Here is a 193,481-nt window from a genome sequence, read left to right on the forward strand (position 1 = left end):
TTGCCAATTGCGCTTTGCACCATTGTTGCTGCTGACGGAAATGTCATATCCGCCGTTGATGTCGCCACGATGATCGCGTCAAGATCTTCGGCGTCCATTTTAGCCATTGCAAGTGCTGCATTCGCGGCGCTGGTTGCCATTTGCGACGTGGTTTGACCTTCGGCAGCAAAATGCCTGCGTTCAATGCCAGAGCGGGTTTTGATCCATTCGTCAGACGTATCAAGTGTCTTTTCGAATTCAGAGTTTGGGACAATACGTTCCGGCAGATAATGCCCGATTCCCTTAACGACTGCGCGACGTGTCATGGATATTAGCCTGTTTTAGTGCCTGGTTTGTCAGAGCCAGCTTCTTGGGGGGTATCTTGGGCAAGTGATGCCGCAGATGCAACCCGAGCAGCCAGCTTGTCTGAGAAACCGCTTTGTGCAAGCTGATAAGCCAAGTGAAGCGCCGCGGCGACGCCTGTTGCATCGGCTGATCCGTGGCTTTTAATGACCGTTTGGTTCAACCCCAAAAACACGCCACCATTGACGCGGCGGGGGTCAATGCGTTTACGCAGCCGCTTTAGCGATCCACGTGCAAATAAAGCGCCTAATATGGACAAAGGCGTTTTCATAAGGCTTTCGCGCAGCAATTCAGAGATCAGCGTCGCGGTACCTTCGCCTGTTTTCAGAGCGACGTTTCCGGTGAACCCATCGGTCACGATAACGTCGACTTTGTCCGATGGCAGATCGCCGCCTTCGACGAAACCAACGTAGTCGTATTCACCAGCTTCGGCTGCTTCGCCGATGATCTCATGCGCGACTTTCAGCTCAGCGCGACCTTTGTGTTCTTCGGTGCCGACGTTAAGCAGTCCAACGCGCGGGCGTGCAATTTGAAGACCATTGCGCGCATAAGACGCCCCCATGAGCGCGTAAGTCAGCAAATCGTCTTGGTCAGCGCGAATATCAGCGCCAGCATCTAACATAACGTTAAAGCCAGCAGGATTTCGGGATGGCCACAAGCAAGCGATAGCAGGGCGGTTAACACCTTCTGCTTTGCGCAGGCGTAGCATGGACATTGCCATTAACGCGCCGGTGTTTCCACAGCTGATACAGACGGCGGCCTTGCGGTCACGCACCGCTTCAATTGCAGACCACATTGACGTTGCCTTGCCATGGCGCAGTGCCTGACTTGGCTTGTCGGTCATATTCACAACATCGTCTGCCGCGCAAATCGTCACACGATCTGCAATTTTGTGCTTTTGCACGAGGGCTTCGAGTGTGTCTTGGGGCCCATGCAACATTGCGCGGGAATCAGGGTTTTTGTTAAGAAACTTTGAAAGGCCCGCAACGACAGTTGCAGGCCCTTTATCGCCACCCATGGCGTCAACCGACAGCACATGAGATGCGTCAGAAGCCATCACAGGATTAGTGTCCGTCAGGCTCTGTGCCATATCAATGTGCCTACGACGCAGCTTATGCTGCGTCTTCGTCCAGATCGATTTCTGTTGTGTCTGCGATTACTTCGCGTGTCGCGTAGTGGTTGCAAGATGGGCAAACGTGGTGTGGGCGCTTCAGCTCACCACAGTTGTCACATTCGTTTGGGTTCGCTGCGACCAATGAGTCGTGCGAGCGCCGGTTGTTACGGCGGGATTTGGATACTTTATTCTGCTGGACAGCCATGTCTCAACCCTATGATAGTGGGCCGGTGGCCCTGATTTCGTGCATTCTCGGCGGGTCCTACGCCAAACTGGCAGCCCTGTCGAGAGAGATATAAAAGAGGTCGCGAACATACTGCGATTTTGTATTAGCGCAACCTTTTTTCCTAGTGGCAGCTTAGACGATTATTTGTCCTTGTTTTCAAGTGCTTCTTTTAGTGCCCCTAAACCGGCAAAGGGTTTAGCGTCGTCATCGGTCATTGGTTTTGTGCCGGGCTCTGTAAATACAGTTTGGTTCAGATCGGCGCCTTCACTGCGTGGATAGGTTGGTAACGCAAGCGATAGGGCTTCAATCATGACCTGCGCTACATCAACCGACTCGGGCAGGGGGTCGATCGTGTCATCGTCAGGCATTTCGACCTCGGCGGCGTCAATGTCGGGTAGGTCAGCCATGTACCGGCGACTTAACTCTTCATCGATACGCGTGCTGACCGGGGCCAAAGTAACAACGCACTCTTGTACGACTGTCGCGCCAATTTTGGCAGTCAGTGACCAGTCTGACTTGCCCATTGGGGTCAGTTCACCTTCAAAGCGCAGTTTCTTAATCCCAATGATTCCCAGCGCATCGGCAACGGCTTTGCGTTCATCAGCGGATGGGACCAGATCAAACTGAGTTGCGCGGCGGGTGGTCAGGTCTGCCAAACGCAGGTGTGATGTAGGCAATTGGGCCAAAGGTGCTTCCATTCTTGAACAGTGGCGGGGTGTGATATAGTGGGGATAAAAGGCATAAGACGCCAAAGCAAGAGGGCTGTCATGAGCAGGACTACCGGTAAAATCAAAATCGCGACACGTGTTGTCGGGGTCGCGCTGTTTTTGGCTGGCACTTCGGCGTGCACCAAGATTGATAAATTTCACGGCTTTGCACCGTCAAACGAAGACCTGACAGAGGTGGCGATCGGGCAGACAACCAAAGATGACGTTATCGCGCGATTCGGTCCGCCAATGTCAGAAGGTGCGCTGACCACCAACGCAGTTTACTATGCCTCTAGTCAATTTGTTCACTACGGTGCTTTTGCCCCGAAAGAGGTCGACCGACAGGTGGTTGCGTTCCGTTTTGATAGCAATAATGTCACCCGCGATGTTGCGCGCTATACTTTGCAAGATGGTAAAGTTGTCGCGCTTGATCGCCGGGTGACCGAAGACGGCATTAATGACGTTTCAGTCATTGGACAGTTGCTTGGGGCGCTTGGCAGGGTTGATGCGGGCGCGTTCTTGGGCGACGAGTAGTCTCGTAAAACCATTCTCTTGATCTTTAGACGACCTCTGCCTATCTCGCAGGGGTCGTTCTGTTTTGGGCGGCACGTTCTCAGGGCGGGGCGAAACTCCCCACCGGCGGTATGTCCATATGGGCGAGCCCGCGAGCGCAAGGGTTTTCCCCTTGGTCAGCAGATCAGGTGCGATGCCTGAGCCGACGGTCATAGTCCGGATGAAAGAGAATGGAGCAAATCGGGTGCGTTTTCGCGCCCGATCTGTCCTGTTTTGCCTTGGGTCAATCGCAAAACGAAAGGACAGAAGCGATGATCCAGATGAAAACCATGAACCGCGGTGCCATTGTTGGCCCGCTATATTTTGTCATCGCGGGGGCGCTATTCGCCGGTTCTAATACTGCCGTGCAAGGGGCTGGGATGGTCTATGGCGTTCCATCTGCAACAATTGCATTTTGGCAATATGCGCTGGCCAGTATCGCCGTTCTGCCAATGGTATGGACCGCATCATGGCGCAGTGATCGGCCATTGATGCATCTTCTTAGGGTGGTCTTGGCCGCAATCGGCGTGCAGTTTTGGGTTGCCGGACTGGCGGTTGTGCCAATTTGGCAGGCGGTGGCGCTGATCCTGACCTCGCCATTGTTTGTCACACTCGGGGCAGGGTTGTTCTTGAAGGAACACTTATCGGCGTCGCGCGTTATCGCTGTGTTGGTTGGGGCCGTTGGTGGGGCCATCATCCTCGCGCCTTGGAAGGATGCGTTTCAATGGGCCGCACTCATGCCCGTAGCTGCTGCGGCATTCTGGGCGGGTTCATCACTCGTTACCAAGGAACTCACTAAAACCGAAAACGCCGGAACGCTCACGCTCGCGTTGCTGGTCTTGCTGGTGCCTGTGAATGGGCTTGCCGCAATGGGCAGCGGTTTTACCGTCACCCCTGAGGCGCTATGGCTCGTTGCGCTCGCGGGATTGCTCGTCGCTGGGGCGCAATACCTGCTGGCGCGGGCATACATGGTTGCGGATGCTGCGTATCTACAGCCGTTTGATCACCTGAAACTGCCACTCAACGTAGCGCTGGGGATCGTATTTTTTGGATTCGCACCACCGGGAATGATGTGGATCGGAGCCGGTGTGATTATCGGAGCAAGCGGGTGGGTGATGCGTGATGAGGTGGGCTGAAATCTTGAAATGTCAGCGATGCTTACCTATGTGCCACCTATTAGAAGGAGATATTTATGCGAAACTATCTGTGGGCTGTTGGCCTTATTTGTACGCCATTTCTAAGTGCTGCCGATAATGCAATGCGCATCACTGAGCCTTCTTCTTCCAATGCGTTCTATGTTGGGTATGAGGCCATAACAGATCATCCTGAATGCCAAGGCCCCGCTGAAGCGGGCTTTCGTATTTCTTCGTATTTCCAAAATGTGACCTACGGAATGCACAATGCCGACGGGCTGTTTCACATCGAAAGAGGTGATCTGGAAGAAGTACCGCAGGCTAAATGTGTAAGAACGTTGCGTCGCGGGGTTGAAATAACACAGACAAGTGTGGCCTGTTCGCCCGAGGAAATGCAGGCTTACGAAGCGATTTCATCAGCGCCGGCACCCACGTTAGACTTAGCTGTTGAATTGTTTGGATGTGTATCTCCAGTTGGACAAGCCAATTTAGGTGGGACTTGGGTAGCGACATTACACAAGTCAGATACAGAGTTTCCGATCTCAGGTGACATAGCAGCTGGTAAAGAGCCGGTTCAACATAGTGATGGATCATGGTCCCATGTAAGTCAGACTTATACTCGTATGACCGACGCATATTTGATACGCGTGAACACGAGTGGGCCGAGGAAAGCATACGCTCTCCGTTCAGTAGAACGTCTATTATACTTAGGCTAAACGATACACCGGCAATTGATGTGAACTTGCGCTGCTTGCCGATCATGCTTGATGGACTTGGGGCGAGATCATCCTATTTAGAGATACCTCTTAGGATGTTCGTTAGCGATACTGCGCACGATACCTGTACTGGCGATGGTTGCCCCATTTGGAGCGATGATCATCGGTATTCAAGGTTTAGGAGTAACCCCGCGAACTATGGATGGGGGTGTTTCGAGTAGGCTTTTAGCTTACCCATCCGCCTCAAACGTCATCGCAACCCCGTTCATGCAATACCGTAGCCCTGTGGGCTGTGGTCCGTCGGGGAAGACGTGGCCGAGGTGTGCTTCGCAGCGGGCGCAGTGGACTTCCGTGCGTTTCATGAAAAACTTGCGGTCAACGCTTTCGCCTACGGCCTCTGGGCTGATGGGTTGGTAAAAGGATGGCCAACCGGTGCCGCTTTCGAATTTGGCGGATTGATCAAATAGGGGGGCACCACAACACACGCAGTTGAAGGTGCCTGGGTCTTTGGGGAAATTGTCATGCGTACCAGACCGTTCGGTCCCATGTTTGCGTGTCACCTTATAGGCAAGATCGGATAGTTCTTCACGCCATTCGGCGTCGGATTTCACAATTTTGTCCATCGGGTTCATAATCCTTTTGCATTCTTATCTTCTAACCTAAGCTGACACGAGAGGTTCGCCAAGGTAGTCAATGATGACATTTCCGTTCGAAAAGGGGCGTTTAAGGGCTCGGCTCGCTGCTGGGGATGAAGACCTGCGTGCTTGCCAGCGATTGCGGCACCAGAGTTTCTTCGGACGCGCTGGTGTTGATGTTGCACCGCTGGACCCCTTGTTCCAACATTTGATGATCCTTGACGAGGGTGGGCAGCTGCGTGGGACGCTGCGGTTTCGTGTGTCGCGTACAGGGCATGATATGAACCAAGGCTATGTCGCGCGACACTATGACCTGCGGCGATGGAAGGATGTCGCGGGACCATTTCTTGAGATTGGTCGTTTCTGCACGGTGCCGGGTGATTTAGATGCTGATTTGCTGCGGATGCTTTGGGGGGCGTTAACGCGCGTTGTGGATTCGGAGGGAATCTCAATGCTTTTTGGTTGCACAAGTTTTGAAGGAACAGACCCAAGCCGATATGGCGCAGTGTTTCACCGGCTTGCGCGTAACCACCAAGGGCCGGCCGCTTTGCGCCCGGTCCTGAGCGATCCAAACGCCGTCCCATTTGCAAATATCGCAGCCTGCGGGATTGCCCCGATGCCTGCGCTGTTGAAATCATATCTGTCGCTTGGCGGTTGGGTCGGCGATCATGTGGTGATTGATCACGATATGAACACGCTTCATGTGTTCACGTGCCTAGAGGTAAATGCCATGTCTGCGGCCCGCGTGGCGCGTCTGCGTGCTGTTGCCAGTTGACGACGCCCGCGCCGCGCCGTAGCAGGCGATATGGCTAGAGCACCCTTACTCCAAATTTCCGACATCGCGCTGACATTCGGCGGCGATCCTGTATTCGAAGACCTGTCATTGGTGGTTCAACCCGGTGACCGTGTGGCCCTTGTTGGGCGCAACGGTTCGGGTAAATCCACCTTGATGAAGGTCATGGCCGGTTTGGTCGAGGTCGACAGCGGCACCCGTGTCGCATCGCCCGGCGTGCAGGTCGGCTATATGGAACAAGACCCCACGATGGAGGGGTTCGAGACGTTAGGCGAATACGCGGCCAGCGGGCTTGACCCTGATGAGGCGTATAAAGTCGATATGGTCGCTGAGGGGCTGAAGTTTGACCCGGCAGGCAAAGTTGCCACTGCTTCGGGCGGTGAACGTCGTCGCGCGGCACTGGCCAAATTGATGGCCGAAGCGCCTGAACTGATGTTGCTAGATGAGCCTACAAACCACTTAGATATCGAAGCGATTGCGTGGTTGGAAAATGAACTAAAAACAACCCGCGCTGCATTCGTGTTGATTAGCCACGATAGGGCGTTTTTGCGTGCGCTGACGCGTGCCACGCTGTGGATCGACCGTGGCGCAGTACGTCGCGCCGAGGAAGGGTTTGAGAATTTTGAGGCTTGGCGCGATAAAATCTGGGAAGAAGAAGACCAGCAGCGTCACAAGCTAAACCGTAAGATCAAGCAAGAGGCTCGCTGGGCGGTCGAAGGCATTTCTGCGCGTCGTACCCGTAACCAAGGACGGCTTCGGGCGCTACAAGACTTGCGTGCAGAAAAGGCTGGACAGATCAAACGCCAAGGCACTGCGGCAATGGCATTTGATGGCGGCAGCACCTCTGGTAAAAAAGTAGTCGAGGCGTTTGGCTTGACCAAATCCTTTGGTGACAAGCAGATTGTTCAGGGGCTGGACCTGACCGTACAGCGTGGCGATCGTATCGCGTTTGTCGGGCCGAATGGTGTTGGGAAAACGACACTCATCAAGATGTTACTGGGTCAAGTTGAACCAGATGAAGGGTCGGTTAAGCTCGGCACGAACCTAGATATCGCGTTGTTTGATCAGACCCGTGCGGCGCTGAATAACGAAATGTCGCTGTGGGAAAACCTTGCGAATGATCCCGAACTTGGGGTGAGCGGTAAATCGGATCAGATCATGGTTCGGGGCAATCCGAAACATGTGGTTGGCTACCTGAAAGAGTTCTTGTTTGACGAGGCGCAAGCCCGAGCACCTGTGCGGTCACTGTCTGGTGGTGAAAAAGCGCGTCTACTGCTTGCACGCCTGATGGCACGCGAAAGCAACCTGCTGATCTTGGACGAACCGACCAACGATCTTGATATCGAAACGCTTGATCTGTTGCAGGATATTTTGGGCGATTATGACGGCACTGTTCTGCTGGTCAGCCATGACCGTGATTTTCTTGACCGGGTCGCGACAACGACCATCGCGATGGAAGGCAACGGGCAGGCTGTTGTTTATGCAGGTGGTTGGACCGACTATCGCGCGCAACGTGGCGGGGACTTTGTGGAAAGCAAAGAGGCGTCAAAGCCATTAGCGAAAAAGCAAAAGCAGGTTGAAAAGAAAGCCGAGACCGGACTCTCGTTCACCGAAAAACACCGTCTCGAAGAACTACCGAGCGTCATTGATCAACTGACCGCAGAAATTGGCAAGCTCGAAGAACTGCTCGCAGATCCAGAGCTATTCACGAAGCAGCCGGTGAAATTTCAGAAAGCTTCTGATGCGCTCGTCGCCCGTCAAATCGCACTATCGGACGCAGAAGACGAATGGATGACGCTAGAAGAGAAGGTGGCCGGGTAGCTGCGTTAGAAACGAATGCTATTTCTCTTTCGTCTTGGGATGAAAGAGAAACATCCAGTATTGTTGACGTAAACACGTGGATCACATTGACCGCGAATGCGTATTTAACTGAACAATATTGGAGACGTGATATGGCAAAAGGCAGTTGTGATTGCGGCGAAGTAAGTTTTGAGGTCGAAGGCTTAGGAGACGCCGTGACGATTTGTCATTGCGGGCAGTGCCGACGGACAAGCGGTCATCATTGGGCGTCGATACATGCGTCTTTTGATAATGTTGTGTTTACAAACGAGCAGGGGCTGACTTGGTATAAGTCATCTGCTTATGCAAAGCGTGGGTTTTGCAAAAGCTGTGGTTCAAGTTTGTTCTACCGTATGAACGATGACGATAGCATCAATATTGCGCCGGGTTGTCTGGACCAACCGACAGGTCTGACTATTGGTAAGCATATTTTCGTTAAAGACAAAGCTGACTATTATGAAATCACCGATGATGCACCACAGATCGAAACGTATTAGCAAGTTGGAGGCTGGGTTAGCTTTCTTTGGGCGATCCTAAAATGTCACGACAGCAGTGAAATAGCGGCAGGTCGTCGTTCTTTCCGCAAAATGACCAGTAGGCCGCCAGCCATTTTGTGATTGGGGTACGTTTGTTGGTAAACCCATGATCATCCAGCCATGCATTGGCTTGCTGTTGGCCCGCGTCATTCGCAGCCGGCGTTATCGACGGGTTTAAGAACGCAGCGGCGGCAATCGGGTTGAAGGATGCGCAACCTGCAATTGTTGTCCCGCCAAAGTCTAACACGGCTGTGATTTTCCCATTCTCGCATAAGACATTGGAAGGGCAGTAATCCAGATGAACAAGCGATGGTTTATCCGGTTCATCGATCTTGGCAATCAGATCGTCCACATCGATATTTAGCCCGCAAACATTCAGCGACGCCTCGGCGCGGGCACGCAGGAAATCTTTAAAGCTAATGCTTCGAATAGGGTTCGCGAGCGCCAGTTCGCCGTATTCAGTTTCGTTCTTCAGTAGTCCTGTAACTTGGGTCGCGCTTTCTAGGTAATCGTTCACTAAGCGTTCGCGTTGCGTTGGGGTGCATTGCGGGAGAGCCTGATGCATTGGCCTCCCGGTAAGACGGTCTTCGATCGTAAAATGGAACCCATGCTGAAACCCAAAGTCACGTATGTGTGGAATTTCAAACCGGACCATTTGGGGCGCATTTTGAAGTCGAGAGAGTAGGGCAACTCGGGCAGCAACATCTGCGGCAACCGTATCGGCAGCATGAACGCGTAGCGCTTTATCAGGGCCTAAGGCAAATACTTGTGCCTCTGCGCCTGCGCCCAGAAACGATGATCGGTCAGTGCCAAAGTGCGCAAGGAGGGTTTCGATCATTTTGATAGGCCGCTCGCAGAATTGATACTGTTTGACCCTACACCGAAGTATTTCGCCCGCAATGATCAAGTGTCGTTGCGGGCGAGTTGGTTTACGTCTTGTGCAGTGGGGGCCAACGCCCCCATCATGCTTAGCCGTCGAAGTTGACTTCTTCCATGATCCGCAAGGAAACAGGGCGGTGCGAAGCCAGTTCTTCTAGTTTTACGTCGTCGGCAGTGAACTCGCCCCAACCAGAAACCAGCTCAGACAGCTCTGCGCTTTCGAGTACTGGGTATTCGTAGTTCAGCTCTGCGTAGATGCTCTGAGCTTCGGGAGATACGAGGTATTCCATCAGTTGCAGGGCTTCTTCGCGGTTTGGTGCCGCTTTGGTCATCGCAACACCAGAGATGTTTACGTGTGTGCCGCCGTTCTCAAATGTTGGGAACACGATACGGACAGAGTTTGCCCATTCGGTTTGCTCTGCGTCCTGCAGCATTTTGCCCATGTAGTATGTGTTACCAAGGCTAATGTCGCATTCGCCAGCCCAGATCGCTTTGACCTGTGCGCGGTCGTTGCCTTCTGGCTTGCGTGCAAGGTTTTCACGGACGCCAGCGGCCCATTCAGCTGCACCTTCTTCGCCGTGGTGCGCCACAACAGCAGAGGTCAGAGCAAGGTTGTAGTTGTGAACGCCGGAACGTGTGCAAATGCGGCCTTCCCATTTGTCGGACGCCAGATCTTCGTATGTTGTGACTTCGCCGTCAGCAACGCGTTCACGTGATGCATAAACGATCCGTGCACGTTTGGTCAGGCCAAACCAGCTGTTGTCTTCAGCGCGCAGTGACGCTGGGACTGCTGCTGTCAAAACGTCGCTTTCGACGGGCTGGATTACGCCGCCATCAACGATTTGCTGCAAGTTGGCGATATCAACTGTCATCACCAGGTCAGCTGGTGAACGATCGCCCTCGGCCTTCAGGCGCTCAACGATACCGCCATCAACGAATGCCAAGTTTACGGCGATTCCTGTGGATTCTGTGAACGCGTCCATAACCGGTTGGATCAGCTCTGGTTGGCGTGTTGTGTAGATGTTCACATCTGCAATGGCGGGGGCTGCAACTGCTGCGCATGCGCTTGCAAGTAGACAAGTACGTAGGGTCATAAAGAGGCTCCATGTTTAATCGGCGCCTATAAATCTGACTATTTTACTTGGGTCAACGCATTTTTGCTTAATTAGGCTTCAACTCGCTCAATTTTGCGGCATCCCACAACGCATCCATTTCGGCTAAGTCACTTTCAGATGGTGATTTTCCTTTGGCTGAGAGCGCGTCTTCGATGGCTTCAAATCTTCTGGTGAATTTTGCGTTCGTACCACGCAAAGCGGCCTCTGGATCAACGCCAAGGTGTCGTCCAAGGTTAGCAACGACGAACAAAAGGTCGCCATACTCTTCTTCGACCTCAGTCTGCGTAAGCGTGTCGCGCGCCTCGACCAGTTCGGCGGCTTCCTCTTTGATTTTGTCGATCACTTGGCTGGTGTCAGGCCAATCAAACCCCACACGCGCCGCACGTTTTTGCAGTTTTACAGCGCGTGTTAAGGCGGGCAGCCCAGCTGCGACACCGTCAAGCGTACGACCTTGCTTTTTGCCTGCGCGTTCGGCTGCTTTGATCTTTTCCCAGTCTGCGGTTTGTTGATCTGCAGATTTGTCGCGCGATTCGTCGCCGAACACATGTGGATGGCGCGCGACCATTTTATCGGCCACGGACTTCACAACGCTGTCAAAGCTGAATAATCCAGCCTCTGAGCCCATTTGCGTATGATATACCGTCTGCAACAGAAGATCGCCCAGCTCCCCTTCGAGTTCTGGCCAATCCTTCCGGGCGATAGCGTCGGCGACCTCATAAGATTCTTCAATGGTGTAGGGGGCGATACTATCAAAGTCTTGTTCGATATCCCAAGGGCAACCCGTTTCAGGGTCCCGTAAGCGGCGCATGATTTCAAGCAAGCGTGGGAGGCCGCCGTTCGGGTCATGAATTAGGGTGTCGTCAGTCATGCTGTGCCTCATGCTATTTGGGGTGAAGCTATCGAAACGTGGCTCCAACGCCAAGGGGCGGATTGTGATTGGAAAGCGATTGACACACCCCGAAATAGGCACTCTGTCAGTGCATAGATTATTCCTACGAAAGCGAGTCCTAGAATGCCTGTGATTAACCGTATCGCTGATTATGCAAATGATATGCAGGCGTGGCGCCAGCATCTTCATGCTCATCCAGAATTGGCGTTTGACTGTCACAAAACCGCGGCCTTTGTTGTTGAACGTTTACGTGAATTTGGCATCGACGAAATCCATGAAGGTATTGCGCAGTCCGGTGTTGTCGCGATTATCGATGGTCAAGGGGACGGGCCAACCATTGGTTTACGCGCCGATATGGATGCGCTTCCGATGGATGAATTGACCGGGCTGGATCATGCGTCGACGGTAAAGGGCAAGATGCATGCCTGCGGGCACGACGGTCATACCACGATGCTGTTGGGGGCTGCAAAATACCTCGCGGAAACGCGCAATTTTTCAGGACGGGTCGCGCTTATTTTTCAGCCTGCAGAAGAAGATGGCGGTGGTGCGGATCTCATGGTCAAAGAGGGAATATTAGACACGTTTAACATCGGTCAGGTCTATGCGCTTCATAATGCGCCGGGAACGCCTGTGGGCGCTTTCTATACGACGCCGGGTCCGATTTTAGCCGCTGTGGACGAGTTTCGTGTGCGGATTACGGGTAAAGGTGGGCATGCCGCCCAGCCACAAGATACCGTTGACCCGATTGTGGCAGCGGTCGCTATTTATAATGCTGTTCAAACGATCATCAGCCGCAACCACTATCCCCAAGATGATCTTGTTATATCTGTCACGCAGTTTCACGCGGGATCAGCTGATAACGTTATCCCCGAAACAGCACTGGTGAGCGGAACAGTACGTACGTTCAAACGGGACGTACAGGCGATGGTGATGAAGCGGTTAGAAGAAATCGTTGCTGGGCAGGCGGCCGCATTCGGCGTTCAGGCTGATCTTAGCTATGAGGTCGGTTACCCCGCTACTGTCAATGATACTGACAAAACCGCCTTTGCAGTAAAGGTTGCGCGTGAAGTTTCTGCAGATGTCGTCGATGACGGTGATCGCGAAATGGGTGCCGAGGATTTTGCCTATATGCTAGACAAACGTCCGGGTGCATATCTGTTCATTGGAAATGGTGACACGGCAGGCCTACATCACCCAAATTATGATTTTGATGATACTGTTGCGCCAGTTGGTGCGTCGTATTTCGCACGTCTGGTTGAACGTGCTCAGCCGATTGGGTGATACTAGCTTTGGTCAGAAACGGGGGGACACATGGCATTAGAAGACGCGAAGGGGCAGGTTGACCTCGCTTTCACGCGGACCAATCGCAAAGGATTGGCCTATGAAAACGCCTTTGGCGGTGCAGTTTCGTTTCTGCGTCGAAACTATACCAAAGACCTTGATGGCGTTGATCTCGTGGTCACAGGTATTCCATTCGATCAGGCTGTGACGCATCGCCCCGGTGCACGTTTCGGTCCACGCGCGATCCGCGAGGCATCGTGCTTGCAGCCCTATGATCCGCCTTATGGTTGGGGCGGATTTGACCCCTTGTCTGAATTCGAGATCATCGATTACGGTGACATGCCCTTTGACTATGCTAATGTCGCAGATGTGCCTGCGCTCATCGAAGCTCATTTCAAGCATATCTTACATGCTGGCCCGGGTACGGTAGCGCTTGGCGGTGATCATTTCATGACGTTGTCGATTTTGCGTGCTTATGCTGCGAAATATGGGCCGATGTCGGTCATCCAATTCGATGCCCATTCAGATTTATGGGCGGATGATGACATGAACCGCATCGATCATGGCACGTTCATGTACAAGGCGGTTAAGCTAGGGTTGATTGATGTCGAACGATCCGTTCAAATCGGTATCCGGACGGAATGTGATGACTACCACGGAATTCAATACATCGACGCCCGTACCTGTCATGAAGTGGGTGCAAGTAACGTCGCCAAGCGGGTCAAGGACATTGTCGGAGGTCATCCGGCATATGTGACATTTGATATAGATGCACTTGATCCGGCATTCGCACCGGGCACTGGTACGCCTGTTTGGGGCGGTTTGGCCAGTTGGCAGGCGGCTGCGATCTTGCGCGATTTAGCAGGGATCAACATGGTCGGTGGTGATGTGGTAGAAGTGTCACCCCCATATGATACAACAGGTGCCACAGCCATTGCGGGTGCACATGTCGCTATGGAGCTATGCTGCCTTGCGCTGTGTAATAAACGTGAACTCCCGATCGCGTGAATGAAAAGTGGTGTTCAAAATGCTGATGCGTATCATATTTCTTGTTAGTATCGCTATTGTGTGGGTAATGCTCTATGTGCGGTTTTCGCCAACGCGTGTCCATCAATGGCACAAGGTACCGACATTTTCTGGGGCTGGTGATTATCAATCCCCGGGTGGCTTTCGCGCGGTACGCAAACTGACGGCACCAACGCAGGACGCATTGCGCGCGGCGGAGCAACGGGCACTTGCGACACCGCGCACGAAATTGATCGCAGGAAGCGTCGATGAGGGCATGCTCACCTTTGAAACGCGGTCGCTGATCATGGGCTTTCCAGATTATACAACAATCGCGGCTCAGGATGGGGTTTTGATAATTTCAGGGCGTCTTCGCTTTGGTAAATCCGATATGGGAGTAAACAAAGCGCGCATTGTTGGCTGGCTGGAAACGCTTGCCCCCTTGACCGAGCCGCTCTGATCGGCCAATCGGGTTCCCATGATAGCATCCGATAAAATTGAACAGATCATTGACCGCTTTCAGTTTCTAGAGGCCAAGATGGCCGATGGCGCTGCGGGAAACGAAATTGCAGCGCTTGGGCGTGAATACGCAGAGCTGCGCCCCGTGGTCGAAACGGTCACCGCTTACAAAGATCTGGTTGCACAAATCGCCGACGCCGAGGCGATGTTGTCTGACCCTGAGATGAAGGAACTGGCCGAGGCTGAGTTGCCGGACCTAAAGGCTGCGCTTGAGGCATCAGAACATGATGTTCAGCTGGCGTTGCTTCCAAAAGACGCTGCTGATGCGCGTCCTGCGCTTATCGAAATTCGCCCGGGTACTGGCGGGGATGAGGCGTCGCTATTCGCGGGTGACCTGCTGCGCATGTACCAACGCTACTCTGAAGGTCAGGGATGGAAGTTTGAAATCCTTGAAATGTCCGAGACCGAACTTGGCGGCATCAAAGAAGTTGTCGCACGTGTCGCTGGCGACGGCGTGTTTGCCAAGCTCAAATATGAAAGCGGCGTGCACCGCGTGCAGCGTGTTCCTGAAACCGAAAGTGGGGGGCGTATCCATACGTCTGCTGCGACGGTCGCCGTTTTGCCAGAGGCCGAAGACGTTGATATCCAAATCAACCCCGGAGATTTGCGGATCGATACGATGCGCGCGTCAGGATCGGGCGGTCAGCACGTGAACACCACCGATTCCGCAGTGCGCATCTTGCACATTCCAACGGGGATCATCGTGGTCAGCGCCGAAAAGTCCCAACACCGGAACCGTGAAATCGCGATGCAGGTGCTAAAAACGCGACTGTTTGACCTAGAACGCCAGCGTGTCGATGGTGAACGTTCTGCTGATCGTAAGGCGCAGGTCGGATCGGGCGACCGATCTGAACGCATCCGCACCTATAACTTCCCGCAGGGTCGCATGACAGATCACCGGATTAACCTGACACTTTATTCATTGGGCTCGATTATGCAGGGTGATCTAGAAGAAACGATCACTGCACTGCAAGCGGATGCGCAGGCGACATTGCTGGCGGAAATGGGCGCGTGACACCTGAACAACTGACGGCCGAAGCTACAACCATGCTGAGCGAGGTGGGTATTCCAAATCCGCGCCGCGAAGCGAGGCTGCTGTGGCAAGCCGCGTTCCCTGATCACTATATCGACCACAATGACCTGTCGGACGGAACGCTCGCAGAAAAATACTTCGACCTTGTTCGTCGCCGGGTCGCACGCGAGCCATTGTCGCATCTGGTTGGGTATCGCGATTTTTATGCACATCGGTTTTTGGTGAGCGCCGATGTTCTTGACCCACGGCCAGATACAGAAACTCTTATTGTTACGGCGTTGGAAGATCAGTTCAGCAATGTGCTCGACCTTGGGACAGGTTCGGGATGTATTTTGCTATCACTTGTTGCAGCACGTACAGGCGCAAAAGGCATCGGTGCCGATGTGTCCGTCGAGGCTCTCTCTGTCGCGCAGAAAAATTGCGCAAATCTAGAGCTGGAATCACGTGCGTCATTCATTCAGTCTGATTGGTTTGCTGAAATCACAGGACAATTTGATCTGATCGTTAGTAATCCGCCTTATATCGCGCTTGACGAAATGGATGACTTGCAGCCCGAAGTACGCCTGCACGAACCCCGTTTGGCGCTGACCGACGAAGCAGACGGGCTGACCGCCTATCGGATCATTTGCCGCGATTCGCCGGCGCATTTGACGCCGGGTGGGCGTTTGATCGTTGAAATCGGTCCAACGCAAGCAGCGGCCGTGTCAAAGCTGATGTCAGATGCGGGGCTAGTCAACATTCGCGTCGTACCGGATTTTAATGGTCGAGACCGTGTTGTGGCCAGTGAAATGCCCAAATAACGGTAGAAAACCAGTATTATGGCGTAAAATTGCGCGTGATCGATAATTTATACTTGTCTTGATGCCCCCCACATGTTTATTCAAATGCATCGGACGGTAAGAGGGCCAGTTTGGATCTCCCCCCGATCAGTCGCCAAAACATCGCAAGGCCAAAAATTTGAAACGCGCATAAGGCGCGACATAGGTCTAGCGCAACGACAGCCAAGGGCTTGAAAGCAAATCAATGAGATCATCGAAGTCACGGTCACGGAACAAGAACCGTAATAACCGGCCCTCGGGCGGGAACATCATTAACCGAGTTTTTGACAGCTCTGGTCCTGATGGCAAGGTGCGCGGCACCCCGCAACAGATCATCGAGAAATACAACCAATTGCATCGTGACGCGCAGTTGTCAGGTGACCGTGTAAACGCGGAAAACTTTGCGCAACACGCAGAGCACTACACACGTATGCTTGCCGAAGCGCAGCGCGAAGTTGATCAGCGCCGTGAGGAGCAAGAAGCCCAGAACCGCGAACGCCAAGCTGAACGTGATCGTGAACGCCAAGAGCGGGTGAAAGCCCAAGAAGCGGCATCAAATGATCCTGCAAAGGCGGAACAGCCACAATCAGGTGGATTTGATCAGCCGGTAATGGACGATGACGATAACCAAGATAACGGGTTGGTCGAAACGCCAGAAGAAAAGCCAAAACCACGTGCCCGCAAACCGCGCGCACCGCGCAAGCCCAAGGTCGAAACACCGACCGAGACGCCAAATGGTGATAGCGCGCCAGAGGCCGCCGAATAATGAAAAAGCCCTCCGATTTCGGGGGGCTTTTTGTTTACGCCGGGTTATTTTCCAAACTGCGTGCCAGTGCGCAGAACGCCTCTAGTCCCACTTGTTCGGCCCGTTCGGTTGGTTTGATACCGACGGCGTTTAAGTGGTCTTCAATTTCAGGACTGACGGATTTGAGCGCAGAGCGTAGCATCTTGCGCCGCTGATTAAACGCGGCTGCAACGACTTTGTTCAGAACGCCGGGATCGGCCGGGAAACGCGGCGCGGGTAGGGCGGTGAGGTGGACAACAGCAGAATTGACTTTGGGCGGTGGGCTGAATGCCTCTGGTGGTAATTCAAGCACGATACGTGGATCGGTGCGCCACTGTGCGAGTAGCGCGAGCCGTCCGTAGGCCTTGCTGCCCGGTTCTGCGACGATACGCTGCGCGACCTCGCGTTGAAACATCAGCGTCAGGCTTTCCCAAAATGGTGGCCATTCAGGCGGGGTCAGCCAGCGTACCAGCAATTCCGTACCAACGTTATAGGGCAGGTTCGCTGCAATCTTGATCGGGGCTGTCAGGTGCTCAAGCGGGTTGACGTCCAATGCGTCGCCATTGATGGTCGTCAATTGGCCCGGATAGGCATCGGCGATCTCAGCCAAGGCAGGCATACAACGCGGATCCTTTTCAATGGCGAGGACACGGCGCGCGCCCTCAGCCAATAGGCCACGTGTCAAACCCCCCGGTCCCGGTCCGATTTCGAGCACATCTGCGCCAGTCAAGTCACCAGCGAGACGCGCAATCTTTGCGGTAAGATTGAGGTCTAACAGAAAGTTCTGACCAAGCGATTTTTTTGCTGCCAGCTCGTGGGTCGTAATGACGTCGCGCAACGGAGGAAGGTTATCAATCGTGCTCATGTTCTGTTCTTACCGATGGGTTATGCGGTGGGGTAGATCAAATTTAGCTAAATTTGATCGCGGCTGTCCGCCATTGTTGCGGCCATTTTGATCGCGGCGATCATCGACGTTGGGTCCGCTATGCCTTTGCCCGCGATATCAAACGCAGTGCCATGATCTGGTGAAGTACGGACGAAAGGTAAACCTAATGTCACATTAACCCCGCCAGAGAAATCAATAGTTTTGATCGGGATTAATGCCTGATCGTGATACATGCACACAGCGACATCATATTGGGTACGTGCGCCGGCATGGAACATTGTATCGGCAGGCCAAGGCCCAGTTACGTCCATGCCTTGTGCGCGCAATGCGGTCAGGACCGGGGTGATCATGTCGATCTCGTCACTTCCCATTTTTCCGTCTTCACCGGCATGAGGGTTTAGCCCCGCCACGGCAATGCGCGGCGCTGCGATGCCGAAATCGCGGCGCAGCGCGGCATGGGTGATCAACAAGGTGTCTGTCAGTAAGGATGCTGTGAGCTGGCGTGGTACATCTGATATTGGAATGTGTATCGTCGTCGGTACTACGCGTAGTTCATCGCAAGCGAGCATCATGACAACACGGTCCGTGTCAGCAAGTGCGGCTAAATATTCAGTATGGCCGGGATAAGGGAAATTTGCCCCGTCAATTAATGCTGCTTTGTGGATTGGGGCAGTGCATAAACCACTTGCTTTGCCATCGCGAACAAGCTGAACACCATCGGCAATCGCATCAATCACCCCTTGTGCGTGGGTAGGATTGGCGATGCCCGGTTGGACGCCCGGCCCGAAATCACGAGGCAAAACATGGAACGCATTGCTACTAAGCTCGGCAGTAACGCTTGTATTATCTATCGTTTTAACCGGCGTCCCATTCGGTAGATGCCGTGGATCGCCAAGCCAGACGATCGGGATTTCATCGCGCAAAGCCTTCCATGCAGCGACCGCAATTTCAGGTCCAATACCCGCAGGTTCGCCACAGCTGATCGCAATTGGTTTCATCGTGAAACAATAACAGCCGATGCACGCAAATCTTCGACCAGCGCATCAGCCAGCCCAGCCAGACGTTGGCTAGTGATTTGGTTGCGTATCGCATCTGGATTAGCGTCCGTATCACCCGCTTGATTCCGTGCGCACATCATCAAAAACACAAGTGTTTGACCGTTATCGCGTGTCAGGTTGTAGGACACCTCGCCCGGGTCAAGGCGTGCGAGCTCAAGTGCGACATCGCGCGAAATTTCGGCTGGTGCGACAGTAAAACGGTCGAGCGCTTCGATTGGTTGATTACGGGCGACACCGTAAAGATCATCACATGTATCGACACGATTTTTGACACCTACGGCGGTGCGCAATGCGTCGTCGGATTTGCCGCCCGGAATGTAATATGCCGCGTAATCAATGCTGACCGGTGCACTAGTCGCGCGCGCGGCCTCTCGCGTGCCGCGTTTTTGGAACAAAGCAATCGCGTTGGGGATTTCGATGGGGTCGGTGACTTCGCCCGGTTCAAGGTCAAGCAACATTTGCTGTAATTGGGCAGGGTAATTCGAAATTGGTAGCCAGCCTAAGCGTCCGCCATTTTCACGCGATGGAAGTGCTGAAACCTGACGTGCAGCAGCTTCAAAATCAGCATATGATCGCATTTGAGAAATTTCACGCGCGGCTTCTTCTGCTTGTGCACGACGTTCAGGCGGCGGTGCGATGATGATTTCGGACAAAAGGACTTCGATCTGTGTGGGGCGGTTGCCTTGGCGTTGTTGCGCACGTTCGACGTCCGCGTCGGTCACTGTGACCTCGCGGCTATAGCGAGCGCGGATGTAATCCCGCCAAGCAACGCCGACTTTTACAAAGTCGCGCAACGTAACGAGATCTACGTTGTTTTGCGAGAGAAGGTTGGTGAACTGTGGCAGGCTTAGGTTTGCGCGCCCGGCGAATTCTTCCATCGCGGTCTGCAGTGATGCATCGCTAAGCTGTAAACCGACACGCGCCATTTCTTGTTGTTTTAGCCGATCTTCGATCAAACCAGTCCGCGCGACTTCGTTTAAATCGCCTGGAGTCCGAAACATTTCAAGCAGCCGCATACGCTGATTTAGCTCATAGCGGGTGATCACTTGGTCGTTCACGGTAATCACCGGAGCAAGCTGCCCTTGTGCCAGTGCTGCTGTGCTGGATGTCAGCGCCCAAGCCAGAATAACGGCTATGTAGGTAAATGCGCGCATTTGGGTCCTCGTTATCAAATTCAGTTCCGGCAACCTGCCGCTAGCCCAGCTGTGGACCGCCCCGCAGAGAAACCTGTCAGTGAGCCGCTTAGCCCATAAGTCGTTGTTGGTTCAACCGTAGTGGAAGACGTATAGCGACGCGAGGCCGAAACGTTAATGTTCACGCATTCGTTCTGCCAGCCGACACCAATGCCTGCTCTTACGGGTCTGTCGTCTGCGACGTTGTAACGACCGTCAAGGTCGATACTCCACGCGTCATTTACGATAAACCCTGCGTCGAGCGTCCATTCTGAAACTGTGTCTGTGCGGTCTTCCGTCGCATCTTTTGCCTGCCAGATATATGCTGCGGCAAGTGATATACGGTCGTTTTGCCAACCAATCCGGCTGTCGGTAACGGTGATGTCCGCATTGTCGTCAAACAATGCGCGTGCATCAAATAAGAAACCGTCGTCGGTTGTAAGTTGCCCCGCAACAAGCCAGTCTGACCGTAGCCCATCTAAACCAGATGATTTGGAAAAGTCAGTTTGCGGCTCGTCATGAATGACCCGACCGAACGCGAGCACGGATGACAAGCCGGACTTGCCTAACCTTGTGTAGCTTATGCCTGCTGCACCTTGATAACCGACTTCGACTGCGTCATCGCCAGAAAAACGAGAAACATCAAATAGGTTACCGTGGTCTAATTCGCTGCGGGTGCTATCTTCGTTTGGCACAGTCGCGCCGTAGCTTTCGGACCATGACAGGCTGATTGTTGGCTCTATCAAGTGTGATGCCCCGTTGGATGAATAGGCTGCGAGAGGCCAGCGTATCCCCGCATGCACCGACGGCACGACGCGCGTATCACTGATTGGAAAACTGCTGTCGTCTAATACGTGGTATAGGTCTGTCCGCATTCCAGCTCCGGCATTCAGCAATACGCCGCCATTGACGACCCAACTGTCATCCCAATCTGCAAAAGCGCCAATCCGGCTTACGTCCCGACCAGCGTCACCGTCGACGTTACTATAACGATAAGCGCTGTCGATGCTTATACCCATCGTCACAGTCCCACCAATTTTTGGATAATACCGTGCTTCGTGGTTTGCATCGGCAATGATTGGCGGCAACGAGGCGTTGGATTCATCGTCGCGTAGTGTCTGGTAATATGTAAGCCGTGTTTGTGTGAGTGTCGTGTCAGTCGCTTTGGTCAACGAAATCTCGCTGTCCAATCTGTCTTTGTCGGAATAGCCGTAATCAAGCAAATATGCAGTATCGCTGACGGCTTCGATATCGAATGTAAGCTTGTAGTCATCGGATAGATCGAATTCGCCAGCGGCAAAGACATATGATCGGTTTGCATCTTCCAAGGTATCGTCGCTATAGGCGCCCTCGATACGCAAGTCGCCGTTCTGGAATGCTTGTCGATAAATCAATTCCAAGGTGCGCGTTTCAGCCGATACGTAAGGGGTGAGTGTTACATCACGGTGGTTCCCCAAAGTGACGAAGTAGGGAATTTTAATCCCTGTTCCCAATTGTGATGTATTGCGTTGCTCAGGGATCAAGAACCCTGTTGCACGTTCGAGGTTCGGATCTGGCAAACGCATTTTCGGCAGCCAGAGCACAGGAACGTCCCGAATGCGTAGCGTTGCGTTCTCAAAGTAAAGTTGCTGTTCGATGTCGTCATGGACAACCCGTTGCGCACGGATGGACCACAGTGGTGGCTGATCGGCGCAAACCTGACATGAGGTCGCGACCGTTTTGTAAAGCTGTGAATAGCGCCCGTCACGGCGATCAATTTGGTTGGCAGCAAGCTGCAACTGTTGATCAAGAACGATGCGTGCGCCCTGCAGTACGCCGTTTTCCAACGTGGGATCAAGCTGCCCTGACTGCGCAGTGAGGACAGTACCGTCGTCGGCTTGAATGATGATCGGGCCAGAAATGCTAAGCTGGTCGTTGGCGCGGTCATATGTAATTTGCGCAGCGGTCATACGCGTGCCCAGATAAAGAACCTCGACATTACCGCTGGCAATCAATTCTTCGTTTTCCGTGACACGTACGCTGTCAGCGATCAATGTCGCGGCACTTTGTGACAGTGCCATTTGGGGAAACAACATCAATATGAACGTAGCAAATAGGCGCATTAGCCATCCTCGTTGTGCAACAAAATACCCCAGCTTAGCCCGATTGCAGCCAGCGGCGGTGCCCAGGCTGCAAGTACCGCGGGCAATTGCCCGTTTTCACCCAGCACTTGCGCAAAGTTGCGAATAAAATAGATGACGAAGGCTAGCAAGATCGCGAACATGACCATCAATCCGGTGCGTCCGCCGCGCTGGTGGCGTAGCGTGAAGGCTGCTCCGATCATGACCATTGCGACCAAAAACAGCGGTTGGGCAATTTCGGAATGGAACCAAACAACGTGACGCTGTGCTGAAAAACCTGCCTTACGAAGGCGTTCGATAAAGGCAGGTAGTTCCCAAATAGGAATCGATGAAGGCGTGCCAAAACTGTCACGAATTTGGTCAGGTGTCAGTGTCGAAGGGATGGACATATTCGGCTGAATGAGTGCGGTTACCTCTGGTGTTGACCCGTGATCGAAGCGCCAGAGTTTTGCATCGCTAAGCTGCCAAGATCCGGTTTGCAACGCTGCAGATTTTGCATTGATACGCCGTGTTGGGCTTCCGTCAGGGCCAAAGCTGATAAATGTCACATCGGTGAGTGCAGTACCGTCTAGATTTGCGCTTTGGGCACGAATAACGGTTTGCCCCAATTCACCACCCTGACGCAGCCAAAGCCCAGATGATCCAATCGAAAGGACAGAGCTATCTCCGCGTAGCGCGCCAGAACGCGCCTCGTATTCTTTGGATGTGCTGGCGACAATTGGATTTACGATGCCTACCGCAAACAGACCGATCAGAAGCGCGACAAACAGTGGAGCATTCAATGCGCGCAAAGCTGATCGTCCAGCAGCGCGGGTGACGACCATTTCTGAAGATCGTGCGAGACCAAGAAATAAGGCTATCGAGGCCAAGATCATAATGAGCGGCAAAATACGATACACGCCTTGCGGGATATTGAGCAAAGTCAGCGCTAAGATCGCCATAAACCCTGCGTCAGCTGACGCATAACGGCGTAGCTGTTCCACAATGTCGAGAAACACCATGATCATAAAAAATACCGCGAGCACCCCGAGAAAAGTCATTAAGAACCGACGTGCGAAATAGCGATGTAAAATCATGACGCGGCCTTTTCTTTAGGGCGACGTTTGAACAGATACGGCCGGGTTGCCCAAAACAACAAGAACCAGACGATTGCAAACCCGGCGACTGACGGAAGATACGTTGCCACCCAGAAGCGTTCATCGCTTCGTGCAAGGTTCAGTCCTGCAGTTTCCATGGCTTTTACGACAATAATAAGAAGAATCGCGGCTACAATCTGTCGCCACACCCCAAATCGGCTGAAGCCTCCAACAAGAAGCGTCGCAAACCCCAAAAGAGCCGCGACTGTGCCAAGTATTGATTGGCTAAAGCGATCATGGCCGCGCGCCTTTAGCTGTGCCTCTGAACGGCCAGTTTCGACCATTATTTCTGGCGTAGGATGCAACAGTTCCCAAGTCGAAAGATGTGAATCACGGCGTCCGCGTTTACTGGTTTTCTCAATGAGACTACCAATATTATACGCGAAATCGTCGAATGATGTTGTTGACAATCGTTGTCCGCTCAGCTGCAGCGTTTGCACCAAACCGTCGATCATCACTAACTGTGTTTCATCCGTGTCATTCACCAAAAACGCCCGCGTGGCGGTGTATGTCACATGTTGCTCAGTGCTGCGCGTATCAGACAAAAAGATGTCCTGTAGCTCTCCTGATGGGGTGATGTGGCGAATGTAGAATGTGACACCGTTGATCGGTTCGATAAACTGACCTTCGGTCAAAAGTCGCGCAGTGATATTTTGCGAAATGTCCGATTGGCGCTCAGCAAGGCGCGCCGCGCTCATTGGGACAAGGAAATGCATAAGCATCATCATCAAAAATGCGACAATGATTCCAAAATACAAAACAGGGCGGGCTAAGCGAAATGCAGAATACCCAGTCGCCTGAACAACGACCAATTCAGATTCGGTTGTCATTCTGTTCGTCACGTAAACGGACGCCGCAAAGGCAGCCAATGGAAGCGCAAGGCGAATAACCGATGGTAAGGATAGTGCTGTGAATTCAAGAAAAACACTCGCTGATTGCCCGTCAGCGATCAGTTGATCGAACAAGACAACAGCCCGGTTAATCCAATAGATAAGCACCAACACGAGGCTAAAAAAGCCAAACAGAACCATCAATTGTGACAGTAGATATCTGTCAAATTTTGCCAAATGAGGATCCTTCGTGCAGGCGCTATGCTTAATTGACGGCACGCTAGCTCATTGGTGCGCCGGATTGAACAGCTATCTGGTCATTGTGTGGTGCACGGGCTACCTATTGCATAGATCAAATTCACCTTGAGGAGTCATCATGACAACGCCAGCGGAAATTCAGTTCAAAGACGTCGATCTTGATGTGGTTGCGACCGCTGTCGGAAAGTTGGCTGTGTTTGTCGACAACGACGGAAAGCTGGACCTTGGGGCACGCAAGGTGAACACCTTGACCCGCAAAGCGCTGTCGCGGTTTCTAGAGAGCGAACAGTTTGAGAAAATGAGCGCAGGCGATGTCTCTCAGATCGCGTATCCTGCCGGGTTGGCAGCCGAAGCGGTGATCGTTACCAAACTTTCGCGCCGCCCTTCATCGCAAGAGGCGCGCAAAGCGGGAGCACAACTTGCCAAAGCGCAAGGTGATGCTGATTTGACAGTTCTTGCAGGCAGCATCGCACGTGCGGACGAAATTGCGTTGGGGCTGGCGCTGCGCGGCTATAAATTTGATACGCATAAAACGGCTGAAAAAATGCCGATTGGCGCCGTTTCATTCATGGTTGCCAAACCCGAAGACGTTGCAAAGACCGCAGCCCCAATGGCAGCAATAGCAGAAGGCGTGTTCTTTACCCGCGACCTGACAAACGAACCCGCGAACGTTCTCACGACGGATGACTTTGCCGCTCGCCTTGCCGCGATGCATGAACTGGGACTTGAAGTTGAAATTCTAGAAGAGGACGATCTTGAACGACTGGGCATGGGCAGTTTGCTATGTGTCGGGCAGGGGTCAGATAGCCCGTCGAAGGTTGTTGTAATGTCATGGAATGGTGGCGGGGATGAAGCACCATTTGCTTTGGTCGGTAAAGGCGTTGTCTTTGATACGGGGGGGATCAGCCTAAAAACAGCCGCTGGCATGGAGGACATGACCATGGATATGGGCGGGGCAGGTGTTGTAGCTGGTGTCATGCGCACATTGGCCTTACGTAAAGCGAAAGCTAATGTTGTTGGCCTTGTTGGATTAGTTGAAAACATGCCGTCCGGCAATGCAGTCCGTCCAGGTGATGTCGTGAAATCCATGAAGGGTGACACGATCGAGGTCATTAACACAGACGCCGAAGGCCGTTTGGTTCTCGCCGATGTGATGTGGTACGCGCAGGAACGGTTTAAACCTGTTGGTATGATCAACCTTGCAACACTGACCGGCGCGATCCTTGTTGCCTTAGGGCATGAAAATGCTGGCGTGTTTTCGAATTCAGACGACCTATCCGAATCCTTTATCAAAGCTGCCAGTCTAGAAGGCGAAGGCGCGTGGCGGATGCCGATGGGCAAAGCCTATGATGCAATGCTGAAATCGCGGATCGCTGATATGAAAAATATCGGTGGCCGCGTCGCCGGATCGATTACAGCTGCGCAATTCTTGCAACGGTTCGTTAAGGAAGACCTGCCATGGTGCCATCTTGATATTGCTGGCGTCGCGAGTGTGAAAGCGGAAACCGGACTTGCGCCTGCTGGTGCTACTGGGTGGGGTGTTATGGCACTGAACCGTCTGATTGCTGACAAATACGAGGCCTGATGTGGGCGCCGCCTATTTTTATCACTTAACGGACAGCCCGCTTGAGACGACTTTGCCGATGTTGATTGGTAAAGCGCGTGAGGCGGGCTGGCGTGTGTTGGTTCGCACGAACAACGATGGCTTAACGAAGCGATTGGACGAAGTTCTGTGGCAGGGGCCTGATGATGGGTTTAACCCGCACGGGGTGGCTGGTGGCCCGCACGATGCCGATCAACCAGTGCTGTTAGGCAACGCGTCCGCTGAGGGGTTTCATTGCGTAATGAGCGTCGTAGGAGCGGATGTAACCGCGGAAGAGATCAACGCCACAGAACGGACATGCATCCTGTTCGATGGATGGGACCAAGAGGCGCTACAGTATGCACGCGGGCAGTGGAAAGCGCTGACGGACGCTGGCTGCAAAGCACAGTACTGGGCCCAAGAAGACGGGCGTTGGACCAAAAAAGCTGAGAAGACTTAGAATTCGAAGGTAGGATCGAAACCTTCGGGAAGTTCAGTCGGCGTTGGTGCACAAGCCGCGAGTGCAAGTGCAAGTAAGAAGGCGTATTTCATCGACTTAGGACCATTTGGTTGTTGCTTATTTCGATGTGATCAAAGCGGTTAAGGTAGGTCATACCCAACAGCGACATATCGATTTCGCCACCATTTACGACAGCGTTGATATCCGTGTCTTCGATTTGACCCAGCGCGATGTTGTCAAGAACGACAGGCGCTGTGCGGACTTCTCCATTGGCAGTCATCGCGTAGCCCCAGTAGTTTAGCTTGCCCGGATCAATGCCAATGCGCTGAGCGTCTTGTTGGGTCAGGACAATCTGGCTTGCGCCGGTATCCACGACAAACCGAAGCGGTACATTGTTCACCGCGAGCGTGAGATAATAGTGGCCGTCTTGACTACGGGGAACCTCAATCCGTCCGTCCGCCAGATATGCTTGGCGACCAGCAGTGTCGCGACTGATGTCCTCCCACAGGCCGTAGGCACCGATGACGCCCAGAAAAATGAATAGCCAAATCGCTGCCTGCTGCAACGTTTTGTTGAGATTTTCACGACCGGAAACAATAACTGACCCGGCAATAGCGAGGCCGAGAATGCCCAAGTATAGCGCGCGCATTGTTTGGTCTGTGGTCATGGCATTCCCTTAACCGCCGATCCCGAAACCACGTAGGCCGTCGAGGATGAATTGCACTGCAAGCGCAGCGAGCAACATTCCCAAGACGCGGGTTAGAATGTTTAGGCCGGTTTTACCTAAGGCGCGTTCAATCGCGTTGGACGCAAGAAAGGCCAAAAATACGATCGACAAAACCGCAAGGATCACGCCCGCAATAGCGGCAAAATCTGTCGCACCCTGTGCTTGCCCTGCAAGCAGGATAACGGTTGTAATTGCCCCAGGCCCGACGATCAGCGGTAAAGCCAGTGGAAATACGGATGGGTCATCGTGGTGTTCGTCAAGCCCCTCTGCGGCGTTGTCTTCGCGGCGTGCTTGGCGTTTTTGAAACAGCATCTCTAGCGCGGTCAGGAACAGAAGAATGCCCCCAGCGATACGGAAAGCATCCATTGAAATCCCAATGAAACCAAGAACGGCTTCGCCAAGGAGGAGAAAGACCATCATCAAAAACGCGGAAACGACGCATGCACGGATCGCAATAGTGCGGCGTTGTGCGGATGACATGCCTTGGGTCATCGCGATAAACACTGGCGCAAGGCCCGGCGGGTCAATGATGATAAACATCGTTGTAAAGGCGGCGATCAACGCGTGAAGTTCTGTCATGTGAAACTTATGTATGAGGGAAGATCAAATTTCTAGAAATTTGATGCCTCCGGCGGGAGTATTATTGGCAAGATGATGTTAGTGCCCTGCGGTTTAAGCTATGCTTTCTCCGCTTTATCCAAACGTTCGAGTGCCACCATCCACATCGCTTCTGCGCGCTCTAGGGCGTCCATGACTTCGGCGTATTTTTTGTTCCATGTTGCAAGCTCTCCTGCTTTGCCGTCTTCGTACAAAACCGGGTCTGCGAGTTTTTTGGCAAGCTTATCACGCATTTCGTTGATCTTTTTTACGCGATCTTCGTTTTTACGCACGTCAGATCGTAGCGCCTGTAATTTTTCACGGCTTGGTTTTGCGACTTTGACAGGCTTGGGTTTGTCTTTTTCGACTTGCTTTTCAGGGGTAAGCAGTAGTTTGCGGTAGGCCTGAAGGTCTTCGTCGAAGGGGGTGACATGCCCGTCTTTGACCAGCCAGAGACGATCCGCGACCATCGACAGCAGGTGCATGTCGTGGCTGACAAGGATCACGGCCCCAGAGTAGGCGGTTAAGGCTTCGACGAGCGCTTCGCGGCTTTCGATATCAAGGTGGTTTGTCGGCTCATCGAGGATCAGCAGATGCGGTGCAGGCAGGGTGGCTAGCAGCAATGACAGACGAGCCTTTTGTCCGCCGGACAGACGACCGACTTCCGTATCGGCCTGGTCAGCACCTAGGCCAAAGCCCGCAAGTCGTGCGCGCAGTTTGGCTTGGCCTTCGTGGGCGCGTTCGCGGAGTAGGTGGTCAAGCGGGGTTTCTTCGATCCGCAGCTCGTCTACTTGGTGCTGTGCAAAGAACCCGATACGCAGCTTGTTAGATGTCACCATCTTTCCGTTTGCGACTTCAAGTCTGCCAGATAACATTTTGGAAAGGGTTGATTTTCCTTCACCGTTTCGTCCAAGTAGTGCAATGCGATCGTCTTGGTCGATGCGCAAGTTTAGGTCGCGTAGAATGATCGTTTCATCATATCCAACAGCAGCACCTTCAGTTGCAATAATCGGGGGTGACAGTTCTTCTGGCTCTGGGAATGTGAACACTGTCCGCGCAGCATCTTCTGGCGCACGAATGGTTTCCATTTTTTCCAGTGCTTTCACGCGGGACTGTGCCTGCTTTGCCTTGGATGCTTTTGCCTTAAAGCGATCAACAAAGGCCTGAAGGTGCTGGCGTTGTGCGTCCTGTTTTTTCGCGGCAGCGGCCTGAACGGCGCGGTTTGCGGCGCGTTGTTTGGCGAACATGTCGTAGGTGCCCGTGTAGTACACCAGCCCCTTATCTTCGAGATGCAGGATGCCACCAACAGAGCGGTTCAGTAGTTCACGGTCGTGGCTGACGATCAGAACGGTATGGGGATATTTGACAAGATATGCCTCGAGCCAAAGTGCGCCCTCGAGGTCAAGATAGTTTGTCGGTTCATCCAGAAGCAACAGATCAGGTTCTGAAAACAAGACTGCGGCCAACGCAACACGCATCCGCCAGCCGCCAGAAAAGGCAGAGCAGGGTTGCTGCTGTTCTTCATGTGTAAACCCAAGCCCCTTAAGGATCGTGGCGGCGCGCGCTTCGGCCGACCATGCGTCGATGTCGGCAAGGCGGGTTTGCACTTCTGCGATACGTTCAGGATCGGTCGCTGTTTCAGCTTCTGCCATGAGTGCTTCGCGTTCAGTGTCCGCACGCAGCACTGTGTCAATAAGCGATACTTCGTTTCCGGGGACTTCTTGGCTCACACCGCCGATTTTCCAGCCTCGCGGGATGTTTACGCTGCCGGTATCCAGCACCATTTCGCCACGAATGATGCGGAACAGCGTTGTCTTGCCAGAACCATTGCGTCCAACAAGCCCGACCTTATGGCCTGTTGGGATCGTGACAGTTGCGTGTTCGACCAGCGTGCGGCCTTCGACAGAATATGTGAGATCAGAAATTTTAAGCATAATGCGGCTATGCTTGATCCAAAGGGCCGGGTCAATCATATGATTTAGCTGTGTCATGAAAACGTCATCGGTACGTTACGCAAACGTCGTGGATCGGCTGCATGGGATTGCGGATAAGTAACCTGAGGACAATCATGACTTACCGTCTTTGCTGCCTGACTTCTGCTCTGGCTTTGATCGCTGGCATGGCGCACGCCGATGCTTTTAACCGTATTTCTTCTTTTCCAACGCATTTGAATATCGGAGAGGGCGACCAAAACGTCGAAACCTCTGCCGAGATTATCGCTGCAACCGACGATGGTATGACGCTGGTTTATACCGATAGCCCACTGGGTGTGATTGGGCGTATTGACATTACGGACCCGGCTAACCCTGCGCCGCTTGGCAACGTCAATGTTGGAGGTGAACCGACATCTGTTGGGATTGTTGGCAAGATTGCGTTCGTCGGTGTCAACACATCCGAAAGCTATACCGATCCGTCAGGTCGTCTGGCGGTTCTTGATGTAGAATCAGGTGACGAACTCGCAAGCTGCGAATTGCCTGGTCAGCCCGATAGCATCGCTGTGGCCAAAGATGGAAGCTTTGTCGCTGTTGCGATTGAAAATGAACGCGACGAAGATTTAGGCGACGGTCGCACCGGTCAGTTACCGGCGGGTGCCTTGAGCTTGGTACAAATTACGGATGGCATTGCTGATTGCGATACGCTGATCAATGTTGACATGACAGACCTAGCAGAGGTTAGCCCCGAAGACCCAGAGCCAGAGTTCGTCGACATTAACTCTGGCGGAGATATCATTGTAACAATGCAAGAAAATAACCACATGGTCGTTGTCGGCCGTGATGGTGCGATCAAAAACCACTTTAGTGCGGGCACTGTCGATCTGGACGGTATCGACGCGACGGATGAACGCGGGGCGCTCTTGTTTGCCGAATCTCAGTCTGCTCTGCCACGTGAACCAGATGCGGTTAAGTGGATTGATGACGCGCATTTTTCCACCGCGAACGAGGGCGACATGGACGGTGGTACGCGGGGTTGGACAATCTTTAACGCCGATGGAACCATCGTATATGATAGTGGAACGAGCTTTGAATACGCGATCGTTCAAGCTGGCCATTATCCTGATAAGCGCTCTGACAGCAAAGGCGTAGAGCCTGAGTCAATTGAAACGGCAACATTCAACGATACCCCGATGGTGTTCGTTGGTGCAGAGCGCGCTTCGATGGTTGGCGTGTACGACGTTTCTGATCTTGCAAATCCGACGCTGATGCAGCTTCTACCGTCGGGTATTGGGCCAGAGGGCTATGTTGCGATCCCTTCGCGTAACCTGCTCGTTTCCGCAAACGAAGTTGATTTGATCGAAGATGGCGGCGTTCGCAGTCATGTGATGATCTTTGAATACTCTGACGCGGATGCATCCTATCCGATGATCACATCTGCTGGTGCTGATGACTTGATTGGCTGGGGGGCGTTATCTGGCCTTGCAGCGGTTGACGACAACACGCTGGTCGCGGTGAATGACAGCTTCTATAGTTATCAGCCAACGATCTTTACCATTGATGTCAGCCAAACACCCGCGCAAATCACAGAGGCGACACCTGTGACCCGTGGCGGCTACCCCGCGCAAAAGCTGGATATGGAAGGTATCGCATCTGACGGCGACGATGGTTTCTGGGTGGCATCAGAGGGCCGAATTGACCGCATGGTTCCACATGCGATCTATCATGTTGCTGCAAATGGTGAGATCGACGCAGAAATTGGGCTGCCAAACGCGCTGCTAGGCGTTCAGAAACGATTTGGTTTTGAAGGTATCACAGTTGTTGGTGACACGCTTTGGATGGCTGTCCAACGTGAATGGGAAGACGACGCCAACGGGATGGTGAAACTGGTTGCCTATAACCTGGAAACCGAAGAATGGGGCGCGGTGCTCTATCCTCTGGAAACGCCTGAGACCGGGTGGATGGGCTTATCCGAGATCGTTGCACGGGATGATTATGTATATCTGCTTGAGCGCGACAACCAGATCGGCGCAAACGCTGCGGTCAAGCAAATTACGCGTGTTTCGCTTGACCAGATGGTGCCGGCGCCGCTGGGTGGGGAGCTGCCTGTGGTCACCAAAGAATTCGTGCGCGACCTGATCCCAAATCTGACAGCCACCGGTGGTTACGTACTAGATAAGGTCGAAGGGCTGACATTTACGCCAAATGGCACTGCCTATGTCGTGACAGATAACGACGGGGTTGATGATCATTCAGGCGAGACAATGTTCTTTGCGCTTGAAGGGTTGGACGACTAGCCGTTCCTAAGTGAACTTAGCAGCAACCACCGATTTACCGTCGGTGGTTGTTTGCGTTCAGGTCGCATTTAAGAGCTGCGCTTCAAATTGGCGCAAACACATGCGGGCTGTCGGCCCGAACGCAGTAGGCAGGCTGCGCAATTCGGGGAAAATGGAAAACAGTTCTTCTCTGGCTTCGTGTTCGACGGCATCTAAACCTGATGAGCCGGGAAAGAAACTTTCTGATGCGGCATCTTCGGCAAATACGATTTCGTGCCGGTCGAACATAATGTGGATATAAGTGACTTCATCAGCGGTTTCGCGAATAACTGTATCATCATTCACAAGGTGCTTGGCCGCGATCAAGACTTCGTCTTGGTTAAAGTTAATTTGTGTTTTCCAGCCATCATAAATCATCCGATGTTGCGGTGACACAAGAAGGTCACGCGTGTTTGCAAATACACCGGCCTTTATACGAATGGGAGCGAGCTTTCCGATCGCGGGCACCGTGCGTTTGCCAATCCAGCGGATTGGCTGTGGGCCGTTGCCTTTGGTCAGAACAATATCACCGATATCCAGCGTTTCAATCGGGCGCTGCCCATAAGGGGTCGCAATGCGGGTTCCAGCCGTAAAACAGATGATGACGTTTTCAATCTCAGAGAAATTAACCACTGTGCCATCCAACAAAGTGGCAACGCCGCTCAGTCCGCCTGCTGCATCGTCAGTGTTTGTGTATGTAACGCCCCCAATTCCGACAAGGTCTTGAAAGTTTAACGTATCGCCGTCGGTTTCGTCACCTTCACCACCGGTAATCGTGATGGTTGATATCCCGGGTTCGCCTAGGTCAGTAACGAGAAATGTATCATCACCGTCACCACCGGTTGCAGTATCGCCTTGCGCGACGGTGATGGTGTCATCACCGTCTTCACCGCGTAGCGTATCCGCGCCTAGACCGCCGTCGATAATGTCATGCCCGGACCCGCCAAAGACGCTATCGTCACCGTCACCTGCGCTAATGGTATCGTTCCCAGCCCCAGCAGAGATGACGTCATCATTTCTGTTGGCTCCAGTTCCATCTGCACCATCGACAAAGTCGTTCTCGGGGTCACCGTCATAAGACGCGTCAATGACATCGTCACCCGAGGTGCCGCTAACGATCCCATCACTTGAAAGGGTTACGCCTCCCACGACGTCAGATTCCCACGTTCCATCTGGGTCGCCGTTGCCAAAGTCGGTCGTGTCAAACTGCGTAAGAGCAGTCGCATCGCCTGATCCTGGAAGAGTTGTTAGATTGCTTCCCCCGTCAGTGAAACCAACTGTCGCTGGACCTGCGCCACCGTAACCTTCGGTCCAATCTATATTTTCATAGATAAATTCAACCGAGAAGTTTCCATCGCCGGTATCAGAAAGAATCATTTGGAATGAATTTGAACCGGTTCCCGAGAAGGGAGCCACGCCATCCCAAGTTACCGTGACCGTTCCATTGGCAGGATCAAGGTCCCAATAGATTTCGCCGCCCTTGTTCAGATCCACATCAGACCAAAATGGCGCAATCGCAGGGTCAGTGTAGTTATCAATGCCGGACGGCTGATAAGAGGTCTCGGGACCTTCGAATGTAATGAGGCCGTTTGAGTTGATGTAAATACCTGTGTAGTCGGTACCGTAATAATCGATGCCAGTTGCACCAAATACTGAGGTCACATCGACAAGAATACTGCCATCGTCAAGATTTCCGGCCGTCAGTCCAGACGTCGAAAAGACGTTTTCTCCATAGCCAGCTGGTCCGCCGAGCCCTGTATTCATAGTTGCCAATATGTGCTCCAATCGTACGGGCAGCGATGTATTGGAGATAATTAACCCTTTAAGTTGTTCGTGAGTCAATCTTGAATTGTTATAAGTGTAATTTTGTGTAATCCAGCGCGTGGGATTAAGGCTTGCGATATTTACGGATAGTCATGCCCTCTTTTCACGCCGCGCGGCCCATGTTAGGGGACGCGAGAAAACAAACCCTATGACATGAAAGACCTGTAAACATGGCTATTCAGCGTACATTCTCGATCATCAAACCAGACGCAACAAAGCGTAACCTAACTGGTGCAATCGCAGCGAAATTCGAAGAAGCTGGCCTGCGCATCGTCGCATCCAAGCGTATTCAGCTGACATTGGCGCAAGCACAGACATTCTACGGTGTGCACTCTGAGCGTCCTTTTTTTGGCGAACTGTGCGAATTCATGATTTCTGAGCCAATCGTTGTTCAGGTTCTTGAAGGCGAAGACGCAATCGCGAAAAACCGCGAAGTTATGGGCGCAACGAACCCAGCCGACGCTGCAGAAGGCACAATCCGTAAAGAGTTCGCACTGTCTATCGGTGAAAACTCTGTTCACGGTTCTGATGCACCTGAAACAGCTGCTGAAGAAATTGCATTCTTCTTCTCAGGTCTTGAACTGGTTGGTTAATCCGACAGTAGGTTAGGGTTCGCCCAGCCAAGATCTTTTTGGGCCGTCCGCACAGTTTTGGCGCGGGCGGCCTTTTCATTTAGGTTCCGTTCAAGTGCGCGGTAGTTGCGGATGTTTGCGTTATACAGCGCATCAAAGATGTCGCCGACCAATGGGATGCTGCCGATTGCGAAATCAAGCAGTGTATTGAAGCTCATATAAGCCAGCGCACCAGGGGTTGCCCCAAGACGATGTGCTTGTTTGATCATCCAAACTGATGGCGCAAGCGCCGCGATGTCGCCGATGACTGGTACTAGCCCTAAAATGTTATCCAACCCGATCGAAATATTGGTGCCCGGGATGTAAAATAATGCATCCATCCGCCATGCGATTTTGCGCAGGCGGGAAAGTTCATGATTAATGTCTTGTTCAATGTTCATGATGTTAACATAAACGATTCCGCGTCAAATGTGAAGGGTGTTTACTTTGGGTCTGCTGGAATCACACCAATTTGATTTAAAAACCGTTCCAATTCGGATCGGGCTTCGTCGAAGCTTCCAGATTTTATTTTATCGAATTGCTTACGCAGCGACTTCTTCTCTTCGCCTTTGCAGTCGTTCCATGGTCGCCCTTGAAGCGCCATGTGCAACACGTAGTACCCGATGAAATGAGGGCGGGCACCGTTTTCTAGTAGCCTTTGGTAGGCTGCATCTGCGCCGATTTCGCGCAGTTGTTCGGCTGTGGTTATACCGGCGGCCATCAGCGATTTTTCAAACGCGGGGCCGATGTTCTTTATGCTAGTGAGTGCACTCATGGCGCGATTTTACGCGTGCCGTGCATATATGCCTAGACTAGATACTGGCGAAGTCGAAAAAGATTTGACGCTTAGGTGCTTGTGGTTGCGGAGCCGGTGTTTTGGTAGGCTCCGCCTTCGTTCTCTTAGGGTCTGAATTAGCCATGATAGGTATCCTTTCTCCTTATAGTGGTAGATTAGCAGCGTTAAGTTGCTAGAAAACCGGGGAAAAAGTTCTAATACCTGTCACATCTGCACAGTTACCTACCCTTTCGGGGAGGAGTGTTACCACCTTTGCGCGGTTTTCCTTTACCGCCACCAGGCGGCACAAACCGCTTTGAAGTGTCCTTAGCGTTACCCTTTGGCTTGCCTGCAGGTTTTCCACCGCGCGGGCCACCATCAGATTTACCTTTGTAGGCGGGCTTTCCACCGTCTGACTTCCCTTTATAGGCAGGTTTTCCGCCGTCGGATTTGCCTTTGTACGGTGGTTTGCTCCGCTTTTCGACCAAAGCATCGCCGTGGTCGCGACGTTCCGGTTTGTGACGTGGTTTGCGTTTTGCGCTGTAATCGTCGGCAGCACCTGGGACTGGTTGGATCGCTGGTACGTCATGTTGCGACGATGGCGGCGGAGCAGGGCGGTCACGTGGCGCTGTGCGTTTGGGCTTGTCACCGTAGTCACGCTTTGGTTTGTCACCATAATCGCGCTTTGGTCGGTCGTCATAGTCACGCTTTGTTTTCCGGGGGCCACGTTCGCCAAGCTGCGGAGCGCCATCAAGCGCTTTTAGATTTGCTTGGTTTTCGAGCTTCATGTCGCTGCCGACGGCCTTAAGGAAGCCAGCAACTGCGGGTTCTGCAATCTCAACAAATGTCTCATTCGGTTGAATGCGGATCGCGCCGATTTCGTTTTTCGTGATATCACCGGCTTTGCAGATCATTGGCAGCAGCCAACGTGCTTCGGCTTTACCTTCGCGGCCCACATCGACGCTAAACCACTTGGATGGACCAAATGCTTTGTGCTCGCGCGGGGCGCGTTCTGCACGTTCGCCACGCTGCGGGCCATCTTTATATTCGGACAGATGCTCTGGTGCGGATTGTTTGCCAGCGTAAAGGCGCAGATAAGCGGCCGCGATTTTTTCGGGTGCATGCTGCGCAAGTAGGCGGGTCGCAAACTCTTGTTCGCTGTCGTTAAAGTCTTCGGACCAAATTGGATCGCTCAACAGGCGTTCTTCGTCGCGTGCTTTTACTTCGTCCGCCGTCGGTGGAACGGCCCATGTCGCGCTCAGTTTACCCCACTTTAGTAGGTTTTCCGCACGGCGGCGCATTTTTGCAGGAACGATTAGTGCGGAAATACCTTTGCGACCGGCGCGACCAGTACGGCCCGAACGGTGCAATAGTGTTTCTGCGTTGGTCGGCAATTCTGCGTGGATCACTAATTCAAGATTGGGCAGGTCGATCCCGCGCGCAGCGACATCGGTCGCCACACAAACGCGTGCGCGCCCATCGCGCATGGCTTGTAGCGCGTGTGAACGTTCGTTTTGTGACAGTTCGCCGGATAGGGCGACCGTGGCGAACCCACGGTTGGATAGGCGTGTTGTCAAACGTGTGACCATTGCGCGTGTATTTGCGAATACAATGGCGTTTGGCGCATCGTAATAGCGCAGAGCGTTAATGATTGCGGCATCGATATCGTGGTTAGCAACGCTTAGCGCGCGGTATTCAATATCGCTGTGCTGGCTTTCTTTGGAAACGGTTGCCACACGCACTGCATCGCGTTGGTAAGATTTCGCGAGCTTAGCGATCATCGGCGGCACTGTCGCTGAGAACATCAGTGTGCGGCGTGTTTCTGGGGCTTCGCCCAGAATGAATTCGAGATCTTCTCGGAACCCAAGGTCCAGCATTTCGTCAGCTTCGTCCAGAACGATTGCTCGCATGTCAGACATATCAAGGCTACCGCGCATGATGTGGTCTTTTAAACGACCGGGCGTCGCGACAACAATGTGTGCACCGCGGTCAAGCGCGCGACGTTCATCGCGCATGTCCATCCCACCGACAGTCGAAGCCATCGTTACGCCAGCGCCGGCATACAGCCACTGCAATTCGCGTTTTACTTGAAGCGCCAATTCGCGTGTGGGTGCGATGACCAAAGCGAGCGGACGGCCCGCAGGACCAAATGTACCATCCTCAGCTAGAATGGTCGGCCCAATCGCCAAACCAAAACCAACAGTTTTACCTGATCCGGTCTGCGCCGAGACCAAAAGGTCTTGTCCTTCAAGTTCAGGTGCAGTGACTGCTTCCTGAACGGGGGTCAAATCAGTGTAGCCTTGTTTGGCTAGTGCATCGGAAAGGGTCTGGATCATCGTGGTCATCGGGGGGCTTTCTGGCGGGTAAGCGTGCGCACTACGCCGATGAAACCCGTTTGTATAGGGGAAAGACGCTGTTTTCTGGTGCTATGTCAGGTGTTTTGGGTAAACCAAGTATCAATTCGCGTCTTTAACGTGTTCCAGATCGCAGGTGCGCCGCGTTGGACCTTAACGCCGACACGTGTCTGAAGTTGTGCTGGTGTCACATTGTACTCGGGCCAAGTGCCGCCATCAGTTTCGAGGTTGGCAATCACGGGCTGCACCCGATCGATTGACTTCGCAAAAATCGCATCGTCAGTTTCAGCAGCTTCAAATTCGTTCCAGAGCGCACGAAAGGCGCTTGCTTGATCTGTCGGCAAAAGCCCAAAGATACGGTCGGCTGCCTTTTGTTCAATGACGTCTTGTTCTGCAGGGTCGTGATTGCCGTGAATCGGGTTGTCGCCGGCATCAATTTCCACAATATCGTGGATCAACAGCATTTTAATCACGCGATCAACTCTGATCGGCCGTACTGCGTGTTCGGCCATAACCATCGCATAAAGCGCGATGTGCCAGCTATGTTCTCCGGAATTTTCGCGGCGTGATCGGTCGCATAATGTAGTCGCACGGAGCGTTGATTTCAGCTTGTCCGCCTCGATCAAAAACGCGAGCTGCGCATCGATCCGATGGGACATTATCGCTTAACCCGTCGGGGCATGCCCACGGTTGGTTCTGTCGCTTGTACCTCAGGTTCTGCTTGCGGTTCTGGGGCCGGCGCTGCTTGTTTGGTAGCGGCGTCTTCTGCGATCTTTGCTTCTTCGCGTTCTTTGTCTTCGTCAGACAGACCTTGAAGGGGCGCAGCTTTGGGCGCTGGGGCGTCTTTATACCCATTGACGAGGCGCGAATCCAGCATTGCACGCGCCCGCTCCTCGGCGCGGCGTACCCGTACTGACGTTAGGTAGGTTTCTTGAAGCGTCTGCGATGACGCTCCAAGAATATCGCCAATAGCATCTACGATTGCGATGTCGCCCGATGCTTTTTGATCGGCCAAAGCCAAATCAGCAAGTTCATCGGCGACGCGTTGGACGTAGGATTCAGCCATTAGTTTTACCGTGTGTTTTCAGTGAGGCGACGACGAACGTATGTTTTTACAGTGTCAATCATCGGATCCATGTATGGATCTTCAAAGAAGTGACCTGCGCCATCCATTTCGTCATGCGTAACTGTAATGCCCTTTTGTTCGTGCAGCTTGTTCACGAGGCTCACGGTATCTGCAGGTGGTGCCACGCGGTCGTTTGATCCGTTGATGATCAAACCCGAGGACGGGCAGGGCGCAAGGAAGCTAAAGTCGTACATGTTCGCAGGTGGGCTGACCGAGATGAACCCAGTGATTTCAGGACGACGCATCAACAGCTGCATGCCGATCCATGCCCCGAACGAGAATCCAGCAACCCAGCAGTGCTTGGAGTTGTTGTTCATCGACTGGAGGTAATCGAGTGCAGATGCTGCATCAGAGAGTTCACCAACACCTTGGTCATATTCACCCTGAGAGCGGCCAACGCCACGGAAGTTAAACCGAAGAACAGTGAAACCCATGTTATAAAATGCATAGTGCAGATTATAGACCACCCGATTGTTCATCGTTCCGCCAAATTGCGGATGCGGATGCAAAACGATCGCAATCGGTGCATCGCGGTCTTTTTGCGGGTGGTAACGCCCTTCTAGGCGTCCTTCGGGTCCGGGAAAGATAACTTCGGGCATATTGATCCGTCGCTGCTGCGGTGCATGAGCATTGTTGACGAAAATGCTCGGGCACCTTAGAAAGATTCTAATCTGGGTGAAATCCCAAATTGTCTAGTCTCGGTGAAGTAATGACGCAACGCCGTGCCGTCAATAAAATTGCGCGCATGGATGGGGAAGAGCGATGAAATTAAGTACTAAAGGGCGTTATGCCATGGTTGCGCTGGCTGATTTGGCGCTTCAACCCGCTGATACGCTTGTCAACCTGACGGAAATATCCAAGCGGCAGGACATTTCTTTGCCATATCTTGAACAATTGTTCGTCAAGTTGCGTCGCGCAGGATTGGTGGAATCAGTACGTGGCCCGGGCGGTGGTTACCGGCTTGCAAAGCCTCCATCGGAAATGCGTGTGTCTGATATTTTAGGCGCAGTGGATGAGACCGTGTCGGCGATGCATAAGGGTGCTGGTGCATCTGGTGGCGCATCGGGATCGCGAGCGCAGTCACTTACCAACCGGTTGTGGGAGGGGTTGAGCGCACATGTTTATGTGTTTTTACACCAAGCGCGGCTTTCTGACGTTATTGGTAACGCCTTGGCTCCATGCCCGGCGGTTCCTGCGCTATTCGAAGTTGTTGATGAAGATTGAAGAAGGGGCGCTGCCCCCGGCCTGCGGCCTCCCCCGGAGTAGTTTTGGCAAGATGATGTGATGAGAATCTATCTGGATCATAACGCGACAACGCCTTTGCGGGCCGAAGCGCGCGCGGCGATGATTGCCGCGATGGATGTCGTCGGCAATCCGTCTTCGGTGCATGCTGAAGGGCGTGCTGCCAAGGCTGTGATCGAGAAAGCGCGTCTGCAGGTGGCCGAGGCTGTTGGGGCTTCGGGTGCTGATGTTGTCTTTACCTCTGGCGCGACAGAGGCGGCGGCACTTGCGTTGGCGGGGCGTGGATTGAAGGCGGCGCCGATTGAGCATGATGCTGTGCATGCTTGGATTGATCCGGTGTTGTCAGTCGTTGATGGTATCGTTCAGGTGGATGATCCTGCCCATTCGGTGTTGCAGCTTGCGAATTCGGAAACGGGTATCGTGCAAAATCTGCCTTCGGGCCTTGCTGTGAGCGACATCACACAAGGGTTTGGCAAGGTGTCATTTGCCTTTTCTTGGTCTGGCGTGCAGATGGTTTTTCTATCGGCGCATAAATTCGGCGGCCCGACTGGTGTCGGTGCATTGGTTTTTCCGGCGGGGACCGATGTGGTTGCCCAAATCAAAGGTGGCGGTCAAGAAATGGGCCGTCGTTCGGGTACTGAGAACGTCATTGCAATTGCTGGAATGGGCGCAGCAGTGACCGCCGCGCAGGCTGACCTTGCGGCCGGAAAGTGGGAACGGGTTGCGGAACTTAGAAATATTCTAGAAAAGGCCATTGAGGCTGACGAAAAGAACACTATTTTTGTCGGGAAAGATGCGAACAGATTACCCAACACCAGTTGTTTTACGACGCCGGGTTGGAAGGGTGAGACCCAAGTGATGGCGATGGATTTAGCTGGCTTTGCCGTATCGGCGGGCTCTGCTTGTTCGTCCGGCAAGGTCAAAGTGAGCCGCGTGTTGCGCGCGATTGGCCTTGACGATGATGCCGCTGCAAGTGCGCTGCGCGTGTCGCTTGGGGTTGAAACAACAGAAGACGAGGTCATGCGCTTTGTGCAGGCCTGGACGAAGAAACGGGCGCGGCTGCGAGCCGCATGAGAGGATAATAATATGTCTGCTATCAAAGACGTAGAGGTCAAAGAAGGCGTTGATCAGGAAACTGTCGATGCTGTCTCTAAGCTGTCGGGTACCTATAAATACGGTTGGAACACCGAGATCGAAATGGATTACGCCCCCAAAGGCGTGAACACTGATATCGTTCGCCTGATTTCTGGCAAGAACAATGAACCCGAGTGGATGACCGAGTGGCGCCTAGAAGCGTTTGCGCGTTGGGAAAAGATCGAAGAGCCCACATGGGCGATGGTTAGCTATCCTGACATCGATTTCCAAGACATCTATTACTATGCCCGTCCGAAAAGCATGGAAGAAAAACCTAAGTCTTTGGATGAGGTCGATCCCAAGCTGCTGGCGACCTACGAAAAACTGGGCATCCCCCTGAAGGAACAAATGATTCTTGCAGGCGTAGAAGGTGCTGAGAACATGCCAGCAGAGGGCCGTAAGGTCGCTGTTGATGCTGTTTTCGATTCCGTGTCTGTCGGCACAACATTCCAGAAAGAACTGGAAAAGGCTGGCGTGATCTTCTGTTCGATCTCAGAAGCTATCGAAAAGCACCCTGAGTTGGTCAAGAAGTACCTTGGTACAGTTGTTCCACCATCAGACAACTTTTACGCCACGCTGAACTCGGCTGTCTTCTCGGATGGGTCGTTTGTTTATGTACCGCCCGGCGTGCGCTGCCCGATGGAACTGTCCACTTACTTCCGTATTAACGCGGAAAACACGGGGCAGTTCGAACGTACACTGATCATCGCCGATAAAGGCAGTTACGTGTCATATTTGGAAGGCTGTACAGCCCCGAAACGCGACACAGCACAGCTGCACGCTGCCGTGGTTGAGATCATCATCGAAGAAGATGCCGAAGTGAAATATTCCACCGTTCAAAACTGGTATCCTGGTGATGAAAACGGGGTAGGCGGGATCTACAACTTTGTGACCAAACGTGCTGATTGCCGTGGTGATCGGGCTAAGATCATGTGGACTCAAGTTGAAACCGGGTCTGCGGTGACTTGGAAATACCCAAGCTGCATCCTGCGCGGCGACGATTCACAAGGTGAATTCTATTCCATCGCCATCGCGAACAACATGCAGCAGGCTGATACTGGCACCAAGATGGTGCATCTTGGCAAAAACACCAAATCTCGGATCGTGTCAAAGGGGATTTCAGCTGGTAAGGCGCAAAACACCTATCGTGGGCTTGTGTCGATGCACCCCAAAGCGAAGGATTCGCGCAACTATACTCAGTGCGACAGCCTTCTGATCGGTGACAAATGTGGCGCACACACAGTGCCATATATTGAGGTCAAAAATAACAGTAGCCGTGTCGAGCACGAAGCGACCACATCCAAGGTGGATGACGAGCAACTGTTCTATTGCCGCGCCCGTGGCATGGACGAAGAGGAAGCCGTCGCATTGGTCGTGAACGGCTTCTGTAAAGAAGTGCTTCAGGCGCTACCGATGGAATTTGCGATGGAAGCACAGGCTTTGGTTGCGATTTCTTTGGAAGGGTCTGTCGGCTGATGCGTTTGGGCGCAACATATCTTTGCGCCCGCCGCGCAACTGCCCCTGAGAGGCCCCGTTATTGCCGTAGTTTGTTGCGATCTTGCGCACAGCAACAACGAAGAGGCTGCCGACATGGCGAATATGGGGCAAGAGGATTTCGATGCGCGGGTCAAACGTATCAAGAACCCGCGCAACAATTCGTATTACGATCCCGATTTGCAGATGCATATTCCCAAAAAGCTGACGCGAGCAAAAATCGTCAAACCACCATCGAAAAGCAGTCAGGCGATGTCTGCTATACTGGTGTCGATGGTTATCGGCGGTGCCGCGATGTTTTGCGCGCAGGTCGTGCGCGTACGTTATCTGGGAATGACCGGGGGCAATTCGGCCGTCACATTTTCCGATCTTCTGATCGGTCTGTGGATGGTTCTGTTGTTTTCCGCACTGATGAAACGCCGACAGTTTCTTGGTCGGTTTGGGCAGGTGGTAGGGCTTTGTCTCATGCTGGTCACAGGGCACAATTTGGTATGGAAATGGCCGGATCTGATGGGCAAAATTTACACGCCAGAGTACGTGGCCGAGATCAAGTCGACGACCACAGCCGGATCAATCCTGTTTCAGGGCAACGTCTTTTCGTTCTAACGCAGGCGTCACAACCATTAGCATCATACGTTAGCCTGTCCGTGACTAAGCGGGCAGCCGTTTGTGGTGCGTCATCCAATAGTTTTCACTCATTCTCAGCGCGGTCTAGGCAGCGCTGTCAAACCCCATATGCACTGCAGGGTGCTGATATGTCGAAGGAAGAAAAATGCTAGAAATCAAAGGCCTGAAGGTCAAACTTGAAGATGAAGATAAGCAAATCCTTAAGGGGTTGGACCTGACCGTTGAAACCGGCAAGGTTCACGCGATTATGGGGCCAAACGGGTCCGGTAAATCGACCCTGTCTTATGTGTTGTCTGGCAAAGACGGCTATGAGGTCACGGATGGTTCTGCAGAGCTGGAAGGTGAAGATCTGCTGGATATGGAGCCAGAAGAGCGTGCTGCGGCTGGACTTTTCCTTGCATTCCAATACCCTGTCGAAATTCCCGGCGTTGGCAACATGACTTTCCTGCGTACAGCGGTAAACGCACAGCGCAAAGCGCGCGGTGAAGAAGAGCTAAGCGCTGGTGACTTCCTGAAGGAAGTACGTGCGAAGGCGAAAGACCTGAAAATCGACGCGGATATGTTGAAACGTCCGGTTAACGTTGGTTTCTCTGGCGGTGAGAAAAAGCGGAACGAGATTCTGCAGATGGCGATGTTGTCACCTAAGATGTGCATCTTGGATGAGACGGACTCTGGTCTTGACGTCGATGCGATGAAACTGGTTGCAGATGGTGTTAATGCGCTGCGTTCAGAAGGGCGTTCGTTCCTTGTGATCACCCACTACCAGCGTCTACTGGACCACATTAAGCCAGATGTCGTTCACATCATGGCCGACGGTCGTATCGTGAAAACGGGTGGACCAGAGCTTGCTTTGGAAGTCGAAAACAACGGTTATTCTGACATTTTGGCAGAGGTGTCCTAATGGCCCTAGCTAAACTGAAATCTGATGCGACAGAGGCGCGTCTGGTTGGCGTGACCCTGCCAGAGGGTGCTGCATGGTCGAACGCGGCACGTGCTGATGCGTTGGCACGCGTGCGCCAAATGGGCCTGCCCACAAAGCGCGACGAATATTGGAAATACACCAACCCGTCCGAGCTGACCGCAGCTGAAGCGCCAAAAGCAGCTGTTTTCGACGCTGGTGAAGTGCCATTGTTCGACGCTGTTGATCGTTTAAAAATCGTCTTTGTCGACGGTGTTTTTGATACTGATGCCTCTGACGAATTGACAGGCGAGGGTGTTGAGATTGAACGCCTTGCTGATGCGATGGCAGCAGACATTCACTGGGCAAAAGAGCTGTACGGTGTTTTGGAAACCCGTGGTCAGACACCTGTTGAGCGTCCTTTGGCGGCGCTGAATACAGCGCTTGCAACCGACGGTGTGGTGATCCGGGCAACTGGCAAAGTCGCCAAGCCAATTCACCTTGTCTACCTCCATAAGGACGAGACATCAGATGCCGTGCTGCACAACTTGGTTAAAGTAGAGACGGGTGCCGAAGTGACACTGCTTGAAAACGGTCCTGCCGCGGCGCGTTTTTCTGGCTGTCTTGAGGTCGAAGTTGCCGACGGCGGTTCATTCCACCACGTGCGCGCGCAAGGTCGTGATCATGAACGTCGCACGGTAACTCATTGTTTTGCAAGGGTTGGCGCGGAATCTTCGTTCAAGTCATTTACGCTGACCGTTAACGGTGTGATGACGCGCAACGAATGCGTTCTTGAGATTATCGGCGACGATGCGATTGCACATGTCGCGGGCGTCTGTGTCGGTGATGGCAATGATTTCCACCACGATGATACCGTCTTCATCACACATGATGCATTGAACGGCGAAAGCCGTCAGGTGTTCAAGAAAGTGCTGCGCAATGGTGCGACAGGCGTTTTCCAAGGGAAAATTCTTGTGAAAGAAGGTGCGCAGAAGACTGACGGTTATCAGATCAGCCAATCGCTTTTGTTGGATGATGATGCACAGTTCTTGGCTAAGCCCGAGCTGGAAATCTATGCGGATGACGTGGCTTGTTCACACGGGTCAACATCGGGTGCGATTGATGAAACAGCCCTGTTTTATCTGCGTTCTCGTGGTGTTCCGCAGTACGACGCGCGGAACCTTCTGACGCTTTCGTTTATGGCCGAGGCTTTGGACGAAATCGCTGACCCTTCGCTGGCCGAAGAACTTCGTGACCGGCTCGAGGGCTGGCTGGCACGGCGTAGCTGATGGCACTGACCGCCGATATCGTCCGGACATGGCGCGCACCGCGCGCTGTGATCCGCGATTTATTGGATCAGGGGCGGCGCGAAGATCGCGCCGTCGCCTTTGTTATGATCGCATGTTTTCTGATCTTCGTGGCGCAATGGCCGCGTCTGTCACGTATCGCGAATGGCTACGAGCCATCGCCGTGGCCGCCAGAGATCAATTTTGAAGGCATGATGACTTACACGTTCTATGCTGTCGTCATCATGCTGCCGCTTGCGCTTTATGGCATGGCTGCGGTTGCGCATTTGATCGCCAAGGCATTTCGAGGGCAGGGCAGCTGGTACTCGGCGCGGCTGTCGTTCTTTTGGGCTTTGCTTACGACGACTCCGCTGTTGCTTTTGCATGGCCTCGTGCGTGGTTTTATCGGGCCGGGAACCCAGTCTATCTTGGTTGGCACGGTATGGGCATTAGCGTTCGCCTATATCTGGATCCAATGCATGATCGCATCGGAACGCGGGCAATGAACCTGACTTTACAAGGTTGGTTGCGCGCTGTGGCAATGACGCTGAACACACCTGAAGAAGCCGCAGAGCGTGTACTGGAAAACCATTATGCGCGGCCCGTTTTGGTGCAGGCGGCAATTGTGGTTTCAATCGCCAATGTTATGCTCCTTGCTGTTGCGTCGATGATGACACCTGCAACTGCCCAAGCTAACGCATTGCAGGTCACGCCGTTCACGCTTGGGCTGTTGATCACGGGTAGCATGCTTATTTTGGCTTCAGCGATTTCGCGGGCAGGAAAGATGTTGGGCGGAACAGGCAGTTTCGACGGGGCACTGACCATCGTCGTGTGGTTGCAGGCGGTCGGTCTGACATTTGATGTTGCACAAATCCTTGTCATGCTGGTCAGCCCGTTTTTGGCGGTGCTTGTTGGTATTGGTGCACTGATGGTTCTTTTGTGGTGCATGGTTCATTTTGTCAAAGTGCTGCACGGGTTTGACACGCTCGGCACAGCCGGAGCCGCATTCTTTATCGCCATGATTGGCACAATTTTCGCAGTAGTCATTTTGATGGCTCTGCTTGGCATTGCCCCCTCAGGAGAAGCGACATGAGCTTTGACGTACAAAAAATCCGCGCGGATTTTCCTATTCTGTCACGCGAGGTAAACGGCAAGCCGTTGATCTATCTGGATAGCGGTGCGTCGGCGCAAAAGCCGCAGGTGGTTATTGATGCTATTACGCGCGGCTATGCCGAAGAATATGCAAACGTGCATCGCGGGCTTCATTTCCTAAGTAATCTTGCAACCGATAAATACGAAGCCGTCCGTGGCACTGTTGCCAAGTTCCTGAATGCGCCGTCTGAAGATGACATTATCTTTAATTCGGGCACCACAGAAGGCATCAATATGGTTGCCTATTCATGGGCAATGCCGCGGTTGAAAGCAGGTGATGAAATTGTTCTTTCGATCATGGAGCACCATGCCAATATCGTCCCATGGCATTTTCTGAGGGAACGACAGGGTGTTGTGATCAAATGGGTCGATGTTGATGCTGACGGCGATCTCGATCCGCAAAAAGTGATCGATGCTATCGGCCCAAAAACAAAACTTGTTGCCGTCACACATATGTCCAACGTGCTGGGGACTGTTGTCGACGTAAAAGCTATCACAACGGGTGCACATGAAAAAGGTGTGCCTGTTTTGATCGACGGGTCACAAGCCGCGGTACATATGCCAGTGGATGTCGCTGATATAGGATGCGATTTCTACGCGATCACAGGTCATAAACTTTATGGTCCGTCCGGTTCTGGTGCGATTTATGTCGCGCCAGATCGTATGAAAGAAATGCAGCCCTTTATGGGTGGCGGGGATATGATCCGCGAGGTTTCACGCGATGCGGTGACCTATAATGACCCCCCAATGATGTTTGAGGCTGGAACGCCCGGCATTGTCCAGACGATTGGCATGGGCGTTGCAATTGAATATATGATGAGCATCGGCATGGACAATATTGCAGCCTACGAAAGCGAGCTTTGTCGTTATACGCGTGAACGGCTTGACGGGTTGAACTGGCTGAATGTGCAGGGGAAATCCGTGACCAAAGGTGCAATTTTTTCCTTTACGCTCGATGGCGCTGCCCATGCGCATGATATTTCCACAGTGCTGGATAAAAAAGGTGTCGCTGTGCGGGCAGGGACCCACTGTGCCATGCCGCTAATGGAACATATGGGCGTGGGCGCGACTTGCCGTGCATCATTTGCGATGTACAACACTAAAGCCGACGTCGACGCACTTATCGACGCGCTTGAGCTGTGCCATGATCTATTTGCATGAATTTTGGCCAGTATATCCCTGGTAGTGAGCCCAAGATCGCATAAAAAGGGGCATTCCGGTCAGTATAAATGTTCTTGCCGTTCCGCACATTAACTTTGTTTTACCGTCCTTTGGATGCGAAGTGCGCAATGCCTTGATTTGACCATTGCAGCAAGCGAAGCAGAATGTTAGTGCACGCTCAAGCACCCGTAGCTCAGCTGGATAGAGCGCTGCCCTCCGAAGGCAGAGGCCAGAGGTTCGAATCCTCTCGGGTGCACCAATATTTTCAATCAGTTACGCAAAGTGTATCAGAATCTATTTCTGATGAGTTCCGGATATTATCCGGATTCGACCCACTTTTATGGAGCTATTCGCGAAGTCAGAGTAATTTGGTGGCACAGATTTTTTCACCCGGAAAAAAAGAAAAAACCGCCGTTCGGGCTGGCACCCACAACGACGGTATTCAAAGTTTTCCTACACTAACTCCCTACCATGATCAGGTTGCAGCTTCAATGCGTATTGGAGCTGACGGATGAGTAATCTCAATCCTTATGATTCAATCAAGCCAGATAGCTACCGTTTCGCAACCTACATCGACGTTCTCAGATCTAAATGGATCGAAGCAGGGGTGCGTCCACAACGCATTAACGGTGCTTTGGCCTTTCTGCGTGAACTTGAACGCCTGAGGCTCTGCTTCTCAAAGAGCATAGACGCCGCTTTCGTTAGTAAGAAGGTCTCAAACTCCTATCTTGCGAAGATGATGGGATACAAGACCTGCCGCCAAGTGCAAAAACTTCGCCAATGGCTCGAAGAACAAGGTGTCCTTGTTGTGAGGCAGAAAAAAAGTTAATGGCATTTATCAATGCGTGGAACAGCTACATCTTTGCGGACTTCAAGATGTGGTTCATCCAGAGCTTTCAACAGCCGGATTGTAAAACTGGACACCTTAAAAGAGATAGTGATTATAAATCACTATATGGGTTTAAACCCAAATCTAGAATCTGTTTTCCGAAAGAAAATTTGACCACCTGGGCCCATTCAACTCGGTTTTGGAGATTGCTTGCATTGGAGGTCACCAATAATCCACCGTGTCTGTCTACGCTTTCCGAACGGTTCAGATTTAACTTGAGAAAACACCAAGTTCCTCTTGATGATCCAAGCATAATCAGGCGTTGGAAAAGCTTTGTGAAGCGAGCTGTCGAGTTTCAAGCCAGAACCGTGGAGGTGGTGTAATGTAGGGTTATTACTACAGAGCAAGGTTACGCATGTGGCTACGCGACATGCACCTTGGAAGGGAAAGGGCAGGCGCTTTCCTCTTCACCCCAAACCCGGTGGGCAAACGTGCCGGAGGTCGCTATCATGGATAAACGTCGACACTCGAAACCCACTAAACGTCAGCTTGTCTTGCGTGTCAGATGCAGCGAGGAGGAGCGCGAGATCCGTATTCTCAAGGAGGAGAGGGAGATCTTAGAAAAGGCCACCTATTACCCGGCAGGCGATTACGCAGTAATCTGCCGAGAGGGCAGTTCTTCGCGGGCCTAAAGCAATGAGATTTAGGTTTATCGAAGAACACAGGTCCGACTTTCCGACGAACCGGCTTTGCAATGTTGTTGGCGTCAGCGCACGCGGTCTGCGTGCTTTCCGAAGCCGCTCGGCCAGCCGCAGACAGCGATCCGATCTGGTTACGCTGGCATATATCAAAGAACAATCGCGCCTCAGCTTGGGCAGTTATGGCCGTCCACGAATGACCGAAGAGTTGAAGGAGATCGGTATGAACGTGGGCCACCGTCGTGTTGGCAGGTTGATGCGTCAGAACGGCATATCTGTTGTGAGAACACGCCAACACAAGGTCACTACAGACAGTAATCATAAGTTCAATATTGCGCCAAACTTGCTGGATCGCGACTTTGCGGCTGACCAACCTAATCAGAAATGGGCCGGTGACATCAGCTACGTTTGGACGCGTGAGGGGGGGCTCTATCTTGCGGTGATCCTGGACCTGCACTCACGCCGCGTCATTGGCTGGGCGGTCAGCAATCGTATGAAGCGTGACTTGGCGATCCATGCGTTGAAGATGGCCATCGCGTTCCGACAACCGCCGAAAGGTTGCATTCATCACACAGATCGTGGGTCGCAATACTGTTCCCACGACTACCAAAAGATCCTGCGCCAGCACGGGTGCAAGGTGTCGATGTCTGGGAAGGGCAATTGCTATGAGTTTAAGCTGGTTCGCGCTCGCGAATTGAATGATCTGGGGGACCATTCAAAGGCGCAAAACGCCGCTGTCGAGACGTTCTTCAAAACCATCAAAGCTGAACTGATCTGGCGGCATCCTTGGGAGACACGACGCAAGGCTGAGATGGCGATCTTCGAATACATAAACGGCTTCCACAATCCGCGCCGCCGACACTCAGTATTAGGCTGGAAAAGCCCGGTCGCTTTCGAAAGAAAGGTGGCTTAAACGAGCACGTGGAGCGGCACGAAACCGTGACACGTCCATATGAGTTTGAGTAGTCAGAAATCTACATTTTCAGAGTTTGTTACCTTCAAAACGGGATTTCGTCATCCATATCGCTACCGCCGCCTGCAGGCGCACCGCCGCCACCGCCTTGGCCGCCACCATAGCCACCTTCGTTTCCGCCGTAGCCACCACCGCTACCGCCGCCATAACCGCCGCCGCTTTGACCGCCACCGTAGTTGCCGCCACCGCCTTGGCCGCCGCCTTCGCCGCGTCCGTCAAGCATGGTTAGGGTGCCGTCGAAACCTTGCAGGACGACTTCGGTTGAATAACGGTCAGCGCCAGACTGATCCTGCCATTTGCGCGTCTGCAATTTGCCTTCGACGTAAACTTTGGAGCCCTTGCGCAGGAACTGTTCAGCGATGCGCACCAGACCTTCTTGGAAGATCGCAACAGAGTGCCACTCTGTTTTCTCACGGCGTTCGCCTGTGTTTTTATCTTTCCATGTCTCAGACGTAGCGATGCGCAGGTTGCACACTTTGCCGCCGTTCTGAAAGTTGCGGACTTCAGGGTCGGCACCCAGATTGCCGATGAGAATAACTTTGTTCACTGATCCGGCCATAGCGGTATCTCCCACGATTCTTGTTTGCGCTTTTGTGACAGACTGGGGATGCCGCAACAAGGTTATCGAATGGTTACATTGCAAGCCTTGGCGGATTAATTAAAAATACTTACATTAGGACCAACAGATTTAAAGCGGTATAGGATCGTGCGGATGAAGACACCGATTGTTGGGGCCGTTTTTCTTTTGGTTGCTTGCCCACTGTGGGCGCAGGAACAAGTATCGACAATGAACCGGACGCGATTGCTTCAAAGTCAAACGTCCGTTTTAGATAACCGTGCTGCAACACAATATTCAAATTCCGAAAGGCTATTACCGCCAAGTGCAGAGGGCGTCGCGTTTGTCGCGCCTTATAACGGATCGTATCAAGGGCCTTATCTTGCCATGGCGCGCGCTGCTGCTGCGCGACACAATATACCTGCCGATTTATTTTTGCGGCTTGTTCAGCAAGAAAGCGGTTGGAACGCAAATGCGATTTCCGTCAAAGGCGCGTTAGGATTGGCCCAGCTCATGCCGCAGACGGCGGCAGTTCTGGGGGTGAATCCGGGTGATCCAGCCCAAAACCTGAATGGTGGCGCGCGTTATCTACGTCAGCAATACGAAAAGTTTGGCGATTGGCGGCTTGCACTGGCAGCGTATAACGCTGGACCGGGGGCGGTTGACCGCTATCGCGATGTGCCACCCTATGCAGAAACCCAGAACTACGTTCGGGTTATCTGGGGGCGTTGATCCGCTAAAATCACAAAGCCTTGCGGAAGTGTGTTGGTGTTTCACCTGTTCGGTCTTTGAATGTGCGCGTGAAATAGGCCGCAGACTGAAACCCAAGCCGATCGGCGATGTCTTGCACTGAACTCCGGGTTTCGCTTAGCAAAATGCATGCTTCGAAATGAATGCGCTCATTTAATAATTTTAGCGCTGATCGGTTGCAGGTTTGCTGACAGCATCGTGTCAAATGGGTCGGTGTGACACGCAAGTCTGCGGCATAATCTGCGACAGTCCGATCTGACCTAAAATCATGTGCAATAAGGGCAGTGTAGCGTGCGACGAGTTTCGCAGAGGCTGAATTGCGTCGTACGTCGCTGCTCGTGTCATGATGGTTGTTCAATTGGCGTTCAACAAAAATGCTGAGTAGTATCCGGTGGCAATTCACGGCGCGTGGATCACCGCTTGGGAGTAGTTCGCGTTCAATGGCTTCGAACAGAGCTTGGAGCTCTTTTTGAGGCCCGACATCACGCAACCTTAGATGAAAAGGAGAGGTCGGCATGCCGCCATCATCAGGTAAAGACATGATTTGCGCAAAGACCGTCGGCCCGACTTCCATACCGTACATTGTGTGCGGTGGGATATAGATCAGGTTATTTGGTCCGTACCCGTTTGTTAGGCCCGCAACCGTAATGCGGCCTTGTCCCTTAGTAATGTGAATGAGCCGCGGGGTTGCATGGCTTCGCATGGCCTCTGTGCGCCAGCGTCCATTCATTCCGTAGTGCTTCATAGGCGCGAGTGTGAGCGCCGCTTTCACTTCCGACATCATAGTCATCAACGTTGTCCCAATGTTGACTGTTTCAATCAGTTTGAAGGAAAATTGTTTTAAATCAACGCGCCTGTCATTTCGCAAATTTCACTGTTGCGGATATGTCGGCTTTATCAATCTGAAGTTGCAGCCAGTTCTTGTGACGTGAACGAAACCACGTTCTTTGGCGTTTTGCGTACTGTCTGGAACCAATGATCGCGGCGTCTCGTGCTTCGGAAATTGTTAGTTCACCGTTCAGATGGGCGATAAGTTCTGGGGCGCCTATCGCTTTGGAAGACGCATGCGCCGGATTCCACGTATCAAGCATGGCACGTGCCTCGTTAATGGCTCCTTGATCAAGCATTTGGTCAAACCGGCGCGTGATCCGATCGTTTAGCCAATCTGTGTCGGCGTTTAGATTGATGCAGGCAGCTTGGTCAAAATTAAGCAGCGGCGGAGGCGTGTTGTCTTGCCACGTTGCCAGCGGACGCCCGGTTGCTTTTAAAACTTCCCATGCGCGTTGGACGCGCATCCGATTATTCAGATCAATGCGTTGCGCTGTTGCCGCGTCAAGTTCGTCGACAAGTATATCAAGCGGTAGCTCATTTGCCTGCATTCTGACTGATGTTGGCGTCGCAGGGATCTCTGCCAAGCCATTGAGTAGTGCGTTAAAGTTTAATCCCGTACCGCCGACGATGATTGGGCGTTGTTCGCCATGAATTAATGGGGTCACGTCGCGTAGCCAATGACCGACGGAATACGCTGCATCAAATGGAATATGGCCGTATAAGGCATGGTCTGCCAATGATAGATCGTCATCGTCAGGGCGGGCTGTAATAATTCGCCAGCCGTCGAAAACCTGCAATGCGTCAGCGTTGACGATCACACCGCCTTGGCTTTGTGCGATATGCAGCGCAAGCGCAGATTTGCCAGAGGCCGTCGGCCCAGCAATAAGGACGGGCTGGTTGGGGTGAATAGTGATCATAACTCTATTTGCGCAGCTTCGTGTTTTGTCGGCAAGGTGCCATTGAATTCGGTGTCGTTTTGCGACATTTTGCCCGGCAGAACAACATAGAGCCGGGGGCCGCCATGAGTGACACTGAGAAGACAGCGTATAAGCGCGTAATGCTTAAGATCTCGGGTGAGGCGCTGATGGGCGATACCACCTTTGGTTTGCATCCCCCAACAGTGCAGCGCATCGCTAAAGAAGTGAAATCCGTCCACGATATGGGCGTTGAAATTTGCATGGTCATTGGTGGCGGTAATATCTTCCGCGGCCTTCAAGGGTCAGCGCAGGGGATGGAGCGGACCACCGCAGATTATATGGGGATGCTCGCGACCGTGATGAATGCGCTTGCTATGCAGTCTGCACTTGAAGAGTTGGGCATTCACACCCGCGTTATTTCCGCGATTACGATGAACGAGGTGGCTGAGCCCTATATTCGCCGCCGTGCCGTGCGTCACTTGGAAAAGAAACGGGTTTGCATTTTTGCTGCGGGCACCGGAAACCCTTATTTCACGACTGACACAGCCGCGACATTGCGTGCAAATGAAATGGCGTGTGAGGCGATCTTTAAGGGCACAAAGGTTGATGGTGTTTATGACAAAGACCCCGCGAAACATGACGATGCTGTGCGGTATGATGACGTGACATATGATGAAGTACTGCAAAAGCATCTTGGTGTGATGGATGCCAGTGCAATTGCTTTGGCCCGCGATAATGCGCTGCCAATTATCGTGTTTTCCTTAGACGAACCCGGCGGGTTCCGCGGGATTTTGGCGGGAACGGGAACCCATACTATCGTTCACGAGTAACGTATTGAGTAAGGTTGGTAACTGTTGCGCTGTAGTGTGGTCTGCACAAACGCTGCACATTTGCTAACCTATACAATCAGCACTGTTTCCCGTAAAACGATCAAAAGTCGGGCAATGCCCGCCAAGAAAGAGCAGTAAAAGATGTCAGAAGATTTTGAACTAGATACCGATGATTTGGCCCGCCGTATGGATGGTGCAATTGCGAACCTGCGGACAGAGCTTGCGTCACTTCGGACAGGGCGCGCGTCTGGTTCGATGCTCGAGCCGGTTATGGTTGATGCCTATGGGTCAATGACGCCTGTGAACCAAGTCGGCACAGTCAACGTACCAGAGCCACGCATGGTGACGATCAATGTGTGGGATAAAGGGCTTGTCGGTAAAGTTGAAAAGGCCATTCGTGAAAGTGGTCTAGGTATTAATCCGCAATTGAATGGTACAATCATCATGTTGCCGATCCCGGAGCTGAACGAAGAACGTCGCCGCGATTTGACCAAGGTCGCCGGTAACTATGCTGAAAGCGCGCGTGTTTCTATCCGTAACCTACGCCGCGACGGTATGGATCAGATCAAGAAAGCTAAAAACGATGGCATGTCAGAAGATGACCAGAAATTCTGGGAATCTGAAGTGCAAAGCCTAACCGATGATCACATCAAAAAAGTTGATGAAACGCTTGAGACCAAGCAAGAAGAGATCATGCAAGTTTAAGATTAACCAAGCGATGGTCGCTGCGTAGTGGGAAAGCCAGAATGCCTAAGGATCAAGACGACCCAAAGACAGGCCCTGACCATGTTGCGATTATCATGGATGGCAATGGACGGTGGGCACAGCAACGCGGTCGCCCACGTCTTTTTGGCCATCATGCCGGGGCGCGCCGCGTTCGCGAAATTGTCGCGGCATGCCCTGAGCAAGGCGTTAAATACCTGACGATTTTTGCATTTTCGACAGAAAACTGGAAACGAACACAGTCCGAAGTGTCTGGTTTGATGACCTTGTTTCGCAAGTACATCGAACGCGAAGCCAAGGCGCTACTTGCAAACGGCGTGCGCGTCCGATTTATCGGTGACCGCATCAGGCTTGATGATAAGCTTGTTCGGTTGATGGATGATCTAGAACTGCTTACCGCTGATAATGATTTGGTGCATCTGACCGTTGCGATCAATTATGGTGGTCGCGACGAAGTAACTCGCGCAGCACAACGTTTGGCGTTTGAAGTAGAGCAGGGGCGTTTGTCGTACAAAGACGTTGATGCCGAAACATTGTCAGGCTTTCTCGATACCCATGTGCTGCCCGATCCGGATTTAGTCATTCGAACCAGCGGCGAAGCACGCATTTCCAACTTTTTGCTATGGCAGTCGGCCTATTCTGAATACGAATTCATCGATACGCTTTGGCCTGACTTTACAGCAGACATATTCGCGAACGTGCTTGCCAGTTACGGCAGCCGTGAACGGCGGTATGGTGGAGTAATTGCTTAATATGACGACCTCTAAATCTTCGAATTGGGATGATCTGACCGTTCGGATCATGTCCAGTGTGGCGATGACCATTATTGGTGCTGCTGGTATCATTATGGGCGGTGTTTGGTTTCAAATGCTGGCTGTTTTTGTGACTGCAGTCATGGTTTGGGAGCTGTGGATGATGATCTGCGGTGATGAACCCACAAAGGGTATGCTTTTGGCCGCGCTCGTTGCATCTGTTTTGTCTGGCCAAATTGCTGACGGCACCTTGTTAGGTTTGCTGTTGTTTTTTGTTGTGCCTGTGATTGGTGTCACGCAGCTAAAAAACGAACGCGTGACGTTCTTTGTTTTCGCACTCGGAATACAAATTGCGGGTTGGGGGCTTGTTCATTTTCGGATGGATTACGGCTTTGTCTGGCTACTTTGGTTAATGCTTGTCGTGATCATCACGGATGTGTTCGGCTATTTCGCGGGGCGGAGTTTTGGTGGTCCAAAGTTTTGGCCGAAAATCAGCCCTAAAAAAACATGGAGCGGCACAATAGCAGGTTGGATTGGCGCAGCGCTTGTTGGATTTGTCTTTACCTTATTCACGAACGCAGGACCTTGGATCATTGTGATTTCAATGGTGCTTAGCTTTGCTGGACAGATGGGCGACATTGCTGAAAGTGCCCTCAAACGTCGCATGGGTGTCAAAGACAGTTCAACCTTGATCCCTGGGCATGGCGGGCTGTTCGATCGCTTTGATGCGCTTTTGGGGGCGGCTTTGTTTATGTTGCTAGTCGCGACTGTATTTAATGTTCCAGGAGTAGCCTTTTGAGGCAAATCACGCTGTTCGGCGCGACAGGTTCGGTTGGCCAAAGTGCTATTGACCTGATTGAGCGCGATCTTGATAACTATGATGTTGTCGCCTTAACGGGTGGGCGCAATATTTCTAAGTTGGCAGATGATGCAAAGCGTCTTGGCGCTGATCTGGCTGTAACGTGCTATGATGAATGCTATGCTGAGCTAAAGGATCTCCTTTCAGGCACAGGTATCGAAGTTGCATCAGGTGATGCCGCAATAGCTGATGCAGCAGCGCGTCCTGTCGATTGGGCGCTCTCAGCGATTGTTGGCTCTGCCGGATTAGTACCAGGGCTTGAGGCGTTGGCACATGGTACAACGCTTGCGCTTGCAAATAAGGAATCTTTGGTGACGGCGGGGCCGTTGTTGCTTGGCCGGGCAAAGGCACATGGCGCAACTATTTTGCCGGTGGATAGTGAACACTCTGCTGTATTTCAAGCGCTTGTCGGTGAACATATGGCCGCGGTAGAGCGCGTCATTATCACGGCCAGCGGTGGCGCATTTCGGGATTGGCCGCTAGAAAATCTGGCGACCGCGACATTGGCGCAGGCCTCTAGCCATCCGAATTGGGATATGGGGCAGCGGATCACAATTGATAGCGCATCCATGTTTAATAAGGCGATGGAGCTTATTGAAACAAAAGAGTTCTTTGGCATAGGTCACGAAATGATTGAGGTGCTTGTGCACCGCGAAAGCACAATTCACGCGATGGTGGGTTTCAATGATGGGGCGCTGATGGCACATGTCGGGCCGCCGGATATGCGTCATGCGATTGGGTATGCGTTGCATTGGCCCGAACGTCGCGCGCTCCCGGTTGAACGGCTTGATTTTGCGAAAATAGGCAAGCTCACATTCGAAGCCCCAGATACCCAGCGGTATCCGGCGCTCGATTTGGCGCATCAAGTTATGGAAACTGGAGGGCTGTCTGGAGCGGTATTTAACGCCGCAAAGGAACGTGCGCTTGATGGGTTCATTGATGGGCAAATCGGGTTTTTAGACATGGCAAACGTAGTTGCGGAGACCTTAAACAAAATGTCATCGGATCAGGCAATCACTACGGGTGCCATTACGCTTGATAATGTCTTAGAGACAGACAAACTGGCGCGTATTCATGCGGCCGAAGCCATTGCAAAGCTAGGATGAGATTTTGGATTTAGTTAACCAGATTGTGCCGATGTTTGGTAACGCGGCATTTGCAATTGTTGCTTTTGTTGTCGCGCTGTCGGTGATCGTAACAGTTCACGAATATGGGCATTACATTGTCGGTCGTTGGGGCGGAATCCACGCTGAGGTGTTTTCTTTGGGCTTTGGTCCGCGTTTATTCAGTTGGGTCGACAAGCACGGCACACGGTGGCAAGTCGCGGCGCTGCCTCTTGGCGGGTATGTGAAATTCTTGGGCGATACGAATGCGGCGAGTGTTGGATCCGACGATGTCGCGCCTGAAATCGACCCAAGGCGCACAATGCTGGGTGCGCCGCTTTGGGCGCGTACCGCGACGGTTGCAGCTGGCCCTGTTTTTAACTTCATTCTTGCGATACTGGTGTTTGCCGGGTCTGCGATGGTGCAAGGACAAGCAGTTGAGCCACTGACATACAGTGACGCCAAGGCATTACCGCCTAGTTATGAGAACAATCTTGAACAAGGTGATGTACTTATTGCGATTGAGGGCGTGAAGTTCGACGACCCGACACGTACTGAAAGCATGATTGATCTGATCCCAAACGAGCAACAGCTCGATTATACGATTATCCGTGATGGCGAAGAGATGCTCGTGAATGGGCCGTTCCTTATGCCTGCGATGGTGGGGCAGGTCACGCCACGATCAGCGGCCGACGAGGCGGGGTTGATTAAAGACGACGTGATTACTGCTATCGATGGATCGCCTGTATTTTCATTCAAGCAACTTCAGCAACGTGTTTTTGCTGCAGCAGGGACGCCAGTCACCTTAGACTTATGGAACGCGGGCACCACGCGCGAGGTGACGTTAACGGCGCGTCGCACTGACACACCCAAGGCCGAAGGTGGGTTTGAAACCAGATATTTGATCGGTGTGACGGGCAAATTTTTCTTTGAGCCTTTGACCGAGAACATAAGCCCATGGGCAGCGTTGAAATATGGTGCAAACGGTGTTTGGCTATCCACAACAACGACGCTTTCCGCGATCAAGCACATGTTTTTGGGCAACATTTCTACTTGTAGCCTGTCTGGGCCGGTTGGCATTGCCGAAACAAGCGCATCTATGGCACGCAAAGGGCCGCAAAGCTTTATCTGGTTGATCGGTGCGTTGTCAGCCGCTGTCGGACTCATGAATTTGCTGCCGATCCCGGTTCTGGATGGCGGTCATTTGGTTCTGTATGCCTATGAAGCCGTCGCACGGCGCAAGCCTAATGATAAGGCGATCAAAGTGTTCATGTTCATCGGTCTTGCATTTATTTTGACTATGATCCCATTCACGATCCTGAACGATACCGTGTTGTGCCCTTAAGGCGGGGTTTGGCCGTTTGTCATTTTGACATTGGGCCTTAATCCGGCTAGTTCCGTAAGTAACTGGATATTAAAAACAGGCGAGCAAAATGCATAAAAATTGGGGGCGCGTTATTGCGCAGGGCGGGGCGACATTTCGCCAGATAAGTATCGGTGCGGTTGTCGCGGTTCTTGCGGCTGGGGCTGTGTCCGCGCAGGGCTTTGTTTTCAATAACGTATCCATCGAAGGCAACCAGCGTGTCGCGGATGGGACCATCCTTACGTATGCAGGTATTTCGCAAGGTGAATCGTTAAGTACTGGCGCATTAAATGATGCGGCGCAGAAAATCCGTGCGTCAGGGCTGTTTGAAACCGTCGAAGTCGTTCCAAGCGGGTCAACGTTGACGATCCGTGTTACGGAATACCCAACTATCAACCGTATCAACATTGAAGGTAACGCACGCCTTCGCGATAGCGAGTTGCTGCAAATCGTCCAGTCCGAGAGCCGCCGGGTTTATAACCCGACGCAGGCCGAAGCAGACACCGCCGCAATTACCCAAGCATACGCGCAGCAGGGTCGTATTAACGCTACCGTAACACCAAGCATTATCCCTCTTTCAGATAACCGCGTTGATCTGGTCTTTGTCGTGACTGAATCCGCCGTGACCGAGATTGAGCGGATATCGTTTCTCGGTAATCGTACCTATTCTGAATCGCGTCTTCAGCGGGTGCTGGATACGAAACAAGCCGGCCCGTTGCGCGCATTAATCCGCCGCGACACATATTCACCTGACCGCGTCGCTGCTGACCGCGAGCTTCTTACTGATTTTTACCATTCGCGCGGATACCCAGATTTCGTTGTTCAGAACGTCGATGTTGCACTTACACGCGAGCGTGATGCGTATCTGGTGACCTACAACCTGCGTGAAGGGCAAAAGTTCGAATTTGGCTCGGTAACGGTATCAAGCGAAATCGAAGGCCTTGATCCAGCGCCTTATCAGGATGCCATTCGCGTGCGTGGCGGGGCGACATATTCACCTGTTCCGATTGAAACTGATATTACGCGTATTGAACGTTTGGCCGTCAACCGCGGTGTTAACTTTGTTCAAGTTGACACGCGGATCACACGGAACCCACGCGATTTGACGCTTGATCTTGCTTACGTGTTGGTGCCGGGTCCACGTATTTTTGTCGAACGCATCGACATTGAAGGCAACGGAACAACGCTTGACCGGGTTATTCGTAACCGTGTCGAAGTGGTTGAGGGTGATCCATTCAACCCCCGTGCCATTCGCGATAGCGCAAGCCGTATTCGTTCACTTGGTTTTTTTCAAAACGTTGATGTAAACGCACGTCAGGGCACCACTGAAAACCAAGTTATCGTTGATGTTGATGTTGTCGAAGGTCCGACCGGTAGCCTTAGCTTTGGTGCGAACTATAACAGTGACACTGGTGTTGGTTTGATTGCGTCGTACAAACAATCAAACTTTCAAGGCAGGGGGCAGCGTCTGAACTTTGACCTGTCTACCGCGGAGTCAAATCGCCGTTTGACGTTCGGCTTTACTGAACCACAGCTTTTGGGTCGTGATCTGCGTTTGGGGGTCGACCTATCCTATGCGACAACAAACAACGAAAACGCGCTTTATGATACAGAAAGCTTACGTTTTAGCCCGTCACTCAGCTTCCCGGTGAGCGAAAACGGCCGACTGACTGTATTATATGCGTTGGATTACAACGATCTCACTGATGTCGACGACGATGCAAGCCAAATTATTCATAACGAAGCTGCCGAAGGTGCTGTGACCACGAACTCCCTTGGGTATACCTATAGTTATGATACGCGGCGCACTGGGCTGAACCCGAATGCAGGCGTGTTGCTGCGCTTTGGGCAAGAATTTGGATTTGGCGATACGCAGTTTATCAAATCGACTGCGCTTGCTGGGGCAGAGGCCAAAGTTTTGAACGAAGAAGTCACGTTGCGCGCGACCTTGGAAGGTGGCTATCTTGAGTATCAAGACGGTAGCAGCCGCGTAACCGACCGTTTCTTTATGGGAAGCCGTGTGATGCGCGGGTTTGAGGCCGGCGGCATCGGTCCTCGTGATGATGATACCGATGATGCGCTTGGTGGTAACGCTTACGCAGTGTTGCGTTTGGAAACTGAATTTCCATTAGGTTTGCCAAGCGAATATGGCCTGACGGGTGGTGCGTTCATTGACTATGGTTCCGTTTGGAATGTCGGTGAAACATATGGTGAAGACGTGATCTATGACGATTTCACCCCACGTGCTGTTGCGGGGGTGTCAGTCTTCTGGACGACGCCAATTGGTCCGCTGAGGTTTAACTTTACCGAAGATTTGGATTCGCAAGACCGCGACAACACCAAAGCGTTCGATGTAACGATTTCAACGAGCTTCTAATGAGACTGTGGCGCGGCATTCTGGTTTGGCTGTTGCTGGCAATGCCAGCTGCTGCGCAGAATGCCGCGCCACAAATTTTGATTATCGATAGTGATCGTATTTATTACGAAACCTTGTATGGTCGCCGGATTGCTGCAGATTTGAACGCTGCCATACAAGCTGTGCAGGCGGAAAACGAACAAATCGTTGCAACGCTTACCGAAGAGGAACGCAGTCTTACTTTACGTCGTCCAGACATGACGCCAGAAGAGTTTCGCGCCGAAGCCGATGCCTTTGACGTGAAGGTCGAAGAAGTGCGGCGTGTACGCGATGCAAAAAACATTGAGCTGCAAACAGAAAATGCGGAGCAGCGCACCGTGTTCGAGGATCGCGTTCAAGGCGTGATTGGTAATCTTATGATTGAACGCGGGGCGGTGATCGTGATGGAGCAGCGCAGCGTGGTCATGTCAGTGCGCGAAGCCAACATCACTGACGACGTTATTGTCCGCGTGGATGCAGAGTTAGGTGACGGAACACGATAACCGCGTGCTTGCCCGCGCGGCTTTCCCTTGGTACTCAGATCAGCAGCAATAACAAGGAATACCATCCGATGTCTGATCCCGTCACCGAAGCCGACATTCTTTTGATCCAAAAAATTCTACCACATCGGTATCCATTTTTGTTGGTGGATAAGGTTCACAGCATCAATGGTACAACTTCGGCGGTCGGCATAAAGAACGTCACAATGAATGAACCGCATTTTCAGGGTCATTTTCCGGGCAACCCAATCATGCCCGGAGTCACAATCGTAGAAGCCATGGCGCAGACGACAGCTGTGATGGTTGGTGCGACTTTGGGTCTCACCGAGGGTAATTTGCTTGTCTATTTCATGGCTATTGATGGTTGCAAGTTCCGCCGCAAGGTTGTTCCGGGGGATGTGCTGGAAATGCATGTTGAAACAACGCGGGGTAAACCGGGCGGAAAAGTTTGGAAATTCAAAGGTGTCGCAACCGTCGATGGTGAAATGGCTGCTGAAGCAGAATTTACTGCGATGATGGACATCCCAAAAGAATGAGCAATATTCACCCTTCATCTGTGATCTCAGACGGGGCTGTGATCGGGGCGGACTGCACCATCGGTCCATTCTGCGTGATAGGCCCAAACGTCGTGTTGGGCGAACGGGTGACGCTGAAAAGCCACGTTGTGATCGATGGCGATACGCATGTCGGCGACGACACCGTAATTTTCTCCTTCGCTGTGATTGGTGAGATCCCGCAGGATTTGAAATTTGACGGTGAACAAACACGCTTGCGTATCGGTGCGCGTAACCGCATTCGTGAACATGTGACAATGAACACTGGAACCGCACAAGGTGGTGGTGAAACGCGTGTTGGTGATGACGGGTTATTTATGGCTGGCTGTCACATTGCACATGACGCCAAAATTGGTGACCGTGTGATTGTCGTGAATTCATCGGCAGTCGCAGGGCATTGTGTGATTGAAGACGACGTGATCATCGGCGGGCTTTGTGGTGTGCATCAATGGGTGCGGATCGGTAAGGGTGCTATTATCGGTGCCGTTACAATGGTTACAAACGATGTCGTCCCACACGGGTTGGTCCAAGGCCCGCGTGGGGTGCTGGATGGGCTGAACCTTGTGGGATTAAAACGTAAGGGCGTTGCGCGTTCTGACATTACGGCGCTACGGGCGGCATTTCAGATGCTAAAAGATGGCGAAGGTACATTTCAGGAGCGCGCGAAACGTTTGGCAGCAGAAAGCGATAGCGACTATGTGCAGCAGATGGTGGCGTTCATTTTGGGCGATTCCGACCGTAATTTTTTGACGCCCGGCTGATGCTTGCGTTGATTGCAGGGACGGGGGATTTGCCGCCCGCGTTGGTCGCGCGGCTGCCTGAGCGACCGCTAGTTTGTGCCATGCGAGGTTTTGAACCAAGCCTGACGCCTGATATTACGTTCCGAATGGAGCATCTGGGCAGTTTCCTTGCCGATCTTCAGGCGCGTGGCGTAACCCAAATTTGTATGGCTGGCGCAGTACGCCGCCCGCAGATTGACCCCTCACAGATTGATGCTGCGACAATGCCGCTTGTGCCAAAGGTTCAAGCGGCTTTAACTCAAGGTGATGACGGGGCACTGCGCATCATCATCACAATCCTCGAGGAACACGGGTTCAAGGTCATGGCAGCCCATGATGTTGCGCGCGACCTTCTACCACGTTCCGGTGTGTTGACAAAAACTGGGCCTGCCTCTGATCATACCGTTGACGCGTTTACAGGTGAGGCATGCGTCGCACAAATGGGACATGCGGACACTGGTCAAGCCTGTATTGTGCGGTTCGCTGAAGTTATGTTACGCGAAGATGCGAATGGTACTGATGCGATGCTGGCCCGCGCGACCGGGAAAGGCGGCATCCTATTTAAGGCCCCAAAACCTAATCAGGACTGGCGTGCCGATTTACCGCTTATTGGGCCAGCGACGGCAAAAGCCGCAGCCAGTTTGGATGGCATCGTGATCGAATCCGGCGGTGTTATGGTTCTCGATCTGCCAGCTGTGCGCCGCATCCTTGATGCGCAGGGCATGTTTTTATGGGTGCGTCCCAGAGGTGGGGCATGAAGGTCTTTACCATTGCAGGCGAACCTTCGGGTGACAAGCTAGGCGGCGCGATGATGGCGGGCCTAAAGACATTGTGCCCTGATGTGACATTTGACGGTGTTGGGGGCCCTTTGATGCAGGCCGAGGGGCTGGTTTCGCGATTTCCGATGGATGAGCTCAGTGTCATGGGCCTAGCTGAGATATTGCCAAAGTACCGCGCACTAAAAGCGCGTATTCGCGAAATGGCCGATGCAATTATTGCGACGCAACCTGATGTGTTAATCACAATTGACAGCCCCGATTTTTGTCTCCGGGTTGCTAAGTCGGTGAAAGCAAAAAGCAATATTAGAATAGTGCATTATGTGGCACCGACCGTATGGGCTTGGCGTGCTGGACGGGCTGCGAAGATGGCACAGCATATTGATCATGTGCTGGCACTTTTCCCATTTGAACCACCGTATATGCAGGCTGCTGGGATGGATTGCGACTTTGTTGGTCACCCGGTTGTTGCTGAACCGGTTGCAACGCAAGTCGAGGCGGAAGCGTTGGGGCAGGGCACTGTAGTGCTCGTTCTGCCGGGGAGCCGTAAGGGTGAGGTCGGACGGCTTGCTGAGCGGTTTGGTGTGGCAGTCCAACAGATTGCAGCGCAGGTACCTGATGCTATGTTCGTGATTCCGACAACAAGCGGTGTTTATGATCTTGTTCAGGAAAAAACGTCAGACTGGAATGTGCCTGTAACGATATTACCTCCCGATAGCCCCGATAAAGCAGGGTGGTTTAAGCGGGCTGACGTCGCGCTTGCGGCGTCTGGCACAGTGTCCTTGGAACTGGCAGCAAACGGCACACCAATGGTTATTGCCTATGACATGGCGTGGCTTAGCCGGATCATTATTAGTCGCATGTTGCTGGTTGATACTGTCACGCTTGTTAACCTTGTGTCTGACAACCGCGTCATTCCAGAATTTATAGGTAAAAACTGCGTGCCATCAGACATCGCTGATGCTGTGGTTTCTGTATTGGATGACCCAAGTGGGCAAAACCAAGCGATGACCATCACGATGGAGCGGCTCGGTCGCGGTGGCGAAGCCCCCGGTTTGCGCGCCGCACGCGCCGTTTTGAACCGAATAGCGTCATAACGCTGTTACGGCGACTAAATCCCATAAGAGTAATTTAGGTCTGATACGTTCTCGGGCCACTTGGTGTGCACCGTGTTTCACGAGAAAATTGATCATGAGATGAAAGGGGCACAACCCAAATATGAAAAAAGCCCCGCCTGATTAGGCGGGGCTATGTTCTAGAGTTATGATTAGCGCTTAGAAGCTGTAACCGATAGTCAGGCCAACACCGACTGCTGAGTTGTCTTCGAACTCGACACCGGATGCATCTGTTGCATCACCAAGCATTGCGTATTCAATACCACCAGTGAATTCGACGCCGTTCATTGTGTAGCTGCCGCCCAAACCGATGCTTGTTGATCCATCAGTTGGTGAAAGACGTGATGCGTCACCGCCGCTCGCATCTTCGTATGTCACGCGACCGAATACGGACAAGTCATCGTTGATACGACGGCCTACACCGATGCGGTATGTGAATACATCATCGTCAATACCTGTCACGCGGTCGTTTGCTGCGCCTTGGTAATATGCCGGGCGCACCTCCCAAACTGACCACTCGGACCAACGAACCGAACCAAAGACAAGCGTATCTTCAGCGATACCTGATTGGAAATCTAGCGTAACCGCTTGCGGCATTTCGATGTCAGTTGTGCTTTCGAGCACAGTACTACCGTTTACGGCCTCTGTTGTTTCAAAGTCATGTGTCATTCCGCTTTCGTAGGTCAAAGCGACACGCAAAGCGATTTCAGGGCGTTCGTATGCAGCGCCAAGAATATATCCGACCTGTGTGTTTTTTTCAGTCTCAGCAGAATACTCGGCTCCGCCAAAAAGCGCCGGTGGAATGGTAATTGTCGCCTCTGACTGAACAGCACGAATACCACCATAGACAGACACGGCGTCTGATGTTTGATATTTACCAACGACAGAAAGCTGCGTGCTGTTCCATTCTGCGGCTAAGCCCGTGTATGGCCCACCGGTATAATTAGCATCGGCGCCGTAAGGCTGGCTTAGCATTACAGCGACATCAACGTCGTCGTTCACAGCATATTTTAGTGCAACGCCCGCGCTGAAATAGCTTTCCGCCATGTTTTCAGTAGAACCGCCACCGAATCCTGCTGGGTAGTCGCCAGACACATCCGGCGTCGCAGAGCTAAACGATAGCTGCACATAGTTGCCATCTTCGAAAAGGACTGAATACGGGTTCCCCGACCGATCAATCCCTCCGGCGTTTGCGATGCTTGTTGTTAGCAGCAGAGCTGCTCCTGCTGTAAATACGTTTTTCATGTCCTCATCCCTGTCATGAATCTCCTCGTGGATCGACCCTAAGGAGTGGGTTGCCTTTGCGTCAATTAATGACGCTGCGTCACCCGAGCCACGCCAACGTGGCGTCATAAAACGTCAATAAACTGAACAGTTTAGTTAATTTTATGTCTCGGTTTGTTCTGAGCAGACCCATAACTGATGTTCAAATAGTTTGCACCGAAGATTAGGGCGGCACCTACAAAAATTATGAGTTGGATGGGTTCATGATAGACAAGCATGCCGACCACCGCGATGGTCGGGAGCCGAATGAAATCGATTGGCATGACGATGCTTGCAGGGGCAAGGCTGAGCGCGCGCGTAAGGCAAAAATGCGCAAATAGACCCGCGAATCCAATCATAATGATAAGAGGGAGGGTTTGCATGGATGGCAGTTGAATATCCCCGTCGTATCCGGCGCAAATCAGCCCAAATGCCGCTTGCATTGTCGTTAGATAAAACATGATGACGGTGATCGGCTCTGTCATGGTCAGCTTGCGTGTGAAAATTGCAGTGAGCGCAAAGAATATCGCGCATACTGCGGCAGAAAGCAGGCCCGGGCTCATTGTTGCAGCATCTGGGCGAGCGACGATAAGTATGCCGATAAAGCCTAAAAACGCACTTAATAGCCCAATCGGTGTCAGCCGTTCGCGCAGTACTAGCGGCGACAGTAGGATCACCCAAATAGGAGTTGTGAACTCGAGCGCAAAGACTTGGGCAAGCGGAATTGTCGCGATCGCATAGAACCACAAGTTTTGCCCGGTGAAATGAAAGATATTCCTGACAAAATGCAGACCAAATCGTTGACCGTTGATCTGTTTTGCAGTGCCCAATCCGAAGGCCAGTAGCAAGACAACAACGATACCTGTAATGCTGCGAAACAGCATGATTTCAAAGGTATCCAGTTCAAAGCTAACCGCACGTCCCGCGATTGCCATACTGGTGAATGATGCGATTGCGCCAAGCATCCAGAGCCCGGCCTTTAAGATATTATTCATCAGAGCAGTTGCACCTGACGCAAGGGAAATTGCAAGTCGCTACAATGTCTCTTTGTGAAAATCTCTGCTCAGGTTGGCGCTGGCCGGACCCCAGCGTCGAGCCGCGCCATTCTTTTGGTGAGTGGCAAACGCGTCTTCACATGTGAACAGTTCGCTGACGTGGAACAGTTCGGGGGTTTCGGCGTCTTGTGTAACGTCGAAATGAAGGCAGCCCGGTTCCTTGCGTGTCAGCACGATATGCTCTTCCAGAAGCGGAACCAAATCTTCGAGTTGGTCTGCAGGAATCACTATCGTGCCTGTGAGGCGCACATTGCCGGGCTTACCCATTATTCCCACTCGATTATCAACTGATCTTCTAAGGATTTGATATTGATAGACAAATATTTTTTTCCATTCGCATTTACCGTCAAAGAGCACGTCAAACGATGCGGCTTTTGAAATCATTGGATTTTTCGTCTCGTTGTCGCGCACCCTACGTTCGGGAACTATCGGTAAGCAACACGATTCATCGAGTTGCGAGACTGAATTGTAGGATGAACTGAAGCTGCCAACGAAATAATTGGCTGAAGGATAAGCTGGGCAACGGAAAACGATACGCGAACTGCAATGAGACTGTCCTTCAGCCAAATTGATCGTCACCTTCCGATGCCGATGCCGATGCCGATGCCGATGCCGATGCCGATGCCGATGCCAGGCTGCTGCACAATCCGATTTCGGTTAACATGTCGATGACGTGAATACGCAAGATGTCGTTTGCTCTATTCGCCCTTTCCAGGCGGTGAGCTAGTATTTGCTCGGCGTAGTTTCGCGAAGCCTCGGTCCGTTGCAATAAAACGTTCAACCATCGGACCGATCAGTTTCGCTGGATTTGCAATGGGTTGGCCGGTTTGTCGTTCCAGCAACTTTGCATAGGCGACGAGATCGCGATGGACAGGCGCTGGCAGTTCCACGGTCAGTTTGACCGGTTTGTCGTCCGACAAAGCGCCCAGTTTCAACTTGGTCATCAGTGTTCTCCCTGTGGTTCGAGGATCAGATCGCGGGTCACGATCACGCGCACGGGGAACCCCGGCCTGATTGTAAGGGTCGGCGGAATATCAATCTGGCGACGCACGATTTCGCGGCCTGCGTCACCGATTGTATCCTGTGCTCCGTCGCGGATGGCGCTGGCGATCGGGTCTTCATCATCTGCCCCCAGTTCGGCGCCGATGTTAAGCAGTGTAGAAAGAAGCGCCGCCCTCAATACACCGCCCCAATGGTGATCGACGCCGTCCTCGAGGCCTGCATATCCCGCGCTATCCGCTCCGGGCTGTCGTTCCAGAACAATGGATTGGCCATCGGGCAGGATGATCCGGTTCCAGACCAGCAGGATGCGACTTTGGCCAAATCCGACGCCATTATCATATTCCCCGATGAGCCGAGAGCCTTGGGGCAGCAGCAAATAGCGCCCGGACAGACTGTCATAGACGTTCTGGGTCACTTGAGCGACGATTAGACCCGGCAAGTCAGACCGAATGCCAGTGACGAGGGCGGCGGGAATGACGGACCCGGCCTGAAGGACGTAAGGCGAGGCGGGTGCAGTGATCCTGTCGGGCGCAACGGTGCGACGGTCGACGGGGGCATTGAGGAAGGCGAGTTGTCGATCTTGATCAGTCTGTACTTCACCGCTTGGTTGTGAAGTCGGAAAGCTGCTCGGAGCTGTAGTACTTGGTGCAGCGAAGCCAGATGGTGCGGTCGGTGATTGGGTTGCAAAGAACACTTCGCTTGTGCGGGCGGCCTCTTCTTCGGCCAGACGGCGCTGCTCGGCCGGGTCAGGGCCTGGCATGGGCGAGGCTGGGACGGGTTGCCCTGCGTCTTGTGTTCGCAGGATAGGGCGTCCGAGGTCGCCGGGCAGGGCGGGTCCGAGTTGTGGGATGCCGCTGTAATCGGAAGGCAGGCGGCGCAGCTCGTCGGCGGTGGGGCGGTTTTCCGTGGTGAAGAGCTCGCTAGGGCGGTCCCGGGCCGGGCGATCTTGCAAGGCAAAGATCAGCGTGCCGCCGATGCCAATGGCCGTTATCACGGCGAGGCCGCCGAGGACCTTGCGGGAGAGGCGCACGACGCGGGGCGGATCTGGCCGTAGCCGGAACGGGTCACTTGGGTTGGCCGATGGCGGCACTGCTGGGTCTGAGGCTGACGTGGTCATGGGCGCGGTCTCCCATCTGTGCGCACGATCCTGACCACCTGCTGGTCGTCACGTCCGAGGCGCAATTCAGCGGCAGCAAAGAGCCGGTCAACGATCAGGATGTTGCGGATCACGCGGGTATTGACCAATTCCGTGCTTCCATCGGCCCCGAGCACGAAGAGGGGCGGCATCTCGCCCTGCACGATCCCACGCGGGAAGATGACAAAGACGCGGCGGCCATCGTCGAACACGCTGTCTGGCCGCCAGGGTGGCGTGTTCCCTTCAACTTGCAGCCCATAGCGATAGTTACGATGGCTGGCCGGAGGGATCGCGGGCTGCTGGATTGCAGGCGATCGTGGCTGTGCACGCCCCGGCGGATAGGACCAGGCGACGGAAGCCATGTAGGAGGTCTCATTGGCACGCAGTTCCAGCAGATAGGTGCGTCGGTCGGTGTTGATGACGAGATTTGTGGAGATGTCGGGCCGGGTCGGTTTGACGAGGATATGGACGCGGGCGCTGCGCCCATTGCCGCTCTCAGTATCGCCGATGATCCAGCGCGTGGTGTCTCCGGCTGCAATCGGCCCCGCGCCAGTCAATTGCTCGCCGGGTTGGAGCGCGATGTTGGTGATCTGACCGGGGGCCGCATAGATCTGATAAAGTGCGCCTTCGCTATAAGGAAAGACCTGGATGGCGTTGTAGTAGCCCTCGCGGCGAGGCTCGACTCGTGCGGCGGCGTTGGCATTGATGACGCGGGCCTCTGCGGTGGCCGCATCCGCGTCGCCGCCGCGCGACGGGGTCCAGGGCGGCGGCGTGTGGATCGCTCGCTGCGGTTCTTCCACCACGGGCGGCGGAGGCTCGGGGAAGGCGGGGACGTCGCTGTCGTAGTGGATCTCGGGTGGCGTGTAGGTCGCGCAGGCGCTGAGCAGAAGGCAGGCGGTCAGGATGATGGGGGTAGTCGTGTGTAAACGTCTCATTGCTGTAGCTCCCGTGACCAGTTGATGGCGTGAACGTAGATGCCGAGCGGGTTCTGCCGGAGCCGTTCGGCGCTGCGCGGTGGCTGGGTCGAAATGGTCAGGATCGCTGTCCAGCGCTCGGTCGCGGCGAGGCTGCCGTCCTGATAGCGCCGCTCGGTCCAGGCGATACGGAAACTGTCTGGTGAGGCGCGAATGACGCTGGAGACATCGACCGAGATCTGGACTTCGCCGACCTGCGCGAAGGGATCGTTGGACCGGGCATAATCATTGAGCGCCATAGCGCCGCGATCGGTGGTGAACTCATAGGCGCGCAGCCAGTTTTGACGCACAACGATGGGGTCGGCCGGGATCGCGCGGACCCGTTCGATGAACTGCGCGAGGTGATAGGCGATCTGCGGGTCGGTCACTTCGAACTCGGCAGTGGCGGGGGCGACGCTGCGGGCCTCGCCCAGTCGGTCGACCTCGACGACCCAGGGTACGACGGTGCCCTGCGCGGATTGCCAGACGAGGCCGAAGGCCAGTCCTGCTGAAAGAAACAGGGACCCGAAGGCCATCAGCCGCCAGTTCTTGGCTTGCACGCGGGCGGAGCCGATGCGGTCGTCCCAGACCTGTGCCGCCTTCTGATAGGGGGTCTCGGGTTCCGGTGTCTTGCCGTAGGTGAGCGAGGGGCGTTTGAACATTAGGGATCCCTTTCCGAAAGGCTGACAGAGGTGCCACCGCCGGGGCTGTCGCCTGAGCGCAGGGCATGGGTGGCGGCGGTCGCGCCATGGTGAAGCGTTTGCGCGCGACCCATGCGGGTGGCCCAAGCGGGCGGGCTGGACGAAGGTGTCGGGGCATTGGGGCTGCCGCCGCCAGTTACAGCGCCGCCGCTGGCCGCAACCGCTGCCCGTGCGCCACCCTGCGCGCTGTCGCTCAAGGCTGACGCGGCGCGGCGCAAGGGACTGGTGGCGACACCTGCACCGGCCCGCGCGATACTACCGACCCCATAGGCGACCCCTGCGGCTCCGGTTCGTCCGGCGGATCCGAGGCTGTACGCTGCGGACGCCCCACCGACGGTTGCGGCCCCGCCGTGGGCACCGGCGAGCACGCCGCGTCCCGCAGCGCCTGCCGCCATGCCTGTTCCGGCCATCCCGACGGCGGTGACGCCGCCTGCGACAAGCCCGGTGCCAACGGCGGCTCCCATGCTGAGTTGCGGTCCGCCGGAAATCAGCCCGTTGGCGATGCCGGGGCCAAAGATGCCGAGGCCGAGATCCCGATGTCAGCATCACCAAGCACGGCATTCCGGTCGATGCACACCACATTGGGGCGGTCGTCATCGACAAGCTGACGCAGAATTTTAACTTCGAACAGCGTATCCGCATCCAACTTTACGAACTCAGCAGACCCGACCGTGGACGCCGCGCACATCAGCGCATAGCTGCTATTGGTTTCGCGATATCTGTCATTGATCACATATGTGATGCGAATGCCCCGAAAGGTTTTGTTCACAAATTGCTTGATGTCATCCGCCCTATGCCCAAGCACAAGCACAAACTGTGACATGCCGCAGCTGAGGCAGTTGCGGATGATACGCTCAAGAATAACGGACCCGCCGACGGGCGATAGACATTTTGCGCTGCTGTCTGTCGTAGGGCCGAGAGGAGAGCCAATACCGTCTGCAAGTATGACAGCCATTCGTGGGCGATTATTGTCGTATTTCATGATGTCCCTATCCTAGATTCATCAAAAACGAGGGGGGCGATGTGGAGTTTAGGGGCTGTCTCTTAGGGCAATGCCTTAAGAATTTTGGCAGGGCCCGCGATGCGCGCAAAATGTGCCATGACGGCCTGAAGCATAGGTTCAACTTCGTTCACTTGAACAACGATGAGATCACCGGGGCGGACAATTTCGAACGCGCGCGCGAGAGCTTTGTCCGGATCATTGACGATTTCCACGGCACTCGCTGCGAATCCATTGTCCAAAGCGCCAGATCGCACCAATTCCGAGGTTTCGCTGGGCGTGCGCCCGCGCGGGTCAGCATCGGCCAGAATGATTTTGTCGTACACGTCTGAAAGTGCGGCACCAAATGCCTGTATCTGCGCGTCCACCCTGGTTCCAGTGCCATGGGCCACAACAATCTTTTGCCCCTTTGTCAGATGAGGCAGCACGCGCCCCATGGCCTTCACCGCAGGCGTGTTGTGTCCGTAATCGACAATTACCTTGAACGTGACAAAGTCGATCAGGTTCATGCGCCCAGGGTTTTGGGACGCGCTTGGGTGAAACGTGCTGATGCCGTTTCGTATCATATCGACAGGTAGACCCAGACCGTGCAGCGCTGCCACACCTGCCAGAACATTTGCGATGTTGAACGTGGCCGCACCACTCATGGTGATCGGTGCGTCAAGAACCGAGGACACGTGAATGGTGGGTTCGGGGGAGTGGATGACGATGTTACCTTCCTGCAAGACAACGGCGGTACCACCCATCCCAAGATGCTGCTTGATTATTTCATTTTTAGGCTGAAGCGAGAAGTAGATGACCCTACCGCCCGCCCTGTTCGCGAGCCCCGCAACGATCGGGTCATCCGCATTCAGGACTGACACGCCTGTTTCTTTGACAACTTCAATGACCGTTGCCTTGACCAAAGACAGCTCTTCTAAGTCTTCAACACCGTCGACGCCGATATGGTCTTCGTCGACATTCAGGAAAACGCCGACGTCACAACTATCAAAGCCCAATCCCCGCCGAATGATGCCGCCACGGGCAATTTCAAGAACGGCATGGTCAATGGTTGGCTCGCGCAAAACAATGTTGGACCCTTCAGGACCACTGTAGTCGCCCGCCACGATTTCGACACCATCGATTGCAACGCCCGTTGTCCCGGCAAAACCAACCATGTGCCCGCTGTACTTGAGCGTATGCGCGATCAGTTTCGCGGTCGTCGTTTTCCCGTTTGTTCCCGTCACCGCAATGATAGGAACGTTCATGTCCAACGCTGGCGGGAACAGCATATCCACAAAGGGCTTCGCCACGTCGCGGGCTTGGCCTTCCGTTGGTGCCAAATGCATCCTGAAACCGGGGGCCGCGTTAACCTCGACGATCCCAGCAGATCCGTGAGGCAGCGGTTGATCAAGGCCGGGAGCCACGATATCTATCCCGATGCAATCCATGCCAATGATGCGCGCCACCCGTTCACACATCAGCCGAACGTCCTGATGCACGTTGTCTGTCACGTCACAGGCTGTGCCGCCGGTGCTGAGATTGGCTGTAGATTTCAGATATAGCTTTTCCCCTGCGGCCAATGCACCATCAAGCGTACGGTCTTGGAACGCGAGCAGACGCTGAGACATGTCATCAATTGTTATAGCGGTCAGCACCCGTTCATGACCAATACCGCGTCGCGGGTCTGCGTTGACCTGGTCAATGAGCTGTTGGACCGTAGAGGTTCCATTTCCGACGATATGCGCGGGTTCGCGGCGTGCTGCCGCGACCAAGTTTCCATCAATGACAAGCACTCGGAAATCAAATCCGGTCATCGTTTTCTCAACGATGACATTGGTGCAAATCGCGAAAGCAGACGCAAAGGCAGTTTCAAGCTCGCTATCATCGGACACACGGGCCGATATGCCCCTGCCATGATTGCCAACCTCGGGTTTGACCGCGACAGGATAGCCAAGATCATTGGCAATTTGTGTGGCTTCAACCAGTGAGATCGCGACCCTGCCGTCAGGCGTCGGAATTCCGGCACGGCTGAGAAGTTCCTTCGTTCTGAACTTCTCATCAGCGATTTCAACGCCAATTGCGCTGGTACGATCAGTCATTGTTGCCTGAACATGACGCTGCTTGCAGCCATACCCCAATTGCACGTGGCTGTCGGTGTTAAGGCGTATAGCAGGGATGCCTCTCAGCTTCGCCTCTTCTACAATGCTATTGGTTGAAGGGCCCAGAAGATCGCTTTCTCGCAGGTCTTTAAGCTCGGCGATCACCGAATCGATATCAAAGGGTTGGTTCTGAGCGAGTGCATCCACCAATGCGACAGCAGCTTCACCCGCCTTAAGACCGGCCGATTCAACGCGGTAGCGATAGACAACTTTGTAGATGCCGTCGCCATCGGTGTCATATGTTTTGCCGAACCCAACTTCCATTCCAGCGAGACACTGCAATTCCAAGGCAACATGTTCGGCGATATGACCAATCCATGTGCCGCGTCGCAGTCGTTGAATGAACCCACCTGGCCCGCCGACGGAACATCCATGACTTTGCAACGTCGGGATCAGCGTGATTAAGCGGTCTGTAAAACCGTCCAAGGTGTCAGAGGGTTGCTGCTCGTATGCGCCAATATCCAGCAGCATGAAGATTGCCTGATATCTACTGTAGCGATTTGGTCCCCGCAGGGCCCGATGCTCTATAATTTTCACGTGATGACCTTCCGTGCGCTTTAAGCGCACTACGGACGCCAGACTCAATTTGCATGAGCAGGGCGAAATGAAGCTGTCTTGTTGAAGATAAACGGTGCATGTAACGGGTCAGGGTGACTGAACCCGACCTGTTTAGAAAACTGTTAGCTGTTTCATACGTTCAAACGCCCAAATCGCGCTGTCTGGGTAAACTGGAACGGGACAGGTCTCACTGACAAGAAACGGCGTCAGTTTTCTCAAGATGTCGCGTTCCAACTAACACGGCTCGACCTTCATTGCTAGCCAAATGCGCTTGCGCTGGTGGCGATGAAGAGACTGCATAATCCTAGGAGCCATTGACTATGCCACGTTATCTGATCCCAATCGGCGGAAATGAAGAGAAATCTGCAAACTCCGAGATTTTTCAAGAGATGGTCGCATTGGCTGGGGGTCCCAAAGCGCGCGTTGTTATCGTGCCAACAGCAAGCGAAGACCCGAAAGACCGGGGGCGTGACTACCAGCAGTTGTTTTTGAGTTTCGGCCCTGAAGCAGTGGATGTTGTCCATATCGGCGAGCGTCCCGATGCCGGATCTGAGGCGCTCGCCGAGATAGTCAGCAAGGCGACACTTTTCATGTTTGGAGGCGGGGACCAGCTTCGGCTGTCGTCGTTGATCGGTGGAACGCCGCTACATAAGGCGCTTTTGGAGAGATACCAGTCAGGCAGTTGTGTCATTGCAGGAACATCAGCCGGTGCTGCGGTTATTCCCGAAGGCATGATATTTCAAAACAATAACTTCCGCTCGTTCCGTAAAGGCGGGATCGAAATGACCAAAGGGCTGGGGTTGATCCACGACACTATTTTTGACACCCATTTTGTCGAGCGATCCCGCATCTCGCGTCTCGTCCACGCGGTTTCAACCAATCCGGCAATGCTGGGCCTTGGCATTGGAGAAGACACAGGGTTGCTGATCGAGGATGAAACCACAGCCCGCGTGATTGGGGCCGGAACGGTGATCGTGATCGACGGCAGCGCCATTGAAATCAACGATGTTGGGTACGTCGAAAACGGCAATCCCTTTGCCCTTACCAACGTGATCTATTCGGTCCTGACACCGGGCGTCGTTTACGATCTGAAGCAGCGCAAGGTGATTGATCCGGGACCGATTGCACCACCGCCAAGTCTGATACCGCGTTGAAAACATAGAACCCATAACATGGCAATCTTCGTTCATTTGGATTGCAATAGTGAATAAAAAAGGGGCGGAATGACCCGCCCCTTCCAAAGGTGCCACGAGGGAATGTCTATCCGTTAATTGTACGAATACACGAGCGAGACACCTAAGGTGTTGTCGGTATCTTCTGCTGTTCCGGGTTCTGTGTGGAACTCGGTCAGGATGCTTGTCCGCAAGGCAAGCGTATTGGTCATGGCCACATTCATTGCCAAGTCGTTGAAGACAACAGTGTCAGATTCAGACCAGATTGCATCGGTATCATTGGTCAGGAAGACGGTTTCAGTCAGCTTCTGAGCATAGTCAGAGGATACGCCGAAAGCGCCTTCATCCACGTCACCGTCGCCGATGTCGTTGAGTTCCGCAAAGCGGTAGCCTGGGCCAGCCTGAACAGACCACTGACGATTTGCGTCGTTAAAAACACGGTAGCCCGCACCAAAGCTGACGAAGGTATCCGTTTCATACTGCGCGTCTGTTGCACTGTCAGCCGAACCTTGCACTTTGGCAAAACCAAAGAATTGCGGGGTCAGGTCGCGGGTATACTCAAGCCCGTAGAACAAGCTTTCCTCTGAGGCAGAGTCATCATCGTCGCTGAAGGCATAGTTCAACTGCAACTCAATACCATTGGGTCCGAACACATAGTTCATGTCAGAACCAATACCGATATTGGTCGCATCTGTGTTGCCGCTTTGCACGATACCACGCAGTGCCACAGAACCGGCAAAGCCATCTGGGCGGCCCTCATTGCCGAAACGGTCAAGTTCACGCTCTGCATCGTCTTCAATGGCTTCGACCAGGTCTTCGTTCAGGTCGCCTGCAACAGTGTCACGACCAATCAAGGTTTGCGCTGATGCGGATGTTGTGACGATTGCGGCAATTGCCGCTACGATAAATACATTCTTTGTCATTGGTCTATCCTTTCCCAACTAGGTTACTGGTACCGTCATAGCCGTGTCAGATTTTCCAAACCTGACGCAGGTTAGCGCCAAGGCGTTTTATTCTTTCCTAAGTCAGAATGTGTGCAAGGAAGCGATCTGTCCTAGCACCTTCGATAAGCGTGCGCTGGCCTCTGGAAATGAGGCGGAAGCCACACCGATATGAGCTGTTGCTTGTGGCATTGGTCTTTAGGATCATGTCCGACGCACTGAATTCCCACCAGCGATGATCTTCCCGATCAGCAAAGCAACTGCTTTATGTTCTTCTATCTCGGCGTCAGAACCGGCCGCATTTTCATGTGTGGCGGCGGCATCTTCAAGCACACCCATAATTTCCCGTTCGGGCAGGACCTTCGCGTCATTCAGTGCAAGCAGAAGTGCCTCGCAAATTGAAAGTGCTGCGATACCTGATTGCGTGCTATGCTGGGACATATTGTTGGCCTCTCCGGACTGTTGCGCTTGCGCAGGGGACCCGTGCAGCGGTCACGGCAAACTTGCAAGATACCAGAAACACCGGACTGATCGAGATCAGTCGACGACGGGTTTTTGTCGATAAGTGTTCATTATTTCGGGGAAGGGGACTATCATCGAAAAGAGACCACTTGCGCGCAAACTAAGCGCCTTTGTCGCACTGTCTGACGCGGAGCTTTCCGTTCTCGAAAGATTGCACAAACGCAGGCGTACCTTTGTCGCAGGACGCGATTTGGTGCATCAGGGGCAGGCGGATCAAGCCGCCTATATCCTTCTGTCCGGTTGGGCGTGTTCGTACAAACTTTTGCATGACGGCCAACGACAAATCGTGGATTTCCAAATCCCGGGCGACTTTTTGGGGTTGCGCAGTGTGGTCCTGCACGTCTCGGATCACAGCGTTGAGCCGGTTACAGACTTAGAAGTCACCGAAGTTTTTGCCGCTGATCTGTTTGAGGCATTTGCGCAGACACCACGTCTGGCGACAGCACTTCTTTGGACGGCGTCCCGTGATGAGGCGATGGTGGTGGAACATCTGGTCGGGATCGGTCGGCGCGGTGCGGCCGAACGCATGGCCCATTTCCTGCTGGAACTTGGCAACAGATTGACCCTTGTTGGGTTGGGCAGCAAGGCAGGATATGATTGTCCGCTGACCCAATATTTGATCGCCGATGCAATCGGCTTGAGTGCTGTGCATGTTAATCGGGTGCTGCGACAGCTGCGCGAGGATGGTTTGGCTACATTTCGCGATGGGCATGTTACGTTTGATGATTATGATAAGTTAGCCGCGTTTGCCGATTTTGAAACGAGCTATCTGGATCAGCTTGGGCCATTGTTGAAGTAAAGGGCTTCTTTGCATGCATGCGTTGCGCACAAGACGGGAAACACGCAGGTAGAGAGGGGGGACAGGGATATATCCCTGCCTACGTGTTTCCCGTTTGTCGATTGTTCACTGTTGAACAGGGAACAGTTTGAGTATCGCACCGCCATCATCTTCCCACACTGATACAGGTTTGCTCAGACCTTTAAACTTCTGAGTCTTTTGCCACGCCTTTGCAACTGGTTGATCGGGACCCGGGACCACAGGAAATCTGATATTCATCTCTGGGCCAACATGCGAAGACTGCGCACAATCAAAATGGTCCAGCAGCCCGCGCATGGCAGCGTTTTCGCTGTGGACCAAAGCATTGAACGCAGTAATGCCGCCCTCTTGCGCAAATTTGCCCAACACGCTAAGCAGCAGGCTGCCAAGTCCAAGGTGCTGATAGCTGTCGGAAATGGTGATCGCGATTTCTGCAACGTGCGGTTGGTCGGGCAGTCGAATATAACGAGCAATGCCGACCGGTTCAGGTTCGGCCGTGCCAATCAACACGGCACCAACAGCGACGTGATCTGGCGTGTTGGTCGCTGTGAACGTGTCCAACTCCTTTTCCGTTAGGTCGTTGTGTGCGCCTAGAAAACGGAAGTATTTTGCACGGGATGACAGGTGCTCAAAACCAACCTCCAACAGATGACGGTCGTCTTTTGTGACCTCTCTGATCAGAACAGAGGTGCCGTTTTTCAGATCTGTCGTGAAGGGTGGGAAGTCCATTCTTTAAGAAGGCCCTTTGGAGTACACGCGTGTTCCGGCATATCCATCAAGTATAGCACGGGCATCTGTAAGCTGACCGATGCCCGCATACTTGCCGCCTTCGTTGATGAAAGCTGCAGCCGCAGTAGCTTTTGGCCCCATGGATCCAAGCGGTAGTTCAAGGGTTTCAATCTCGGACGGTGTTATTGACCCGATGATGCGTTGATCATCGCCGCCAAAATTGCGATAGATGCCCGCCACATCTGTCAGCAGCAACAGCGCATCAGCATTCAGACCAAAAGCCAAAAGGGCGGACGTGCGGTCCTTGTCTATGACGGCTTCGACGCCCTCCATTTCGCCAATTGCATTACGCATCACCGGAATACCGCCGCCGCCCGCGCAGATAACGATATGCTTGGCGGCCAGCAGCGCCTTGATGGCATCCAGACCGATGATCCGCAGGGGCAGGGGCGACGGTACAACCCGTCTGCGGCTCCCCGATGTTTCGCTTACCATCGACCAGCCGTGTTCGCTTGCGACCTGTGCCGCCTCATCGGCGGAATAGACTGGACCAATCGGTTTGTTTGGATTCGCAAAAGCAGGGTCATTTGGATCGACTTCAACCCGGCTGAGCAGCGTCGCGCAATGTGCGTCTGTCGGCAGGGCATTCATAAGTTCCTGTTCGATCAGATAACCGATCATGCCGTCTGTTTCGGCGCCCAGAACATCCAGCGGCCATGGCTTGGCTGGGTCATAGGCTGCCCCATGCAGCGCCAAAAGACCAACTTGCGGTCCATTGCCATGGGCTACAATGATCTCATGGTCATGCGCCAGATCAGCAAGTGCGAGGACGGCAATCTTGACGTTTGTCCGTTGAACGGCTGCCGTCATCGGCTCGCCCCGACGCAGCAATGCATTCCCGCCAAGGGCTACGACCACGCGCATGTCAGGCCCCCATCGTGGCGACAAGGACTGCCTTGATCGTGTGCATCCGGTTTTCCGCCTGATCAAAAACGACAGAGGCGGGGGACTCAAAAACCTCTTCGGTCACTTCCATGCAGTCGATGTCGAATTTCTGGAAAGTATCTTCGCCAACTTCGGTGTCGCGATTGTGGAAGGCGGGAAGGCAATGCATGAACTTTGCATAGGGTTTCTTAGTTTTTTCCATCACTTCGATTGTGACGCGGTAAGGTGACAGCAGCGCGATGCGCTCTTCCCAAACCTCATCAGGTTCGCCCATAGACACCCAGACATCGGTATAGACGAAATCTGCGCCCTCTAGCCCTTCGGCATGCTTTTCGGTCAGGGTGATCCGCGCGCCCGTGGTCTCGGCGATTGTGCGGCACTGTGTGACCAAATCGCTATCCGGCCAGCAACTTTGTGGGCCACACAGGCGGATATCCATACCGATCAAGGCGGCACCCACCAACAGGCTTGAGCCCATGTTATTGCCCGCATCCCCCATAAAGCAGAACGCAATGTCGGACAGATGTTTATGGGTGAATTCCTTCATCGTCATCAGATCAGCAAGTATTTGCGTCGGGTGGAATTCATCCGTCAGCCCGTTGAAGACTGGCACGCCCGAGAATTCGGCAAGCACTTCGGCGTCTTTCTGGCCAAAGCCGCGATATTCAATACCGTCATAGAACCGGCCAAGAACGCGAGCGGTGTCTTTCATCGTTTCTTTATGGCCGATATGGCTGCCTGATGGACCCAGATAGGTGACATGTGCGCCTTGATCGTAGGCTGCAACCTCAAAACCGCTGCGGGTGCGGGTGCTGTCTTTTTCAAAGATCAGGGCAATGTTTTTACCCTCCAGCATTTGCCGCTCGTAACCGCCAGCTTTGGCCATCTTAAGGCTTGCAGCCAGTTGCAGCAGGTGCCGGATTTGATCAGGTGTGAAATCAAGCAGCTTAACGAAACTGCGTCCGCGTAGGTTCTGTGGCATGGGATGTTCCTTAGCAAATGAATGAAAAGTGGAGGATCTGGACGTGTTGTCAGGGTTTCAGGTACTGTTTGGAAGTTACGGCGCGCAAATAGAGCGCAATTGCGATCCAGATGCCTGCGCGCAGGACCATGGCACCCACGGTGCGCATCTCGTACGGGTTGCCCTGTAGGATGTGCCAACCAAGCAAGGCAAATACTACGACAATGGCCACGGCCAATGCGATAGCTGCCAGATTTGCCCATACCATTCGCAGTGCGATGCCCAAACCGACTGCCATGTAGGCGAAGCCAGACAAAAAGTTGAACCACAACACAAAAGGTACAGCGTCGCCCACAGCTACGCGCATGGCAGACGGACCAAACAGAGCGCTGCCACCAGACAGAATTGTCAAAGCGCCAAAGGCCAGCGCAACTGCGGCTGCGATCCAAATGCCCATAGGTACCGTTTTCAATTTACCTTGCCGTGGTGTCACCAGATGTTCCTCAAACAGCATCGCGGATCAGGGGGCAGGTCATGCAATGTGATCCTCCACGTCCGCGCCCCAGTTCGGATCCGGGGATCGTGATGACCTCGACGCCTGCTTTGCGCAGGAGTGTGTTTGAATCGACGTTACGCTCGTAGCCGACGACAACGCCGGGCTCGAGGCAGAGCAGATTATTGGCATCGTCCCACTGTTCGCGTGCGGCCTCGTATGCGTCGCCGCCTGTTGGCACGGTGCGCAGCTTTTTGATGCCCAAAGCGTTTGCGACGACTTCGAGGAAAGGTTTCGTTTCCACCTCAACCGCAATGGTTTTGTGGTCCGTTGGGCGCAGGCTTGTGCAGCGGATTGCGTCTGTGACTTCGGTAAAGACAGTGACCAGATCGCGGTCGCAGAAGGTGAACACCGTATCAAGATGCATCGCGCTGCGCGATTTGGGGAACTGGCAGGCAATCACACGGGTCGCACCGCCGCCCGCAAACAGGCCGCGGGCGATTTGACCGACCGCTTGCGGCGTCGTGCGTTCGCCCATGCCGATCAGAACGGTGCCGTTGCCGATCGGCATGACATCGCCCCCTTCGACGGTGGCAGGGCCGTGATCCAGTTTTGGGTCACCCCACCAGATGGGAAAATCGGCGTCTTTGAAATCGGGGTGGAACCGATAGATCGCAGCAAGGTTCAGTGTCTCTAACCGGCGCGCAGGCCAGTGCATTGGGTTCAGTGTCACACCGCCATAAATCCAACAGGTCGTGTCGCGTGTGAAGATGTGGTTGGGTAGGGGTGGCAGGATGAAATCAGCAGGCTCTAGCATCGGGGCCAGAACGCCTTTGGCGGCAATGGGCAATTCAGCGCGGCTCATACCGCCAATCAGAATGGTGGACAGCAACCTTGCATCGACTTCCATCAAATGCGCCAGCAGATCGTCGGCAAGACCGATACCAACGGTATTGTCGTTGATCCGCGCCTCCAACAACCAGCGTCGGGCGTCCATGTCGGCCAAGGTTTCGGTCAACAGTTGGCGCAGAAATACCACCTCAACCCCGCGATTGCGCATCGCATCCACGAAGGTCATGTGTTCAATCCGCGCCTGCTTGACCCAGATCACATCGTCAAACAGTAGCTCTTCGCAGTTACTGGGTGTCAGCCTGGCCATTGCTGACCCTGGTTTATGCACCAGAACGCGGCGCAGTTTGCCCGCCTCGGAATTAACGCCATAAGTCAAGGTCATGCGGGGGTTCCTCCCATGAGGGCGCCAATGCTGAGGGCGGCCATGATGATGATGGTAAGACCCAAAAGAACGGGCCAGACAAAGCGCAGCCAGCGCTCATAGGGAACGCGGGCGATAGCAAGGCCGCCCATGACCACAGCGGATGTGGGCGTCACAAGGTTGACGACGCCCGTGGCAGATTGGAATGCGGTGACGATCAAACTGCGCTCGACCCCCGCAAAATCACCGACTGGGGCAAGGACAGGCATGGACAGAACAGCGAGACCAGAGGTTGAGGGTACAAAGAACGCCAGCACAACCTCGATCCAGTACATCACGTTGATAAACACGACATTGCTGAGACCCGCGACAGTGCCTTCGGCCCAATGTAGGACCGTATCGGTCATGTCGCCTGCGTCCATGATCACCACGATACCGCGTGCAAGCCCGATGATGAGGGCTACGCCCAAAAGATCGCGGGCACCGCCAACGAAAGCATCAACCAACCCTTTTTCACCAAGACGCCCGATCAAGCCGATGGCGATGCCTGCAAAAAGGAATAGCCCGCTCATTTCGGCCATCCACCAGCCGCCAAGGGACACGCCCCAGATCATGACGGCAAAGGTTGTGCCGAACAGGATGAGGACGATCTTTTGTAGCCCTGTGAAGTCAGTTGTGGCTTCGGACGTGTTCCGAAAATGTGCTTCATTCGCGGCCTTGAGATCAAACACAAGACTACGGGATGGATCGGCTTTGACCCGTGCGGCATAGCGCATGACGTAGGCCACGGTGGCCGCGAATGTCAGCCCAAGGATAACAAAGCGCAGCATCAACCCATCGGTGAAAGGGATACCTGCTGCATCCGACGCGATAACGGTGGAAAAAGCGTTCACGGTTGAACCGAGAACACCCACACCTGCACCCAGCATGACCACCGCCGCAGCTGTTAGCGCGTCATACCCCGCTGCAATAATAACGGGCGTCAGGATTACATAAAACGCCAACGTTTCTTCTGCCATGCCATAGGTTGAACCACCGGCCGCAAAGAGCGCCATCAAGATCGGGATCATCCATTTTTCACGCCCCTTTAGGCGCGTCATGGCGCGTTTGATGCCAGCGTCGATGGCTCCCGTCGCCGTGACCACCCCAATAAATCCACCGATCATCAGCACGAACAGGGCCACGTCGATTGCGTTAGCCGTATAGCTGCCGGGATCATAGAACCCTGCAATTGGCGCAAGGATAACATCAAAGAACCCCTGCGGGTTGGCATCCGTGAGTGCGTAGGTGCCTGCAACGGGCACGTCCTTGCCAAGTGCCGCGGAGGCGACGCGGTCATATTCGCCTGCGGGGATCACCCATGTCAGCGCTGCAATAATCACGATCAGCGCGAACAGGATGGTATAAGCTGAGGGAAAGCTGAATCGGGTCTTTTTCGGGGCGGGGTCTAAGGTGGTTTGGGTCATGATCGCGTCCTTTGTTGCCGGACCGCCAAAAGGCAGCGGTGTTGATGCGACGTTAGCGGAGGACCAAAGATGCCATGCTGATTGAGGTTAGGTGGCTTGAAAATGAATGCCTGACGGCAGGTTCATCTTGCCATCGCCAAATCAATTCAAAGGGGTTTGTTGATGGGTCAGGCGCAGCCAAGTTCCGTCATCATCGACGTAGGTCGACGTGCAAAGTGCTTGATAAATTGGCACATCGCCCCGTTCAGCAGAAGCGTGGTAGACCAGAACTGCGATGTTGTCTTGCTGGGTAAAATGACGCTCACTCATCTCGACAGACCGCCACCTTTGCGCGACGTCGGCCTCTCGAAAGGCAGCATCTCCTTGTAGGATCCCCGCGGGGTAGGGGAGTACAAAGACGGCGTCTTTTGCCGTCATATGGCGTGCGCTATCTGCACCTCTTGTCCAGAAATGCTCTTCCATATCCCAAAGGGTGTTAGCGGTTTTCATAGTGTCCACATGTTCAGATTTGTTGGATGATATGCGCAAGTCAGGTTCAAAATACGCTGCATTCTATTGGCCAAGCGCAAGATTGATAATCCAGCCAAGAATGAGAAATGCGATGATATACCCATAGATTGGTACACGCATTGCCAGCGCGGGCAGGTCGATCTGCTCATCCGCAGGCCTCGCAGTTGTGGCCGTTCTCTTTCTGGGGAGAAGGTCAAGAAGTGCTGAGATCACCTTGCCTTGATCGCGCCCCAGTGTCGGCACATCTTTGAAGCGCGTCATCAGAGTATCTAATCTTTTACGTGCCGGCCCATTGGGCATCGCCGCCAAGTTAGAAGCCTCGGTCCATGGATCAACTTCAAGCCTTGCCAGCATCGAAAGGACGGAAATATTTATGCCATTCACGTCCTCGCCCACCGTGGCGCTCAGAAACCGCTCAAACGCCGGGTTTTGTCCCATTTGGTCCATTGTGAGTGTCATGATGTGTGGCCTTTCCTGATGCCCTTTGTCCGCGACCAGATTGGAGAGTTTCTTCCACCCCTGTGCTGACGCAGGTCAGTGTCATGGTGTTTCGGGCATAGCACCATCAAGCTATGTGCATGCCGCATAGCGACTATGGTTAGGACTTTGCCGGTTGGGATCACATGTGTTGAGAGCGGCAATGACGCCGCCCCAACGAAATGAGGAGACCATGAATACACATACATCCACCGCATCGACGCAACCGGCCCCAAGTCCCGCAACTGTCGATCAATACATCGCGCAAGCGCATCAAATGCGCGCCGAATACATTGCCACATCCGTAAAATCTGGTTTGGCAACACTGCGTGGTTTGTTCTCGCACAAGCCTATTGCTGCGAAGACCGCAGCGAAATTGTCGTCTGCGCATTGATAGGGAGAATGAATATGACACACCAAAACATCTTACATCGTCATCCGTTCCACAGCTTTGCGCATGCGATGGATCGCATCCGTGCAAACTGGGCAGCGCAACGCAAGATCAATGCGGCCTACGACGAAACCCACCGAGAATTGTCTGCAATGTCGACGCGGGAATTGACCGACATCGGTATTGATCGGGCTGACATTCCAAAAGTCGCGGCCGAAGCTGTATCCATGACGTCAGGCTAAGGGCCTGACGTTTGCCAAGCCAGTTCAACTGCACTGCGGCAACGAACGACATGGCGGCAACCACCCCCAAAACGACGCAGCTTCATCGTTGCATCACATATGTGCCGGGCGCATCGCACAACGCTTTGTAGCGACCTGATTTTGCGCCCATATGTGGTATTTCCACGGGCGCGCTTGATCGCGCAGCCAGCCAACTGGCAAAATCTTTCCACCATGTGCCGTCCTCGGGCGCGTTGGCTGTGAGCCATTCATCAGGATCGCTATAGGGTGCTGTCGCTTTGGTATCTGCAATGCGAAAATGACGCCCCTTATGGCCCGGTTCGGATAAGATACCGGCGTTGTGCCCGCCACTGGTCAGCACAAAGGTCACATCAGTATCGGCAAACAGATGCAGCTTATAGACCGACCGCCACGGGGCGACATGATCGTCCTCGGTGCCAACCGCAAAGATAGGCGCGCGAATGTCGGATACGGCAATTGCCTTGTCACCCACGCGGTATCGCCCCTCTGCCAGATCATTGTTCAGGATCAGTTTGCGCAGGTATTCCGAATGCATACGGGCTGGCATGCGTGTGCCATCTGCGTTCCAGACCATCAGATCGAAAGCCTCAGCGCGATCCCCCATCAGGTAGTTTTTTATTGCAGGACCCCAGATCAGATCACGGGCGCGTAGCATGGCAAAGGCGCCAGCCATTTGATCAGATGAAAGATAGCCTTTGTCCGCCATCATATCCTCAATTAACGTGACTTCGCTGTCGTTGACAAAGAGCCGCAACTGGCCAGCCTCGGTAAAATCAACCTGTGCCGCAAGGAACGAGGTTGATGCAAGGCGGTCGTCACCATCGCGCCCCATCGCCGCCGCTGCGATGGACAGCAGCGTACCACCAAGGCAGTAGCCAACAGCGTTCAGTTTTGGTGCATCTGTGATCGCCAGTGCGGCATCCATGGCGTCCATCACGCCAAGTTTGCGGTAATCCTCCATACTCAGATCGCGATCCTCGGCATCAGGGTTTTTCCACGAGATCATAAAGACGGTGAAGCCTTTCCCAACCAGAAAGCGGACCAGTGAGTTGTGCGATGACAGGTCCAGAATGTAATACTTCATGATCCATGCAGGCACGATCAAGATTGGTTCGGGATGCACAGTTCCGGTCTCAGGGCTGTATTGGATCAGCTCGATCAGGGCATTGCGAAACACGACTTTGCCGGGTGCGGTGGCCAGATTGACGCCGACCTCGAACGCCTGCGGACTATCGTCTTGTGCGTATCCGTTTTTGCGCGCGATATCTTCGGATAAGTGCTGCGACCCACGGATCAAATTCTGGCCACTCTGCGCAAAGGTTGCTGCAATCACATCAGGGTTCGTGGGCGCAAAATTCGATGGTGCACCTGCGTCAACCGTCAGGCCGGTAACAAACGCTATCAGGTTTTGATGTTCGGGTGTAACCCCGTGAACGCCCGTCGTTGCGTCCTGCCACCACTGCCAAGACTGCTGATGCGCTTGTGACCAGACGTTGAACGGGTAGTTCTGCCAGCCTTCGCCAGAAAACCGATGATCAGTTTCGGCCTCGAGCCGATCCACGCCAAGGCTGGTCGCGCCAAGCGCTGACAGGTTCTGGAACGCCTGCGTAGCTAGTTGCAATTGCTTGCCCGGTGATGCGGCCAGATGGGTAGCCCAGTCCATCCATGCTTCAGCAAGAACCGAAGGGGATAGTCCCGAAGTCGCCTTCGCAACATTTGCGTGGGCCATATGGTCAAGCGTTTGATAAAGAGTTTGTGGCTCTGATTTCGGTTTTTTCTTGTCGGTCAACATGATGGCTCCTTCACGAAAGGCGCAAATTTGGCCTTCTTTGCCACCTCTCTAGTGTCCGTACCACAATGCGGCATTGATACGGGTTAGTCTGTCGACAGGTCTGACGAAAATGATTTATCCAGATCGGTCCTGGTTTGATGCAACACCGGTGCTTAGTTCTATGATTTCGGCTGTGATTGCTTCCTGCCGCACACGGCGCAATGTGGCCTGAAATGCATCCATCTCGCGCGCGATCTGGCGGCCTGCTGAGGTCATGGCTTCCATGCGCGCCTCGTTTTCGGCAGCGAACGCATGAAGGGCTGCTTTGCAGACCTGCGCTTTGAAGTACTCCTCGCCAAATGACGCAAGCAGGGTGTCACTTGGCAGTTGTGTCAAAGGCCGCTCGTCAGTGGTGGCCGCAAGACCCGACGGATCGACCGGAAATAGGCGCTGTCTGACAACGGCAGGGCGGCCACTTTTCCATCCTGTGAAGATGACATCGAGCGCGTCTATGCGGTCTTCACTAACAGCGCTGTAGATCGCAGTTGTTATCTGGTCTGCAAGTTTGGGAATCCCAGCCGTATGAGAGGGCAGGGGCGCTGTCCAATGCGAGTTAATGCCACGGGCCTTTGCGATGGACAGCCCGCGTGTCCCGATCAGGAACAGTGCCTCAGCGTCCCTTGCATCTATACTGTCCAGAACCCGCTCGGTGAACGCCCCTGCAAATCCCTGCTCTGCACAAAATATCAGTAAGCCTAAATTGGCTGCGTCCTGTTCAACGGGTGTTTTGTTCTCAGCCCCAATCACACGTGACATCGCGCTTGCAATGGTCGCCGCATAACTATCAACCGCATCCACTTGAGTGCGGGCAACATGCGCCCGTGCGGCAGCGATGCCTTTCATTGCATTCACGACAGCCCCGAGATCGCGGATGCCGTCGATGCGGGCGCTGATATCGGCAAGCCGTTCGGTCATTGCGGTGTATCGGGTTTGTCGTCCGCCAAAGTCGCGGCAAGGTTGGCCAGCGCGTCCATCAGCGTCTTGTCCGTCTCTCGAACCACGATTTCGGGTAGTGCAGCGCGGAATTTGGGCACTGCGACCAACGGCAAGATATCCAATAATCCCGCCTGCACGGCACGCATCAAAGAGACTTCATCATCCAGTCGGAACGGCATGTGTTGGGATTGCCGCAACGCTTCTCTGATCCGCGCACCGCGTGTCAGTTGCGCACGCACGCGACCATCTGGCACGCCGCCAAAACGGGTAAACACCTCCAACTCCAAGAATTGTGCGTAGTCCAGCCGCAAGGTGCCTGCCGCATTGCGCAATGCGGGTGCCTGCGTTTTGCCGCCCACGCGACTGACGCTCAGGCCTACATCCACGGCGGGTTTCTGGCCTTGATGGAACAAGGCAGCATCCAGCACGATCTGGCCGTCTGTGATCGAGATGAGGTTGGTCGGAATATAGGCCGACAGATTGCCCGAATCCGTCTCAGCGATTGGCAAGGCGGTGAGGGAACCACCACCACGCGCCTTTGAAAGCTTGGCGGCCCGTTCCAAAAGGCGTGCATGGATATAGAAGACATCGCCCGGATAGGCCTCACGCCCTGGTGACTGACGGGTCAGTAAGGCGATTTCTCGGTGGGTGGCGGCGTGTTTGGACAAATCATCAATCACGATCAGCGCATGCTGACCCTTGTCGCGGAAATGTTCGGCCATTGTCATACCGGCATAGGGTGCGATCCACTGCAAACCGGGTGCCTCGGATGATCCGGCCACGACCACGATGCAGCGCGCGAAATCGCCGTGGCGCTCAAGCGCGTCAATGGCACGGCGCACGCTGGATGTCTTTTGGCCCACGGCCACATAAATGCAGATCATGTCACTGTGCGCTTGGGCAATCAGCGCATCGATAGCCAGCGTTGTCTTGCCTGTGGAATGATCGCCAACAATCAACTCGCGCTGCCCACGTCCAAGCGCGAATAGGGTGTCTACAACCACAACCCCGGTTTGGACGGGTTCCGTGACAAGATCACGTTCGATAATGGAAGGAGCGGGGCGTTCAATGGGCAGATGCATTGTGGCATTGATCGGCCCTTTGCCATCAAGCGGGCGACCGAGTGGATCAACGACACGGCCCAAAAGCGCATCGCCGGTCGGCACATTCACAACCTCTCCTGTGCCAAAAACCGCGTCGCCGGCTTGGACTTCGGTGGCCGCGTCCAGCAATACGCAGCCGATTAGATCAGGGTCAAGCACGCGGGCGAAACCTGTTTGACCGCCTTCAAAGCGCAGAACCTCATCAAGGGCGACGTCCCGCAGGCCAGAAATCATGGCAACGCCGTCGCTAATTTCTTCAACCCTGCCTTTGTGGCTGGTGCGGGGGACAAGGGAAACGGATTTGAGTACGTCCTGGGTGGAGCGAACCCAATGGGGCGCATCATGTGGCATCGCGCACCGCCTTTTGGATTTGTTTTAAATCCGCCTGCCAAGAGTTGTGCAGCACGAAATGCGGACTGCGCAATTCCAGCCCGCCAATCAGGTCAGGGTCGGTGCTGAATTTCAGATCAGCTTTGCCGCCAAGGGCTGTTTGGACCACCTTATTAGTGTTGCTTTGCTCGGCACCCAATGCAGTTGCCGTGACGATCTCGATCCCCTTTGGGTCGTCTAACACGGCGGTAAGATCGGCAGGAGGTATCTTTGCGATGGCCTCAGTCAGCTGTGACAGAAACGCAGACTGAGTGGCATTGCAGTTTAACCGCTCCAGAAGTTTGGCTGCGATCTTCATTGCCAAATCAGCGGCTTGGGCTTCATTGGCCTTTTGCGCAGCGTCACGATCTTGCACGATCGTCGTTTTTGCGGTCGCCAACATCGCATCAGCCTTGACGCGCGCCTCAGTCAGGGTTGCCTTTGTCGCTGTTGCAGCCTCCTTTTGCGCGGCGTCAAGTGTGGCACTCCGCTCTGCGGCAATGCCTGCGCGAGCTTGTGTTGCCTCCTCCAGCGCCCGATCAGCCTTAGCCTGCGTTGCCTTGGACGCGTCAATCAGTGATGTGGCTGTATCCTGACGCTTCGCAATTGCAGCGGCGACGGGACGCCAAAAGACGTGTGACAAAAGCCACATAAGGATTAGGACGTTGACGGCTTGCAGACCCAGTCCCCAAAAGTCGATTGTCATGCCCTCAGCCCAACAAAGGGTTGGCGAAAAGCAGCAGCAGCGCGATCACCAGACAATAGATCGCTGTGGTCTCGATCATCGCCAGCCCAACAAATAGCGTGCGCGATATGGTGTTTGCGGCTTCTGGTTGACGCGCAATGGCCTCCATCGCAGCGGCGACGGCGCGGCCTTCGGCAAGGGCGGGGCCAAGGGCCCCAAAAGCAACGGCAAAGGCGGCCCCAAAGATGCTGGCAAGTGCGAGATAATCCATTAATTTTCCTGTCTTTTAGGGTTGAGGCGCTGGCCGTCCTCAACCGTGGATGTGATGAAAACCATCGCCAGAACGGCAAAGATATAGGCCTGAACCAGCCCGGTCAGCAGATCGAGCGCCATCAGCGGGATCGGCACCAGAAGGCCCGCGAGTGAGGCCACAATGCCAACAACGAAAACGCCACTCATTATATTTCCGAAAAGGCGCACAAACATCGAAAACACGCGCGTCAGGCTTTGTAGGATGTTCAGCGGGATCATGATCGGATTGGGGGCCGCGAAAGATTTGAGATAGCCACCAATTCCGCTGCCACTTATTCCGAACCAGATGACCGACACAAAGACGAGGGCAGCTAAAGCTGCGTCAGTTTCCAAGCCCGCTGTTGGAGGCTCTACCCCCGGAATGAGCGACGACCAGTTCGCCACAAGGATGAACAGAAACAACGTCCCGATGAAGCTGCGATAGGGTGCGGGAGACGCGCCGGTTGTCTCGTTGATTTGGGTGTCGAGCGTGGTGATGATCAGTTCTAGTGCGGCCTGACGTTTGGTCGGGAAAAGCGCTAGCCGCCGTGTTGATATGAAAGCACCCGCAACCAAAACCACCATGATCACCCATGTCGTGACAATCGCTTGTGTGATCGTAAACGGCCCCAACTGAAACAAGACGGTGGACTCCAGCGGCGACATCATATCGCTTCCTTTTGCATCCGGTACAGCATCAGAGCCTTGGCACATAGCAATCCCGCGAATGTCGCCAGCAATGCAAACCCGCCAGCAAGAACCGCGATGAAAAATCCCGTGACCAACAAGGACAAACGCCCCAACGTCAGGGCCAATCCCAGCAGTGGCTGGCCATCTTGCACAATCAGATCGGCCGTCGCACGCAGGGCGCGGAAATAGCCATATCCGATGAACAGCCCTGCGAGAAAACAGACAGGCAGGGTGATGAGTAAGGGGATAGCTGATAGGTCAATCATTCTGCGTTCATCCATTTCCATGCGGTCCAGCCGCCAAGGCACAGGCCGAGCAGCATCAAAGGTGCGCTCCAGAAGATGCCAGTTTCAAAGTGCCCATCCAGCCAGCGGCCCAAGAAAAGCCCTGCCAAAGTCGGGACCACAAAGATCCACCCCAGCACCCCAATCTGCGCCAGCCGCAGGCCGACAGACATGTCGCCGTCCCGCAACCACCGCGCACGTCGGTCACGGCGCAAGCGGGTTTGGACAACCAGCGGGTCTTCGTCATGTGCCCCGGTCACCGGAATTCACCTGCGTTCGCGCCCGCGTTCAGGCGGCTGACCATGTGGCGGATCGCGTTGAATTGCAGGCGCATCGCCTCGACATGCTGGGTGCGTTCATCGTCGGCGTCGGACCGGAATTGCGCGAGGACGTCGCTATCCAAAGTCGCAAGGTCGTCGCCTGTCACGGCCTCGCGGGTTGCGATGTCGATTGTTGACGCCTTACCAACTGTCATCACGCCGCCGCGCAGGGCACAGAACCGTTCCGCATCAGTGGTGCGCCAACTGACAATTGAAACCGCAAGTGCTGTCAGAAAAGGCGCGTGGCGACCCAAGATGCCGAAACGGCCGCTGTCGTCTTCGGCGCTTAAACTGTTAATGTCCTCATCAACCACCACAACGAGGGGGGTTATAATTCTCAACCTCATGCCGCAGCCTCTTTGGCGTTCGCGGCGGTTTCTTTGGCCTGCGCATCTTTCAGTGTGCCAATCATGTAAAGTGAACTCTCAGACCAGTCATCCGCCGCGCCATCCAGTATCGCGCGGCATCCGCTCAGCGTATCGGCAAGCGAAACGCTGGCACCTGCGATGCCGGTAAAGGCCTCGGTGACGCTGAACGGCTGGGTCAGAAAACGCTGTAACCTGCGGGCACGTTTCACGACCAACCGATCTGCGGTGCCAAGTTCCTCGACGCCCAACAATGAGATAATGTCTGTCAACTCGCGGAACCGCGCCAGCGCTTGGCGCACGCTTTGCGCGATTTCATAGTGTGCGTCGCCCACAACAAGCGGGTCGAGCAACATCGATGACGAAGCGAGCGGATCAATTGCTGGGTAAAACCCTTCGGCTGCCTGCGCACGGCTGAGCACGATGACGCAATCCATATGGCTAGAGATTGTTGTGACGGCAGGATCGGTGAAATCATCCGCAGGCACATAAACGGCCTGAATGGCCGTCACAGCAGAGCCCGAGATTGAGGCGATCCGTTCCTGAAGACCCGCCACTTCTGTTGCAAGTGTTGGCTGGTAGCCGACGCGCGAGGGCAGGCGACCCAGAAGGCTGGAGACTTCCGCACCGGCTTGCACAAAGCGGAACACGTTATCCATCAATAGAAGCACGTTCTGGTGCTTTTGATCGCGGAAATATTCGGAAATAGTCAGGGCCGTCAGCGGGGCCCGCCAGCGTGCGCCGGGTGGTTCATTCATCTGGCCGTAGACCAAAACGGTCCTTTCCAACACACCAGATGAGCGCATTTCCGTCAGCAATTCGTGTCCTTCGCGCGACCGTTCACCAACGCCTGCAAAGACAGAAATGCCTTCGTATTTTTCAACCATGGCGCGGATCAATTCCATGACCAGAACAGTTTTGCCCACACCTGCGCCACCAAACATCGCAGCTTTGCCACCCTGCGCCATTGGCGTCAGCAGGTCGATGACCTTGATGCCTGTCTCGAACACGTCCGTCGTGCGGGTTTGGGCGTTGAGCACGGGTGGCTGCGCATGGATCGATTTATGCGGCGTGTCATCTGGCAGGGGTGGCCCGTCGTCTTGCGGGGCACCCACAACATCCAAAAGCCGACCCAGAACCGCCACACCTACGGGCACGGCAATCGGGCCACCGCTGGGGTGCACTTCAACCCCACGCGCAAGTCCGGCCGTGGATTGAAACGCCACAGCGCGCAGCGTGGTCAGGTTGAGGTGGCTGTGAACTTCGAGGATCAGTGGGGTCGGCCTGTCCCAGTCTACAATCAAAGCTGCGTTGATCGGAGGCATAAAGGCGACATCGAAAACCACATCCACAACCGCGCCGCGCACCGCATGCACGTGGCCTACGGGTTGGATGGGCGTATCTTTTGGATCAATTGGCGCGTGCATTTGGCTGAGGCCTTCTGAGAACTGAGACCCCTGTCTTATCCAGACCAACGACCCGCCGCGCTGATCGGTGTTAGCATCGCAGAACAATGCGTGCCTGTTGGAGAAATAACTGAGACCCTAACCCTGATCAGTCCGTCACCTCGCGGTTTGATGCAAACATAGGCTGCGGCGCTGTTTCAGGTCGCGCAAATGACGGAGGTTTGTTGTGATCGGATTTACAGGAAATATCGAAGAGCTGACGGAAGAGAACGCGAATTTTAGGCGTGTTCTTTATTCCGGAACCAAGTTGCAATTGGTTTTGATGTCACTTGAACCAGGTGAAGAGATTGGCGGCGAAATTCATGCCGACACTGATCAGTTCTTTCGCTTTGAAGACGGCGAAGGGCGGCTGGTGATTGATGGCAAAACGCATAAGGTAGGCCCCGGTGATGGTGTCATTGTGCCTGCGGGCGCTCATCATAACGTGATCTGCACAGGGCATGATGCGCTTAAGCTCTACACAATTTACGGCCCATCGCATCACCAGGATCAACTTGTCCAGAAAACGAAAGCCGAGGCCAATACATCGGATGAAGCGTTCGGGGGCCAGCCGACCGAACAAGTGGCTGAGACCGTCAGGGTCTAGGAGCCGAATTTTCGCGAAAATGTGGACAAAGGAATGCAACCAATGAGACTTGCTGAGGCTTTTTTATGGCCGGGAACGAAGGTCTGCGAATATCTAGGGATAGACCCGGAAAGTGACGCAAGCCTGATCCGCTGGATGGTGAACACACTTGTTTACCTTGTAGCGAGCCTGATTGTTGTATGGATCGTCGTCGCGTGACCATGCCGCCCCGCATTCCCGTCAGTCCTGCGCAGATTGACCGTGTCGTGACGCAATTCTACGCCCGCGTGCGCGCTGATCCGATACTTGGGCCGGTGTTTGCAGCCCATGTGTCTGACTGGCGGCCACATGAAGAAAAGATTGGTCGATTTTGGCGCAACGCCTTGCTGCTGCAAAGGTGTTATGACGGCAACCCGATGCAAGTGCACCGCGCTGCCGGTGACGTTAAACCGGCGCACTTTACGGTTTGGTTGGCACTGTTCGATGCTGTGTTAGAACAGGAACTGCCCACGCCGTTGGCACAGGCATGGTCGGCTCTCGCCCACCGGATTGGCCGTGGGTTGCGTTATGGGCTTCCAAGCGAAAGTACTATGGCTGACGCGCCATTTCTGGGTGAGGCGTGAGCGCTGCCAACTTCACAGTGTGCGGAAAACACCGGTCCTCTTTTGGGCCAATGTGCTTTTCTTGCCGTGTATTAGACCGGCACGTTGTCAAACAGATCATCCCCGAGACCTTGTGGGCCAGCGGCCCGTGCAGTCTTTGTCGGTGTCTCCGGATCAAGCAGATCAGTGACACCCTTTTTGCGGTCAACTTCGGGGGTAACGTCCTTTTGGCCTTTAATCTTCTTCATCTTTTCTTCTAGGTCGTTGAAGCTCATGGCGTTCTCACTTTCATGTTCGTTTGGATGTTGCGCTCCCTTGCGACAAGGCAGCCACGTCAATCATGCGCGCGATGAAAGTGGTGGGCACTAATTCAGGTTATGATGCGTCCAGATAGTTTGGATTTTTCGGGCGCAATCGCACCCGCGCTTGACCGGAAAATCGGCCTAGAGCTGCCTGCATCTTAACTTCGATCAGTAAAAACCGTTTAGTTTTGTGGCACCACAATAGTGTTCAGACCGCACGATTTATGTTCCCGCTGTTGGTCGAAAAGAAGGTGTCTCTATGCTTCATGATCCCTACGCGGCCTTAGGTTTGGCGAAAACGGCCACCGCAGACGACATCAAGAAGGCGTATCGCAAGCTGGTGCGGACAAGTCATCCTGATTTGAATCCCGATGACGCAGATGCGGAAAAACGGTTCAAGGCAATTTCAGCGGCCTATGACATTTTGAAAGATACCGAAACACGCGCACGTTTCGATGCAGGCGAAATTGATGGGCTTGGCGCAGAGCAAGCGCCACGACAGTATTACCGCGACTTCGCGGATGCGCCCCAGAATGCCTATCAACACAGAGATGGCTTTGGGTCAGACGTGGACCCTGCCGATATCTTTGCTGAAATATTGCGCAATCGGGGGCGGACAAGCGCGGGTGATTTCCAGTCGCCCGGCGCACATGCGCGCTTTACGTTGGAGGTCCCTTTCTTGGATGCGGCAAAAGGCACGCAGACCCGTATCACCCTTCCGACAGGTCAAAGTCTTTCTGTGAAGATCCCGCCGGGCACAGAAGACGGTCAGACCTTGCGGCTGCGCGGCAAGGGTTCTGTGGGCTTTGGCGGCGGACCGAACGGTGATGCACTGATCACCATTCTTGTGCAGCCCCATCCGCATTTCCAGCGCGATGGCAATGATATCCTTGTGACCCTGCCCATTACCTTCGACGAGGCCATTCTGGGCGGCAAGGTGACCGCACCCACAATTGACGGCCCTGTCGAAGTCAAAATTCCGGCAAATGCAAGTTCGGGGCGGGTTCTGCGCTTGCGTGGTCGTGGTGTCGCGCGTGCAGGGACTAAGGCGAAAGGCGACCAAAAGATCACATTAAAGATCGTCGTATCAACAGACCCCGATGAAGCCCTGCGCGCATTTCTATTGGACTGGCGCACGTCGCAGTCTTTCGACCCAAGGGCAGACCTTATGAAAGGGACGGGCGCATGACAGACCGGTTTTCAGAAGACGACGTGGTAATGACCGTCACACGTTTGACCCGCAGACAGCTTGTGCGTTTCATCGAAGGCAATTTTATCAAACCGCAGCTTGCACCCACAGGATATGTCTTTCGTCAGATCGACATCGCCCGCCTGGAACTGCTGTGTGACTTATCCATGGATCTTGATCTGGACGAGACCGGACTTGGCATCGTGATTTCGTTGATTGATCAATTGCATACAGCTCGGCAAGATCTTGCAGTTTTGGCACGGGCGGTCGACAATTTGCCACCAAAAGTGCGCTCTGGCGTGTTGGCATCGCTAGGACAGACCTGAGCCGCCTCAAACGGACTATTTACTGGCCGTCAGCCAAACCTCGGCCGCGTCGCGTTCGTGCATCTCAAAACTCTTGATCTCCAGACCGGGAAGAAGCGCACCCTCAACTTCGGAGGCCTTTCTAAGCCAATTTGAATCGCTCAAAAGAGCGCATCTATCGAATTTGGACAAAAGGCGAAATAGGCTTGGCAGGCGTGCCACCTCAACGCCAATCGCACCTAGTGTCGGCAACGAGAAATCTGAAATCTCATAAAGCATTTGTCCATTGTGCACGTCTTTCGACTGTTCAATCAGACTATCCAAAGCGGCAGCCATTTCAATCGCGTCAATCTTGCCACTGAGTTCAATATCCACGCGGTCATCAGATCTCTTGGTGATTTTCAACATGCTCAATTTCCTTTGCTTTGCGCTGGATATTGCACAGTTCTGTGCGCGCGATGCTAATCGAGATCAATCCGGTATCTTCGCGACAGTCGTAAGGCAGTGGGTGACACAAGGCTTTCTTGATGACGCCTTATTAAGGATTGGACCGCACAATGACAGCCGAGCAGGACAGCGGGCTACCGCTTGATGTCATATCGCAGAAGCCAGCAATCACCGCGCCTAAAAGGGTCCAGTTTCGCGCACGCTTTTTGTGGGTGCTTTTGGTTCCGGTCTTGTTGTTTTCAGGGGCCGTGATTGGGCTATATTTTCAACCGCCGGGCCTGCAGAAATTCTATGAAATGACCGGGCTGCAACCGGGTGCTGGGTCGGCCAGTCCTATCGCTATCCCACCGGAAATCGAGCTGCCAAAAGATATGGCTGAAACCATGCGCGTTTCAGGTGTTCTGGGGCTTGCCCGGTTGATGCCGCGCGGGGATATCTCCTTTGTTGCACCGCCTTACGGCGCAGGCGATGCACGGGTGGCAGACATTCTTGTCGCCGAGGGCGATACTGTTACCAAAGGCGCTGTCGTGGCCCGCTTAGACAACGAAGCACAGTTGCAAGGCGCTGTTTTTATGGCCGAAGCAAATCTGGCGGTGCGCCAAGCAGCATTGGCTTTGACACGCGCCACCGTTGAAAACAGCAAAAACGAAGCACTGGCGGGTCTGGCACAAGCGCAATCTGTCGCGGCAGAGGCAGCGATCGAGCTTTTGCGGGCGACCGATTTGTTCGCGCGCGGGGTGATAACCCAAGCAGCTCTTGACGCCGCAATGGCTACTGAACGTCAGGCCGCAGCTGCCGTTGAAAAAAGCCAAGCCACGTTAGCACGGTTCACGGCCACCCAAGTTGACGATCAGCCTGATGTTATTCTGGCAAGCCGAAATTTGGACGCGGCGGACGCTGAGCTGGCGCGTGCGCAGGGCGATCTGGCCCGCGCAGCGGTTGTCGCGCCGATCTCAGGGACGGTTTTGAACATCCACGTCACACCCGGCCAACATCCACCTGCGGATGGGATCATGGAAATGGGGGATATTGCGCAGATGATGGCCGAGGTGGAAATCTACCAAGATCGGATATCACAGGTTATGGTTGGTCAGCCTGTTGAACTGGTCGCAGACGCATTGGGGACAACGTTGCAAGGTCGGGTCGCCCGCATTGGTATGACAGTAGGCAGACAAGGGCTGCTGTCGGACGATACGGCAGCAAATACGGATGCACGTGTGATCAAGGTCATGGTGGCGCTTGATGATGCGTCGTCGGCTATTGCATCGCGCTTTACCAATCTTGAGGTCATTGCCCGGATTGATACCAGCGATCAGCCTGCGGCCAACCGATGAGCCGGTTCTTACAGGCTTTGTTCGGGCGATTGCCTATTGGCTGGTTCCAACTGACGCACAGTCGCACCCGCTTTGCCGCGGCCCTTTCTGGCGTTGCATTCGCAAATGTACTGGTCTTTGTGCAGCTTGGCATCATGCTGTCGATGGCGACCGCGACTTTGAAACCCTACAGCTTTTTTCAAGCGGACATCATGATCTCTGCGACCGACGCCAATGCGTTGACCGAAGGCGGCAACGTGGCGCGGCAATGGATGTTTCAGGCCATGGCTGATCCTGAGGTTGTGGCGGGCACGGGGCTGTTTATCGGAAATATCGCGTGGCAGCGCGGGGGTAAGACGCTGGGGCTGACCACATATGGGGTCGATCCGGCGCAACCCGCCTTTTTGGGTGCAGCGATGGCACCGTACGCGCGGACATTGCAGTTGCCTAATGCTGGCATCGTTGATCGCTTCAGTCGTGGTTTGCCGCAAGAGATCGCAGCAGCCATTAGGCCGCAAAGCCCTTCGTCATTCGAGGCATCTGGGACGCAACTGACCCTCTATGACACCTTTGCAGGTGGTGGTGGATTTGGTGGTGACGGGTACATGTTAGTGTCAGACCAGACGTTTTTGGCGCTATTCCCCGCACGCAGGTCCGGCGCGCCAGATCATATTTTACTGCGCATCGCTGCGGGTGCAGATCCAGTTGTCGTTTCCGCACGTCTACGGGATTTGGTGTCGGATAAGTCCTTACGTATCCGCAGTTATGGTGACGCAGCCCAAGAGGAACTAACCTATCAACAGACTAAGCGTCCGACGGGCATCATATTTGGTTTTGGCGTCATCATTGGCATATTGGTCGGGTTGGTGATCGTTTATCAGGTGCTTTCAACCGATGTGGCTGAACACCTAAGCGAATACGCGACCTTCAAAGCCATGGGTTACGGTCAGGGGTTCTTTCTTAGCATCGTTTTGGAAGAGGCGCTGATCTTGGGCGTTCTGGGCTTCATTCCCGGATTTGCTGTCGCCAACTTGCTGTTGATCGGCATGGCAAAGGCCACGACCCTGCCCATTGAAATGACCTTTGGCATGGCGGTCTATGTATTCGTCGGCACGGTTGTTGCGTGTTCGCTGTCTGGTGCTATTGCGACGCGCAGGCTTGTTGCGGCTGACCCCGCCGATTTGTTTTAGGATGGGGGATGATCATGCTCTTGATATCGCGGACCTGAACCATTGGTTTGGCGCAGGCGAGGCGCAAAAGCAGGCCTTGTTTGATATCGACTTGGAAATCGACCGTGGCAGCCTGACCGTGTTGGTTGGCCCTTCGGGGTCAGGTAAGACCACACTTTTGACGCTTGTGGGTTGCCTGCGCGAGGTGCAAGAGGGGTCTGTTATGTTGTTGGGTCACCAACTGCATGTCGCAAAACCTGCTCAACAAATCGCCTTGCGACGCAGGTTGGGCTTTATCTTTCAGGCGCATAACTTGCACGGCAGCCTAACCGCACTGCAAAATGTGCTAATGGGTTTGCAGGTTCATGGTGCAACTGATCAAGACACCCAGATGTCAGCCGCACGTCATATGCTGACGCTTTTGGGGTTGGGCGATCGCATTGATTACTTTCCTGCAAATTTGTCTGGCGGGCAAAAACAGCGCGTGGCTGTCGCCCGTGCGCTTGTAGGCAATCCCGATATCGTTTTTGCGGATGAACCGACGGCGGCACTTGATCGCGAAAGCGGTATGACGGTGGTCAAAATGCTCAAACAACTTGGGCAAGTGCGTGGGACGACAACGGTCATGGTCACGCATGACAACAGAATTCTGGAAATGGCTGACCGGATCATCACACTCGAAGACGGCCGCATTGTAAATGATACCTCTAAATAACGCGCATGAACATGGCCCCTAAAAACCCGGAGCGCTTCATATGAGACGACACCACCATCCCGTCGATCCCAAAGCTGGGGATATGCGTGTACTAATCGCCATTGCAGTGAACTTGGGCCTAACGATCGTACAAGTGATCGGCGGCGTTCTGTCCGGCAGTCTGGCCTTGATCGCGGACGCCTTGCACAACTTCTCAGATGCAATTTCGTTGATCATCGCTTTTGGGGCCCGAAAAATTGCCCGACGGCCCAGTGATGCCACGATGACATTCGGCTATGGCCGGATTGAGGTTGTTGCAGCGCTGGTGAATTACACAACGCTCATCATCATTGGTCTCTACCTGCTCTACGAAGCTGTGCTGCGGTTCATGGATCCACAACCTGTGGCTGGCTGGATCATCGTGGTTGTGGCCGCGGTGGCACTTGCCGTTGATGCCATAACAGCGCTGCTGACTTATGAGATGTCGAAAGATAGTGTGAACATCCGCGCTGCGTTTTTGCACAATGTTGCGGATGCCCTCAGTTCCATCGCTGTGATCGTGGGTGGTACGATTATCCTACTCTACGATTGGCGTCTCGTTGATCCCATCGTGACCTTGCTGATCGCTGGTTATATCCTGTGGCAGTCATTTCGGGAAATCGGACCTGTTATTCGCATTCTTATGTTGGGAAGTCCGCCTGATATTGAGACCAGCGCAGTGTTGGCATTTGTCCGAGGCGTCCCGGGCGTGGCTGACATCCATCACGCGCATTTCTGGCAAATTGACGAGCATCGCGCAGCCCTTGATGCTCACGTCGTGATCGAGAGCGGCAAATGGGATCAGGCAGATGCAATCAAGGCATTGGTAAGGGATGGGGTGATGTCGGCGTTCAAGATTTCGCACACAACTCTCGAACTTGAATGCGCAAAGCACGGTTGTGGCAACCAGACCGAGGTTGGAGGTCCTGCCGATTTTGAAACGGTACGCTGATTGGTGCTTCAAGCTGGACCCCGCCGTAACCAAAGCACACAAATTCTGTCGAAGCTGATGCAGGTCAGCAGGCGCGTATTGGATATATGTTTCACTGATCCAGAGCTAGCTTTACGCAGCTCAAAACACGTCTCGAAGACAAATAAGGAGAGATAACCATGACCGTAAATGTAGGCAAAACCGACCAAATCGTCCGCGCCGTTGTCGGATTGATCTTCGTCATCATACCATTCACCGCAACCCTGTCACTTTTTGACAATAGCTATGCCATCTACGCTTCGGTTCTTATCGGGGCAGTTCTTCTTTTGACGTCCGGTTTCCGCATCTGCCCGATCTACAGTGTCTTGGGGATCAAGACCTGCACAGGTTGAGCCATCATCACGTGATACCTCGTCGCTCGCGGTATTATCAACGGTTCAAAAGCATGGCTGACTAACCCTGATGAGTGCGGCAATGCGAAGTTTCATCCAAACCAAGCTTCATAACACCCTCGGCCCTCACCCAAAACGTAAGGATTTTTCAATGTCACAGAACAGCAAGACAAACACCGACGCCGCCACTGATTTCGAAGCAGTGAGCCAGCAATTGAACGCCCTGCGGGCAGACATGTCACGCCTTGCCGAGACAGTCAGCGGGATCGCCGGGCGACGCGGCGGCCATATTGCTTCAGATATTTCCGATGGTTTGGGTGAGGCAAAGCACTACGTCGAGAGTACCGGTAAATCTGCCGAACATCAGTTGGAAGCTTCGGTTGCAGACCACCCACTACTGGCCATCGGCCTTGCCGCGGGAGCGGGGCTTTTGGTTGGGGCTATGTCACGACGGTGAACGCATTTCTGCAAGAAACAATACGTGAAATTGCAGGCCGCGATAAAGATCAGGCGCGCAAGTTGCTATGGTCGGTTTTGCTGGCGTTGGCAGCTTGTTTGTTTGGTCTAGCTGGCCTCGGATTTCTAACGACGTCAATATACATCGCATTGAACATTGCTTTGGGGGCGGGGGTAGCTGCCCTGTTGATAGGTGTTGGATTTACGTCTTTTGCTGGTGCGCTGTTTTTTTTGGCGTTCAAGAAGACATCAAAACAGGCCCTTACAAATACCCCGAAGGTTTCAACAGAGGCGTCAAATTCCAACGGCCTATCACTCATCGCATTTACCGCAGCATACGTCTTGGCGCGGCAATTCCCGAAACCTGATCGTGACTGACGTTCAAGCGACAACATCCCGCGCTCCCGCAAGGTACGGATTTAGGTGCCTGCCATGACCACGACACATGACCTGTCTGTCGCATCTTACAACATCCACAAAGGTATCGGTACAGACCGACGCCGCAACTTGGCACGGACAACGGCAGTAATTGCAGAAATCGGGGCGGATATTCTGGCTATCCAAGAAGCTGACACGCGGTTTGGCAGTCGTAAGGGTCTACTTGATCTGGACAGTATCCGTCGTGACCTCGGGCTGATCGCAGTCCCAATGGATGATGTTGGGGATGCGCACGGATGGCATGGAAATCTATTGTTGGTGCGCAATGCGCTGGTCCAAGAGGTGCATCAACTGATGCTGCCGGGGCTGGAGCCACGCGGCGCGTTGGTGACTGATATGATGATTGCCGGACGACCATTGCGCGTTGTGAATGCACATCTGGGATTGCTGCAAGCCTCGCGAACGGCGCAGGTGCGGGCGCTACTGGACAAGATCAGGGATTTGGAAGGGCGTCCTACGCTGCTTATGGGCGATCTGAATGAATGGCGCGGGGCAGGACCCGCGTTTCAGACCTTAGAAAAACATTTTACGTTTGCGCAAGCACGCCCCAGCTTTCCCTCGCGCTATCCGCTTCTGGCACTGGACCGCATGATGATGTCGCCACATGGCGCATTGTTGGATGTCGCTGTGCACGATAGCCTCCTGTCACGCCGCGCATCCGACCACTTGCCAATCAAAGCAAGGTTATGCTTTGGTCCTGATCATAAGGTCCTCTGACGATGATAGCGGATGTCCTGGTTTTTCTTTTCTGGATCGGTGCCGCAGTTGCATCCGTGGCAATAGCGTCCTTTTTTGCACACCGCTCGTATCGCCGCTTTTTGCAAAAATCGCGCGGAGCTTCATCAACTGCTTTGCCGCGTACCGCGCCACCCACACCGCTGGATGCGCAACTTGACCCACTGGAACAACGGCATACGGAGGAAACCGGGCTGAGGCTGCTTTTGGGCAATACCGATGCCTTTACCGCCCGCGCGCAAACCGCAGCGCAGGCAGGGCGCAGCCTTGATCTGATGTATTACATCTGGAAAACCGACATAGCCGGGTGGTTGCTGATTGACGCACTTGTGGCCGCTGCAGACCGTGGTGTGCGCATCCGTTTACTGCTTGATGATGTCAATGTGCAGGGGTTTGACCGGACGTTTCTTGCCCTAACCCAACATCCACTGATCGAGGTGCGGCTGTTCAACCCGACACGCAATCGTGGACAGGCGTTGCGCCGCATGGGCGAGATGCTGTTGGGGTTGGCGCGTTTCAACCGCCGCATGCACGGCAAAATGTGGATCACCGACGGGCGGCTCGCGATTATCGGCGGGCGCAACATCGGCGATACCTATTTCAGCGCGAGCAGTGGCACCCGAAATTCTGTTGATGCAGACGTCATGTTCGTAGGTCCGAAAGTAGCCGAGGTTTCGAATGTATTCGACAGCTACTGGAACCTTGGTTTGTCCTTGCCAATTGCAGCGCTTTGGCCTGCGCTGCGTGCAAGCCCTCGCGCTTTTCGCAGTAGACTGGCACGGCACATTCAGTCCGAAGCATCACGCGACTATAAGATGAAGGTTGCGCATGGCAGATCACTTGACTGCTTTTTGACCGACGGCCTCTATTGGACCAAAAAAGTGCAACTGCTCGCCGATCCACCTGACAAGGCGTATGATTTGCACACGGCCCCATGGATGGACACCGCCATCGCCGCGATATTGGATACCGCAAAAACCGATGTGCAGTTGATTACACCTTACTTCGTACCCGGTGCGGATGGAATTGCAGGTCTCACCAATTTGATGACGCGCGGGGTTAAGGTTTCGTTGGTCACAAACGCTTTGTCGGCAACGGACCTGATCACAGTTTACGGCGCGTACCGGCATTTTCGCGAACCGATGCTGGCGGCTGGGGCGCGCGTTTTCGAGTTTTCCAAACCTGCGATTGCTGGGTACAAACGCGATGTCGTGCATTCCAAGGTGTTTATGATTGATGGGCAGCAAGGCATTATCGGGTCGCTGAATTTTGACTTACGATCAGCCTATATCAACACCGAACTGGGGCTGCTGTTCGAAGCGCCACCCCTCATGGCTGAGCTGCGCGTCATGTTTGATACGCTATCCGCGCCTGAACAAGCATACCAAGTCACCCGAACCGGACGGGCCTTGCAATGGGCTGTCACGCGTCCGGGCCAACCGCGTGTGATGACGGTTGAGCCCGAAGCAGGTTGGTCCAAGCGCGCGGTGTCATGGATCGTTGGGCAGTTGCCGATCAGAAAGTATCTGTAAACAGGCCATTCTAGCACAAATCCCCGTCAACTCAGAAGCTTCAACAGCGCCTCTGCCGCTTCATTTGACGATGCGGGGTTCTGGCCCGTAACCAGCTTGCCGTCCACGACGACATGCGATGCCCAATCGGCCCCTTTGGAGTAATTGCCGCCATTCGCCTTCAACATATCCTCAACCAGAAAAGGCACCACATCTGTCAAACCTGCTGCGTCTTCTTCGGTGTTGGTAAATCCCGTTACATTGCGGCCAGAAACGAGGAGTTTTCCGTCTGCGCCTTTCGTGTGGCGGAAAATTGCAGGGGCATGACAAACGGCAGCAACGGGCCGGTCACTACTTGCAAAGGTCTCGATCAGGTGGATGCTGGCTGGGTCTTCGGCCAGATCCCAAAGCGGACCATGGCCGCCGGGATAAAACACAGCGTCAAAGCTGCTGAGATCCAGACGCTCCAGTTTGACTGTGTGGGCCAAAGCATTGGCTGCGGCTGCATCATCTTTAAAGCGGCGCGTATCATCTGTCTGGGCATCGGGTGCATCGCTTGTAGGGTCCAGCGGGGGCTGCCCCCCTTTGGGTGAGGCAAGCGTGATCTTGGCACCAGCATCACTTAAGACATAGTAGGGGGCTGCGAATTCCTCGAGCCAGAAGCCGGTTTTCTTGCCGGTATCGCCAAGAGCATCATGCGAGGTCAGAACCATTAGGACATTCATGTTGTGCTTTCCTTATTTTCGATCATTTATTCGGGGCCCACATGGATCACCCGCTTGCCAAAGTTTTCACCGCGCAGCAGGCCGATGAAGGCACGCGGGGCCTCTTCGAGCCCTTCGATTACCTCTTCGCGGTAGTGCATCTTGCCCGCCGCCAACCAAGCGGTCATCGCGGCGGCAAATTCCGGGTAGAGATGTCCGAAATCCTTAAAGATTATAAAGCCGCGCATGGTCATGCGCTTGCGTAGCATTTGACCCATCAGCCAGCCCATCCGGTCCGGCCCATCAGGCAGTTCGGTGGCATTATAGCCCGAAACGAGGCCACAGACCGGAATGCGCGCGCCAGTGTTCAGCAGCGGCAGAACCGCGTCAAACACCGCACCGCCGACATTTTCGAAATAAACGTCGATACCCTTGGGTGCAGCAGTCTTTAGTTTGTCTGCAAACCCGTCTGATTTGTGGTCGATGCATGCATCAAACCCCAAATCTTTGACCGCGTAAGCGCATTTTTCTGCGCCGCCCGCGATGCCAACCACATGGCATCCCATCAGTTTGGCAATCTGCCCGACGGTCGCACCCACGGGGCCTGTTGCGGCAGCCACGCAAACAGTCTCGCCTGACTTAGGCGCGCCGATCTGGGTCAGGCCCGCCCAAGCCGTGAAGCCCGGCATGCCCATTATTCCCAACGCCCAAGATGGATGCGCAAGATCGGGGCCAAGGACCGTGACACCCGCGCCATCCGACACCGCGAAATCCTGCCAGCCGTTAAAGCTTAGCACCCAGTCACCAGCGCTGAACCCATCCAGATGCGACACGACAACCTGTGCGACTGTGCCACCTTCCATCACGGCACCTACATCCACCGGGGCTGCGTAAGAGGGCGCATCGCTCATTCGGCCGCGCATATAGGGGTCAAGCGACAGATATTCTGTGCGCAGCAACATCTGGCCAGGCGCAGGTTCAGGTACGGGCTTGGTTTCAAGGCGCAAAGTATCCGCGTCAGGTTCGCCTTTTGGCCGTGAGGCCAGTACAAGTTGGCGATTGATGGTCAAAGATTGGGTCATAAGTAGTATTCTCCTGTCGGTTAGGGACCAAAGGGCTAATGCGCGAGCAATACTGGCTGGTCAGTTTGGTCAAGCATGCTGCGTGTTGTTCCACCAAAGACTGCTTGCATCATGCGTGCGTGTCCGTAAGCGCCCATAACGACAAGGTCCGCGCCCTGTTCCTTGGCGCGATCAAGAATACACGCCGCAACCTCTTGGCCACCTGTCGGAAATTGCGTGACGGTCACATTACACCCATGGTGGCTAAGCCATGCGGCAACATCTGTGCCCGGGTCTTCACCTGTGTGTGCTTTGGTCGTAGTGGGATCGAAACAGGCGATGATGACTTCTCGCGCCTCAACCAGATAGGGCAGGGCGACATGTACTACTTTGGCCACAGTATCACTGTTGTTCCAGGCAATAAAGACGCAAGGCGCGGGTTTGGACGGCGAGGCATTCAACATAAGACCAATGGGCGACTTAAACAGAATGCCATGTGCGGCCTGTCGCATCGAATCCGAGAGACCCTCAGGACCCGTCGGGATATATGCAGTGTCGCAGATCCGCGCATGCGTCGCGACGATTTCCTTGATATCCATGGTTGCGCACAACAAGGACTGAACATCTGCAGAAGCGCCGCCACGGTCCAACACAGCTTTGATTTCGGTTTCCCGTTCGACCAGCGCGTTTCTAGTTGACGCCGCAGTCTGTGCCCAATTTTCCGGGATCGCCACATTTCCATACATGGGCATACCGTATGCATATGTAGGCAAAACGGGGGTATCCCCGATCATCAGCACGCTGAGATGTGTATTTTGCGCGAATGCCTGCTCCGCCTGTTCGGCGATAACAGCGTCGCTTGTATCCGGTTCAATCACCAGAAGTGTTGTGGTATTTTTCATGCAGGATCTCCACCAATCTGTACGGCCACACAATAGCAGCCGCTGCTTTGCACACAGATTGGCGGAAATTTCCGTGTGCGCGCTTACACAGATCAATCAGCCACCCAGTCAGTCCTAGAAACAGGTCCCGAATGGCGGCTTGCAATGGCCGTACTTTGGGCAGCATCACGTGACGAGGCTATGGTGGTAGCGCATTTGGTCAACATCGGACGCCGTGACACGGCGGAACGGACAGCGCATTTTTTGATCTTGGTGTCCGAATTTCTCTCGTCGGTATGGAGAGCAAAGAAAGCTATGCCTGTCCCCTGAACCAGTATCTCATGGCTCAAGCGCTCGGATTGAGCGCAATTCACGTTAATCGGGTCTTACGGCAGTTGCGTGATGCGGGACTGGCGACCATTCGTGACGAGCAAGTCACCTTTGATAATTATGAACGGCTGGTCGAATTTGCAGATTTTGTGCTGACCTAATTGAATCAATTGGGGCCTCTCCTGAAGTGAGAGTCAGGCTTTCCCTATAGTTTTAATGGGTCACACGCGGGCAACGAGCAGAATAGCGCTATCCCGAGTTTTCTAAAACAAGAAGCACGTGGGTGGGGGACAGGGACGTCGAGTTCCCACGTGCCTCTTGCTCTGTCGGGTTTGGTAAGAACTCGCCAAAGACCGATAACGTATGCGAACCAAAGCATTAGAGTTGTCCTACTGATGCAGGTTGGTCTGTTCCCCAAGCATTTTGTTTGCATAAGGCTGATCCTATCGGGAAGAAAGATTTGGCTGCCTCCAAACGCGTGTGGGTCCAATTTTGTGACCTATCGAAATGTCTGTGCAGCAGCGCACCTCATCAGGCCACTAATCTCAATCAACTGCCGCTATCCCAAACACTGATAAAAGCATCATTGTAACAAAAGGAGAAAGTGATGTTCAAAGATATAGTTGTGGCGTTCGACGGGTCGAAGCACGCCGAAGCCGCCATCCTGACAGCTTGCGACATGGCTGACCGATATAGTGCGAAATTGCATGTCGTTCATGTGCCCGAGCTGCACGATCAGGCCATTGCGGTAGGGGCTTCTGCCGTCGTCCTTCCGGTGGACGAAGAAGCACTCCAGGAAAGTGGCCAAACCATGATTAAACGTGCCGAGCAACTGGCAAAAGGCGCGGGGCACACGTTCTCGTCAACGGATATTCTGCCGGGTGCGCCCGGTGATGCGATCCTAGCTAGCGCAACAGAAAAGGGCGCGGATTTGATTGTGTCTGGACGACGCGGCCATGGCCAGTTGAAGGGTATTCTAATGGGCAGTGTGTCCCAGAAACTAGCTTCGAGTGCGGACTGTGCGGTGCTGACGGTGAAATAGCGATGTCTGGCTCTTCGGCTTCGTAGCTAATGGCAGGTCAATCTCCGGTAAAATCAGCGGCATTCCCGATCCCATACTGGATCCTTGACCATGCGCGCTCGTGGAAGAAATAGAGGATCAGCTTGGTTATGATTTCGAGGCTACCGATTGAAACGGCTGTGCCTAGATTGCCGGTGAAAAACCACGCCAGCAAGGTCGTATCTAGCGAGGCGATTATGCGCCATGTGGCTGTCTTGGCGGTGCTGCGCCAGCCACTTTCCTTGTATTTGCCATCCTCGACCGACATGCCCCAAGCGATCCGTGACCAACCGCGTTCGTGAAGGAAGTAAAGCACCACCTTGGTGATCACCTCCGTAAAGGCAATGTATGTCGCAGCCTGTAGGGCAGCGCCCTGATTTCCCCCATGTCCAAATAGGGGCCCAATATAAGTGATAACAAGCCAAGAGAGCACCAGCGTGTCGAACGTACCAATCACGCGCCAAGACACAGCCTTGGCGGCAGAGCGTTTTGAAGAAACTTTGGGGGGAGGCGTCTCAATTGCTGAGCTTATGTCCATCATCCTACCGTGAACCAGATGCCGTTGAGTGTCGATGAGAGAACGATAGGATGCCCAATTGGCTTACACTGCCAAAGGGCTGAACAGCTCGATGGGCATGTGTGATTAGCACCAGACGCGTGACTGCGCCTTCCATGGCACGACGGGCCACTCGGGTTCGGAACTCAGCATTCGAGGTCTATGAAATGGAAAATCTTAAGAAGTCGATTGACCTTTTATACACTGGCGCAAGTAAAAGAGCGGCGATGTTTCGCTACCTTCTGATCGGCTTTGACGTCTCCACCATCGTGTTCTTCATCGTCACGGTACCTCGTGACTCGACGCCTGCGATCCTTGCCGCTGATTTCGTTATCGGCACATTAATTTTGGCCGACTTTCTCTCACGTCTTTGGATTGCCCCCAATCGAGCGCGGATGCTTCGCCAAATCTACACAGTGACGGACGTCGTCGTTATCTTGTCGCTCCTGCTGGCGCCGCTGGTGTCGCAGAGTTTTGGCTTCTTGAGGGTCTTGCGGACCTTGCGGCTGCTGCATTCTTACCATGTTCTGCGCGACCTGCGCCGCGATACGCCGTTCTTCCGCCGCAACGAGGATGTCATTGTAAGTTCAGTTAATCTTGGGGTTTTTATCTTCTTCATGAGTACCCTCGTTTTCGTGCTCATGGCTGATCACAACCCAGACATTGTCGGCTACGTCGATGCGCTTTACTTTACAGTGTCCGCACTGACGACTACCGGTTTTGGCGATATCGTGCTGACTGGCACCATAGGGCGGCTATTAGCAGTGGTCATCATGGTCGCGGGTGTTGCCCTGTTCCTTCGCTTAGCGCAGACTGTTTTCCGACCCTGCAAGCTGCGCCACAAGTGTCCAGAGTGTGGCCTCAATCGGCACGAAACTGACGCGGTACACTGCAAGCATTGTGGCCATCTGCTCAAGATTGAAACAGGAGGTGCCTCCTGAGTTCGATCGATGGTCCACCGAGGAGCGGTGGGCGTATTGAACAGCGATCGCGCAGTTCAGGCAGTCGTGGGGACGCTGATGTCAATCATTCTCCGTCCTTGGCTTGAGGTCGTTCGCCACTTTGGAATCGCTCGGAACGCTCTATGAGATCGGTCAGGCGGGCCGCGGCGCGGATCGTCAAAGGATGAGGGGCCGCATCACTCCGGGGTTCGATGATACGCGCCATGTCGCGCGCAAGAGCCAACTGAGGGCCAGACGCAGTTGCCAGCAAGGCAATGACTAAGTTCTCCAAAGCAATCACCCGGATATGCAGTAGGCCTATCTGGGTATCACCGATTGCAGGCATCTCCACTTCAATACGATCGGACGCCAAATCGGTTTCACGACCGCATTGGCCCGAACCGCCTTCATTGGCCCATCTGGCCAGCGCTCGGTCACGCTGTTGGGCGTCACCGATAGTTTGCAAATCTTGATCGGACATGTGTCCTCCCTGATGATTAACGCGACCAGTCACCCTGATTGCGTCTTGGATCGCAGTTCTCAGTTTCCAACTGCAACGACGATTTTGCCAACGGTATGCCCATTTGCGAGGAAGGCGACGGGTCGCTAGGCTGAAAGAACGCGCGGGTCTAGCGGTTGAATGCGGTACGGTGCCCAGTGGCGACAAGCCGTCCCTGTCTGATCGCTCAAGTGTAAGCGCCTGCAGAGTAGGTGAGTTCATAGCTGTGGCTGTAGATCTCGAAAACGATGCCAAACGGGTCCTCAACATAGACCATCCGGTAGGGCTTTTTATCGGGGAAATACTCCCTCACGGACATCCGTTGTTTGCCGCCAGCGGCCAGGATTTTTGCGAGCAGACCCTCAACATCAGGGTCCTGAATAGCAAAGTGAAACATGCCGTGTTGGCGAAAGGACAGGTTATCGTCGGGCGCGCTGTTGCCATCAAATTCAAATAGCTCAAAACCAATCCGGTCGGCGGTCGCAAGGTGGGCAATGCGCAGGTGGTTCCATCCAGCCCCGAAAACATCCGTGCACATCTGCCCTATGTCACTGTCGTCTTCTGCAACCTCGGTGGGTTCCATGATCGTATAGAAACCGAGCACGTCGGTGTAGAATTGCACAGCGGCGTCTAGGTCGGGAACAGACAGTCCGATATGCGAGAAAGCGCGCGGCGCAGACTTCATCGTAAGTATCCGGCGGGGTTTCGGTTTGAGGTGGTGGACATGGTAAGATCCCTTATTTGGAATGAGCGTGAGCCCAAGATGGCTTTGTACTGTGTGCGACGATAAGTGATCAGCCTGGCCACAACGCTTTGATGCTTACGAGAAGTTTGCCGACCACGAACTGATCGATGTTAGGCCTCGCTGGACTGTTGTCTGATTTGATACGGACACGGTTTTTATCTGAAAAGCAATCACGCTGTTTTCGAAGGTCGAATGAAGCCCAAAAGAGCCAATACATTGCCCATTTAACAGCAGGATGCCGTAATGCGCAGGCCGCAAAGTCCCATTGATCCAAGTCGCGATTTCATGGCTGGCTCCGAGAACGGCCAGTCCAAGCTCGTCTGGTATGTCGATTATACATTCAACTATACATCCGTGGTGCGCGACATCAAACGGACTGCGGCACAAGACCTGTACGAAGACCAGGCGGTTATTGCCTTTCGTCAGGCCCCTTGCGCCACCCAATCTGACCAGCGCGACCTTACTGCGCGGGCGGCCATAGCCGCAGGTTTGCAGGGCAATTATCTGGACATGCATAGCGCGTTGCTTGAGCATTCTGGCAAGATCGAAAAACAAGATGTCGCGCGGATGGTGCAGGACATTGGCCTCGACGTTGAACAGTTCGAGGTTGATCTTTGGTCTGACGAGACATGGGAGCGCATTGCGCAGGATCGGGCGCATGCCGTGGAGGCCGGTCTCAAGGATCACAGCGGTCTGATCATCGATGGCCGCATCTATCAAGGGGCATGGGACGAGGCCTCTCTCATAGAAGCGCTCGAAAAACCGCTAGGCCATCGGATTATGCGGGCGAACACGGATTTTCAGAATTGGGCGGCGTCAGCGGGAATGGCATTGATCCTTGCGACGTTTTCCGCGCTGATCATGGTCAATGTCGGCTTTGAGGTCGTCTATGAGCGTCTTCGCGACTTGACGATTTCCATAGGCATTGGTGATGCAACTTTTGCTCTGTCGGCCCAAGCTTGGGTCAACGATGGCTTGATGGCCATATTTTTCCTTTTGGTGGGTATCGAGATCAAGCGCGAGATCGTCGACGGCGAATTATCCGATCTCTCCAAAGCCTCGCTGCCACTACTTGGCGCGATTGGCGGTATGGCGGCCCCGGCACTGATCTATCTGACCTTCAATTGGGGACAGTCGGGCGCGCATGGATGGGGTGTGCCGATGGCCACCGATATTGCCTTCACACTTGGTATCATGGCCCTGCTTGGTGATCGCATACCATCAGCCCTTAAGGTGCTCATCACAGCACTTGTCATCGTAGATGACTTGGGCGCGATCCTTGTGATTGCTGTTTTCTACAGTGAGGGGATCGATGCCGTGCCCTTGATGATCGCTGGCGGCACCTTTGCGACCATGCTTGTCATGAACAAGGTCAAGATTTACGCGCGTGCGCCCTATCTGATCTTGGGCCTCGTGCTGTGGTTTTTCGTGCACGAGTCTGGGCTGCATGCGACATTTGCCGGTGTGTTGACAGCTGCTGCGATCCCATCCAGACGCACTGGCAATATCGCTGGTGCGGCCGCGCAGACATCTGCGCTGTTTGATCGCGAACTGACTAAGGCAAAGTCGCCGCAGGCAACGGTGTCCTCGCGGTCGCTGCACTTGCTGCAACAGGCACTCGATCGTCTGCGTGAGCCGGGCTATCACCTTCAGCATGCGCTTGAAGGCTGGTCCAACTTTCTGATTTTGCCGCTCTTTGCATTCTTCAACACAGGCGTTGTGTTGTATGGTGAACCCTTCAATTGGCATGCCCCGGAGGTTCTAGGTGTCGTTGCGGGCCTGACCATCGGCAAACCGCTTGGCATCGTTTTAATCTGCTGGTTGGCTGTGAAACTTGGCATCGCGCGTCTGCCGAAAGGTGTGACATGGCGGCATATGATTGGGGGCGGTTGCCTTGCGGGCATCGGTTTCACCATGTCGTTTTTCATTGCGGCGGCGGCCTTCGACGGAGCTGCATTAAATTCGGTCAAACTTGCCGTGCTGATTGCATCGGTCATAGCCGCGATCATCGGGACGCTCATTCTGAGATTATCCAAACCGGATTGAATTTTGCGCTCAGGCACGGTGGCGGTCGCCCAATGCATGATCGGTGTTAGCACAAGGCGACCTCTTTTCTGATCTTGTAGCGACGCATGAACCAAAAAGGAGAAATCTAAAATGACACTCAAAGGAAAAGTGGCGCTCGTGACCGGTGCAGGCCAAGGGATCGGTCGTGGTATCGTTTTGCGTCTGGCAAAGGATGGTGCTGATATCGCAATTGTGGACATCAACGACGAAAAGATGGCCGAAGTTGCAACCGAGATCGAAGCGCTTGGCCGAAAGGTGACAACCTTCAAGGCTGATGTCAGCGACCGAGCCGAAGTTTATGCTGCCGTGGAGCATGCCGAAAAGACGCTTGGCGGGTTTGATATCATGGTCAACAATGCCGGTATCGCGCAGGTCGATCCGATTGCGGATGTCAAACCGGAAGACGTGGACCTTATCCTGAAGGTCAATATCCAGGGCGTTCTTTGGGGTATTCAGGCAGCTGCTGCGAAATTCAAATCCTTGGGCCACAGGGGCAAAATCATCAATGCATCATCGATAGCCGGGCACGATGGTTTTGAAATGCTTGGTCTCTATTCAGCGACGAAGTTTGCCGTGCGTGCGCTGACACAGGCTGCGGCGAAAGAATATGCCAGCGAAGGCATCACCGTGAACGCCTACTGCCCCGGCATTGTCGGAACGGATATGTGGGTCGAAATTGACAAACGTTTCTCTGAATTGACCGGCGCGCCGATCGGCGAGACCTACGATAAATACGTAGGCGGAATCGCATTGGGACGGGCGCAGACGCCTGACGATGTTGCCGCACTGGTCTCATATCTTGCAGGCCCTGATTCCGACTATGTGACTGGGCAAGCTATCATCGCCGACGGCGGGATTGTTTATCGATAGTAACGCAGCGGACGCAGGGACCTGTGGAGCCTTGTCGCCCAGTATTCCCTATAGATGCCTCTAAAGATCAACCCGACGCAGGCGCAACCCGCGCTTGCGCAGAAAGTCTGACCGGTCCTCGTCGTTGCGCGCGACAATCTTCTCCCGCGCAGCGCGGATGCCATCGATGAAGGGCGCGGGCGATGAGTTGGCGAAATTCTTGAGGGCCGGGGCGGCCTCCTGCGCGAAACGGGACGCCGCATATTTGGAATGGCGGATCTTGATCTCTTGGAAGTCCTCAATGCCCCAGAGGTTGCGGTTCTGGCAGACCGCGCGGAGGTAGAAGCTGGCGATGCCGAGCGTCTTGGCGCCGACCTCGGAATTCCAGCAGTAGAACCCCCGGAAATAGAGGTCGGGCGAGCCGTCGGGCAGCAACCCCGCCTCGATCGGGTTCAGGTCATCGACCAGGAACAGGAACACATCACGATCCGAGGCATAGAGCGTCATTGTTTCCTTGGTCACGTCCACACGCGGATTGTAGATGCCCGTAGACCAATCCAGCACGCCCGGCACCTTCCAGCGCGTATCACCGGTGCCGTTGCCCGCGATGCGTTGCACGGCAGAAACAAGCTCGTGATCGTAGATGCGGCCGTAGTCGGGGCCGGTGACAGCGCGCAGTTCCGTGCGCCCGTTCGCGACCTCCATGGTCTTGATCTGCTCTGCCCGGTGGTTGGTCAGCCCATATTGCAGGTTGATGCCTGCAAGCGGCGCAGGCAGTTGGCGCAGATAGGCGGCTGGCGCGCCGACAATGCTCGACAATTGTCCAAAGCTCCAATGGGTTGGCGCGATGGGCGCGTCGGCCCCGGGTAGGACCAACCCCAGTTTCTCGGGGTCATCGCGATGCGCCTCGACCCGGATCGCGGCACTCTCCACGGTTCGTGTTCGGCTCTGCTCAGCGCGAGTTTTCACAGACGCGAAGAGGTCGTCGAGGGACAGGTATCGCTCATCATTGGGTCGCGAGAACCACTCCGATGACACGCGATCCACGTTTTCACCGCGTGACACATCAACCTTGTAACCGCCACTGGCGTTACGCCCGGCATCGATAATTTGGGTATTCATTGGGTATCTCCCGCGACGGGCGGCCGGGAGCCTCTCTCTCGACCTCCAAACCCGTCACGGGAACAGCCTCCACTCTCTCACTCCGATGGCTGCGCGGATCAAATGCTTCTTTATGGGGCTCTGCTTCTTGAGGCGGTCGTCCGATGCGTGTATACATATTTCGGACGATCCCCTTCCATCATGTCCGAAATCATGCTACAGATTTCGGACATGGACCATGCATCAACAGATCTAAAGAGCGATATCCTGACACGGATTGCGAATGGCACGTCGCGGGGCGTATGGACGCCGAGGGATTTTCTGGATCTTGGTGAACGTGATGCCGTGGACAAGGTGCTGCAGCGACTGACGCGGGCAGGGGCTCTGCGCCGGGTTGATCGTGGCCTCTACGATCAACCGTCGACCAATCGCCTGACCCAGAAAGACAGCCCGGCAGATCCCCGCGAAGTGATTGATGCCATCGCACGCCGAGATCAGATACGCGTGCTCGTTGATGGGATGACGGCCGCCAACGATCTGGGTCTCACCAATGCTGTTCCGGCCAAGATCCTTGTGCATACCGACGCCCGGTTGAAATCGATTTCGCTCGGCCAGCTCGACATCGTGTTCAAACCAACAGCTGCCAGCAAGCTCTATTGGGCTGGCCGACCGGCCATGCGCATTGTGCAAGCTCTGCATTGGTTGCGGGATACGATGGGGCAGGTTGACGAGGATCAGGTGCTGATCCGCCGCCTGACGGCTCTTCTCAATGATCCGACGAGAGGCAAGCGCCTTCGCGACGATCTCGAGGACGGGCTGACGACGTTGCCGAGTTGGATGCAGAGTCTATTGCGCCCGATACTTGCAGAGCATGCAGGTGCCGCGTGAACCCCGCGTTCGACAGGATCATTTCTGCGGATGATGAGACACGCCTCGGCCTCTTCACGACAACAGCACAGCGCTTGGGCACCACACCGCAGAATGTCGAAAAGGACTTTTGGGTCTGCTGGACCCTCGACGCGCTGTTCAATGGATTGCCGGATGGGCCAAGGCTTCTGTTCAAGGGTGGCACATCCCTGTCAAAGGGCTTTGGGCTGATCCGCCGGTTCTCGGAGGATATCGACGTCACAGTGTTCCGGGACGATCTGGGAGAAGCCGCAACCATAGAAGAGCTTGAGGCCTTGAGCGGTAAGAAACGCGGCAAGGCGCTGGATGCGATCAAAGCGGCCTGCGAAACTTATATCCAGGGCGCGTTCCTTGGCGGGTTGAACGAAATTGTGTCGGAGGTTGCCCGACGAAACGGACTAGATGTGGCGCGGTTCTTTATTGAGCCCGATCTTGAAGATAGTCAGGCACTTTATCTGCGGTATCCAACCGCAACACCTGATGATGCCTACGTCGCCAAGGCAGTAAAAATCGAGTCTGGTGCAAAATCAGCGCTTGATCCCAATTCTGTGCGCAGCATCAGTCCATACCTCGAGGAAGACGTTCCGGATATCGATCTGACCGTTGGGAATGTCACCATCGTCGATGCTGAGCGGACATTTTGGGACAAGATCGTTATCCTGCATGGCCTGCGCCGCTGGTTCGACATCCGTGGAGAACTGAAAGGCAGTGGTCAGCGCGTGTCGCGGCATTATTACGATGCCTATCAACTTCTCGGATCAGACCTCGGTGAACGCGCGCTGGCCGACCGAGTGCTTGGTGCCGACTGCGTCGCCCACGCGCGCATGTTTTTCAACCGTCCGGCTTTCGATCTCGCCACCGCAGTTGCGCCGACATTTTCCATCAGTCCCGTTGGAAAAATGCTCGATGACCTGCGCCGCGACTACCGCGCGATGTCGGGCATGATCTTTGGGGAAGCGCCGCCTTTCGATGCCGTGATCGAGCGGGTTGCTGATTTGGAACAGAGGCTCAACACAACGCCGACGGGGTCGAAGGGCGTTTTGGATGGAAATTCATGATATCCGCAACAACCTGAGACAGTCATAAAAACAACGCCTATGGGCTGGTGCAGATATCCGGTGCATAAAATGCTCCTCTAATCCAGATTGAAGGCATACTAATCCGCTAGACGCATAAATTCGTTACATGCCAGCCTTGAGCTTGTAATTTCCCCAGAATAGCGTGCTCATTTTCTACGATCGCGGAATGACGCACTGCAACACCTACCAGATGTGTTGGCCGAGTCAGAGCGACGTAGGTTCCTTTCAGGCGTGATAGGTTTTGGGGGCCTTCACCCGCACCACTGCTCTTATCGCCACATAGCCAGTCGACAATTTTTTCCGATGAATGATGGTTCTGAAAAGTGCTCAGCAGCAGAGTTGCAAAGTGAGTCTGCCCCTTGGCTTGATGAATGGAGCCTAGTCGGATGGATACATGGCGATCGTCGGCAGTGATGACGCAGGTATTGTCTGGTTTTTCCACACCATCGTTCTGTAGTTGCGGCAAAATCGGCGGTTCTTCCCAAGCCATGAAATCTGCGCAAAGACCGGTATCGCTGGTTCCTTCGCAAAGACTGGCTGCGATAGTTAGGAGCAGTCCTTTCTGTTCAGCCCAGAGATCGGCCGTGATTGGAGAAATTTTAGTAATGTATGAACGAGCGAACTCGTCATACTGCGTCAGCAGATCGGGGGTTCCTTCTAAGACTGTTCGGATTGCCTTGTGCTTGCGTCGACTTTCCAGTTCAGCATTTGGCCTCCCGATGTTTCGCACTAATCGCTGCATTCCGGCTGCAAAGCCGTTGACTGCGGGCCCGATTTCATGCCCCGATCGGACGATCTCTTGAGCTTGATGTAAATAGCCTGAGAGCGTCTTTGGATGCCTATCCATTTTGGCGTTTTCTGCGCTGTAGTCTGCCCAGTAGTGTTCCACACTTCTTGGATATTTATTATGACCGGGCGGGATATTTTCAGTTGTTGGTCTGTGAACGCCGCCGATAGCAAAGCAGTCGCCGAACGCTAGGGTGTCGTCGTCGAAAGTCTGAAGAAGATGGGCGCCAAATGCCTCCAAGACCTTGCTGCAATCGTTGTCAGGAAAAATGATAATTAGGTTTTGACCGTGATCCACTTGATCGGGTGCTTTACCTGGGCCATTGCCCCTTAATCCACCATCGCCGATCGGGATGACGGCATGAGGATTGGCTAAGTCCGCAATCGGTTTGCCAAAACGGCGACTGCTCGCAATCGTCATAGTGCGATCTTCGACTTTGTCTGGGAATGGGTCAGCAGTATTCTGATCTTGGCCAGTTTCGAATATTTCTTGGTTCGGATCACCAACCCGTTGGATTCCAGAAACTGCTGCACCTCGATTAAAGATGGAATGGAGAAGAGCTGCCTGCCGCAGCGATGTGTCCTGCATCTCATCCATCAACACCAATGGAAACCGATGTGACAGTGTGGCGGATATATCTGGATACGTTTGCAGCAAGTGCTCCGCCCAGACAAACATCTCTTCGTACCGGAAGCGACCGGCCTCAGCGGAGGTCTTAATTATTCGATGAGCTTTCTTATACGAGTCTGAATTAGGCCCTGACGGAAAGGGTTTGATCTTACCTCTATGAAAAACAACCGGTGAAAGGTCGGTGCTGGCGAACGTAACGGCATCGATGCCCAAGTCGTTTTTCTGCAGATAGTATTCTAAGCCCGATCTTTCCTTCCCCTTAAGGTGGTTCCAGCGAAACGCTTTCGCCACATCGTCGTCTATCAGCGGAGACGGGTAACCGTTCGATTGAAGGTACGGCAGCGCCAGAAACCGGTTGGCGAAGGTGTGTATGGTATCGATGAAATGTGGAAAGCCGAGCAACCGGTGCCCAACTGGAGTGTGGCCGAGCCTACTTTGGATTTCCTCACGCGCAACATTCGTGTGCGATAGTACGCAGATGCCTGATGTTCTATGCGGCCATTTCCTTGCCATGATTGCTAACTTAGCAACAACCAGAGTGGTTTTGCCACTTCCTGGACAGGCTGAAACGTCAAACGTTCCTGACCTCTTGTCGGATCTCAAGGCCAAGAAACGTGCCCCTGTACCTGACGTACGCTTGCGCAAAGCCCGCCCGGTCAAATTGTTGGCTCGGGGACGAGGAGGTCCATCGCCGGCGGATAGAGTGTAGGTTGATACCTCTTGCCAGACACCCAAGCGTCAACGAGATTTGCCCATTCCTGCATCATATGGTGGCGTTGATGTTCGTATTCCGCCTTATTGTATATGCCACGCGACGACCGACCATCCTCATGCGCAAGACATTTTTCAATCCAATCACCATTGAACCCCAACTCGTTCAACAGCGTCGAACCGGTGCGGCGCAGGTCGTGAACGGTGAAGTGTTCGAGAGGTAGGCCCTCCTTTTGTGCTCGTATGATTACAGCTTTTGTTACGCGGTTGAATGTCGCCCGCGACATTGGGGCATCCGCGTCATAACGTGAAGGAAGCAGATATCTGGAATTGCCTGCGCAGGTCTTCAGCGCGATCAGTATGTCGATCGTCTGTTGTGCCAGGTAAATGTTATGGGGCTTGGATCGCTTCATTCTTTCCTTCGGAATTGACCAAACCGCGTTCTCAAAATCGACTTCATCCCAAGTTGCGTCTTGAAGTTCGCTCTTTCTAACCATGGTCAACAGGAACATTTTGACGCCCAGACGAATGGTCGGAAGGGTCGCGACATGTTCAAGCTGGTTTAGCATGATCCGTATCTCCGACGGCGATAACGACCGATCTCTCGGAACGAAGGTGGCTATGGACGACGGGCCAACTTCATCGGCAGGATTGGCGACTTTCTCTCCGTGAAGGATCGCGAATGCGTAGATAAGTTTAACGATGTCCCGAACATGGATGGCGGTCGCTGGTGCGCCGCGATCCTTTACCGTTGCGCATCTCATTCGCAGGTCGTCAGCACTGATCTCCGACAGCAACCGATTTCGGAACGTTGGAAGAATATCCCGCTCGAACACGGAACGCCGCATGGCGCGCGTACTGTCCGCCATCTTGGCTTCTTTCAACCACCGCTCGCCAAACTCACCGAAGCTCTTCGCTTCCTTCAGGCGTCGCTTCTCGCGTTGCTTCTCCTGCGCGGGCGAACGACCTTCACCAATAAGACGCTTCGCATCGATCAATGCCTCCCGAGCGCGAGCCAGAGATAGGCCCGCTGAGCCATATCGACCAATGGTGAGCGTTTCACGACGATCATTCAAACGATAGTCGAAACGGAACACGATTGTGCCCGAAGGTTGAACCGTAACGTACATACCGTCACGGTCCGAAATTTTATACAATTTTTCTTTAGGTTTCAGAGACCTAAGAGCGGCATCTGTCAGCATAACACTCTCCCAAATCTGGGTTTATCGAGCGAAAATACGGAAATATACCGTCAGCTAGAATTTCACATCTGATCTCAAGATTTTACCCAGTAAATCAGCATGTTATGAATATATTTATACCGTCATCGCATTCGAAGTGCTGACGGTATATCAGATTTCGACAAATTTTGAAATCCTGCATACCGTCAGGTATACCGTCATAATATTCGATAGCCCACCGATAGATAGTGAAGCATCTCGCATGCTGTATTGTTTATTATCAGGTACTTATATCGCGTTGTGGAGAGAAATCGGATACGCTAGCGCAGGCAAAATTATTCCCACTCGATCGTTCCCGGAGGTTTTGATGTGATATCATAGGTTACACGGTTGATACCTTGGACTTCGTTGATGATCCGCGTTGCGGTTTCACCAAGGAATTCGTGGGTAAATGGGTAGTAATCCGCTGTCATGCCGTCCACGGATGTCACCGCACGCAATGCGCAGGCGAAATCATAGGTACGCCCATCGCCCATAACGCCTACGGTTCGTACCGGAAGGATCGCAACAAAGGCCTGCCAGATATCATCGTACAACCCATGTTTGCGGATCTGGTCGATATAGACGGCGTCAGCTTTGCGAAGGATTTCCAGCTTTTCACGTGTGATTTCACCGGGGCAGCGGATCGCAAGGCCTGGCCCAGGGAATGGGTGACGCCCGATAAAGCTAGGTGGTAGTCCCAGTTCTGCGCCAAGTGCCCGGACTTCGTCCTTGAACAATTCGCGCAGCGGTTCGACCAGCTTAAGACCCATCTTTTCGGGCAGGCCGCCGACGTTGTGGTGCGATTTGATTGTGACCGACGGACCGCCAGAAAACGACACAGATTCAATCACATCAGGGTAGAGCGTACCTTGGGCAAGGAACTCAGCGCCTTCGATATCATTTGCGTATTTCTGGAATACGTCGATGAATAGCTTGCCGATGATTTTGCGCTTTGTCTCGGGGTCGTCTTGGCCCTCTAGTTCGCCCAAGAACAGTTCTTGTTCGTCAGCGTGGATCAGCTTCATGTTGTAGTTGTCGCGGAACATTGTCACGACTTCTTCGGCTTCTCCTTGGCGCAGCAATCCGTGGTCCACAAAAACGCATGTCAGCTGATCGCCAATAGCTTCGTGAAGCAAAACCGCCGCAACAGATGAATCAACGCCGCCAGACAAGCCACAAATAACTTGCTTGTCGCCAACCTGTTCTTTGATCGCTTCAATGGCTTGTTCGCGATACGCACCCATCGTCCAATCGCCGGTGAAACCAGCAATCCGGACAAAGTTTTCATACAGCTTTGCACCGTTTGGCGTGTGGTGCACTTCGGGGTGGAATTGCACAGCATAGAAGTTACGTGAAATATCTGCTGTTACCGCAAATGGTGCATTTGGTGATGTTCCGTAAACATCAAAACCCGGTGCGATTTCAGACACATGGTCGCCGTGGCTCATCCAGACCTGTTCTTTGTCGGTCAGGAACCAGCCATCAAGTAGCGCAAGCTTTTCTTTTGGGGTCACATAGGCACGGCCAAATTCCGCAGTGCCGTGGCCAGACTCAACTTTGCCACCCAACTGGGTCATCATCGTTTGCTGACCGTAACAAATGCCAAGGATTGGCACGCCAAGATCAAAGACTGACTGCGGCGCGCGTGGCGATCCTTCGCGGGTCACACTATCGGGGCCACCAGACAGGATCACGGCCTTCGGTGCGAATTCCGCAAGGAATGCATCTGTAACCAACTGATAGGGGTGAATTTCACAGTAGACGTTTAACTCGCGCAGGCGACGCGCAATCAGCTGCGTAACCTGGCTGCCAAAATCAATAATGAGAAGGCGTTCGTGGGTGCTGTTTTCCATGGCGCTTCGGTAAAGCCAGTCACGGATTTGTGCAAGAGGCGCGCGGGAATTCTGCAGCAAAGGATGAGGCTTTGTTCGTTTTTTATGCTTCGTGGCGCTTGATGTCGTTTTCGCGCCTGAAACGGCGCAAAAATAGCAGGTCGTGGAGGGCGCGTTCTATATTTGATGTGCAGGATAGCGTTAAAGGAATGTTTCATGTCAGATGCACCAGTTAGATCAGGACGCCGCGCACGCGGTGGTGGTGGCGCGGCCCGCCGGGCAGAGCGTACAGCCGTTAGCATCGAAACCGCTAAGTACATCGAACGAAATATTCCTAATTACGAGGTGCTGAACGAAGAAGCACTTCAGGTCATCGAGGCCAACGCTGAAACGGTGCTTGCCGAAATTGGTGTGAACTTTGTTGATAACCCAGCGGCGCTGGAACGTTGGAAAGCTGCCGGTGCGGAAGTGGACGGCGAACGTGTTCGCATCCCACGTGGTTTGGCACGCAAGCTATGTGAAACGGCCCCATCAACATTTACGCAGCATGCGCGTAACCCAGAACGTAATGTCGTTATCGGTGGTGATAGTCTTGTGCTAGCACCTGTTTATGGTCCCCCGTTTGTGCGCGATGCAGAAGGTGGCCGCCGTTATGCGACGATCGCGGATTTCGAAAAATTCGTGAAACTTGGCTATATGTCGAAATGGTTGCATCATTCGGGTGGGACCGTGTGCGAGCCAACAGACATCGCTGTGAATAAGCGTCACCTCGATATGCTTTTGGCGCATATGGTATATAGTGACAAACCGTTTATGGGCGCGGTGACAGAACCTGTTCGCGCACAAGATTCGGTCGAGATGTGCGAAATCTTGTTCGGCAAAGAGTTCGTGCAAGAAAACACCGTCATGACATCGCTGATTAACATCAACTCTCCGTTGACGTTCGATAGCACAATGATGGGCGCGCTTGAGGTATATGCCGCTAATAACCAAGCCTGCATCATCAGCCCGTTCATCGTTGGGGGCGCAATGGCACCTGTTTCGGTGGCGGGTACGCTGACACAAACATTGGCAGAGGTGCTTGCTGGCGTTGCCTATTCACAGTTGGTGCGCCCGGGCGCGCCTGTGATCTTTGGGACGATGGTGACATCGATTGATATGAACTCTGGCGCGCCGACATTTGGCACACCAGAGGCAGAGCACATTACTTATGGGGCAGGGCAATTGGCCCGTCGTATGGGGCTGCCATACCGTTCGGCTGGTTCATTCTGTGGATCCAAATTGCCAGATGCACAGGCGGGCTACGAAACTGGGAGCAGCCTGAAGATGGGTTTGCTATCTGGTGTGAACTTTATGCTGCACGCCTGTGGTTGGCTCGAAGGTGGCATGGTTGCTTCATTCGAGAAATTCGTCATGGACGCGGATCAGCTGGGAACCTTGCACCACTTTGCACGCGGCGTGGATATGTCTGAAAACGGACAAGCCATGGATGCGATCGCAGAGGTAGGCCCCGGTGGTCACTATCTGGGCTGCGCACATACGCAGGCGAACTTTAAGACTGCATTCTGGCGGACAGATTTGTTGGACTACAAACCGTTTGAGACATGGGACGAAGAAGGCGCACGCGATACGCAAACGTTGGCCACTGCACGCGTCAAAAAGATGCTTGAGACGTACCAGCAGCCCGCCCTCGACCCTGAGATCGAGGCACGGTTGCGGGCCTATGTTGCTGACAAAAAGGCCAGCATGCCTGACGCCTTCGGTTAATCCGACGGTTCAACAAGCCGCAGGCGGGTCGCACGCATCAACTGTGCTTCGCCTGCGATCGCGATCAGCACATCGACGTGTCGGGCGACGCGATATTCGCCCGAATGCTCGATGCGCTGGGTGTTCATCTCTGATTCAATATCAAGCAAACGCATAATTGCTTCGGCATGTCGGGGGAGCCGTTCTGCAGCAATGATGCGGCGTAGATGTACGTCACGGCGATAGTCATCCATTCCAAATCTAGCGGCCCGCGCCAGTAGCGTGGGGCGTTGAAGTGTGCGAATGCGTGTTTCCAGATCGAGCATAGTCGTTCCCTTCTCGGTGTATTGCTGAGTCGGTGAAACATGGCATAGCGCGGACGGGTGTTGCGGGATGGCAATTTGTTAAGAACGCATTGGTTAGACTTGTTTATCTTTTGGCAAGAATAGTTGACGGGCCAATATGGTCGTTAACACTTAGGTAACCAAGCACGCATAGGTTGATTTTTCTATGTGTCACCGGTGTTTAGGATCAGCGATGGCGCATTGAAACCTGCGAAAAGGACGCGTGACATGACATTACAGAAGGGACCGCTGCGGTCTGAACTGCTTCCGGTTTGGATACCGGATGCCGCGCGTAATTACCTAGCCCACACACAAAAAGGTCTATCGATACGTGCTGTTGCCCGTGCGAACGATTGCCATCCGTCAACAGTATTGCGGCAGGTTCGCCGTTTCGAAGGGCGTCGTGACGATCCTTTGATCGATGCGGCACTTGATGCGTTGTCCAATCAGGTTTCATCAGTTGATATTGCGAACAAACGGGGAAAAACTGCAATGATCGCTAAGCTAAAATGTACACATGTACGTCCTACCGAAGAGTTAACGCAGCGCCGAATTGATCAAGAAGCTAAGCGGGTGTTGCGTAGATTATGCGAGCCGGGAGCAATTCTTGCGGTTGCTCGGGAAATGGAATCAGCGGTTGTTGTGCGTGAGGCCGGTAACGAAGACCAATTGCGAACCGCAGGCGTTGATCGCGAAATCGCGCAGGCAATGGCATTGAAAGATTGGATTACCTGTCCCGACCCAGACAGTCGCGTTGCAAGATATTTCATCACAAATAATGGCCGCGCCGCGTTGCGTCGTCTTACGGCAGAAGATGAAAATAGGGCGCATGGTTTAGGACACAGCCGCGGTGATCCCGAAGCCGAAGCTGCTTGGGATCTGGATGCCATTGATGGCGGCACCCGCCGCACGCGCAGGTATCATGGAACAGAAAGCCCGTTGGTCGGGCTTGCACGGCGCAAAGATCGTGACGGAAGCCCCTTTTTGGCCCGTGCATTGGTCGCGGTCGGTGAACGTCTGCGCGAGGATTTCGAATTGGCGCAGTTGGATGGTACGCACATCACCAGTCTAGACGATATTGTGAATGATACAGACCCGACTGATAATGCGCGGCAACGGGTGAAAGCTGCGTTATCTGACTTGGGTCCTGGCTTGGGGGATATCGTTTTGCGCTGCTGCTGTTTTCTAGAAGGGCTTGAGCAGACAGAAAAGTCGATGGGCTGGTCTGCACGTTCTGGCAAAATCGTCCTGCGGATCGCACTAGAGCGGTTGCAGCGCCACTATGAAACGACGAATGGAAAGTATGCGCCAATGATCGGTTAGCGCATCACCCCATGCAATTAACGCAGTGCTGGCATGTCGTGTATCATCAGCGTTGGACAATTCCCCGTACCGACGCTAGGTAATCACCAAGAGCCATCGGAGACCGACATGCCAACACGCGATCTGAAAATTCCGGCGCAGCGTCACCCGGAAAAGCAGCGCCGCCCAGATGCGGCGCAGCCCCAAAAACCAGATTGGATTCGTGTTAAGGCACCTACGTCCGAAGGGTACAAACAAACCCGCGATATCATGCGTGAACACAAGCTGGTTACGGTGTGCGAAGAGGCAGGTTGCCCGAACGTGGGCGAATGCTGGTCGCAGGGCCACGCTACCATGATGATTATGGGCGAGGTTTGTACACGCGCTTGTACATTCTGCAACATCGCAACTGGTAAGCCGCCCGAAGCATTGGATGTGTTTGAGCCGGGCCGCGTTGCTGATGCTGTCAAGAAGCTGGGTTTGAACCACGTCGTTATTACATCTGTTGACCGTGATGATGTCGAAGATGGTGGCGCAGAGCATTTTGCCCAGACCATTCGCGCAGTTCGTCGTCAGTCACCTAACACGACGATCGAAATTCTGACGCCTGATTTTATTCGCTGTGAACCCGAAGTGCTTGAGATTGTGGTCAAGGCGCGTCCGGATGTGTTTAACCACAATTTGGAAACCGTGCCGGGCCTTTATCCAGAAGTGCGTCCCGGTGCGCGTTACTTCCATTCGCTGCGGCTGTTGCAGCGCGTGAAAGAGCTTGACCCGACGATGTTCACTAAATCCGGGATCATGGTTGGACTGGGCGAAGACCGCCAATCTGTCATTCAAGTGATGGAAGACATGCGTGCCGCCGACATCGATTTTGTCACAATTGGTCAATACTTGCAGCCAACACCAAAGCACCACAAAGTGGATCGCTTTGTAACGCCGGAAGAATTTGCGGCCTATGAAAAGGCCGCATTTGGTAAGGGTTTCTTGATGGTTTCGGCCACACCGCTGACACGGTCATCCTATCACGCGGGTGACGATTTCGCGCGTCTGCGCGACGCACGGATGAAAAAGCTGGGTATGGCTTAATCCATAGGCTTTGGGCGTACCCGCTTTATTTCATTAGGCGTTAACCACTCGGGCCAACCGATAAAACGTTCGATCCCGTAAAGGATCGCGCAGAGCAGAACAATCCCGACTACCATTTTAAACATGGCTTCAGATGGCGGTCGCGCGGCCATCCTTTTGGCGCGTAAAAGAAAGCGGATATTCATGGTTCGTCTGTGAACCGCACCTTACCAATGAAGGGCAGGTTGCGGTTGCGCTGTGCAAAGTCGATTCCGTAGCCGACAACAAACTCGTCCGGAATCTCAAAGCCAATCAGGTCAGCCTTAAAATCAACCTCGCGACGTGCGGGTTTGTCCAACAGCGCAATTGTGCGCAAACGGGCAGGGTGACGAGTTTGCAGGTATTCAGTGACATGTTTTAAGGTGTGGCCGGTATCAACGATGTCCTCGACGACCAGCACGTCACGTCCTTCGATCTGTCCGCGCAGATCCTTAAGAATGCGCACTTCACGGCTGCTTTCCATGCCGTCGCCGTATGACGATGCCTCTAGGAAATCGACTTCGACGGGCAGATCAATTTCACGCACTAAATCGGCAATGAACACAAACGACCCGCGCAGTAGACCGACCACAACCAATTTGTCGGTGTCTGCGAATTCGCGGCCGATTTCGCGCGCAAGATCTTCGATGCGTGCTGCGATGGCTTTGGCGCTGATAAGTTCATCGATTTCATAGGGGCGGTGCGGCATAGGGTACTCAGTATCAGACAAGGGTTGATTTTCTGGCCGCAGTTTACGACATCAGGGCGTGAAGTCACCTGTGAAAGACCCCATATGCCATCCCATTCGGAAACTAAGACGCTCCCTTATACGGCAAAGCAAATGTATGACCTTGTTGGTGATGTGGGGAATTATCCCAAATTCCTACCTTGGACGGCGGCGGCGCGCGTGCGCAGCGTTGATGATCGGGGCGAGAAACAGGTTATGCTGGCCGATCTGGTGATTTCTTTCAAAGTATTCCGCGAAACTTTTGGAAGCCGGGTAACACTGTGGCCTGAGGCGCAAAAGATCGACACCGAATACCTAGATGGCCCATTCCGTCACTTGGAAAGTCAGTGGAATTTCAAAGATGTAGACGGCGGTTGCGAAGTTTCATTTGATGTTGATTTTGAGTTTAAAAACCGTCTGCTGCAAGGTGCTGCTGGCATGTTCTTTAACGAGGCAATGCAGCGTGTCGTTCGCGCATTTGAACGCCGCGCTGCTGAGCTTTACGGCGCATAGGTAAGGGGCGCTGCGCTTTTCGCGCAGCGCCCCTAATTTTCTTAAGAGTCGAAGTGATAGGCGCGCTCACCATGAACGGTGATATCAAGGCCCTGAACTTCGGTGTCTTGGTCAACGCGCAGCGGCGTAATTGCTTTGCAGACATAGATCAGAACGATCGTGACGACTGTGGTGAAAACACCAACGATAGCAAGTGAACCCAGCTGAGCGGCCCACGAACCTGCACCAAACAGCGCGATCATAATTGTACCGAAAATCCCACCAACGCCGTGAACAGCGAATACATCAAGTGTATCATCGATCTTAAGGCTGTTGCGGATGAAGTTGACCATTTCTTGGCAAAGTACACCAGCAACAGCACCGATGATCAGCGCTTCGATAGGGCCGACAAAACCTGACGCTGGCGTGATAGATGCGAGACCAGCAATCGTACCAGTCACAATGCCAACCAAGGATGCGCGACCGAACTTAATCCGCTCCCAAAGCGCCCAAGTCAGTGATGCTGTTGCTGCAGAGATATGTGTGACTGTCAGCGCCATAGCTGCGCCGCCATCAGCAGCAAGCTGCGAACCGCCGTTAAAGCCAAACCAGCCGACCCAAAGCATCGCTGCACCGATCATAACCATACCGGGGTTATGTGGGGGCTTTGTGCCTTCGCGACGTGCGCCAAGGAAGATCGCAAGGATCAGGGCAGCAAGACCTGCAGTTTCGTGAACAACGATACCACCAGCAAAGTCACGCACACCAGTTTCACCAAAGATGCCGCCATCAGACAAGAAGCCGCCGCCCCAGATCCAGTGCGTCACAGGTGCATAGCAAAGCAGCATCCAAAGTGCCGAGAAAAGTAGCACAAATCCAAAGCCGATACGTTCAACATATGCACCAACGATCAGTGCGGGCGTGATGATGGCAAAGGTCATTTGGAAGGCAAAGAACAGCACTTCGGGAATTGAACCACTAAGCGTGTCGGCATCGATGCCAGAAAGGAACATTTTGTCCAGACCGCCCCAAAAGGCGTTGCCTGAGCCGCCAAATGCGATGGAATAGCCCAGCGCGAGCCAAAGAATGCTCATTAAACATGCGATTGCATAGCAATGCATAAAGACGCTGAGAACATTGCGTGCGCGCACCAACCCCCCGTAAAACAATGCCAGTCCTGGCAGTGTCATGAATAGTACAAGCGCCGTGGCTACGATGATCCACGCTGTATCCGCTCCGTTCATAATGTCCCCTCCGTTTGGGTTTTCCCATTGAGGCGGCGTTAATGCGGATTCGGAACGCTAAGAAAAGTAGCAAAGGTGGAAATCAACCGCCTAAGTTTGCATCGGTTCGTAGACTGCGAGCTTAATGATCAAAAAATAAACGGTGTGATTAATTATTATGCTTAACTGAATCTACTGCGGTTAGCAGCAGTGCGACTGCATGATCGCGTGCGCCTTGTCTGACCCTTTCGCGCCCAATTGCCCTAAATTCGATAGTTTCCGTATGGCAAACGTCGGCTGTTGCAATGCCAAAGCAAACGCGGCCTTCGGGTTTGTGTTCTGATCCGCCCGGACCAGCGATGCCCGTGATCGACACCGCAATCTGTGCATCGGAATGCGTAATCGCACCGCGCGCCATTTCGTCTGCGACCTGTTCGGATACAGCACCATAGGCGGCAAGCGTCTTATCACTTACCCCCAACATCTGCATTTTCGCGGCGTTCGTATAGGTGACAAACCCACGGTCAAATATCGCAGAGCTTCCGGCTGTATCGGTGATTGCAGCCGCTACCATGCCGCCCGTGCAGCTTTCTGCGGTGGCTATCATTACGCCTTTGGCGCTGGCGGCATCGATCAGCGTTTTCACATCAGTAACCCGTGTGAAAGTCCAGCGAGTACGATAACGACGACTGCAGCAAAAAGGCCTGCAATCACATCGTCCAACATTACGCCGGTTGCGTCATTGCGGCGATCTGCCCAGCCAATCGGACCCCATTTGGTGATGTCGAACAGGCGAAACAGCAAGAATGCAGCGATCCAGCCGGGCCATAGTGCGGTGATGTTCGCTGACATCATATGTGCGCCATATGCGACAGGCAGCAATGCGATCCACTGGCCACAGACTTCGTCGATCACGATCTCGGATGGATCGTGGTTTTCTTTTCCGCGTGTTTCTTCTTTCGTGGCCCAGACGCCGACGAAATAGGAAACCACAGCACCTGCAAGCAGCCCCCATGGGCCAAGAAGCGCGTAGATCAGCCATGCGGCGGGCAGGGCGGCCAGTGACCCCCACGTTCCGGGTGCAGGGCGCATGTGCCCGACATAAAAGAAGGTCGCGATTAAATGGGTCATGGTTTCACCAATGTTGCTGTTGCGAGTGCCGCGATGCCTTCACCGCGTCCTGTGAAGCCTAGGCGCTCTGAAGTTGTGGCTTTGACGCTGATCCGGTCAGCGGCAAGCCCCATGATTTGCGCCATGGCCGATTTCATTGCGGGTTGGTGTGGTCCGACTTTGGGAAACTCGCAAACAAGCGTGCAGTCGATGTTGCTAATGCGGTAACCCTGTTCGGTGGCGAGTCCGACGGCATGTTCAAGGAAGATATGACTGGCTGCACCTTTCCATTGCGGATCAGTGGGCGGAAAGTGTTGACCAATATCGCCCATCCCCAATGCGCCATAGATCGCGTCGGTCACGGCATGCATGCCAACATCAGCGTCTGAGTGCCCCTGTAGGCTGCGTTCAAAGGGAACTTTTACACCGCAAAGCCACACATGGTCGCCGGGACCAAAGCGGTGTACGTCGTAACCATTCCCACATCTGATATCCATCTCGCGCCTCATGAGTTTTTCCGCGCGCGCAAAGTCGCTCGGGGTCGTGATTTTGATGTTATCCTCATCGCCTGCCACGATCGCGACGTCTAGTCCTGCGGCGCGTGCGACTGACACATCATCGGTTGCGGTAATGTCGCTTGTTTCATGTGCGGCAAGCAGCGGCGCGAGCGCAAAGCCTTGCGGAGTTTGTGCGCGGAAAAGGCCATTTCTGTCTTGTGTTCCAGTAACATGCCCTTCTGCGCCATGCCACAATGTATCGGTCACCGCGACGGCAGGGGCAGCGCCCGGGTAGGTTCCTAAGGCATCGAGCACGCGGTCGATAATCTGAGATGTGACCATTGGGCGCGCTGCGTCATGAATAAGGACATGTGTCGCGTCCGTCACCGCCCGAAGCCCGGCAAGAACAGATTCTTGCCGTGTAGCTCCGCCGGTCACAATCGTGGCTGAGAGTGTGTCATTCCAAACGGCAGTGTCGCGATCATCAGGATGTAGCACGAGTATGATCTGTCCGACGTCTGGATGATCTGCGAATGGTTGGATCGCATGGGCGGCAATTGTCTTGCCGTTAAGCAATTGCCACTGCTTTGGTAGCTCACCACCTGCACGGGTTCCGCGCCCGGCTGCTACGATGATTGCGGCTGTTTTCATATTGCTGCGTTCCTTTGGTCTGTTTTGGTTTACGGTCCAAAGGGCTGAGGCGCAATTCGACAATTTGCGCGGCTATATGCACAATAATTAGGCACTTGCCATTATATTTCGTGATTTTGGCGGGGGTTTCGTTGTGAAAACAGGCGTTTCGACTTAGGTCATGCACAACGCACACCCTTTAAGCGAATGACTGTTCCTTTGGCAAATAACGAATCGATCATGCTCAACGATGTGGCTTTGCAGCCTCCCGTTGCGCTTGCGCCATTGGCGGGCATTACCGATCTCCCGTTTCGGCAGCTTGTCGCGTCTTTTGGCGCGGGCTGGGTTGTGAGTGAAATGGTCGCGAGTCAGGAAATGGTTCAGGCCAAGCCCGGGGTGCGCGAACGTGCCGAGCTTGGCTATGACCAAGAGGGTACAGCCGTTCAGATCGCCGGGCGCGATGCCTATTGGATGGCCGAGGCAGCCCGCATGATAGAGGCCAATGGCGCGGCCATGATCGATATCAATATGGGATGCCCTGCGAAAAAGGTGACCAACGGTTATTCAGGCTCGGCATTACTACGAACACCTGATCACGCCTTGTCGTTGATCGAGGCCGTAGTGAATGCCGTAAACGTGCCCGTCACCTTAAAGACACGGCTAGGTTGGGATGATGACAGCCTCAACGCCGCTGACGTTGCTAAGCGTGCGGAAGATGCTGGGATCAAACTGGTTACGATCCACGGGCGTACGCGATGTCAGTTTTACAAAGGTGCCGCCGACTGGTCTGCGATTGGCGCAATCAAATATGCCGTCACGATCCCTGTCATCGCAAACGGCGACATTATTGATGCAGCCACTGCACGTCAGGCGTTGGACCTGTCAGAGGCTGATGGCGTGATGATCGGGCGTGGCGCGCAGGGGCGGCCTTGGGTCCTGGCGCAAGTTGCAACCGCACTTCATGGCGGGCCGGACGTGAAAGTCCCAGAAGGGGATGCTTTAGTCAATCTGGTCAGCACTCATTATGAGGCAATGCTGTCGTTCTATGGAGCTGAATTGGGGCGCAAAGTCTCTCGTAAGCATTTGGGTTGGTACATGGATGATACCCAAGCCGATCCAGTCTTGCGCAAAGCCATTTTGACCCACGCAGACCCGCGCGATGTCTTGCGTGATCTTCCCGAAGCTCTTAGCCAAAAGGTACCCGCATGATACTTGATACTGCGCTTTGGTCGTCTTTGCCTGTGCCCGCGTTAATGTTGGATGGGGATGACTTGATTATCTCTAGCAACCCAGCCGCTGAAAGTTTTCTGAACATGTCCAGCAAATCGCTGACAGGTCAGCGGATTTGGGAAAAGGTCATGATCGACGCACCGCTTGAGGAGCCATTCGATCGTGCCCGCAAGAACCGGTCGTCGCTGTTTGTGAACGACGTGAACGTTGGTAGCGGTGAACGTGCACCGATGATGTGTAACCTGCAATTCGCGCCATTGCAGGGCAGCGAAGAGGTCATGATCGTGATGATCAGCCCGCGCGAAATTGCGAGCCGCGTGAACCAGCATCATTCGTCCGAAAAGGCCGCGAAATCGGCGATCGGTATGGCTGAAATGCTTGCCCATGAAATCAAGAACCCACTGGCTGGAATTACAGGTGCGGCACAGCTTCTTTCGATGGGGCTCAGCACTGAAGATCAGGAAATGACGGACCTGATCGTCGAAGAAAGCCGCCGTATCGTGAAGCTACTGGAGCAGGTGGAACAATTTGGGAATCTGCGGCCGCCGTTGTTGAAGGCTGTCAATATTCACGACATTCTAGATCGCGCACGACAGTCAGCCTCAGTCGGGTTTGGCGCACATATGCTTTATATAGAAGACTACGATCCATCATTGCCGCAGACCTTGGCGGATGGGGATCAACTGCTGCAGGTCTTTTTGAACCTGCTGAAAAACGCATCAGAAGCAAACAAAGAAGGTGGGGCAATTCGCCTTCACACCTTTTATGACACTTCGCTGCGAGTGCGTCGTTCTGATGGAACGCAGGCGCGTCTGCCGCTTCAGATCGAAATCATCGACAATGGTCCTGGCTTACCGCCCGAGATTGCAAACGACATATTTGAACCATTTGTGTCTGGTAAAGAAAACGGCACCGGTCTTGGGCTGGCGCTTGTGTCAAAGCTCATCAGCGATGGGGGCGGCTGGATTACAGTTGATAGCGTCCCCGGTCGCACTGTGTTCCGCATATCTTTACCACTGGCACCAAAAGAGACCGAAGTAGGAGAAAACTAATGGACGGTACCGTTCTTGTTGCAGATGATGACCGGACAATCCGGACCGTACTGACTCAAGCGTTGACGCGGGCAGGGTGCAAAGTACACGCGACATCGTCACTGGTGACTTTGATGCGTTGGGTTGATGAAGGCAAAGGCGATCTTGTCATTTCAGATGTGGTGATGCCGGATGGAAATGGGCTTGATCAGCTCCCTAAAATTGCAGCGGCCCGGCCGGGTTTGCCGGTTATTGTCATATCGGCGCAAAACACGATTATGACCGCAATTCAGGCCGCTGAGGCGGACGCCTATGACTATTTGCCAAAACCGTTCGATTTGCCCGACCTTATGAAGCGCGCAGCACGTGCATTGGAAGTGAAGCGGCGCGCTCCTAACACACGAAACGTCGATACGGTTGCATCTGAGCAAGCCGGCGATTTGCCCTTGGTTGGCCGCACGCCGGTCATGCAGGCGCTGTACCGGCTTGTCGCGCGTGTGATGAATACGCAATTGCCAGTTTTGATTACTGGTGAAAGTGGCACAGGGAAATCGCTGATTGCGCGCGCTGTGCATGATTTTTCGGATCGTCGCAGTCTGCCGTTCGTGGTGGTTTCCGCTGCTGATTTAGAAGGTATGGATGGCCCGTCTGCGGTTCTAAGCCGTGCGAAGGGCGGGTCGATCCTATTTGATGAAGTCAGCGACCTTTCGGATGATGCTCAAGGGCGGATCGTACGGATGCTTGATGCGCTTGGCGACAACGCGCCGCGCATCATGGCGACGTCTCAGTCTGACCTGATGGCCCGCATGGAAGACGGCAAGTTCCGTGAGGATCTGTTTTATCGCCTTGGCGGCGTGACGGTTGATGTTCCTTCGTTACGTGAACGTGTGGATGACATCCCCTTGCTTGCGGAACATTTCCTCGCCCGTTCTGAACGCGACGGTGCGCCCGTCCGCCGCTTTGGCGAATCTGCATTGGAATTGGTTCGCGCCTATAGCTGGCCGGGCAATGTGCGTCAGTTAGAAAACGCGGTGCGTCGTCTGGTCTTTACGGCTGCAGAGGAAGAGATCACCCGTGCCGAGGTCGAAATGGTCTTGGGTAACCAGCCTGCAATAGAACCGCTACGATCTGGAGGAGAGGGGGAAAAGCTTTCTGCGAGCGTCGGAAAACATCTGCGGCGTTACTTTGACTTGCATGGTGGCGTGCTGCCGCCGCCGGGCCTATACAATCGCATTTTGAAAGAGGTTGAAGGGCCGTTGATTGAAATTGCGCTGGATGCGACCGGCGGAAATCAGGCCAAATGTGCTGATTTACTTGGTATCAACCGCAATACTTTGCGTAAGAAGATCACTGACCTCGATATCCGCGTGACACGCCGCCGCAAATTGATGTAAAACCGCAACAGGACCGTGGCGGATGTGCTTCTATGATGCATAGCTGCCACGTGTACCGGCGGCAATGTGGGAAAACCCACCTAAATAAAATGAGACTGAGGCGTGCGGCGTACCTTTTGGGCCTCTTATATGATGCGGTTTGCGCGTTGGCAGCGCCAACGGCATGTGCAAAGCTTGTTCACCGGCGCATTGATTGTCGCGGGACCCATTCTTGCCGTTATCACATACGTCATCATCGGTCCTTGGGGACAAGGCGCTTCGTCATCGCAGCTGCGGCTGATTCTTTTATCTGACCTTGTATATGTGTTGGTCGTTATGGCTGTTGTCATGCGCCAGGTCGCACGGATGGTTGCCGCGCGACGGGCAAAATCGGCAGGGTCGCGATTGCACTTACGGCTTACAGGTGTGTTTGCGGTTTCCGCTTTGATCCCCACGGTCCTTGTCGCTGTTTTCTCAGTTTTACTGATCTCGGTCGCGCTTGATGGGCTATTTTCCGAACCCGTTGGTAATGTTTTGCGAACATCATTGACCACTGCGCAGGCCTACGAAGAGGAACACCGCCAAGAATTGACCCGCGATGCAACTGGTCTGGCCGGGTTTCTGAATCGTGAACGACAAGCAAACCTGTTTATGGATGATGGAGAAGTGCGGCGTGCGCTTGGGGATGTGCAGCCACAAATCGATAGATCGCTGTCTGAAGCCTATGTCGTTGACGGTAACGGCGCAATATCGGCGCGCGGATCAGGGTCATATGATTTTGATTATGAACGACCAAGTGATGAAAATTTCGCCGATGCTGATGCTCTTGGACTAGCGATTATCGAAGACGTTGAAAATAACGAATTCCGTGCTCTGATGCCGTTAACGGCATTTCGCAACCGATACCTTTACGTCACACGAAGTGTGGACGGCAACGTACTGTCTTTGTTGAATGATACAACCCAAACAGTCGAGCAGTATGAGCTGTTGGCGAATGAACGCGGTAAAATGTTATTCCAGTTCGGCCTATTGTATCTTGGGTTTGCAGTCATTCTGATCCTTGCTGCGATTTGGGGCGGGCTTTGGTTCGCAGAGCGTTTGTCGCGGCCAATTGGTCGCTTGGTGTCAGCATCGCAACGCGTCGGTGCGGGTGATTTGGATGTGCGTGTTATCGAAGACGATGGTGATGACGAAATTTCACAATTAGGGCATTTCTTTAATTTGATGACCGGTCAGCTTAAGGGGCAGCGCGACGAGCTGTTAGAGACCAACCGTCTAACAGAACAACGCCGGCGGCTGTTCGATTCCGTTCTTAGTTCAGTGACTTCAGGTGTTGTTGGGTTGGATGCTGATGGCCGCGTTACGCTTGTTAATCCGTCAGCGCAGCGTCTTTTGTCGGTGAACCCCGATCACGGCCCAACCGCGCTTCCGCTTGCGATCCCCGAATTTTCAGACCTATTTGGTCAAATGATTGCCGCTGGTGCGGATAATGTACAAGATCAAGTCAACCTGATCCGTAAAGGGCAGCAAGAAAGCTTATTGGTGCGCATGTCGCCACGCCGAAACGCTGTTGGTGCGCTCGAGGGGTATGTTGTGGCATTTGATGACGTGACCGACCTTGTAAGCGCGCAGCGCATGGCGGCGTGGGGTGATGTTGCACGTCGTATTGCGCATGAAATCAAAAACCCTCTTACACCTATCCAGCTATCCGCCGAACGGATCAAACGTAAGTTTGCAAGCCAATTGGGCGATGACGCCAGCAAGCTGGAACAAATGACAGATGTCATCGTACGGCAGACGAATGACTTGCGCCGTATCGTCGATGACTTTTCGAAATTTGCACGGATGCCGGAGCCGCAGATGGCCGTGGCCGATTTAACGCAGCTTGTCGCTGATGCTGTCGCTTTGCAAAAGGCAGGTCAGCCCGATGTTAAAATTACGGCAACCCTTCCTGTTGAAACCATCTTGGCTGACATGGACGGTACAATGATTAGCCAGGCGTTGACAAACTTGATTAAGAATGCTGGTGAAGCTACTGAAACTTATATGGAAAAAAATGAAGTGGGGGATTACAATCCGCAAGTGCGTGTTGTGATGTCGCAGCACGATAACCATGTGCGGATCAGTGTGTCCGACAATGGGATTGGTCTCCCGGAAGATAGAACGCGTTTGTTTGAACCATATGTGACAACTCGCGACAAAGGGACGGGGCTTGGGCTGCCAATCGTGAAGAAAATTATCGAAGAACACAGCGGGACATTGACCTTAACAGACGCTGAAATCTTCGAAGGACAGGACCATGCGGGTGCCTGTGCGATCATTCAACTACCATTAATGTCTGCCGACGCGCAGACCATAAAAATACCAGCATGAGGACGATGATGGGCGATATTTTAATTACCGATGATGAACGCGATATTCGAGAACTCATTTCCGATATTCTAAAGGACGAAGGCTATACAACCCGGCTTGCGGGGACGTCTGACGAATGTATGGCGCAGATTGCCAAGGCTCCTCCGGCGCTGATGATCTTAGATATTTGGCTTAAAGATAGCGGCATGGATGGGATCGATATTCTGAAATCGGTCAAAAGAGACCATCCCGACATTCCGGTTGTGATCATTTCGGGTCACGGCAATATCGAAATTGCGGTCGCTGCAATTAAGCAGGGCGCTTATGATTTCATTGAAAAACCGTTTAACATCGACCAGCTACTTGTTGTGATCCGTCGTGCGATGGAAACATCGCGTTTACGGCGTGAAAACGTTGCGCTGAAACGTGGCGATGTCGCGAGCGCTGAGATGCTTGGGGATAGTGCAGCATTCCGCACGTTGAAATCGCAGTTGGATAAGGTCACAAAGTCAAATGGCCGGGTGATGCTGACGGGCCCTGCTGGCGTCGGTAAGGAAATCGCGGCGCGTTACATCCATGCGAATTCAAACCGCTCAAGCGCACCATTCATCACTGTGAACTCAGCTTCGATTGAACCTGATCGCATGGAGGAAGTGCTATTTGGACGCGAAGACAGTGGGCGCGGCATTGAACCCGGTTTGCTCGAAGAAGCAAATGGCGGTGTGATCTATTTCGATGAAATCGCTGATATGCCATTGGGAACGCAGTCAAAGATACTTCGTGTTCTTGTAGATCAACGGTTCCAGCGGGTTGGTGGCGCTGATAAAATTCAAGTCGATTTGCGGGTGGTATCAAGCACTAACCGTGACCTGCCCATGGCAATTGAGGCAGGTACATTTCGCGAAGAACTGTATCACCGACTGAATGTTGTGCCGATTGCAGTACCTTCGCTTGAAGAACGTCGCGAAGACATTCCTGTGCTTGCGGAACACTTTATCGAAGTATTTAACAAGGCGCAGGGTTTACCTTTGCGCCAGCTCGCAGATGATGCGCGCGCATTACTTCAAACTATGCTATGGCCGGGGAACGTACGCCAGCTTAAGAACGTGGTTGAACGTGTTCTAATTCTTGGTGAAAATACCGGTGACATTGCTGCGCGTGAATTACCTACTGGTGAAGAAAGTGGTGGTAGCGACGAAGGACGTATTGTGCTTGCTGGCGGTCTTGCAACTTTGCCACTACGCGAAGCGCGCGAGCTTTTCGAGCGCGAATACCTACTGACTCAAATCAATCGATTTGGTGGTAATATCAGTCGGACTGCGACCTTTGTCGGCATGGAACGCTCAGCGTTGCACCGCAAACTTAAGTCGCTTGGCGTAGTGACAAGCAATAAAGCGGGTGGGCGTGTCGCCTATGTCGAGGACGAAGCATAATGAAAGTCATTATCTGTGGTGCGGGACAGGTCGGCTGGCAAATTGCGCGCCATTTGTCAGGGGAAAAGAACGACGTTACGGTCGTAGATAACAACCCCGAACTCGTCCGGCGTGCCACTGATACGTTAGATGTTCAAGGCATTGCCGGGCACGCAAGCTACCCGGACGTGCTTGACCGTGCGGGTGCGCGTGACGCTGATATGATTATTGCCGCGACCCATTCGGATGAAGTGAATATGGTGACCTGTCAGGTCGCGCATTCGGTATTCGCGGTCCAACGGAAAATCGCGCGCTTACGTGCGCAAAGCTATCTTGATGCGATCTATTCGGATTTGTACCGTCGCGACCATCTGCCAATCGACGTTGTGATTTCACCCGAAAAAGAAGTCGCCGAAGCCGCACTACAACGACTCGCGGCGCCTGCTGCTTTTGACACTGAGAGCTTTCTAGAAGGTCGTGGCCAGCTGCTTGGGATTACGATTGATGCAGACTGTCCTGTGATTAATACACCGCTGCGGCAATTGACCGATCTGTTTTCAACGCTACGGGCAATCGTTGTTGGTATTCGTCGCGACGGTGCATTATTTGTACCGTCACCGGGGGATCAGATTTTTGCGGGCGATGATGTCTATCTCTTTACCGTAACGGAAGACATGACGCGTACGCTTGAAATTTTTGGTAAAACCCAAGCAAAGCAAGATCGTATTGTGATTATTGGCGGCGGTAATGTTGGTTTAGGTGTGGCGCAGTCATTGGAAACACGGACCGAACGGGTCAGAGTTAAGGTGATTGAAAAAGATCGTACGATTGCTGAAAACGCCGCTGATGCACTGGATCGGACGATCGTGCTGCATGGTGATGGTTTGAATAGCAGCTTGCTAGAAGAGGCGAATATTTCAACAGCAGACGCTGTTCTTGCTGTGACTGACGACGATAAGACCAACATGCTGGTGTCGGTTCGCGCCAAAGAAATGGGCTGTTCTATGGCGATTTGTTTGATCAACGACCCAACATTGGTGCCGCTGATGGCTCCGCTTAATATCGACGCCTATATCAACCCACGTGCAACCACCGTTAGCTCTATTCTACGTCACATCCGGCATGGACGTGTGCGTGGGGTTTATTCTATTGGTGACGCAGAAGCCGAAGTGATTGAGGCGCAAGTGCTTGGCACATCGCCAATCGCAGGGCAAAAAATCAAAGAGATTTCATTCCCTGAAGGTACCTTGATTGGTGGGCTTATGAAGCAGAACAAATTCATCAAACCAACAGGTGAGACGCGTATTGAAGAAGGCGATGTCATCGCGATTTTCGCGATGAGCAGCGATGTGCCAGAGGTTGAACGCCTCTTGCAGGTTTCGATCGATTTCTTCTAATGAATTGGATCGTTAAGCTCCCGTTTTTTGTGATCCTGATGGGGTTGGGTGCGATTGCCATGCTTGTTCCCGCTGCGCACGGCGCGATCATGGATGACTTTAACGCCATGCGCGTGTTCTTTTATGGGTTTGTTTTGTTTTCCATCCTGACGTTGATTGTTGGGCTGACGACTGCAGGCTATGCACCGACCAACGTTGCGCGCAGCCAATTGATTGGCCTGCTGTCTGCATTTACGTTGTTGCCACTGATGTTTGCTGTCCCGTTTTACGAGGCTATCGGCAACACGACCTATCTGAACGCGTGGTTCGAGATGGTGTCGAGCTTCACAACGACAGGCGCAACAGTTTACGACACCTCTGGGCGGCTAACACCGTCATTGCATTTATGGCGTGCATTGGTTGGCTGGCTAGGTGGGTTGCTGATATGGGTAACTGCGGTTTCCATTTTTGCTCCAATGAACCTTGGCGGATTTGAGGTGCGCGCGACCACAAATATTGGTAAAGGCGCCGCGGTAAGCCTAAGCCAGATTTCCCGTATCGCCGACCCGTCCGAGCGTTTGGTGCGCTACACGCTGTCATTGACGCCGATTTATGTCGGCCTGACATTTCTGCTGTGGATCGGTCTCGTGGTTGCGGGGGAATTCCCTTACATTGCTTTGTGTCATGCAATGTCGACCCTTTCGACGTCCGGAATATCGCCGATTGATGGACTATATTATGCAGCGTCTGGGTTCTGGGGCGAATTGCTGATTTTCGCCTTTTTTATCTTTGCGTTGTCTCGTCTGACGTTTAGCCGAGGTTTGATCGGGGAGCGTGAACAGGGCCTACTGCGTGATCCTGAATTTCGAACGGCGCTGGTTCTCATTGGACTTGTGACTGCAGGGCTATTCCTACGTCACTTCATCGCGGCAACTGACCGGCAGACTGTGGTATCGATTCAGGAATTTATCGGTGCATTCTGGGGAACGTTGTTTACCGTTACTTCTTTTCTCACGACAACAGGCTTTGAATCGCATTTTTGGGGTGGTGCTGCTTCATGGTCAGGGTTGCAAACGCCTGGGTTGTTTTTGACTGGCATGGCGCTGATTGGTGGCGGGGTCGCAACCACTGCCGGCGGTGTAAAACTGTTGCGGATTTATGCACTTTATCGCCACGGTGAACGCGAACAAGAACGGCTACTCCACCCGTCTTCTATCGGGGGGGGCGGCAAAGAGGCACGCCGTATCCGTAAGCAGGGTGCCTATATTTCTTGGATTTTCTTCATGCTGTTCGCGCTTAGTATTGCGGGGGTCATGACCCTAATGTCGTTGACCGGCGTGCAATTCGAAACATCTATGGTTCTTAGCGTTTCCGCATTGTCAACAACTGGACCGTTGGCCGCGGTTGCAGCCGAAGTGCCAATTGCATATTCTGGCATTCCAGATGTTGCTAAGGTTATTTTGGCCGCTGCCATGGTACTTGGTCGTTTGGAAACATTGGCAATTATTGCGCTATTTAATCCTGAAATTTGGCGCGGTTAACACAGGTTGGTCTGTTTTCTTTTTGGGGCTGGAAACTCTGTCAGGGTCGCGACATACTGCGGCTAACAGCGAGGGGCCGATGCGCGGCCGTAATAACAAAAAAAGGGTGTCACAATGGCCGCCGACAAAGCAAATTTGCAAGATGCATTTCTTAACCACGTTCGTAAAACCAAAGTTCCGGTGACGATCTTTCTGGTGAACGGGGTAAAGTTGCAGGGTGTAATCACATGGTTTGATAGTTTCTGCGTTCTCCTACGTCGCGACGGACAAGCACAGCTTGTCTACAAAAGCGCGATTTCGACAATCATGCCAGCGCAGCCTATCAGCCTTTATGAAGGCGAAGAATAAGATTGCTAGAACATGATCGGCCCGTAACGCGGGCCTGGGTACTTCACCCAGATCTAAAGACAGACCACAGCCGCCGTGCCGCAGGCCCCGCGCTTGAAGAAGGCGTGTCGCTTGCGGCCGCCTTGCCTGATTTGCAGGTTGTGGGTGCTGATATTGTACGTCTGCCAAAAATCCATCCGGGTAAGCTGTTTGGCAAAGGCAAAATCGCAGAGCTAAAGACAGTCTTCGAGACGAATAAGGTCGAGCTGGTTTTGATCGATGGCCCAGTGACACCAGTACAGCAGCGTAACCTTGAAAAGGAATGGGGTGTTAAGCTGCTTGACCGGACCGGGTTGATCCTCGAGATTTTTAGCGACCGCGCGCGGACCTCTGAAGGTGTGCTTCAGGTCGAGATGGCAGCGCTGTCTTATCAGCGCACGCGTCTGGTGCGGGCGTGGACCCACCTTGAACGTCAGCGTGGTGGGCTTGGCTTTGTTGGTGGTCCGGGTGAAACTCAGATTGAGGCTGACCGCCGTGCGATTGACGAACAGCTGGGGCGCTTGCGCCGTCAGTTGGCAAAGGTCGTTAAGACACGCGAATTGCACCGTGCGTCTCGCGCTAAGGTGCCATTCCCGATTGTTGCCTTGGTTGGTTATACCAACGCTGGTAAATCAACGCTGTTCAACCGGCTGACAGGTGCCGAAGTGTTCGCTAAGGACATGCTATTCGCGACGCTTGATCCGACTATGCGTAAGATCGTTCTGCCTACGGGTGACGAAGTGATCATGTCCGATACTGTGGGCTTTATCAGTGACTTGCCGACCGAACTTGTTGCCGCGTTTCGTGCGACACTTGAAGAAGTGCTTGATGCCGATCTGATCGTGCACGTGCGTGACATCAGCCACGAACAGTCCGAAGAACAGTCACAAGATGTGATGACAATTTTGCAAAGCCTCGGCGTTGCCGAAGAAGCCCCATTGATTGAAGTGTGGAACAAGATCGACCAGCTATCGCCGGAAGATCACGACGCGATGGTCACGCAAGCGGCACGCACAGATGATCTGTTTGCAGTGTCAGCGATCACCGGCGAAGGGATGGACGCGCTATTGGCGGCGATCCCAGATAAGCTCAAAGATCCGCGCACCGAGGAAAGCATTCATCTTAGCTTTGCCGACGGACGGAAACGCGCGTGGTTGTTCGACGCCGGTATCGTGACGAACGAAGAGCAGACCGAAACAGGTTACGATCTTACCGTGTTCTGGACAGCGCTACAGCGCGAACGTTTCGTCCGACTTTAAGGTTTGGGGGTCAGTACCGTGACCCCCACAGCCGCCGCCCGTGCCAACGCCGGGTCTAGCGACATCGGGATATACTCTCCGCGCCGCCATAGTTCACCTAGGTTGTCATAGTAGCGCGAAAGCGGGTGCCCGGATTGCCCGGTTGCCGTCACAAAGACTGAACTGTCAGGATCAGCAAAATCATAGACACCACGATAACCTGCGGCATGCACGTTCTGGAACGGGGCTGGCCCAACACCGGATGTTTTTCCGCGCTGCAATGTATTGTCGCCGCCGCTTGTTGATTGGCGGATATTGACGACCCAATTCAGAATTGGTGTTTGGCCCAAAACGGCATGATCATGTTTTGCGACATGCGCGTCGCCCCAACGGACAGCTTCGATTGCCGTGCCGTGGTTTTCGGTAATCCAGATCAACGCGTCGTCCAGAGCTTGGCGGGCGATGTCTGTGCAGGTTTCGACTGGTGCCGATTGGATTACATCGCACCAAATGCCAGCGCCATCGACATTGCGGAAGACACGTTCAATAAACACAGGGTCAACATGCGTGAACTCAGCCGAGAGAGGCCCAAGTTCGTCACGGATTAGGCGCTGTTGCACCGCGCGTACCCAAGCCGCATAGATCAGGGGTTCGGGCAAGTGTTCGTTCATTTCGCCGTTCCACGCCGATAGAAGATCAAGTGCGATCTGCCTGCGCCGTTCGGGTGTATCTTCGGGGGCCGCATCACCAGTGTACCAAAGATCAGCGCCCATCAGTGCTGAAAGCGTCCGCGCAGTGAAGCTGACGGTATCCAACTGCGCCTCAATAAAGCTGTCACGGGTGTGGACTTCGCGGGCTTGCATCAGTCGACGCCAGCGATTGATCCGCTGCGTGTCGCCCCAAAGGTACGACACATGGCGCGGGAAATCGCGATCAACCGTTTTGTTGTTGGTATTGCCGATGATCCCGCCTTCTGGGTTCAAGAAAATCGGGTTATCGCTATAGGGGAAACGACCCTGCCACCGGTTTTCGGGCAGGTACCCAAATGATGGAAGGCGACCGCGGCTTTGATGGTTCGGATCACGTGCCGGAATTGCGCCAATGGTTTTCATCGCGATGCGGTTTCGATCCGCAAGCGTCAGGTTCAGCGCAGGTGCAATAAAGGTTTCGCCGGCGCGAATGGCCTCATTCACTGTCCGGGCGCGCATGATACCCATGGCGGCAGAAATCGACGTATCACGATCTGATAGGGCGCTCCAAGCGATTGCGGTCACGTGATCGGGCGGCGTGATTGTCCCTAGGTTAAACTGGTTGCCAGACATGACCGGCCCATTTGCCGTCCAGCGTAGGCGCAATGTGACGGCTGGTGCGTCCTTAATGTTGACGATGCTGTCACGGGTGCGGAACGGCACCCAACCATCAGGCCCACGATATTGGTCGCGGTTGTCGGGGTTCACTTCTTCGATCATGATATCAAGATCGTCGACATAAGCCGCCGTAATACCCCAACCCAGGCTATCCCCACGGCCCGACATGATCAGCGGTAGTCCCGGAATCGTAGCGCCAATCACGCCGCCGCTTTCAAGCTCTAGCCGGGCGAGATACCAGATCGTTGGCGCTGTCAGTCCCAGATGCGGGTCGTTAGCAAGTAGCGTTGATCCGGTTGCCGAACGGTCAGCATTTGCGGCCCACGCGTTTGATGCACCGGCAAGCTCTGGCGGGTGAAATGGCGACAATGGATCGGACGCCAACTGCGTATCAGGTGTGAACGACGGGACATCGGGCACAAGGCTCGCATATGCGGGAAGGGCGGCGATTCCACTTGTCGGATCGTCAGGCATGATGTCGCGCAGACGGTCATTGTCGATCAAAAGCGAAGTGCGCGCGCGTAATACTTCATTCGCTAGATTTGGCGAGAGTTGCAGCGCCATTAGTTTTAGAATTGCGATGGAATCCGCTGGCTGCCAAGGTGAAACGGGATGGCTAAACAGCCACATCTCGGGCGCGCCACGACCACGCGCTCCTGCGTTCACTTCATTCAGCCAAGCATTCACACCCGCAGAATAAGCATTCAGGGCCGCAGTCGTTTCCTCATCCTGCGCCTTTTCTGAAGCGACAGAGAGGTTGTAGATGTCGTAGCGGCGCATCGCTTCGTCGATCTTTAGCGTACGTTCGCCGAATAGTTCAGACAGTCGACCCTGTACCGTGCGGCGCAACATCGTCATCTGCCATAGCCGGTCTTGGGCATGGGCATAGCCAAGCGCAAAGAATACGTCCTGGTCGTTGGCACCAAAGATATGGGGCACGTTGGCGTTATCGCGCACGATCTCAATCGTCGCGCTAATTCCAGCCACATCGGTCTGGGCATCGTAATCGGGCAGGGACCGCGACGCAAAGTAGTAGGCCAGTGTAACGTTCGCAACGCAAAGAACAATCAATGCAGTTGCGAACCAGATAAGCCAACGGAAAATCAGCGCCATAGGAACCTCGGGGTTTTTTGTTGGCCCCGTTGTACCAATGCTATCAGGAAGAACAAGCTAGCGTTCTGGGATCAGGCCTCTTGGGCTGAAACGCAGCACCAACAACAGGACAAGCCCCATGGTCAGTAGGCGCATATGAGCTGCAGATTCGATCATCCGCTCCTTGAGTTCACTGCCGTCAGCCAAACCGCTGGACAGGATATTCATCAAACCAAGGCCCATTGGTTCGACCTGAACCCATAGCCACCAGATCAGAATACCACCAAGAACAGCGCCAAAGTTATTGCCGGAACCGCCAACGATCACCATGACCCAGATCAGGAAGGTAAAGCGTAGCGGCTGATACGTGCCGGGCGTCAGCTGACCATCAAGCGTGGTCATCATCGCGCCGGCAATCCCGCAGATTGCTGAGCCAAGGATGAAAATCTGCAGATGGCGGGCGGTGACGTCTTTGCCCATAGCTTCGGCTGCGGTTTCATTGTCGCGGATTGCGCGCATCATACGGCCCCATGGGCTGTTAAGTGCCTTTTGCGCCAACCAAAGCAATACCAGCAGCACAATCGCGAACAGAACTGTGTAGCACAGTTTAGTGTAGATCGTGGATGCAGTGACCGGGTCAAAGCCAAAGCTTGCCGCACGCGCGACAAAGCCCGGATCACTTTGTAGCGTGACCTCATAGGGAACAGGACGGGGCAGGCCGTTCACGTTTTTAACGCCACGTGCCAACCAGTCTTCGTTTTTCATGACGGCGATAATGATCTCTGCAATGCCAAGTGTCGCAATCGCCAAGTAATCAGACCGCAGGCCAAGCGCTGTTTTCCCAATGATCCAAGCAGCACCAGCTGCCAGCAGACCACCCATCGGCCATGCCAATAGGATGAAATAGTCGGGCAGGAGCATGTCATTGGCATCGCGGTGCGGGCCAAAGATGTTCAAACCACCAAGATAACCTGTGGAAGCAGGATCAACCGCCTCAATCCCGGCGACGCCTGCATCAAAGACAGCACGGTAAATCACGAAACCAACGATAAGCGCTGCAATCGTACCCAATGTACGCGCACGACCTGTTAGTTTCTTGCGGAGGAACACAACGGCGACCACAGTCGCAACCCCCAGCAGCAGCCCTGCGATAACTTGCAAGCCGCCAGCTGACCATGCCTCGCCCACTGGGGGCATGCCGATCAGAACGGTGGCCAACCCGCCAAGCGCGACAAAGCCCATGACGCCGATGTTAAACAGCCCGGCAAATCCCCATTGCAGGTTTACGCCAAGCGCCATGATCGCCGACACAAGCCCCATGTTCAGGATGAACAGGGCAGAGTTCCAGCCTTGCACAAATCCGGTGCCAACGAGTAGCAGGCCAACGAATGCGAAAAGCAGTGTGTTTTTCAATGCAGGGTTCATACGGATTGCCCCTTGAACAGGCCGGTCGGTTTAAACAGCAGCACGATAATCAAGATCGCAAAGCTGACGGCGAATTTATAATCGGTAGACATCAACTGGACGAGGCCATCAGGCTCAAGGCTATCTGGCATCATATATACCAGCACCTTTTTCCATGCGTAGGTGATCGTAACTTCGCTGAATGCGATGACGAAACCACCTGCGATGGCGCCCAATGGGTTGCCAAGGCCACCAACGATGGCAGCAGCAAAGATAGGAAGCAGTAGCTGGAAGTATGTGAAGGCTTTGAAAGACTTATCCAAGCCATAAAGAACACCTGCTGTGGTCGCGAGTGCGGCAACAATCATCCACGTAACCTTAACCACCCAATCAGGGTTAATCCCGGAAAGAAGTGCCAAATCTTCGTTGTCAGAAAACGCACGCATCGATTTGCCAGTGCGGGTTTTGTTGAGGAACCAAAACAGCAGTGACACAGCGATGATCGCGACGACAACGGTGATTGCCTGCGTCGTCTTGATGGCAAGACCTTCACGCAGGCCAGTCATTTCTTTGAAGTCGCGTGCGGTGATCAAGAACCGTTCACCATCGGCAAAGCGAATGTCACGCACGCCGATAATAAAGCGCACAATGCCGTTCATCACAAACATCACGCCCATAGACACGATGACAAGAATGACAGGCTTGGCCTTTTGGTCACGGTAGAATTTGTAGACCAGCCAATCGGTGAACAGGACTAAAAGGATCGTTGCACCAATGCCAAATGGCAAGGCGAGAAGGGCGGTCGGCAGTGGGCCAAAGGTAATCCCAAGCGCAAGTAGCGCATTGGTCCCGATGATCGTCATCGCCGTGCCAAAGGCCATGGTATCGCCATGGGCAAAGTTCGAGAATCGCAAGATGCCATAGATCAGCGTGACACCAAGCGCACCGATAGCGAGCTGCGCACCATAGGCTAGGCCCGGTACGATGACAAAGTTAGCGAGGGCCACAAGGGCGTTTAAGAAGTCCATTAGTGTCCAGGTCCTCTGGTGCAGGTTCCGCTATATTCACGATAACCAGTTACGACTGGTTCGTTTGCAGTGTATTCGACGATCATCTCTTCGAAACGGGCTAAACCACTTTCATATACTGAAAGAGTATCACCGCGCCCGATATGTGACTGCCCATCATGATGGTATATTTCAGCGCCATCGACCGATGACCTAGAATAGCATTTCATGGCGTCGCCGATAAAAGAGCTTTCGCAGTACATTTCCGGACCACTGGAATTTTCATTGCGAAGAAGAAGCGTCATGGCTTTAACGTCATTCTGTAAATCACAGCTATAGACCATAATATCACTGTGTTTTTCGTTTGTTAGAGACGCCGATCTGGCTGCACCGTTACTGTAAACTGCATTCGGTCGCTCCGAGATACATCCGGGCAGCATGAGAGCCACGGCACCTAATGTGGATAACTGCTTCATCCGCCCAGAAAACTCCGCCGTACGTCTTCGTCGGCAAGCAGTTCCTTACCGGTACCAGTATGCGCATTGCGGCCCTGCACTAAAACATAGGCTTTATCTGCAATTTCAAGTGCTTGGCGTGCGTTCTGTTCGACCATTAGGATTGGAATGCCTGTCCGGGCAACCTCAATGATCCGGTCGAAAAGCTCGTCCATCACGATGGGCGACACGCCTGCGGTGGGTTCGTCCAACATTAGCACTTTGGGTTGTGTCATGAGTGCGCGACCGACGGCGACTTGTTGGCGTTGACCACCTGACAATTCGCCTGCAGCTTGGTTGCGTTTTTCCTTTAGGATCGGAAACAGGTCGTAAACCTGCGTCATCGTATCCTTGAAATCGTCGCGACGGATAAAGGCACCCATTTCTAGGTTTTCTTCAACCGTCATCGACGTGAAAATATTGTGGGTTTGGGGCACGAAGCCCATCCCCTTAACGACGCGTTCCTGCGGCGACAGTTTGGTAATGTCTTCACCATCCAGACGCACAGAGCCTGAATTCACGTTCAACATGCCAAAAATGGCTTTCATCGCGGTAGATTTGCCAGCCCCATTGGGACCAACAATCACTGCGATCTCGCCTTTTTCGGCGGCAATCGTACAGCCATGCAAGATATCAGGACCTTTGCCATAACCACCGGTCATGGCGTCGCCGATCAGAAACGGTTCGCTCACTTGTTAATGTACTCCGACAAGAAGGGCAGATAGGTGGTTAGCGCGTTGCGCATCAGCGCCTGCTCGGATCCATCCGCGTGATAGAGGTAGATGTAGTACAATGTGCCGGCTGCGCCCAATACGGCACCAAGCAACACGGTTAGTAAGAATTTCATGTCATAACCTTATCTTTGTTTTTTAAGCCGGTGCCGAGGTAAGCCTCGATCACCTGTTCGTTGGCTTTGATTTCGGCCAATGTCCCTTCGGCCAAAACGTGGCCCTCGGCCATACAAATAACTGGGTCACAAAGGCGGCCAATAAAATCCATGTCGTGTTCAATCACGACGAATGTGTAATTACGTTCTTTGTTCAGGCGAATGATCGCGTCGCCGATCGTGTTCAATAGGGTGCGGTTCACGCCTGCGCCGACCTCGTCCAGAAAGACGATCTTGGCGTCGACCATCATAGTACGCCCAAGTTCGAGCAGCTTTTTCTGTCCGCCGGACAGGTTACCTGCTTTTTCGTCTTTCAGGTGGTCGATTGTCAGGAATTCAAGAACTTCATCCGCTTTGGCAAGCAAGGCGCGTTCTTCGTTCGCGATCCGTTTGCGGCCAAACCATGCGTTCCACAGCGTTTCGCCGGATTGCGCGCCGGGCACCATCATCAGGTTTTCGCGCACTGTCATAGACGAAAATTCATGCGCGATTTGAAACGTGCGTAGCAGCCCCTTGTGGAACAATTCGTGCGGTGGAAGCCCTGTGATGTCTTCGCCCATCATGGTTACGCGGCCAGATGTCGGCTTAAGAACGCCTGCGATCACATTGAAAAGCGTGGTTTTTCCGGCGCCGTTTGGTCCGATAAGGCCCGTGATAGACCCTTGTTCGATGCGCAACGACGCCCCATCAACGGCCCGAAAACCACCAAAGGTTTTCACCAAATTCTCGACAACGATCATATCTTCCTCTCGCACGCCTTTTTGGCATGTCTATTAGATGAAGCGGCGCAGTTTCCTGCGCCGCTTCGACTTTGGTGCGATATATTAGCGGTAACCGATTGTCGAATACTCGCCGTCAGCGAATTCGATTTCTTGGTAGTTACCAGCAGATTCACCGGGTCCGATCAGTTCAACTGCGGATGCACCGACGTAATCGATGTCTTCGCCAGCTGCGATCAGCTCAAGGCCTTTGGCCAGTTCACCAGGGTAGATTTCAACACCGGGTGCGTTTGCAACGTCAAAGACGTGGTCCTTGAATGCAGCAGAATCGCTGGAACCTGCAGCCTGCATCGCCAACATGATCAGTGCCGCAGCATCGTATGATTCTGGTGCAAATGCGCCTGTGCCGTCGAAACCAGCTGCTTCGGCCATTTCAACGAATTTTGCAGCGCCCGGGCTGTCGGTGCCGGGGTAAGCGCCATAAGAACCGTTCAGTTCTTCGCCAAAGTTTTCGTTCAGCTTTGCGCCAACCATCCCGTCAGGGAAGTAGAACGTGTCGAACGCGCCAGAATCGAGCGATGAACGCACGACGCCTGAACCGCCTTGGTCAACGTAGCCAGCTACAACCAGAACTTCGCCACCAGCAGATGCCAATGCGCCAACTTCAGCAGAGTAGTCCGCTTTGCCGTCTTCGTGCGCTGCAGAGATTGTTACTGTACCGCCAGCAGCTTCGAATGCTGCTTGGAATGCATCAGCCAAGCCTTTGCCGTAGTCGTTGTTTGTGTAAGTCAGTGCGACTTCTTCGACGCCACGATCCTGAAGGATTTCAGTGATGATAACACCCTGACGCGCATCAGAAGGTGCTGTACGGAAGAACAGGCCGTCGTCTTCGGCAGTCGATAGGCCCGGTGATGTCGCGGATGGAGAAATCATCACAACGCCGTTTGCACGCGCAACGTTCTGCAGAATCGCACCAGTCACACCAGAACAATCCGCGCCCATGATCGCGTTCACGCCATCAGAAGTTACAAGACGTTCTGCTGCCGCTGTCGCCGCACCGCTGTCGATACATGTGCTGTCACCGCGTACAGAGGTCACTGTCGCGCCGTCCAAAAGTGCACCAGATTCGGTGACTTCGGCCATTGCAAGCTCTGCGCCTGCGCCCATAGCAGGAGTGATCGACTCAAGTGGGCCTGTAAAGCCAAGCACAACGCCGATTTTCACTTCGTCAGCAGCCATCGCGCCACCAGCAATCATTGTCATGGCAGATGTCGCCATAAGTAATTTTTTCATTTTAGACTCCCAGTTGGTTTTTTTTCGTGTTCTGGGAGGCAGCTTATCAGCGTGTTTCCAAAAGGAAAGTCTGAACGAAAGGTCAATTTCCTCGAAATGGTAAAGTTATGCAGCGCAATACCGCTGTGATGCTTGATTTTGCAACAATCAGGCCAAGGATTTGTTTTTGTCGGTGATTACGCGCGCGACGCGTGACTGCCACGTTCGCGGTAAGGTGTCGTATCATAATGCGACCTGTAACACTTTGAAAAATGCGATGGTGACGCAAATCCGCAAGCTAGGGCGACGTTAATTACTGTCATATCGGTTTGCATCAGCAGATTGCGCGCCTTTTGTAGACGCAATTCCATATAATAGCGCTTTGGGCTTCTTGATAGATAGCGTCGAAATAACCGTTCCAACTGCCGTGTCGACATACCAACATCAGAAGCGAGCGTCGCCGGGCTGATCGGTTCTTCGATGTTTTCTTCCATCATTTTAATAACGCTGGAAAGTTTCGGGTGTCGGACGCCAATGCGCGTCGGGATTGATAGCCGCTGTGTATCTTGGTCCGTGCGGATCGAGGAATAGATCAAAATGTCGGCTACAGCATTGGCTAGATCCTCACCGTGGTCGTCAGCAATAAGTTTAATCATCAAGTCGAGCGACGCTGTGCCGCCAGCCGTTGTGATACGGTTTCCGTCAACAACAAAGACTGATTTAGTGAGCGTAACATCCTCGAACTCTTCAAGAAAGCTGTCGTGATTCTCCCAATGGATTGTGGCGCGCTTTCCATCCAGCAGGCCAGCCTTTGCAATGGTGTAACCTGCGGTGCAAAGCCCAGCGATTGTTGCACCACGCCGCGCTTCGCGTCTAAGCCAGTTTAACAATCGTTTGGTCGTTGCGATTTTAACGCCGATACCCCCACACACCATAATCGTGTCGTCGCGATCAGTTTCGCCGAGACTATGTTCAACACGAAATGCACAGCCGCTTGAACAAACGGTATCTTCGCCATCTTCGCTGACAATTGTCCATGTATACAGGGACTTCCCTGCGGTGCGGTTCGCAATCCGCAAGCTCTCCAACGCAGCGGAAAAGCTAATCATCGTGAAATTGTTCAACAGAACAAACACAAAATGTCGTGGCTTGCCGCTGTGATCTACGTCGACGATTTGTGGGTCTGCATACATTGGCGTTGTCCGAAAAGAGTATCGAACGACCGAACCAGTTTTGACTTTAGCGATCAAGCCCCAAATTGACGGAAAGGCAGTTTCTGGGATGTATTGCACTTTCGTATTGGCCCTTAGGGCTGTGCGCGTTATACGGACCACCTAAAATTAGTTCACTATGACTGCAAATGGAGCAATAAAATGACTAACTGGCAAAAATCTGACTGGCGCAACAAGCCCCGGGTACAGATGCCTGAGTATACCGACGCAGCCGCGCTTAGCGCTGTCGAAGGTCGTCTTGCCAGTTATCCACCATTGGTTTTTGCTGGTGAAGCACGCAAACTGAAACAACAGCTCGGTGCGGTAAGCCGTGGCGAAGCGTTTTTGTTGCAAGGCGGCGACTGCGCCGAAAGCTTTGCCGAATTTGGTGCCGACGCAATTCGCGACACATTTAAAGTGATGCTTCAGATGGCGATGGTTTTGACCTATGGCGCAAAGGTGCCTGTGGTTAAGGTCGGTCGTATGGCGGGCCAAATGGCCAAGCCACGTTCAGCGCCAACTGAAACAGTCAACGGTGTTGAGTTGCCAAGCTACCGTGGTGACATCATCAACGGTTTCGATTTCACACCTGAATCGCGTATCCCAGACCCAGAGCGTATGTCGCAAGCCTACATGCAGGCGGCTGCGACATTGAACTTGCTGCGCGCGTTTTCGACAGGTGGTTTTGCCAACGTTCACGAAGTTCACAAATGGACTTTGGGCTTTACCGACACCAACGAAGTTAAGAAATACAGCGATATGGCCGCCCGTATCACTGATACGCTTGATTTCATGGAAGCTGCTGGCCTGACCACAGAGACCAACCATGAACTACAGACGGTTGATTTCTACACCAGCCACGAAGCGCTGTTGCTCGAGTACGAAGAGGCGCTTTGCCGTTTGGATTCGACGTCTGGTAAGTGGCTCGCGGGTTCCGGCCACATGATCTGGATCGGTGACCGTACACGTCAACCAGACGGTGCGCATGTAGAGTTCTGCAAAGGTGTGCTTAACCCCATCGGCCTGAAATGTGGCCCGTCGATGACCTCTGGCCACCTTAAGGCGTTGATGGCATCGTTGAACCCTGAAAACGAAGCGGGCCGTCTGACACTGATCGCACGCTTTGGTGCGGGTTCCGTTGGTGAACACCTGCCTCGCCTGATCAAGGCCGTCGAAGAAGAAGGTGCAAACGTCGTTTGGACCTGTGATGCGATGCACGGCAACACGATCAAATCGACAACGGGCTATAAAACGCGTCCGTTCGATAGCGTGCTGCGCGAAGTCAAAGAATTCTTTGCTGTTCACAACGCAGAGGGCACGATCCCAGGTGGCGTGCACTTTGAGATGACAGGTAAAGACGTGACTGAATGCACCGGCGGTATCCGCGCCGTGACAGACGAAGACCTGTCTAGCCGTTACCACACAGCTTGCGATCCGCGTCTGAACGCGTCTCAGTCGCTAGAATTGGCGTTCTTGGTTTCCGAAGAACTGTCGGCACGCCGTAACAAGCTGGACCAAGCTAAAGCAGGCTAATCAGCCGTTATTGATAACCAAACGAAGGGCCGGATGCGTTGCGTCTGGCCCTTTTTCGTGGGCGGGCTGCGGGTGGCTTTGGGCTGACGCCAGCTTCACGCCAAGAGTTTCGTGGCGCAGTGGCATGTCTTTGGCGATCTCAAACCGGCGTGGGCGGTTCCCACGTGGGCCTTCGGTCACGATAGCACCTAGCATACGATTGGTTTGGCCCGTTTCGTCGCGCAAGGGCAGCATAAGCATGGTACCTGTCAAAGGTGCACGCACAATATTTCCCGGTGAGCATAGTGGCACGGCAATGATCGCGGGTTCGGAAAATGCCTTGTCGACCAGTGCAATGATCTCATCACGTGCACTGGGTGCAAAAAAGGTCCCAATCGGCATACCCCGCGCATCCATTTTTAGTAAATCATGCAATTGCTGCCCTGCGACCCGCATCCGGGCAACGCCGGGTGATATGCGCTGTAAGATGAATGTATGGGGCAGGGCGTTGTCAATTTGACGTGGTTGTATGTCATTTCGTGAAGGTATTTGGCCGGCATGACGAAGTGCCTGCCAGTATGCCTCTAGGCTTTGCAGGATGGGATCATTCGCGCCGGGCATCTCGTGGTTGGGGCGAACCGGTATATTTCTAACGACTTCCATGTGATCCTCGATGATCCTTTAAACTCAAAACTTAGGATAATTAGCTTTTCCTTTAAGTAGAATTTAACACAGTTTGATCATGGTTTCATTTAACAAAGTGTTAAACGGTTAACGCGCGTAGGCTTGCCCAATGGACCATTTATCCAATAGGACCAATGCAAACAGTAGCGTAGGCGGTAACACATGACCCAATCGATGACAGCATTTGCAAGCAGGACAGGGGCGCTTGGCCCTGTATTATGGAGCTGGGAAATGCGGGGCGTGAATGCGCGTGGCTTTGATCTTCGGTTACGCATGCCCGAAGGGCTGGACGGTGTGGAACCTGCGCTGCGTTCTGCGGTGGGCGACGCTATCGCGCGCGGGAATGTGACTGTGAACCTACGGTTAAACCGCGAAGAGACAGCTGGTGAGCTTGCCATCGATGAAACCCGGCTAGACGCCGTGCTTGCTGCGCTTGATACCGTCCAAGAACGCGCGTTCACCAAGGGCGTGACCCTTGCGCAACCGACCGCAGCTGATGTTTTGGGGCAGCGCGGGGTTTTGGTCGCTGCACAGCCGCAAGACGACGCTGAACAACTGGTTGCCGTGTTAAAATCAGACATCCCGTTGCTTTTGGCCGATTTCTGCGAAATGCGCCGTACCGAAGGAGCCGCATTGCACGACGTTGTTGCAGGGCAGCTAAACCAGATCGCAATACTGACTGAGGATGCGGCGAAAGCGGCGGCTGATCGTGCGCCACAAGTGCAAGAAAACCTAACGAATGCGCTTCGCCGCGTGTTGGACGACGTTGCCGAAGTCGAAGAAGGGCGTATCGCCCAAGAGCTTGCCTTGCTTGCAATGAAAAGCGACGTGACCGAGGAAATAGACCGTCTAAAGTCGCATGTCCAAGCAGCACGCGATTTGCTTGCCGATGATAAACCATCTGGCCGCAAGTTTGATTTCCTCGCGCAGGAATTCAACCGCGAAGCCAATACACTCTGCGCCAAGGCGCAGTCCGCGCCGCTAACCGCAATCGGGCTTGACCTGAAAGCCGTGATCGACCAGATGCGCGAACAAATTCAGAATGTGGAGTAACTGATGTCCCGACGCGGCCTTTTGATCATTCTTTCGTCACCTTCAGGGGCGGGAAAATCAACGCTCGCTGGGCGTTTACGCAAATGGGACGACAGTTTACGTTTTTCCGTTTCGGCAACCACTCGCGAACCACGCGAAGGTGAAGAGAACGGCAAAGACTATTTCTTTGTGTCGGTGCCCGAGTTTCAAGAGCAAGTCGCAAGCGGCGATATGCTGGAACATGCGCGGGTCTTCGGGAACTACTATGGATCGCCCAAGGCGCCCGTACAGGCCGCGATCGAAGCGGGGCGTGATGTCTTGTTTGATATCGATTGGCAGGGTGCACAGCAGATCAGCAACTCAGCACTGCAGGAACATGTGCTGTCGATCTTCATTCTGCCTCCGTCGATTACAGAACTGCACCGTCGTTTGGTCAGTCGCGGTCAGGATGCAGCCGAAGTCATTGAAAAACGGATGCAAAAAAGCTGGGATGAAATTAGCCACTGGGATGGGTATGATTATGTTCTGATCAACGACGATTTGGACGCGACCGAAGAGCGCCTTAAGACAATCATCAGTGCAGAGCGTTTACGTCGGTCCCAGCAGCCAGACTTGGTAAACCATGTCCGCGAATTACAAACTCAATTTGGAGAGCGCGAATGACACTTTATGCGTTAGGAGATAGGCAGCCGTCTGTTGCTGATAACGCGTGGATAGCGCCGGGTTGTCATATTATCGGTAATGTTACGTTATCTGAAAAGTCATCTGTATGGTTCGGCACGACGATGCGCGGTGATAATGAAATGATCACAATTGGTGCGGGGAGCAATGTTCAGGAAAACTGCGTTTTTCACACTGACATGGGGTTTCCGCTGACCGTTGGGGCAGGATGCACGATTGGGCACAAGGCCATGCTGCACGGCTGTACCATTGGTGATGACAGCCTTATCGGTATGGGTGCCACGGTATTGAATGGCGCGATCATCGGCAAAGGGTGCTTGATTGGCGCGGGTGCGCTGATCACAGAAGGCAAGGTCATCCCCGATGGGTCACTTGTCATGGGCGCGCCCGGTAAAATCATCCGAGAACTTGATGCTACAGCGCGCGCTAGTCTTAAGGCATCAGCCTTACATTATCAGGAAAACGCTGCAAAATTCGCACGAGACTTAAGGCCGCTTTAGGCTGGCACCATCAGAATATCAAACCAAACACCCGGCGCATGAGAGTTTACCTCTTGAATGACCGCGTGTCGGTTGGGAAGTGTATTCGAAATCGCGCAGTAACGACCGAGATATCCAAAATCATGCAGCCGTTCTGCGACGTCTAATGCATCAAATGTATCTGCAATCAGCGGAGACAAGATCGTTTCAGGCGCCATCTCAGCGATGGATTGTTGATCTAATGCCGAAATAGGGATGACTTTTATGCCATCAATTGGCGGAATACTGCGCCCCTGTGCTATCCATCTGACGACATCCCCAACAACCATTGTTTTGGGTTTCGCGCGACGCGACATGGGGAAAGGTAGGATTTTTGCGGTGTTATCTTGGATGGACATTAAACAATCAACTCTTGAATGGCTTCACAAATAAAAACCTGTGTGGCTTATTTTAGCTTTGCTGAATAACTAGGTTGGCGCAATTGATTTTTGACGTCAGAACTTGTGTGAGAATAATTTTAGGAATATATCTTGGTCTACTATCATATTGGCGATGTCATTGCAGCTATCCCGATGCCAATTCTTGTCATCGGGCCGGATGATCGGGTGCGCACAGTTAATCCTGCGCTAGAGGCGATTTTTGGGCCTGGGTTAGTTGGTAAACACTATATTTCTGCCCTACGCCAACCCAGCGTTGTTGAGGCAATCACCACGTTACGAGGTGGTGGCACGTCTGCGAATGTCCGTTTCATTAATCGTGATGGTGCAAAGGATACGGTGTACCGTGTTGCGGTTTCGCCTGCTGGTTCTGATATCGTGCTGAGCTTTGAAGATCAGACTGCATCGGAAGATGCTGGTAAAATGCGCCGCGATTTTGTCGCCAACGTGAGCCACGAATTGCGCACGCCATTAACCGCCTTGATGGGGTTCATAGAGACCTTAGGTGGTGCTGCCCGGAATGACGCCGCTGCGCGGGACCGGTTTCTTGGCATTATGTCACATGAAGCAACCCGCATGACCCGTTTGGTTGATGACCTGTTGTCGCTTTCGCGTGTCGAAGAGGATGAGCGTGTCCGGCCGCGTGAACATGTTGACCTACCGGCGCTACTCAGTTCTGTAATCAAAGGTCTAGAACCACAGGCCGCCGCGGCAGGTGTCACTGTGACCTTGGGTAATGCTGGCGACGGTGACATGGTGCCGGGCGATGCCGGGCAATTGGTCCAAGTATTCACGAACTTGGTCGAAAATGGTATTAAGTACGGCGCGAGCGGGCACAGCGTAAGTGTAACCATCTACCCATGTGCCATGGATCTGCGGCTGCGTTCGCAAGCCGTTCAGATCAGCGTCACTGACGAAGGCGAAGGGATTGCACACCATCATATTGCGCGTCTAACTGAACGTTTCTATCGGGTCGACAGCCACAGGTCCCGCGAAATTGGCGGTACGGGGCTTGGGCTTGCTATTGTAAAGCACATCGTGAATCGGCACCGGGGAAGGCTATTGATTGAAAGCGAGCTGGGGTCAGGGACAACAATTTCAGTTTTTTTGCCCATTTCGTAGGGCGTCATAAAACTTTTACATTAATGTCACAAAAGCTTCGGGAGCGACTTCTAAACGAAGCGCAATGGTTGCGCGGTTCGCGTGTAACTGATGTTTGACTGACTGGAGTGATTTGATGTCGATCATGAAACTGACTGCGACAACCGCAGTTCTTGCTGCCCTTACCGCAACTTCTGCTGCTGCACGTGACAACGTACAAGTTGCTGGTTCTTCCACTGTGTTGCCCTACGCATCCATCGTGGCTGAAGTATTCGGCGAAAACTTTGACTTCCCAACACCGGTTGTGGAATCAGGTGGTTCTTCTGCTGGCCTAAAGCGTTTCTGCGAAGGCGTCGGTGAAAACACGATTGATATCGCAAACGCGTCTCGCGCCATTAAGCCTTCTGAGGTTGAAGCATGTGCGGCAGCTGGTGTTACAAACATCATCGAAGTTCGTATTGGTTATGATGGCATCGTGTTTGCCTCTGACATCAACGGCAACGGTTTCGAATTCACGCCTGCTGATTGGTACAACGCTTTGGCTGCCGAAGTTGTCGTAGATGGCGCGTTGGTTCCAAACACTGTTGAAACATGGGACCAAGTAAACCCTGCGTTCCCAGCACAGCCGATCCAAGCCTTCATCCCGGGCACAAAGCACGGTACACGTGAAGTATTCGAAGAAAAAGTGATCCTTGCTGGCTGTGAAGAAAGCGGCGCAATGGAAGCTATCATGGGTCTGAACGGCGGCGACGAAGATGCAGCCGAAGGCACATGCATGGCGATCCGCACCGATGGCCGTTCCGTAGACATCGACGGCGACTACACAGAAACACTTGCCCGCATCGAAGCTGACAACAACGGCATCGGCGTGTTTGGTCTGGCTTTCTACGAAAACAACACCGACAAGCTACAAGTCGCAACCATGTCTGACGTTGTTCCAACAACCGAAAGCATTGCTGCTGGTGACTACCCTGTGTCACGCCCACTGTATTTCTACATCAAGGCTGACCACATCGGTGTGATCCCAGGTGTAAAAGAATTCGCTGAATTCTTCGTATCTGACGACATTGCTGGCCCAGACGGCCCATTGGCTGAATACGGTCTGGTCTCTGATCCAGAGCTAGCAGCGGTACAAGCGACTGTTGCTGACGAAGTTACTATGGGCAGCGGCTCTTAAGTTTACTATTAGCATGGGGCGCCACTCTGGTGCCTCATGCGAACCCTTTATACGTTGGAAACGATCATGCAATCGCTGACCCTTCCGCTTCTTGTGATTCTAGGCCTGACCATCACAGGTTACTTCCTAGCCAAGACGCGGGCATTGCAAGTCGCTGGCGGAGATATCCGCAAGTTGGTTTCACTGCCCAAGCAACACGCCCTTAATACTGTCCTTGCCACTGCGATCCCGCCACTTGCGGCGATCGTTTTGTTTTCGCTGTACCGTCGCCTCGCAGAGGCAGAGGGGTCTTGGCTGTTTACGCTTGTCGTAATTGCCTTGGCGGTGACTGGCTTTGCGCTTTCACTTATCGGTATCAAAACAGAAAGCCGCGCACGGACTTTCGCTGAACGTTGGATTATGGGGCTGCTGATCTTTGCCTCTACAATCGCGATCATGACGACTGTTGGTATCGTGTTCTCGATGTTGTTTGAGACATTCAATTTCTTCGAACAGTACGATTGGCGCGACTTCTTTTTCTCTGCCAATTGGTCGCCAAACTTCCGTGGAAACTCTGATCTGGGTATTTTACCGCTGCTTTGGGGGACGCTTTATATCAGCTTTATCGCGCTTACTTTTGCGGTGCCCATCGGCCTGTTTGCAGCTATTTATCTGTCTGAATACGCAAGCAGCCGTATGCGGTCAGTTGCAAAGCCAGCGATTGAGATTTTGGCCGGTATCCCGACAATTGTTTACGGTCTTTTCGCACTTGTGACAGTCGGCCCGTTCTTGCGCGACTACTTTGCTTCTCCGATGGGGCTGGGGCAAAGCGCATCATCGGTTATGACCGCGGGTCTTGTCATGGGGATCATGCTGATCCCATTCGTGAGTTCGCTGTCAGATGACATCATTAACGCTGTGCCGCAGGCGATGCGCGATGGGTCATTTGGGCTGGGTGCAACGAAATCCGAAACCATCCGTCAGGTGGTTATTCCTGCGGCGTTGCCCGGCATCGTTGGTGCGATCTTGTTGGCAGCATCACGCGCTATCGGCGAGACGATGATCGTGGTACTTGGGGCAGGGGCTGCAGCGCGGCTTTCGCTTAACCCATTTGAGGCGATGACGACCGTCACCGTTAAAATCGTTAGTCAGCTGACTGGTGATACCGACTTTGCTAGCCCTGAGACGCTGGTAGCCTTTGCACTTGGTTTGACATTGTTTGTCATCACCTTGGGCCTCAACGTCTTTGCGCTGTTTATCGTGCGTAAATACCGGGAGCAGTACGAATGAGCACCTCTTTGCTAACAACGGACGCACGCACTAAAAAGCGTAACGCAGCCGAGGCACGGTTTAAGGCTTATGGGCTGGGCGCGATCATCGTTGCGATGTTTGCACTCGTGATTTTGCTGACATCCGTCTTGGGCAACGGCCTTAGCTCCTTTAAGCAGACGTTTATCGCGCTTGAAGTGGAACTGCCCGAAGACAAGCTGGATAAATCTGGCGTGCGCGATCTTGCGGTGATGTCCAAGGTCACTACCATTGGCTACGCCCCGATCTTGCGCAACGCACTGCTGGCGACATTGGCCGAGCAGGGGATTGAAACCGAACTTTCGAACAAAGAGATCAGCAATATGATCTCGAAAGAAGCCGCAGCAACTGTACGTAACCGCGTTCTGGGTAACCCAGATCTGGTCGGACAAACTGTTCGCTTTGATGTGCTTGCATCTGGCCGGATAGACGGTTTCTTTAAAGGCCGCGTCACGATGGAAAGTGCTGCGCTTGATAACAACACATCGCCAGAAGCATTGGAAATTGCCCAAGCACTGGCCGATGCTGGTATCATGCAAACAAAGTTCAACTGGAACTTCTTTGTTTGGCCTGACGCATCGGACCAACGGCCAGAGGCCGCGGGTATCGGTGTTGCGATCCTTGGTTCGCTTTACATGATGCTTGTTGTGTTGTGCTTGGCGCTGCCGATTGGTGTTGCCTCATCCATTTACCTTGAAGAATTCGCGCCAAAAAACCGGTGGACCGATATCATTGAGGTAAACATCTCAAACCTTGCTGCAGTGCCGTCAATTGTGTTCGGTATTCTTGGCTTGGCGATTTTCATCAACTTCATGGAATTCAACCAATCATCGCCACTTGTTGGTGGTTTGGTTTTGACGTTGATGACATTGCCAACCATCATCATTTCAACACGCGCTGCGTTGAAATCTGTACCGCCGTCGATCCGCGATGCGGCATTGGGCGTCGGCGCGTCAAAGATGCAGTCAGTGTTTCACCATGTTCTACCTTTGGCGGCACCTGGGATTTTGACAGGGACGATCATTGGCCTTGCGCAGGCATTGGGTGAAACCGCGCCTTTGCTGCTAATCGGTATGGTGGCTTTCGTACGCGAATACCCCGCCGCCTTTACCCCAGAAAGCGGGCTGTTTGGCGAAGCCTCAACCGCGCTGCCAGTACAGGTTTACAACTGGACACAACGTGCTGACCCCGGCTTTGTTGAGCGTGCATCCGGTGCGATTATTACATTGCTGGTTTTTCTGCTAATCATGAATGCGGTCGCGATCTACCTGCGTCGCCGCTTTGAACGACGCTGGTAGAGGAGAGCAAAAATGGAAGATATGATTCAAATGGACCGCACAATGAGTACCCAGCAAGACATCAAGATCGAAGCCAAAGGGGTTCAGGTCTACTATGCCGACAACCATGCGATTAAGGACGTAGATGTTAATATCGCAGATAAAACAGTGACGGCGTTTATTGGCCCGTCTGGTTGCGGCAAGTCGACATTCCTGCGCTGCCTTAACCGGATGAACGACACGATTGATATCTGTCGCGTCGAAGGCAAGATCCTGCTCGACGGTGAAGACATCTATGATCCAAAGGTAGACCCGGTTCAGCTCCGCGCAAAGGTGGGCATGGTGTTCCAAAAGCCGAACCCATTTCCAAAGTCGATTTATGACAACGTGGCCTATGGCCCGAAGATTCACGGTCTAGCCCGCAACAAGGCTGACCTTGATGAGATCGTCGAACAGTCCCTGCGCAAAGCAGCACTCTGGAACGAGGTCAAAGACCGCCTTAACGCGCCTGGCACAGGCATGTCCGGCGGCCAGCAGCAGCGTTTGTGCATCGCACGGGCGATTGCCACGGCCCCCGAAGTGCTGTTGATGGATGAGCCGTGTTCAGCGCTTGATCCAATCGCGACGGCTCAGGTCGAAGAATTGATCGATGAATTGCGCCAAAGCTTCTCGGTTGTGATCGTGACCCACTCGATGCAGCAGGCTGCGCGTGTGAGCCAGAAAACCGCATTTTTCCATCTCGGTAATCTCGTAGAATTCGATGATACCGACAAAATATTTACCAACCCACAAGACCCCCGCACGGAAAGCTACATTTCCGGCCGGATCGGTTAAGGAGCAGACCCGATGAACGAACATATTTCATCCGCCTATGACCGCGACCTTGAAGGGATCACCACGCTCATCATGAAGATGGGCGGCCTAGTCGAAGAGGCAATCTTGCGGTCAGCCAATTCGCTTGCTGATCGCGATGTGGAATTGGCCGAAACAGTCCGCAAGGCAGACAAAGCCATCGACGCACTTGAAGAGCAGATCAACGAAGAAGCGGCGCGTACGATTGCGTTGCGTGCGCCGGTTTCAAAAGATTTGCGTGCAATTTTGACGGTCCTGCGCCTGTCAGCCTCGCTCGAACGTATTGGCGATTACGCCAAGAACATTGCGAAACGTACCAGCGTATTAGTCGAGATGAGCCCCGTAAGCGGTGCCGATACCGCACTGCGCCGGATGGCCCGTGAGGTCGAGCAAATGTTGAAAGACACGCTTGATGCTTATCTGCGCGGTGATGCTGAGCTCGCCGAAGTGGTGCGACAACGTGACCAAGAAGTCGACCAGATGTACAACGCGTTGTTCCGCGAATTCCTGACCTTCATGATGGAAGATCCACGCAATATCACGGCCTGTATGCATTTGCATTTCATGGCGAAAAACATCGAGCGAATGGGTGATTTGACGACTAACATGGCCGAGCAGGTTATCTATCTGGTCACCGGTGAAATGCCCGAAGAAGCCCGACCCAAAGGTGATAAAACAGCATTTGTTGCGGAGACAGGCTAATCCTATGGCACAGCAACCTCATGTCCTTGTCGTTGAAGACGAATCTGCGCAACGTGAAGTCCTTGCTTACAATCTTGAAGCCGAAGGGTTCCGCGTAACCCGTGCTGAAAACGGTGAGGAAGGGCTGCTTTGCGTCGAGGAAGATACCCCAGATGTCATTATCTTGGACTGGATGATGCCGCATCTTTCTGGGATCGAGGTATGCCGCCGGTTAAAGGTGAAACCTGAAACCCGCGGTATTCCAGTGATCATGCTGTCAGCCCGTTCAGAGGAAGTCGACAAGGTCCGTGGCCTTGAAACTGGCGCAGACGATTATGTGGTTAAGCCGTATTCAGTTTCCGAACTGATGGCACGCGTGCGCACGCAGCTGCGTCGTGTTCGTCCTGCGACCGTGGGGCAGGTGCTTACTTATGAAGATATTGTGCTGGACGCAGAAACACACCGTGTAACGCGCGATGAAAATCCACTTAAACTGGGTCCGACCGAATTTCGACTACTGACCACATTTATGGAAAAACCGGGACGTGTTTGGTCGCGTGACATGCTGTTGGACCGTGTTTGGGGGCGCGATATTTATGTCGATACCCGGACTGTCGATGTTCACGTTGGTCGTCTGCGCAAGGTGCTGACCCAACATGGCGGTGACGATCCTGTGCGCACCGTACGTGGTGCCGGATATGCACTTGGCTAATGCTGTTGGCGTAAGGTGGGTTTAAACCCACCCTACGTTGTTTTTCTTTAGTTGTTGCCCCAAGGGCCGTGGTGCCCAGAACCACCATCTGTGCGCGCAAAGCCGTGCGCACCAAAGAAGTCGCGCTGACCTTGAATCATGTTCGCCGTACCGCGTGCGGTACGCATAGCGTCAAAATAGGTTAGACCAGACGACAGGGCGGGTAGGGCGATGCCATGCAATGCACCTTGTGCGACCACTTGACGTAGTGCGTCATGGTTGCTTTTGAGCTTATCGGCAAAGGTCGGCGCAAACATCAGGTTCCGGTTTTCATCCTCAGCCAAAGCTGTCGACATATCATCCAACATATCGGACCGAATGATGCAGCCTTCGCGCCAAACTTGCGCAATCGCAGGAAGCGGAAGCGCCCAACCAAATTCTTCGGATGCTTTTGTAATCATATCGAACCCTTGTGCATAGCACAGGATTTTACCCGCCATCAGCGCCTGTTCCAGTGTGTCCAGTGACAGTGCATCATGTGGAAGCTGCCGTGGCGCAGTGCCAAACAAGTCTTCGCCTGCAGCACGGGCCTCAAGTTGAGATGAGAGGTTACGTGCGACAACCGCGGCTTCAATCGCTGGAATTGGGGCTGCTAAGAGCTGGGCTTCGATCACCGTCCAGCGGCCAGTGCCTTTTTGACCAGCGGCGTCAACGATAATGTCAAGCATTGGTGCACCGGTTTTGGGGTCAATCGCGCCTGCGACTTTGCCCGAAATCTCAATCAGGTATGATTTCAGCGGGCCCTTGTCCCACTTGGCGAATGTGTCAGAGATGGCAGCGTTGTCCATTCCTAGACCATCACGCATGATACCGTATACTTCGGCAATCATTTGCATGTCCGCGTATTCAATACCGTTGTGAACGGCTTTGACAAAGTGGCCAGCGCCACCTTCACCCATCCAAGTGGCGCATGCCGTGTCTTCGTGCTTGGCGGAAATGGCTGTCAGGATATGTGCAACGCGGTCCCAGTATTCGCGTTTTCCGCCGCCCATTATGGATGGACCAAAACGCGCGCCTTCTTCACCGCCAGACACCCCAATGCCAAGGAATGGCAGATCGCCTGCTTCTTCGGCACGGCGGTTGGTGTCATGGAAATTAGCATTGCCAGCGTCGATAATGAGGTCGTTTTCACCAAGAAGCGGACGCAGTGCAGCGATTTGATCATCGACTGGCTGACCGGCTGGGACCATCAGGATAATCGCGCGTGGTTCGGCGATTGCGGCAACCAGTTCTTCAAGCGTTTCGGTCGGCGTAATCTTATCGGCAAGTTCGCCGGCGTTCGCGTGAAAATCTTTTGTCACCGTGCTTGTACGGTTCCAAACTGCAATATCAAAGCCGTTATCAGCGATGTTCAATGCTAGTGCGGCACCCATCGTGCCAAGGCCGATAAGGCCAATCTCTGCGTTGCTCATTTACGGGATCCCCGAGTAATACGATTTCGACAGATGTATAGGCTGTCGAAACAGGGATTAAAACGGGGGTTGGTAGGAAAACTATGCGCTACGATAGCTTTCCTTCACCGTGGCTACGCACCCGTTGGGATAATGTATTGAATGACGGTGAAAATTGCATAGGCCGCTACCATTGCAATGCCGACAGGTTTTGTGATTTTCCCAACGACTAGCATCCAAATAGCGAACCCAACAGCGACACCGACGGTCGCCCAAAGCTGCATTCCCATCAAAACAGGCGTCACTTCGAGCGGTTTAATGATCGATGTCAGCGCGACAATTGACAGGATATTAAAGGTGTTAGACCCGATGATGTTTCCCAAAATAAGGCCGACAGACTTTTTGCGGGCGGCGGCGATGCAGGTTGAAAGCTCGGGCAGTGATGTGCCAAACGCGACAACAGTCATACCGATGATCGCCTCTGGTACGCCAATTAGCGTTCCGGTCACGACAGCGCCTTTGACAAGCATCTCTGATCCAATCGCAAGCGCAAATAGGCCACCAAGTAAGATCAACAGCGCGACCCCCATTGATGGAATAACGCATTCGTCATCTGCATCTTCGATCTCAATATCAAGGCTGTCGGATTTGTACTGGTAGAAAACAAAGCAAGCGAGGATGGCAAACATGATCAACCCAAGTCCGGTAGAAAATACGCCCGCAAACATTCCGTAGGTTAGAATTGCGGTTGCAAGCAACATCATCGCCAAGTCTTTGACCAAATCTTTTGCTTTGCCTTCAATCTGAAATACGATTGCGGTCGCCCCGAGAACGAGCAAAATGTTTGCGATATTTGACCCAAGTACGTTGCCCAGCGCAATGCCTGGAAAACCTTGCAAGTTTGCGTTCACGGACGTGAAAAGTTCTGGCACTGACGTCCCAAATGAGATGATGGTGGCACCGATGAAAAGCGGCGACAAACCAGTACGTTCCGCGATGAATACGGCGGCGTCAATTGTCCAATCGCCCCCTTTGATCAGCAAAACAAGCCCGAACATAATCGCGCCAGCGGAAAGAACAAAAATATCGTAATTGGGGAGTATCAACTTGGGTCGTCCTGTAACATCTGTTGTTGTCTGGGCACTTATGCATTGCATGCACCCGCGTGAATAGCCCTATCCCCAATTTTCATTCAGAGGATACGATTTTGCGCCTATCTTGCCGGGTTTAAAGGAATTATGGTTTTAGCACGCTGTGAGGCACATAACCCAATGATGTTGACGCCTCTTGGCCAAGTTTGATTATTGTTTTTATGATCTCAGGCTTGCGCTCATCGCTAAACCTGAACAGCGGAAAAGCGATCGACATTGCGGCAACGGGCCGGCCCAGATGATCGAATATAGGAACAGCAATGCATCGCACACCTGCTTCGCTTTCTTCGATCTCTTCTGCATAGCCACGTTCTTTGGTTGCGATGAGGTCGTTAAAAAGGGTTTCTCGGTCGGTAATTGTGTTGGGCGCCGAAACTTCGAACGTCATGCGCGACATGCGGTCCTCGATCTCTTTTGGGTCGCGCCATGCCAGCAGCGCTTTACCCAACGACGTTGAGTGCAAGGGATTGCGTTTGCCTAGTGTCGATTGCATCGAAAGATTGTAATGGCTGTCGTATTTATGCGTATAGACCACCTTTTCTTCGGTGTTATCCATGATACCCAAATTGATGGATTCACCGGTGAGGCGCGACAGCTTTGCCATGACCCGGTCTGCGGCCCAAAGTAGATCAGACCGGTCTTTAATAGAGCGTGCCCCGAGGCTGAACAATTTGAGAGTAAGCCCATAGCGTTCGGTGTCTTCGTCTTTTTCGACATACCCTAGTTCAATCATCGTGTTCAAAAGTCTATGCGTTGTTGCTTTGGATGTCATGGCAAGGTTGGCTAAATCTGCCAGCGTTGATTTGCGATTTTCAACCAATGACTCGAGTACAGAAAACACCTTGAGCACGGCTGCAACATTCTCGGTTTTTTGTTCTGGATTCGCCATTTTACGCACCTAAAAAATTGGAATGTGATTTCATAAAAAATGCAGTCACATCGCAGACGACATAAGCAATACGCGCAAAGTATTGAAAATACAACGGAAAATATTTAACATACTAGATGAGATTTTTGTTGATATTTGATGGTTCTTGTGTCCAAGATATTTTGAAATGACGTTTCAAAAATTTTAACTCCAAGGATGCGACTTGCATGGATCCCCTCTTGCGACAGAAAGACCATTTAATGAACCGTGCTGAAGCGTGCAGGCTGATTGATGTCTTGGCGGACAATCTGATCAACATTTCCGATGACACCGGAGAGTTCATTCTGAAGCTCGAGGATGGCCGCGAAATTGACACCAAAGGGTGGGCTGGTTGGGAATGGACGCATGGCATCGGCCTGTATGGTCTTTTCAAGTATTTCCAGCAGACCCGTAATCCAACCGCAAAATCTATCATCGATGGATGGTTTTCGGACCGTTTGGCCGAGGGCACCCCCACAAAAAACATCAACACCGTTGCCCCCTTTCTGACGTTGGCCTGCCTTTACGAGACCGAAGCGAACAGTGAGTGGCGTCCATATCTGGAACAATGGGCCGATTGGATCATGTATGAAATGCCGCGCGTCCAAGAGGGCGGACTGCAGCATATTACCTACAACAGCGTGAACCCCGGCCAGATGTGGGATGACACCCTGATGATGAGCGTGCTGCCGCTGGCCAAAATTGGATTGGTGCTGGGGCGTCCTGAATATGTCGAGGAAGCAAAGTTCCAGTTTTTGACGCATATTCAATATCTGATGGATAGTAAAACCGGGCTTTGGTTCCACGGTTGGACATTTGAGGGGAACCATAACTTTGCGGATGCCCTTTGGGCGCGCGGAAATAGCTGGGCGACCATCGCGATTCCCGAATTCATCGATATGCTTGATTTGAAAGAAGGCGACCCGATTCGCGAACATTTGCTTTCGACGCTGCGCCGCCAGGCTGCTGCGTTAAAGCATATGCAGGATGAAAAATCGGGTATGTGGCACACATTGTTGGATGATCCATCAAGCTATGTTGAGTCGTCAGCGACCGCTGGGTTTGCCTATGGTCTGCTAAAGGCGGTGCGGTTGCGGTATATCGACGAAAGCTATGCCGACGTTGCAGAAAGCGCAGTAAAAGCTGTTGTTGAAAACATCAGCGACGATGGCGAATTGTTGAACGTTTCCTTTGGTACCGCGATGGGCCACGACCTGGATTTTTACAAACAGATCCCGCTGACATCGATGCCATATGGCCAGTCGATGGCGATGCTGTGCCTGTCCGAATACCTGCGAACATACATCTAAGAACGACATAATGACCCGGCGATTTAACGCAGGGCACGCGAAAACGAATGGAGATATTCCGGCTTTTTGGTCGGGCCCAAGGGAGGAAAACATGGGAAGAATGACAAGGCGCCAAGCGCTTGGAACAATGAGTGGTGCGGCAGCTGCAACTGCGTTGCCAGCACTACCTGCGATGGCTGCAGACCGTACGATCCGCCACTTTTGGTGGGGGAACCCTGAACGCGATCGCCGCACGTTTGAAGTGATCGATGTATTTCAAAAGAACCACAGTGACGTTGAAGTCTCTGGCGAGACGATCGGCTGGGGGGATTACTGGACCAAGATGGCCACGCAGACTGCGGGCCGCAACATGGCCGACCTCGTGCAGATGGATTACCGGTTTTTGTTCGAGTATGTCCGTCGTGGCGCATTGCAGCCGCTTGACGATCACATTGGTAACGGCCTTGATTTGTCGAACTTTGACGCTGGCCCACTGTCTGGTGGTATGGTCGACGGTAAGCTTTACGCGCTGAACATCGGCTCTAACTCTCAGGTTGTTCCATTTAACACCCGCCTGTTCGAAGAGGCAGGTATCGACGCCGATGTCATCAACTGGACCCGCGAAGAATTTGCCGCTGCTTGCGAACAGGTTGCGAGCAAAACCAATGCTAAAGGCGCTGACGATTTCTCACTTATGATCGAATACATGGAGGCATGGGCCCGCCAAGAGGGACGTGATTTCTATGATGCCGATGGCAATGTGACCGCGACCGCCGAAGACGTCGCCGGTTACTGGGCTTATTGGGGCGAAATGCGTGATGCTGGCATCGTCATGGATAAAAACCACACCGTCATTCTGGACAAGCCAATGTCTGAATGGGGTATCGTGACTGGCGAAAGTGCAATGTCGCCTTGCTGGTCAAACCAGCTTGTCGCGGTGCAAGGGCTTGTCGGTGATACTATCGGCGCCGCGATGGTTGCGCACAAAGAGGGCGGCGTTGGCTGGGGCCAGTTTATTAAGCCATCAATGTTCATGTCGCTTACGCGTGATGCTGACGATGTCGAGGCCGCGATTATGTATATGAACGACTGGATCAACAACCCAGAGGCCACTGCGATCTTAGGGCTTGAACGCGGCATTCCAGCGAACCCAATGGTCCGCGAGGCGCTCGCACCGAGCTTTACACCACCTGAAAAGCTCTCGGTCGATTATTTTAACGCGATCCAAGACAAGGTTGGACCATTGCCGCTTCCCGCCCCCAAAGGTGCTGGCGAAGTGCGTGACGCATTCATGCGGATCGGCACGGATGTTGTGCTGGGCAATATGGATGCGGCCGAAGCAGCTGGTATCTTTGTTGAAGACGCCCAATCTATCGTTGACCGCGCACGGTAATCATCGGTGTTCAAAATCGGCCCTGACGATGTTGGGGCCGATACCCTCTGGCCTAAGAGCAACGAAATATGAAGAAATTCTTTAGGCGAAACGCTCCCGCGTATGTGTTTCTATCACCCTGGTTCGTCGGGTTCTTTTTGCTCGCGTTGGGGCCCATTTTGGCGTCCATGTATCTGTCGTTCACACGTTACGATATGGTCGGTGATCCGCGCTGGGTTGGGCTGGATAACTATGAATATATGTTCGAACGCGACCGGCGTTTTTGGAAAGCCTTAGAGGTCACATTCACCTATGTCGCGCTCGCGGTTCCCGCCCGGCTTGCGATGGCCTTAGGCGTTGCGATGCTGTTGGATAAGGGACTGCGTACCATCGGTTTGTATCGCGCGATTTTCTATCTTCCGTCGCTGCTGGGGTCGTCAATCGCAATCGCAATTTTGTGGCGGCAGCTGTTCTCTGTTGATGGTGTCGTCAATCAGGTCTTGGCTAAATTCGGGATCGAAGGGGCTGCATGGATCTCGGACCCGAATACCTCGCTCTATACGCTTGTCATCCTTGCGATGTGGCAGTTCGGTTCGCCGATGTTGATTTTTCTGGCGGGTTTGCGGGGCATTCCGCGCGATCTGTATGAAGCAGCCGAAATCGACGGGACATCAAAGCGACGTCAGTTTTTCCGAATTACGCTACCTTTATTGGCGCCTGTGATTTTCTTTAATCTGGTGCTGCAAACGATTGAAGCCTTTAAGACGTTTTCATCAGCGTTCATCATTTCGAACGGGACAGGCGCACCGGCTGACAGTCTGCTGTTCTACACCGTCTATCTGTTCAACGAAGCCTTCAAGTTCTTCCGCATGGGATATGCGTCTGCGCTGGCTTGGGTGTTGTTGTTGATCATCGGCTTCTTCACGGCAGTGACTTTCTTTACCTCTAAATATTGGGTGCACTATGAAAACGAACGTGACTGATATGACCGTTCGCGACAAGAACGCACAAATCGCCCACGAAATCCGATTGGGTCAGAAAAAACGGGCGCGTCGGGCGCGGATTTACAAGCATATTTTCCTAATCGGCATGTCGATTGTGATGCTTTATCCGCTGTTTTGGTTGTTCGCCTCATCTCTTAAACCCGAGAACGAGATTTTCAGCACGCTCACGCTTTGGCCGTCTGAATTCAATTGGAACAACTATACCGAAGGTTGGAACGCGCTGCCAAAGTCGTTCACCGTATTTTATATGAACTCGGCTATTGTCACGGTGCTTTCTGTGATTGGTAACCTGCTGTCATGTTCGTTCGCGGCCTATGCGTTTGCGCGGCTTCAATTCAATGGCAAGAACCTGTTCTTTGCGTTGATGATGATGACGCTAATGATCCCGTATCACGTCGTACTGATCCCGCAATATGTCCTGTTTTTGAACCTTGGTTGGGTGGACACCTATCTGCCGCTTGTCGTGCCACGGTTTTTGGCGTCCGACGCGTTCTTTATCTTTTTGATGGTTCAATTCTTTCGGCAGTTACCCCGCGAATTAGACGAAGCTGCGATGATCGACGGTTGTTCTCCTTACAAAATCTATTGGGCGATTATTCTGCCATTATCGTTGCCTGCCATGGGCACCGCTGCGATCTTTTCGCTCATCTGGGTGTGGGAGGATTTTCTCGCTCCGCTGATCTATCTGAACGACATTAAATCATACACGGTGCCTCTCGCGCTGCGGCTGTTCCTTGACCAAGAAGGGCAATCGATTTTCGGACAGATGTTCGCAATGTCCGTTCTGTCGCTGGTGCCAGTCATCGTGTTTTTCATCGCTTTCCAGAAACTTATCGTGCGCGGCATTGCCACCTCGGGAATGAAATAAGGAGCCGCTAAAAATGGCAGGTTTAACACTACGAGATGTGGGTAAATCCTATGGTGGATTGTCGGTAATGTCCGGGCTTGATCTTGATATTTATGACGGAGAGTTTTTGGTGCTTGTCGGTCCGTCGGGCTGCGGAAAATCGACGCTACTGCGGATGATTGCCGGGCTTGAGGAAATCACTGACGGTACGATCGCGATCGAAGATACCATCGTTAATGATCTGCCTGCATCCAAACGCGAACTGTCGATGGTTTTTCAATCCTACGCGCTGTACCCACATATGTCGGTGCGCAAGAACCTCGCGTTTGGGCTGCAGAACATGAAGATGACCAAGGCCGAGGTCGCCCGCCGTGTCGACGAGGCAGCCCGCGTCTTGCAAATCGAAGAACTGCTAGAGCGAAAACCCCGACAGCTTTCTGGCGGCCAAAAGCAACGCGTCGCCATTGGTCGCGCGATCGTCCGCGAACCCAAGCTGTTCTTGTTCGATGAACCCCTATCGAACCTTGACGCAGAACTGCGTGTGCAAATGCGTGTCGAACTTGCGTCGCTATACGCCAAGCTGGGCACCACAATGATCTATGTGACCCACGATCAGGTCGAAGCCATGACCATGGCCAGCCGGATTGTTGTTCTACGCAAGGGTACCATCGAACAGGTCGGCACCCCGCAAGAACTGTATACGCGTCCAGCGAACCTATTTGTTGCCGGGTTCATCGGCTCGCCCAAGATCAACATGTTCAAAGCCACCGCATCAAAAATCGCTGATGGCATCCACATATCCGCGCCCGAGTTCGAAGACTTCGAAGTTCGCGGATTGGAACGCACGGTTGACGACGTGACGATCTGCATTCGCCCCGAAGCATTGGTGCTTGGCGGTGGTTCAATACAAGTCACGGCGGAAATCATATTGGTTGAGTATTTGGGAAGTGAAATTTTGTTGCATGCGAAATTACCGTCGGGCGCGACGGTATTGCTTCAGACCAGCGGAAAGGAAGAATATGCCCGTGGGCAGAACATTTCTTTTGGTTTTGAAACGTCGGATGTGCATGTTTTCGACCATAACGGCGACCGCGTCGCATTCACACACGAGGAAGCATTCGCATGAAACTTGCCATTGTCGGTTGCGGGTCTAGGCACGCGATGTTTAGCGGGAGCGTTACCCACGATTACCCTGACAAACATGAAATCGTTGCCGTGTGTGATAACAACCCTCACCGGCTGAGCCTTGCTGCGCAGGCCGCTTCGCGTGAAGGGACCAACGGTGTCGCGGCATACGACGCTGCTGACTTTGATACGATGATAGCGGAACAAAAGCCCGATACCGTCGTGGTCACGACCCCCGATTTTCTGCACGCCAGCTATATCGTTCGCGCATTCGAGGCGGGCTGTGACGTCATTTGCGAAAAGCCTATGACGATTGATCTTGCGTCGCTGAAACAGATTACTGACGCCCAGAAACGCACGGGGCGTCAGGTTCGTGTTACCTTTAACTATCGCTATTCACCGGCGCGGACACAGGTCAAAGATATCATCGCATCAGGCCAAATTGGCGAAGTCACAGCCGTTGATTTTCGCTGGCACCTAGACCGTGTTCACGGTGCAGATTATTTTCGCCGCTGGCACCGCCAAAAGGAAAACTCCGGTGGGCTGCTGGTCCATAAATCAACGCACCATTTTGATCTGTTGAATTGGTGGTTAGGTGCGGTTCCATCGCAGGTAACCGCGTCTGGGCGGCGGGCGTTTTACCGTCCTGAAACCGCGCTCGACATGGGGCTTACGCATCGTGGGCCGCGCTGCGCGACTTGCGAAGTTGCCAGTCGGTGCGATTTTGAACTTAATCTTGCTGAAGATGCCCAACTTCATGCGCTGTACCGCGAGGCCGAACATGAAGACGGGTATTACCGCGACCTATGCGTATTCGACGAAGATATCGGGATAGAAGACACGATGCAGGCTCACATCCGTTATGGATCAGGTGCCACGGTCAATTATACCCTGACGGCCTATTCCCCGTGGGAGGGGCTAGAGATCAAGTTTCAAGGCACCAAAGGCGATTTGACACATAAGCACGTCGAGGTTCACGGCGTTTTTGGTGGCGAACGCGCCCACGCAGGTAAAGACGCCGTTTGGACCGAACTACACATCGCCGGTCAAGCACCGCAGCAGATAGATGTCCCAACAGCCGAAGGGCACCACGGCGGGGCCGATCCTGTCATGCTGGGGTATATTTTTGACCCCGATAACATGGAACCGGACCAATATAATCGCGCCTCGGATCATGTTGCAGGTGGCTGGTCGATCCTGACCGGAATCGCCGCGAACATGTCCATCGATACGGGCAATACTGTCGATATTCCGACGATGTTAAAGGCGCGTGGCATTACGCTAAGCTGAACACAGGGTGGCCAGATGACTGCAAAGAAGAACGTAGTATTGATCGGCTGTGGCATGGTTGCCTCTGTCTATGTTGAAAGTTTTCGCAATCTTTCGGATCAAATGCAGTTGGTGGGCGTTCTGGCATCGACGGGCGACAGTGGCCGCGCGTTCTTAGAACGGCACGCCAAGCATTTCCCAAAGGCACGCGCCTATGAAAACATCGAAGGGGTCGTCGCAGCCAAGCCGGACATGGCGGTCGTTATTACCCCACCAAATGTACGGGTTGCAATTGTGCAGTCGCTGGCAAGCGCGGGTATTCCTGTGCTGATGGAAAAGCCAATCGAACGGACCCTCGCGAACGCCCATGAGATCGTCGATATCTGTGCGGATATTCCGCTAGGTATCGTGCTGCAACATCGCGTTCGCCCGTCGGCGAAAGCGTTGCATGAATTGCTCGTGGCGAACGATCTTGGTGCACTACGGCTTGTCGAAATCTATGTACCGTGGTGGCGTGATCAAAGCTATTATGACGAACCGGGCAGGGGGTCGATTGCCCGAGACGGCGGCGGTGTTTTGATTAGCCAAGCCATTCACACGCTTGATCTGGCACTTCAGTTCACTGGTCCCGTCAAAGAGGTCACGGCAATGTGCCGAACGTCAACGTTTCACACGATGGAAAGCGAAGATTTCGTCAGCGCAGGGCTGAGTTTCGAAAACGGCGCAGCGGGCAGTCTTGTTGCGTCAACAGCGACATACCCCGGCCGTACCGAGGAAATCATTCTGCACTATGCCAATGCGTCGGTAACGCTAAAGTCGGCCGAATTAACAGTCAATTGGCGGTCCGGCAAAACAGATACCATTGGATCGGAGGTCGCGACTGGCGCAGGCGGTGATCCAATGGCGTTTACATCAGATTGGCACCAAGCGGTCATCGCGGATTTCATTGATTGCATTGATAGCGGCACCACACCCGCTGCAAGCGGCCAAAGCGCGCTTGCCGTCCATGCATTGATCGAGGCGATCATCACATCAAGCACCACGGGCCGCGTTAGTCCGGTCAAAAAGGTATCTTAAACATGACATCTCAAAACGGTCTAAAGCTGGCAGCAATCGGTGTCGATCATGGGCATATCTTTGGCATGCTTGGCAACATGGTCGCCCAAGGGTGCAGCATCACCCACTGGTGGAGTGAACGCGATTGGGCGCTGACTGATAAGTTCCAAGAAACGTATCCCGACCTTGTCCGGGTTCCCGACCGCAACGCAATCCTAGATGACCCCGACGTCAATATGGTCCTCATTGCCGCCGTGCCAGAAGACCGCGCCGCGCTCGCGATTGAGGCGATGAAAGCTGGTAAAGATGTCATGGTCGACAAACCCGGATGCACGACCTTGGCGCAATTGGCGGAAATTCAGAAAACAGTCGCCCAAACCGGACGCATCTGGACCGTGAATTTCTCAGAACGCTTTCAGGTACCATGTGTCGCAAAGGCCGAAGAACTGGTTGCGCAGGGTGCCATTGGGAATGTGATCCAAACGATAGGCATGGGTCCTCACAAGCAAAACCTGCAAACCCGGCCTGATTGGTTTTTTGAACGCCCCCGCTATGGCGGGATTTTGACTGATATTGGTTCACACCAGATCGACCAGTTTCTGTTTTTTACCGGCTCAACCGAGGCTAAAATTAAGCACGCACTGGTCGCAAACAAAAGCCTTCCTCAACACCCCGGCTTTCAGGACTTCGGCGAAGTCTTGTTAGAGGGAAACAAGGGACATGGTTACGTCCGTGTCGATTGGTTCACGCCAAAGGGGCTTCCTATGTGGGGCGATGGGCGTCTGACGATCCTTGGCGATGCGGGCTATATTGAGCTGCGCAAATACATTGACCTTGCGAATGGGAACCGGGGCGATCAGCTACTGCTTGCGAACCAAGATGGTGCCGAGGTGATTGATTGCCGCGAAGTACCTTTATCCTATTTCCCACGCATTTGTGTGGACATCCAAAACCGCACTGAAACCGCGGTAAGTCAGGCGCATACCTTCCGTGTCATGGACCTAACAATCCGAGCGCAAATGCTGGCCGAAGGGGACGCGCCATGAAAAAGGTCAAAGTTGCGATCATCGGTGCCGGGATCGGGCAAAAACACTATATCGCCTATCAGCAGCTACCCGAAATGTACGACGTGGCCGCGATTTGCGACGTGGATATCGCGCGGGCACAAGCCTTTGTCGATGACGCGCATTTGGCGCGTGTCACCGATAATTTTGACGCGGTGCTCGCGGACCCAGAGGTCGAACTTGTTGATATATGCCTGCCGCCGCATCTACACTTTGATTTCACTGCGCGGGCCATGCGTGCAGGCAAGGACGTGATCTGCGAAAAACCGCTCGCGAACAGCGTTGCCGACGTTGACCGCCTGATCGCGATATCAACCGAAACCGGGCGCACCGTCTTCCCGGTGTTTCAATATCGCTTTGGTAAAGGGATATCGCAGCTGCGTGCCCTGATCGATAGCGGATTGGCGGGACGTCCTTTTGTTGCTTCGCTTGAGACCCATTGGAACCGGGGCGCGGATTACTACGCCGTCGATTGGCGCGGAACCTGGAAGGGCGAACAAGGCGGTGCAATCCTAGGCCACGCCATCCACGCGCATGATCTGCTTACCTTCATCATGGGCCGGGTTTCATCAGTATTCGCCCGCGTCGCAACCCGGGTAAACGACATCGAGGTCGAAGACTGCGCGGCCTTGTCCATTACACTTGAAAACGGGGCGCTCGCGACCAGTTCAGTGACCCTTGGCGGTGGTGCCGATACAAGCAGGTTACGGTTCTGTTTCGCTGGCGTCACAGCCGAAAGCGGTTCTAACCCTTACCGCCCTGCAGAAGGCGAATGGACATTCACCGCCCGCGCGCCAGTGACCCAAGATCAGGTTGATGCAGTGGTCAATGCAGTCGCTGATCCACCTGCAGGGCAGGTGGGTTTTTCAGTCGAAGTTTTCCGCGCACTACGCGGTCTTGAAGCGCATTATGTGAATATCGACGAGGCACGCCGATCAATCGAATTTGTCAGCGCGACATACCAATCGGCCCGGTCGGATATGCCCGTTTCACTACCGATTAAAGACGATGATGCCACCTATGATGGCTGGACGCCAAAGGCATAACGAACACCAGCGATGCTGGTATCCGTTATGTCACATTTATCAGCTTTCAAATGCAGCTTCATACGATTGACGCAATACATTCTTTTGCACCTTACCCATTGTATTGCGGGGGAGCTCTGAAATGATGACCAGCTTACGCGGTTGCTTAAATCGTGCGAGCGACTGCGCAATGGTTTCGGATATCTGATCTAAGTTTGGTGTTTCGCCGGCTTTCGCGACGATCAGGCCAATCACGGTTTCTCCAAAGTCAGGATGCGGCACACCGATTACGGCGCTTTCAAGAACACCGGGTTGTTCGTCTAGGACCAGCTCGATTTCTTTTGGATAGATGTTAAAGCCACCTGAAATAATCAGGTCCTTATTCCGTCCAACGATCGTGACGTAACCGTCATCATCAATCATCCCAAGATCGCCGGTGATAAAGAAGCCGTCGGCCCGCAGTTCTTCGGCCGTTTTTTCCGGCATCTGCCAGTAACCGGCAAATACGTTTTGCCCGCGGACTTCGATCTGCCCAATCTCGCCGGTGGGAAGCGTTTTGCCAGTTGCTGGATCGGTGATTTTCAATTCAACCCCGGGCAGTGGAAAGCCCACAGTTCCGGCACGCCGATCCCCGCCATAGGGATTTGACGTATTCATATTGGTTTCAGTCATCCCATAGCGCTCGAGGATGCGAAGACCTGTTCGGTTTTCAAAGGCCACATGGGTTTCGGCCAGCAAAGGCGCGCTGCCTGAGATAAACAACCGCATGTGTTGTGCGATATCTTTGGTGAAGCGCGGATCGTCAAGCAGGCGGGTATAAAAGGTAGGCACCCCCATCATCGTGGTCGCGCGGTGCATGTTGGTGACCATAAAGTCGAGATCGAATTTCGACATAAAGATCATCGAACCACCAGCCATGAGCGTGACATTCACCGCAACAAACAACCCGTGGGTGTGAAAGATCGGCAGCGCATGCAAAAGCACATCTTGTTCCGTAAACGCCCAAATATCCACGAGTGTCGTCGCGTTGGACAGCAGGTTGCCCTGCGTTAGCATCGCGCCCTTGGACCGTCCGGTGGTGCCTGACGTATATAGGAAGGCCGCCAGATCATCGATTGTTCGTTCGACAGTTTCGAACACATCGGGCTGGTCTTTCGCAAGATCGGCAAGACTACCGCCACCTGTTGTGCCCAGCGTTTCTAACCGCGTGTTTGTCGCAGTTGCGAGGCCCGTCAATGCATCACGCCGTTCGGGCTGACAGACAAAAAGTGCAGCACCGCTGTTTTCGATAAAGTAGCTGACTTCGTCCGCAGTATAGGCGGTGTTGAGTGGCAAAAACACCAGTCCGGACTGAACGCAGGCCGCATATAGCACAAGCGCATCGGCGGATTTGTCGATCTGCGCAGCAAGGCGGTCACCGGGCTTTAGCCCCATTGCGGCAAGCGCGTTCGCAAACCGTGCGGTTCTCGCCAGAAAATCTGAATGTGTGATCGTCTGTCCGTCTTCGAGGTGCAGAAATGGGGTCGCTTTTCCGGCGTGACGACCGAACAATGTATCATAGAGTGGGTTGACCATCGAAGGGTTCCTTATGTCTCGGACTTTTCTGCAGCGCGTGCCAGCGCTTTGACTTCGGTTGATGCGGCGACTTTATTGGATGCCGCAAAGTGTTCGTGGTTTTGCGCTATGGCCGACAGATCGTAAAGATAATTGACCATCGTACCCAGCGATTGGGCATGACCATTGGCGGATGTGTCTGCATTTGCATGAACGGCATGCACTTTTGCGCCATTCCCAAGATGGAACCGCGCCACAGGATCAAGCGGTGCGCCGTTTGGTCGTTTAGCGTTTATCAGGTATCGCGCCGCAAGTCCGGGCAACCGTTCGGGCGTAGCACCTTCATCTAACCCTTCGGCGGCAAGCCATTTGGTCAGCCCGGGAATTGGTGAAAGCGTCACAAAGGTTTTTAGCCCCGACAGTTCCCGCGAAAGATCATCAACGACCTGTTTGATCAAAGAATTCCCGAACGAAATGCCCGCAAGGCCAGCCTGACAATTGGAAATCGAATAAAAGACGGCAGTGTCAGCCAATTCTGCATCCATAACATCGCGCCCGTCAGCAAGAACGTCTTGGATCGACCCAGGTACCCCTTTGGTCAATGCAACCTCGACAAAAATCAGCGGCTCATCCGGCATGGCTGGGTGAAAGAAGGCAAAGCAACGACGGTCTGACGGCTGCATCCGCCTACGCAGATCACCCCAGCTGTCGATGGCGTGCACGGCCTCGTATGCGATGATTTTTTCAAGGATATACGCCGGGCTTTCCCAGTTGATTGGGCGAAGCACAAGGAACCCGCGGTTAAACCAAGATAGAAACAAGTGCCGGAAATCTAGATCGAGCGCTGCAAGCGATGCATCTTCCTTGACCATGCCAAGCAGATCTTTTCGCATTTTTACCAGACTACCTGTTGCGCCGGGAACCTGATTTAGGCGGCGCACCAGTTCCTGCCGGGCGGGCTCTGCCGCTGTCATGAAACTGCGGTAGGTCGTTTTTGAAGGCTCGGCCTCATAAGCGTTTAGGGCTTCGCGCACGGCTTCGGGATAAATGTCCAACCCTGTCGCCAGATGTAAAAAGAAATCACGCTTTTCGTCTGTTTCCATCGCCGCATAGCGATCTAGGATTTGCCGCGCGAGCGTCATCCCTTTGATTTCACCATGGTTGCCGATCAGGTCGGCAACCAATTCTTCGATAGGTCGGTTATCCCACTGCGCGACAGCGGAAGCTTTGGTTGAACGATCAAAGACCGAAGACAGAAGATCCGCGAGAAGGCTCATCGGGCGGCACCCATCACATAATCGGGCAACCACGTCGCGATACCCGGAAACAGGCACAGTAAGAAGATCGCCAACACCATGCAGGCCACATAGGGCAGTGAACCCAGCAGGATTGTCTTAAGCGGGATATCAGGTGCAATACCGTTGATCACGTAAAGGTTCAGGCCAACGGGCGGCGAAATCAGCCCGATTTCCATGTTGATGGTCAGAACAACCGCAAACCAAATCGGATCAAAGCCAGCGGTAACGATGACGGGCAACAAGATTGGTGCTGCCATTAGGATGACCGCCACGGGTGGCAGAAAGAACCCAGCGATCAGCAAGAAAACGTTGATCGCGGCCATCAGCCACCAGCGGTTCACGTCAAGCTCTGCAATCCATGCCGCAATCGACTGCGTGATGAACAGGCTCGACAACATATAGGAAAACACACCTGCCGCCGCGATGATGAATAGGATCATCACAGACTCTTTGGTGCTGTCCCGCAGCACGACCCACAGGTCACGCGGGTTCCAAAGCTTGTAGATCACCATGGCAACCAACAAGCACAGCAATGCCCCCACCGCCGCCGTTTCTGAAGGCGTCGCGATGCCGCCGTACATGGAATAAAGCACACCGACAATGATCATCAAAAACGGGATTACGCGTGGCAAAATCTCAAACTTTTCGCGCCAAGTGTAAGCTCTTGTGTTTAGCAGCGCCCGGTCACCTGATTTGGCAGTGGAGTAAAGTGACCACACCATGAACAGGCCAACCAGCATCAGTCCCGGAAACACGCCAGCAAGGAACAGACGGCCAATCGAGCTTTCGGTGGCGATCCCATAAACGATCATGGTGACAGAAGGCGGGATGAGAATGCCCAACGTACCACCCGCCGCAATTGATCCGGCGGCAACGCCATCTGGGTAACCACGCTTGCGCATCTCGGGAATGCCCATTTTACCGATGGCCGCACAGGTGGCAGGGCTTGAACCTGACATCGCCGCGAATAGCGCACATGCACCAAGGTTGGAAATCACCAGTCCACCGGGCACGCGGGTTAACCACCGCTCTAGCGCTTCGTATAGATCAGCGCCCGCACGGGTCGACGCAATCGACGATCCCATAATGATGAACATCGGAATGGATAACAGCGCAAAGTTATCCAGCTTTCCGAACAGGATTTCGGGCATCAGTTCCAGTGAACGGGTGCCATCAAAGACGATTAAAAATCCTGCTGATACGATCAAAAGGCCGATGGCCACCGAAACGCCAGAGAATAGAACGATGATAGTAAATAGGGCGACTAGGCCACTAAGGACGAGCGGGTCCATCAGTTATCCTCCAGTCCGAATGGTTGGTCGATTTTCAGGACAATTGCGACAAGGTCCGCGATGAGCTGCAATAGTAGCAGCCCTAATCCGACGGGCAGTGACAGATATGGGATCCATAGGCGAACGCCCCAAACGGTGTCAGATTTCCACCCCCTATCCCAAGCAAAGTGCCAGAATTCATACCCGTACCAAAGCATGACAGCCATAATTGCGATCGACATCGAAAGCGTCAGAATAGACAGATAAAACCGTGCCCGTTTAGGCAGTAACAGTGGAATCAGATCGACATTCACATGCCCGCGCAGCCGCTGAACATAGGGCAGCCCGATCAATGTCGCCGCGATTACCAGATAGATCACCATCTCAGTCTGCCAGATGGTCGATTGGTTCAAAACAAAACGCACAAAGATCATTTGGCAGGTCACCCCGACCGCCACGACGATCATGGCTGACGATACCCAGCCTGCAACGGTCGAAAGCGCGGCAACAATTTTTAGAAAGGGGTTATTCCCCGTGTTGGATGCAACTGCATCGTGGTGGCCAGTCATGTGTCACCCTTTTTGCCTGTATATTGTCGAATGAAGGGCGGTGATGAACACCGCCCCGTTGTGATCACTCTACGGCGAGCGCCAGATCAAGCAGCGCCTGACCGTCCGGTGTTTCTTCGACAAAACGTGCGTAAGAGGTTTCTTGCGCCAGTGCCCGCCAAGCATCGAAATCCGCTTGGCTCATCTCTGCGATCTCAACGCCTGCGTCGCGGAACACTTCGGCAGATGCGGCATCCTCTTTCTTTGCTTCGGCCAGATAGTAGGCTTGGGCATTTTCAGCGGCGGCAAGAAGGGCAGCTTGCTGATCCTCGTTCAGCGCCTCAAAAGTCGATTTGTTCATCAGCATCGGCTGATACATGAACCAAAGCGCGACATCGCTGGCAGGTGTATAGCACGCGACCTGTTCATAGATGCGATAAGATACGAACGACGACGATGATGTGTTTGCAGCGTCAAGAACACCTGTCTGCATCGCGTTATAAATCTCAGACGAGGCCATAGACGCGATTGATGCGCCAGCACCGGCAAGCATCTGTTCGAATGCCTTACCAGCCGCACGGGTCTGAAGACCATCGATGTCCGACGGGCTTGTGATGCAGCCTTCTTTCCCGGCAAATCCACCAGCAAGATACCCGTGCACCAGTACCATCACATCGTCTTCGGCCATCTTATCCTCAAGCGCGGCCATAAACGGTGATTCATTCATGCGCGCGGCATGATCGTGGTTCTTAACCAGTCCCGGCATAAGCGTTAGGTTATAGGCAGGCTGCTGGCCGCCCGCGTAGGACAACGGCAACACAGTCATATCAAGCTGACCACGGCTAAGCGGTGTGTATTGTTCGCGCGCCTTGAATAGCGATTGCGAACCGAAAATCTTGATTTCAAGATCAACGTCGGCTGCGGCGACTTCGTCAGCGACCATTTGCGCAACTTGGTTGCGAATGTCTTGATTTGACCATTGGTGTGACAGGCGCAGTTCCTCGGCTGCAACTGTGCTGGCAGCTAACGACACGACGGCCGCAGCTGTAGATAGCTTAAACATATTCATTTTTGTTCCTCCCTGGAATACGGCGCAACGCGAATCGCACAGTATTTCAGCAGATTTGAACATCATGCATCACAAGTCAACATTCTTGTATACAAGAATAACATGATTGTACTTTTGGTGATCTAATCTATTATTAAGTTATGACAATAAGAAGCGCAGATCGGATCACAAAAGAACTCGAGCATCTCGTTTTTACGGGTGAGTTAGGTGATGGAGAGAGGCTTGACGAAATCAAGCTTGCAAAAAGGTTTGGTGTATCACGTACGCCGGTCCGCGAAGCGATACAAAAGCTCGCCACATCTGGGCTTGTGACCCAAGAACCGCGCCGGGGGGCGTTCGTGCGTCAACCCGGACCTGTTGAGCTAATGGAAATGTTTGAAGCAATGGCTGAACTCGAGGCATCATGCGGTCGACTTGCTGCTTCTCGGGTGTCTGACGACGCGCTTGTGCAACTTCAAATCGCCAACGACAAATGCCAAGCAGCCCTCGATCAAGGGGACCCTGATTTATATTATCAGGAAAATGAACATTTCCATCACCTGATCTACAAGGCGTCCGGGAATGGGTTTCTAGAACAAGAAGCCCAAAAACTACATCGGCGGTTAAAACCCTTTCGGCGTGTTCAATTGCATCTTCGCGGACGTATGAAACAATCTATGTGTGAGCACCGCGACATTGTGACGGCGCTAATCGATGGGGACGGGGACCGCGTGGCAAACACGCTTCGCGACCATATCGCGATTCAGGGTGAAAAGTTTCATCATCTGATGACAAATCTGAAAAGCGACACCTAGAAGTTTAGGCCGTAAATCTACGGATGCACGCGTATTGCGCGTAACCACGTAAAAGCGATTGATGTTCAACTTCGACATCTTCTGAAAGAGCGTTAAGCATCTCGGCAAGGTCATCGCGCGGGGTGACATGAAACCGACTGAGCCAGCGGCGCAGCCACCGTTTAAACCAAACAGGTAGTCGGCTTTGATCGCCGAAATCAACGATATGCAGTTCACCCCTCGGGCTAAGGTTGTCAATTGCTTCAGATATCGCATCCTGCCATGCGGGGATCATTGATATGCAATATGACATAACGATACGGTCAAATTTCTGCTGTGAAAACAAATCCTGAGCATCGAATTGTGATGCATCACCTTGGGCTAGCTGTACACGCTGACCAAGCTTATGCCGCGCCGTCAGCAGCATTTCCGACGATATATCAAGCCCGTAAAGGTGGCAGTTCGGGTAACGCCTATCAATTTTATCTAGATTTCGGCCCGTACCACATGCAATTTCAAGAATGTGGGCATCGCGCGATGGGCGCAATGTGCGCAACGCATGGTCACGGCCTAAAAGGTAATATTTGCGCGTTAAATCATAGATCCAACGCTGCCTACGATAAACACTATCCATCAGCGCACCATGGGCGTCGGTCATCAAATTAACCTTTCATCTGGTATAAGTGAAAACCGCCGTAGATTGCAGAACGATCATTCCTGAAACCGCGCGCAGATGCTTTGGGTTGATAGACCCAGCGCGAGAGCGTTTCATCGGCAACTCTGCCCGGTAGAATATCGTCCGTCCCACCGGTGCGGAAAATCACGCGTGCACCTGGTGCTGCAGTGCGCGTGATCTGATCCCAAAGTGCATTTAATTGCGTGTCATTCATCCAATCTTGGGCATCAAGCAATACATAGCACTGCTTTGATCCGTTTGGTTGCCCAGCCAACACATCAGTGAACGATCTGTTCAAAACCTTCACGCGGGATGCATTCGCACGAACGATGTCAAAGTTCTGTGCTTCAAGGTAAGGCGGTACTGATGCATTGGGCGCCGGTTGGTATCCTCGGTTCGCCGCCTGCCAAGCAAAGTAATTATCCTGAATAGGAAAGTCGCAAAACAATTTCCGTGTGCGTTCTCTTAAAACAGCGACAATATCACCGCCTGCATCCGCCGCTAGCTTGTCATACTGTGCGGGGGGAATACCAAGACCAAACAGTGACGCCCGCCGATTGGCAATAAATTTTATAACGCGACTATCGTACAGCGGGGCGATTTGCGTATCAAAGAATACCTTTTGTTCGTCCAGAGTGTTGGCAGACAGAAGGACACCAAAATCAACGCGCGCGACCTTTGCGACCAGATGGATAAGCCCCAGAAAACGACCAAGAACGCCATGGTGATATAGTCCGCGTGACAAAATGGTTTTACGTCGCCCTCTCATGGTCCAACTTTGCCAGTAGTCACTTGTTTCATCATCAAGATGTGGTGCTACGTATGTATCGAAGGTGTTCAGGTTTTTGCGCATGTCGGCATGACCAAGCATATCAAACAGCGTGGCATGATCCGGTACGTTTTCGACTGTGGCAAGTTTGAGTTTATTCAGCATCACATGCGCCGGAGACAGGTCAACGCCGATCATCGAAGATGGGTTTTTTGTAAGGTAACTTAGGATGTTACAGCCGCCCGAAGCGATACAGACGATATTGTCGTCAGGACCGATATTTAATGCTTCCATGTCGACACGCGGATCTTCCCAGATTTGGGCGTAAACGAGGCCATGAAAAAGTCGCGCAAAAATACGTTCCAATAGACCTTCACGCGTCAGTTTGGCGTTTTGATTGACCGCAGACCTTAGCTGCTCGCTTATGGTAGGGATGGATGATGTCATTTCATTCTCCGGTTAGCTGTCTATCTTTGACAGCTCTTTTGCTTTTCGGCGGCGCGGCTTTTCTATTGCGGCAGCCCTTGCTTTTTCTTCCCAATCAATCAGAACGATCTTCCCGGTTGGGGTTTCGATGACGGCTGTGCAGCTTTCGACCCAATCGCCCGTGTTGATGTACCTGATGTTTTTGATATTACGGATATTTGCATGGTGGATATGGCCACAAATCACGCCATCGTAACCGCCTCGCTTGGCTTCTTCTGACAAGACACCTTCGTATTGACCGATAAAGTTCACCGCTGACTTCACCTGCCGCTTAGTCCACTTTGACAGCGACCAATACTGACCGCCCCAAAGAGATCGGAGTAGGTTGATCTTTGGGTTCATCCAGATCAAAAAATCATAAGCAGCATCACCAAAATGGGCTAACCACTTGGCGTTCATTACGACGGTATCGAATTGATCGCCATGTGTGATCAAATATCGTTTTCCGTTCAATCCGACGAAATCCGCAGTTTGCACGACTTCGATCCCGCCAAAATGGGTACCCAGATAATTGCGCATAACCTCGTCGTGGTTGCCCGGAACAAAGAAAATTTGGCTGCCATTACGTGCGCGTTCCAATAATGCTTGAACAACGTCATTATGTGACTGCGGCCAGTGCCAACCCCGGCGACTGATCGCCCACCCATCAAAAATATCGCCAATCAAATAAATTGTAGCCGCATCGTGGCCAGCCAAAAAATCGAGCAACAGGTCGGCTTGGCACCCTCTGGTTCCAAGGTGGATGTCTGATAAAAATATTGTTCTGCAAAGCATTTACTGTGCCTCCGAAACGCATTTCGCGAACGAATAGCCTTGTGATGTGACAGTGACGTGAAGACACCGTTGCCAAGGTTATCACTGGTTGAAAATCGCGCATGACTTGGCCTTGGCGAAGCGCGATACCCACGTTATGACGGGTGTCCGAACACATTGGAGAGACCGCCATGACCGCCGTCGCAGATCGTATCGCCCGTAACATAGCAATCGAAATTGAGGCGCGACCTGAACAGGTTAATGCGACCGTTGCTTTGCTAGATGCGGGCGATACCGTTCCATTTGTGGCGCGCTACCGTAAAGAGGTGACAGGTGGATTGGATGACGCGCAACTGCGTAAACTTGCCGAACGGTTAAGCTATCTACGTGATCTAGAAAAACGCCGCGCGAGCATTCTTGGCGAAATCACGGGGCAGGGTAAGCTGACTGAAGCGCTGGCCCGATCGATTGCCGAGGCAGATACTAAGGCGGTGCTTGAGGATTTATATCTTCCCTTTAAACCCAAGAGACGCACAAAAGCGATGATCGCTCGTGAAAACGGATTGGATGCGTTGCTCCGTGCCATTCGTGATGACAGGTCAGCCGATCCGACCGTACTGTCGAAAGGGTATCTGTCTGGTTCCGTGTCGTCGACCAAAGACGCATTGAACGGCGCGCGCGATATCTTGGCTGAAGAGCTTGGTGAAAACGCAGCTTTGCTAGGCCGCTTGCGTGCGTTTATGCAGCAAGAGGCCATTGTCACAGCAAGGGTCAATAAGGGCAAAGAAGAGGCCGGGGTGAAATTCTCGGATTACTTTGCACATACTGAAAAATGGGCGTCTATCCCGTCGCACCGGGCGCTTGCCATCCTACGTGCCGCCAAGGAAGAAATTGTCGCAATCAATATCTTACCAGACGAAGAGACCGGATTGGACCGTGTGATCGGGATGATTGCAGCCGAAATCGGGATAAAGGGGCAGGGGGCAGGTGATATCTGGCTTCAGGACGCGGCCGCGTGGACGTGGCGTGTCAAGCTAAGTCTTTCGATGTTCATGGACCTGCTGACAGACATGCGTCGTCGCGCGCATGCCACTGCGATCGACGTGTTTGCACGTAACTTGAAAGACTTGCTTTTGGCCGCGCCAGCGGGCGCACGCGCGACGCTTGGTTTAGATCCCGGTATTCGAACGGGCTGTAAAATCGCGATCGTCGACGAAACTGGTAAGCTACTGGACACCGCCACGATTTACCCCTTCCAGCCGCGTCAAGATTTACGAGGTGCTGAAGAAACACTGCTTCACCTCATCCGCAAACACGGGGTTGCTTTGGTTGCGATCGGCAACGGCACAGCCAGCCGCGAGTCCGAGAAATTGGTTGCGGATGTTCTTAAAAACCTGCCGGCAGGCGTTTCACGTCCGACCCCGGTGATTGTGTCCGAAGCAGGGGCGTCCGTCTATTCAGCGTCAGAGCTCGCATCACAGGAATTCCCAGATGTAGACGTGTCTATCCGCGGCGCTGTTTCGATTGCACGCCGGCTGCAAGACCCACTTGCTGAACTGGTTAAAATTGAACCTCAGGCGATTGGCGTTGGGCAGTATCAACATGACGTTGATCAGCGCCAGTTGACCCTATCGCTTGCTGCGGTGGTCGAGGATGCTGTGAACGCCGTTGGTGTAGATCTGAATATGGCATCGGCACCTTTGCTGTCACATATCGCAGGTCTTGGGCCATCTCTTGCACAAAACATTGTGGCACATCGCGATGCAAATGGTGCTTTTGCGTCACGTAAGGCGTTGCTGAAAGTCGCGGGTTTAGGGCCAAAGGCTTTTGAACAATGTGCGGGATTTTTACGTATCACGGATGGTACAGAACCGCTTGACGCGTCTTCGGTTCACCCAGAGGCCTACGGCATCGCACGTAAGATCGTGCAAGCCTGTGGTCGGGATGTCCGTTCAATCATGGGCGATAGTAGCGCGCTTGCCGGACTAAGGGCTGAGCAATTCGTGGACGACAGTTTTGGCCTTCCTACAGTGCGGGACATTTTGGCAGAATTGGACAAACCGGGACGTGACCCACGCCCTGCGTTTAAGACTGCAACATTTGCAGAGGGCGTGGATAGCATAACTGATCTTAAGCCCGGAATGTCACTTGAGGGGACGGTGACAAATGTCGCTGCATTTGGTGCGTTTGTCGATGTGGGCGTGCACCAAGATGGGCTTGTTCATGTTAGTCAGCTTGCCGACAAATTCGTAAAAGACCCGCATGAGGTTGTTAAAGCCGGTGATGTTGTTCGAGTACGAGTCACCGAAGTAGACGTGGCGCGCAAGCGTATCGGATTGTCGATGCGCAAGGACAACAACCATCAGCCAGAGCCGGAAATACGCCAAAAGACAAAGCCAAATTCGTCGTCCAAAGGGAAATCAACCGCTGCCCCAAAGCCAATGGGCCGCAATACTGGCGCGTTGGGTGCTGCATTGGCGCAGGCACTGAATAAGAAGTGATACTTCGTCACCTTTAAAACATCTTCTCGTTTCGCCAACAGGCGGGCAGGGAAGACGACAAGCTGAAATCAAACAGAAAAGCTAGGAGCGCGGTTTTGTTCCGGTATCAAGTTGATGTGTCGGCCTTGGTAGTTATGTGATGATTTCCGGCTGGCTCGTTTGCTGAGAGTATATCATAAATGTCATGCTTTCTGAGAGGCTTTGAAAGATATCCATTCATTCCAGCATCTAAACAGCGCTGCATGTCTTCGGCCATCGCATTGGCTGTGAGCGCAATGATCGGCACTTCTTTTGAACCGTTCAAATGTTCAAGCCCGCGAATTTCACGGGTCGCTGATAGACCGTCTAGCACAGGCATTGAAATATCCATGAAAACCAGATCAGGTTTCCAATCACTAATTGCGTCTACTGCAATCTGTCCATTTTCCCACAAGATAAGATCATCAACCACCGGACCAATAATTTTCTCCATCAGGACACGGTTGATTACATTGTCTTCGACAACAGCGACCCGCATCCCGAAATGCAATGATCCATCATTGTAGTCTTTTGCATTCAATATAGGTTCGGCTGATCGTGATGTTGCGGTAGATATCGCATTTTCCAGATCGCTAGTTCTGACGGGTTTGTTTACCAATATATCGATACCCATAAGATCAGCCTGGCCCCTCAAATCTTCGAGATTACCTGAAGAGAGAAAGATAATCGGAATCTTTGCCGTTACAGGGTTAGACCGCATTGCTTCGGCTAAATCTGCACCTGAGCGGACAGGCATGTGATGATCTAAAATCGCGATATCAAATTTACGATCTGGATGCTCAACAAGCAATTCAAGTGCAGCTTCATATGAATCAGCCACCTCAGAGGTCATCCCGAAGCTTTTCAACCGATCTGTTAGAATGCGACGATTAACATCAAGGTCGTCAACGATAAGAGCATGCAGCCCAGCGATTTCAACAGACGTCGCTGATAGCGTAGAGGCAGAAGGTTCAGTAGATTTCAGAGGAAGCGAAAAGTAAAACTCAGTTCCAACGCCCAGTTCACTTTCAAACTCAATTGCGCCACCCATCAATTCGATGAGTTTACGCGTGATCGCAAGACCAAGCCCTGTACCCTCAATTTCGCGGGTTTCACTGTTTTCAACCTGTTCAAAGTCAGCAAAAATCTTGTGCTCTTTGTCCGAAGGAATACCGATACCAGTATCTTTGACAGAAAACCGCATACTGTCGGGACCATCCATCTTTGCGTTGATCTCAATATGACCCGTCTTCGTAAACTTAACGGCGTTGCCGATTAAATTCAGCAAGCACTGACGCAATCGGGCATCATCGCCTTCGACCCAAACAGGTACATCATCGGCAATATCAACGCAAAGTTCGAGATCCTTTCCCTCGGCAGCGGGGGCTAACAAAACCGCGGCATCTTGAATACATGCGTGAATATTAAAGGGGTGTGTTGAAATCGAAATATGGCCTGAGTCTATCTTGGAAAAATCCAGAACGTCGTTGATGATCGTCAGCAAAGCGGCGGCCGATTGGACAATCGTTTCGGTCAACGATTTTTGCTCTTTGTCCAAATTGGTTTCGCTTAACAATTCTGCCATTCCGATTACCCCATTCATCGGCGTACGAATTTCATGGCTCATGTTAGCTAAAAACCGGCTCTTTGCTTGGGCAGCAGATGAAGCGGCTTCTTTTGCGTCTTCTAATTGTCGGTTTGACCGCTGTAGGTGTCGCAAAGACCAAAGAATAATCCCAATGGGCACAAGCGCCGACAGCAGCAAAATATAAACAAGAGAAATTGACAGGTCCTTGAAGGCGCCTAGGATCGTATCATGGGCTTCTGACACGTCGACGTACACTTCGGCAACGCCGACAACAGTGCCTTCCTCAACTAACGGATAGTATGTTTCAGCATACCAATCGGGTCTATTTTCTTTTTCACGGCCATCGTTGACTTGTGTGACTTGCACACCTGTTTCAATAACGTTGAGCGCGGTACTATTCGTTTCATCGTCAATCAGGAATGAAGCGTCTGAAACATCGACATTATCGGAAAGAAGAATAAGGTGCCCTGTTGAATCGAATATTTTAAAACGGAAAACATCAACAAAGTTTTGTGCTTCGTTTAGTATCCTAATCTGTTCTGCATCCGCTGATCCATTGCGAATGATACCTCTAAACCCATCAATCTGTGATGAAAAATGGGCAACCCAAGTGCTTGCGCTCGCTTCAGATCTGGCGGCTATGGTTTCGTGCGCCATATTGGTCGTCAGCCGTTTCGTGGCAACGATACTAGCATAAACAGCAAACCCAATTGCTAGTACCAGCACCAAGTTCCTTTTCACACTATATCTCCTGATATTTCAAAGAGTTAGCACCATTACGATCGCCCATACATATTACCTTACTTAGGGTTGTTACATATATATCAAGCTTTTCACAGGATTACGTCAACTATTTGTCACGAGTACGGAGCATTCTCGAACGATAAATAATTGAAATTTGGCACTATTTCATGCGCGATAAGCATGTCTCTCAAAACCATCGATGCAAACGGTTGCTAGGTCTAGGGCAGGGTGCCCAAACCGTTACGATGGTCGCATGCTAGACATTTGTGCACGATACCTGAACCGCGACTCTTGTTGGTGTCAGGGTAGGAGTGTCATCGCAATTCCTCCAACATCTTTTCGCAGAATACCTCTGCTGGC

196 protein-coding genes, 1 tRNA gene, 2 pseudogenes and 1 riboswitch (1 of these 200 running past the window's edge) are annotated in these 193,481 nt (G+C 53.4%); of the genes and pseudogenes, 100 read left to right on the top strand and 99 right to left on the bottom strand.

Going from position 1 to position 193,481, the window contains the following annotated elements:
• The 4 genes from CLV80_RS01440 to CLV80_RS01455 form a co-directional block, all read right to left on the bottom strand.
• Positions 1-305 carry the 5' portion of a beta-ketoacyl-ACP synthase III gene (locus tag CLV80_RS01440; RefSeq protein WP_106353997.1) on the bottom strand. The gene continues 667 nt to the left of window position 1, outside the view, so 305 of the gene's 972 nt are visible here — the first part of the coding sequence; the start codon lies at positions 303-305; its stop codon lies beyond the left edge, outside the window.
• Between the two features lie 5 nt (positions 306-310).
• On the bottom strand, positions 311-1,432 hold the full coding sequence (gene plsX, locus CLV80_RS01445; RefSeq protein WP_106354000.1) for a phosphate acyltransferase PlsX: 1,122 nt from the start codon (positions 1,430-1,432) through the stop codon (positions 311-313).
• A 22-nt stretch (positions 1,433-1,454) separates the two neighbouring features.
• A complete protein-coding gene (gene rpmF / locus CLV80_RS01450; protein ID WP_106354002.1) occupies positions 1,455-1,661 on the bottom strand; it encodes a 50S ribosomal protein L32 in 207 nt (68 codons plus the stop codon).
• 161 nt (positions 1,662-1,822) lie between these two features.
• Entirely contained in the window at positions 1,823-2,368 is a 546-nt protein-coding gene (locus CLV80_RS01455; RefSeq protein WP_243394342.1) for a YceD family protein, read from the bottom strand.
• Positions 2,369-2,449: 81 nt separating this feature from the next.
• Between CLV80_RS01455 and bamE the strand changes: the two genes are divergently transcribed.
• The 3 genes from bamE to CLV80_RS01470 all read left to right on the top strand — a co-directional run bounded on the left by bamE (position 2,450) and on the right by CLV80_RS01470 (position 4,790).
• Positions 2,450-2,923 carry an outer membrane protein assembly factor BamE domain-containing protein gene (gene bamE, locus CLV80_RS01460; RefSeq protein ID WP_106354006.1) on the top strand — a complete coding sequence of 158 codons (474 nt, stop codon included), beginning with the start codon at positions 2,450-2,452 and terminating at the stop codon, positions 2,921-2,923.
• Between the two features lie 71 nt (positions 2,924-2,994).
• Positions 2,995-3,138, top strand: a riboswitch (FMN riboswitch).
• Positions 3,139-3,213: 75 nt separating this feature from the next.
• On the top strand, positions 3,214-4,077 hold the full coding sequence (locus CLV80_RS01465; RefSeq protein WP_243394344.1) for a DMT family transporter: 864 nt from the start codon (positions 3,214-3,216) through the stop codon (positions 4,075-4,077).
• 56 nt (positions 4,078-4,133) lie between these two features.
• Positions 4,134-4,790, top strand: a complete 657-nt coding sequence (locus CLV80_RS01470) for a hypothetical protein (protein ID WP_106354009.1) — start codon at positions 4,134-4,136, stop codon at positions 4,788-4,790.
• 230 nt (positions 4,791-5,020) lie between these two features.
• Here CLV80_RS01470 and msrB read toward each other — a convergent pair whose 3' ends face one another.
• The gene (gene msrB / locus CLV80_RS01475; protein WP_207766464.1) at positions 5,021-5,413 is read right to left on the bottom strand and encodes a peptide-methionine (R)-S-oxide reductase MsrB; all 393 of its coding nucleotides are present in this window, start codon (positions 5,411-5,413) and stop codon (positions 5,021-5,023) included.
• A 70-nt stretch (positions 5,414-5,483) separates the two neighbouring features.
• Here msrB and CLV80_RS01480 point away from each other — a divergent pair, with 70 nt between their 5' ends.
• From CLV80_RS01480 to CLV80_RS01490, 3 genes are read left to right on the top strand one after another with little or no spacing between them, the layout of a single operon-like run.
• Entirely contained in the window at positions 5,484-6,200 is a 717-nt protein-coding gene (locus CLV80_RS01480) for a GNAT family N-acyltransferase (protein ID WP_243394345.1), read from the top strand.
• 30 nt (positions 6,201-6,230) lie between these two features.
• The gene (locus CLV80_RS01485) at positions 6,231-8,039 is read left to right on the top strand and encodes an ABC-F family ATP-binding cassette domain-containing protein (protein WP_106354016.1); all 1,809 of its coding nucleotides are present in this window, start codon (positions 6,231-6,233) and stop codon (positions 8,037-8,039) included.
• Positions 8,006-8,554, top strand: coding sequence for a GFA family protein (locus tag CLV80_RS01490; protein WP_243394347.1), 549 nt, complete (start codon positions 8,006-8,008; stop codon positions 8,552-8,554). Before CLV80_RS01485 ends, CLV80_RS01490 begins: the two co-directional genes overlap by 34 nt.
• 16 nt (positions 8,555-8,570) lie before the next feature.
• On the opposite strand, the gene CLV80_RS01495 is transcribed toward CLV80_RS01490, so the two are convergent.
• From CLV80_RS01495 to mazG, 3 genes are all read right to left on the bottom strand, one after another.
• Positions 8,571-9,431, bottom strand: coding sequence for a phosphotransferase family protein (locus tag CLV80_RS01495; RefSeq protein WP_106354020.1), 861 nt, complete (start codon positions 9,429-9,431; stop codon positions 8,571-8,573).
• A 130-nt stretch (positions 9,432-9,561) separates the two neighbouring features.
• Positions 9,562-10,566 (bottom strand): Fe(3+) ABC transporter substrate-binding protein, encoded by a 1,005-nt coding sequence (locus tag CLV80_RS01500; protein WP_106354022.1) that lies wholly within the window; start codon positions 10,564-10,566, stop codon positions 9,562-9,564.
• A 67-nt stretch (positions 10,567-10,633) separates the two neighbouring features.
• Positions 10,634-11,455 carry a nucleoside triphosphate pyrophosphohydrolase gene (gene mazG, locus CLV80_RS01505; RefSeq protein WP_106354025.1) on the bottom strand — a complete coding sequence of 274 codons (822 nt, stop codon included), beginning with the start codon at positions 11,453-11,455 and terminating at the stop codon, positions 10,634-10,636.
• A gap of 144 nt (positions 11,456-11,599) precedes the next feature.
• Between mazG and CLV80_RS01510 the strand changes: the two genes are divergently transcribed.
• From CLV80_RS01510 to CLV80_RS01535, 6 genes are all read left to right on the top strand, one after another.
• Positions 11,600-12,757: a M20 aminoacylase family protein gene (locus CLV80_RS01510; protein WP_106354028.1), complete on the top strand. Its 1,158-nt coding sequence runs from the start codon at positions 11,600-11,602 to the stop codon at positions 12,755-12,757.
• A gap of 30 nt (positions 12,758-12,787) precedes the next feature.
• Complete coding sequence (speB, locus tag CLV80_RS01515; protein WP_106354030.1) at positions 12,788-13,765, top strand: agmatinase; 978 nt, start codon at positions 12,788-12,790, stop codon at positions 13,763-13,765.
• A gap of 19 nt (positions 13,766-13,784) precedes the next feature.
• Positions 13,785-14,222 carry a DUF1499 domain-containing protein gene (locus tag CLV80_RS01520; RefSeq protein ID WP_106354428.1) on the top strand — a complete coding sequence of 146 codons (438 nt, stop codon included), beginning with the start codon at positions 13,785-13,787 and terminating at the stop codon, positions 14,220-14,222.
• An 18-nt stretch (positions 14,223-14,240) separates the two neighbouring features.
• On the top strand, positions 14,241-15,296 hold the full coding sequence (gene prfA / locus CLV80_RS01525) for a peptide chain release factor 1 (RefSeq protein ID WP_106354032.1): 1,056 nt from the start codon (positions 14,241-14,243) through the stop codon (positions 15,294-15,296).
• The gene (gene prmC / locus CLV80_RS01530; RefSeq protein WP_165793287.1) at positions 15,293-16,114 is read left to right on the top strand and encodes a peptide chain release factor N(5)-glutamine methyltransferase; all 822 of its coding nucleotides are present in this window, start codon (positions 15,293-15,295) and stop codon (positions 16,112-16,114) included. Before prfA ends, prmC begins: the two co-directional genes overlap by 4 nt.
• A gap of 223 nt (positions 16,115-16,337) precedes the next feature.
• Positions 16,338-16,898 (top strand): DUF4167 domain-containing protein, encoded by a 561-nt coding sequence (locus tag CLV80_RS01535; protein ID WP_106354035.1) that lies wholly within the window; start codon positions 16,338-16,340, stop codon positions 16,896-16,898.
• A gap of 34 nt (positions 16,899-16,932) precedes the next feature.
• Here the strand turns inward: CLV80_RS01535 and rsmA are convergent, their stop codons facing one another.
• Genes rsmA through lptF form a run of 6 tightly spaced genes read right to left on the bottom strand, consistent with a single transcriptional unit; the run spans position 16,933 to position 24,355 of the window.
• The gene (rsmA, locus tag CLV80_RS01540; RefSeq protein WP_106354037.1) at positions 16,933-17,781 is read right to left on the bottom strand and encodes a 16S rRNA (adenine(1518)-N(6)/adenine(1519)-N(6))-dimethyltransferase RsmA; all 849 of its coding nucleotides are present in this window, start codon (positions 17,779-17,781) and stop codon (positions 16,933-16,935) included.
• Between the two features lie 47 nt (positions 17,782-17,828).
• Complete coding sequence (gene pdxA / locus CLV80_RS01545) at positions 17,829-18,800, bottom strand: 4-hydroxythreonine-4-phosphate dehydrogenase PdxA (RefSeq protein WP_106354039.1); 972 nt, start codon at positions 18,798-18,800, stop codon at positions 17,829-17,831.
• Positions 18,797-20,014 carry a peptidylprolyl isomerase gene (locus CLV80_RS01550; RefSeq protein WP_106354041.1) on the bottom strand — a complete coding sequence of 406 codons (1,218 nt, stop codon included), beginning with the start codon at positions 20,012-20,014 and terminating at the stop codon, positions 18,797-18,799. The genes pdxA and CLV80_RS01550 overlap by 4 nt, the downstream gene beginning before the upstream one ends.
• Positions 20,015-20,034: 20 nt before the next feature.
• Positions 20,035-22,134 carry an LPS-assembly protein LptD gene (locus CLV80_RS01555; protein WP_106354043.1) on the bottom strand — a complete coding sequence of 700 codons (2,100 nt, stop codon included), beginning with the start codon at positions 22,132-22,134 and terminating at the stop codon, positions 20,035-20,037.
• A complete protein-coding gene (gene lptG, locus CLV80_RS01560; protein WP_106354046.1) occupies positions 22,134-23,228 on the bottom strand; it encodes an LPS export ABC transporter permease LptG in 1,095 nt (364 codons plus the stop codon). The genes CLV80_RS01555 and lptG overlap by 1 nt, the downstream gene beginning before the upstream one ends.
• Positions 23,225-24,355: an LPS export ABC transporter permease LptF gene (lptF, locus tag CLV80_RS01565; RefSeq protein WP_106354049.1), complete on the bottom strand. Its 1,131-nt coding sequence runs from the start codon at positions 24,353-24,355 to the stop codon at positions 23,225-23,227. The genes lptG and lptF overlap by 4 nt, the downstream gene beginning before the upstream one ends.
• A 139-nt stretch (positions 24,356-24,494) precedes the next feature.
• Here lptF and CLV80_RS01570 point away from each other — a divergent pair, with 139 nt between their 5' ends.
• Both CLV80_RS01570 and CLV80_RS01575 read left to right on the top strand, forming a co-directional pair.
• A complete protein-coding gene (locus tag CLV80_RS01570) occupies positions 24,495-25,961 on the top strand; it encodes a leucyl aminopeptidase (protein ID WP_106354051.1) in 1,467 nt (488 codons plus the stop codon).
• Position 25,962: 1 nt separating this feature from the next.
• Entirely contained in the window at positions 25,963-26,418 is a 456-nt protein-coding gene (locus CLV80_RS01575; RefSeq protein ID WP_106354053.1) for a DNA polymerase III subunit chi, read from the top strand.
• Between the two features lie 88 nt (positions 26,419-26,506).
• On the opposite strand, the gene CLV80_RS01585 is transcribed toward CLV80_RS01575, so the two are convergent.
• From CLV80_RS01585 to abc-f, 3 genes are all read right to left on the bottom strand, one after another.
• Positions 26,507-27,085 carry a retropepsin-like aspartic protease family protein gene (locus CLV80_RS01585; protein WP_106354057.1) on the bottom strand — a complete coding sequence of 193 codons (579 nt, stop codon included), beginning with the start codon at positions 27,083-27,085 and terminating at the stop codon, positions 26,507-26,509.
• Positions 27,086-27,094: 9 nt separating this feature from the next.
• On the bottom strand, positions 27,095-27,724 hold the full coding sequence (locus CLV80_RS01590; protein WP_106354059.1) for a MarC family protein: 630 nt from the start codon (positions 27,722-27,724) through the stop codon (positions 27,095-27,097).
• 98 nt (positions 27,725-27,822) lie between these two features.
• The gene (gene abc-f / locus CLV80_RS01595) at positions 27,823-29,676 is read right to left on the bottom strand and encodes a ribosomal protection-like ABC-F family protein (protein ID WP_106354433.1); all 1,854 of its coding nucleotides are present in this window, start codon (positions 29,674-29,676) and stop codon (positions 27,823-27,825) included.
• A gap of 134 nt (positions 29,677-29,810) precedes the next feature.
• On the opposite strand from abc-f, the gene CLV80_RS01600 reads away from it, so the two are divergent.
• On the top strand, positions 29,811-31,970 hold the full coding sequence (locus CLV80_RS01600; protein WP_106354061.1) for an esterase-like activity of phytase family protein: 2,160 nt from the start codon (positions 29,811-29,813) through the stop codon (positions 31,968-31,970).
• A 57-nt stretch (positions 31,971-32,027) separates the two neighbouring features.
• On the opposite strand, the gene CLV80_RS01605 is transcribed toward CLV80_RS01600, so the two are convergent.
• Positions 32,028-33,752 (bottom strand): Hint domain-containing protein, encoded by a 1,725-nt coding sequence (locus CLV80_RS01605; protein ID WP_106354063.1) that lies wholly within the window; start codon positions 33,750-33,752, stop codon positions 32,028-32,030.
• A gap of 230 nt (positions 33,753-33,982) precedes the next feature.
• On the opposite strand from CLV80_RS01605, the gene ndk reads away from it, so the two are divergent.
• Complete coding sequence (gene ndk / locus CLV80_RS01610; protein ID WP_106354065.1) at positions 33,983-34,405, top strand: nucleoside-diphosphate kinase; 423 nt, start codon at positions 33,983-33,985, stop codon at positions 34,403-34,405.
• Here ndk and CLV80_RS01615 read toward each other — a convergent pair.
• From CLV80_RS01615 to CLV80_RS01640, 6 genes are all read right to left on the bottom strand, one after another.
• On the bottom strand, positions 34,402-34,824 hold the full coding sequence (locus CLV80_RS01615; RefSeq protein ID WP_106354067.1) for a DUF4112 domain-containing protein: 423 nt from the start codon (positions 34,822-34,824) through the stop codon (positions 34,402-34,404). The genes ndk and CLV80_RS01615 overlap by 4 nt on opposite strands.
• Before the next feature lie 41 nt (positions 34,825-34,865).
• Positions 34,866-35,198: a TfoX/Sxy family protein gene (locus CLV80_RS01620; RefSeq protein ID WP_106354070.1), complete on the bottom strand. Its 333-nt coding sequence runs from the start codon at positions 35,196-35,198 to the stop codon at positions 34,866-34,868.
• Positions 35,199-35,437: 239 nt separating this feature from the next.
• A complete protein-coding gene (locus tag CLV80_RS01625) occupies positions 35,438-37,543 on the bottom strand; it encodes a DEAD/DEAH box helicase (protein ID WP_106354072.1) in 2,106 nt (701 codons plus the stop codon).
• Between the two features lie 86 nt (positions 37,544-37,629).
• Complete coding sequence (locus CLV80_RS01630; protein ID WP_106354074.1) at positions 37,630-38,211, bottom strand: HD domain-containing protein; 582 nt, start codon at positions 38,209-38,211, stop codon at positions 37,630-37,632.
• On the bottom strand, positions 38,211-38,618 hold the full coding sequence (locus CLV80_RS18775; RefSeq protein ID WP_311135510.1) for a hypothetical protein: 408 nt from the start codon (positions 38,616-38,618) through the stop codon (positions 38,211-38,213). The genes CLV80_RS01630 and CLV80_RS18775 overlap by 1 nt, the downstream gene beginning before the upstream one ends.
• 5 nt (positions 38,619-38,623) lie before the next feature.
• On the bottom strand, positions 38,624-39,277 hold the full coding sequence (locus CLV80_RS01640) for an alpha/beta hydrolase (protein ID WP_106354077.1): 654 nt from the start codon (positions 39,275-39,277) through the stop codon (positions 38,624-38,626).
• A 163-nt stretch (positions 39,278-39,440) separates the two neighbouring features.
• Between CLV80_RS01640 and iscR the strand changes: the two genes are divergently transcribed.
• The 12 genes and pseudogenes from iscR to CLV80_RS01705 form a co-directional block, all read left to right on the top strand.
• The gene (gene iscR / locus CLV80_RS01645) at positions 39,441-39,902 is read left to right on the top strand and encodes a Fe-S cluster assembly transcriptional regulator IscR (RefSeq protein WP_106354079.1); all 462 of its coding nucleotides are present in this window, start codon (positions 39,441-39,443) and stop codon (positions 39,900-39,902) included.
• 60 nt (positions 39,903-39,962) lie between these two features.
• Entirely contained in the window at positions 39,963-40,994 is a 1,032-nt protein-coding gene (locus CLV80_RS01650; RefSeq protein ID WP_106354081.1) for a cysteine desulfurase family protein, read from the top strand.
• Positions 40,995-41,006: 12 nt separating this feature from the next.
• Positions 41,007-42,530, top strand: coding sequence for a Fe-S cluster assembly protein SufB (gene sufB, locus CLV80_RS01655; RefSeq protein WP_106354083.1), 1,524 nt, complete (start codon positions 41,007-41,009; stop codon positions 42,528-42,530).
• A 114-nt stretch (positions 42,531-42,644) separates the two neighbouring features.
• The gene (locus tag CLV80_RS01660; protein ID WP_106354085.1) at positions 42,645-43,154 is read left to right on the top strand and encodes a hypothetical protein; all 510 of its coding nucleotides are present in this window, start codon (positions 42,645-42,647) and stop codon (positions 43,152-43,154) included.
• Between the two features lie 166 nt (positions 43,155-43,320).
• Positions 43,321-44,076: a Fe-S cluster assembly ATPase SufC gene (gene sufC, locus CLV80_RS01665; RefSeq protein ID WP_106354087.1), complete on the top strand. Its 756-nt coding sequence runs from the start codon at positions 43,321-43,323 to the stop codon at positions 44,074-44,076.
• Entirely contained in the window at positions 44,076-45,362 is a 1,287-nt protein-coding gene (locus tag CLV80_RS01670) for a SufB/SufD family protein (protein ID WP_106354090.1), read from the top strand. Before sufC ends, CLV80_RS01670 begins: the two co-directional genes overlap by 1 nt.
• Positions 45,362-45,865, top strand: coding sequence for a YIP1 family protein (locus tag CLV80_RS01675; protein WP_106354092.1), 504 nt, complete (start codon positions 45,362-45,364; stop codon positions 45,863-45,865). The genes CLV80_RS01670 and CLV80_RS01675 overlap by 1 nt, the downstream gene beginning before the upstream one ends.
• Complete coding sequence (locus tag CLV80_RS01680; protein ID WP_165793289.1) at positions 45,862-46,452, top strand: Yip1 family protein; 591 nt, start codon at positions 45,862-45,864, stop codon at positions 46,450-46,452. The genes CLV80_RS01675 and CLV80_RS01680 overlap by 4 nt, the downstream gene beginning before the upstream one ends.
• Complete coding sequence (locus CLV80_RS01685) at positions 46,449-47,672, top strand: cysteine desulfurase (protein ID WP_106354097.1); 1,224 nt, start codon at positions 46,449-46,451, stop codon at positions 47,670-47,672. Before CLV80_RS01680 ends, CLV80_RS01685 begins: the two co-directional genes overlap by 4 nt.
• A 182-nt stretch (positions 47,673-47,854) precedes the next feature.
• Positions 47,855-47,931, top strand: a tRNA-Arg gene (locus tag CLV80_RS01690).
• A gap of 252 nt (positions 47,932-48,183) precedes the next feature.
• The gene (locus tag CLV80_RS01695) at positions 48,184-48,501 is read left to right on the top strand and encodes a hypothetical protein (protein WP_106354100.1); all 318 of its coding nucleotides are present in this window, start codon (positions 48,184-48,186) and stop codon (positions 48,499-48,501) included.
• A gap of 581 nt (positions 48,502-49,082) precedes the next feature.
• Positions 49,083-50,112 (top strand): annotated as a pseudogene (locus CLV80_RS01705) (IS3 family transposase); the annotation flags it as partial.
• 85 nt (positions 50,113-50,197) lie between these two features.
• Here the strand turns inward: CLV80_RS01705 and ssb are convergent.
• Positions 50,198-50,731, bottom strand: coding sequence for a single-stranded DNA-binding protein (gene ssb, locus CLV80_RS01710; RefSeq protein WP_106354105.1), 534 nt, complete (start codon positions 50,729-50,731; stop codon positions 50,198-50,200).
• Between the two features lie 153 nt (positions 50,732-50,884).
• Here ssb and CLV80_RS01715 point away from each other — a divergent pair, with 153 nt between their 5' ends.
• Positions 50,885-51,460 (top strand): lytic transglycosylase domain-containing protein, encoded by a 576-nt coding sequence (locus tag CLV80_RS01715; RefSeq protein ID WP_106354106.1) that lies wholly within the window; start codon positions 50,885-50,887, stop codon positions 51,458-51,460.
• 10 nt (positions 51,461-51,470) lie between these two features.
• On the opposite strand, the gene CLV80_RS01720 is transcribed toward CLV80_RS01715, so the two are convergent.
• Both CLV80_RS01720 and miaA read right to left on the bottom strand, forming a co-directional pair.
• Entirely contained in the window at positions 51,471-52,268 is a 798-nt protein-coding gene (locus CLV80_RS01720; RefSeq protein WP_106354435.1) for a helix-turn-helix domain-containing protein, read from the bottom strand.
• 67 nt (positions 52,269-52,335) lie between these two features.
• Positions 52,336-53,226: a tRNA (adenosine(37)-N6)-dimethylallyltransferase MiaA gene (gene miaA / locus CLV80_RS01725; RefSeq protein WP_106354108.1), complete on the bottom strand. Its 891-nt coding sequence runs from the start codon at positions 53,224-53,226 to the stop codon at positions 52,336-52,338.
• A gap of 104 nt (positions 53,227-53,330) precedes the next feature.
• On the opposite strand from miaA, the gene pyrH reads away from it, so the two are divergent.
• From pyrH to lpxB, 12 genes are all read left to right on the top strand, one after another.
• Positions 53,331-54,056, top strand: coding sequence for a UMP kinase (gene pyrH / locus CLV80_RS01730; RefSeq protein ID WP_106354110.1), 726 nt, complete (start codon positions 53,331-53,333; stop codon positions 54,054-54,056).
• A 141-nt stretch (positions 54,057-54,197) separates the two neighbouring features.
• Complete coding sequence (gene frr / locus CLV80_RS01735; RefSeq protein ID WP_106354112.1) at positions 54,198-54,761, top strand: ribosome recycling factor; 564 nt, start codon at positions 54,198-54,200, stop codon at positions 54,759-54,761.
• A gap of 41 nt (positions 54,762-54,802) precedes the next feature.
• Positions 54,803-55,531, top strand: a complete 729-nt coding sequence (gene uppS, locus CLV80_RS01740) for a polyprenyl diphosphate synthase (RefSeq protein ID WP_106354114.1) — start codon at positions 54,803-54,805, stop codon at positions 55,529-55,531.
• A gap of 1 nt (position 55,532) precedes the next feature.
• Complete coding sequence (locus tag CLV80_RS01745) at positions 55,533-56,330, top strand: phosphatidate cytidylyltransferase (RefSeq protein ID WP_106354116.1); 798 nt, start codon at positions 55,533-55,535, stop codon at positions 56,328-56,330.
• Complete coding sequence (gene dxr / locus CLV80_RS01750) at positions 56,327-57,496, top strand: 1-deoxy-D-xylulose-5-phosphate reductoisomerase (RefSeq protein ID WP_106354118.1); 1,170 nt, start codon at positions 56,327-56,329, stop codon at positions 57,494-57,496. Before CLV80_RS01745 ends, dxr begins: the two co-directional genes overlap by 4 nt.
• A gap of 4 nt (positions 57,497-57,500) precedes the next feature.
• Entirely contained in the window at positions 57,501-58,838 is a 1,338-nt protein-coding gene (gene rseP / locus CLV80_RS01755; RefSeq protein ID WP_165793290.1) for an RIP metalloprotease RseP, read from the top strand.
• 88 nt (positions 58,839-58,926) lie between these two features.
• Positions 58,927-61,233, top strand: a complete 2,307-nt coding sequence (gene bamA, locus CLV80_RS01760; protein ID WP_106354120.1) for an outer membrane protein assembly factor BamA — start codon at positions 58,927-58,929, stop codon at positions 61,231-61,233.
• Positions 61,233-61,754 carry an OmpH/Skp family outer membrane protein gene (locus CLV80_RS01765; protein WP_106354122.1) on the top strand — a complete coding sequence of 174 codons (522 nt, stop codon included), beginning with the start codon at positions 61,233-61,235 and terminating at the stop codon, positions 61,752-61,754. Before bamA ends, CLV80_RS01765 begins: the two co-directional genes overlap by 1 nt.
• A gap of 68 nt (positions 61,755-61,822) precedes the next feature.
• Positions 61,823-62,287 carry a 3-hydroxyacyl-ACP dehydratase FabZ gene (gene fabZ / locus CLV80_RS01770; protein ID WP_106354124.1) on the top strand — a complete coding sequence of 155 codons (465 nt, stop codon included), beginning with the start codon at positions 61,823-61,825 and terminating at the stop codon, positions 62,285-62,287.
• Complete coding sequence (gene lpxA, locus CLV80_RS01775) at positions 62,284-63,066, top strand: acyl-ACP--UDP-N-acetylglucosamine O-acyltransferase (RefSeq protein ID WP_106354126.1); 783 nt, start codon at positions 62,284-62,286, stop codon at positions 63,064-63,066. Before fabZ ends, lpxA begins: the two co-directional genes overlap by 4 nt.
• Positions 63,066-63,842, top strand: coding sequence for an LpxI family protein (locus tag CLV80_RS01780; protein WP_106354128.1), 777 nt, complete (start codon positions 63,066-63,068; stop codon positions 63,840-63,842). Before lpxA ends, CLV80_RS01780 begins: the two co-directional genes overlap by 1 nt.
• Entirely contained in the window at positions 63,839-64,957 is a 1,119-nt protein-coding gene (gene lpxB, locus CLV80_RS01785; protein WP_106354130.1) for a lipid-A-disaccharide synthase, read from the top strand. Before CLV80_RS01780 ends, lpxB begins: the two co-directional genes overlap by 4 nt.
• A gap of 177 nt (positions 64,958-65,134) precedes the next feature.
• Here lpxB and CLV80_RS01790 read toward each other — a convergent pair whose 3' ends face one another.
• The 10 genes from CLV80_RS01790 to cphA all read right to left on the bottom strand — a co-directional run bounded on the left by CLV80_RS01790 (position 65,135) and on the right by cphA (position 74,792).
• Positions 65,135-66,220 carry an OmpP1/FadL family transporter gene (locus tag CLV80_RS01790; protein WP_165793291.1) on the bottom strand — a complete coding sequence of 362 codons (1,086 nt, stop codon included), beginning with the start codon at positions 66,218-66,220 and terminating at the stop codon, positions 65,135-65,137.
• A gap of 131 nt (positions 66,221-66,351) precedes the next feature.
• A complete protein-coding gene (locus tag CLV80_RS01795) occupies positions 66,352-67,233 on the bottom strand; it encodes a DMT family transporter (RefSeq protein ID WP_106354134.1) in 882 nt (293 codons plus the stop codon).
• A gap of 39 nt (positions 67,234-67,272) precedes the next feature.
• Positions 67,273-67,860 (bottom strand): putative quinol monooxygenase, encoded by a 588-nt coding sequence (locus tag CLV80_RS01800; RefSeq protein WP_165793292.1) that lies wholly within the window; start codon positions 67,858-67,860, stop codon positions 67,273-67,275.
• A 131-nt stretch (positions 67,861-67,991) separates the two neighbouring features.
• A complete protein-coding gene (locus CLV80_RS01805) occupies positions 67,992-68,237 on the bottom strand; it encodes a DUF2274 domain-containing protein (protein ID WP_106354139.1) in 246 nt (81 codons plus the stop codon).
• Positions 68,237-69,412 carry a TraB/TrbI/VirB10 family type IV secretion system protein gene (locus CLV80_RS01810; protein ID WP_106354141.1) on the bottom strand — a complete coding sequence of 392 codons (1,176 nt, stop codon included), beginning with the start codon at positions 69,410-69,412 and terminating at the stop codon, positions 68,237-68,239. The genes CLV80_RS01805 and CLV80_RS01810 overlap by 1 nt, the downstream gene beginning before the upstream one ends.
• Complete coding sequence (trbG, locus tag CLV80_RS01815) at positions 69,409-70,365, bottom strand: P-type conjugative transfer protein TrbG (protein WP_106354143.1); 957 nt, start codon at positions 70,363-70,365, stop codon at positions 69,409-69,411. The genes CLV80_RS01810 and trbG overlap by 4 nt, the downstream gene beginning before the upstream one ends.
• Positions 70,362-71,045, bottom strand: coding sequence for a conjugal transfer protein TrbF (trbF, locus tag CLV80_RS01820; protein ID WP_106354145.1), 684 nt, complete (start codon positions 71,043-71,045; stop codon positions 70,362-70,364). The genes trbG and trbF overlap by 4 nt, the downstream gene beginning before the upstream one ends.
• Positions 71,045-71,548, bottom strand: coding sequence for a TrbL/VirB6 family protein (locus CLV80_RS01825; protein WP_106354147.1), 504 nt, complete (start codon positions 71,546-71,548; stop codon positions 71,045-71,047). Before CLV80_RS01825 ends, trbF begins: the two co-directional genes overlap by 1 nt.
• A 23-nt stretch (positions 71,549-71,571) precedes the next feature.
• Entirely contained in the window at positions 71,572-72,066 is a 495-nt protein-coding gene (locus CLV80_RS01830) for a phosphocholine cytidylyltransferase family protein (protein WP_106354149.1), read from the bottom strand.
• A 62-nt stretch (positions 72,067-72,128) separates the two neighbouring features.
• On the bottom strand, positions 72,129-74,792 hold the full coding sequence (cphA, locus tag CLV80_RS01835; protein WP_311135511.1) for a cyanophycin synthetase: 2,664 nt from the start codon (positions 74,790-74,792) through the stop codon (positions 72,129-72,131).
• A gap of 311 nt (positions 74,793-75,103) precedes the next feature.
• On the opposite strand from cphA, the gene CLV80_RS01840 reads away from it, so the two are divergent.
• Positions 75,104-75,937, top strand: coding sequence for a cyanophycinase (locus tag CLV80_RS01840; RefSeq protein WP_106354154.1), 834 nt, complete (start codon positions 75,104-75,106; stop codon positions 75,935-75,937).
• 113 nt (positions 75,938-76,050) lie between these two features.
• Here the strand turns inward: CLV80_RS01840 and CLV80_RS01845 are convergent, their stop codons facing one another.
• Together CLV80_RS01845 and CLV80_RS01850 are read right to left on the bottom strand one after the other, a co-directional pair.
• Positions 76,051-76,878, bottom strand: a complete 828-nt coding sequence (locus CLV80_RS01845; protein ID WP_106354157.1) for a DUF481 domain-containing protein — start codon at positions 76,876-76,878, stop codon at positions 76,051-76,053.
• Between the two features lie 222 nt (positions 76,879-77,100).
• Entirely contained in the window at positions 77,101-77,337 is a 237-nt protein-coding gene (locus tag CLV80_RS01850; protein WP_106354160.1) for a hypothetical protein, read from the bottom strand.
• 124 nt (positions 77,338-77,461) lie between these two features.
• Between CLV80_RS01850 and CLV80_RS01855 the strand changes: the two genes are divergently transcribed.
• On the top strand, positions 77,462-78,217 hold the full coding sequence (locus CLV80_RS01855) for a Crp/Fnr family transcriptional regulator (RefSeq protein WP_243394350.1): 756 nt from the start codon (positions 77,462-77,464) through the stop codon (positions 78,215-78,217).
• A 105-nt stretch (positions 78,218-78,322) separates the two neighbouring features.
• On the opposite strand, the gene CLV80_RS01860 is transcribed toward CLV80_RS01855, so the two are convergent.
• The 8 genes from CLV80_RS01860 to CLV80_RS01895 form a co-directional block, all read right to left on the bottom strand.
• Positions 78,323-78,964, bottom strand: coding sequence for a GNAT family N-acetyltransferase (locus CLV80_RS01860; protein ID WP_106354162.1), 642 nt, complete (start codon positions 78,962-78,964; stop codon positions 78,323-78,325).
• A gap of 3 nt (positions 78,965-78,967) precedes the next feature.
• Positions 78,968-79,888 carry a carbamate kinase gene (locus CLV80_RS01865; protein WP_106354164.1) on the bottom strand — a complete coding sequence of 307 codons (921 nt, stop codon included), beginning with the start codon at positions 79,886-79,888 and terminating at the stop codon, positions 78,968-78,970.
• Between the two features lies 1 nt (position 79,889).
• Positions 79,890-80,891, bottom strand: coding sequence for an ornithine carbamoyltransferase (gene argF / locus CLV80_RS01870; protein WP_106354166.1), 1,002 nt, complete (start codon positions 80,889-80,891; stop codon positions 79,890-79,892).
• A 49-nt stretch (positions 80,892-80,940) separates the two neighbouring features.
• Positions 80,941-81,363, bottom strand: a complete 423-nt coding sequence (locus CLV80_RS01875; protein WP_243394353.1) for a hypothetical protein — start codon at positions 81,361-81,363, stop codon at positions 80,941-80,943.
• 10 nt (positions 81,364-81,373) lie between these two features.
• Positions 81,374-82,597 carry an arginine deiminase gene (gene arcA / locus CLV80_RS01880; protein WP_106354168.1) on the bottom strand — a complete coding sequence of 408 codons (1,224 nt, stop codon included), beginning with the start codon at positions 82,595-82,597 and terminating at the stop codon, positions 81,374-81,376.
• Positions 82,594-84,042 (bottom strand): YfcC family protein, encoded by a 1,449-nt coding sequence (locus CLV80_RS01885; protein WP_106354170.1) that lies wholly within the window; start codon positions 84,040-84,042, stop codon positions 82,594-82,596. Before CLV80_RS01885 ends, arcA begins: the two co-directional genes overlap by 4 nt.
• 141 nt (positions 84,043-84,183) lie before the next feature.
• Positions 84,184-84,531: a hypothetical protein gene (locus CLV80_RS01890; RefSeq protein WP_165793293.1), complete on the bottom strand. Its 348-nt coding sequence runs from the start codon at positions 84,529-84,531 to the stop codon at positions 84,184-84,186.
• 63 nt (positions 84,532-84,594) lie between these two features.
• On the bottom strand, positions 84,595-85,011 hold the full coding sequence (locus tag CLV80_RS01895) for a hypothetical protein (RefSeq protein ID WP_106354172.1): 417 nt from the start codon (positions 85,009-85,011) through the stop codon (positions 84,595-84,597).
• 211 nt (positions 85,012-85,222) lie between these two features.
• On the opposite strand from CLV80_RS01895, the gene CLV80_RS01900 reads away from it, so the two are divergent.
• Complete coding sequence (locus CLV80_RS01900) at positions 85,223-85,423, top strand: RSP_7527 family protein (RefSeq protein WP_106354174.1); 201 nt, start codon at positions 85,223-85,225, stop codon at positions 85,421-85,423.
• A gap of 14 nt (positions 85,424-85,437) precedes the next feature.
• On the top strand, positions 85,438-85,662 hold the full coding sequence (locus CLV80_RS01905; protein ID WP_243394356.1) for a DUF1127 domain-containing protein: 225 nt from the start codon (positions 85,438-85,440) through the stop codon (positions 85,660-85,662).
• A gap of 82 nt (positions 85,663-85,744) precedes the next feature.
• Here CLV80_RS01905 and CLV80_RS01910 read toward each other — a convergent pair whose 3' ends face one another.
• From CLV80_RS01910 to atpD, 10 genes are all read right to left on the bottom strand, one after another.
• Positions 85,745-87,475: a PHA/PHB synthase family protein gene (locus tag CLV80_RS01910; protein ID WP_106354177.1), complete on the bottom strand. Its 1,731-nt coding sequence runs from the start codon at positions 87,473-87,475 to the stop codon at positions 85,745-85,747.
• A gap of 114 nt (positions 87,476-87,589) precedes the next feature.
• Complete coding sequence (locus CLV80_RS01915) at positions 87,590-88,429, bottom strand: F0F1 ATP synthase subunit gamma (protein ID WP_106354179.1); 840 nt, start codon at positions 88,427-88,429, stop codon at positions 87,590-87,592.
• The gene (locus CLV80_RS01920; RefSeq protein ID WP_106354181.1) at positions 88,426-89,904 is read right to left on the bottom strand and encodes a F0F1 ATP synthase subunit alpha; all 1,479 of its coding nucleotides are present in this window, start codon (positions 89,902-89,904) and stop codon (positions 88,426-88,428) included. The genes CLV80_RS01915 and CLV80_RS01920 overlap by 4 nt, the downstream gene beginning before the upstream one ends.
• Positions 89,894-90,628, bottom strand: a complete 735-nt coding sequence (locus CLV80_RS01925) for a F0F1 ATP synthase subunit B family protein (RefSeq protein ID WP_106354183.1) — start codon at positions 90,626-90,628, stop codon at positions 89,894-89,896. The genes CLV80_RS01920 and CLV80_RS01925 overlap by 11 nt, the downstream gene beginning before the upstream one ends.
• Before the next feature lie 4 nt (positions 90,629-90,632).
• Positions 90,633-90,878, bottom strand: a complete 246-nt coding sequence (locus CLV80_RS01930) for a F0F1 ATP synthase subunit C (protein ID WP_106354185.1) — start codon at positions 90,876-90,878, stop codon at positions 90,633-90,635.
• Positions 90,878-91,567, bottom strand: a complete 690-nt coding sequence (locus CLV80_RS01935; protein ID WP_106354188.1) for a F0F1 ATP synthase subunit A — start codon at positions 91,565-91,567, stop codon at positions 90,878-90,880. The genes CLV80_RS01930 and CLV80_RS01935 overlap by 1 nt, the downstream gene beginning before the upstream one ends.
• A complete protein-coding gene (locus CLV80_RS01940; RefSeq protein ID WP_165793294.1) occupies positions 91,564-91,854 on the bottom strand; it encodes an N-ATPase subunit AtpR in 291 nt (96 codons plus the stop codon). Before CLV80_RS01940 ends, CLV80_RS01935 begins: the two co-directional genes overlap by 4 nt.
• Complete coding sequence (locus CLV80_RS01945) at positions 91,851-92,132, bottom strand: AtpZ/AtpI family protein (RefSeq protein ID WP_243394357.1); 282 nt, start codon at positions 92,130-92,132, stop codon at positions 91,851-91,853. The genes CLV80_RS01940 and CLV80_RS01945 overlap by 4 nt, the downstream gene beginning before the upstream one ends.
• A complete protein-coding gene (locus CLV80_RS01950) occupies positions 92,129-92,539 on the bottom strand; it encodes a F0F1 ATP synthase subunit epsilon (RefSeq protein ID WP_106354193.1) in 411 nt (136 codons plus the stop codon). The genes CLV80_RS01945 and CLV80_RS01950 overlap by 4 nt, the downstream gene beginning before the upstream one ends.
• On the bottom strand, positions 92,536-93,984 hold the full coding sequence (gene atpD, locus CLV80_RS01955; protein WP_106354196.1) for a F0F1 ATP synthase subunit beta: 1,449 nt from the start codon (positions 93,982-93,984) through the stop codon (positions 92,536-92,538). Before atpD ends, CLV80_RS01950 begins: the two co-directional genes overlap by 4 nt.
• Before the next feature lie 205 nt (positions 93,985-94,189).
• Here atpD and CLV80_RS01960 point away from each other — a divergent pair, with 205 nt between their 5' ends.
• From CLV80_RS01960 to CLV80_RS01965, 3 genes are read left to right on the top strand one after another with little or no spacing between them, the layout of a single operon-like run.
• Positions 94,190-94,609 (top strand): cupin domain-containing protein, encoded by a 420-nt coding sequence (locus tag CLV80_RS01960; protein ID WP_106354197.1) that lies wholly within the window; start codon positions 94,190-94,192, stop codon positions 94,607-94,609.
• 42 nt (positions 94,610-94,651) lie between these two features.
• On the top strand, positions 94,652-94,807 hold the full coding sequence (locus tag CLV80_RS18355; RefSeq protein ID WP_165793295.1) for a hypothetical protein: 156 nt from the start codon (positions 94,652-94,654) through the stop codon (positions 94,805-94,807).
• 2 nt (positions 94,808-94,809) lie between these two features.
• Entirely contained in the window at positions 94,810-95,211 is a 402-nt protein-coding gene (locus CLV80_RS01965; protein WP_106354198.1) for a group III truncated hemoglobin, read from the top strand.
• A 71-nt stretch (positions 95,212-95,282) separates the two neighbouring features.
• Here the strand turns inward: CLV80_RS01965 and CLV80_RS01970 are convergent, their stop codons facing one another.
• Positions 95,283-95,465, bottom strand: coding sequence for a hypothetical protein (locus CLV80_RS01970; RefSeq protein ID WP_106354200.1), 183 nt, complete (start codon positions 95,463-95,465; stop codon positions 95,283-95,285).
• Between the two features lie 286 nt (positions 95,466-95,751).
• Here CLV80_RS01970 and CLV80_RS01975 point away from each other — a divergent pair, with 286 nt between their 5' ends.
• Both CLV80_RS01975 and CLV80_RS01980 read left to right on the top strand, forming a co-directional pair.
• Complete coding sequence (locus CLV80_RS01975; RefSeq protein ID WP_106354202.1) at positions 95,752-96,681, top strand: DnaJ C-terminal domain-containing protein; 930 nt, start codon at positions 95,752-95,754, stop codon at positions 96,679-96,681.
• The gene (locus CLV80_RS01980; protein ID WP_106354204.1) at positions 96,678-97,007 is read left to right on the top strand and encodes a chaperone modulator CbpM; all 330 of its coding nucleotides are present in this window, start codon (positions 96,678-96,680) and stop codon (positions 97,005-97,007) included. The genes CLV80_RS01975 and CLV80_RS01980 overlap by 4 nt, the downstream gene beginning before the upstream one ends.
• Before the next feature lie 15 nt (positions 97,008-97,022).
• Here the strand turns inward: CLV80_RS01980 and CLV80_RS01985 are convergent, their stop codons facing one another.
• Positions 97,023-97,394: a SpoIIAA family protein gene (locus tag CLV80_RS01985; RefSeq protein WP_106354207.1), complete on the bottom strand. Its 372-nt coding sequence runs from the start codon at positions 97,392-97,394 to the stop codon at positions 97,023-97,025.
• A 149-nt stretch (positions 97,395-97,543) separates the two neighbouring features.
• On the opposite strand from CLV80_RS01985, the gene CLV80_RS01990 reads away from it, so the two are divergent.
• The 6 genes from CLV80_RS01990 (at position 97,544) to CLV80_RS02015 (ending at position 102,428) form a co-directional block, all read left to right on the top strand.
• On the top strand, positions 97,544-98,767 hold the full coding sequence (locus CLV80_RS01990) for an HlyD family efflux transporter periplasmic adaptor subunit (protein ID WP_106354209.1): 1,224 nt from the start codon (positions 97,544-97,546) through the stop codon (positions 98,765-98,767).
• Entirely contained in the window at positions 98,764-99,936 is a 1,173-nt protein-coding gene (locus CLV80_RS01995) for an FtsX-like permease family protein (RefSeq protein ID WP_106354211.1), read from the top strand. The genes CLV80_RS01990 and CLV80_RS01995 overlap by 4 nt, the downstream gene beginning before the upstream one ends.
• 1 nt (position 99,937) lies before the next feature.
• Positions 99,938-100,630: an ATP-binding cassette domain-containing protein gene (locus CLV80_RS02000; RefSeq protein ID WP_106354213.1), complete on the top strand. Its 693-nt coding sequence runs from the start codon at positions 99,938-99,940 to the stop codon at positions 100,628-100,630.
• A gap of 40 nt (positions 100,631-100,670) precedes the next feature.
• Positions 100,671-101,600, top strand: a complete 930-nt coding sequence (locus tag CLV80_RS02005; RefSeq protein WP_106354215.1) for a cation diffusion facilitator family transporter — start codon at positions 100,671-100,673, stop codon at positions 101,598-101,600.
• Positions 101,601-101,758: 158 nt separating this feature from the next.
• Entirely contained in the window at positions 101,759-101,971 is a 213-nt protein-coding gene (locus CLV80_RS02010; RefSeq protein WP_106354217.1) for a YgaP family membrane protein, read from the top strand.
• Between the two features lie 151 nt (positions 101,972-102,122).
• A complete protein-coding gene (locus tag CLV80_RS02015) occupies positions 102,123-102,428 on the top strand; it encodes an ElaB/YgaM/YqjD family protein (protein ID WP_106354219.1) in 306 nt (101 codons plus the stop codon).
• 49 nt (positions 102,429-102,477) lie between these two features.
• On the opposite strand, the gene CLV80_RS18270 is transcribed toward CLV80_RS02015, so the two are convergent.
• Complete coding sequence (locus CLV80_RS18270; RefSeq protein WP_133169734.1) at positions 102,478-102,822, bottom strand: hypothetical protein; 345 nt, start codon at positions 102,820-102,822, stop codon at positions 102,478-102,480.
• A gap of 37 nt (positions 102,823-102,859) precedes the next feature.
• Here CLV80_RS18270 and CLV80_RS02025 point away from each other — a divergent pair, with 37 nt between their 5' ends.
• A complete protein-coding gene (locus CLV80_RS02025; protein ID WP_106354223.1) occupies positions 102,860-103,582 on the top strand; it encodes an endonuclease/exonuclease/phosphatase family protein in 723 nt (240 codons plus the stop codon).
• A gap of 2 nt (positions 103,583-103,584) precedes the next feature.
• Positions 103,585-105,132, top strand: a complete 1,548-nt coding sequence (locus CLV80_RS02030) for a phospholipase D-like domain-containing protein (RefSeq protein WP_106354225.1) — start codon at positions 103,585-103,587, stop codon at positions 105,130-105,132.
• Positions 105,133-105,158: 26 nt separating this feature from the next.
• Here the strand turns inward: CLV80_RS02030 and CLV80_RS02035 are convergent, their stop codons facing one another.
• The 3 genes from CLV80_RS02035 to CLV80_RS02045 are packed head-to-tail and all read right to left on the bottom strand — an operon-like array spanning position 105,159 to position 107,778.
• Positions 105,159-105,836, bottom strand: a complete 678-nt coding sequence (locus CLV80_RS02035; RefSeq protein WP_106354227.1) for a type 1 glutamine amidotransferase domain-containing protein — start codon at positions 105,834-105,836, stop codon at positions 105,159-105,161.
• A 26-nt stretch (positions 105,837-105,862) separates the two neighbouring features.
• On the bottom strand, positions 105,863-106,897 hold the full coding sequence (gene curA, locus CLV80_RS02040) for an NADPH-dependent curcumin/dihydrocurcumin reductase (protein WP_106354228.1): 1,035 nt from the start codon (positions 106,895-106,897) through the stop codon (positions 105,863-105,865).
• Positions 106,898-106,932: 35 nt separating this feature from the next.
• Positions 106,933-107,778 (bottom strand): universal stress protein, encoded by an 846-nt coding sequence (locus tag CLV80_RS02045; RefSeq protein WP_106354230.1) that lies wholly within the window; start codon positions 107,776-107,778, stop codon positions 106,933-106,935.
• A gap of 135 nt (positions 107,779-107,913) precedes the next feature.
• Here CLV80_RS02045 and CLV80_RS02050 point away from each other — a divergent pair.
• Positions 107,914-108,248 (top strand): annotated as a pseudogene (locus CLV80_RS02050) (Crp/Fnr family transcriptional regulator); the annotation flags it as partial.
• 446 nt (positions 108,249-108,694) lie between these two features.
• Positions 108,695-109,129 carry a universal stress protein gene (locus CLV80_RS02055; protein WP_106354232.1) on the top strand — a complete coding sequence of 145 codons (435 nt, stop codon included), beginning with the start codon at positions 108,695-108,697 and terminating at the stop codon, positions 109,127-109,129.
• Between the two features lie 37 nt (positions 109,130-109,166).
• Here the strand turns inward: CLV80_RS02055 and CLV80_RS02060 are convergent, their stop codons facing one another.
• On the bottom strand, positions 109,167-109,685 hold the full coding sequence (locus CLV80_RS02060; RefSeq protein WP_106354235.1) for a DUF2061 domain-containing protein: 519 nt from the start codon (positions 109,683-109,685) through the stop codon (positions 109,167-109,169).
• Positions 109,686-109,870: 185 nt separating this feature from the next.
• On the opposite strand from CLV80_RS02060, the gene CLV80_RS02065 reads away from it, so the two are divergent.
• Positions 109,871-110,644: a potassium channel family protein gene (locus CLV80_RS02065; RefSeq protein ID WP_106354237.1), complete on the top strand. Its 774-nt coding sequence runs from the start codon at positions 109,871-109,873 to the stop codon at positions 110,642-110,644.
• An 85-nt stretch (positions 110,645-110,729) separates the two neighbouring features.
• On the opposite strand, the gene CLV80_RS02070 is transcribed toward CLV80_RS02065, so the two are convergent.
• Both CLV80_RS02070 and CLV80_RS02075 read right to left on the bottom strand, forming a co-directional pair.
• Complete coding sequence (locus CLV80_RS02070; protein WP_106354239.1) at positions 110,730-111,125, bottom strand: hypothetical protein; 396 nt, start codon at positions 111,123-111,125, stop codon at positions 110,730-110,732.
• A 205-nt stretch (positions 111,126-111,330) separates the two neighbouring features.
• The gene (locus CLV80_RS02075; protein ID WP_106354241.1) at positions 111,331-111,828 is read right to left on the bottom strand and encodes a lactoylglutathione lyase family protein; all 498 of its coding nucleotides are present in this window, start codon (positions 111,826-111,828) and stop codon (positions 111,331-111,333) included.
• Between the two features lie 303 nt (positions 111,829-112,131).
• On the opposite strand from CLV80_RS02075, the gene nhaA reads away from it, so the two are divergent.
• Together nhaA and CLV80_RS02085 are read left to right on the top strand one after the other, a co-directional pair.
• On the top strand, positions 112,132-113,934 hold the full coding sequence (gene nhaA / locus CLV80_RS02080; RefSeq protein ID WP_106354243.1) for a Na+/H+ antiporter NhaA: 1,803 nt from the start codon (positions 112,132-112,134) through the stop codon (positions 113,932-113,934).
• A gap of 111 nt (positions 113,935-114,045) precedes the next feature.
• Positions 114,046-114,825 carry an acetoin reductase gene (locus CLV80_RS02085; protein WP_106354245.1) on the top strand — a complete coding sequence of 260 codons (780 nt, stop codon included), beginning with the start codon at positions 114,046-114,048 and terminating at the stop codon, positions 114,823-114,825.
• Between the two features lie 60 nt (positions 114,826-114,885).
• Here the strand turns inward: CLV80_RS02085 and CLV80_RS02090 are convergent, their stop codons facing one another.
• Positions 114,886-115,926, bottom strand: coding sequence for a DUF932 domain-containing protein (locus tag CLV80_RS02090; RefSeq protein ID WP_243394358.1), 1,041 nt, complete (start codon positions 115,924-115,926; stop codon positions 114,886-114,888).
• 180 nt (positions 115,927-116,106) lie between these two features.
• Between CLV80_RS02090 and CLV80_RS02095 the strand changes: the two genes are divergently transcribed.
• Complete coding sequence (locus tag CLV80_RS02095) at positions 116,107-116,793, top strand: DUF6088 family protein (protein WP_207766469.1); 687 nt, start codon at positions 116,107-116,109, stop codon at positions 116,791-116,793.
• Complete coding sequence (locus CLV80_RS02100; protein ID WP_106354248.1) at positions 116,790-117,869, top strand: nucleotidyl transferase AbiEii/AbiGii toxin family protein; 1,080 nt, start codon at positions 116,790-116,792, stop codon at positions 117,867-117,869. The genes CLV80_RS02095 and CLV80_RS02100 overlap by 4 nt, the downstream gene beginning before the upstream one ends.
• A 106-nt stretch (positions 117,870-117,975) precedes the next feature.
• On the opposite strand, the gene CLV80_RS02105 is transcribed toward CLV80_RS02100, so the two are convergent.
• From CLV80_RS02105 to guaA, 3 genes are all read right to left on the bottom strand, one after another.
• On the bottom strand, positions 117,976-120,042 hold the full coding sequence (locus CLV80_RS02105) for a UvrD-helicase domain-containing protein (protein ID WP_311135512.1): 2,067 nt from the start codon (positions 120,040-120,042) through the stop codon (positions 117,976-117,978).
• Positions 119,964-121,220: a tyrosine-type recombinase/integrase gene (locus CLV80_RS02115; protein ID WP_106354252.1), complete on the bottom strand. Its 1,257-nt coding sequence runs from the start codon at positions 121,218-121,220 to the stop codon at positions 119,964-119,966. Before CLV80_RS02115 ends, CLV80_RS02105 begins: the two co-directional genes overlap by 79 nt.
• A 314-nt stretch (positions 121,221-121,534) precedes the next feature.
• A complete protein-coding gene (gene guaA, locus CLV80_RS02120; protein WP_106354454.1) occupies positions 121,535-123,094 on the bottom strand; it encodes a glutamine-hydrolyzing GMP synthase in 1,560 nt (519 codons plus the stop codon).
• Between the two features lie 195 nt (positions 123,095-123,289).
• Between guaA and CLV80_RS02125 the strand changes: the two genes are divergently transcribed.
• Positions 123,290-124,840, top strand: a complete 1,551-nt coding sequence (locus CLV80_RS02125) for a trimethylamine methyltransferase family protein (RefSeq protein WP_106354254.1) — start codon at positions 123,290-123,292, stop codon at positions 124,838-124,840.
• Here the strand turns inward: CLV80_RS02125 and CLV80_RS02130 are convergent.
• Positions 124,837-125,145: a DUF6477 family protein gene (locus CLV80_RS02130; RefSeq protein ID WP_106354257.1), complete on the bottom strand. Its 309-nt coding sequence runs from the start codon at positions 125,143-125,145 to the stop codon at positions 124,837-124,839. The two genes, CLV80_RS02125 and CLV80_RS02130, sit on opposite strands and share 4 nt — an antisense overlap.
• Before the next feature lie 246 nt (positions 125,146-125,391).
• Here CLV80_RS02130 and CLV80_RS02135 point away from each other — a divergent pair, with 246 nt between their 5' ends.
• Together CLV80_RS02135 and lipA are read left to right on the top strand one after the other, a co-directional pair.
• On the top strand, positions 125,392-126,486 hold the full coding sequence (locus CLV80_RS02135; RefSeq protein WP_106354259.1) for a DUF6456 domain-containing protein: 1,095 nt from the start codon (positions 125,392-125,394) through the stop codon (positions 126,484-126,486).
• A gap of 108 nt (positions 126,487-126,594) precedes the next feature.
• On the top strand, positions 126,595-127,554 hold the full coding sequence (lipA, locus tag CLV80_RS02140; RefSeq protein WP_106354261.1) for a lipoyl synthase: 960 nt from the start codon (positions 126,595-126,597) through the stop codon (positions 127,552-127,554).
• Between the two features lie 181 nt (positions 127,555-127,735).
• On the opposite strand, the gene hpt is transcribed toward lipA, so the two are convergent.
• Positions 127,736-128,281, bottom strand: coding sequence for a hypoxanthine phosphoribosyltransferase (gene hpt / locus CLV80_RS02150; RefSeq protein ID WP_106354265.1), 546 nt, complete (start codon positions 128,279-128,281; stop codon positions 127,736-127,738).
• An 84-nt stretch (positions 128,282-128,365) separates the two neighbouring features.
• Between hpt and CLV80_RS02155 the strand changes: the two genes are divergently transcribed.
• A complete protein-coding gene (locus CLV80_RS02155) occupies positions 128,366-128,812 on the top strand; it encodes a type II toxin-antitoxin system RatA family toxin (RefSeq protein WP_106354267.1) in 447 nt (148 codons plus the stop codon).
• Positions 128,813-128,853: 41 nt separating this feature from the next.
• Here CLV80_RS02155 and CLV80_RS02160 read toward each other — a convergent pair whose 3' ends face one another.
• The 4 genes from CLV80_RS02160 to CLV80_RS02175 form a co-directional block, all read right to left on the bottom strand.
• Positions 128,854-130,035 carry an ammonium transporter gene (locus CLV80_RS02160; RefSeq protein ID WP_106354269.1) on the bottom strand — a complete coding sequence of 394 codons (1,182 nt, stop codon included), beginning with the start codon at positions 130,033-130,035 and terminating at the stop codon, positions 128,854-128,856.
• A 148-nt stretch (positions 130,036-130,183) separates the two neighbouring features.
• The gene (locus CLV80_RS02165) at positions 130,184-130,660 is read right to left on the bottom strand and encodes a CinA family protein (protein ID WP_279338288.1); all 477 of its coding nucleotides are present in this window, start codon (positions 130,658-130,660) and stop codon (positions 130,184-130,186) included.
• A complete protein-coding gene (locus tag CLV80_RS02170) occupies positions 130,657-131,145 on the bottom strand; it encodes a phosphatidylglycerophosphatase A family protein (protein WP_106354272.1) in 489 nt (162 codons plus the stop codon). The genes CLV80_RS02165 and CLV80_RS02170 overlap by 4 nt, the downstream gene beginning before the upstream one ends.
• On the bottom strand, positions 131,142-132,272 hold the full coding sequence (locus CLV80_RS02175) for a bifunctional 2-C-methyl-D-erythritol 4-phosphate cytidylyltransferase/2-C-methyl-D-erythritol 2,4-cyclodiphosphate synthase (RefSeq protein WP_106354275.1): 1,131 nt from the start codon (positions 132,270-132,272) through the stop codon (positions 131,142-131,144). Before CLV80_RS02175 ends, CLV80_RS02170 begins: the two co-directional genes overlap by 4 nt.
• A gap of 186 nt (positions 132,273-132,458) precedes the next feature.
• Here CLV80_RS02175 and dusB point away from each other — a divergent pair, with 186 nt between their 5' ends.
• From dusB to hflX, 9 genes are all read left to right on the top strand, one after another.
• The gene (gene dusB / locus CLV80_RS02180) at positions 132,459-133,460 is read left to right on the top strand and encodes a tRNA dihydrouridine synthase DusB (RefSeq protein ID WP_106354278.1); all 1,002 of its coding nucleotides are present in this window, start codon (positions 132,459-132,461) and stop codon (positions 133,458-133,460) included.
• Positions 133,457-134,533: a two-component system sensor histidine kinase NtrB gene (locus tag CLV80_RS02185; RefSeq protein WP_106354280.1), complete on the top strand. Its 1,077-nt coding sequence runs from the start codon at positions 133,457-133,459 to the stop codon at positions 134,531-134,533. Before dusB ends, CLV80_RS02185 begins: the two co-directional genes overlap by 4 nt.
• On the top strand, positions 134,533-135,906 hold the full coding sequence (locus CLV80_RS02190; protein ID WP_106354282.1) for a response regulator: 1,374 nt from the start codon (positions 134,533-134,535) through the stop codon (positions 135,904-135,906). Before CLV80_RS02185 ends, CLV80_RS02190 begins: the two co-directional genes overlap by 1 nt.
• 129 nt (positions 135,907-136,035) lie before the next feature.
• Positions 136,036-138,258 carry a sensor histidine kinase NtrY-like gene (locus CLV80_RS02195; protein ID WP_106354285.1) on the top strand — a complete coding sequence of 741 codons (2,223 nt, stop codon included), beginning with the start codon at positions 136,036-136,038 and terminating at the stop codon, positions 138,256-138,258.
• Positions 138,259-138,266: 8 nt separating this feature from the next.
• Positions 138,267-139,670, top strand: coding sequence for a nitrogen assimilation response regulator NtrX (gene ntrX, locus CLV80_RS02200; protein WP_106354288.1), 1,404 nt, complete (start codon positions 138,267-138,269; stop codon positions 139,668-139,670).
• Positions 139,670-141,046: a Trk system potassium transporter TrkA gene (gene trkA, locus CLV80_RS02205; RefSeq protein WP_106354290.1), complete on the top strand. Its 1,377-nt coding sequence runs from the start codon at positions 139,670-139,672 to the stop codon at positions 141,044-141,046. Before ntrX ends, trkA begins: the two co-directional genes overlap by 1 nt.
• Positions 141,046-142,566, top strand: a complete 1,521-nt coding sequence (locus CLV80_RS02210) for a TrkH family potassium uptake protein (RefSeq protein ID WP_106354292.1) — start codon at positions 141,046-141,048, stop codon at positions 142,564-142,566. The genes trkA and CLV80_RS02210 overlap by 1 nt, the downstream gene beginning before the upstream one ends.
• 114 nt (positions 142,567-142,680) lie before the next feature.
• The gene (gene hfq, locus CLV80_RS02215) at positions 142,681-142,914 is read left to right on the top strand and encodes an RNA chaperone Hfq (RefSeq protein ID WP_045996137.1); all 234 of its coding nucleotides are present in this window, start codon (positions 142,681-142,683) and stop codon (positions 142,912-142,914) included.
• 2 nt (positions 142,915-142,916) lie between these two features.
• The gene (gene hflX, locus CLV80_RS02220; protein ID WP_106354295.1) at positions 142,917-144,191 is read left to right on the top strand and encodes a GTPase HflX; all 1,275 of its coding nucleotides are present in this window, start codon (positions 142,917-142,919) and stop codon (positions 144,189-144,191) included.
• On the opposite strand, the gene CLV80_RS02225 is transcribed toward hflX, so the two are convergent.
• The 9 genes from CLV80_RS02225 to CLV80_RS02260 all read right to left on the bottom strand — a co-directional run bounded on the left by CLV80_RS02225 (position 144,188) and on the right by CLV80_RS02260 (position 153,604).
• Positions 144,188-146,650, bottom strand: coding sequence for a penicillin acylase family protein (locus CLV80_RS02225; RefSeq protein WP_106354297.1), 2,463 nt, complete (start codon positions 146,648-146,650; stop codon positions 144,188-144,190). The genes hflX and CLV80_RS02225 overlap by 4 nt on opposite strands.
• A gap of 57 nt (positions 146,651-146,707) precedes the next feature.
• Positions 146,708-148,054, bottom strand: a complete 1,347-nt coding sequence (locus tag CLV80_RS02230) for a branched-chain amino acid ABC transporter permease (protein ID WP_106354300.1) — start codon at positions 148,052-148,054, stop codon at positions 146,708-146,710.
• Positions 148,051-149,061 (bottom strand): branched-chain amino acid ABC transporter permease, encoded by a 1,011-nt coding sequence (locus tag CLV80_RS02235; RefSeq protein ID WP_106354302.1) that lies wholly within the window; start codon positions 149,059-149,061, stop codon positions 148,051-148,053. The genes CLV80_RS02230 and CLV80_RS02235 overlap by 4 nt, the downstream gene beginning before the upstream one ends.
• Complete coding sequence (locus CLV80_RS18360; RefSeq protein WP_165793298.1) at positions 149,061-149,516, bottom strand: hypothetical protein; 456 nt, start codon at positions 149,514-149,516, stop codon at positions 149,061-149,063. Before CLV80_RS18360 ends, CLV80_RS02235 begins: the two co-directional genes overlap by 1 nt.
• Positions 149,513-150,226: an ABC transporter ATP-binding protein gene (locus tag CLV80_RS02245; RefSeq protein WP_106354307.1), complete on the bottom strand. Its 714-nt coding sequence runs from the start codon at positions 150,224-150,226 to the stop codon at positions 149,513-149,515. Before CLV80_RS02245 ends, CLV80_RS18360 begins: the two co-directional genes overlap by 4 nt.
• On the bottom strand, positions 150,223-150,381 hold the full coding sequence (locus CLV80_RS18365; protein ID WP_165793299.1) for a hypothetical protein: 159 nt from the start codon (positions 150,379-150,381) through the stop codon (positions 150,223-150,225). The genes CLV80_RS02245 and CLV80_RS18365 overlap by 4 nt, the downstream gene beginning before the upstream one ends.
• The gene (locus tag CLV80_RS02250; protein WP_106354309.1) at positions 150,378-151,160 is read right to left on the bottom strand and encodes an ABC transporter ATP-binding protein; all 783 of its coding nucleotides are present in this window, start codon (positions 151,158-151,160) and stop codon (positions 150,378-150,380) included. Before CLV80_RS02250 ends, CLV80_RS18365 begins: the two co-directional genes overlap by 4 nt.
• A gap of 84 nt (positions 151,161-151,244) precedes the next feature.
• Complete coding sequence (locus CLV80_RS02255; RefSeq protein ID WP_106354311.1) at positions 151,245-152,432, bottom strand: ABC transporter substrate-binding protein; 1,188 nt, start codon at positions 152,430-152,432, stop codon at positions 151,245-151,247.
• Between the two features lie 176 nt (positions 152,433-152,608).
• A complete protein-coding gene (locus tag CLV80_RS02260) occupies positions 152,609-153,604 on the bottom strand; it encodes a GlxA family transcriptional regulator (protein WP_106354313.1) in 996 nt (331 codons plus the stop codon).
• Positions 153,605-153,784: 180 nt separating this feature from the next.
• Here CLV80_RS02260 and CLV80_RS02265 point away from each other — a divergent pair, with 180 nt between their 5' ends.
• Entirely contained in the window at positions 153,785-155,155 is a 1,371-nt protein-coding gene (locus CLV80_RS02265) for a class II 3-deoxy-7-phosphoheptulonate synthase (protein ID WP_106354316.1), read from the top strand.
• Here CLV80_RS02265 and CLV80_RS02270 read toward each other — a convergent pair whose 3' ends face one another.
• Positions 155,156-155,797, bottom strand: a complete 642-nt coding sequence (locus tag CLV80_RS02270; protein WP_106354318.1) for a PAS domain-containing protein — start codon at positions 155,795-155,797, stop codon at positions 155,156-155,158.
• Between the two features lie 183 nt (positions 155,798-155,980).
• Here CLV80_RS02270 and CLV80_RS02275 point away from each other — a divergent pair, with 183 nt between their 5' ends.
• From CLV80_RS02275 to CLV80_RS02285, 3 genes are read left to right on the top strand one after another with little or no spacing between them, the layout of a single operon-like run.
• A complete protein-coding gene (locus CLV80_RS02275) occupies positions 155,981-156,871 on the top strand; it encodes a YicC/YloC family endoribonuclease (RefSeq protein WP_106354320.1) in 891 nt (296 codons plus the stop codon).
• Between the two features lie 3 nt (positions 156,872-156,874).
• Positions 156,875-157,513 (top strand): guanylate kinase, encoded by a 639-nt coding sequence (gene gmk / locus CLV80_RS02280; protein ID WP_207766473.1) that lies wholly within the window; start codon positions 156,875-156,877, stop codon positions 157,511-157,513.
• Positions 157,510-158,031, top strand: a complete 522-nt coding sequence (locus CLV80_RS02285) for a gamma carbonic anhydrase family protein (RefSeq protein ID WP_106354324.1) — start codon at positions 157,510-157,512, stop codon at positions 158,029-158,031. Before gmk ends, CLV80_RS02285 begins: the two co-directional genes overlap by 4 nt.
• On the opposite strand, the gene CLV80_RS02290 is transcribed toward CLV80_RS02285, so the two are convergent.
• Entirely contained in the window at positions 158,028-158,408 is a 381-nt protein-coding gene (locus tag CLV80_RS02290; protein ID WP_106354326.1) for a hypothetical protein, read from the bottom strand. The genes CLV80_RS02285 and CLV80_RS02290 overlap by 4 nt on opposite strands.
• A 174-nt stretch (positions 158,409-158,582) precedes the next feature.
• On the opposite strand from CLV80_RS02290, the gene CLV80_RS02295 reads away from it, so the two are divergent.
• The 7 genes from CLV80_RS02295 (at position 158,583) to phoB (ending at position 165,534) form a co-directional block, all read left to right on the top strand.
• Positions 158,583-159,569 (top strand): sensor histidine kinase, encoded by a 987-nt coding sequence (locus CLV80_RS02295; RefSeq protein ID WP_106354458.1) that lies wholly within the window; start codon positions 158,583-158,585, stop codon positions 159,567-159,569.
• Positions 159,570-159,684: 115 nt separating this feature from the next.
• A complete protein-coding gene (locus tag CLV80_RS02300; RefSeq protein ID WP_106354329.1) occupies positions 159,685-160,725 on the top strand; it encodes a substrate-binding domain-containing protein in 1,041 nt (346 codons plus the stop codon).
• A 66-nt stretch (positions 160,726-160,791) separates the two neighbouring features.
• The gene (gene pstC / locus CLV80_RS02305; protein WP_106354460.1) at positions 160,792-161,994 is read left to right on the top strand and encodes a phosphate ABC transporter permease subunit PstC; all 1,203 of its coding nucleotides are present in this window, start codon (positions 160,792-160,794) and stop codon (positions 161,992-161,994) included.
• Complete coding sequence (gene pstA / locus CLV80_RS02310; protein ID WP_106354332.1) at positions 161,991-163,310, top strand: phosphate ABC transporter permease PstA; 1,320 nt, start codon at positions 161,991-161,993, stop codon at positions 163,308-163,310. The genes pstC and pstA overlap by 4 nt, the downstream gene beginning before the upstream one ends.
• Before the next feature lie 12 nt (positions 163,311-163,322).
• Entirely contained in the window at positions 163,323-164,123 is an 801-nt protein-coding gene (gene pstB, locus CLV80_RS02315; protein ID WP_106354334.1) for a phosphate ABC transporter ATP-binding protein PstB, read from the top strand.
• Between the two features lie 12 nt (positions 164,124-164,135).
• A complete protein-coding gene (gene phoU / locus CLV80_RS02320) occupies positions 164,136-164,843 on the top strand; it encodes a phosphate signaling complex protein PhoU (RefSeq protein WP_106354336.1) in 708 nt (235 codons plus the stop codon).
• 4 nt (positions 164,844-164,847) lie between these two features.
• The gene (phoB, locus tag CLV80_RS02325) at positions 164,848-165,534 is read left to right on the top strand and encodes a phosphate regulon transcriptional regulator PhoB (RefSeq protein WP_106354339.1); all 687 of its coding nucleotides are present in this window, start codon (positions 164,848-164,850) and stop codon (positions 165,532-165,534) included.
• A 47-nt stretch (positions 165,535-165,581) separates the two neighbouring features.
• Here the strand turns inward: phoB and gnd are convergent, their stop codons facing one another.
• The 3 genes from gnd to CLV80_RS02340 all read right to left on the bottom strand — a co-directional run bounded on the left by gnd (position 165,582) and on the right by CLV80_RS02340 (position 169,004).
• The gene (gene gnd, locus CLV80_RS02330) at positions 165,582-166,985 is read right to left on the bottom strand and encodes an NADP-dependent phosphogluconate dehydrogenase (RefSeq protein ID WP_106354341.1); all 1,404 of its coding nucleotides are present in this window, start codon (positions 166,983-166,985) and stop codon (positions 165,582-165,584) included.
• Positions 166,986-167,098: 113 nt separating this feature from the next.
• Positions 167,099-168,070: a calcium/sodium antiporter gene (locus CLV80_RS02335; RefSeq protein WP_243394359.1), complete on the bottom strand. Its 972-nt coding sequence runs from the start codon at positions 168,068-168,070 to the stop codon at positions 167,099-167,101.
• A gap of 130 nt (positions 168,071-168,200) precedes the next feature.
• Complete coding sequence (locus tag CLV80_RS02340) at positions 168,201-169,004, bottom strand: IclR family transcriptional regulator domain-containing protein (protein WP_106354345.1); 804 nt, start codon at positions 169,002-169,004, stop codon at positions 168,201-168,203.
• Between the two features lie 239 nt (positions 169,005-169,243).
• On the opposite strand from CLV80_RS02340, the gene bglB reads away from it, so the two are divergent.
• The 9 genes from bglB (at position 169,244) to CLV80_RS02385 (ending at position 179,094) form a co-directional block, all read left to right on the top strand.
• Positions 169,244-170,332, top strand: a complete 1,089-nt coding sequence (gene bglB / locus CLV80_RS02345) for a beta-galactosidase BglB (protein WP_243394361.1) — start codon at positions 169,244-169,246, stop codon at positions 170,330-170,332.
• 91 nt (positions 170,333-170,423) lie between these two features.
• Complete coding sequence (locus CLV80_RS02350; protein ID WP_106354349.1) at positions 170,424-171,704, top strand: ABC transporter substrate-binding protein; 1,281 nt, start codon at positions 170,424-170,426, stop codon at positions 171,702-171,704.
• Positions 171,705-171,772: 68 nt separating this feature from the next.
• A complete protein-coding gene (locus CLV80_RS02355; protein WP_106354351.1) occupies positions 171,773-172,666 on the top strand; it encodes a carbohydrate ABC transporter permease in 894 nt (297 codons plus the stop codon).
• Positions 172,647-173,555 carry a carbohydrate ABC transporter permease gene (locus tag CLV80_RS02360; RefSeq protein WP_106354353.1) on the top strand — a complete coding sequence of 303 codons (909 nt, stop codon included), beginning with the start codon at positions 172,647-172,649 and terminating at the stop codon, positions 173,553-173,555. The genes CLV80_RS02355 and CLV80_RS02360 overlap by 20 nt, the downstream gene beginning before the upstream one ends.
• 13 nt (positions 173,556-173,568) lie before the next feature.
• The gene (locus tag CLV80_RS02365) at positions 173,569-174,660 is read left to right on the top strand and encodes an ABC transporter ATP-binding protein (protein ID WP_106354355.1); all 1,092 of its coding nucleotides are present in this window, start codon (positions 173,569-173,571) and stop codon (positions 174,658-174,660) included.
• Entirely contained in the window at positions 174,657-175,949 is a 1,293-nt protein-coding gene (locus CLV80_RS02370) for a Gfo/Idh/MocA family protein (protein ID WP_106354357.1), read from the top strand. Before CLV80_RS02365 ends, CLV80_RS02370 begins: the two co-directional genes overlap by 4 nt.
• A gap of 15 nt (positions 175,950-175,964) precedes the next feature.
• Positions 175,965-177,005 carry a Gfo/Idh/MocA family protein gene (locus tag CLV80_RS02375; RefSeq protein WP_106354359.1) on the top strand — a complete coding sequence of 347 codons (1,041 nt, stop codon included), beginning with the start codon at positions 175,965-175,967 and terminating at the stop codon, positions 177,003-177,005.
• A gap of 2 nt (positions 177,006-177,007) precedes the next feature.
• The gene (locus tag CLV80_RS02380; RefSeq protein WP_106354361.1) at positions 177,008-178,030 is read left to right on the top strand and encodes a Gfo/Idh/MocA family protein; all 1,023 of its coding nucleotides are present in this window, start codon (positions 177,008-177,010) and stop codon (positions 178,028-178,030) included.
• Positions 178,027-179,094, top strand: a complete 1,068-nt coding sequence (locus CLV80_RS02385) for a Gfo/Idh/MocA family protein (RefSeq protein WP_106354363.1) — start codon at positions 178,027-178,029, stop codon at positions 179,092-179,094. Before CLV80_RS02380 ends, CLV80_RS02385 begins: the two co-directional genes overlap by 4 nt.
• Positions 179,095-179,133: 39 nt before the next feature.
• Here the strand turns inward: CLV80_RS02385 and CLV80_RS02390 are convergent, their stop codons facing one another.
• The 5 genes from CLV80_RS02390 to dctP form a co-directional block, all read right to left on the bottom strand.
• A complete protein-coding gene (locus CLV80_RS02390; protein WP_106354365.1) occupies positions 179,134-180,648 on the bottom strand; it encodes a malonate--CoA ligase in 1,515 nt (504 codons plus the stop codon).
• 11 nt (positions 180,649-180,659) lie between these two features.
• Complete coding sequence (locus CLV80_RS02395) at positions 180,660-181,904, bottom strand: malonyl-CoA decarboxylase (RefSeq protein WP_106354367.1); 1,245 nt, start codon at positions 181,902-181,904, stop codon at positions 180,660-180,662.
• Entirely contained in the window at positions 181,901-183,217 is a 1,317-nt protein-coding gene (locus tag CLV80_RS02400) for a TRAP transporter large permease (RefSeq protein WP_106354369.1), read from the bottom strand. The genes CLV80_RS02395 and CLV80_RS02400 overlap by 4 nt, the downstream gene beginning before the upstream one ends.
• On the bottom strand, positions 183,217-183,765 hold the full coding sequence (locus tag CLV80_RS02405; RefSeq protein WP_106354371.1) for a TRAP transporter small permease: 549 nt from the start codon (positions 183,763-183,765) through the stop codon (positions 183,217-183,219). The genes CLV80_RS02400 and CLV80_RS02405 overlap by 1 nt, the downstream gene beginning before the upstream one ends.
• 64 nt (positions 183,766-183,829) lie before the next feature.
• Positions 183,830-184,807, bottom strand: coding sequence for a TRAP transporter substrate-binding protein DctP (gene dctP, locus CLV80_RS02410; protein ID WP_375342185.1), 978 nt, complete (start codon positions 184,805-184,807; stop codon positions 183,830-183,832).
• A gap of 146 nt (positions 184,808-184,953) precedes the next feature.
• On the opposite strand from dctP, the gene CLV80_RS02415 reads away from it, so the two are divergent.
• The gene (locus tag CLV80_RS02415) at positions 184,954-185,607 is read left to right on the top strand and encodes a GntR family transcriptional regulator (protein ID WP_106354375.1); all 654 of its coding nucleotides are present in this window, start codon (positions 184,954-184,956) and stop codon (positions 185,605-185,607) included.
• 4 nt (positions 185,608-185,611) lie between these two features.
• Here CLV80_RS02415 and CLV80_RS02420 read toward each other — a convergent pair whose 3' ends face one another.
• Genes CLV80_RS02420 through CLV80_RS02430 form a run of 3 tightly spaced genes read right to left on the bottom strand, consistent with a single transcriptional unit; the run spans position 185,612 to position 188,291 of the window.
• Entirely contained in the window at positions 185,612-186,244 is a 633-nt protein-coding gene (locus CLV80_RS02420; RefSeq protein WP_106354377.1) for a class I SAM-dependent methyltransferase, read from the bottom strand.
• 4 nt (positions 186,245-186,248) lie between these two features.
• Positions 186,249-187,478, bottom strand: a complete 1,230-nt coding sequence (locus CLV80_RS02425; RefSeq protein ID WP_106354379.1) for a BtaA family protein — start codon at positions 187,476-187,478, stop codon at positions 186,249-186,251.
• Positions 187,479-187,490: 12 nt separating this feature from the next.
• The gene (locus CLV80_RS02430) at positions 187,491-188,291 is read right to left on the bottom strand and encodes a UDP-2,3-diacylglucosamine diphosphatase (RefSeq protein WP_106354381.1); all 801 of its coding nucleotides are present in this window, start codon (positions 188,289-188,291) and stop codon (positions 187,491-187,493) included.
• A gap of 170 nt (positions 188,292-188,461) precedes the next feature.
• Here CLV80_RS02430 and CLV80_RS02435 point away from each other — a divergent pair, with 170 nt between their 5' ends.
• Positions 188,462-190,771 carry a Tex family protein gene (locus tag CLV80_RS02435; RefSeq protein ID WP_106354383.1) on the top strand — a complete coding sequence of 770 codons (2,310 nt, stop codon included), beginning with the start codon at positions 188,462-188,464 and terminating at the stop codon, positions 190,769-190,771.
• A 106-nt stretch (positions 190,772-190,877) separates the two neighbouring features.
• Here CLV80_RS02435 and CLV80_RS02440 read toward each other — a convergent pair whose 3' ends face one another.
• Positions 190,878-193,118, bottom strand: coding sequence for a hybrid sensor histidine kinase/response regulator (locus tag CLV80_RS02440; RefSeq protein ID WP_133169736.1), 2,241 nt, complete (start codon positions 193,116-193,118; stop codon positions 190,878-190,880).
• Between the last annotated feature and the right edge of the window lie 363 nt (positions 193,119-193,481).

Source organism: Yoonia maritima (assembly GCF_003003285.1).
Classification (GTDB): Bacteria; Pseudomonadota; Alphaproteobacteria; order Rhodobacterales; family Rhodobacteraceae; genus Yoonia; species Yoonia maritima.

Bases quoted from the DNA above. Each gene is read 5' to 3' on its own strand.
- pdxA (WP_106354039.1), bottom strand. From the start codon at position 18,800: ATGAAACCAATTGCGATCAGCTGTGGCGAACCTGCGGGTATTGGACCT.
- miaA (WP_106354108.1), bottom strand. From the start codon at position 53,226: ATGATCACTATTCACCCCAACCAGCCCGTCCTTATTGCTGGGCCGACG.
- speB (WP_106354030.1), top strand. From the start codon at position 12,788: ATGGCATTAGAAGACGCGAAGGGGCAGGTTGACCTCGCTTTCACGCGG.
- CLV80_RS01935 (WP_106354188.1), bottom strand. From the start codon at position 91,567: ATGATGTCGCCGCTGGAGTCCACCGTCTTGTTTCAGTTGGGGCCGTTT.
- CLV80_RS01680 (WP_165793289.1), top strand. From the start codon at position 45,862: ATGAACCTGACTTTACAAGGTTGGTTGCGCGCTGTGGCAATGACGCTG.
- CLV80_RS18365 (WP_165793299.1), bottom strand. From the start codon at position 150,381: ATGAAATTCTTACTAACCGTGTTGCTTGGTGCCGTATTGGGCGCAGCC.
- iscR (WP_106354079.1), top strand. From the start codon at position 39,441: ATGAAATTAAGTACTAAAGGGCGTTATGCCATGGTTGCGCTGGCTGAT.
- CLV80_RS01995 (WP_106354211.1), top strand. From the start codon at position 98,764: ATGAGCCGGTTCTTACAGGCTTTGTTCGGGCGATTGCCTATTGGCTGG.
- CLV80_RS02130 (WP_106354257.1), bottom strand. From the start codon at position 125,145: ATGCTCGATCTGGAAACACGCATTCGCACACTTCAACGCCCCACGCTA.
- CLV80_RS01630 (WP_106354074.1), bottom strand. From the start codon at position 38,211: ATGTCCCATCGGATCGATGCGCAGCTCGCGTTTTTGATCGAGGCGGAC.
- CLV80_RS02170 (WP_106354272.1), bottom strand. From the start codon at position 131,145: ATGACCCATTTAATCGCGACCTTCTTTTATGTCGGGCACATGCGCCCT.
- CLV80_RS01850 (WP_106354160.1), bottom strand. From the start codon at position 77,337: ATGTCCCAGCATAGCACGCAATCAGGTATCGCAGCACTTTCAATTTGC.
- CLV80_RS01550 (WP_106354041.1), bottom strand. From the start codon at position 20,014: ATGCGCGCATTTACCTACATAGCCGTTATTCTGGCTTGGGCGCTGACA.
- sufB (WP_106354083.1), top strand. From the start codon at position 41,007: ATGTCTGCTATCAAAGACGTAGAGGTCAAAGAAGGCGTTGATCAGGAA.
- CLV80_RS01590 (WP_106354059.1), bottom strand. From the start codon at position 27,724: ATGACAGAACTTCACGCGTTGATCGCCGCCTTTACAACGATGTTTATC.
- CLV80_RS02195 (WP_106354285.1), top strand. From the start codon at position 136,036: ATGATGCGGTTTGCGCGTTGGCAGCGCCAACGGCATGTGCAAAGCTTG.
- CLV80_RS02375 (WP_106354359.1), top strand. From the start codon at position 175,965: ATGACTGCAAAGAAGAACGTAGTATTGATCGGCTGTGGCATGGTTGCC.
- CLV80_RS01720 (WP_106354435.1), bottom strand. From the start codon at position 52,268: ATGACTATGATGTCGGAAGTGAAAGCGGCGCTCACACTCGCGCCTATG.
- CLV80_RS01920 (WP_106354181.1), bottom strand. From the start codon at position 89,904: ATGCCACATGATGCGCCCCATTGGGTTCGCTCCACCCAGGACGTACTC.
- gmk (WP_207766473.1), top strand. From the start codon at position 156,875: ATGTCCCGACGCGGCCTTTTGATCATTCTTTCGTCACCTTCAGGGGCG.
- lipA (WP_106354261.1), top strand. From the start codon at position 126,595: ATGCCAACACGCGATCTGAAAATTCCGGCGCAGCGTCACCCGGAAAAG.
- CLV80_RS01660 (WP_106354085.1), top strand. From the start codon at position 42,645: ATGGCGAATATGGGGCAAGAGGATTTCGATGCGCGGGTCAAACGTATC.
- CLV80_RS02125 (WP_106354254.1), top strand. From the start codon at position 123,290: ATGTCAGATGCACCAGTTAGATCAGGACGCCGCGCACGCGGTGGTGGT.
- CLV80_RS01825 (WP_106354147.1), bottom strand. From the start codon at position 71,548: ATGGGAGCCGCCGTTGGCACCGGGCTTGTCGCAGGCGGCGTCACCGCC.
- CLV80_RS18360 (WP_165793298.1), bottom strand. From the start codon at position 149,516: ATGAAGCAGTTATCCACATTAGGTGCCGTGGCTCTCATGCTGCCCGGA.
- trkA (WP_106354290.1), top strand. From the start codon at position 139,670: ATGAAAGTCATTATCTGTGGTGCGGGACAGGTCGGCTGGCAAATTGCG.
- bglB (WP_243394361.1), top strand. From the start codon at position 169,244: ATGAACCGTGCTGAAGCGTGCAGGCTGATTGATGTCTTGGCGGACAAT.
- CLV80_RS01715 (WP_106354106.1), top strand. From the start codon at position 50,885: ATGAAGACACCGATTGTTGGGGCCGTTTTTCTTTTGGTTGCTTGCCCA.
- CLV80_RS02060 (WP_106354235.1), bottom strand. From the start codon at position 109,685: ATGGACATAAGCTCAGCAATTGAGACGCCTCCCCCCAAAGTTTCTTCA.
- CLV80_RS02065 (WP_106354237.1), top strand. From the start codon at position 109,871: ATGGAAAATCTTAAGAAGTCGATTGACCTTTTATACACTGGCGCAAGT.
- CLV80_RS01675 (WP_106354092.1), top strand. From the start codon at position 45,362: ATGGCACTGACCGCCGATATCGTCCGGACATGGCGCGCACCGCGCGCT.
- CLV80_RS18270 (WP_133169734.1), bottom strand. From the start codon at position 102,822: ATGTTGTCGCTTGAACGTCAGTCACGATCAGGTTTCGGGAATTGCCGC.
- CLV80_RS01930 (WP_106354185.1), bottom strand. From the start codon at position 90,878: ATGGATTATCTCGCACTTGCCAGCATCTTTGGGGCCGCCTTTGCCGTT.
- CLV80_RS01965 (WP_106354198.1), top strand. From the start codon at position 94,810: ATGCCGCCCCGCATTCCCGTCAGTCCTGCGCAGATTGACCGTGTCGTG.
- CLV80_RS02210 (WP_106354292.1), top strand. From the start codon at position 141,046: ATGAATTGGATCGTTAAGCTCCCGTTTTTTGTGATCCTGATGGGGTTG.
- CLV80_RS01650 (WP_106354081.1), top strand. From the start codon at position 39,963: ATGAGAATCTATCTGGATCATAACGCGACAACGCCTTTGCGGGCCGAA.
- arcA (WP_106354168.1), bottom strand. From the start codon at position 82,597: ATGACCTTGACTTATGGCGTTAATTCCGAGGCGGGCAAACTGCGCCGC.
- CLV80_RS01470 (WP_106354009.1), top strand. From the start codon at position 4,134: ATGCGAAACTATCTGTGGGCTGTTGGCCTTATTTGTACGCCATTTCTA.
- CLV80_RS02035 (WP_106354227.1), bottom strand. From the start codon at position 105,836: ATGAATGTCCTAATGGTTCTGACCTCGCATGATGCTCTTGGCGATACC.
- CLV80_RS02285 (WP_106354324.1), top strand. From the start codon at position 157,510: ATGACACTTTATGCGTTAGGAGATAGGCAGCCGTCTGTTGCTGATAAC.
- CLV80_RS01605 (WP_106354063.1), bottom strand. From the start codon at position 33,752: ATGAATACAGGGCTCGGCGGACCAGCTGGCTATGGAGAAAACGTCTTT.
- CLV80_RS01805 (WP_106354139.1), bottom strand. From the start codon at position 68,237: ATGACCAAGTTGAAACTGGGCGCTTTGTCGGACGACAAACCGGTCAAA.
- CLV80_RS01975 (WP_106354202.1), top strand. From the start codon at position 95,752: ATGCTTCATGATCCCTACGCGGCCTTAGGTTTGGCGAAAACGGCCACC.
- CLV80_RS01915 (WP_106354179.1), bottom strand. From the start codon at position 88,429: ATGACCGAACGGCTTGCCGATATCAGCGCCCGCATCGACGGCATCCGC.
- CLV80_RS02300 (WP_106354329.1), top strand. From the start codon at position 159,685: ATGTCGATCATGAAACTGACTGCGACAACCGCAGTTCTTGCTGCCCTT.
- CLV80_RS01925 (WP_106354183.1), bottom strand. From the start codon at position 90,628: ATGACAATCGACTTTTGGGGACTGGGTCTGCAAGCCGTCAACGTCCTA.
- CLV80_RS01500 (WP_106354022.1), bottom strand. From the start codon at position 10,566: ATGACCCTACGTACTTGTCTACTTGCAAGCGCATGCGCAGCAGTTGCA.
- CLV80_RS02420 (WP_106354377.1), bottom strand. From the start codon at position 186,244: ATGACCGACGCCCATGGTGCGCTGATGGATAGTGTTTATCGTAGGCAG.
- lpxA (WP_106354126.1), top strand. From the start codon at position 62,284: ATGAGCAATATTCACCCTTCATCTGTGATCTCAGACGGGGCTGTGATC.
- CLV80_RS01495 (WP_106354020.1), bottom strand. From the start codon at position 9,431: ATGATCGAAACCCTCCTTGCGCACTTTGGCACTGACCGATCATCGTTT.
- CLV80_RS02365 (WP_106354355.1), top strand. From the start codon at position 173,569: ATGGCAGGTTTAACACTACGAGATGTGGGTAAATCCTATGGTGGATTG.
- CLV80_RS02400 (WP_106354369.1), bottom strand. From the start codon at position 183,217: ATGGACCCGCTCGTCCTTAGTGGCCTAGTCGCCCTATTTACTATCATC.
- CLV80_RS02005 (WP_106354215.1), top strand. From the start codon at position 100,671: ATGAGACGACACCACCATCCCGTCGATCCCAAAGCTGGGGATATGCGT.
- CLV80_RS18355 (WP_165793295.1), top strand. From the start codon at position 94,652: ATGAGACTTGCTGAGGCTTTTTTATGGCCGGGAACGAAGGTCTGCGAA.
- abc-f (WP_106354433.1), bottom strand. From the start codon at position 29,676: ATGCTTAAAATTTCTGATCTCACATATTCTGTCGAAGGCCGCACGCTG.
- CLV80_RS01830 (WP_106354149.1), bottom strand. From the start codon at position 72,066: ATGAAATACGACAATAATCGCCCACGAATGGCTGTCATACTTGCAGAC.
- hfq (WP_045996137.1), top strand. From the start codon at position 142,681: ATGGCCGCCGACAAAGCAAATTTGCAAGATGCATTTCTTAACCACGTT.
- CLV80_RS02095 (WP_207766469.1), top strand. From the start codon at position 116,107: ATGTCCGAAATCATGCTACAGATTTCGGACATGGACCATGCATCAACA.
- CLV80_RS02425 (WP_106354379.1), bottom strand. From the start codon at position 187,478: ATGACATCATCCATCCCTACCATAAGCGAGCAGCTAAGGTCTGCGGTC.
- CLV80_RS01695 (WP_106354100.1), top strand. From the start codon at position 48,184: ATGAGTAATCTCAATCCTTATGATTCAATCAAGCCAGATAGCTACCGT.
- CLV80_RS01790 (WP_165793291.1), bottom strand. From the start codon at position 66,220: ATGAAAAACGTATTTACAGCAGGAGCAGCTCTGCTGCTAACAACAAGC.
- CLV80_RS02115 (WP_106354252.1), bottom strand. From the start codon at position 121,220: ATGCTGACAGATGCCGCTCTTAGGTCTCTGAAACCTAAAGAAAAATTG.
- CLV80_RS02385 (WP_106354363.1), top strand. From the start codon at position 178,027: ATGAAAAAGGTCAAAGTTGCGATCATCGGTGCCGGGATCGGGCAAAAA.
- bamE (WP_106354006.1), top strand. From the start codon at position 2,450: ATGAGCAGGACTACCGGTAAAATCAAAATCGCGACACGTGTTGTCGGG.
- dctP (WP_375342185.1), bottom strand. From the start codon at position 184,807: ATGTTTAAGCTATCTACAGCTGCGGCCGTCGTGTCGTTAGCTGCCAGC.
- CLV80_RS02045 (WP_106354230.1), bottom strand. From the start codon at position 107,778: ATGAAAAATACCACAACACTTCTGGTGATTGAACCGGATACAAGCGAC.
- CLV80_RS02055 (WP_106354232.1), top strand. From the start codon at position 108,695: ATGTTCAAAGATATAGTTGTGGCGTTCGACGGGTCGAAGCACGCCGAA.
- CLV80_RS01490 (WP_243394347.1), top strand. From the start codon at position 8,006: ATGGATGACGCTAGAAGAGAAGGTGGCCGGGTAGCTGCGTTAGAAACG.
- CLV80_RS02190 (WP_106354282.1), top strand. From the start codon at position 134,533: ATGGACGGTACCGTTCTTGTTGCAGATGATGACCGGACAATCCGGACC.
- CLV80_RS01905 (WP_243394356.1), top strand. From the start codon at position 85,438: ATGACACACCAAAACATCTTACATCGTCATCCGTTCCACAGCTTTGCG.
- CLV80_RS01950 (WP_106354193.1), bottom strand. From the start codon at position 92,539: ATGAGGTTGAGAATTATAACCCCCCTCGTTGTGGTGGTTGATGAGGAC.
- CLV80_RS01865 (WP_106354164.1), bottom strand. From the start codon at position 79,888: ATGCGCGTGGTCGTAGCCCTTGGCGGGAATGCATTGCTGCGTCGGGGC.
- CLV80_RS02185 (WP_106354280.1), top strand. From the start codon at position 133,457: ATGATACTTGATACTGCGCTTTGGTCGTCTTTGCCTGTGCCCGCGTTA.
- CLV80_RS02290 (WP_106354326.1), bottom strand. From the start codon at position 158,408: ATGTCCATCCAAGATAACACCGCAAAAATCCTACCTTTCCCCATGTCG.
- pstC (WP_106354460.1), top strand. From the start codon at position 160,792: ATGCAATCGCTGACCCTTCCGCTTCTTGTGATTCTAGGCCTGACCATC.
- CLV80_RS01985 (WP_106354207.1), bottom strand. From the start codon at position 97,394: ATGTTGAAAATCACCAAGAGATCTGATGACCGCGTGGATATTGAACTC.
- CLV80_RS02025 (WP_106354223.1), top strand. From the start codon at position 102,860: ATGACCACGACACATGACCTGTCTGTCGCATCTTACAACATCCACAAA.
- CLV80_RS01890 (WP_165793293.1), bottom strand. From the start codon at position 84,531: ATGAAAACCGCTAACACCCTTTGGGATATGGAAGAGCATTTCTGGACA.
- phoU (WP_106354336.1), top strand. From the start codon at position 164,136: ATGAACGAACATATTTCATCCGCCTATGACCGCGACCTTGAAGGGATC.
- CLV80_RS02405 (WP_106354371.1), bottom strand. From the start codon at position 183,765: ATGACTGGCCACCACGATGCAGTTGCATCCAACACGGGGAATAACCCC.
- CLV80_RS02430 (WP_106354381.1), bottom strand. From the start codon at position 188,291: ATGCTTTGCAGAACAATATTTTTATCAGACATCCACCTTGGAACCAGA.
- guaA (WP_106354454.1), bottom strand. From the start codon at position 123,094: ATGGAAAACAGCACCCACGAACGCCTTCTCATTATTGATTTTGGCAGC.
- CLV80_RS01485 (WP_106354016.1), top strand. From the start codon at position 6,231: ATGGCTAGAGCACCCTTACTCCAAATTTCCGACATCGCGCTGACATTC.
- CLV80_RS01685 (WP_106354097.1), top strand. From the start codon at position 46,449: ATGAGCTTTGACGTACAAAAAATCCGCGCGGATTTTCCTATTCTGTCA.
- atpD (WP_106354196.1), bottom strand. From the start codon at position 93,984: ATGCACGCGCCAATTGATCCAAAAGATACGCCCATCCAACCCGTAGGC.
- CLV80_RS01845 (WP_106354157.1), bottom strand. From the start codon at position 76,878: ATGACAAAGAATGTATTTATCGTAGCGGCAATTGCCGCAATCGTCACA.
- CLV80_RS01745 (WP_106354116.1), top strand. From the start codon at position 55,533: ATGACGACCTCTAAATCTTCGAATTGGGATGATCTGACCGTTCGGATC.
- CLV80_RS02435 (WP_106354383.1), top strand. From the start codon at position 188,462: ATGACCGCCGTCGCAGATCGTATCGCCCGTAACATAGCAATCGAAATT.
- CLV80_RS02155 (WP_106354267.1), top strand. From the start codon at position 128,366: ATGCCATCCCATTCGGAAACTAAGACGCTCCCTTATACGGCAAAGCAA.
- CLV80_RS01535 (WP_106354035.1), top strand. From the start codon at position 16,338: ATGAGATCATCGAAGTCACGGTCACGGAACAAGAACCGTAATAACCGG.
- trbF (WP_106354145.1), bottom strand. From the start codon at position 71,045: ATGTTCAAACGCCCCTCGCTCACCTACGGCAAGACACCGGAACCCGAG.
- CLV80_RS02085 (WP_106354245.1), top strand. From the start codon at position 114,046: ATGACACTCAAAGGAAAAGTGGCGCTCGTGACCGGTGCAGGCCAAGGG.
- CLV80_RS01570 (WP_106354051.1), top strand. From the start codon at position 24,495: ATGACAACGCCAGCGGAAATTCAGTTCAAAGACGTCGATCTTGATGTG.
- CLV80_RS02390 (WP_106354365.1), bottom strand. From the start codon at position 180,648: ATGGTCAACCCACTCTATGATACATTGTTCGGTCGTCACGCCGGAAAA.
- CLV80_RS02360 (WP_106354353.1), top strand. From the start codon at position 172,647: ATGAAAACGAACGTGACTGATATGACCGTTCGCGACAAGAACGCACAA.
- pyrH (WP_106354110.1), top strand. From the start codon at position 53,331: ATGAGTGACACTGAGAAGACAGCGTATAAGCGCGTAATGCTTAAGATC.
- dusB (WP_106354278.1), top strand. From the start codon at position 132,459: ATGACTGTTCCTTTGGCAAATAACGAATCGATCATGCTCAACGATGTG.
- plsX (WP_106354000.1), bottom strand. From the start codon at position 1,432: ATGGCACAGAGCCTGACGGACACTAATCCTGTGATGGCTTCTGACGCA.
- uppS (WP_106354114.1), top strand. From the start codon at position 54,803: ATGCCTAAGGATCAAGACGACCCAAAGACAGGCCCTGACCATGTTGCG.
- CLV80_RS01980 (WP_106354204.1), top strand. From the start codon at position 96,678: ATGACAGACCGGTTTTCAGAAGACGACGTGGTAATGACCGTCACACGT.
- CLV80_RS02350 (WP_106354349.1), top strand. From the start codon at position 170,424: ATGGGAAGAATGACAAGGCGCCAAGCGCTTGGAACAATGAGTGGTGCG.
- rpmF (WP_106354002.1), bottom strand. From the start codon at position 1,661: ATGGCTGTCCAGCAGAATAAAGTATCCAAATCCCGCCGTAACAACCGG.
- CLV80_RS01780 (WP_106354128.1), top strand. From the start codon at position 63,066: ATGCTTGCGTTGATTGCAGGGACGGGGGATTTGCCGCCCGCGTTGGTC.
- CLV80_RS02295 (WP_106354458.1), top strand. From the start codon at position 158,583: ATGCCAATTCTTGTCATCGGGCCGGATGATCGGGTGCGCACAGTTAAT.
- phoB (WP_106354339.1), top strand. From the start codon at position 164,848: ATGGCACAGCAACCTCATGTCCTTGTCGTTGAAGACGAATCTGCGCAA.
- CLV80_RS02270 (WP_106354318.1), bottom strand. From the start codon at position 155,797: ATGGAAGTCGTTAGAAATATACCGGTTCGCCCCAACCACGAGATGCCC.
- nhaA (WP_106354243.1), top strand. From the start codon at position 112,132: ATGCGCAGGCCGCAAAGTCCCATTGATCCAAGTCGCGATTTCATGGCT.
- CLV80_RS01625 (WP_106354072.1), bottom strand. From the start codon at position 37,543: ATGACCACGATGATCCAGACCCTTTCCGATGCACTAGCCAAACAAGGC.
- CLV80_RS02075 (WP_106354241.1), bottom strand. From the start codon at position 111,828: ATGAAGTCTGCGCCGCGCGCTTTCTCGCATATCGGACTGTCTGTTCCC.
- CLV80_RS02160 (WP_106354269.1), bottom strand. From the start codon at position 130,035: ATGAACGGAGCGGATACAGCGTGGATCATCGTAGCCACGGCGCTTGTA.
- CLV80_RS02135 (WP_106354259.1), top strand. From the start codon at position 125,392: ATGACATTACAGAAGGGACCGCTGCGGTCTGAACTGCTTCCGGTTTGG.
- CLV80_RS02070 (WP_106354239.1), bottom strand. From the start codon at position 111,125: ATGTCCGATCAAGATTTGCAAACTATCGGTGACGCCCAACAGCGTGAC.
- CLV80_RS01910 (WP_106354177.1), bottom strand. From the start codon at position 87,475: ATGTTGACCGACAAGAAAAAACCGAAATCAGAGCCACAAACTCTTTAT.
- CLV80_RS02370 (WP_106354357.1), top strand. From the start codon at position 174,657: ATGAAACTTGCCATTGTCGGTTGCGGGTCTAGGCACGCGATGTTTAGC.
- CLV80_RS01885 (WP_106354170.1), bottom strand. From the start codon at position 84,042: ATGACCCAAACCACCTTAGACCCCGCCCCGAAAAAGACCCGATTCAGC.
- sufC (WP_106354087.1), top strand. From the start codon at position 43,321: ATGCTAGAAATCAAAGGCCTGAAGGTCAAACTTGAAGATGAAGATAAG.
- CLV80_RS01765 (WP_106354122.1), top strand. From the start codon at position 61,233: ATGAGACTGTGGCGCGGCATTCTGGTTTGGCTGTTGCTGGCAATGCCA.
- CLV80_RS01900 (WP_106354174.1), top strand. From the start codon at position 85,223: ATGAATACACATACATCCACCGCATCGACGCAACCGGCCCCAAGTCCC.
- CLV80_RS01860 (WP_106354162.1), bottom strand. From the start codon at position 78,964: ATGGACTTCCCACCCTTCACGACAGATCTGAAAAACGGCACCTCTGTT.
- CLV80_RS01810 (WP_106354141.1), bottom strand. From the start codon at position 69,412: ATGACCACGTCAGCCTCAGACCCAGCAGTGCCGCCATCGGCCAACCCA.
- CLV80_RS01640 (WP_106354077.1), bottom strand. From the start codon at position 39,277: ATGCCCGAAGTTATCTTTCCCGGACCCGAAGGACGCCTAGAAGGGCGT.
- rsmA (WP_106354037.1), bottom strand. From the start codon at position 17,781: ATGAGCACGATTGATAACCTTCCTCCGTTGCGCGACGTCATTACGACC.
- CLV80_RS02030 (WP_106354225.1), top strand. From the start codon at position 103,585: ATGATAGCGGATGTCCTGGTTTTTCTTTTCTGGATCGGTGCCGCAGTT.
- CLV80_RS01520 (WP_106354428.1), top strand. From the start codon at position 13,785: ATGCTGATGCGTATCATATTTCTTGTTAGTATCGCTATTGTGTGGGTA.
- ntrX (WP_106354288.1), top strand. From the start codon at position 138,267: ATGGGCGATATTTTAATTACCGATGATGAACGCGATATTCGAGAACTC.
- CLV80_RS02235 (WP_106354302.1), bottom strand. From the start codon at position 149,061: ATGGACTTCTTAAACGCCCTTGTGGCCCTCGCTAACTTTGTCATCGTA.
- CLV80_RS01555 (WP_106354043.1), bottom strand. From the start codon at position 22,134: ATGCGCCTATTTGCTACGTTCATATTGATGTTGTTTCCCCAAATGGCA.
- fabZ (WP_106354124.1), top strand. From the start codon at position 61,823: ATGTCTGATCCCGTCACCGAAGCCGACATTCTTTTGATCCAAAAAATT.
- CLV80_RS02225 (WP_106354297.1), bottom strand. From the start codon at position 146,650: ATGGCGCTGATTTTCCGTTGGCTTATCTGGTTCGCAACTGCATTGATT.
- CLV80_RS02230 (WP_106354300.1), bottom strand. From the start codon at position 148,054: ATGAACCCTGCATTGAAAAACACACTGCTTTTCGCATTCGTTGGCCTG.
- CLV80_RS01510 (WP_106354028.1), top strand. From the start codon at position 11,600: ATGCCTGTGATTAACCGTATCGCTGATTATGCAAATGATATGCAGGCG.
- CLV80_RS02415 (WP_106354375.1), top strand. From the start codon at position 184,954: ATGACAATAAGAAGCGCAGATCGGATCACAAAAGAACTCGAGCATCTC.
- trbG (WP_106354143.1), bottom strand. From the start codon at position 70,365: ATGAGACGTTTACACACGACTACCCCCATCATCCTGACCGCCTGCCTT.
- CLV80_RS02250 (WP_106354309.1), bottom strand. From the start codon at position 151,160: ATGATCGTTGTCGAGAATTTGGTGAAAACCTTTGGTGGTTTTCGGGCC.
- CLV80_RS01895 (WP_106354172.1), bottom strand. From the start codon at position 85,011: ATGACACTCACAATGGACCAAATGGGACAAAACCCGGCGTTTGAGCGG.
- curA (WP_106354228.1), bottom strand. From the start codon at position 106,897: ATGACCCAATCTTTGACCATCAATCGCCAACTTGTACTGGCCTCACGG.
- lpxB (WP_106354130.1), top strand. From the start codon at position 63,839: ATGAAGGTCTTTACCATTGCAGGCGAACCTTCGGGTGACAAGCTAGGC.
- lptG (WP_106354046.1), bottom strand. From the start codon at position 23,228: ATGATTTTACATCGCTATTTCGCACGTCGGTTCTTAATGACTTTTCTC.
- CLV80_RS01600 (WP_106354061.1), top strand. From the start codon at position 29,811: ATGACTTACCGTCTTTGCTGCCTGACTTCTGCTCTGGCTTTGATCGCT.
- pstA (WP_106354332.1), top strand. From the start codon at position 161,991: ATGAGCACCTCTTTGCTAACAACGGACGCACGCACTAAAAAGCGTAAC.
- CLV80_RS02275 (WP_106354320.1), top strand. From the start codon at position 155,981: ATGACCCAATCGATGACAGCATTTGCAAGCAGGACAGGGGCGCTTGGC.
- hpt (WP_106354265.1), bottom strand. From the start codon at position 128,281: ATGCCGCACCGCCCCTATGAAATCGATGAACTTATCAGCGCCAAAGCC.
- CLV80_RS02010 (WP_106354217.1), top strand. From the start codon at position 101,759: ATGACCGTAAATGTAGGCAAAACCGACCAAATCGTCCGCGCCGTTGTC.
- argF (WP_106354166.1), bottom strand. From the start codon at position 80,891: ATGCCACAGAACCTACGCGGACGCAGTTTCGTTAAGCTGCTTGATTTC.
- CLV80_RS01840 (WP_106354154.1), top strand. From the start codon at position 75,104: ATGCCACGTTATCTGATCCCAATCGGCGGAAATGAAGAGAAATCTGCA.
- CLV80_RS01970 (WP_106354200.1), bottom strand. From the start codon at position 95,465: ATGAGCTTCAACGACCTAGAAGAAAAGATGAAGAAGATTAAAGGCCAA.
- CLV80_RS02090 (WP_243394358.1), bottom strand. From the start codon at position 115,926: ATGAATACCCAAATTATCGATGCCGGGCGTAACGCCAGTGGCGGTTAC.
- bamA (WP_106354120.1), top strand. From the start codon at position 58,927: ATGCATAAAAATTGGGGGCGCGTTATTGCGCAGGGCGGGGCGACATTT.
- frr (WP_106354112.1), top strand. From the start codon at position 54,198: ATGTCAGAAGATTTTGAACTAGATACCGATGATTTGGCCCGCCGTATG.
- CLV80_RS01465 (WP_243394344.1), top strand. From the start codon at position 3,214: ATGATCCAGATGAAAACCATGAACCGCGGTGCCATTGTTGGCCCGCTA.
- CLV80_RS02355 (WP_106354351.1), top strand. From the start codon at position 171,773: ATGAAGAAATTCTTTAGGCGAAACGCTCCCGCGTATGTGTTTCTATCA.
- CLV80_RS02015 (WP_106354219.1), top strand. From the start codon at position 102,123: ATGTCACAGAACAGCAAGACAAACACCGACGCCGCCACTGATTTCGAA.
- mazG (WP_106354025.1), bottom strand. From the start codon at position 11,455: ATGACTGACGACACCCTAATTCATGACCCGAACGGCGGCCTCCCACGC.
- CLV80_RS02260 (WP_106354313.1), bottom strand. From the start codon at position 153,604: ATGTATGCAGACCCACAAATCGTCGACGTAGATCACAGCGGCAAGCCA.
- ndk (WP_106354065.1), top strand. From the start codon at position 33,983: ATGGCTATTCAGCGTACATTCTCGATCATCAAACCAGACGCAACAAAG.
- CLV80_RS01990 (WP_106354209.1), top strand. From the start codon at position 97,544: ATGACAGCCGAGCAGGACAGCGGGCTACCGCTTGATGTCATATCGCAG.
- CLV80_RS01795 (WP_106354134.1), bottom strand. From the start codon at position 67,233: ATGAATAATATCTTAAAGGCCGGGCTCTGGATGCTTGGCGCAATCGCA.
- CLV80_RS01585 (WP_106354057.1), bottom strand. From the start codon at position 27,085: ATGACCACAGACCAAACAATGCGCGCGCTATACTTGGGCATTCTCGGC.
- CLV80_RS02000 (WP_106354213.1), top strand. From the start codon at position 99,938: ATGGGGGATGATCATGCTCTTGATATCGCGGACCTGAACCATTGGTTT.
- CLV80_RS01615 (WP_106354067.1), bottom strand. From the start codon at position 34,824: ATGAACATTGAACAAGACATTAATCATGAACTTTCCCGCCTGCGCAAA.
- CLV80_RS02380 (WP_106354361.1), top strand. From the start codon at position 177,008: ATGACATCTCAAAACGGTCTAAAGCTGGCAGCAATCGGTGTCGATCAT.
- gnd (WP_106354341.1), bottom strand. From the start codon at position 166,985: ATGAGCAACGCAGAGATTGGCCTTATCGGCCTTGGCACGATGGGTGCC.
- CLV80_RS02265 (WP_106354316.1), top strand. From the start codon at position 153,785: ATGACTAACTGGCAAAAATCTGACTGGCGCAACAAGCCCCGGGTACAG.
- CLV80_RS02340 (WP_106354345.1), bottom strand. From the start codon at position 169,004: ATGGCGAATCCAGAACAAAAAACCGAGAATGTTGCAGCCGTGCTCAAG.
- ssb (WP_106354105.1), bottom strand. From the start codon at position 50,731: ATGGCCGGATCAGTGAACAAAGTTATTCTCATCGGCAATCTGGGTGCC.
- msrB (WP_207766464.1), bottom strand. From the start codon at position 5,413: ATGGACAAAATTGTGAAATCCGACGCCGAATGGCGTGAAGAACTATCC.
- CLV80_RS01940 (WP_165793294.1), bottom strand. From the start codon at position 91,854: ATGATTGACCTATCAGCTATCCCCTTACTCATCACCCTGCCTGTCTGT.
- prfA (WP_106354032.1), top strand. From the start codon at position 14,241: ATGATAGCATCCGATAAAATTGAACAGATCATTGACCGCTTTCAGTTT.
- CLV80_RS02175 (WP_106354275.1), bottom strand. From the start codon at position 132,272: ATGAAAACAGCCGCAATCATCGTAGCAGCCGGGCGCGGAACCCGTGCA.
- CLV80_RS01480 (WP_243394345.1), top strand. From the start codon at position 5,484: ATGATGACATTTCCGTTCGAAAAGGGGCGTTTAAGGGCTCGGCTCGCT.
- CLV80_RS02255 (WP_106354311.1), bottom strand. From the start codon at position 152,432: ATGAAAAAATTACTTATGGCGACATCTGCCATGACAATGATTGCTGGT.
- pstB (WP_106354334.1), top strand. From the start codon at position 163,323: ATGGAAGATATGATTCAAATGGACCGCACAATGAGTACCCAGCAAGAC.
- CLV80_RS18775 (WP_311135510.1), bottom strand. From the start codon at position 38,618: ATGGCTGAATCCTACGTCCAACGCGTCGCCGATGAACTTGCTGATTTG.
- CLV80_RS01620 (WP_106354070.1), bottom strand. From the start codon at position 35,198: ATGAGTGCACTCACTAGCATAAAGAACATCGGCCCCGCGTTTGAAAAA.
- CLV80_RS02395 (WP_106354367.1), bottom strand. From the start codon at position 181,904: ATGAGCCTTCTCGCGGATCTTCTGTCTTCGGTCTTTGATCGTTCAACC.
- CLV80_RS01670 (WP_106354090.1), top strand. From the start codon at position 44,076: ATGGCCCTAGCTAAACTGAAATCTGATGCGACAGAGGCGCGTCTGGTT.